The organism is Streptomyces sp. NPDC099050, assembly GCF_044759865.1.
Taxonomy (GTDB): Bacteria; Actinomycetota; Actinomycetes; order Streptomycetales; family Streptomycetaceae; genus Streptomyces.
On sequence record NZ_JBIWAE010000017.1, the window covers coordinates 20,813 to 213,230 of the forward strand.

General features: G+C 72.0%; 179 protein-coding genes, 1 pseudogene and 1 riboswitch. Of the genes and pseudogenes, 77 read left to right on the top strand and 103 right to left on the bottom strand.

Going from position 1 to position 192,418, the window contains the following annotated elements; translation table 11 throughout:
* A partial coding sequence (locus ACIQV3_RS26240; protein WP_403715811.1) for a tetratricopeptide repeat protein occupies nucleotides 1-534 on the top strand: 534 nt, incomplete at its 5' end.
* A 45-nt stretch (nucleotides 535-579) separates the two neighbouring features.
* Here ACIQV3_RS26240 and ACIQV3_RS26245 read toward each other — a convergent pair.
* The gene (locus ACIQV3_RS26245) at nucleotides 580-1,080 is read right to left on the bottom strand and encodes an ATP-binding protein (RefSeq protein WP_403715813.1); all 501 of its coding nucleotides are present in this window, start codon (nucleotides 1,078-1,080) and stop codon (nucleotides 580-582) included.
* Nucleotides 1,081-1,307: 227 nt separating this feature from the next.
* Here ACIQV3_RS26245 and ACIQV3_RS26250 point away from each other — a divergent pair, with 227 nt between their 5' ends.
* Together ACIQV3_RS26250 and ACIQV3_RS26255 are read left to right on the top strand one after the other, a co-directional pair.
* Nucleotides 1,308-2,159 carry a helix-turn-helix domain-containing protein gene (locus ACIQV3_RS26250; protein WP_403715815.1) on the top strand — a complete coding sequence of 284 codons (852 nt, stop codon included), beginning with the start codon at nucleotides 1,308-1,310 and terminating at the stop codon, nucleotides 2,157-2,159.
* Between the two features lie 11 nt (nucleotides 2,160-2,170).
* On the top strand, nucleotides 2,171-2,368 hold the full coding sequence (locus ACIQV3_RS26255; protein WP_403715818.1) for a hypothetical protein: 198 nt from the start codon (nucleotides 2,171-2,173) through the stop codon (nucleotides 2,366-2,368).
* A gap of 36 nt (nucleotides 2,369-2,404) precedes the next feature.
* Here the strand turns inward: ACIQV3_RS26255 and ACIQV3_RS26260 are convergent, their stop codons facing one another.
* The 15 genes from ACIQV3_RS26260 to ACIQV3_RS26330 all read right to left on the bottom strand — a co-directional run bounded on the left by ACIQV3_RS26260 (nucleotide 2,405) and on the right by ACIQV3_RS26330 (nucleotide 15,251).
* A complete protein-coding gene (locus tag ACIQV3_RS26260; protein ID WP_403715820.1) occupies nucleotides 2,405-3,040 on the bottom strand; it encodes an OmpA family protein in 636 nt (211 codons plus the stop codon).
* Between the two features lie 4 nt (nucleotides 3,041-3,044).
* Nucleotides 3,045-3,629, bottom strand: coding sequence for a hypothetical protein (locus tag ACIQV3_RS26265; RefSeq protein ID WP_403715825.1), 585 nt, complete (start codon nucleotides 3,627-3,629; stop codon nucleotides 3,045-3,047).
* A gap of 30 nt (nucleotides 3,630-3,659) precedes the next feature.
* The gene (locus tag ACIQV3_RS26270; protein ID WP_403715827.1) at nucleotides 3,660-4,256 is read right to left on the bottom strand and encodes a pilus assembly protein TadG-related protein; all 597 of its coding nucleotides are present in this window, start codon (nucleotides 4,254-4,256) and stop codon (nucleotides 3,660-3,662) included.
* A gap of 5 nt (nucleotides 4,257-4,261) precedes the next feature.
* Nucleotides 4,262-4,462: a hypothetical protein gene (locus ACIQV3_RS26275; RefSeq protein ID WP_403715829.1), complete on the bottom strand. Its 201-nt coding sequence runs from the start codon at nucleotides 4,460-4,462 to the stop codon at nucleotides 4,262-4,264.
* Between the two features lie 110 nt (nucleotides 4,463-4,572).
* Nucleotides 4,573-5,256 (bottom strand): response regulator, encoded by a 684-nt coding sequence (locus ACIQV3_RS26280; RefSeq protein WP_403715831.1) that lies wholly within the window; start codon nucleotides 5,254-5,256, stop codon nucleotides 4,573-4,575.
* A complete protein-coding gene (locus tag ACIQV3_RS26285) occupies nucleotides 5,256-6,497 on the bottom strand; it encodes a sensor histidine kinase (RefSeq protein ID WP_403715834.1) in 1,242 nt (413 codons plus the stop codon). Before ACIQV3_RS26285 ends, ACIQV3_RS26280 begins: the two co-directional genes overlap by 1 nt.
* Nucleotides 6,498-6,500: 3 nt before the next feature.
* Nucleotides 6,501-7,391 (bottom strand): DUF5936 domain-containing protein, encoded by an 891-nt coding sequence (locus ACIQV3_RS26290; RefSeq protein ID WP_403716174.1) that lies wholly within the window; start codon nucleotides 7,389-7,391, stop codon nucleotides 6,501-6,503.
* 13 nt (nucleotides 7,392-7,404) lie between these two features.
* Nucleotides 7,405-8,343 carry a type II secretion system F family protein gene (locus tag ACIQV3_RS26295; protein ID WP_403715837.1) on the bottom strand — a complete coding sequence of 313 codons (939 nt, stop codon included), beginning with the start codon at nucleotides 8,341-8,343 and terminating at the stop codon, nucleotides 7,405-7,407.
* Nucleotides 8,340-9,740, bottom strand: coding sequence for a CpaF family protein (locus ACIQV3_RS26300; protein ID WP_403715839.1), 1,401 nt, complete (start codon nucleotides 9,738-9,740; stop codon nucleotides 8,340-8,342). The genes ACIQV3_RS26295 and ACIQV3_RS26300 overlap by 4 nt, the downstream gene beginning before the upstream one ends.
* Entirely contained in the window at nucleotides 9,737-10,189 is a 453-nt protein-coding gene (locus ACIQV3_RS26305; RefSeq protein WP_403715844.1) for a TadE/TadG family type IV pilus assembly protein, read from the bottom strand. Before ACIQV3_RS26305 ends, ACIQV3_RS26300 begins: the two co-directional genes overlap by 4 nt.
* Before the next feature lies 1 nt (nucleotide 10,190).
* Nucleotides 10,191-10,574 carry a TadE/TadG family type IV pilus assembly protein gene (locus ACIQV3_RS26310; RefSeq protein WP_403715846.1) on the bottom strand — a complete coding sequence of 128 codons (384 nt, stop codon included), beginning with the start codon at nucleotides 10,572-10,574 and terminating at the stop codon, nucleotides 10,191-10,193.
* A 3-nt stretch (nucleotides 10,575-10,577) separates the two neighbouring features.
* Entirely contained in the window at nucleotides 10,578-11,912 is a 1,335-nt protein-coding gene (locus ACIQV3_RS26315; protein ID WP_403715848.1) for a CpaE family protein, read from the bottom strand.
* Complete coding sequence (gene iscB, locus ACIQV3_RS26320) at nucleotides 11,909-13,330, bottom strand: RNA-guided endonuclease IscB (RefSeq protein ID WP_403715850.1); 1,422 nt, start codon at nucleotides 13,328-13,330, stop codon at nucleotides 11,909-11,911. The genes ACIQV3_RS26315 and iscB overlap by 4 nt, the downstream gene beginning before the upstream one ends.
* 250 nt (nucleotides 13,331-13,580) lie before the next feature.
* On the bottom strand, nucleotides 13,581-14,285 hold the full coding sequence (locus ACIQV3_RS26325) for a Flp pilus assembly protein CpaB (protein ID WP_403715852.1): 705 nt from the start codon (nucleotides 14,283-14,285) through the stop codon (nucleotides 13,581-13,583).
* Between the two features lie 39 nt (nucleotides 14,286-14,324).
* Nucleotides 14,325-15,251 (bottom strand): hypothetical protein, encoded by a 927-nt coding sequence (locus ACIQV3_RS26330; protein ID WP_403716176.1) that lies wholly within the window; start codon nucleotides 15,249-15,251, stop codon nucleotides 14,325-14,327.
* 409 nt (nucleotides 15,252-15,660) lie between these two features.
* On the opposite strand from ACIQV3_RS26330, the gene ACIQV3_RS26335 reads away from it, so the two are divergent.
* A complete protein-coding gene (locus ACIQV3_RS26335) occupies nucleotides 15,661-17,358 on the top strand; it encodes a chitinase (protein ID WP_403715854.1) in 1,698 nt (565 codons plus the stop codon).
* A gap of 110 nt (nucleotides 17,359-17,468) precedes the next feature.
* The gene (locus ACIQV3_RS26340) at nucleotides 17,469-18,806 is read left to right on the top strand and encodes a M14 family metallopeptidase (RefSeq protein WP_403715859.1); all 1,338 of its coding nucleotides are present in this window, start codon (nucleotides 17,469-17,471) and stop codon (nucleotides 18,804-18,806) included.
* A gap of 84 nt (nucleotides 18,807-18,890) precedes the next feature.
* Here the strand turns inward: ACIQV3_RS26340 and ACIQV3_RS26345 are convergent, their stop codons facing one another.
* The 4 genes from ACIQV3_RS26345 to ACIQV3_RS26360 form a co-directional block, all read right to left on the bottom strand.
* Nucleotides 18,891-20,777, bottom strand: a complete 1,887-nt coding sequence (locus ACIQV3_RS26345) for a protein kinase (RefSeq protein WP_403715861.1) — start codon at nucleotides 20,775-20,777, stop codon at nucleotides 18,891-18,893.
* A gap of 132 nt (nucleotides 20,778-20,909) precedes the next feature.
* A complete protein-coding gene (locus ACIQV3_RS26350; RefSeq protein ID WP_403715863.1) occupies nucleotides 20,910-21,404 on the bottom strand; it encodes a lamin tail domain-containing protein in 495 nt (164 codons plus the stop codon).
* A gap of 129 nt (nucleotides 21,405-21,533) precedes the next feature.
* The gene (locus ACIQV3_RS26355; protein ID WP_403715865.1) at nucleotides 21,534-21,944 is read right to left on the bottom strand and encodes a RidA family protein; all 411 of its coding nucleotides are present in this window, start codon (nucleotides 21,942-21,944) and stop codon (nucleotides 21,534-21,536) included.
* Nucleotides 21,941-22,714, bottom strand: coding sequence for an IclR family transcriptional regulator (locus ACIQV3_RS26360; RefSeq protein ID WP_403715867.1), 774 nt, complete (start codon nucleotides 22,712-22,714; stop codon nucleotides 21,941-21,943). The genes ACIQV3_RS26355 and ACIQV3_RS26360 overlap by 4 nt, the downstream gene beginning before the upstream one ends.
* A 238-nt stretch (nucleotides 22,715-22,952) precedes the next feature.
* Between ACIQV3_RS26360 and ACIQV3_RS26365 the strand changes: the two genes are divergently transcribed.
* From ACIQV3_RS26365 to ACIQV3_RS26385, 5 genes are all read left to right on the top strand, one after another.
* The gene (locus ACIQV3_RS26365; RefSeq protein ID WP_403715869.1) at nucleotides 22,953-24,230 is read left to right on the top strand and encodes an amino acid deaminase; all 1,278 of its coding nucleotides are present in this window, start codon (nucleotides 22,953-22,955) and stop codon (nucleotides 24,228-24,230) included.
* Nucleotides 24,231-24,234: 4 nt separating this feature from the next.
* A complete protein-coding gene (locus ACIQV3_RS26370) occupies nucleotides 24,235-25,821 on the top strand; it encodes an amidohydrolase family protein (RefSeq protein ID WP_403715871.1) in 1,587 nt (528 codons plus the stop codon).
* 46 nt (nucleotides 25,822-25,867) lie between these two features.
* The gene (locus tag ACIQV3_RS26375; protein ID WP_403715873.1) at nucleotides 25,868-26,881 is read left to right on the top strand and encodes a YdcF family protein; all 1,014 of its coding nucleotides are present in this window, start codon (nucleotides 25,868-25,870) and stop codon (nucleotides 26,879-26,881) included.
* Nucleotides 26,882-26,949: 68 nt separating this feature from the next.
* A complete protein-coding gene (locus ACIQV3_RS26380; protein ID WP_403715875.1) occupies nucleotides 26,950-27,135 on the top strand; it encodes a hypothetical protein in 186 nt (61 codons plus the stop codon).
* A 124-nt stretch (nucleotides 27,136-27,259) separates the two neighbouring features.
* Nucleotides 27,260-27,790, top strand: a complete 531-nt coding sequence (locus tag ACIQV3_RS26385) for a nitroreductase/quinone reductase family protein (RefSeq protein ID WP_403715877.1) — start codon at nucleotides 27,260-27,262, stop codon at nucleotides 27,788-27,790.
* On the opposite strand, the gene ACIQV3_RS26390 is transcribed toward ACIQV3_RS26385, so the two are convergent.
* Nucleotides 27,777-28,544, bottom strand: a complete 768-nt coding sequence (locus ACIQV3_RS26390; RefSeq protein ID WP_403715879.1) for a TetR/AcrR family transcriptional regulator — start codon at nucleotides 28,542-28,544, stop codon at nucleotides 27,777-27,779. The two genes, ACIQV3_RS26385 and ACIQV3_RS26390, sit on opposite strands and share 14 nt — an antisense overlap.
* Before the next feature lie 120 nt (nucleotides 28,545-28,664).
* Between ACIQV3_RS26390 and ACIQV3_RS26395 the strand changes: the two genes are divergently transcribed.
* Complete coding sequence (locus ACIQV3_RS26395) at nucleotides 28,665-29,354, top strand: DUF4386 domain-containing protein (RefSeq protein WP_403715881.1); 690 nt, start codon at nucleotides 28,665-28,667, stop codon at nucleotides 29,352-29,354.
* Here ACIQV3_RS26395 and ACIQV3_RS26400 read toward each other — a convergent pair.
* On the bottom strand, nucleotides 29,320-30,639 hold the full coding sequence (locus ACIQV3_RS26400; RefSeq protein ID WP_403715884.1) for an FAD-dependent oxidoreductase: 1,320 nt from the start codon (nucleotides 30,637-30,639) through the stop codon (nucleotides 29,320-29,322). The genes ACIQV3_RS26395 and ACIQV3_RS26400 overlap by 35 nt on opposite strands.
* Before the next feature lie 399 nt (nucleotides 30,640-31,038).
* Between ACIQV3_RS26400 and ACIQV3_RS26405 the strand changes: the two genes are divergently transcribed.
* The 3 genes from ACIQV3_RS26405 (at nucleotide 31,039) to ACIQV3_RS26415 (ending at nucleotide 34,135) form a co-directional block, all read left to right on the top strand.
* Nucleotides 31,039-32,250, top strand: coding sequence for a PTS transporter subunit EIIC (locus ACIQV3_RS26405; RefSeq protein WP_403716178.1), 1,212 nt, complete (start codon nucleotides 31,039-31,041; stop codon nucleotides 32,248-32,250).
* Between the two features lie 35 nt (nucleotides 32,251-32,285).
* Nucleotides 32,286-32,531, top strand: a complete 246-nt coding sequence (locus ACIQV3_RS26410) for a DeoR family transcriptional regulator (protein WP_403715887.1) — start codon at nucleotides 32,286-32,288, stop codon at nucleotides 32,529-32,531.
* A gap of 392 nt (nucleotides 32,532-32,923) precedes the next feature.
* Nucleotides 32,924-34,135 (top strand): pyridoxal phosphate-dependent aminotransferase, encoded by a 1,212-nt coding sequence (locus ACIQV3_RS26415; RefSeq protein ID WP_403715889.1) that lies wholly within the window; start codon nucleotides 32,924-32,926, stop codon nucleotides 34,133-34,135.
* Between the two features lie 28 nt (nucleotides 34,136-34,163).
* Here the strand turns inward: ACIQV3_RS26415 and ACIQV3_RS26420 are convergent, their stop codons facing one another.
* Entirely contained in the window at nucleotides 34,164-34,301 is a 138-nt protein-coding gene (locus ACIQV3_RS26420; protein WP_403715891.1) for a hypothetical protein, read from the bottom strand.
* On the bottom strand, nucleotides 34,298-35,455 hold the full coding sequence (locus ACIQV3_RS26425; protein ID WP_403715893.1) for a polyprenyl synthetase family protein: 1,158 nt from the start codon (nucleotides 35,453-35,455) through the stop codon (nucleotides 34,298-34,300). Before ACIQV3_RS26425 ends, ACIQV3_RS26420 begins: the two co-directional genes overlap by 4 nt.
* Before the next feature lie 227 nt (nucleotides 35,456-35,682).
* On the opposite strand from ACIQV3_RS26425, the gene ACIQV3_RS26430 reads away from it, so the two are divergent.
* Nucleotides 35,683-36,081, top strand: a complete 399-nt coding sequence (locus ACIQV3_RS26430) for a hypothetical protein (RefSeq protein WP_403715895.1) — start codon at nucleotides 35,683-35,685, stop codon at nucleotides 36,079-36,081.
* 133 nt (nucleotides 36,082-36,214) lie between these two features.
* Here ACIQV3_RS26430 and ACIQV3_RS26435 read toward each other — a convergent pair whose 3' ends face one another.
* Nucleotides 36,215-36,712 carry a hypothetical protein gene (locus ACIQV3_RS26435; RefSeq protein WP_403715897.1) on the bottom strand — a complete coding sequence of 166 codons (498 nt, stop codon included), beginning with the start codon at nucleotides 36,710-36,712 and terminating at the stop codon, nucleotides 36,215-36,217.
* A gap of 143 nt (nucleotides 36,713-36,855) precedes the next feature.
* Between ACIQV3_RS26435 and ACIQV3_RS26440 the strand changes: the two genes are divergently transcribed.
* The 4 genes from ACIQV3_RS26440 to ACIQV3_RS26455 are packed head-to-tail and all read left to right on the top strand — an operon-like array spanning nucleotide 36,856 to nucleotide 41,375.
* A complete protein-coding gene (locus ACIQV3_RS26440; RefSeq protein ID WP_403715899.1) occupies nucleotides 36,856-37,953 on the top strand; it encodes a hypothetical protein in 1,098 nt (365 codons plus the stop codon).
* Entirely contained in the window at nucleotides 37,950-39,143 is a 1,194-nt protein-coding gene (locus tag ACIQV3_RS26445) for a toxic anion resistance protein (protein WP_403715901.1), read from the top strand. Before ACIQV3_RS26440 ends, ACIQV3_RS26445 begins: the two co-directional genes overlap by 4 nt.
* A complete protein-coding gene (locus ACIQV3_RS26450; protein ID WP_403715904.1) occupies nucleotides 39,140-40,768 on the top strand; it encodes a substrate-binding domain-containing protein in 1,629 nt (542 codons plus the stop codon). The genes ACIQV3_RS26445 and ACIQV3_RS26450 overlap by 4 nt, the downstream gene beginning before the upstream one ends.
* On the top strand, nucleotides 40,755-41,375 hold the full coding sequence (locus ACIQV3_RS26455) for a hypothetical protein (protein ID WP_403715905.1): 621 nt from the start codon (nucleotides 40,755-40,757) through the stop codon (nucleotides 41,373-41,375). The genes ACIQV3_RS26450 and ACIQV3_RS26455 overlap by 14 nt, the downstream gene beginning before the upstream one ends.
* Before the next feature lie 84 nt (nucleotides 41,376-41,459).
* Here the strand turns inward: ACIQV3_RS26455 and ACIQV3_RS26460 are convergent, their stop codons facing one another.
* A complete protein-coding gene (locus ACIQV3_RS26460) occupies nucleotides 41,460-43,301 on the bottom strand; it encodes a phosphoenolpyruvate carboxykinase (GTP) (RefSeq protein WP_403715907.1) in 1,842 nt (613 codons plus the stop codon).
* Between the two features lie 220 nt (nucleotides 43,302-43,521).
* Between ACIQV3_RS26460 and ACIQV3_RS26465 the strand changes: the two genes are divergently transcribed.
* Both ACIQV3_RS26465 and ACIQV3_RS26470 read left to right on the top strand, forming a co-directional pair.
* A complete protein-coding gene (locus ACIQV3_RS26465; RefSeq protein ID WP_403715909.1) occupies nucleotides 43,522-44,208 on the top strand; it encodes a hemolysin III family protein in 687 nt (228 codons plus the stop codon).
* Between the two features lie 9 nt (nucleotides 44,209-44,217).
* Nucleotides 44,218-44,658: a nitroreductase/quinone reductase family protein gene (locus tag ACIQV3_RS26470; protein ID WP_403715913.1), complete on the top strand. Its 441-nt coding sequence runs from the start codon at nucleotides 44,218-44,220 to the stop codon at nucleotides 44,656-44,658.
* A gap of 72 nt (nucleotides 44,659-44,730) precedes the next feature.
* On the opposite strand, the gene ACIQV3_RS26475 is transcribed toward ACIQV3_RS26470, so the two are convergent.
* From ACIQV3_RS26475 to ACIQV3_RS26495, 5 genes are all read right to left on the bottom strand, one after another.
* A complete protein-coding gene (locus tag ACIQV3_RS26475) occupies nucleotides 44,731-47,151 on the bottom strand; it encodes a galactose oxidase-like domain-containing protein (RefSeq protein ID WP_403715916.1) in 2,421 nt (806 codons plus the stop codon).
* Between the two features lie 22 nt (nucleotides 47,152-47,173).
* Nucleotides 47,174-48,373 carry a glycosyltransferase gene (locus ACIQV3_RS26480; RefSeq protein ID WP_403715918.1) on the bottom strand — a complete coding sequence of 400 codons (1,200 nt, stop codon included), beginning with the start codon at nucleotides 48,371-48,373 and terminating at the stop codon, nucleotides 47,174-47,176.
* Nucleotides 48,374-48,379: 6 nt separating this feature from the next.
* Complete coding sequence (locus ACIQV3_RS26485) at nucleotides 48,380-50,134, bottom strand: ArnT family glycosyltransferase (RefSeq protein WP_403715920.1); 1,755 nt, start codon at nucleotides 50,132-50,134, stop codon at nucleotides 48,380-48,382.
* Nucleotides 50,106-51,413: a glycosyltransferase gene (locus ACIQV3_RS26490; protein ID WP_403715922.1), complete on the bottom strand. Its 1,308-nt coding sequence runs from the start codon at nucleotides 51,411-51,413 to the stop codon at nucleotides 50,106-50,108. Before ACIQV3_RS26490 ends, ACIQV3_RS26485 begins: the two co-directional genes overlap by 29 nt.
* Before the next feature lie 293 nt (nucleotides 51,414-51,706).
* Nucleotides 51,707-53,761 carry a thioredoxin domain-containing protein gene (locus ACIQV3_RS26495; RefSeq protein WP_403715924.1) on the bottom strand — a complete coding sequence of 685 codons (2,055 nt, stop codon included), beginning with the start codon at nucleotides 53,759-53,761 and terminating at the stop codon, nucleotides 51,707-51,709.
* Nucleotides 53,762-53,906: 145 nt separating this feature from the next.
* Between ACIQV3_RS26495 and ACIQV3_RS26500 the strand changes: the two genes are divergently transcribed.
* Entirely contained in the window at nucleotides 53,907-55,280 is a 1,374-nt protein-coding gene (locus ACIQV3_RS26500; protein ID WP_403715925.1) for a CBS domain-containing protein, read from the top strand.
* Nucleotides 55,281-55,492: 212 nt separating this feature from the next.
* Nucleotides 55,493-58,741: a tetratricopeptide repeat protein gene (locus ACIQV3_RS26505; RefSeq protein WP_403715927.1), complete on the top strand. Its 3,249-nt coding sequence runs from the start codon at nucleotides 55,493-55,495 to the stop codon at nucleotides 58,739-58,741.
* An 87-nt stretch (nucleotides 58,742-58,828) separates the two neighbouring features.
* On the opposite strand, the gene ACIQV3_RS26510 is transcribed toward ACIQV3_RS26505, so the two are convergent.
* Genes ACIQV3_RS26510 through ACIQV3_RS26520 form a run of 3 tightly spaced genes read right to left on the bottom strand, consistent with a single transcriptional unit; the run spans nucleotide 58,829 to nucleotide 61,241 of the window.
* A complete protein-coding gene (locus tag ACIQV3_RS26510) occupies nucleotides 58,829-59,074 on the bottom strand; it encodes a hypothetical protein (protein ID WP_403715930.1) in 246 nt (81 codons plus the stop codon).
* 2 nt (nucleotides 59,075-59,076) lie between these two features.
* Entirely contained in the window at nucleotides 59,077-59,958 is an 882-nt protein-coding gene (mca, locus tag ACIQV3_RS26515; protein WP_403715932.1) for a mycothiol conjugate amidase Mca, read from the bottom strand.
* On the bottom strand, nucleotides 59,955-61,241 hold the full coding sequence (locus tag ACIQV3_RS26520) for an RNA-guided endonuclease InsQ/TnpB family protein (protein WP_403715934.1): 1,287 nt from the start codon (nucleotides 61,239-61,241) through the stop codon (nucleotides 59,955-59,957). The genes mca and ACIQV3_RS26520 overlap by 4 nt, the downstream gene beginning before the upstream one ends.
* Nucleotides 61,242-61,391: 150 nt before the next feature.
* Between ACIQV3_RS26520 and ACIQV3_RS26525 the strand changes: the two genes are divergently transcribed.
* A complete protein-coding gene (locus tag ACIQV3_RS26525) occupies nucleotides 61,392-61,805 on the top strand; it encodes a DUF4307 domain-containing protein (protein WP_403715937.1) in 414 nt (137 codons plus the stop codon).
* A gap of 213 nt (nucleotides 61,806-62,018) precedes the next feature.
* Entirely contained in the window at nucleotides 62,019-62,516 is a 498-nt protein-coding gene (greA, locus tag ACIQV3_RS26530) for a transcription elongation factor GreA (RefSeq protein WP_327304923.1), read from the top strand.
* A gap of 108 nt (nucleotides 62,517-62,624) precedes the next feature.
* Here the strand turns inward: greA and ACIQV3_RS26535 are convergent, their stop codons facing one another.
* The 3 genes from ACIQV3_RS26535 to ilvA all read right to left on the bottom strand — a co-directional run bounded on the left by ACIQV3_RS26535 (nucleotide 62,625) and on the right by ilvA (nucleotide 65,945).
* Nucleotides 62,625-63,482, bottom strand: a complete 858-nt coding sequence (locus tag ACIQV3_RS26535; RefSeq protein WP_403715939.1) for an ABC transporter permease — start codon at nucleotides 63,480-63,482, stop codon at nucleotides 62,625-62,627.
* Nucleotides 63,479-64,528 (bottom strand): ATP-binding cassette domain-containing protein, encoded by a 1,050-nt coding sequence (locus ACIQV3_RS26540; protein WP_403715942.1) that lies wholly within the window; start codon nucleotides 64,526-64,528, stop codon nucleotides 63,479-63,481. Before ACIQV3_RS26540 ends, ACIQV3_RS26535 begins: the two co-directional genes overlap by 4 nt.
* Before the next feature lie 184 nt (nucleotides 64,529-64,712).
* The gene (ilvA, locus tag ACIQV3_RS26545; RefSeq protein ID WP_403715945.1) at nucleotides 64,713-65,945 is read right to left on the bottom strand and encodes a threonine ammonia-lyase; all 1,233 of its coding nucleotides are present in this window, start codon (nucleotides 65,943-65,945) and stop codon (nucleotides 64,713-64,715) included.
* A 301-nt stretch (nucleotides 65,946-66,246) separates the two neighbouring features.
* Between ilvA and ACIQV3_RS26550 the strand changes: the two genes are divergently transcribed.
* From ACIQV3_RS26550 to ACIQV3_RS26560, 3 genes are all read left to right on the top strand, one after another.
* Nucleotides 66,247-66,780, top strand: a complete 534-nt coding sequence (locus ACIQV3_RS26550; protein WP_327254639.1) for a MarR family transcriptional regulator — start codon at nucleotides 66,247-66,249, stop codon at nucleotides 66,778-66,780.
* A 90-nt stretch (nucleotides 66,781-66,870) separates the two neighbouring features.
* Nucleotides 66,871-67,395, top strand: coding sequence for a sigma factor-like helix-turn-helix DNA-binding protein (locus ACIQV3_RS26555; protein ID WP_403715947.1), 525 nt, complete (start codon nucleotides 66,871-66,873; stop codon nucleotides 67,393-67,395).
* Nucleotides 67,392-67,634, top strand: coding sequence for a hypothetical protein (locus ACIQV3_RS26560; RefSeq protein ID WP_403715949.1), 243 nt, complete (start codon nucleotides 67,392-67,394; stop codon nucleotides 67,632-67,634). The genes ACIQV3_RS26555 and ACIQV3_RS26560 overlap by 4 nt, the downstream gene beginning before the upstream one ends.
* 62 nt (nucleotides 67,635-67,696) lie before the next feature.
* Here the strand turns inward: ACIQV3_RS26560 and ACIQV3_RS26565 are convergent, their stop codons facing one another.
* On the bottom strand, nucleotides 67,697-68,854 hold the full coding sequence (locus ACIQV3_RS26565; protein WP_403715953.1) for a cystathionine gamma-synthase: 1,158 nt from the start codon (nucleotides 68,852-68,854) through the stop codon (nucleotides 67,697-67,699).
* A 148-nt stretch (nucleotides 68,855-69,002) separates the two neighbouring features.
* On the opposite strand from ACIQV3_RS26565, the gene ACIQV3_RS26570 reads away from it, so the two are divergent.
* Together ACIQV3_RS26570 and msrA are read left to right on the top strand one after the other, a co-directional pair.
* Nucleotides 69,003-70,109, top strand: a complete 1,107-nt coding sequence (locus ACIQV3_RS26570) for a hypothetical protein (RefSeq protein WP_403715955.1) — start codon at nucleotides 69,003-69,005, stop codon at nucleotides 70,107-70,109.
* Between the two features lie 70 nt (nucleotides 70,110-70,179).
* The gene (gene msrA, locus ACIQV3_RS26575) at nucleotides 70,180-70,845 is read left to right on the top strand and encodes a peptide-methionine (S)-S-oxide reductase MsrA (protein WP_403715957.1); all 666 of its coding nucleotides are present in this window, start codon (nucleotides 70,180-70,182) and stop codon (nucleotides 70,843-70,845) included.
* 72 nt (nucleotides 70,846-70,917) lie between these two features.
* Here msrA and ACIQV3_RS26580 read toward each other — a convergent pair whose 3' ends face one another.
* Both ACIQV3_RS26580 and ACIQV3_RS26585 read right to left on the bottom strand, forming a co-directional pair.
* Nucleotides 70,918-73,125, bottom strand: coding sequence for a sulfatase-like hydrolase/transferase (locus ACIQV3_RS26580; protein WP_403715960.1), 2,208 nt, complete (start codon nucleotides 73,123-73,125; stop codon nucleotides 70,918-70,920).
* A gap of 227 nt (nucleotides 73,126-73,352) precedes the next feature.
* Nucleotides 73,353-74,399, bottom strand: coding sequence for an NAD(P)-dependent alcohol dehydrogenase (locus ACIQV3_RS26585; RefSeq protein ID WP_403715961.1), 1,047 nt, complete (start codon nucleotides 74,397-74,399; stop codon nucleotides 73,353-73,355).
* 323 nt (nucleotides 74,400-74,722) lie between these two features.
* On the opposite strand from ACIQV3_RS26585, the gene ACIQV3_RS26590 reads away from it, so the two are divergent.
* Nucleotides 74,723-75,631 carry a helix-turn-helix domain-containing protein gene (locus ACIQV3_RS26590; RefSeq protein ID WP_403715963.1) on the top strand — a complete coding sequence of 303 codons (909 nt, stop codon included), beginning with the start codon at nucleotides 74,723-74,725 and terminating at the stop codon, nucleotides 75,629-75,631.
* Between the two features lie 56 nt (nucleotides 75,632-75,687).
* Here the strand turns inward: ACIQV3_RS26590 and ACIQV3_RS26595 are convergent, their stop codons facing one another.
* From ACIQV3_RS26595 to ACIQV3_RS26605, 3 genes are all read right to left on the bottom strand, one after another.
* On the bottom strand, nucleotides 75,688-76,677 hold the full coding sequence (locus ACIQV3_RS26595; RefSeq protein ID WP_403715965.1) for a GNAT family N-acetyltransferase: 990 nt from the start codon (nucleotides 76,675-76,677) through the stop codon (nucleotides 75,688-75,690).
* A 235-nt stretch (nucleotides 76,678-76,912) separates the two neighbouring features.
* Nucleotides 76,913-78,193 carry an Ig-like domain-containing protein gene (locus ACIQV3_RS26600; protein ID WP_403715967.1) on the bottom strand — a complete coding sequence of 427 codons (1,281 nt, stop codon included), beginning with the start codon at nucleotides 78,191-78,193 and terminating at the stop codon, nucleotides 76,913-76,915.
* A 116-nt stretch (nucleotides 78,194-78,309) separates the two neighbouring features.
* Nucleotides 78,310-78,594, bottom strand: a complete 285-nt coding sequence (locus tag ACIQV3_RS26605; RefSeq protein WP_266880772.1) for a hypothetical protein — start codon at nucleotides 78,592-78,594, stop codon at nucleotides 78,310-78,312.
* A gap of 164 nt (nucleotides 78,595-78,758) precedes the next feature.
* On the opposite strand from ACIQV3_RS26605, the gene ACIQV3_RS26610 reads away from it, so the two are divergent.
* Entirely contained in the window at nucleotides 78,759-79,043 is a 285-nt protein-coding gene (locus tag ACIQV3_RS26610) for a hypothetical protein (protein ID WP_403715969.1), read from the top strand.
* Between the two features lie 91 nt (nucleotides 79,044-79,134).
* Here ACIQV3_RS26610 and hutH read toward each other — a convergent pair whose 3' ends face one another.
* The 5 genes from hutH to ACIQV3_RS26635 all read right to left on the bottom strand — a co-directional run bounded on the left by hutH (nucleotide 79,135) and on the right by ACIQV3_RS26635 (nucleotide 85,595).
* On the bottom strand, nucleotides 79,135-80,676 hold the full coding sequence (gene hutH, locus ACIQV3_RS26615; RefSeq protein ID WP_403716181.1) for a histidine ammonia-lyase: 1,542 nt from the start codon (nucleotides 80,674-80,676) through the stop codon (nucleotides 79,135-79,137).
* Nucleotides 80,677-81,088: 412 nt separating this feature from the next.
* Nucleotides 81,089-82,207 carry a diguanylate cyclase domain-containing protein gene (locus ACIQV3_RS26620; protein ID WP_403715971.1) on the bottom strand — a complete coding sequence of 373 codons (1,119 nt, stop codon included), beginning with the start codon at nucleotides 82,205-82,207 and terminating at the stop codon, nucleotides 81,089-81,091.
* A 101-nt stretch (nucleotides 82,208-82,308) separates the two neighbouring features.
* The gene (locus tag ACIQV3_RS26625) at nucleotides 82,309-83,109 is read right to left on the bottom strand and encodes an enoyl-CoA hydratase/isomerase family protein (RefSeq protein WP_403715973.1); all 801 of its coding nucleotides are present in this window, start codon (nucleotides 83,107-83,109) and stop codon (nucleotides 82,309-82,311) included.
* 290 nt (nucleotides 83,110-83,399) lie between these two features.
* Nucleotides 83,400-84,596 carry an adenylate/guanylate cyclase domain-containing protein gene (locus ACIQV3_RS26630; protein ID WP_403715975.1) on the bottom strand — a complete coding sequence of 399 codons (1,197 nt, stop codon included), beginning with the start codon at nucleotides 84,594-84,596 and terminating at the stop codon, nucleotides 83,400-83,402.
* A gap of 135 nt (nucleotides 84,597-84,731) precedes the next feature.
* Nucleotides 84,732-85,595, bottom strand: a complete 864-nt coding sequence (locus ACIQV3_RS26635) for a biotin--[acetyl-CoA-carboxylase] ligase (protein WP_403715976.1) — start codon at nucleotides 85,593-85,595, stop codon at nucleotides 84,732-84,734.
* On the opposite strand from ACIQV3_RS26635, the gene ACIQV3_RS26640 reads away from it, so the two are divergent.
* The 6 genes from ACIQV3_RS26640 (at nucleotide 85,594) to ACIQV3_RS26665 (ending at nucleotide 89,013) form a co-directional block, all read left to right on the top strand.
* Nucleotides 85,594-85,797, top strand: coding sequence for a helix-turn-helix domain-containing protein (locus ACIQV3_RS26640; RefSeq protein ID WP_403715978.1), 204 nt, complete (start codon nucleotides 85,594-85,596; stop codon nucleotides 85,795-85,797). The genes ACIQV3_RS26635 and ACIQV3_RS26640 overlap by 2 nt on opposite strands.
* A 41-nt stretch (nucleotides 85,798-85,838) precedes the next feature.
* Nucleotides 85,839-86,180, top strand: a complete 342-nt coding sequence (locus ACIQV3_RS26645; protein ID WP_403715979.1) for a zinc ribbon domain-containing protein — start codon at nucleotides 85,839-85,841, stop codon at nucleotides 86,178-86,180.
* 118 nt (nucleotides 86,181-86,298) lie between these two features.
* Nucleotides 86,299-87,894, top strand: a complete 1,596-nt coding sequence (locus tag ACIQV3_RS26650) for an acyl-CoA carboxylase subunit beta (protein WP_403715981.1) — start codon at nucleotides 86,299-86,301, stop codon at nucleotides 87,892-87,894.
* A 19-nt stretch (nucleotides 87,895-87,913) separates the two neighbouring features.
* Nucleotides 87,914-88,123, top strand: a complete 210-nt coding sequence (locus tag ACIQV3_RS26655; protein WP_403715983.1) for an acyl-CoA carboxylase epsilon subunit — start codon at nucleotides 87,914-87,916, stop codon at nucleotides 88,121-88,123.
* Nucleotides 88,124-88,227: 104 nt separating this feature from the next.
* On the top strand, nucleotides 88,228-88,362 hold the full coding sequence (gene mmpB, locus ACIQV3_RS26660; RefSeq protein ID WP_403715986.1) for a morphogenic membrane protein MmpB: 135 nt from the start codon (nucleotides 88,228-88,230) through the stop codon (nucleotides 88,360-88,362).
* A 42-nt stretch (nucleotides 88,363-88,404) separates the two neighbouring features.
* Nucleotides 88,405-89,013 (top strand): Maf family protein, encoded by a 609-nt coding sequence (locus ACIQV3_RS26665; protein ID WP_403715988.1) that lies wholly within the window; start codon nucleotides 88,405-88,407, stop codon nucleotides 89,011-89,013.
* Here the strand turns inward: ACIQV3_RS26665 and ACIQV3_RS26670 are convergent.
* The gene (locus ACIQV3_RS26670; RefSeq protein WP_403715990.1) at nucleotides 88,994-89,578 is read right to left on the bottom strand and encodes a hypothetical protein; all 585 of its coding nucleotides are present in this window, start codon (nucleotides 89,576-89,578) and stop codon (nucleotides 88,994-88,996) included. The two genes, ACIQV3_RS26665 and ACIQV3_RS26670, sit on opposite strands and share 20 nt — an antisense overlap.
* 463 nt (nucleotides 89,579-90,041) lie before the next feature.
* On the opposite strand from ACIQV3_RS26670, the gene ACIQV3_RS26675 reads away from it, so the two are divergent.
* Nucleotides 90,042-91,796, top strand: coding sequence for an acetyl/propionyl/methylcrotonyl-CoA carboxylase subunit alpha (locus tag ACIQV3_RS26675; RefSeq protein ID WP_403715992.1), 1,755 nt, complete (start codon nucleotides 90,042-90,044; stop codon nucleotides 91,794-91,796).
* 266 nt (nucleotides 91,797-92,062) lie between these two features.
* Here the strand turns inward: ACIQV3_RS26675 and ACIQV3_RS26680 are convergent, their stop codons facing one another.
* Nucleotides 92,063-93,019 (bottom strand): DeoR/GlpR family DNA-binding transcription regulator, encoded by a 957-nt coding sequence (locus ACIQV3_RS26680; protein WP_403715994.1) that lies wholly within the window; start codon nucleotides 93,017-93,019, stop codon nucleotides 92,063-92,065.
* 175 nt (nucleotides 93,020-93,194) lie between these two features.
* The gene (locus ACIQV3_RS26685; RefSeq protein ID WP_403715996.1) at nucleotides 93,195-94,634 is read right to left on the bottom strand and encodes an NAD(P)H-quinone dehydrogenase; all 1,440 of its coding nucleotides are present in this window, start codon (nucleotides 94,632-94,634) and stop codon (nucleotides 93,195-93,197) included.
* A gap of 199 nt (nucleotides 94,635-94,833) precedes the next feature.
* Between ACIQV3_RS26685 and ACIQV3_RS26690 the strand changes: the two genes are divergently transcribed.
* The 3 genes from ACIQV3_RS26690 (at nucleotide 94,834) to ACIQV3_RS26700 (ending at nucleotide 97,935) form a co-directional block, all read left to right on the top strand.
* The gene (locus ACIQV3_RS26690) at nucleotides 94,834-95,271 is read left to right on the top strand and encodes a gamma-glutamylcyclotransferase (protein WP_112449900.1); all 438 of its coding nucleotides are present in this window, start codon (nucleotides 94,834-94,836) and stop codon (nucleotides 95,269-95,271) included.
* A gap of 153 nt (nucleotides 95,272-95,424) precedes the next feature.
* Nucleotides 95,425-96,231 carry a purine-nucleoside phosphorylase gene (locus tag ACIQV3_RS26695; protein WP_266905195.1) on the top strand — a complete coding sequence of 269 codons (807 nt, stop codon included), beginning with the start codon at nucleotides 95,425-95,427 and terminating at the stop codon, nucleotides 96,229-96,231.
* Nucleotides 96,232-96,279: 48 nt separating this feature from the next.
* Entirely contained in the window at nucleotides 96,280-97,935 is a 1,656-nt protein-coding gene (locus tag ACIQV3_RS26700) for a phospho-sugar mutase (protein WP_403716184.1), read from the top strand.
* A 131-nt stretch (nucleotides 97,936-98,066) separates the two neighbouring features.
* On the opposite strand, the gene ACIQV3_RS26705 is transcribed toward ACIQV3_RS26700, so the two are convergent.
* The 3 genes from ACIQV3_RS26705 to afsQ1 are packed head-to-tail and all read right to left on the bottom strand — an operon-like array spanning nucleotide 98,067 to nucleotide 100,988.
* The gene (locus ACIQV3_RS26705; RefSeq protein ID WP_403716002.1) at nucleotides 98,067-98,846 is read right to left on the bottom strand and encodes a hypothetical protein; all 780 of its coding nucleotides are present in this window, start codon (nucleotides 98,844-98,846) and stop codon (nucleotides 98,067-98,069) included.
* Nucleotides 98,830-100,314, bottom strand: a complete 1,485-nt coding sequence (locus ACIQV3_RS26710; RefSeq protein WP_403716005.1) for an ATP-binding protein — start codon at nucleotides 100,312-100,314, stop codon at nucleotides 98,830-98,832. Before ACIQV3_RS26710 ends, ACIQV3_RS26705 begins: the two co-directional genes overlap by 17 nt.
* Nucleotides 100,311-100,988: a two-component system response regulator AfsQ1 gene (gene afsQ1, locus ACIQV3_RS26715; RefSeq protein WP_254382550.1), complete on the bottom strand. Its 678-nt coding sequence runs from the start codon at nucleotides 100,986-100,988 to the stop codon at nucleotides 100,311-100,313. Before afsQ1 ends, ACIQV3_RS26710 begins: the two co-directional genes overlap by 4 nt.
* Nucleotides 100,989-101,154: 166 nt before the next feature.
* On the opposite strand from afsQ1, the gene ACIQV3_RS26720 reads away from it, so the two are divergent.
* A complete protein-coding gene (locus ACIQV3_RS26720; protein ID WP_403716006.1) occupies nucleotides 101,155-101,874 on the top strand; it encodes a SigE family RNA polymerase sigma factor in 720 nt (239 codons plus the stop codon).
* Between the two features lie 128 nt (nucleotides 101,875-102,002).
* Here ACIQV3_RS26720 and ACIQV3_RS26725 read toward each other — a convergent pair whose 3' ends face one another.
* Complete coding sequence (locus tag ACIQV3_RS26725) at nucleotides 102,003-102,617, bottom strand: uridine kinase (RefSeq protein ID WP_403716010.1); 615 nt, start codon at nucleotides 102,615-102,617, stop codon at nucleotides 102,003-102,005.
* Nucleotides 102,618-102,703: 86 nt separating this feature from the next.
* Nucleotides 102,704-103,891: an RNA-guided endonuclease InsQ/TnpB family protein gene (locus ACIQV3_RS26730; RefSeq protein WP_403716011.1), complete on the bottom strand. Its 1,188-nt coding sequence runs from the start codon at nucleotides 103,889-103,891 to the stop codon at nucleotides 102,704-102,706.
* Nucleotides 103,892-104,054: 163 nt separating this feature from the next.
* On the opposite strand from ACIQV3_RS26730, the gene ACIQV3_RS26735 reads away from it, so the two are divergent.
* Entirely contained in the window at nucleotides 104,055-104,411 is a 357-nt protein-coding gene (locus ACIQV3_RS26735) for a hypothetical protein (RefSeq protein ID WP_403716013.1), read from the top strand.
* An 85-nt stretch (nucleotides 104,412-104,496) separates the two neighbouring features.
* Here ACIQV3_RS26735 and ACIQV3_RS26740 read toward each other — a convergent pair whose 3' ends face one another.
* The 3 genes from ACIQV3_RS26740 to deoC are packed head-to-tail and all read right to left on the bottom strand — an operon-like array spanning nucleotide 104,497 to nucleotide 107,816.
* A complete protein-coding gene (locus ACIQV3_RS26740; RefSeq protein WP_403716015.1) occupies nucleotides 104,497-105,405 on the bottom strand; it encodes an aldehyde dehydrogenase family protein in 909 nt (302 codons plus the stop codon).
* Nucleotides 105,398-106,843 carry an aldehyde dehydrogenase family protein gene (locus tag ACIQV3_RS26745; protein WP_403716016.1) on the bottom strand — a complete coding sequence of 482 codons (1,446 nt, stop codon included), beginning with the start codon at nucleotides 106,841-106,843 and terminating at the stop codon, nucleotides 105,398-105,400. The genes ACIQV3_RS26740 and ACIQV3_RS26745 overlap by 8 nt, the downstream gene beginning before the upstream one ends.
* Before the next feature lie 10 nt (nucleotides 106,844-106,853).
* Nucleotides 106,854-107,816, bottom strand: a complete 963-nt coding sequence (gene deoC / locus ACIQV3_RS26750) for a deoxyribose-phosphate aldolase (protein WP_403716186.1) — start codon at nucleotides 107,814-107,816, stop codon at nucleotides 106,854-106,856.
* 457 nt (nucleotides 107,817-108,273) lie between these two features.
* Between deoC and ACIQV3_RS26755 the strand changes: the two genes are divergently transcribed.
* From ACIQV3_RS26755 to ACIQV3_RS26775, 5 genes are all read left to right on the top strand, one after another.
* Nucleotides 108,274-109,284, top strand: a complete 1,011-nt coding sequence (locus ACIQV3_RS26755; RefSeq protein WP_403716018.1) for a hypothetical protein — start codon at nucleotides 108,274-108,276, stop codon at nucleotides 109,282-109,284.
* 81 nt (nucleotides 109,285-109,365) lie between these two features.
* Nucleotides 109,366-110,013: a class F sortase gene (locus ACIQV3_RS26760; RefSeq protein ID WP_403716020.1), complete on the top strand. Its 648-nt coding sequence runs from the start codon at nucleotides 109,366-109,368 to the stop codon at nucleotides 110,011-110,013.
* Nucleotides 110,014-110,038: 25 nt separating this feature from the next.
* A complete protein-coding gene (locus ACIQV3_RS26765) occupies nucleotides 110,039-110,656 on the top strand; it encodes a PH domain-containing protein (protein ID WP_403716022.1) in 618 nt (205 codons plus the stop codon).
* A 50-nt stretch (nucleotides 110,657-110,706) separates the two neighbouring features.
* Nucleotides 110,707-111,306 (top strand): VanZ family protein, encoded by a 600-nt coding sequence (locus ACIQV3_RS26770; protein ID WP_403716024.1) that lies wholly within the window; start codon nucleotides 110,707-110,709, stop codon nucleotides 111,304-111,306.
* A 50-nt stretch (nucleotides 111,307-111,356) separates the two neighbouring features.
* Complete coding sequence (locus ACIQV3_RS26775) at nucleotides 111,357-111,569, top strand: PspC domain-containing protein (RefSeq protein ID WP_274549196.1); 213 nt, start codon at nucleotides 111,357-111,359, stop codon at nucleotides 111,567-111,569.
* Nucleotides 111,570-111,608: 39 nt separating this feature from the next.
* On the opposite strand, the gene ACIQV3_RS26780 is transcribed toward ACIQV3_RS26775, so the two are convergent.
* The 3 genes from ACIQV3_RS26780 to ACIQV3_RS26790 all read right to left on the bottom strand — a co-directional run bounded on the left by ACIQV3_RS26780 (nucleotide 111,609) and on the right by ACIQV3_RS26790 (nucleotide 114,163).
* Nucleotides 111,609-112,436 carry a hypothetical protein gene (locus tag ACIQV3_RS26780; protein ID WP_403716027.1) on the bottom strand — a complete coding sequence of 276 codons (828 nt, stop codon included), beginning with the start codon at nucleotides 112,434-112,436 and terminating at the stop codon, nucleotides 111,609-111,611.
* A 166-nt stretch (nucleotides 112,437-112,602) separates the two neighbouring features.
* Nucleotides 112,603-112,875, bottom strand: coding sequence for a hypothetical protein (locus tag ACIQV3_RS26785; RefSeq protein WP_403716029.1), 273 nt, complete (start codon nucleotides 112,873-112,875; stop codon nucleotides 112,603-112,605).
* Nucleotides 112,876-113,014: 139 nt separating this feature from the next.
* Complete coding sequence (locus ACIQV3_RS26790) at nucleotides 113,015-114,163, bottom strand: adenosine deaminase (protein WP_403716031.1); 1,149 nt, start codon at nucleotides 114,161-114,163, stop codon at nucleotides 113,015-113,017.
* 114 nt (nucleotides 114,164-114,277) lie between these two features.
* Here ACIQV3_RS26790 and ACIQV3_RS26795 point away from each other — a divergent pair, with 114 nt between their 5' ends.
* Entirely contained in the window at nucleotides 114,278-114,997 is a 720-nt protein-coding gene (locus ACIQV3_RS26795) for an alpha/beta hydrolase (protein WP_403716034.1), read from the top strand.
* A gap of 337 nt (nucleotides 114,998-115,334) precedes the next feature.
* Nucleotides 115,335-116,477, top strand: a complete 1,143-nt coding sequence (locus ACIQV3_RS26800) for a LuxR C-terminal-related transcriptional regulator (RefSeq protein WP_403716036.1) — start codon at nucleotides 115,335-115,337, stop codon at nucleotides 116,475-116,477.
* Here the strand turns inward: ACIQV3_RS26800 and ACIQV3_RS26805 are convergent.
* Complete coding sequence (locus tag ACIQV3_RS26805) at nucleotides 116,413-117,354, bottom strand: LysR family transcriptional regulator (protein WP_403716040.1); 942 nt, start codon at nucleotides 117,352-117,354, stop codon at nucleotides 116,413-116,415. The genes ACIQV3_RS26800 and ACIQV3_RS26805 overlap by 65 nt on opposite strands.
* 99 nt (nucleotides 117,355-117,453) lie before the next feature.
* On the opposite strand from ACIQV3_RS26805, the gene ACIQV3_RS26810 reads away from it, so the two are divergent.
* From ACIQV3_RS26810 to ACIQV3_RS26825, 4 genes are all read left to right on the top strand, one after another.
* Nucleotides 117,454-118,734, top strand: a complete 1,281-nt coding sequence (locus ACIQV3_RS26810; RefSeq protein ID WP_403716042.1) for an MFS transporter — start codon at nucleotides 117,454-117,456, stop codon at nucleotides 118,732-118,734.
* A gap of 50 nt (nucleotides 118,735-118,784) precedes the next feature.
* Nucleotides 118,785-119,420, top strand: a complete 636-nt coding sequence (locus ACIQV3_RS26815) for a DUF402 domain-containing protein (RefSeq protein WP_403716045.1) — start codon at nucleotides 118,785-118,787, stop codon at nucleotides 119,418-119,420.
* 1 nt (nucleotide 119,421) lies between these two features.
* Entirely contained in the window at nucleotides 119,422-120,405 is a 984-nt protein-coding gene (locus ACIQV3_RS26820; RefSeq protein WP_403716048.1) for an RNA-binding protein, read from the top strand.
* Between the two features lie 104 nt (nucleotides 120,406-120,509).
* The gene (locus ACIQV3_RS26825; protein ID WP_403716050.1) at nucleotides 120,510-121,517 is read left to right on the top strand and encodes a sigma-70 family RNA polymerase sigma factor; all 1,008 of its coding nucleotides are present in this window, start codon (nucleotides 120,510-120,512) and stop codon (nucleotides 121,515-121,517) included.
* Here ACIQV3_RS26825 and ACIQV3_RS26830 read toward each other — a convergent pair.
* From ACIQV3_RS26830 to ACIQV3_RS26890, 13 genes and pseudogenes are all read right to left on the bottom strand, one after another.
* Entirely contained in the window at nucleotides 121,413-121,745 is a 333-nt protein-coding gene (locus ACIQV3_RS26830; RefSeq protein WP_403716053.1) for an STAS domain-containing protein, read from the bottom strand. The genes ACIQV3_RS26825 and ACIQV3_RS26830 overlap by 105 nt on opposite strands.
* A 30-nt stretch (nucleotides 121,746-121,775) precedes the next feature.
* Entirely contained in the window at nucleotides 121,776-122,372 is a 597-nt protein-coding gene (locus tag ACIQV3_RS26835) for a Uma2 family endonuclease (protein ID WP_403716056.1), read from the bottom strand.
* A 98-nt stretch (nucleotides 122,373-122,470) separates the two neighbouring features.
* Nucleotides 122,471-123,748, bottom strand: a complete 1,278-nt coding sequence (locus ACIQV3_RS26840; RefSeq protein ID WP_403716058.1) for a thymidine phosphorylase — start codon at nucleotides 123,746-123,748, stop codon at nucleotides 122,471-122,473.
* Between the two features lie 99 nt (nucleotides 123,749-123,847).
* On the bottom strand, nucleotides 123,848-124,240 hold the full coding sequence (locus tag ACIQV3_RS26845; RefSeq protein WP_403716061.1) for a cytidine deaminase: 393 nt from the start codon (nucleotides 124,238-124,240) through the stop codon (nucleotides 123,848-123,850).
* Nucleotides 124,237-125,502 carry an ABC transporter permease gene (locus ACIQV3_RS26850; RefSeq protein WP_403716063.1) on the bottom strand — a complete coding sequence of 422 codons (1,266 nt, stop codon included), beginning with the start codon at nucleotides 125,500-125,502 and terminating at the stop codon, nucleotides 124,237-124,239. The genes ACIQV3_RS26845 and ACIQV3_RS26850 overlap by 4 nt, the downstream gene beginning before the upstream one ends.
* A complete protein-coding gene (locus ACIQV3_RS26855) occupies nucleotides 125,499-126,614 on the bottom strand; it encodes an ABC transporter permease (RefSeq protein WP_403716065.1) in 1,116 nt (371 codons plus the stop codon). The genes ACIQV3_RS26850 and ACIQV3_RS26855 overlap by 4 nt, the downstream gene beginning before the upstream one ends.
* The gene (locus ACIQV3_RS26860) at nucleotides 126,611-128,344 is read right to left on the bottom strand and encodes an ABC transporter ATP-binding protein (RefSeq protein ID WP_403716188.1); all 1,734 of its coding nucleotides are present in this window, start codon (nucleotides 128,342-128,344) and stop codon (nucleotides 126,611-126,613) included. The genes ACIQV3_RS26855 and ACIQV3_RS26860 overlap by 4 nt, the downstream gene beginning before the upstream one ends.
* 164 nt (nucleotides 128,345-128,508) lie before the next feature.
* Complete coding sequence (locus ACIQV3_RS26865) at nucleotides 128,509-129,567, bottom strand: BMP family protein (RefSeq protein ID WP_403716068.1); 1,059 nt, start codon at nucleotides 129,565-129,567, stop codon at nucleotides 128,509-128,511.
* Between the two features lie 218 nt (nucleotides 129,568-129,785).
* Nucleotides 129,786-131,102, bottom strand: coding sequence for an amidohydrolase (locus ACIQV3_RS26870; protein ID WP_403716191.1), 1,317 nt, complete (start codon nucleotides 131,100-131,102; stop codon nucleotides 129,786-129,788).
* 149 nt (nucleotides 131,103-131,251) lie between these two features.
* The gene (locus tag ACIQV3_RS26875) at nucleotides 131,252-132,409 is read right to left on the bottom strand and encodes a hypothetical protein (RefSeq protein ID WP_403716193.1); all 1,158 of its coding nucleotides are present in this window, start codon (nucleotides 132,407-132,409) and stop codon (nucleotides 131,252-131,254) included.
* Between the two features lie 123 nt (nucleotides 132,410-132,532).
* Complete coding sequence (locus tag ACIQV3_RS26880; RefSeq protein ID WP_389436224.1) at nucleotides 132,533-133,441, bottom strand: N-acetylneuraminate synthase family protein; 909 nt, start codon at nucleotides 133,439-133,441, stop codon at nucleotides 132,533-132,535.
* A 447-nt stretch (nucleotides 133,442-133,888) separates the two neighbouring features.
* Nucleotides 133,889-134,410, bottom strand: a pseudogene (locus tag ACIQV3_RS26885) (cytidylyltransferase domain-containing protein); the annotation flags it as partial.
* Nucleotides 134,407-135,852 carry a DUF6716 putative glycosyltransferase gene (locus tag ACIQV3_RS26890; RefSeq protein WP_403716071.1) on the bottom strand — a complete coding sequence of 482 codons (1,446 nt, stop codon included), beginning with the start codon at nucleotides 135,850-135,852 and terminating at the stop codon, nucleotides 134,407-134,409. The pseudogene ACIQV3_RS26885 and the gene ACIQV3_RS26890, both read right to left, overlap by 4 nt.
* A gap of 176 nt (nucleotides 135,853-136,028) precedes the next feature.
* Between ACIQV3_RS26890 and ACIQV3_RS26895 the strand changes: the two genes are divergently transcribed.
* Both ACIQV3_RS26895 and ACIQV3_RS26900 read left to right on the top strand, forming a co-directional pair.
* A complete protein-coding gene (locus ACIQV3_RS26895) occupies nucleotides 136,029-137,054 on the top strand; it encodes a glycosyltransferase family 2 protein (protein ID WP_403716196.1) in 1,026 nt (341 codons plus the stop codon).
* Nucleotides 137,055-137,071: 17 nt separating this feature from the next.
* Nucleotides 137,072-138,445 carry a polysialyltransferase family glycosyltransferase gene (locus ACIQV3_RS26900; RefSeq protein WP_403716198.1) on the top strand — a complete coding sequence of 458 codons (1,374 nt, stop codon included), beginning with the start codon at nucleotides 137,072-137,074 and terminating at the stop codon, nucleotides 138,443-138,445.
* 13 nt (nucleotides 138,446-138,458) lie between these two features.
* On the opposite strand, the gene leuE is transcribed toward ACIQV3_RS26900, so the two are convergent.
* Together leuE and ACIQV3_RS26910 are read right to left on the bottom strand one after the other, a co-directional pair.
* Nucleotides 138,459-139,133: a leucine efflux protein LeuE gene (gene leuE, locus ACIQV3_RS26905; protein WP_403716073.1), complete on the bottom strand. Its 675-nt coding sequence runs from the start codon at nucleotides 139,131-139,133 to the stop codon at nucleotides 138,459-138,461.
* A gap of 79 nt (nucleotides 139,134-139,212) precedes the next feature.
* Nucleotides 139,213-140,796, bottom strand: coding sequence for a methylmalonyl-CoA mutase (locus tag ACIQV3_RS26910; protein ID WP_403716075.1), 1,584 nt, complete (start codon nucleotides 140,794-140,796; stop codon nucleotides 139,213-139,215).
* A gap of 189 nt (nucleotides 140,797-140,985) precedes the next feature.
* Here ACIQV3_RS26910 and ACIQV3_RS26915 point away from each other — a divergent pair, with 189 nt between their 5' ends.
* On the top strand, nucleotides 140,986-141,870 hold the full coding sequence (locus ACIQV3_RS26915; RefSeq protein ID WP_403716077.1) for a L,D-transpeptidase family protein: 885 nt from the start codon (nucleotides 140,986-140,988) through the stop codon (nucleotides 141,868-141,870).
* 298 nt (nucleotides 141,871-142,168) lie between these two features.
* Here the strand turns inward: ACIQV3_RS26915 and ACIQV3_RS26920 are convergent, their stop codons facing one another.
* The gene (locus ACIQV3_RS26920; RefSeq protein ID WP_403716079.1) at nucleotides 142,169-143,263 is read right to left on the bottom strand and encodes a hypothetical protein; all 1,095 of its coding nucleotides are present in this window, start codon (nucleotides 143,261-143,263) and stop codon (nucleotides 142,169-142,171) included.
* On the bottom strand, nucleotides 143,263-144,036 hold the full coding sequence (locus ACIQV3_RS26925) for an RNA polymerase sigma factor (protein ID WP_403716200.1): 774 nt from the start codon (nucleotides 144,034-144,036) through the stop codon (nucleotides 143,263-143,265). The genes ACIQV3_RS26920 and ACIQV3_RS26925 overlap by 1 nt, the downstream gene beginning before the upstream one ends.
* A gap of 407 nt (nucleotides 144,037-144,443) precedes the next feature.
* Between ACIQV3_RS26925 and ACIQV3_RS26930 the strand changes: the two genes are divergently transcribed.
* The 10 genes from ACIQV3_RS26930 to ACIQV3_RS26975 all read left to right on the top strand — a co-directional run bounded on the left by ACIQV3_RS26930 (nucleotide 144,444) and on the right by ACIQV3_RS26975 (nucleotide 151,864).
* A complete protein-coding gene (locus tag ACIQV3_RS26930) occupies nucleotides 144,444-145,085 on the top strand; it encodes a 2-oxo-4-hydroxy-4-carboxy-5-ureidoimidazoline decarboxylase (protein ID WP_403716082.1) in 642 nt (213 codons plus the stop codon).
* A gap of 152 nt (nucleotides 145,086-145,237) precedes the next feature.
* Nucleotides 145,238-145,618, top strand: coding sequence for a succinate dehydrogenase, cytochrome b556 subunit (gene sdhC, locus ACIQV3_RS26935; RefSeq protein WP_403716083.1), 381 nt, complete (start codon nucleotides 145,238-145,240; stop codon nucleotides 145,616-145,618).
* A 5-nt stretch (nucleotides 145,619-145,623) separates the two neighbouring features.
* Nucleotides 145,624-146,106, top strand: a complete 483-nt coding sequence (locus ACIQV3_RS26940) for a succinate dehydrogenase hydrophobic membrane anchor subunit (protein ID WP_243333595.1) — start codon at nucleotides 145,624-145,626, stop codon at nucleotides 146,104-146,106.
* A gap of 23 nt (nucleotides 146,107-146,129) precedes the next feature.
* Nucleotides 146,130-147,884 (top strand): succinate dehydrogenase flavoprotein subunit, encoded by a 1,755-nt coding sequence (sdhA, locus tag ACIQV3_RS26945; RefSeq protein WP_403716087.1) that lies wholly within the window; start codon nucleotides 146,130-146,132, stop codon nucleotides 147,882-147,884.
* Nucleotides 147,884-148,651, top strand: a complete 768-nt coding sequence (locus ACIQV3_RS26950; RefSeq protein ID WP_250744036.1) for a succinate dehydrogenase iron-sulfur subunit — start codon at nucleotides 147,884-147,886, stop codon at nucleotides 148,649-148,651. The genes sdhA and ACIQV3_RS26950 overlap by 1 nt, the downstream gene beginning before the upstream one ends.
* A 110-nt stretch (nucleotides 148,652-148,761) precedes the next feature.
* Complete coding sequence (locus ACIQV3_RS26955; protein ID WP_403716089.1) at nucleotides 148,762-149,286, top strand: hypothetical protein; 525 nt, start codon at nucleotides 148,762-148,764, stop codon at nucleotides 149,284-149,286.
* 71 nt (nucleotides 149,287-149,357) lie between these two features.
* Entirely contained in the window at nucleotides 149,358-150,116 is a 759-nt protein-coding gene (locus ACIQV3_RS26960; RefSeq protein WP_403716091.1) for an alpha/beta fold hydrolase, read from the top strand.
* Between the two features lie 118 nt (nucleotides 150,117-150,234).
* A complete protein-coding gene (locus ACIQV3_RS26965; RefSeq protein ID WP_403716095.1) occupies nucleotides 150,235-150,657 on the top strand; it encodes a hypothetical protein in 423 nt (140 codons plus the stop codon).
* A gap of 6 nt (nucleotides 150,658-150,663) precedes the next feature.
* A complete protein-coding gene (locus ACIQV3_RS26970; RefSeq protein WP_403716097.1) occupies nucleotides 150,664-151,083 on the top strand; it encodes a thiol-disulfide oxidoreductase DCC family protein in 420 nt (139 codons plus the stop codon).
* 10 nt (nucleotides 151,084-151,093) lie between these two features.
* Nucleotides 151,094-151,864, top strand: a complete 771-nt coding sequence (locus ACIQV3_RS26975) for a TetR family transcriptional regulator (protein ID WP_403716100.1) — start codon at nucleotides 151,094-151,096, stop codon at nucleotides 151,862-151,864.
* A 7-nt stretch (nucleotides 151,865-151,871) separates the two neighbouring features.
* On the opposite strand, the gene ACIQV3_RS26980 is transcribed toward ACIQV3_RS26975, so the two are convergent.
* The 3 genes from ACIQV3_RS26980 to ACIQV3_RS26990 form a co-directional block, all read right to left on the bottom strand.
* Complete coding sequence (locus ACIQV3_RS26980; RefSeq protein WP_403716202.1) at nucleotides 151,872-153,428, bottom strand: ABC transporter substrate-binding protein; 1,557 nt, start codon at nucleotides 153,426-153,428, stop codon at nucleotides 151,872-151,874.
* Between the two features lie 132 nt (nucleotides 153,429-153,560).
* Complete coding sequence (locus ACIQV3_RS26985) at nucleotides 153,561-155,204, bottom strand: metallophosphoesterase (protein WP_403716103.1); 1,644 nt, start codon at nucleotides 155,202-155,204, stop codon at nucleotides 153,561-153,563.
* Entirely contained in the window at nucleotides 155,201-155,461 is a 261-nt protein-coding gene (locus ACIQV3_RS26990; protein WP_266880710.1) for an SCO4848 family membrane protein, read from the bottom strand. Before ACIQV3_RS26990 ends, ACIQV3_RS26985 begins: the two co-directional genes overlap by 4 nt.
* A 121-nt stretch (nucleotides 155,462-155,582) precedes the next feature.
* Between ACIQV3_RS26990 and ACIQV3_RS26995 the strand changes: the two genes are divergently transcribed.
* Nucleotides 155,583-156,824 carry a D-alanyl-D-alanine carboxypeptidase family protein gene (locus ACIQV3_RS26995; RefSeq protein ID WP_403716106.1) on the top strand — a complete coding sequence of 414 codons (1,242 nt, stop codon included), beginning with the start codon at nucleotides 155,583-155,585 and terminating at the stop codon, nucleotides 156,822-156,824.
* Here ACIQV3_RS26995 and ACIQV3_RS27000 read toward each other — a convergent pair.
* The 4 genes from ACIQV3_RS27000 to glyA form a co-directional block, all read right to left on the bottom strand.
* On the bottom strand, nucleotides 156,772-157,794 hold the full coding sequence (locus tag ACIQV3_RS27000) for a YhjD/YihY/BrkB family envelope integrity protein (RefSeq protein ID WP_403716108.1): 1,023 nt from the start codon (nucleotides 157,792-157,794) through the stop codon (nucleotides 156,772-156,774). The two genes, ACIQV3_RS26995 and ACIQV3_RS27000, sit on opposite strands and share 53 nt — an antisense overlap.
* A 145-nt stretch (nucleotides 157,795-157,939) precedes the next feature.
* Nucleotides 157,940-158,563, bottom strand: coding sequence for a 2'-5' RNA ligase family protein (locus ACIQV3_RS27005; protein WP_403716111.1), 624 nt, complete (start codon nucleotides 158,561-158,563; stop codon nucleotides 157,940-157,942).
* Nucleotides 158,564-158,691: 128 nt separating this feature from the next.
* Nucleotides 158,692-159,705 carry a tryptophan--tRNA ligase gene (trpS, locus tag ACIQV3_RS27010; RefSeq protein WP_403716113.1) on the bottom strand — a complete coding sequence of 338 codons (1,014 nt, stop codon included), beginning with the start codon at nucleotides 159,703-159,705 and terminating at the stop codon, nucleotides 158,692-158,694.
* Nucleotides 159,706-160,145: 440 nt separating this feature from the next.
* Complete coding sequence (glyA, locus tag ACIQV3_RS27015; protein WP_403716116.1) at nucleotides 160,146-161,426, bottom strand: serine hydroxymethyltransferase; 1,281 nt, start codon at nucleotides 161,424-161,426, stop codon at nucleotides 160,146-160,148.
* A 35-nt stretch (nucleotides 161,427-161,461) separates the two neighbouring features.
* A riboswitch (ZMP/ZTP riboswitch) is annotated at nucleotides 161,462-161,552 on the bottom strand.
* 110 nt (nucleotides 161,553-161,662) lie between these two features.
* Here glyA and rocD point away from each other — a divergent pair.
* Nucleotides 161,663-162,868 carry an ornithine--oxo-acid transaminase gene (gene rocD / locus ACIQV3_RS27020; RefSeq protein WP_403716118.1) on the top strand — a complete coding sequence of 402 codons (1,206 nt, stop codon included), beginning with the start codon at nucleotides 161,663-161,665 and terminating at the stop codon, nucleotides 162,866-162,868.
* 26 nt (nucleotides 162,869-162,894) lie between these two features.
* Here the strand turns inward: rocD and ACIQV3_RS27025 are convergent, their stop codons facing one another.
* Both ACIQV3_RS27025 and ACIQV3_RS27030 read right to left on the bottom strand, forming a co-directional pair.
* Nucleotides 162,895-164,085, bottom strand: a complete 1,191-nt coding sequence (locus ACIQV3_RS27025) for a glutathionylspermidine synthase family protein (protein ID WP_403716120.1) — start codon at nucleotides 164,083-164,085, stop codon at nucleotides 162,895-162,897.
* A 6-nt stretch (nucleotides 164,086-164,091) separates the two neighbouring features.
* On the bottom strand, nucleotides 164,092-164,403 hold the full coding sequence (locus tag ACIQV3_RS27030) for a hypothetical protein (RefSeq protein ID WP_403716125.1): 312 nt from the start codon (nucleotides 164,401-164,403) through the stop codon (nucleotides 164,092-164,094).
* 116 nt (nucleotides 164,404-164,519) lie between these two features.
* On the opposite strand from ACIQV3_RS27030, the gene ACIQV3_RS27035 reads away from it, so the two are divergent.
* Nucleotides 164,520-165,359 (top strand): hypothetical protein, encoded by an 840-nt coding sequence (locus tag ACIQV3_RS27035; RefSeq protein ID WP_403716204.1) that lies wholly within the window; start codon nucleotides 164,520-164,522, stop codon nucleotides 165,357-165,359.
* A gap of 209 nt (nucleotides 165,360-165,568) precedes the next feature.
* A complete protein-coding gene (locus ACIQV3_RS27040) occupies nucleotides 165,569-166,057 on the top strand; it encodes a carboxymuconolactone decarboxylase family protein (protein WP_403716127.1) in 489 nt (162 codons plus the stop codon).
* Between the two features lie 55 nt (nucleotides 166,058-166,112).
* Here the strand turns inward: ACIQV3_RS27040 and ACIQV3_RS27045 are convergent, their stop codons facing one another.
* The 6 genes from ACIQV3_RS27045 to ACIQV3_RS27070 form a co-directional block, all read right to left on the bottom strand.
* The gene (locus tag ACIQV3_RS27045; RefSeq protein WP_403716129.1) at nucleotides 166,113-166,844 is read right to left on the bottom strand and encodes a serine/arginine repetitive matrix protein 2; all 732 of its coding nucleotides are present in this window, start codon (nucleotides 166,842-166,844) and stop codon (nucleotides 166,113-166,115) included.
* 378 nt (nucleotides 166,845-167,222) lie between these two features.
* Nucleotides 167,223-167,645, bottom strand: a complete 423-nt coding sequence (locus ACIQV3_RS27050; RefSeq protein WP_403716131.1) for a hypothetical protein — start codon at nucleotides 167,643-167,645, stop codon at nucleotides 167,223-167,225.
* Nucleotides 167,635-169,341: a hypothetical protein gene (locus tag ACIQV3_RS27055; protein WP_403716133.1), complete on the bottom strand. Its 1,707-nt coding sequence runs from the start codon at nucleotides 169,339-169,341 to the stop codon at nucleotides 167,635-167,637. Before ACIQV3_RS27055 ends, ACIQV3_RS27050 begins: the two co-directional genes overlap by 11 nt.
* A 146-nt stretch (nucleotides 169,342-169,487) precedes the next feature.
* Entirely contained in the window at nucleotides 169,488-170,477 is a 990-nt protein-coding gene (locus ACIQV3_RS27060) for a malate dehydrogenase (protein ID WP_403716135.1), read from the bottom strand.
* A 201-nt stretch (nucleotides 170,478-170,678) separates the two neighbouring features.
* The gene (locus ACIQV3_RS27065) at nucleotides 170,679-171,221 is read right to left on the bottom strand and encodes a DUF3017 domain-containing protein (protein ID WP_403716137.1); all 543 of its coding nucleotides are present in this window, start codon (nucleotides 171,219-171,221) and stop codon (nucleotides 170,679-170,681) included.
* Entirely contained in the window at nucleotides 171,211-172,074 is an 864-nt protein-coding gene (locus tag ACIQV3_RS27070; protein ID WP_254382492.1) for a bifunctional methylenetetrahydrofolate dehydrogenase/methenyltetrahydrofolate cyclohydrolase, read from the bottom strand. Before ACIQV3_RS27070 ends, ACIQV3_RS27065 begins: the two co-directional genes overlap by 11 nt.
* Before the next feature lie 295 nt (nucleotides 172,075-172,369).
* On the opposite strand from ACIQV3_RS27070, the gene ACIQV3_RS27075 reads away from it, so the two are divergent.
* Nucleotides 172,370-173,002: a hypothetical protein gene (locus tag ACIQV3_RS27075; protein WP_403716139.1), complete on the top strand. Its 633-nt coding sequence runs from the start codon at nucleotides 172,370-172,372 to the stop codon at nucleotides 173,000-173,002.
* Nucleotides 173,003-173,127: 125 nt separating this feature from the next.
* Here ACIQV3_RS27075 and purH read toward each other — a convergent pair whose 3' ends face one another.
* Nucleotides 173,128-174,708, bottom strand: coding sequence for a bifunctional phosphoribosylaminoimidazolecarboxamide formyltransferase/IMP cyclohydrolase (gene purH / locus ACIQV3_RS27080; protein ID WP_403716142.1), 1,581 nt, complete (start codon nucleotides 174,706-174,708; stop codon nucleotides 173,128-173,130).
* Nucleotides 174,709-174,740: 32 nt separating this feature from the next.
* A complete protein-coding gene (gene purN, locus ACIQV3_RS27085) occupies nucleotides 174,741-175,364 on the bottom strand; it encodes a phosphoribosylglycinamide formyltransferase (protein ID WP_403716147.1) in 624 nt (207 codons plus the stop codon).
* A 262-nt stretch (nucleotides 175,365-175,626) separates the two neighbouring features.
* Between purN and ACIQV3_RS27090 the strand changes: the two genes are divergently transcribed.
* Nucleotides 175,627-176,358, top strand: coding sequence for a hypothetical protein (locus ACIQV3_RS27090; protein WP_403716148.1), 732 nt, complete (start codon nucleotides 175,627-175,629; stop codon nucleotides 176,356-176,358).
* Here the strand turns inward: ACIQV3_RS27090 and ACIQV3_RS27095 are convergent, their stop codons facing one another.
* Nucleotides 176,359-178,095 carry a DUF6350 family protein gene (locus ACIQV3_RS27095; protein WP_403716151.1) on the bottom strand — a complete coding sequence of 579 codons (1,737 nt, stop codon included), beginning with the start codon at nucleotides 178,093-178,095 and terminating at the stop codon, nucleotides 176,359-176,361.
* A gap of 119 nt (nucleotides 178,096-178,214) precedes the next feature.
* Here ACIQV3_RS27095 and ACIQV3_RS27100 point away from each other — a divergent pair, with 119 nt between their 5' ends.
* The gene (locus ACIQV3_RS27100) at nucleotides 178,215-180,875 is read left to right on the top strand and encodes a helix-turn-helix domain-containing protein (protein WP_403716154.1); all 2,661 of its coding nucleotides are present in this window, start codon (nucleotides 178,215-178,217) and stop codon (nucleotides 180,873-180,875) included.
* 164 nt (nucleotides 180,876-181,039) lie between these two features.
* Here ACIQV3_RS27100 and sucD read toward each other — a convergent pair whose 3' ends face one another.
* The 5 genes from sucD to ACIQV3_RS27125 all read right to left on the bottom strand — a co-directional run bounded on the left by sucD (nucleotide 181,040) and on the right by ACIQV3_RS27125 (nucleotide 188,647).
* On the bottom strand, nucleotides 181,040-181,933 hold the full coding sequence (gene sucD, locus ACIQV3_RS27105) for a succinate--CoA ligase subunit alpha (protein WP_327305020.1): 894 nt from the start codon (nucleotides 181,931-181,933) through the stop codon (nucleotides 181,040-181,042).
* Nucleotides 181,934-181,954: 21 nt separating this feature from the next.
* Nucleotides 181,955-183,148, bottom strand: a complete 1,194-nt coding sequence (gene sucC / locus ACIQV3_RS27110; protein ID WP_403716159.1) for an ADP-forming succinate--CoA ligase subunit beta — start codon at nucleotides 183,146-183,148, stop codon at nucleotides 181,955-181,957.
* 409 nt (nucleotides 183,149-183,557) lie between these two features.
* Complete coding sequence (locus ACIQV3_RS27115; RefSeq protein WP_403716161.1) at nucleotides 183,558-184,730, bottom strand: VWA domain-containing protein; 1,173 nt, start codon at nucleotides 184,728-184,730, stop codon at nucleotides 183,558-183,560.
* 393 nt (nucleotides 184,731-185,123) lie between these two features.
* Entirely contained in the window at nucleotides 185,124-187,544 is a 2,421-nt protein-coding gene (locus ACIQV3_RS27120; protein WP_403716163.1) for a DUF5682 family protein, read from the bottom strand.
* Nucleotides 187,541-188,647 (bottom strand): AAA family ATPase, encoded by a 1,107-nt coding sequence (locus tag ACIQV3_RS27125; RefSeq protein ID WP_403716165.1) that lies wholly within the window; start codon nucleotides 188,645-188,647, stop codon nucleotides 187,541-187,543. Before ACIQV3_RS27125 ends, ACIQV3_RS27120 begins: the two co-directional genes overlap by 4 nt.
* Before the next feature lie 135 nt (nucleotides 188,648-188,782).
* Between ACIQV3_RS27125 and ACIQV3_RS27130 the strand changes: the two genes are divergently transcribed.
* Together ACIQV3_RS27130 and ACIQV3_RS27135 are read left to right on the top strand one after the other, a co-directional pair.
* A complete protein-coding gene (locus tag ACIQV3_RS27130; RefSeq protein WP_403716167.1) occupies nucleotides 188,783-190,243 on the top strand; it encodes an SWIM zinc finger family protein in 1,461 nt (486 codons plus the stop codon).
* 203 nt (nucleotides 190,244-190,446) lie between these two features.
* Nucleotides 190,447-192,021: a DUF5691 domain-containing protein gene (locus ACIQV3_RS27135; protein ID WP_403716169.1), complete on the top strand. Its 1,575-nt coding sequence runs from the start codon at nucleotides 190,447-190,449 to the stop codon at nucleotides 192,019-192,021.
* Nucleotides 192,022-192,418 lie beyond the last annotated feature (397 nt).

Consider the following 192,418-nt stretch of genomic DNA (forward strand, 5'->3'; position numbering starts at 1 on the left):
GCGTACAGGTCAGCGGGGGACCTGGGGCGGGCCATCCCCCTGCTTGAGCGCAGCCTCGCCGACCGCGAGCGCGTCCTGGGCGATGACCACCCCGACACGCTGGCCTCCCGGAACAACCTCGGAAGCGCGTACAGGTCAGCGGGGGACCTGGGGCGGGCCATCCCCCTGCTTGAGCGCAGCCTCGCCGACTTCGAGCGCGTCCTGGGCGATGACCACCCCGACAGACTGGCCTCCCGGAACAACCTCGCGCACGCGTATGTGCGGGCGGGGTATCTGAAACGGGCCATCCCCCTGCTTGAACGCACCCTCGCCGACAGTGAGCGCGTACTGGGTGATGACCACCCCAACACGCTGACTTCCCGCAACAACCTCGCAGGCGCGTACAGGTCAGCGGGGGATCTGGAGCGGGCCATCCCACTGTTCGAGCGCACCCTCGCCGACTGCGAGCGCGTACTCAGCTCCGGCCATCCGTCGACTGAGTTGGTGAGAGCGAACCTGGAAGCCGCACGGTCCGCAGCGCGGTCCAGAAGCTGACCTTGGTGACGGTACGCGCCCTCTATCGCCGCGAGGCACACCCTCCTAGGAAGCCAGGTACCCAGCAGCGCCGGCGACCGGGAGGCTTACCCAGGTGCGCGTGCCGCCGCCGGGTTCCCTGGACTCGCCGAAGCCCCAGGCTCCGCCGCAGTCACGTACGACGGCGGCCATGACCCGTAGGGCGGCCCTGCGGCGGGCCTCGCAGTGGGCGGCGAGGCGGGGGTGGGTGTGGGGAGTGTGCCCGTCGTAGACCGTGAGGCGGAGGGCGCCTTCGCGGTGGCGGAGGGCGAGATACAGGCTCCGGCCGGGGTCCAAGTACCAGGCCGCGGCGATGAGTTCCCCGACCACCTGTACGGCGGCGGGCGCGACCCGGTCGAGGTGGTGGGCGTGCAGCACGGACCGTACGGTGCTGCGCGCGATCTGGGCGCTGTACGGCTCCCCGGGCACGGTCAGGCTGCACGACAGCCCGTCGGGCGAGGGCGGCTCGTCCGACGGCGGGCAAGCGTCGAAGCAGCCGGGGCTGGGGGGCATGAAGGGGCTGAGCATGACGGACTCCCTGCCGTGAGCGGGTTGCTCTCGCGTGTAGTGGGGGCAGTGGCTCGTCGCCGAGGTTGAGGCTGAGGCCTAGGCATGCTGCGGCGATGCACTTCCAACTCCCTTGCGTGAGCGATGCATTACCGAATGTAGCGCGGGCGGGCCTTTTTTGGCCCGCCACTCGGCAGAAGTCAGCCGTTCGTGGCACGAGGGGCTCGCGACGCGTAAGACTGCACCCCATGACCGCGAGGACAGCTCCCACCGAGCGCCAGAAGCGACTGGGCTACGAACTGCGCCGAATGCGCACGTCAGCAGGGATGTCGGCCGAGTTTGCGGCGAGCCTCCTGGCCGTGGACCGGGGTGCGATCTCCGCGATGGAGTCGGGCACACGCGCCATTTCGACCGAACGGCTCCGCACCCTGGCTGCCAACTGCCAGGTGGACGACGAGCGGTACATCGCCGGACTGACAGACATGGCCCTGCCCGCCGGCCCGCGATGGTGGGACCGCTACAGGGGCCAGGTACCGCAAGGCTTCCTGGACATTGCCGAGTTGGAGGCCCGCAGCATTCGCATGCGGGTTGCGTACCCGCTCCACATGCCGGGGCTGCTCCAGACCTCGGACCACGCCCTGGCCGTATTCCGCATGGTCATCCCCGCGCTGCCCGAACACGAGGTCGCGTTGCGGCTGGCACTGCGCGTCGAGCGCCAGCAGGTCCTGGACGGCGAGAACGCGCCCGCGTTCGTGGCCGTCGTGCACGAGGCCGCCCTGCGGATGCGGTTCGGCAGCGCGGATGTCCTGCGGGCACAGCTGAACCACTTGATCCATCGCTCCGAACAGGACAATGTGACCTTGCTCGTCCTCCCGTTCGAGGCGGGCGGCATTCCGGGAGCGGGACAAACGGTGCTCTACGCGGAGGGGCCGACGGCGCAACTCGACACCGTGCAGATCGACAACTCACACGGGCCCGATTTCCTCCACGCCGAGACCCAACTTGCGAAGTACCGGGGCCATTTCGATCTGATGGAACGGCTGGCACTGTCTCCGGGAGCCTCCCGGGACTTCATCCGCGCCATCGCGAGCGAACTCTGAGAGGGGACACCGTGAGCGACGTGACCTGGGAGGACCCCTTCTGCGGCGAGGGGAATTCCTGCTACCGGATCGGGGTGGACGGGGACGGCAAGAGCTACATAGCCCGGTCCGGCCAGGAGGACACCTACCTGACGGACACCCGCGAGGCACTGCAACAACTGATCCGGGACATCAAGGCTGGCAAGGCCGACCACCTGCTGACGGACTGACCCCGCCCCCGCCGGAGCGGGTGACGGGGTCCGGCACTACTTGACGCTGCGCGGGAAGGTGATCTCCACGCGGCGGTTCTTCTTGCGGCCTTCCTCGGTGCCGTTGTCGGCGATCGGGTAGTCCTCGCTGTAGCCGCGTACGTCGAAGGTGACTCCGGGGTTGGTCACCGTCTTCGCCAGCTCGGCCTGGACGGCGTCGGCGCGCTTCTTGGAGAGTTCCTTGCCGTGCTCGTAGCTGCCCTGGTCGTCAGTGAAACCGAAGATCCGGACCGTGGTGGCCTTCTGGGTGTTGATCTCCTGCGCGATGGCCTGGATACGGGCGGCGGCCTGAGCGTTGAAGACGGCACTGTCCTCGGGGAACATCACCTCGGACTGCAGCGCCATCATGACGGTCTGGTTCGTCTCTTGGCGCCGCTCCTCGCCCCCGAGGTCTTCGACGACCTCGACCATGTCCAGCACCTTGGGGGCTGCGAGGATGCCGCCCTGGGGGAGCTTCAGCCCTGGGGAGTCCGCCTTGACAGGCACCGGAGGTGAGGCCGAGGCCTCTGTCCCGGGGGGTACGGACGGCGTGGCGTCGTCCGCATACGCGCTGGTCGCTCCGACGAAGTGGGCACCGGCGATGACGAGACCGGCGACGGCTGTTGCAGCTATGGTGCGGTGGCTTTTAGTCATGGAGTCACCCGGAAATTTTGATGGTGGCTGCGGCGAAGCTCGGCAAGCCGAACGTGACCTCGGTCGTACTTGTCGGCGGCGCCGGGTACTGGGCGAAGATGGCGACGCTTTCCCCAGCCTTGATGGGCGTGAGACCTGTGGTGCACGCGCACCTTCCCTCAGTGTCACGCAGCACGTAATACCGCTTCTTACCCGCAGTATCGACCACAGTGGCCCCAGCAATCGATGCCGGGCTGGCCGTCTTCTCGTCACCACGCCATGTAGCCATCGCCGAGAATGTCGAGGAGCCCGTGTTCTTGATTCGTCCACTGACGGTGAGGTACCCGTCTTGGTTGCGCACAGCCGAATTGATCTCCAAGATCACGCCTGCCGGCCCTTGCGATGTGGCAATGACCTCAACAGGCGCCGGCTCCTTTGCATCAGTGGGTACGGGCTGCGAAGCGCTCTCCTGACTCTGAGGAGTGGCCGACTTCTGCGGCTCCTTGGCCTGGTCGTCCCCTCCACCGCACCCGGCCAACCCGAGGGCCAAGACCGCCGCAACCGCAACGGCCGCTCCCCCGCGGACCTTCACCTTCTGCCGCATGCTCATGTACGCCGCTTCCTTGTCTCTCGTTCAATGTCAGTCAGTCAGTCGCACAACGAAGAGTTTCCTCGCCAGGTTGTACAAAGAACCGGGATCCGACGGATTCACGATGATCACCGACCCGTCCCGGCACTGAATGTCGACCACCCCGCCACCCTCGGGCGGTGGCGGGGTGGTCGCGGGTTGCAGGGAGCACCGGGGTTCGATCACGGCCGTTGCCGTCGCGCGGGCCTGCACGTTCTCGGTCCCCGGGATGACCGAATCACCGACCGTGCCGTTCGTTGTCACCGAGACGGTGAACTCCGGAATGTCGAAATTGCATTCCGCAGTGGCGTCGTTCGTGCCGGCGAAGTCCCTCGCCGCGCCACAAGCCCCCTCGGTATCGAAGCGACGCCCTCTGATGATCTCCTCCCACTCCTCTGGTGTGAGGGTGACCAGATTCCAGCCCCTGAGCGCGTTGTCCCGGACCTCCTGGGCAGCCGCGAGTGCCGCCGCGTCGGCGGCTCCCTGCGCTTCGCTGCGCGTGGCCCCCGCCATCCCCACGACGACGAAGGCCAGCGCGGCAAAGAGCAGGAGGCCCATCATCGCGGCGTAGAAGGGAAGAACCTGGCCCCGATCGCGCGAGCCTGGCACGCCTATCAGCCGGTGATGTCGGCCAAAACCTCTTGGATGGCGTTCGCGATGTTGGCCGCGAGACCCGACCCGATGATCGCCGCGATGATCAGCGCGATGATCACGATGATCCCCAGATACTCGAAGACCGTCTGCCCCTCGTCCGCGCCCCGCCGCAGGCGGTTCTTCCGTTCGACGATCGCCTTGAGCAGCTTGAGGTTCTGCATGGGAGTCCTCTCCAGAGCCGGCGCCGGTATCGGTTCGCGGACGGTACGTCGACGCACCAGCAGTTGCAAAGGGTCCCGGGACCCAATTACGGACCCACTGCGCACTCCGTCTACCCATGGCCAGCCACCCCCGGACGGGCGGTTCCCAGCCAACGGGCTATCGCCTCGCTGCGCGTGGCGGTCTGGAGCTTCGCGAAGATCCGGTTGATGTGGTTCTTGACCGTCTTCTCGCTGATAAAGCAACTGGCCGCGATCTGTTGGTTACTCATGCCGGAAGCGATGAGACCCATGATCTCCTCCTCACGCGAACTCAGCCCGAACACAGCATGGTTGGGAATGCGCTCCGAAGACTGTCCCACAGTTCGTTGCGGATGCGAAGAGGCCCGGAGTTCCGTGAGCACCGCGCTCGCGGCCGTCGGGCTGAAGTGTGCCCGCCCCGCGCGGACGTCGCGGACGGCTTCGACGAGGTGATCCGGCGTGAATTCGCCGTGCACCAGGTAGCCACCCGCCCCAAGCAGCAGCGCCTCGCGGACGATCTCGGACTCCTGGCTGTACGTCAGCATCAGCACCGGGGCGAGCTGCACCAGGTGCGGTAGCGCCGAGATGCCGTCCACCCCCGGCATCCGGACGTCCAGCAGGATGACGTCCGGGGTGTGGAGCCGCGTCAGGTGCAGCGCCTCGCGGCCGTCCGCCGCCTCGGCCGCCACTTCGATGCCCGCGGTGGCCAGCAGGGCCGCCAGGCCGGCCCGTACGACCGGGTTGTCGTCGGCGATGAGCACGCGTAGCGGTGCCATCAGGCACCCCTCCCCGCCGTGAGGGCCGACAGGGGAAGGGTCAGCCTGACCTGGGTCCCCGGCCGGCCGCCGGGCCGGGCTCCAACGTGGAGCCGAGCCCCGATCGCCGACGCTCGCTCCGCCATGCCGAGCAGGCCGAAACGGCCCGCGCCGGCCAGTGCCGCGACGTCGACGCCACCGGGCAGACCCCGGCCGTCGTCCTCGATCACCAGCACCAGGCCCGCGGCGGCATCCACCGCGGCCTCCACCGTGATCCGGGCCGCCCCCGCGTGCCGTCGGGCGTTCTCCACCGCCTCCCCCGCCACCGCCAACAGGTGGCGGGCCACCGGGGAGGGCACCACCGGCAGGGTGCCGGTCACGCGCAGCTCGGCCCAGTCAGGGGAGACCCGCGCCCGCAGTTCCGAGGCCAGGGACACCCCCGGCGCGTCCAGGTCCCGCCGCAGGTCGGCCAGTACGTCCCGGGACTCCACCACCGCGCGGCGGGCCGCCCCGGCCACCAGGTCGGCCTGGCGTCGGAGCGCAGCCGGGTCCGTCGTACGGGCCAGGGAGTCGGCGGCCAGGGCCAGGCCGTGCAGGGTCTTCGCGACGGAGTCGTGCAACTCGCGGGCCAGGTGGTCCCGTTCGGCTTGCACCGCCTCCACCACCGCCAGGCGGGCGCGGGTCTCCAGCAGGGCCTGGCCGGCCGTTCCGAAGCGGAGGAGCAGGCCGCGCAGGGAGGCCCCGGCCGCGCCCGCCAGGACGCAGAGCACCGCCAGCGTCAGGGCCTCGGCGACCACCGCCACTACGGCCGCCTGGACCACCGCGTAGACCGCCGCGCCGGGCCGGCCGTAGACGATCCCGGCGAGCAGCGGAGTGCACACCGAGGCGAGGAGGAGCGGGGAGCCGGGGGTGGCCGTCAGGAACAGGAGTCCGCCGAAGAACGCCCAGTCGACCGCCAGCGGCCAGCGGTGGCGCAGGAGCAGGGGTCCGAAGCGCTCCCAGTCGCGGAGCAGGACGTAGGAGAGGAGGAAGGTGAGCAGGACCGCGCCGCCCGCCAGGTGGGTCGGTGCCCCGGGCGCCGTACGGCTGAGCACCACCGGCGTTCCGAGGGCGATCATCACGAGGCGGAAGGCGAAGACCTGGCGGCACAGCGCCTGCAGGGCGTTGGCCTGGAGGGCTATCGGCAGTTGCACCGTGGGGCGCGGGGACGGCCGGTCCCGTGCGGCGGCGAAGGCCGTGACGTGGTCCAGCGAGACGGTCATGGCTCAGCCGCCCCCGAACAGGTCGCCGAAGTCGACGTCGGCTCCGTAGATGAAGCCGCCGATCAGCAGGATCATCGTCCCCGGCAGCATGAACGTGGTCACGGCGAAGGTCGCCCTCGGGATGGCCTTGGCGGCCCGGCGGCGGGCGTTCTGGGCGTCCGTACGCCGCATGTCCTCGGCGATGGCGATCAGGGTGTCGACGATCGGGGAGCCCAGTTCCTCGCCCTGCTGCAGGGCGGTGACGAACTGCGCCACCTGCTCGGAGTCGTTGCGCCGGCGCAGTTCGTCGAAGGCCTGACGGCGGCTGACGCCCATGGTCATCTGTTGCAGGGTGATCCGGATCTCGTCGGACCAGGGGCCCTCGTACTTGTCCGCCACCCGTTCCAGCGCCGGACGGAAGCCGATCCCGGCGCTGACGACCACCGCCAGGACGTCCAGGAAGTCGGGCAGGGTCCGCTCGATGTGGTCGCGGCGGATGCGGATCGCCGACCACAGACCGGCCTCGATCCAGAACAGGCCGAAGGCGACCATGAGGAGGGCCAGGATCAGCTGTCCGTTGATCAGCATGGCGAAGGCGCCCACGCCGCCGAGGAAGGCGTAGACCGCGCGGCGTGCGGCGTAGCGGTCGATGGTGAGGCCGGAGGGGTTGCCCGCCGTGTCGATCTGGCGGCGCTTGCGGTCCACCCGGTCCGGGCCCATCAGGCGCAGTATCAGCGGCGCGTACCGGATGCCGGCGCGGTCGATGAGCGAGCCGACGGCCGTCGTACGGGTGGCGCCGACCTCCAGGGCCAGCATCAGGTCGCTCGGGAGCTGGGTTTCGGAGCGGTAGAGCCGGATGCCGTGGAAGATGCCGAAGACCGACAGGGCCACGGCCAGGGCCAGGAGCAGCGCGATCATTCCGGCCTCCTCAGACGGCGATCTTGGTCAGGCGGCGGATGAAGAGGAAGCCGAGCGCGAAGAGCCCCAGGGCGACCAGTACGGCGGTCTGGCCGATGACGGACCCCGTCATGCGGTCCAGCGCGCCCGGCATCATCGCGTCCACCAGGAGCAGCGAGCCGACGCCCATGACCGGCACCAGGTACGCGGTGGCCGTCACCTGGGACAACTGCGTACGGACCTCCCGGCGGGTTTCCTTGCGCTGCTCCAGCGTCACCGTGAGGTTGCGCAGGCTGCCCACGATCGCGCCGCCCGCGCGGGCGGACAGCACGAGGGTGGCGACGAGGACGACCAGTTCCCGGGAAGGCAGCCGCTCCTCGATCTCGCTCAGGGCCTCCTCCATGGAGTGGCCCACGGCGAGCCGGTCGGCCACCCGGGCCAGCTCCTCGCCGGCCGGTGCGTCCAGTTCCTCGGCGGCCATGCCGATGGCGGTGCGCAGGGCCAGGCCGGCCTGGGTGGCGTTGGCGAGGATCCGGGCCAGGTCGGGGAGCTGGTTGATGAACCGCTCGGTGCGGCGGGCCCGCTGCCAGTTGAGGAAGGCGTTGGCCCCCCACAGGGCGATCAGACCCGCCACCGGGCCGAAGAACGGGGCCAGGAGGGAGCCTGCCACCAGCCAGATCCCGGCGACCGTGGCCAGCATGTAGACGAAGTACTCGCCGACGGTGAGGTCCAGGCCGGTCACCGCGAGCTTGCGCTCGATGCCGCGACCCAGCCCGGTCCCGCGCAGCCGCCGGTCCACGCCGCGGAAGCGGCGCCTGCGGCCGAGGGGTTCGGACAGGCCGCTCGCCGAGAGGCGCTCGATGAGCGCGGCGCGCTGGGCGCGGCCCGTGGCGTAGGCGTGGATGCCGAGGACCGCCAGCACGCAGGTCAGCAGGGTGGCGCCGAGGGTGAGGGAGATCAGTGGGTTCACAGGGCATTCCGGGTGATGCGGCCCGTGCGGGGGTCGGGGAGGGGCAGGGGGCCGGACAGCGGATCGGTCAGCGGGTCGGTGAAGGGTGTCTCCGCCGGTGCGACCCCGAAGGCCTGCGGGATCGGCTGGTTGTTCATGTAGAGGCGGTCCGCGAGCCGGCGCGGCAGCGGGTAGTACTCGAAGCGGCCGTGGACGCGGCCGTCCGGGCCCATGGGCTGCGCGGCGAAGCGGCAGACGGTGGTGATGCGGAAGGGCTCGCGGCCGTGCGAGTCGAGGAGGGAGATCTCGGTGATGCGGCGGGCGCCGTCACCGAAGCGGGTGAGCTGGACGATGATGTTCACGGCGCTGTTGATCTGGTCCTGGAGCGCCTCGAAGGGGACCTCCACCTCCGACATGGAGGCGAGGGTCTGCAGGCGCATCAGGGCGTCGATCGCACTGTTGGCGTGGACCGTGGCGAGCGAACCGTCGTGACCGGTGGACATCGCCTGGAGCATGTCGAGCGTCTCCCCGCCGCGGACCTCGCCGACGATGATGCGGTCGGGGCGCATGCGCAGGGAGTTGCGGACGAGGTCGCGGATGGTGATCTGGCCCTTGCCCTCCACGTTGGCCGGGCGGGATTCGAGCCGGATGACGTGCGCCTGCTGGAGCTGGAGCTCGGCGGAGTCCTCGATGGTGATGATGCGCTCGCCCTCCGGGATCAGGCCGGAGAGGGCGTTGAGGAGGGTGGTCTTGCCGGTGCCGGTGGCGCCGGAGACGATCACGTTCAGCTTGGCGGTCACCAGGCCCGACAGGAGGAGCAGCATCTGCTCGTCGAGCGATCCGAGGCCGATCATCTCGTGCAGGGTGAAGGCACGGGGGAAGCGGCGGATCGTGAGGGTGGCGCCGGTCAGGGAGAGCGGCGGGATGATCACGTTGACGCGCTCGCCGCTGGGCAGGCGGGCGTCGACCATCGGATTGGCCTCGTCCACCCGGCGGTTGACCGTGGAGACGATGCGCTCGATGGTCTGCATCAGCTGCTCGTGCGAGGCGAAGCGGAGCGGGAGCTGCTCCACCCGGCCGGAGCGCTCGACGAAGATCTGGTCGGGGCCGTTGACCATGATCTCGGAGATGGTGGGGTCTTCGAGGAGCGGTTCGAGCACGCCGAGACCGAGGGCCTCGTCCACCACGCGGCGGATGAGCTGGGAACGCTCGACGGTGGAGAGGACCGGCCCCTCGCGGCTGATGATGTGGCCGAGTACGCGCTCCAGGCGCGCGCGGCGCTCCGCGGGCGCGAGCGCGGACATCTCGGCGAGGTCGATCTCCTCCAGCAGCTTGGCGCGGTACGAGGAGACCAGGCGGCCGTCCTCGCGCGGATTGTGCCGCTCGTCGGGGGTGTTGACCCTGGAACGCAGGCTCATGGTCCGGTCACCTCGGGGTCGTCGTTGGGCATGACGGCGCTCCGGCGGACCGGACGGTCGGCCACTCCGGGCACGACCGACTCGATCGTGAGGGTCACCGTCACCCTGACCGCGTCCCGGGTCGTGGCCGGCTCGATCCTCGCGCCCGCCGCGAGGTTCGGCGAGATCGCCGCGAGGCCGGCGGCCACGCCCGCACCCGGCTCTCGCGCCTCCACGCGCGCCGCCGCACGGGCGGCGGTCTGGGCCTGCTGGGTCACGTACGCGGCCCAGCCCAGCTGCATGCCGGCGAGACCCACCAGCAGCAGGATGGGGAGGAACCCGAGGTACTCCAGGGCGATTTCGCCCTTGTCGCGCCGGGCCTCGTCGCGCCGTCCGCGGCGGATACCGCGGATGCCTCGGATACCGCGGATGCCTCGGATGGCTCGGATACCGCTCCTGATCCGGTTCATCTCACTCCTCCTCCTCCTCGTACGGGGAGCCGCCCGTGCCGACGATGGGGACGCCGATGTTGAACCCCGGGAACAGGATCGGGAGGTTGAGACGGACCTCGGCCTTGTAGAGGTTCCCCGACCTCCCGCAGGTCGCGCTCATGTTCCAGGCGCCGCCGATGTGCTCCCCGGCGGCCTCCTGGCACGCACCGGCTCCGCGCACCGCCCCGGCCCGCGCCGCCTCGTCGGCGGCGTTCCCGGCCAGGGAGAAGGCGTAGCCGATCAGTACGCACTCCCACACCGCCACCACGGTCAGCAGGATGTACGGCAGCATGCCGACGAACTCGATCACGAGCTGCCCGTCGTCCCCCCGCTCCCGCCACCGGAACCGTCTCCGTCCCGACACCCCTCAGCCCTCCCGCCCGCGCCGCGACCAGGGTCCGAGTGCGCCCCGGTCGCCCCGGCCGCGCAGCCGGGCCACCGGCCCGGAGCCGCGTACGGCCAGGGCCGCGCCGGGGTCGGCGGACGAGGCGCCCGAGGCGGCCTGGGCCGCCGGGGCTTCCCCGGACTCCGGGGCGGTCAGCAGGCCCAGTTCGCCCGCCACCGTCCACAGGGCCTGCTTGACCGTCGAGCGGTTGTCGAGGTCCTGGACGCGGCCCGCGTCGACGACGGCCTGGAGTTCCTTGAAGGCCGCCGGCACGGGGGTGCGTACCGCCCGGGTCTTGGTGATCTTCTCTATCAGGGCGGGCTGGATCTCGGTCTGCTTCGACCAGCGGTTCACGACCATCGTGGTCTCCTCCGCCTTCCTCACCTGGAGCCGTTCCCACATGCGGACCATCCGCTTGGCCGCCCGTACCGCGACCACGTCCGGGGTGGTGACCAGGACGGCCACGTCCGCGAGTTCCACGGCGGCCGCGTTGGCGCCGGTCATCTGGGTGCCGCAGTCGATGACGACCAGTTCGTAGCGGGCGCGCAGGGCGGCGATCACGTGCCGGGCGGCCCGGTCGTCGACCTCCTCGCCGCGTTCCCCGTCGGCCGGGGCCAGGAGGATCGCGAGGCCGGTGCGGTCGTCGTATACGGCGTCCTGGAGGACCCGCGGGGAGATGTCCTGGATGCCGGCCAGGTCGGCGATGGAGCGGCGGAACTGCACGTCGAGGTACGAGCCGACGTCGCCGGCCTGGAGGTCCAGGTCGACCAGGGCCGTGCGCCGCCCGGCCGCGACCGCCGCCAGCGCGAACTGCACGGCCGCGAAGGTGGCGCCGACCCCGCCCTTGGCCCCGGTGACCGTGACCACCCTGCCGCCCGGGCCGCTGGGCAGTTCCGGGCCCCGGCCCAGGTGGCGGCGTACGCCCACGGACCACTGGGCGGCGGCCTGGACGCGGGCGGCGAGCTCCTCGTAGGCGAGGGGCAGGCCGATCAGGCCGCGGGCGCCGGAGTCCATGGCGGCGGAGAAGAGCGCGGGGCTCGCGTCGGAGGTGATGAGGACGACGCCGACGGCCGGGAAGCGCAGGGCGACTTCGCGGACGAGGTCCAGGACGGGGAGCGGACCGATCCGCTCGTGTACGAGGACCACCTCGGGCAGTTCGTCGATCGACTCGGCGGCGAGCCGGGCGAGCGTGTCGAGGAGGAAGGTGGAGTCGGGGACGGGGGCGGCCGGCTCGGCGCCCGGGAGCTGGCTGAGGAGGGTGGCGATGATGCGGGCGGCTTCGGGGTCGCCGACGGCGGGGAGGATGCGGGTGGTCATCGGACTTCCTTCGTGGAAACGCCCTGCTTCAGCTGCTGGGTGGGGCCTTCGAGTCGGCTGATGTAGGCGTAGCCGTCAGCTCGTTGGAGAAGGCGGAAGTATGAATGACCGATGCCTTGGACGAGGCTGTGTGCGGTTTTGATGTTGAAACTGCCGGTGGCGCGGACGGCGACACGGCCGGTGTGCGTGCCGGTCTTCTTGCCGGTGGGGACGACGGCGCGGGCGAGGTCACCGGTCTGGTAGCCGAAAAACTGCTTCCGCCTCGGTCGGCGCAGACGGGGGAAGCCGTACTTGTCTGGGCTGGTGCGGGTGTAGGTACCGCGCCCGGTCGCGGTGACGGCGAGGATGCGGGCCGGGGTGCGGCTGACGGTGTCGAGGTGACCGACGCACAGTGCGTCGAGGGTGTGGGTCTTGGTCAGGCCGGTCCGCCGCCGGTTCCATTTGGTGCGGCCCCCCGACGCGGTGTGCACCATGGGGAACGCCGCGTCGAGGGCACGCCACAGTGCCCAGCGGGTGGCGTTGACGGCTGCCGCGTCGCAGAGCGGGGCTTTTGCCTGGGCGAGGATGCGGGCCAGCCGGTGCGGCGATTGCTTGAGGAAGTCCCCGACCTGCTGGTTGGACTTCTTCTCGTTGCAGGGAACGCACGCAGTGGTCAGGTTGGAGATCCGGTCGCTGCCGCCGCGTGAGCGGGGGTGGATGTGGTCGATGTTGAGCGGCACTCCGGTGGCCCCGCAGTAGGCGCAAGCCCTGCCCCACTTGGCCAACAGGTACTCGCGGACTTCTGTGCCGTGCAGGGTGCCGTGCTGGTACTCGGCCCCTTCCAGCGGCCCGCCGTGGGACATGGCGTGAGTGTCGAACGCGACCCGCTCCACATGAACGGCACGGACGGGCGCCCAGCGTGCGAGCCGGATGGTCCACGACATGGTGGTGTCCACGCGGTGACGCAGCGACGGGGCGAGCCAGCCCTTGGGACGGGTGCGGTTGGAGAAGCGGGGCGCGCGGTAGCGCAGGTTCCGGGTGCGCCGACCCCGCCGGTAGGCGGCACGAGCGGTCAGCTTGTCCCGGATGGCCCCGCCCCGGTGGGCGAGTTCGACCGCATACAGGCCACGGCGCTCACCACCCCTGGCGGTGAACACGGCGATGCCGGTGCGCTTCGAGCCGGGGTCGATCCCGAGCTCCACACCATCGATCTGCGACTGATCCACGGTGCGGTCTTTCATCCGGATCACGAAGGGGGTGTGCCGGGCCACCACGGCCCGGCCCTGATGGAGGAGCTTGCGGGCCCTGGCAGGTGTGGTCGGTTGCAGCGGTGTGCCGTGCTTGTCCAGGACGAACACGGCAGGGTGGCCCTCACGGGCCCTCTCCCCAACCAGATGGTTGGCGGTGACGCGCCCGGCGCCAGGTGAAGCGTCGGGCATCTCCCCTCGCACATGTACCGCGCCGGGTGCCTTGCGGCGTTCGAGTCCCGTTTCGTCCCCGATCCGGGGGGTGTCTGCTGACTCGAATTCCAGAGCCAACTGCTGAGGAAGCACAGGTGGGTGGGTCTTCTGTCCTACGCGGTACGTAGCCAACTTCGTTCACCTCCAATATGCGTTGTTGGCTGGTGCTGGTAACGGCGGCCATCAGCCAGCGCGGCTGACAACCCCCTCCTCCAGGAGGGGGATCCCGTTACTTGTCCCCTTCGAGCGTGTAGAAGCGGTCGCCCGGGTTGGGCGCCGAGTTGGTGCCGGGGGCCACCAGGGCCAGGCGTACGTGCACCGCGAAGGACTCCGCGTAGGCGACGCGCTGGGTGTCCTTGGTGGACAGGGCGAAGGTGATCGGGACGGCGTCGGTGGGGCTCTTCTTGTCCGCGTCCTTGGTGTCGAGCGGGGTGAGCTTGCCGACGTTGACGACGCGGGCGTTGGCCACCATGAGGACGGACAGGTCGGGGTCGGTCGGCTTCTTGCCCTTGTAGGTGCCGATGATGTTGACCTTGGCGCCGGGGGTGATCTTGCCGGCCACGCCCGTGGAGGCGTCGATCATGATGGCGATCTCCTGCTCCCCGGCCTGGAGCTTCGGCTTGTCCACGAACATGTCGCTCTGGAGGAGCGAGCCCTTCTTCAGGGAGGTGAGCGCCAGCTTGTCCCTGAGTACGGCCAGGTCGGTGACGGCGGTCCCGGACAGCCACCGCTTCGGAACCGTGACCTCCTCGAACTGGCCCGCCGCCAGCGGGGTGTACGGGGCTATGTCGCCCTTCACCCGGTAGGCGGTGACCTCGTTGCCGACCTTGGAGTTCACGTCGCCCATCACCACGAGGACTCCGCCGAAGGCGGCGAGGGCGCACAGGACCGACAGGATCAGCAGGATGACGCCGCGGCGCTGGCGTGAGTTCATGGCCGTCTTACCTCGCCGTTCTTCATTCGTTCGGGCCGGTCAGTGTCTGGATCTGGATCTGGGACGGAGCTGCGCCGGTGAAGCGGCCGCGGAGGCCGTCGGGGGCGGGAGCTCCGGTGCGAGGAGCGGGGCGGCGCAGAAGCCGCAGCGGTCGCCGATGAGTTCGAAGCCGCACCAGCGGCACTCCTCGCGGCGGACCGAGGCGACGAGCTGGTAGAGCACCGAGGGGTCCGGGATGGCGGCCGCGAACTCCACCAGCTTCGGTGTGGCCCACCAGGCGGGCGAGTCGGCGGGCAGCGGGTTCTCCATGACGCCCTGGACCCGCCAGGCGGGGGCCAGGTCGGAGGCCACCCAGTCGGAGGTGAGCTGGCCGCGGGCGAAGGTGAGGTGGGTGGCGAAGTCGGGGCCCGGGGGGAGCGTGGCGCCGCCACCGTGGGTTCCGCCGGAGCCCGAGCCCAGTTTGACCAGGTGCGGGGCCGGGTGGGCCAGTACGGCGAACTGGGCGTTCGGGGACCAGGACCTGGCGTGCGCCTTCAGCCCGACCGGCACCCGGTCCAGCTTGGAGACCGAGCCGAGCAGGGCGCCCGCGTAGATGTAGTGCGCGAGCAGGCGGGCGGCGGAGGCCAGGACTCCGGGGCTGAAGTCGCAGACGCTGAGCTGGCGCAGCTGACGCACCAGCAGGGCGAAGCCCAGCGGCGGGAGATCGACGTCGACGAGCGCGATCCGGTCGGTTTCCAGGATGGCCCGGACGGTGTGCAGCCGGCGGACGGCGGAGGCGCGGAGCCAGGTCGGAACGAGGACCACCAGGTGGCCGTGGCGCTCCAGCAGGCCGGCCGTCTGGGCGAGCGCGCCCTCCAGGTCCAGCTCCTCGGGCGGCGGCAGTACGGCGGCGGCCGGGGTGTGCCGGTCCGGGGCCGGCAGCACCAGATCGGCGCTGGTGACAGCAATGGCGATCGGCACGCGCATCCCCCCGTTCACCCGGACGTCCACGGGCGTTCCCCTGACCGCGGCGGGTGCGCGCATGCTGCGCGACCGCAAACGATCAACACCCTTCCCCCTTGCCCCAGCACCATATCCACGTCCTTCCTGACAGGGCAGGGCCTTGCGCATTCCCGTGCCACGGGCACGTGTCACGGAGTGCGGGAAAATCCGGACAACAAGGATCGCGGGACGACCTGCGGGTCGATCAGTTCAAGCCATATTGCAAACACTCTTGACATGGACATTGGACTAGACCAACTTTGCTGCGGGGCACCCCACTTGCCCCGAACCAGTCCCGGACCTGCCGCGCACTTCCTCCGCACCTGCTCCGCACTTGCCCTTAGAAGCAGTTCTGACGCGTTCTCACTTCCCCACTCCCCCCACCGGAGCCCACGTGAACCGCATACGCTCCCTCGCCATCCCGCTCGCCGTCACCCTGGCCGGCGCCGGCCTCACGGCCCTGGCCGCCGGTACCGCCCAGGCCGCCGACGTCAACGTCGTCCGCAACGGCGGCTTCGAGTCCGGCCTCGCCAACTGGACCTGTACTTCCGGCAGCGGCGCCGTCGTCTCCTCCCCCGTCTTCGCGGGGGCCGGCGCCCTCAAGGCCACCCCGGCGGGCCAGGACAACGCCCGGTGCAGCCAGGTCGTCACCGTCAAGCCCGGCTCGACCTACACGCTGAGCCAGCAGGTCAACGGCTCGTACGTGTACCTCGGCGCGACCGGGACCGGCACCCAGGACGTCTCCACCTGGACCCCCGGCACCGGCGGCGGCTTCCAGAAGCTGTCCACCACCTTCACCACCGGCCCGAGCACCACCCAGGTCACGGTCTACACCCACGGCTGGTACGGCCAGCCGGGCTTCGTGGTCGACGAGTTCAGCGTCTTCGGCCCCGACGGCGGAGGCGGCACCGACCCCTCGCCGACCATCCCCGGCGCGCCGGCCGGCAGCGCCGTTTCCGGCCAGAGCGCCAACGGGCTCACCCTTTCGTGGAACACGGTCAGCGGGGCCACCGGGTATTACGTGTATCAGGACGGCGTCCGCGTCCGGACCGTGACCTCGGGCACCTCCGCGCAGATCACCGGGCTCGCCGCGTCGACCACCTACTCCTTCCAGGTGAGCGCGTACAACGCGGCCGGCGAGGGCGTGAAGGGCGCGGCCGTGCCCGGTACCACCACGAGCGGCGGGGGCGGGAACCCGAACCCCTCGGTGCCCAAGCACGCGGTGACCGGCTATTGGCAGAACTTCGACAACGGCGCCACCGTCCAGAAGCTCTCCGACGTCTCCGCGCAGTACGACATCATCGCCGTCTCCTTCGCCGACGCCACGAGCTCGCCCGGCGGCATCACCTTCAACCTCGACTCGGCCGGCCTCGGCGGCTACACGGTCCCCCAGTTCAAGGCGGACATCGCCGCGAAGAAGGCGGCCGGCAAGTCCGTCATCCTCTCCATCGGCGGCGAGAAGGGCACCATCTCGGTCAACGACTCGGCGTCCGCGACCAACCTCGCGAACTCCGCGTACGCGCTGATGCAGGAGTACGGCTTCACCGGGATCGACATCGACCTGGAGAACGGCCTGAACCCGACCTACATGACCCAGGCGCTGCGCGCGCTGGCGGCGAAGGCCGGTCCGTCGCTCGTCCTCACCATGGCCCCGCAGACCATCGACATGCAGTCGACGCAGGGCGGCTACTTCAAGACGGCCCTCGCGGTGAAGGACATCCTGACCGTCGTCAACATGCAGTACTACAACAGCGGCGCGATGCTCGGCTGTGACGGCAAGGTCTACTCCCAGGGCTCGGTGGACTTCCTCACCGCGCTGGCCTGCATCCAGCTGGAGGGCGGGCTCGACGCCTCGCAGGTGGGCATCGGGGTGCCGGCCTCCCCCAGCGGCGCGGGCAGCGGCTACGTCTCGCCGGCCATCGTGAACAATGCGCTGGACTGCCTGGCCCGCGGCACGAGCTGCGGCACCTTCAAGCCGTCGAAGACGTACCCGGGGCTGCGCGGCGCGATGACCTGGTCGACCAACTGGGACGCCAAAGCGGGTAGCGCTTGGTCCAACGCGGTGGGTCCGAAGGTCCACGGCCTGCCGTAGCAGGTAGGTGTGTGGGGATGGCTGGTTTGAGGTTCTTGACCCGGACATGCCACGAGAGCAGGCTGTGCGCGTCCGCACGGCTACCCCCACACTCCCACCCAGGAGAACGCATGCGGCTCCACCACCGCCGAAGGGCCGCCATCACGGCGGCCCTTCTCGCGCTCGCGCTCGGCGCACCCGCCTACGGCATGAGTGCGACGGCCGCCCCGCCGCCCACCCCGTCGACCGCCACCCAGGACGAGTCCATCGTCCAGTACGAGATCCAGGGCCCGGCCACCGCGGTCGAGCGCACCGCCCTGCTCCGCACCGGCGCCTCGATCGACGAGGTGGACACCCGCTCGGTCGTCGTCAGCGCCGACCCGATGCAGGCCAAGAAGCTGCGCGCCCTCGGCTACGAGCTGACCGCGCTGCCCGGACCGCCGGACCGCCGGGACGCGCGCGACATCGCCGCCGGGATCAACGACTTCCCGTCGAAGGACGCGCTCTACCACAACTACGCCGAGGCGAGCGCGGAGATCGACCAGCGCATCGCCCAGTACCCCTCGATCATGAGCAAGCGGGTCATCGGCAAGTCGTACCAGGGCCGGGACCTCGTCGCGATCAAGATCAGCGACAACGTCGCGACCGACGAGGCCGAGCCCGAGGTGCTCTTCACCGCGCACCAGCACGCCCGCGAGCACCTGACCGTCGAGATGGCCCTCTACCTGCTCAAGGAGTTCGGCTCCAAGTACGGGACGGACGCGCGCGTCACCAACGCGGTCAACGGCCGCGAGATCTGGATCATCCCCGACCTCAACCCGGACGGCGGCGAGTACGACATCGCCTCCGGCTCGTACCGTTCCTGGCGCAAGAACCGGCAGCCCAACGCCGGTTCCTCCTACGTCGGCACGGACGAGAACCGCAACTGGAACTACAAGTTCGGCTGCTGCGGCGGCTCCAGCAGCAGCAAGAGCTCCGAGACCTACCGGGGCCCCGCTGCCGAGTCGACGCCCGAGGTGAAGGCCGTCTCCGACTTCGTGCGCAGCCGCGTGATCGGCGGCAAGCAGCAGATCACGGCGGCCATCGACTTCCACACGTACAGCGAGCTCGTGCTGTGGCCGTTCGGGTGGACGTACAACGACACGGCGCCGGGGCTGACCGCCGACGACCTGGCCGTGTTCAAGAAGATCGGCACCAGCATGGCGGCCAGCAACGGCTACACGCCGGAGCAGTCGAGCGACCTGTACATCACCGACGGGACGATCGACGACTGGCTGTGGGGCGACCAGAAGATCTTCGGCTACACCTTCGAGATGTACCCGGCCGGCTCGAGCGGCGGCGGCTTCTACCCGCCGGACGAGGTCATCGCCGCCGAGACGGCGCGCAACAAGGACGCGGTGCTGCAGCTCCTGGAGAACGCGGACTGCATGTACCGGTCGATCGGCAAGCAGGCGCAGTACTGCCCGTAGTTCTTGCGGCGCCGGTCGTCGTGTGAGCCGGGGGCGCCCCACCGCCAGGGGGGCGCCCCTTCGCCGTCGGAGCCGCTCCTGCGCCTAGGCGCCCTTCTTCGCCTCCTCGGCGTTGCGCCAGATCGTGAGGTCGAGGGTGAGGTACTGGCTCGACTCCTTGGACCCCGACTTGCCGCGGTAGGTCGCCACCGCGATGTGCCCGGCGTCGCTCAGGACACAGACCTCGGATCCGACCGTGAGCTGGTCGAGGTTGATCTTCTCGGTGAAGCGGGTCACCGCGCGGCAGGTCGCCAGCGAGCCCTTCTCCGAGTTGTTCAGCAGCACCATCTTCCCGTTGGAGGTGCCGAGCTGGTGCCCGCTGACGGACCCTTGGTAGTAGTAGAGGTCCCCGTCGCCGTACAGCACGCTCCCGCCTTCCGGCGCCTCGGCCGGGCGTGGCGGATTGTCGGCGAGCATCAGCTGGTGGGCCGCGGGCATGTCGATGCCCTTGTACGAGACCGGCTTCGGGTCGACGGGCTTGTTGCCGCCGCCCGGGGAGGCGCTGGTGCCCGTCGAACCGCCCCCGCTGCCCTGGGAGCCCGCCGCGCCGCCCTTGCCCTTGTCGGAGTCCGGCAGCAGGGAGCCGAGCACGGCGAGCCCGATGACGGCGCCCACGACGGACAGGGTGACGATCAGCCCGGTCCGCTTGGGCTTGGCCGGCGCGGGCGGGTACGTCTGCTGCCCCCACCCGGGCTGCGCGTAGCCGGGCCGGGGCTGGGCGTACGTGGGCTGGGCGTACGTGGGCTGCGCGTACGAGGGCTGCGGGCGCGGAGGCTGCGGGTACGCGTACGCGGGCTGCTGGTGCGGAGGCTGCGCGTAAGGCGGCGGCGTCCCGTAGCCGGTCGGCACCGTGGCCTGCCCGGGCTGCGCCGGAGCTGGCTTGGCCGGGGCGGCCTGCGTCGGCGCGGCATGCGCGGGCGCCCCGGCGGGTGCCGGGGGCGCGCTCGGGGCCGGAGGCTGCGCGGAGACCTCCGTCGGGACGGGCGCGGCCGGCTTCGGCGGCGGGGTGGGGGCCGGGGCGGGCAGCAGGTGCACCCGCTCGGTGATGGAACCGGCGACCGCGCGCGGCAGCCAGTCCTCGCCCTGGCGCAGCGGCTCGGTGCCCGAGGCCGCGTGGCACAGCGCGATGACCTCGGTCAGCGCGGGGCGGTCGGCCGGGTCGCGGCTAAGGCACCGGGTCACCAACGGCCGCAGTTCCTGTGGCAGTTCGCTGAGATCGGGGTCCTCGTGCACGATCCGGTAGAGCACCGCGTGCGAGGGCCCGTCGCCGTAGACGGAGGACCCGATGGCCGCGAAGGCGGCGATCTGGCCGAGGGCGAAGACGTCGGTGGCCGGGGTGATCGTGCCCGTCGACGCCTGTTCGGGGGCCATGAACGCCGGGGTGCCGATGGTGACGCCCGTACTGGTCAGGGCGGTGCTGTCGGCCGCGCGGGCGATGCCGAAGTCGATGACGCGCGGGCCGTCGGAGGCGAGGAGGACGTTGGCGGGCTTCAGGTCGCGGTGGACGATGCCCGCGCCGTGGATGACGGTCAGGGCCTCGGCGACCCCGACGGCCAGCAGCAGGACGCTGCGCGGCGGCAGCGCGCCGTGGTGGGCCACCGCGTGCGCGAGGGAGGGGCCGGGCACGTAGGCCGTGGCCAGCCAGGGCTGGGAGCCCTCGGTGTCCGAGTCGATGACCGGGGCGGTGTAGAGCCCCTGGACCCGCTCCGCGGACCGCACTTCTTGCTGGAACCGCCGCCGGAACTCGGGGTCTTCGCTGAACTCGGACCGGATGACCTTGATGGCGATGGGCCGGCCGCCCGGCGTGTACGAGAGGTACACCTTGCCCATGCCGCCCGCGCCGAGCACCGCCGCGAGCCGGTAGCCGCCCACGATCTCCGGGTCGTCCGCCTTGAGCGGTTGGAAGATGCCTGCCGAAGGTGCGCTGCTCATGAGGACCCATCCCTGCTGGCGGCGTTCCCCGGCCCCCGCCGGCGCCCCGAAGTCACCCGTGAGGGTACCCAATGCCGCGGCGCCGGGAGTTGGCGGTCTCCGCTGCCAACTCCCGCCGCCGGTCAGCGTCGATCAGCCGTGGAAGGTGACGTATCCGTTGCCGTCGGCGTCGGACCCGCTCTTGGTGTAGGAGTGGGAATCCGCGGACGCGCCGGACGGCTTGTAGAGGTGGATCGTGTCGCGGTCGTTGTTCCAGATGAAGTTGCAGCTGCCGCGGTAGGCGACGTTGTTGGCGTCGGACTCGGTGCCGTAGCCACCACGGAGCTTCACGAAATCACCGGGCTGGAGGTAGTGGTTCGCGGTGAAGGTGAAGCGGTTGCCGGTGGCGTCCTTGACGACGTAGCCCTTGAGGTTGACGGTCGCCGAGGAGGAGTAGTTCTTGATCGTCAGGTACTCCGCGGCGGTGTTGCCGGTGGAGCAGCTGTTGGAGTCCGCGCCGGGGGCGTCGTACTGGACTCCGCGGACCTTCAGGGCCGAGCTGTATTCGGCGGCCTGGGCGGGGGTGGCGGCGAGGACGGCCAGCGTGCCCGTGGCGACGGCCGCGGCTATAACAGAGAGCTTGCGCAAGAGAGTTCCCCCACATGGTGTGAACTTGAACGGCGATCAAGATACACAGAATGCCGAACCCGAAGCCCCGCCCGTACACACTGTGAGACGCACGCCGAAGTCCCCGCCCGCGCCCGCCGACCGCGCGAGCTAGCCCAGCACCGCGAGGGCGTCGATCTCGATCAGCAGGTCGCCGGGGAGGCCCACGTACACCGTGGTGCGGGCGGAGGGGACCGCCTTCAGGTTCTGCTCCTCGAAGTAGGCGTTGTAGATCCCGTTCATCTCTTCGAAGTGCGTGGTGTCGGTGAGGTAGACCCGCAGCATCATCACGTCGTCCCACGTGGCGCCGCCCGCCTCCAGCACGGAGCGGACGTTCTCCAGGGTCTGGAGGGTCTGCTCGCGCAGGGTGGGGCCGGCCGGCGTGGGCTCCTGCCCGTCCACGTGCGGGAGGAAGCCGACCTGGCCGGCGACCTGGAGGATGTTGCCCTTGCGGACGCCGTGCGAGAACTTCGCGGGCGGGTCGGTGTGGGTGGCGGGGGTGATCGCGATCTTGTCGGTCATGGCGGGTCTTCTTCCTGTTCCGGTACGGGGCCGGAGCCTGAGTACTCGCGGCCGATGGCGTCGGCGGTCTGCCGTACGAGCGGGAGGAGTTCGAGCAGCCCCACGACGGAGAGGAGCACGCCGGGGGCGGAGACGGACATCGCGGCGACCACACGGCCGTCGGGTCCGCGGACGGGGGCGGCGAGGCAGTTCAGGGACTCCTCGTGGCCGCCGATGTCGGTGGCCCACCCCTGGGCGCGCACGAGGTCGAGCTCGCGCAGGTACGCGGCGGCGTCGGGGGTGGAGCGGGGGGTGTAGGCCGGGTACTCGATGCGCGCGGCCAGGGCCCGGCGCTCCGCCTCCGGCAGGTCGGCGATCAGCAGCTTCGCGACGGCGGCGACGGTGAGGGGGACGGGCCGGCCGATGCGCGAGTACATCCGGACCGCGTAGCGGCTGTCGACCTTGTCCACGTAGACGACCTCGTCGTCCTGGTGGAGGGCGAGGTGCACGGTGTGCCCGGTGGTCCGGTTCAGTTCCAGCAGGTGGGGGTGGGCGATCTCGCGCACGTCGAGGTTCTCGATGGACTCGGAGGCCAGCGCGAAGAGGGAGGCACCGAGCCGGTACCGCCCGTCGCCCTGCCGGTAGACGAAGCCGTGTTCCTGGAGGGTCCGCAGCAGCCGCAGGGCCGTGCTCTTGTGCACGTCGAGCACCTCGGCGACCTCGCCGAGCCCGGCCGGGCCCTTGGCCAGGGCAGGCAGGATCCGGAGCGCCCGCTCCACCGACTGGCTCACGCCGCGCACCTCCGTACGGAACCCTGATCGGGACCGGGACTTGAACCGGGACGGGAACCGGACCCGGGACCGGGACCGGGACTCCGGACCGGGGACCGGGACTCCGGACCGGGGACCGGGACTCGGGACTCGGACCCGTTGACCCGTCGTCACCCGGGATGTTAGACAGCATGCAGCGACACACGCAACGACTGTTGCACTGTACGCAACAACCGCCATGCCCGGGAGGCCCCCACCCATGCCCAGTGACCCCGTCCAGGCCCTCGCCCAGGAGCCGGTGGACCACCGGTTCAAGGGACTCCCCCCGGACGCCGGGCAGGCGGGCCTCACCGTCGGCGAGCTGACCGCCGAGCGGCGGAGCCTCTACACCGGCGGGTTCACGACGCCCGTGCTCACCCTCGACGCGGAGGCGCTGAGCCACAACCTCGCCGCCCTCGGCACGTACGCCGAGCGCCACGGCCTGGCCTTCGCCCCGCACGGCAAGACCTGCATGGCCCCGCAGCTGTTCCGGCGTCAGCTCGAGCACGGGGCCTGGGGCATCACCGCCGCCGTCCCGCACCAGGCGCGCGTCTACCGGGCGTTCGGCATCCAGCGGATCTTCCTCGCCAACGAGCTCGTCGACGCCGCCGCCCTGCGCTGGGTGGCCGCCGAGCTCGCCGCGGACCCCGGTTTCCGCTTCGTCTGCTACGTGGACTCCGTGCGCGGGGTCCAGCTCATGGACCGGGCACTGGCGGGCCGGCCGCAGCGGGTCGACGTGGTCGTCGAGCTCGGCGCCGGGGAGGGCGCCCGTACGGGGGCCCGCAGCGACGAGGACTGCCGGGCGGTCGCCGACGCGGTGGCGGGCACGGACACGCTGCGCCTGGTCGGCATCGCCGGATACGAGGCGGAGGTGCCCGGGGCCGAACCGGACTCCGTGCGCGCCTACCTGCGCCGGCTCACCGGCCTGGCGGCCGAGTTCGACAGGGCGGGACGGTTCGAGGGGGCCCGGGAGATCGTCGTCAGCGCGGGCGGCTCCGCCTGGTTCGACGCCGTCGCCGAGGCCTTCGCCGAGCTGCCGGAGCTCTCGCGGCCGGTCCTGAAGCTGCTGCGCTCGGGTGCGTACGTCTCCCACGACCACGGCTGGTACACCCGCCTCACCCCCTTCAACCGGATCCCCGAGGAGGGCGGCCTGCGCCCCGCCTTCCGGCTGTGGACGCAGGTGGTCTCCCGCCCCTCCCCCACCCAGGCGTTCGTCAACGCCGGCAAGCGGGACATCGCGTACGACCTGGGGCTGCCCGAGGTGGAGCTGGTCCGCGACCCCCTCACCGGCGCCGAGCGCCCGGCGACCGGGATCCGCGTCCTGAAGCTCTCCGACCAGCACGCCTGGCTGGAAACCGACTCCGCCGAGGACGTGGAGGTCGGCGACTGGGTGGCGCTGGGAATGTCCCACCCGTGCACGATCTTCGAGAAGTGGCCGCTGATCCCGGTGGTGGAGGCCGACGGCACGGTCACGGAGTACGTCCGGACGTTCTTCTAAGCCCGTGGACCTGGTCATCCGCGGGGCCCGCGTCGTCGACGGCACGGGCGGGCCCTCCTCCCTCGCCGACGTCGCCGTCCACGAGGGCCGCATCGCCGAAGTCGGCGGCCGGATCGCGGGCGGCGGGCGGCGCACGCTCGACGCCCGCGGTCTCGTCCTGGCCCCCGGTTTCATCGACATGCACGCCCACAGCGACCTCGCCCTGCTGCGCGATCCGGACCACGGCGCGAAGGCCGCGCAGGGGGTCACCCTCGAAGTCCTCGGCCAGGACGGCCTGTCCTACGCCCCCGTCGACGACCGCACGCTGGGCGAGGTGCGGGCCGCCATCGCCGGCTGGAACGGCACCGGCGAGGACATCGACTTCGACTGGCGCACGGTCGGCGGGTACCTGGACCGGCTGGACCGGGCCCACGGCGGGCAGGGCATCGCCGTCAACGCCGCCTACCTGGTGCCCCAGGGCACCGTCCGCGCCCACGTCGTCGGCTGGGGCGACCGCCCCGCCACCCCCGCGGAGCTCGACCGGATGCGGACCCTGGTCGCCGAGGGGCTCGCGCAGGGCGCCGTGGGAATGTCCTCCGGGCTCACCTACACCCCGGGCATGTACGCGTCCGGCGCCGAACTGACCGAGCTGTGCCGGGTGGTGGCCCTGTACGGCGGCTACTACTGCCCGCACCACCGCTCGTACGGCCGCGGCGCCCTGGCCGCCTACGCCGAGATGGTCGAGCTGACCCGCGAGGCCGGCTGCGCCCTGCACCTGGCGCACGCCACGATGAACTTCGGCGAGAACCGGGGCCGGGCGGGCGAACTGCTCGCCCTGCTCGACGGGGCGCTGGCCGGCGGCTCCGACATCACCCTCGACAGCTACCCGTACACCCCCGGCTGCACCACCCTGGTCGCCCTGCTGCCCGGTTGGGCGAACGAGGGCGGACCCGAGGCGGTCCTCGCGCGCCTCGCCGACGACGCCGTGGCCGAGCGGATCCGGTACGCGCTGGAGGTGGAGGGTGCCGACGGCTGCCACGGGGTCCCGGTCGACTGGTCGACGATCGAGATCGCCGGAACCACGGACCCTGCCCACGGGGCGTACATCGGCACCCGCGTCCCCGACTGGGAGACGGCGCGGGCGCTGCTGCTGGGCGACCGGCTCGGGCCGAGCATCCTCCAGCACGTCGGACACGAGGAGAACGTACGGGCGATCATGCGCCACCCGGTCCACACGGGCGGCTCGGACGGCATCCTGCAGGGCGCGAAACCGCATCCGCGGGCCTACGGCACCTTCCCGCACTACCTCGGGCACTACGTGCGCGAGCTGGGCGTCCTGTCCCTGGAGGAGTGCGTCGCCCACCTCTCCGGCCGCCCCGCCGCCCGGCTGCGGCTGCCGGACCGGGGGCTGGTGCGCGTCGGACACCGGGCCGACCTCGTCCTCTTCGATCCGCTGACGGTCGCGGCCGGATCGACGTACGAGCGGCCGCGCGCGCTGCCGACCGGGATCCCGCACGTGCTGATCGACGGGCGTTTCGTCGTACGGGACGGGCGCAGGACGGACGTCCTGGCCGGGCGGACCGTCCGCCGGACCCCGTACGGCGGCCGGTAGTTCGGCGGTCCGTGGCCGGCCGCATTTCACACTTACGATGAGTCACATGTACGCCTTCGTGCCCGCCGCCCTCTTCCTCGCCCTCTTCGGCGTGAGCGCCCGGGAGGACCGCCGGCGCTTCCGCAACGCGATCTATCTGGGCCTCACCTGCATCTTCGCCTCGATCGGGCTGCTGTTCCAGGTCGGACACCTGCCGCCCGGACTGGCGGAGGCCGTGATCCTGGCGATCTTCGTGGTGCCCACGGTCGGCACGCTCGCGCTCGGCGTCTTCCTGATCGGCAACGGTCTGACGATGGTCCGCAAGGAGGGCCGCCGGCCGGGCAACCTGCTGTCCTTCGCGGCGGGCGTGGCGATCTTCCTCCTCATCGCCTTCGTCTTCGTGGCGGCCGACACCGGACCGCCCGCCCTGGACGCCGTGGTGGCCGGGGTGGTCCTCCTCGTCGCGTACGTCTCCTTCCTCTTCGTCTGTTTCCTCGCCTACGCCTACCTCTACGGGCGGATCAAGGTGCGCGGGGACGTGGACTACGTGGTGATGCTCGGCTCCGGCCTGACCGGCGGCGACCGGGTCCCGCCCCTGCTGGCCTCGCGGCTGCGCAAGGGGCAGGCGATCCACGATGCCCAGATCGCGCGGGGCGGACGGGCGCCGCTGATGCTGGCCTCGGGCGGCAAGGGGACGGACGAGAAGGTCGCGGAGGCGCGGGCGATGGCGGACTGGCTGATGGCCGAGGGCGGCGTGCCGCAGGAGCACCTGCGGCTGGAGGACCGTTCCCGCACGACGGAGGAGAACCTCCTGTTCAGCCGGACGATCATGGAGGAGGCGGACCCCTCCTACCGCTGCGTGGTGGTCACCAACAACTTCCACGCCTTCCGCGCCGCAATGATGGCCCGCAAGGCCGGGGTCAACGGCCAGGTGCTGGGCTCGCCGACGGCGAGGTACTTCTGGCCGAGCGCGACGATCCGCGAGTTCGTGGCGGTGTTCTGGGAGCACAAGATCGCCAACCTCAGCATCTGCGGCGCCATCGTCGCCCTGACGGTGGCACTGGCGCTGCGCATCTCCTGAGGCGCCGAGGTGCGTTCATGGGGGCAGGGCCGGAGGATGGGGCCAGGGGGACACAGCAGGAGGTAGCCATGGACAGTGAATCGGACCAGCAGCCCCAGCGTCCCGCCCACCTCTATACGGGGTCGGAGCACCCCTTCGACCCCGAGGACCTCGTCATGGCGCGCGGCCAGGACGTGACGCCGGAGCGGGTCGAGAAGGCTCGGCAGCTGATCGAGAAGGAGGGCGCGAGGGCGCTCGAACGCTACCTCCCGTAGGTGGGCGCGGAGCGGGGCGGACCGGGGTCCCGGTCCGCCCCGAGGTGCGAACGGGCCGGTGCGCATCCAGAATCGAGGGATGCTCGTTAGGCGCCCGGGGGGCCGATTCCTAAGGACGACAACGATGCCCACGACGCAGACGACCGGCACGACCTCCCGCGCACGCGGGCACGCGCCCGCACCCGCACCCGCGCCCGCCGATGCCGGTAACCCGACGTCCGTCGACTGGGACCGCCCGGCCGACCCGCCGGCCGGGCAGGTCTCCACGCACGTGCGCGCGTACGTGGACAGCTCCGGCGCCGACGGGCACCTGTGGCACGGGGTCCCGACGCTCCTCCTGACCACCCTCGACCGGCTCTCCGGGCGGCCCGTCCGCACCCCGCTGATCTACGCGCGGGACGACGGCCGCCACCTCGTGCTGGCCACCGCGGCCGACGGCACGCCCGGCGTCCCCTCCTGGTACCGCAACCTCAGCGCCCACCCCGAAGTCCGCCTGCAGGTCGGCGCCCTGACCGCGCAGGCCCGCGCGCGCACGGCGACCCCGGCGGAGCGGGAGACGTACTGGGAGGCGCTGACCGCCCTGTGGCCCGCCTACGAGGACCACCAGACGGCGGCCGCGCCCCGCGAGATCCCCCTGGTCATCATCGAGGGCTGACCGGCGGGCCGACGGGGCCGACCGGACTGAGCGGACTGAGCGGACTGACCGGACCGACCGGGCCGACCCGCGGGCTGGTCCAGCCCCGGCGGCGGAGGTTCTCGAAGCCGTCCAGGAGCAGGTCCAGGGCGAATTCGAACTCGAACTGGTCGTCGCAGCCGCCGCCGACGGTGGAGCCGTCGTCGTGGGCGGCGGTCGCGGCCAGTTCCGCGATGTGCGGGAAGCGCGCCGCCAGCGCCGGGTCCGGCGGGCCGGAGGGCCCCGAGGTGTCGAACAGTTCCTGGCTGAAACCGAGCAGGCGGCTGCCCATCGCGTGCATGACGTGGTGCGTGAGGTCGGCGGAGAGCCCCCCGGCCCGGAAGAGCCCGGCCATGGAGTCCAGGTACGCCAGCACCGCCGGGGTGGGGCCGGTCCGCGACTCGATGACCCGGGCCGCCCAGGGGTGGCGGAGCAGGACCCGGCGGGCCGAGAGGATCCGCCCGCGGACGACGGGCCGCCAGTCGGGGCCGGCGGCCGGCGGGTCGATCTCGCCGACGACGGCGTCGGCCATGCCGTCGAGCAGCTCCTCCTTGTTGGCCACGTGCTTGTAGAGGGCCATCGGTACGACGTCCAGCTCCTGCGCGAGCCTGCGCATGCTGAGCGCGTCGATGCCGGTGGCATCGGCGAGCGCGACGGCGGCGCGCAGGACCCGGTCCCTGTTCAGGGGAATCCGCCCCGTGTCCTTGCCCTTGCCCTTGGCTTCCGGCCGGGTCATCGCGGTGGGCTCCTTCCCTGTCCTCGACGGCACCCTCACCTTGACGAGTGTACGCAGTACACCTATGGTCGCAGCAAGGTGTACGGCGTACACCTCTGTCGAGCGAGGGGTGCCGAGAAGATGAGTCCCGACCGGAGAACGGCGGTGGCCGCCGGGTCACTGTTCCTGCTGACCGAGGTGGCCGCGATAGCCGGGGCGGTGCTGTACCGGCCCCTGCTGGGCGCGGCGGACGGCCACCTCGCGCAGGGCGCCGATACGCGGGCCCTGCTCGGGGCGCTCTGCGAGGTGGTGCTGGTGGTGGCGGTGGCCGGCACCGGGGCGGCACTGTTCCCCGTCCTGCGGCGCCGCGGCGAAGGGCTCGCGCTCGGGTACGCCTTCGGCCGGCTCCTGGAGGCGGCCGTCATCTCCATCGGGATCGTCGCCGTCCTGGCGCTCGTCACCCTGCGGCAGGACGCGGGGGCGACGCAGGGCGCCGACGCCGCGCTGGTGGCCGTGCACGAGTGGACGTTCCTGCTCGGCCCCAACATCGCCCTCGGCCTGAACACCGTCCTGCTCGCGTACGCGGCCTACCGCGCCCGGCTCGTGCCCCGCTTCATCGCCGTGCTCGGCCTGATCGGCGGCCCACTGATCTGCGCCTCGGCCGTGGCCGTGATGTTCGGCGCCTACGACCAGCTCTCCCCGGCGGGGGCGGCGGCCGCCCTCCCGGTCTTCGCCTGGGAACTGTCACTGGCCGTCCGGCTGATCATCAAGGGCTTCGGCCCCGGACCCGTCGCGGTCACGACGGAGCCGCCCCACCACCCGGCGACCTAGGGCCTGTCCTCGCCGCCGAGCGGGGGCTCAACGCTCCTGGAGGTCCGTGGAGGTCCGCCAGCACCTCGCGCGCCGTGCGCGTTCCGGACGCCATGGCGCCCTGGACGGAGCCGGTGGCCCGGTGGTCCCCGCAGACGTAGACGCCCGGGGCGGTCCGGCCGGTGCGGCTGAGCGGCCACGGGGGCGCCATGGCGGGCAGCGCGTCGGTGACGGTGACCGTCCCCACCGTTTCCCAGGCCTCGGTGGCGACGGCGTAGACCTCCGCGAGGACCTCGCGCAGCCGCGCTTCGCGACCCGGCGCGTCGGCGCCGAGCACGGAGGTGGACACGAGGGCCCGCCCGTCGCAGCCGTAGGTGGGGGCGACGTCCGTCGGCACGCACGTGTTGAGGAAGCGCCGCCGCTGGTCCAGCAGCAGGGTGGGCTCGCCGAGGGGCGAGCGGGCGGCCGCGTGGTGGTACGTGGTGACGGTACGGGTCGCCACGGCGGAGAGCCCGGGGATCAGCGCGCTCGCCGCCGACGGGGCCGTGGCGACGACCACGGCGGCCGCGTCGAGCGCGGATCCGTCGGCGAGGACGACGCCCGACGCGCTGACGGAGGACACCGGCGCGCCCAGGGCCACGCACCCCGGCGGCAGCCCCTCGGCCAAGTGCCGGGGAACGGCGCCGATCCCGTCGGCCGGCAGGGTGAGGGTGCCCCGGAGCATGCTGCGCCAGGTCAGGTGGAACATGCGGCTGGAGGTTTCCAGCCCGTCCTCCAGGAAGACGCCGGCCAGGAACGGCCGCAGCAGGCCCTCGACCAGGGAGTCGGGAACGTGCCGGCGGGCCAGCTCCGCACGGGTGGTGCGCTCGGGCAGGCGCTTGAGGACCGCGGCGGGCGCCACCGCGTCGAAGGCGCTCAAGGCACCCAGGGCCACCAGTGCGCGGGCGCCCGGCCCCTGCCCACCGGTCAGGAGGCCAGCGGCGTCGGCGGGCCGCCGGGTGGGATCGGCCAGCCGGATCCGCCCGCTGCCGGTGTGGATCAAGAAGCCCGGGGTGAAGGGGCGCAGCCGCAGGGAACGCACCGCGATGCGCCGCTTGACCTGCGGATACGAGGTGTTGAAGACCTGGAACCCGCGGTCCAGGAGGAATCCGTCGCGGTGATCGGTGCGCATCCTGCCGCCCACCGCGTCGCCCGCCTCCAGGACCCTGACGCGCAGCCCCGCCCGGACGAGGTCAAGCGCGCACGTCAGGCCGGCGAGCCCGGCCCCGACCACGATCACGGGCTTGCGCCCGTCCGAGCCGCTCATGAAGACCTCCGCTTCGGTGTGGTGTCGTCCTCCCCACCCCCACTTCGGCCGTCACGCCCGCCGAGGATGCACAGCGGGCCCGGCTCGGCTCACGGGCGCGCCGAGCGCGAGGACGAAGCCCTGCCCGGACCCTCTGACATCGCCGGAAGACACGAGCCTCGGGGGGCTTCCGGCCCCAGCCTTCGGGTCGTAGGTCCACAGTCTTTGCCGCCACGGGTTTATGCGGTTTTAACCGTGTTACAACTGGAACATCGCACTGCAAATGGCGCATTTTCCTTAGCTGTTGCCCAGCCCACACAAGCGCTGCCTGCCTTGGCAACACACCCCGTTTCCGCTGGAGGAAGCACCGTGAGCACAGCCGAGCAGACGGCTCCGTCTGCCAAGAAGAACTCCGCCGCGATGGCGGTCATGCAGCGCCTCGGCCGCAGCCTCATGCTGCCGATCGCCGTGCTGCCGGCCGCCGCGCTGCTGATGCGCTTCGGCAACGACGACATGCTGGGCAGCGCGTCGCTGCCGGACTGGGTCAACGAGATAGCCAAGTACATGGCCGCCGGCGGCAACGCCGTCTTCGGCAACCTGGCGCTGCTGTTCGCCGTCGGTATCGCGGTGGGCTTCGCGAAGAAGTCCGACGGTTCCACCGGCCTCGCGGCCGTCGCCGGTTACGTGGTCTTCGCCAGCGTGCTCGGCAAGTTCAGCGACGGCAACGTCCCGCAGATCGAGGCGGTCGTCGACCACAAGGTCGCCCTGATCGACGCACCCGTCAACGCCGGCGTCCTCGGCGGCGTCGTCATGGGCATCGTCACCGCCCTGCTCTACCAGAAGTTCTACCGGACCAAGCTGCCGGACTGGGCGGGCTTCTTCGGCGGCCGCCGCCTCGTCCCGATCCTCTCCTCCTTCGCGGGCCTGGTCCTCGGCATCGTCTTCGGCCTCATCTGGCCGGTGCTCGGCAAGGGCATCCACGGGCTGGGCGAGTGGCTGGTCAACTCCGGCTCCGTCGGCGCGGGCATCTTCGGTGTCGTCAACCGTGCGCTGATCCCCGTCGGCATGCACCACCTGGTCAACTCCTTCCCGTGGTACCAGGCCGGCGAGTACAACGGCGCCCACGGCGACATCGCCCGCTTCCTCGCGGGTGACCCGACCGCCGGACAGTTCATGACCGGCTTCTTCCCGATCATGATGTTCGCCCTCCCGGCGGCCTGCCTCGCGATCGTGCACTGCGCCCGCCCCGAGCGCCGCAAGGTCGTCGGCGGCATGATGTTCTCCCTCGCGCTCACCGCCTTCGTCACGGGCATCACCGAGCCGATCGAGTTCACCTTCATGTTCATCGCCCCGGTGCTGTACGCGATCCACGCGGTCCTGACCGGTGTCTCGCTGGCGCTGACCTGGGCGCTCGGAATGAAGGACGGCTTCGGCTTCTCGGCCGGCGCGATCGACTTCTTCCTCAACCTCGGCATCGCGACCAACCCGTGGGGCCTGGCCGGCATCGGCCTCTGCTTCGCGGCGCTCTACTACTTCGTCTTCCGCTTCGCCATCACCAAGTGGAACCTCCCGACGCCGGGCCGCGAGTCCGACGAGGAGCTCGCCGAGCTGCTCAAGGCCGAGGCGAAGTAGCCGTGCCCTCGGCGCGGCGCACCCCCGGACGGGGAATGCCTTGCGAGGAGCGGCGCGAGCTGATCGCGGGAGCGGTACGGTCCAGGGGCCGCGTACGGGTCGGTGATCTCGTACGAGAACTGGGCGTCAGCCGGATGACCATCCACCGGGACCTCCAGCACCTGGACGCCCAGGGCCGGGTACGGCGGATCCGCTCCGGAGCCACCTCGACGGCCGACGCGGAAGCCACGGCGGACACGGCGGACACGGCCGGCACGGCCGACGCGACCGACACCGCCTGAGTTCCACCCCGAAAGCAGGGGCGGGGCACCACTGACCGACCAGTGGCGCCCCGCCCCTTTTCGCGCGATCGTCACCCCGCCCGGTACCGCGACGGTCACCTGGGCCTCAGCAGCACCACGTTCACCGACACCACCGCCACCGCCGCCACCGCCACCGCCACCGAGCAGTCGGCCGGGAGCCGACAGGGTGACGAGCGCAACACCATGGCGACCGCCTCCCCCGGGCCCACCCATTCCGCAGGCCGGAGCCGGGCAGTGGCCCCGGTTTCCAAGGGCTCGTGGCGCCCGTACCCAAGTTTTGCGCGAAAGGGGACATATCGGTCCGCGATCCACCCCTCCGCTCCCGGTCGAATAGCGGAGCGCGCCCGCACCCGGCCCCGTAAGCTCCCGTCATGCAGGTGATCCAGTCAACGAAACTCGCCAATGTCTGCTACGAGATCCGCGGCCCCGTGCTCGAAGAGGCGATGCGGCTCGAAGCAGCAGGTCATCGCATCCTCAAGCTCAACACCGGCAACCCCGCGGCCTTCGGCTTCGAGTGCCCGCCGGAGATCCTTGAGGACATGCTCCGCAACCTGGGCACCGCCCACGGATACGGGGACGCGAAGGGGCTGCTCTCCGCGCGCCGCGCGGTCATGCAGCACTACCAGACCAAGGGCATCGACCTGGACGTCGAGGACATCTACATCGGCAACGGGGTCTCCGAGCTGATCCAGATGTCCATGCAGGCGCTGCTCGACGACGGCGACGAGGTGCTCGTCCCGGCGCCGGACTACCCGCTGTGGACCGCCTCCGTCAGCCTGGCCGGCGGCACCGCCGTGCACTACCGCTGCGACGAGCAGTCCGACTGGATGCCGGACCTCGCCGACATCGAGCGCAAGGTCACCGACCGCACCCGCGCGATCGTGATCATCAACCCGAACAACCCGACCGGCGCCGTCTACGACGACGAGATGCTGCGCGGGCTCACCGACATCGCGCGCCGGCACAACCTGATCGTCTGCTCGGACGAGATCTACGACCGGATCCTCTACGACGGCGCCACGCACACGAACACCGCCGCCATCGCACCGGACCTGCTGACGCTCACCTTCAACGGGCTCTCCAAGAACTACCGCGTCGCCGGCTACCGGTCGGGCTGGATGGCGGTGTGCGGGCCCAAGAAGCACGCCTCGTCGTACATCGAGGGCCTGACGATCCTGGCGAACATGCGGCTCTGCGCCAACATGCCCTCCCAGCACGCCATCGCCACCGCGCTCGGCGGACGGCAGTCGATCAACGACCTGGTGCTGCCCGGCGGACGGATCCTGGAGCAGCGCGACACGGCGTACGACCTGCTGACGCAGATCCCCGGCATCACCTGCGTGAAGCCCAAGGGCGCGCTCTACCTGTTCCCGAAGCTGGACCCGTCCGTCTACAAGATCAAGGACGACCGGCAGATGGTCCTCGACCTGCTGCGTGAGGAAAAGATCATGGTCGTGCACGGTACGGGCTTCAACTGGCCCGAGCCCGACCACTTCCGGATCGTGACCCTGCCGGCCGCGAAGGACCTCGCCGACGCGGTCACCCGGATCGGAACCTTCCTCGACGGGTACAGCCAGCCGTAGGACGGACCCGGCTCGACTGCCCGCCGCCCTACGGGGCCGCGGGCAGTCCGGCGGACAGCGCCACGGAGATCGCGGCGACGTGCTGGTAGGCCCGCGGTGGCGGTGAGCACCCGGTCCGGCTCGCCCGGATGCGCTCGACCACCGTCCGGCAGTCCGTGGGGCTCACGCGCCTTCACCCTTCAGGAGCGTCGCGTGCAGCCGGTCGACGAGGTGGCCCTTGCGTTCGATCGTCACGTCGAAGTAGCGCGCGCTCCGCTCGGAACGGCACACCCCGCGCACCGCCTCCATCGCCGAGCGCTTCAGCTCCACCGCCTCGGCCGCGAGGCGCAGGAGCGTGGTCCGCAGGTCCGGATGGCCGAGCACGAACTCCTTCAGCCGCGCCCCCACGAACTCCCCGGGCGCGAGCCGGCCGGCGGGAGCGGAGTCGAGCAGTTCGAGGAGGACGCGGTTGCTCAACTGGCCGCAGTCCTCGTGGGTGCCCCGGCCGCCGAACCCGGGCACGAAGTCGGTCAGGTCGTTGAACAGCTGGCTGGCCAGTCCGAGGTCGCGCATCGCCCCGTCCAGGACCCGCCGCTCGTCCTCCACGACGCCCAGGGCCGCCACCGCCGCGTCCAGCGGCATCCGGAACAGCGTGCCCGTCTTGAGCGCGGCCACCGACTCCCAGAAGGCCACCCGCTCGCCGAGCGGCGCCGCCAGCAGGTCCGCGCGCGTGAGCGCGGTGCGCGTGGAGACGTCGACGGCCTGGCCCGTGAAGCCCCGGCCGACCGACCGCAGCAGGCTCCGCACCACGGCCGGCTCGGCCGCGTGCTCCAGCGCCGCGGTGATCAGCAGGGAGCCCGCGTTGAGGGCGAGCGGGACACCGTGGGTGACGTGGAGGGCGGCCTCGCCGTAGCGGACGCCGCTCCCGTCCTGGATGTCGTCGAGGGCGACCGCGGCCTTCAGCAGCACGCGCACGGCCACCGCCGCGCGGCGGACCGCGGCCAGGTCCGCGGCCAGGTCCGCGGCGAGGTCCGCGGCCGGAGCCTCCTCGCCCGCCGCGTCGGGGAAGCCCCGGTAGTTGCGGTAGGCCCAGAACACCATCGAGGGCCGCAGCGGGGCCCGGCCCGCGGGCGCTCCCGCGGCCGGCGCGAGGGCCTCCTGGCCCACCTTCGAGCCGACGGCGTCGGCGACCGGCGCGTACAGGGAACGCCCCAGCGCCCCCGCGTAGACCGATCGCGACGCGGGCGGGGTGAGCAAGGAGGCCAGGAAGGCCGCCAGGTCGTCCTCGAGGAGCGCCGCATCGCTCCGCACCACGGCCTCCACCCCTGATGTGTCCGACATGCTCGACACGCCCGACGCGTCTTTGACCCCAGCCATTCCCCACCCCGCATGCTCAAAAGCGTCGGCCGGCACGTAATCCGCACATACGCACGCACCGAGAGGAGAAGACTGATCGTTGCCCCCAGCCATTACAAGGCGGATTCAAGCCGACACACACGACCAAGATTCAGCTCAACTTTAGAACCGATCCAATGTAGGATGGTCTCCTGACCACGCAGGAGGCACCCATGTACGAGCCGATTCGCACCAAGGCGGTCGACCCCCGCATAGGCGTCCACCACAGCGAATACCCCCGCAGCAGCCGTGCCGAAGCCCTGGACATCCAGCTCGCCGGGCATCTCGCCGCACTGCTCGCCGTGACCGACGAACTCGGCCTCGACGAGGCCGCCGCCGTCGTCGCCGCCCAGGTGGCCCGCCTGCGCGGGGCCGAGCCGGCCCGCGCGGCCCTGCGCCCCGGCCACGCGCTCGGCGCCGAGGCCACCGCCGCGCTGCATCAGCGCGCCCACGACCACGCCGCCCGCGCCCTGCTCGTCGCCGCGTCGCGCGCCGACACCACGGTCGCGATCCTCGCCGCCGAGCGCATGGACGCGCACGCCGCCGCGCTCGACCTCGTCGGCGCCCACTGACGGCCCCGGTCCGGGGCCGCGGAGGCTCCGGACCGGGCGCCACACCCTGCGGGGCGTGAACGCGCCGCCCTTCCACCATCCCCCAGACTCCGTCCGGGGGGACCCCCAGCCGGGCTCCGCCCGGACCCGCGCCTCACACGCCGGCGGGGCTGAAAGGTGGGTCCGGGGCGAACTCCGCTGCGGCGATGCCGCACCAGGGGATCGTGGCCGGGGGCCAGACCGGGCCCACGACCTCGCTCCGCTCCGTCCCGGCCGGAGCCACGCCGGGGATCCTCGCAAGCGCCTGCGGCCCCCGCTCGTCCGGAGCCGGGCCCGTCCGGTCCGGGGATCCGGGCATCGCGGACCCCGCCACCCCGCCCGGGATCGCCGCCGGCGGCTCGCGGAACTCCACCGTGACCACGTAGGCCCCCGGCTCCCGGAAGCCGCTGACCGCCTCGACCGAGGCCACCACGCGCCGGCTCGCCGGATCGATCCGGCAACCGGTGATCCGTACATCGGCCCGCGCGGCCCCCACCGGCCGCGCGGCGGGGGCACTGCCCGCCCACACGTACAGCCCCAGCGGGGCGAAGACCAGCAGTCCCGCCACGAACACCAGGGCGACCAGCCAGCCCTGCCACTTCAACGCGCTCACGCCCATGGCACGATCCTCCCGGGCGCCCGCCCCGGTCACCAGCACTCACGGGCCCACACAGCATTTCGAAGTGGGACCGCCTCGTCACTTCGCGTTCACTCAACTGCTCGCGGAATGTGGGTTTCCGCGAGCACTCTGCACCCGTGAGACGCATCCTAGGAATCGCCCTGGCGATCCTCCTGGTCGGCGGCGTGATAGCCGCCATCGCCATCGGAGGAAAGAAGCCGGAGGGCACGGCAACGAAGACCGTGCGTGGCGTCATCGGTTCGGAGAAGTCCGAGTTCTTCCGCGACCCCGACGTCGTCAAGGCCCTTGCTGACAAGGGCTACACCGTGAAGACCGAAACCTCGGGCTCCTGGGCGATGAACCAGCTCGCCCTGAAGGACTTCGACTTCGCCTTCCCCAGCAGCAGTGAACCGGCCGCGGAGATCGAGGAGAAGGCGGGGGTCAAGGGCTCGCAGAACACCAAGCCCTTCTTCTCCCCGCTCGTCGTCATCGCCCGCTCCAACGCGGCCAAGGTGCTCAGCGACCACGGCCTGGCGAAGATGTCCGGCAAGAACTCCGGCACCCTCCTCCTCGGCCCCTTCCTGAAGGCCGCCGGCGAGGCCAAGACCTGGCAGGGGCTCCAGGGCGGGACCAGCGCCCACCCCGAGCTGGCCGGCACGGTGTTCGTCAAGACCACCGACCCCACCACCTCCAACTCGGGCGCGCTCTTCCTCGCCACCGCCTCGAACGTCGCCAACGGCCTGACCGTCGTCTCCGACGACGCCGGCATCGAGCGGACCGCGCCCCTGATGAAGCAGCTGATCTCCGTCCAGGGCGCCCTGGAACAGAGCACCGACGGCCCCTTCCGCGCCTTCATCAGCGGGAGCGGCGAGTCGCTCGTCCTCGCCTACGAGGCCCAGGTGGCCAGCCTGCTCCAGCAGAAGCAGGATCCGGGCGACATGGTGGTCCTGTACCCCGACACCACCGTCAACTCCCCGCACACCTTCGTGCCGATCAGCGAGAGGGCCACGGAGCTCGGCACCCTGCTGGCCGACGACCCGAAGCTGCGCTCGCTCGTGGTCCGCCACGGGTTCCGGCCGACGGAGGGCGTGGCCGAGTTCACCACCGCCACCGCGCCGCACACCGCGTACCTCAAATCGGAGCTGACCGGTATCCGCCAGGTCAGCGCACCGACCGTCAAGGTCCTGATGGCGCTGGCCGCGCGCGCCAAGGGAGAGGGGGGCACCGCACCATGACACTGACACCGCCCGAGAACGGCCCGCTCGTCCTCACCGCCCCCGAGCCCGTGGCGCCCGTCAAGCGGGAGCAGGCCTCCGGCCTGGTACCGCTCCAGGACGGGGTGCGCGAGGAGATGGCCCGCCGGGCCGGGGAGTACGTCGGCTCGCTGGCCGGCATCGACAGCCGCTCCCCCGAGTTCGCCACCCGCATCGGGGAGATCGCCGGGCTCGGCTCCGCCGACATCCGCGGCGCCGCCCAGCAGTCCAACCGCATGCTGGAGCGGGCCGTACGCTCCCTCGCCGCGGACGGGGGCGGCGACGCCCAGGCCCGCGTCGCGGGTTCGCTCGTCGAACTGCGCCGCACCGTGGAGGACTTGGATCCGAGCGACAGCGCCGGCGGCTCGGCCAAGGGAGTGCGCAAGCTCCTCTCCAAGCTGCCCGGCGGCAACAGGTTCCGCGACCACGTGGCCAAGTACGCCTCCTCGCAGACCACCCTCAACCGGATCGTCGGCGCGCTGCGCGGCGGCCAGGACGAACTGCGCCGCGACAACGCCGCCCTGCACACCGAACGGGCCCGCCTGTGGGAGACCATGGGCAAGCTCCAGGAGTACGCGGTGCTCACCGAGGCCCTGGACGCGGCCGTCGAACAGCGGATCGCCGGCCAGAGCGACCCCCGGCAGGCCGACGCGCTGCGCGTGGACGTGCTCTTCCCCGTACGGCAGAAGCACCAGGACCTGCTGACCCAGCTGGCCGTCTGCGCGCAGGGCTACCTGGCGATGGACGTGGTCCGGCGCAACAACGAAGAGCTGATCAAGGGCGTCGACCGGGCCGCGACCACCACGGTGTCCGCGCTGCGGATCGCCGTGATGCTGGCGCAGGCCCTGAACACCCAGGGCGAGGTCATCAAGCAGATCGACACCCTGCGCGACACCACCGAGGGCCTGATCCGCGGCAACGCGGAGATGCTGTCCACACAGAGCGGGGAGATCCAGCGGATCGCCGCCGATCCGGCCGTCGGCGCGGAGACGCTGCGGACGGCCTTCGCCCAGATCTACCAGACGCTCGACACCATCGACACCTTCAAGGTGCAGGCCACCGAGAACATGGCCGCCACCGTGGAATCCCTGACCGGCGAGCTCCAGCACGCCTCCGCGTACCTGGCGCGCACCCGCACCACGAGCGCCCTGGAAGGCGGCGAAGCCCGATGAACGGCATGAGCATCCGCGGCGCCGTGCTGCGCAGACGGCTCGCCGCGGCGGTGGCGCTCGCCGCCACCCTGCTCGGGGCGAGCGCGTGCTCGGAGGACCCCGACCACCCGAAGCCGAAGCAGACCGCGTACCAGGAGGGCAAGCTGCGCGTCCTGGCCTCCAGCGAGCTGTCCGACATGGACGAGGTGCTGAAGGCGGCGAAGGCAGCCACCGGGGTCGGCGTGGAGCTGACCATGTCGGGGACCCTCGACGCCGTCGAGCAGATCGCCTCCGGCAAGGCGGACGGCACGTACGACGCCATCTGGCTCTCCTCCAACGACTACCTGCGGCTCCGGCCCGAGGCCGCGGGCAAGCTGTCGAGCGAGACCCCGGTGATGTCCTCGCCGGTCGCCCTCGGCGTGAAGCCCGAGGCGCTGGCCCGGCTCGGCTGGAAGGCCGGTTCGGTGACCTGGTCGGCGGTCCACGAGGCCGTGGCCGCCGGGAAGCTGACGTACGGGATGACCGACCCGGTGCGCTCCAACTCCGGTTTCTCGGCGCTGATTTCGGTGGCCTCCGGACTCTCGGGCGCACAGGCGGCGCTGACCGACTCGGACGTGGCGAAGGCGCAGCCGATGCTGAAGGGGTTCTTCACCGGGCAGAAGCTGACCTCGGGCTCCTCGGGCTGGCTGGCCGCGGCCTACACCCAGCGCGGGGACGTGGACGCGCTGGTGAACTACGAGTCGGTGCTGCTGTCCATGAACCGGGACGCGAAGACGAACCTGACGGTGATCCGGCCGCTCGACGGCGTGGTCACCGCCCACTACCCGCTGACCCTGCTGACCTCGGCCCCGGCCGGGGCCCGCGAGTCGGGGCGCGCGCTGACCGAGTACCTGAGCGGCGCCGAGGCGCAGAAGGCGATCACGGAGAGGACCTTCCGGCGGCCCGTGGCGGCCGGGGTGACCCCGGCGGCCGGGCTGGACCCGGACAAGCGCCGCGAGCTCCCCTTCCCGGGCACCCGCTCGGTGGCGGACGGGCTGCTGGCCAGCTACGAGAACGAGCTGCGCCGTCCCTCGCGCACGGTGTACGTGCTGGACACCTCGGGGTCGATGGCCGACGAGGACCGGATCGGCCGGCTGAAGTCGGCGCTCACCGACCTGACGGGAACGGGGAGTTCGGGGACCGGTGAGCGGTTCCGGGACCGTGAGGAAGTCACGCTGCTGCCCTTCGGCGACAAGGTGAAGAAGGTCCTGACGCACACGGTCGAACCCGGCAACCCCGGACCGGCCCTGGACGCGATCCGGGGTGACGTGCGGTCGCTCAAGCCGGACGGCGGGACGGCCATCTACAGCAGTCTGCAGGCGGCGTACCAGCAGCTCGGCAAGGGCAACGCGGACGCGTTCACCTCGATCGTGCTGATGACGGACGGCGAGAACACCGCGGGCTCCGGGGCCAAGCAGTTCGACGCCTTCTACGCGGGGCTGCCGGAGGCGCAGAAGCACACCCCGGTCTTCGCGGTGCTGTTCGGCGACTCGGACCGCAAGGAACTCGCCCACATCACCGAGCTGACCGGCGGGCGGCTCTTCGACGCCACCGAGGGCAACGGTTCGCTGGACGGAGCCTTCGAGGAGATCCGTGGCTACCAGTAGGCCTCTCGGGGTGCGCCTCCTCGCGTACCTCGAATCGAAGAAGAACCTGGCCGGCAGCGCCTGCGGGGTCGTCGGGGTGGGCCTGACCCTCACCGGGGTGGCCGGCACGTACTGGCCGGTGGTGGTCGCCGGGCTGTACGGGGCGGGCGCGCTCGCCGCCCCGCCGGAAGTGCCGGCGCCGCCGGTACCGCCGGAGCCCGCCGAGCAACTGGGCTTCGTACGGGATGACTTCGCGCGGCTCCAGGAGTACGTCGGCGAGGTGGACCTGCCGGCCGAGCCGGCCGGGGTGCTGGCCGGGCTGCTGGAGCTGTACGCGGCGATGCTGGAGCCGGGCTGGGTGGCGGGGGTCCTGGCCGCCGACCCGGAGGCGGTGCACGCGCTGACCCGGGCGATCCGCACGGACGTGCCGGAGTGCGTGGACACCTACAACCGGACCCGCTGGTGGACCCGGCTCACGGCGGGCGGCGAATCGCCCGAGCGCCACCTGGAGCGGCAGCTGACGCTGTTGCGGGAGGAAGCGGAACGCATGACGGCGGACCTCCGTGAAACGGAGGCCCGCCGTCAGCAGACGCACACGACCTATTTGGAAGGCCGCAGGGAACCCTAGGTCGGGGAATCCCGCGTCAGCCCGTGGCCGGGGACAGCCGGCCGCAGGAGTTCGGTGGTGCCGGTCGCCCGGCACGGGGAGGGATCAGCCCAGGCGCTCGACGAGCGCCTCGTACTGGTCCCACAGCTCCTTCGGCGTGTGGTCGCCGTAGGTGTTCAGGTGCGCGGGGACCAGCGAGGCCTCGTCGCGCCAGACCTCCTTGTCGACCGTGAGCAGGAACTCCAGGTCGGCGGCGGGCAGGTCCAGGCCGTCGGTGTCCAGGGAGGCGACGGTCGGCAGGACGCCGATCGGGGTCTCCACGCCCTCGGCGGTGCCGTCGAGGCGCTCGACGATCCACTTCAGGACGCGGCTGTTCTCTCCGAAGCCGGGCCACACGAACTTGCCCGCGTCGTTCTTGCGGAACCAGTTCACGTAGTAGATCTTCGGGAGCTTGGACTGGTCCTTGTCCTTGGCCACGTCGACCCAGTGGCCCATGTAGTCGCCCATGTTGTAGCCGCAGAACGGCAGCATGGCGAAGGGGTCGCGGCGCAGCTCGCCGACCTTGCCCTCGGCGGCGGCGGTCTTCTCGGAGGCGATGTTCGAGCCGATGAAGACGCCGTGGTTCCAGTCGAAGGACTCGGTGACCAGCGGCACGGCGGAGGCGCGGCGGCCGCCGAAGAGGATCGCGGAGATCGGGACGCCCTTGGGGTCCTCCCACTCGGCGGCGATCGTCGGGCACTGCGAGGCGGGGACGGCGAAGCGGGCGTTGGGGTGGGCCGCCGGCGTCTCGCTGTCCGGGGTCCAGGCGTTGCCCTTCCAGTCGATCAGGTGGGCGGGCGCCTCTTCGGTCATGCCCTCCCACCAGACGTCGGAGCCGTCCGGGGTGAGCGCGACGTTGGTGAAGACGGTGTTCGCGTACATGGTCTTCATGGCGTTGGCGTTGGTGTGCTCGCCGGTGCCGGGGGCGACGCCGAAGAAGCCGGCCTCGGGGTTGATCGCGTAGAGACGGCCGTCCTCGCCGAAGCGCATCCAGGCGATGTCGTCACCGACGGTCTCCACGGTCCAGCCGGGGATGGTCGGCTCCAGCATGGCCAGGTTGGTCTTGCCGCAGGCGCTCGGGAAGGCGGCGGCGATGTACTTGGCTTCGCCGGCCGGCGGGGTGAGCTTGAGGATCAGCATGTGCTCGGCAAGCCAGCCCTCGTCACGGGCCATGACGGACGCGATGCGCAGGGCGTAGCACTTCTTGCCGAGCAGGGCGTTGCCGCCGTAGCCCGATCCGTAGGACCAGATCTCGCGGGTCTCGGGGAAGTGCGAGATGTACTTGGTGGTGTTGCACGGCCACGGCACGTCGCCTTGACCCTCGGCGAGCGGAGCGCCGAGGGTGTGGACGGCCTTGACGAAGAACCCGTCGGTGCCGAGCTCGTCGAGGACGGCCTGCCCCATGCGGGTCATGGTGCGCATGGCGACCGCGACGTAGGCGGAGTCGGTGATCTCGACGCCGATGGCGGAGAGCTCCGAGCCGAGGGGGCCCATGCAGAAGGGGACGACGTACATCGTGCGGCCCTTCATGGAGCCGCGGAAGATGCCGCCTTCCTCGCCCTGGCCCGCGAACAGCTCCTTCATCTCGGAAGGGGCCTTCCAGTGGTTGGTCGGGCCCGCGTCCTCCTCCTTCTCGGAGCAGATGAAGGTCCGGTCCTCGACGCGCGCGACGTCGGAGGGGTCGGAGGCGGCGTAGTAGGAGTTCGGGCGCTTGGCCGGGTCCAGCTTCTTGAAGGTGCCCTTGGAGACGAGCTCCTCGCAGAGGGCCTCGTACTCGGCCTCGGAGCCGTCGCACCAGACGATGCGGTCAGGCTGGGTGAGGGCAGCGATGTCCTCGACCCAGGAAACCAGCTCCTGGTGCTTGGTGGGGACGTCGGAAGTGGTGCCAGCCGCGATGTCGCGCGCCACGATCGCTCCTTGTTGAGGGGTTTGATTTGTGATTGCCCCGTGGGGGCCGCGACCCGGACGCTTCGCGCTCCGCTCATCCGGTGTCGACCGCACTCATCTGATCATCCGGTGCGTGTGCGCATATGTCCAGGGGGCCTCTCACGTGAGCATCGCCACTCCGGTCAATCTTCCGTAAAGCGCACTAACGGAAACCTACGCAACCGTAGGTAGCATGTTCGGCATGACTTCCGACGCCGCTGCCGTGGCCGCTCCGATGGTCGAACCCGCCGCTCAGGAGGCCAAGCCGCTCATGCGCGGCTGGCTGCACACCGGCATGTTCCCCGCCGTGGTGATCGCCGGCCTCGTCCTGATGGCCTTCACCGACTCGACCGCGGCCCGGGTGGCGTGCGGGGTGTACGTCCTCACCGCCTGCCTGCTCTTCGGCGTCAGCGCCGTCTACCACCGCGGTACGTGGGGCCCGCGCGGCGAGGCCATCCTGCGGCGGCTCGACCACGCCAACATCTTCCTGATCATCGCGGGCACGTACACCCCGCTGACCGTCCTGCTCCTGCCCGACTCCACCGGGCGGACCCTGCTCTGGGCGGTCTGGATCGCGGCCGCGGCCGGCATCGCCTTCCGCGTCTTCTGGGTCGGCGCCCCGCGCTGGCTCTACACCCCCTGCTACATCGCCATGGGCTGGGCGGCCGTCTTCTTCCTCCCCGATTTCCTGCGCACCGGCGGCATCGCGGTGCTGGTCCTGGTCATCGTCGGGGGCCTGCTCTACAGCGTCGGCGGCGTCATCTACGGCATGAAGCGACCGAACCCCTCCCCCCGCTTCTTCGGCTTCCACGAGGTCTTCCACTCCCTGACCCTGGCCGCCTTCGTCGCCCACTACGTGGGCATCTCGCTCGCCGCCTACTCGCACTAGAGGATCCACATGCCCGACTACGACCCGACCGCCGTGAAGCTCAGCCCCAACCCGCACGTACGCGACCAAGCGGTTCGGTACGAGGAGTCGGGCGGCACGCGGGACACCGACATGAACGGCTCGCCCTGCCTGCTGCTGGACTACCGCGGCCGGGTCAGCGGCGGCTGGCACCGCACCGTCCTCATCTACGCCGAGGACGGGGACAGCCGGCTGATCGTGGCCTCCAACGGAGGGTCCGACAGGCACCCCCTGTGGTTCGCGAGCATCGAGGCCGACCCCGAGGTGCACGTACGGGTCCTGGGCGAGCGGTTCCGGGCCCGTGCCGAGGTACTGCCCCCGGAGGAGAAGGCCCGGGTGTGGCCCCTCCTGCTCGAGGTGTTCCCCCGGTACGAGGAGTACCAGCGCGGCACGGACAGGGACATCCCGGTGATCCGGCTCCGTCGGGCCTGAAGCTCGGGGACGCGTCCCAGCGGAACGCGTCCCAGGGGCCCGGGCCCCTGGGACGCGTGTACCGGCCTGCGGCTACCCGCAGGCGTAGCCGTCGCCGTCCGGGTCCAGGCGGAGCGGGTCGCTGCCGTTGACCTTCAAGCGGGCCGGGTACTTGTGGGCGGCCAGCCAGTCGCAGCGGGCCTTCGTCGTCGCCTTCACCTCCGCCGGGAACCGCGTGGGCACGCACACGTTGGCCGTGCCGTAGTGCCGGTCGCAGCCGGCCACGTTCGGGGCCACCGGGGCGGAATCCCGCTTCGCGGGATTCTTCTTCGGCGCCGCCAGCTCGTTCGCGAAGGTGTGCTCGTGCGCGGTCGGGGGCTCGGCGGTCGCCGCCAGGGCGGAGGGGCCGCCCAGGTGCACCCACTGCGCGATCGAGGGCACGCCGTTCGCGTCGACCGCGAAGAGCATGTACCAGCCGGGCGGGGCCAGGTTCGGGTTGCTGGTGACGTTCAGGTCGATGGTGGTGCCGTTGATCACCGTCAGCGGCAGGTCCACGAACCGCTGGTTGGGGTCCGAGGAGTGGGTGACCGCCGCCGGACGGATCAGCTCCGCCTTGGTGACCGCCCGGTTGACGGTGATGCGCTGCGTGTCCCCGTACACCCACTGGTTGTCGATCACCGAGGTGATCTGCGGGCGCGCCCCCTTGAAGAGGTACGGCGGGCTGTAGATCGACACGTTGTGGTTGTACGTGCCGTTGCCCGGGTTGTCCCCGACCGACATCACCCGGCCGTCGGGCATCAGGAACGAGGCGGAGTGGTACCCCCGCGGGATCGGGTCGGCGGCCAGCCCGGGCTGGTAGGTGTTGGTCACCGGGTCGAAGAACGAGGCCTCGAACACCGGGTCGGCCCGGTCGTGCAGGGCGCCGCCGGTCTCCAGGACCTTGCCGTCCGGCAGCAGCACGGCGGACACGTACATCTTGCCCTCGGCGCCAGTCTGCGGGCGCTTGCCAGCGCCCTGGTCGACCAGGCCCAGCGGGATGTCCGGGCCGGCCGTGTAGGCGGGGCTCGGCTGCTTCAGGTCGATGATGTCGGTGATCCGGTTCGCGGCCGGGTTGGTCTCGTTGTTGCCGCCGCCGATGGTCAGGACCCGCTGGTCCTGCGCCGGGGGCAGCAGCACGCTCGCCGACTCGTCGCGCTGGTCCTTGTTGCGAAGGCCCGGCACGTCGGTGATGGTGTTGGCCGCGTAGTCGTAGACGGAGGCGCCGGTGCCCGGGGTGCCGTTGCCGAAGGTGTGGCTGCCCGAGTAGAAGAGCCGCCCGTCCTGCATCAGGATCATCGACGGGTACAGGCCCCAGTACGACCAGGTCTGGTTGACCTCGTTCATCGGCAGCCACTTGTTCTGCGCCGCCGAGAACTTCTCCGCCGTCACGTTGCCCGTGGAGTCCTCCTTCAGCCCGCCGAAGGAGATCACGTCGCCGTTGCCGAGGACGGTCGCCGACGGGTACCAGTGCCCGCCGTTCATGTCGTTGGTCTTCGTGTACTTCTCGGTCACCGGGTCGAAGGAGTACGAGTCCTTCAGCCCCTGGTACCCGATCGTGCCGTCGGCCGACGGATAGCCCTTGTTGCCGCTCATCACCAGCACCCGGCCGTCGGACAGCTGGACGTGCCCGGAGCAGAACATGTCCACGGGCGTCGGGATCGTCTTGAACGAGCCGTTCGCCGGATCGTAGACGGCGGAGCTGAAGGTGCCCGCGTTGAACTGGGCGATGTCGTTGCCCGAGCCCGCGATCAGCAGCACCTTGCCGTTCTTCAGCACGACGGCGTGCATGGAGCGCACCGGGTTCTTGGCGGCGATCACCTCCCACTTGCCCTTGGCGCACTCGGTGGCCGTACCCGTGCAGGTGGGCTGCGGAGGAACCGCGCCCACCTCCTCCAGGGCGTAGTCGTCGGTGGTGAGCGTGCCCACCCCGTAGACCGAAAGACCCCACGCGATCTTGTCGGTGTTCGGCGGGACCGCCGGCGTACGGACCTCCGTGCGCGCCCACGCGGCACTGACGGGGGGATTCTGCAGATCGGTCCAGTACTGCCAGCCGGCCACCGTGTCGTGGCGGAACACCGTCACCGACACGTCCGGGGTGCTCGACTTGTACCAGGCCGACAGGTCGTACTGCTTGCCCGGTACGACCGTGGGGGCGCAGGTGCCGTTCTCGGTGACCAGGGCCTTGCGGTCGCCGTTCACCCGGCGGGTGAGCGAGACCTTCATCGCCTTGGTCCCGGAGTGCGCGTCGGCGACGGTGGCGAAGGTGAAGTCGTTGTCGCCCCAGCCGGACTTCGACCAGCAGGACGGCATGTCGGAACCGGCCGGACCGGCGGTCTCGAAACCGGGGTTGGTGAGCAGGTTGGGCGGTCCGGCCGTGGCCTGCTGCGGTGCGGTCAGCAGCAGGCCCCCCGTCATCGCCCCGACGGCCAGCAGGGCGGCCCGCCACCCTGCCCTGCGCCGGATCTTCCTCTCCATGGGGAACGTCCCTTCGTGCGGCTCAACTCGCTTGCTTACGGCCCGCCTTGCGCGGGAGGTAGACGAGTGCCTCCGTCGCCGCGAAACGCAGGACGAAGGTGGTGACCAGGGCGAGCGCGGTCGCGGACAGGACGCCGAAGCCCCAGGTGCCGACGAGCACCGCGATCAGCGGGATCCGCAGCAGCAGATCGGCGTTGGCCAGCAGCGTGAAGCGCCCGAGCCGGTCGGCCCAGGGGCGGTGCCGGCGCCGGTCGCGGAACAGCAGGATCTCGATGAGGAGGAAGTTCCACAGCACCCCGGCCTGGTTCGCCACCACCTCGGCGAGCAGGTAGTTCATCCCGGTGTGCGTGAGCATCCACAGCGCCGCCAGGTTCGGGACGAAGCCGGAGAGCCCGACCAGTCCGAAGCCGATCATGCGTGCCAGCGGGGTCGCGGAGCGCAGCGAGGCCAGGTGGGTCAGGAAGCGCAGGCCCTCACGGGCGGTGGACTTGGACTCCCCCGCGAAGCGTTCCTGGAAGACGAACGGCACCTCCGCCACCCGCGCCGGCCGGCAGCGCACGGCCAGCTCCATCAGGATCTTGTACCCCAGCGGCTTCAGCGCCTCCTCCGTCACCGCCGAGCGGCGCATCGCGAAGAACCCGCTCATCGGATCGCTGATCCCGCGCAGGGTGCGCGGGAAGAGCCCCTTGGCCAGCCAGGTCGCCCCGCGCGAGACCGCGATCCGGTAGCTCCCGGCGAGCCCGGCCCGGCTGCCCCCCGCGATGTAGCGGGAGGCCACGACCAGGTCGGCGCCGGTGCGCGCGCCCTCCCCGACCAGCTCGGGGACCAGGTGGGGCGGATGCTGCAGGTCGGCGTCCATGACGACGATCCAGTCGGTGTCCGCCCGTCCGATCCCCTCCACGACGGCCCCGCCGAGCCCGCCCTCGGGGCTCTCGCGGTGCAGGACCGCCACCGGGAAGGCGCACTCGAGGGCCGCCTTCTCGATGACGGCCGGGGTGTCGTCCGTGGAGTCGTCGACGAACAGCACCGACACCGGCAGGTGCGCGGGCAGCGGCAGCGCGACGGCCAGCCTGCTCAGCAACTCGGCTATGTTTCCGGCCTCGTTGAAGGTCGGAATGATGAGGGTGACACTGCCCGGGGCGGGCGCCTCGGCGGCGGCCTCCGGGAGGTGCGGGGCGTGCGGGACGTGCGGGACGTACGGAGCCCACAGGTCTTCACTCATGCAGGATCAACTCCCGTTGACGGTGCGGGCCGTGGGGTCACTGCTGTCCGCCTGTTCCGTGCGCCGGATCTCGATGCGGTCCTCGCCCTCGCCGAAGACGGCGACCGCCGTCGAGTTCTCCAACGCGGCCTTTACATTGGGCAGTTGCGCGGCGTCGCGCCGGACGGTGGGCGAGGAGACCACGTAGTCGATGTCCCGCCAGCCGCGCGGCAGCGTCTTGGTGACCGCCGGGTCCAGGTCGGCCTTGTAGAACCAGATGGCGCCGAGCCCCGGGGCGAAGCCGTGGTGGACGGCGTCCAGCCACAGCGCGTCGTCCACCAGCACCCGCGTCGTGGCGGGCTCGCGCACCTCGCGCCCGAGCCAGGCCGCGGCCTGCCGGTACGGGGCGTTCGCGTCGACCGTGAGCGCCGTACGGTTGCCGTCGTACCAGCGCGGCACGAGGTACACGAGGGCCGAGGCGGCCAGGACGCCGACCAGCGCCCACCGCCCGTAGGCCAGGGCGCGCCGCTCCCCCGGAGCCCGGCGGCGGCGCAGCACGGCGTGGGTGACGCTGGCCGCGCCCCCGGCGAGGACCAGCGCCAGGAACGGCAGCGCCTGGATCACGTACATCGCCGGAAGGTAGCCGGAGGGCCGCAGGGCGACGAGGCCGAGGATGACCACGGCCAGCGCCGGGCCCGCGAGCGCCCGGGCCGTGACCGACCACCGGATGGTGACGAGGAGCAGGACCGCGCCGGCCAGTCCGCCGAGCGGCAGCACGGTGTCGTAGTACAGCCAGGACTCGAAGACCCCGTGCGAACCGGAGCCGGGGTCCAGGATGAAGCCGGAGCCGGCCCGGCCCATCTGGTAGACGATCCCGCCGATGAGGGAGACGTGGCCGGAGCCGGGCAGCAGCTCGGCGTTGAGCAGCGCGTACAGGGGGTACGTCACCCCGATCAGCACGCAGGCCGTGACGGCGCCGGTGACGGCGAACTTGCGGGTGTCCCGGTGGCTGTGGCGCCACATCGTCACCAGCAGCGCCGGAAGCACCACCAGCATCGTCTCCTTCGTCAGCACGGCGGTGGCGGCCGCCAGTCCGGAGGCGAAGTGGTGCCACAGGTGGCGGCTGGGGGACGCGGCGAGGCAGAAGGCCAGCAGCATCCACATCACGGCGATGTTGTCGAGGAAGATCTCCCGCTGCAGCACGACGGAGAGCGGGGAGAGCCCGAACAGGCCCATGGCCAGACCGGCCGCCCAGCGCGGCAGCCAGAGCCGGCGCGCGAGCACGTACAGCAGGACCGCGCTGGCGGCGGAGACCGCGAGCATCGAGAACCGCATCGGCGCGACGGTCATCGAGTCGGGCACGAGCAGCGACGGCAGGTAGGTCAGGCCCGCTATCTGGATCCAGCCGAGCGGGGGGTGGTCGTACCAGTAGGTGTAGTGCGCCAGCCCCTTGCCCTGCTGGACGGCCCAGGCCTGGGCGAGGTAGGTGCCCTCGTCGTCGCTGAGGGTCGGGAAGTTCGTGATGTTCCAGCCCTGCACGAGCAGGATCGCGAGCAGCAGCACCCCGCAGAGCAGCAGGTCGGGGCGCGAGGAGCGGAACCGGACGAGCGGCCGGGCCGGCGCGGGCGGGCGGACCCCGAGTCCGCCCGTACGCTGGCGCGGGACGAGAACGGTCCCGGTGGAGGCGTCGGCGGCGGCGTCGGCGTCGGCGTCGGTGGTGACGTCGGTGGTGGTGGCAGCACCGGGCTGGGGATCAGTGGCCGCGGGCAGAGTGGTGGTCACTGGGGCTGTCCTCTCGGGTCAGGGTGCTCGGGTTGCCGGTGGGCGCGAGGTGGGCTCCGGTGTGGCTGGTGAGCTCCCACTCGTTGCGTCCGCGCTGCTCGCGCCAGACCGCGCGGATCGCGGCGCCGGCCAGCATCACCTGGTAGAACGGGCCGCCGACCACGAGCTTGACGTAGTGCGTGAACCGCACCCGCAGCCCGTACTGGCGGCCGAAGTCGTGCAGGCCGACCACCTCGAAGACGAAGGTCACCATCGCGGTGATCATCGGCAGGAAGGTGACGATCGCGACCCCGACGGGCACGTCGAGGAAGACGGCTACGGCGAAGTTCACCGGGATGATCACCCCCGAGGTGGCCTGCAGGAAGGGGGTCATCAGCGTGTAGCGGGCCAGCCAGCGCTGGCCGCGGCCGGGCAGCTGCTGCCAGTCCTTCTTGCGGTACACCTGGAGGAACCCCTGGTTCCAGCGGGTGCGCTGCTTGAGCAGGCTCACGAGGGACCCCGGGGTCTCCTCGCGGGTCACCATGTCGGAGTCGTAGGCGACGACCACCTTCTTGCCGACGGAGGACAGCCGCACGCCCAGGTCGCAGTCCTCGGCGAGGCAGTTCGGGTCCCAGCCGCCGGCCTCGCGCAGGACCTCGGTGCGCACGAAGACGGTGTTGCCGCCGAGCGGGATGAACCCCTTCTCCGCGTGCAGGTGGAGGCGCGAGCGGAACCAGAAGAAGTACTCCAGGCAGTTGCGCAGGCTGTACCAGCTGGAGTGGAAGTTGATGAGCTGGACCCCGCCCTGGACCACGTCGGCCTCGGTGGCGCGGAAGGCGTGGTCCACGTGGGACAGCAGCTCGGGATGGACCTGGTCCTCGGCGTCGAAGACTCCGACGATGTCGCCCCGGCAGTGCGGGAGGGCGGTGTTGAGTGCCTTCGGCTTGTTCTTGACCTCGTGGTGGTCGGTGATCACGCGTACGAGGCCGGGCGCGCGGGCGGCGGCCCGCTCGGCCACCTCCGCGGTCTCGGGGTCGTCGTGGCCGACGATCACGATGATCTCGTAGTCGCGGTGGCTCGACTCCAGGAGCCGCTCGATGGTGTGCTCCAGCACCGCCTGCTCGTGGCGGGCGGGCAGCAGCAGGGAGAAGGCCAGCCGGCCGCCGCCGTCGGGGCTGTCGAAGCGCGTCGAGGCGAGCGTCTCGGGCGTCCGCCACGCGTGCATCTGCCACCAGAGCGTGAACGCCGCCATCCAGAAGAGCGCGAGCGATACGACACAAATGAACACGGATATGAACAAAGCGTCCCCCACAGACGTGCCGCAACCCCAGGCGGCGATCTCCCCAACCCCCCGGGGACGGGCACGCGCGGCAGGCTCCCCAGCCCGCCGCCCTCGCCCCGCCCCCGTTTCCCCCCGTGTGCGCAACCCCCGGTGCGCTCTACGCCGGCGCCCCAGGGCGCTGACAGTGACTGCTCGGTGACTCCGAAGTCATGAGACTAGGCAGGGAACATGACGCGCAGGCGCTATCGAGATAAAAACCACGTTGCCGAACTGACCTTGAAACAAACGGAATTGACGGCACTCCCGTGCTTTCAGGGACGAACCGTACCCAACTGTTCCGCCAGTTCGACCGGATCGGTCGTAGGCCGCGCGCAGACGAAATGTCGACAGACATACGCCGTCGGGAGCTCCCGCACGAGCGTGCGCTCGGCCAGAAGGGGGAACTCCCCTCCACTGCCGTCCGCCGCCCCCGGCAGGCCCGTCGCCACGACCGCCCCGGGAGCCGTCCCCAGCAACGCGATCCGGTGCAGCTCCGCCCGCGCCGGATCCTCCGGATGACCGACCACGGCCACCTCGCGCGGACCGTCGACCAGCGCCTCCGCGACCGCCAGCCCGTGCCCGATGAAGCGCGGGGCGCGCGGCCCGAGCGCGTGCACCACCGCGAGCGCCCGCTCGGCGGCCGTACGGTGCGCCTGCGAACCGGTGTGCGCGGCGTACGAGAGCAGGGCGCCGGCGGCGGCCGTCCAGCCGGAGGGAGCCGCGGTGTCGGTCGGGTCCTGCGGCCGCCTGATCAGCCGCTCCGCGTCGTGCGCGGTGTCGTACAGGGAGCCGTCCTCGGCGGTGAAGCCGACCAGGACCAGATCGACGAGGAACCCGGCGAATTCCAGCCAGACCCCTTCCCCGGTGACGGCCCCCAGCGCCAGGAACCCCTCGGCGACGTCCCCGTAGTCCTCCAGCACCCCGGCGTTCGCCCCGACCCGCCCGTCCTTGCTGGTGCGCGCGAGCCGGGCCATCCCGTCCATGTGCACCCTGACCAGCAGATCGGCGGCCTCCGTGGCCCGCTCGACCAGGTCGGGCCGGTCGAAGAAGGCCCCGCACTCGGCGAGGGCCGCGATGGCCAGCCCGTTCCAGGCGGCGACGATCTTGTCGTCCCGCCCGGGCGCGGGCCGCGCCTGCCGCGCGGCGAGCAGCCGCTCCCTGATCCCGGCGAGCCGCTCCTCGCCGATGTCCGGCCCCTGGACGGGCAGTTGGAGCACCGACATCCCGTGCTCGAAGGTTCCCTCCTCGGTCACCCCGAAACAGGCGGCGGCCAGTTCCCCGTCCTCCTCCCCCAGCACCTCGCGCAACTGGGCGGGAGTCCAGGCGTAGTAGACGCCCTCCACGTGCTTGCCGGTCTCCGGGTCCTCGCTGTCGGCATCCAGCGCGGAGGCGAAGCCGCCCTCGCGGGTGCGCAGTTCACGGACCATGAAGTCGGCGGTCTCCAGAGCGACCCGACGCGCGAGCTCGTCCCCGGTGGTGCGCCAGAGGTGGGCATAAACCCGACAAAGCAGCGCATTGTCATACAACATCTTCTCGAAGTGGGGAACGACCCACTCCCGGTCCACGGAGTACCGCGCGAACCCGCCCCCGAGCTGGTCGTAGATCCCGCCCCGCGCCATGGCCTCGCACGTATCGGCCGCCATCTCCAGCGCCCCCTCCGCCCCGGTCCGGGCGTGGTGGCGCAGCAGGAACTCCAGCACCATGGACGGCGGGAACTTCGGCGCCCCGCCGAACCCGCCGCGCGTGGCGTCGTACTCCCGCACCAGTCCGAGCAGCGCCTGCGCGAGCTCCTCGGGTCCGGGGGTGCCGGCCTTCCCGTAGTCGAGCTGCCGCCCGGCGAGGTCCCGTACGATCCGCTGCGCCACCTCCGCCACCTCGTCGGGCCGCCCGACCCACGCGGTGCGCACGCCTTCGAGCACCTGCATGAAGGAGGGCATCCCGTGCCGGGGCTCGGGCGGGAAGTAGGTCCCGAAGTAGAAGGGCTCGGCGTCGGCCGTCAGGAACACCGTCATGGGCCACCCGCCCTGCCCGGTGGCGGCCTGCACGGCCTCCATGTAGACGGCGTCGATGTCGGGCCGCTCCTCGCGGTCGACCTTGACGTTGACGAAGTGCTCGTTGAGGTAGGCGGCCGTCAGCTCATCCTCGAAGGATTCGTTGGCCATAACATGACACCAATGACACGAGCTATACCCAACGCTTAGCAGAACGGGTACGCCGCGCTCCCGAGCCTCCGCGAAGGCCTCCGGGGACCAGGGCCACCAGTCGACGGGGTTGTCGGCGTGCTGGAGCAGGTAAGGGGAGGTCTCGTTCGCGAGGCGGTTCGGCATGGGGATCATCCTGCCGCACGAGCGGGAGTCCGCCCCAAAACATCACGGCCGATCCCGCCCCGTTTCCCGGAACCCCACGACAGCGCCGCCCGGGGGACGGAAGATGCCACGGAACGCGTTCGCACCCTGGGGAGGGACCACAAAGATGAGCAACGAAGGTCAGCAGCGGGCTTCCTATCTTCTGGACGGCCGCCGAGTCACCATCTCCCACCTGGTCGAGGCAGGACTCCTCAAGGAGGGCGAGCAACTGACCTTCGACCGGCCTCGGGTCGGCGAGACGCACACGGCCCGCATCGCATCCGACCACCGCATCGAGCTGCTGGACGGCCGGCGCTTCAAATCGCCGTCGGCCGCGGCCATCGCCGCCGTCGGTACGGGCTCCTTCGACGGCTGGGAAGCATGGACCGTGACCAGTGGCTCGCTCCTTTCCACCCTCCGCCAGCAACTGCTGGACGACGCGGCCGAGGCGGCCGAGGTCACCGCGGAGAGCACCCTTTCCGTGGAACGCCACGAAAGGCTGAAGCAGGCGCGTCAGGCGGCGCAGCACGGCAAACCCGCGACCCTGTCGGTACGACAGCTGATCGACTGGTGGGGCGCGAAAGGACGCGGCGGGCTGATCATCCGGCAGATCCACGCGGATCTGGCCAACCACAGCCTTTCCACCTGGCCGGACTTCGACGCCGTTTCCCTCGACGATGAAGTACAGCTCGTCAGCACCACCCCGGTCCTCGATGAAGCGCCCCCCGCCGGGGATGCCTTCGTCACCGCCGTCCCCCTCCCCGACGAGGAAGAGGACGAGCCCGTGGTGGGACTGACCGTGGGCAACCTTCCCTCCGCTCTGGCCGGCGTGGAATCGATCTCCCCCGCGGCGACGTACGAGGAGGCCATCACCAAGATGGCGATCAACGGGTACTCCCAGCTGCCCGTTCTCGCGGGGACCCGCAACCTGCAAGGAGCGGTCACCTGGGAGTCCATCACCCGGGCCCGCCACGCCGATCCGTCCGCACCCTTCTCGAAGGCGTTCGTCCTGCCTCGTGAAGTCCGCTACGACCGCCACCTGGTCGACATCATCCCGATGCTCGCGGAGTCGGACTTCGTGCTGGTGCGCGACGAGAAGAACAACGTCGCCGGGATCGTCACGGCCACCGACGTGGCTGCCACCTACGGGGAAATGGCCACGCCCTTCTTCCTCATCGGCGAATTCGACCAGCTGCTGCGTCGGATACTGGCCGCCACCTTCGACATCGCGTACGCGGTCTCGCTCTGCGACCCGGAGGGCAAGCGGAAGATCGAGGCCTTCGACGAGCTCTCCATCGGGGACTACCAGCAGGTCCTGGGGAACAAGGAGGCGTGGGAGGCGCTGGGCTGGCCCCTCGACAGGAAGGTGTTCCTGAGCCGCGTCAACGATCTCCGCGAGATCAGGAACGACCTCATGCACTTCAACCCCGATCCGCTTCCGCAGGACGCGGTCCGGAAGATCCGGAACATGATCACCCTGCTCCGTGAGTACGGAAGCTGAGGGACCGCCACTCGCCACCCCGGCCCCGCGCCCACCTGGGCCACGCGGCAGCGGAATTCCGGGCGGGCGGTGGCCCGGGGTATTGGCCGGCAGACCACAAGCGACCGGTTGCGGGCCAACTCCCTCTGAACTAGCTCAGATTCCCTCGCGCTCGCGACCGTCCCGACGGACACTTGTGGCACGGTGCCGGAGCTCTCTGAGGGGGATTGCCGATGCGGGACAGTCATCGCGGTGAGGCCGAGCGGCTGCTGGGGCGGGCCGTGGAGGAGGAGGCCCGGCGGGGAGCCGGTGGGGCGGCCGGCACTCCGGAGGCCAAGGCCGCGCTGCTGGCGCGCGGGATGCAGACCCTGGACGCGCTCGCGGCGAGCGCGGCCACCGAGTACCAGGCGTACGTGGGGGCCCTGGACGAGGCGGCGGCCGGGGAGCAGTCGCTCGGCGAGGCCTTCCGGCGGGCGAACACCTCGACGGCGTCGCTGGTCACCGGTGTCGCGGCGGCTGCGGCGGTCGTGGCCGACCTGGCCTTCGGCGTGGCGGTGGGCACCGCGCTGACCACCGGCGCCGTCGTGGGCGTGGCCGGGGCGACGGCGACCGTGGCCAAGGTGACGGCCCTGCACCTGCCCGCGGCCAGCCGGCGCGCCGGGGAGGCGGGCCGCCCGGGCGGCGCGGAGCAGCTCAAGCTGAAGTGGCTGTCGGCGCTGGACGTGCGCGGGATACGCCCCTTCCTGGAGCAGCAGCGCAAGGTGGCGGCGGCGCTGCACGCCCAGCCCAAGAACGGGACCGGCTCCGTCGGCTCCGCCCTCCCGCTGCGCGGGGCCAATCGCAGTGCCGAGGCCCGACGGCGGGCCATACTGGAGCAGTCCTTCGGGCAACTCCCCGTACTGGAGGGGGTGTTCGTGGGCCGGCGGGCCGAGCTGGCCCGGATCGCGCAGTGGGTGCACAGCGCCCGGGTGAGCACCGAGACGCGCCCGGTGGTCGTGGTGCTGCACGGGGAGCCCGGGGTGGGGCGCACCACGCTCGCGCTGCACGCCGCGCAGGCGCTGCGGGACCAGTTCAGGGGTGCGTGCGTGGTGAACCTGCGCGGCGGCGGCGCCTCCGACCCCTCGGCGAATCCGCTGCCGACCCGCGAGGCGCTGCTGCACCTGATGAACCGGCTCGGCGCGCCCCGCGAGCAACTGCTGTTCCGCGAGGGCTCGTCCGCGGAGCAACAGGTGCGCCGGCTCGGGGAGTTGTACCACCAGCACGTGCAGGGCACCCCGGTGACGGTGGTCCTGGACGATGCCGTGGACGCCGCGCAGGTACGGATGCTCGTGCCCGAGCGCTCCGAGAGCCTGGTCCTGGTCACGGCCCGGGAGCCGCTGGAGCTGCCCGCGGAGCTGGCGGCCTGGGTGTACCAGCTGCCGGTGACCCGGCTGGCGGAGGAGGCGGGCGCGGAGCTGGTCCGGGCGGCGGGAGCCGCGGCCGCGGGTACCGAGCCGGCCGCGGCCCCGTACCCGGCCGAGACCGTACGGGGGCTGCTCGCGCTCGGCGCCGGCCTGCCGCTGGCGCTGCGCGTCCTGGCCCCCCTCGGGGGCGTCGGGGAGCCCCCGGAGGCCGGCGGCTCCCTGGACGCAGCCCTGGACCTGGCCTATGCGGCCCTGCCCGAGGAGCGGCGCCGGCTGCTGCGCCGCCTGACGCTGGCCGGGCGGGCCTCGCTCGGGGCGGCGGCCGCGGCGGCGCTGATCGACGCGGACCAGGTGGAGGCCGGGCGGCTGCTGCGCGAGCTGGCGCGGGCGGGACTCCTGGACCACGTACGCGGGAACCGGTTCCGGATGCACGACGCGGTGCGCGCGTACGCGGCGGCGCGCCTGGAGCAGGACGAGGACCGGGCCGGCGCCGCGGCGGCGCACGAGCGGCTGATCCGTACGTACGCGCAGCTCGCCGACTCGGTGATCCGGATGGTCGACGGGAAGATGTCCACGCGGGCGAACGCCCTGTCCAAGGCGAGCACGGTCGGCGGGCACGGGTTCGCCTCGCTGGACGCGGCCCTGCGCTGGCTGGACGACGAGTCGAGCTTCATCACGGCGGCGCTGCGGCACTCGGAGGGCGTGGACCAGCAGGCCGTACTGGACCTGCTGGGCGCGCTCTGCGACTTCTGCCTGCTGCGCGGTGACCTGTACCGGCTCGGTGAGATCAACGAGCTCACGCAGGCCGTCGACCAGGGTCTGCTGGTCCGCTCGGTGCAGTGGCGGACGGGCATCGCGGCCCGCCAGCTCGGCGAGCTGGACAAGTCCCGCACCACGCTGACCTCGCTGGTCGACCAGTACAAGGAGGCCCGGCAGGAGGCGGGCGCGGGCATGGCCCTGGTCTCGCTGGGCATCACCCTGCACCACCAGGGCAACCTCCCCGAGGCCTCGGCCCGCATCCGCGAGGCGCTGGTGCTGCAGACCCCGGACGAGCTGGCGGGCGACCGGGCGTGGGGCCTGCACGCGCTGGGCGCGGTGGAGCGCGACCGCGCGCACCTCGCGGAGGCCCTGCGGCTGCTGCGCGAATCCCTCGTCCTGCACCGCGAGAGCGAGAGCGTGCACGGCGAGGCCTGGGCGCACCTGCAGCTGGGCCAGGTGTACCTGCGCCTGGGCGAGGTGCCGCGCGCGGAGGCGGAGCTGCGCCTGGCGCTGGAGCTGTACGGGCGCACGCGCGACGACCGGGGCCAGGCGTGGGCGCTGACCCAGCTGGGCCGGGCCCGGGTGGTCGACGGGGACCCGGGGCCGGCGCTGGAGCGGCTGCGGGACGCGCTGGCCCGGCACCGGGAGGCGGAGGACGCGCGCGGCGAGGCGTGGACGCTGTACTACCTCGGGCAGGCGCTGGAGGAGGCCGGGGAGCGGGACCGGGCGGTACGGGAGCTGGAGCGGGCCCGCACGATGTTCTCCCGGATGCGGGACGTGTACGGGCTGGCGCACGCCCGCCACCACTCGGGGCGGGTCACGCGCGACCAGCGGGCGGCGCAGACGGGCAACCTGAAGAACTCCGGGTTCGCCCGCCAGCTGCTGATGGACGCGCGGGCGGACTTCCGGCGGATCGGGCTGGCCCACGGGGAGGCGTGGACCTGTCTGGAGCTGGCGGTGGTGGACGCGGGCAACGGCCGGACGGCGCAGGCGCTGGACCTGTGCGAGGAGGCGGTGCGGCTGTTCATCTCCTACGGGGACCGGCGCGGGGAGGACTGGGCGCGCTTCCTGCGCTGCACGCTCCTGCCGTACGCGGCCCCGGCGGCCCCGGACGAGGCGCGCACCGAGCTGGCGCGGCTGGCGGCGGCCCCGCACCCGATGCGGGACGGGCGGCTGGAGGACTGCCTGGAGTCCTACGCGGTGATCCTGGCGCGCGGGGTGGACCCGGCGGAGGGCTGGCAGGCATGGCGGCTGTCGCTCGTACCGAACCTGCACTCGCGGGAGATCATGGGCGTGCCGGTGCCGCTGCCTTCGGCGTAGGGCGCGCGGAAACCCGCCGCCCGGCCGCGCGGGGCGGCGGGGCGACGGTCACCGGGCGGGTACGGACGGTCCGGGCGGGTACGGCCCCTACGGGGCGCGCGTGCCCTCGGCGGCGGAGGCCGTAGCCGGAGCCGTAGCCGTGGCGGGCTCCGGTGCTTCCTTGAAGTCGACCCGGCCCATGTGGCGGCTCATCGACTTCATCAGGCCCCACACCCCGAGGGCGAGGGCCGCGAACACGACGAATCCGAGGAGGCCCGGGGTCACCTTGTTCTTGTCGAAGGTGTCGCCGGCCAGCGGGAGGAGCTGGGCGATTGCTTCGTGCGTAGCGCTCATAGCTACGCATTCTCCCGGATGCCCGCGAAGAGGTCGGACTCGGGGAGGGAAGTGTCCACGAGGGACTTCGCGAGCTCGTACTCCTCCGTGGGCCAGACCTCCTTCTGGATCTCCATCGGGACGCGGAACCAGCCGCCGTCGGGGTCGATCTGCGTGGCGTGGGCGATGAGGGCCTTGTCGCGGATCTCGAAGAACTCGGCGCAGGGCACGTGGGTGGTCAGGGTCCGCTCCTTGCGCTCGAACTCCTTCCACCGCTCCAGCCACTCCCCGTAGGGGGATTCCAGGCCGCGGGCGAGCAGCGCCTCGTGCAGGGCGATGGTGCGCGGCTTGTTGAAGCCCTGGTTGTAGTAGAGCTTCTGCGGCTGGTACGCCGGGCCGAACTCGGCCTCGGGGTACTTCTCGGTGTCGGCCGCGTGATCGAAGGCCACCATCGAGATCTTGTGGGTCATGATGTGGTCGGGGTGCGGGTAGCCCCCGTTCTCGTCGTACGTGGTGATGGCCTGCGGCCGGAAGGCGCGGATCTTCTTCACCAGGCGGCCGGCGGCCTCGTCGACGTCCACCAGGGCGAAGCAGCCCTCGGGCAGCGGCGGCAGCGGGTCGCCCTCGGGCAGCCCGGAGTCGACGTATCCCAGCCATTCCTGGTCGACGCCGAGGATCTCGCGCGCCTCGTCCATCTCCTTGGCGCGCACCTCGTGGATGTTCTCCTCGATGTACTTGTCGCCCTGGAGCTTGGGGTTCAGCACGGAGCCGCGCTCACCACCCGTGCAGGTCACCACCAGCACGGACACCCCCTCGGACACGTACTTGGCCATGGTGGCCGCGCCCTTGCTCGACTCGTCGTCGGGGTGGGCGTGGACGGCCATCAGTCGAAGCTGCTCGGTCAAGACAGGATCCTCTTTGAGTCGTTCAGGCGGGCGCCTCCTATATTGAATCCTCCCCGATCCTGAGGGCCGGGGATTCCTGGCTCACGTGGGCTGTGGACCTGCGGCCCCTCAGCTCTTACACGATCAGCACCAGCCGGGTTGAGACCAGCCCGGACCAGCATCACACGGGCGGAATTCTTGTCCCTGGGGGACACAGCTCCACACACGGTGCAGGTGTAGGTACGTTCCGAGAGAGGCAGTGCGTGCTTGGTTCTCGCTCCGCACTGCGCGCAGTCCATCGTGGTGTGCGCGGGATGGACCAGGTGCACGATACGCCCATGCTTGCGAGCCATGTTGATCAGCTCACGCTTAGTGGTGGAGATCGCGGCGTCGGCCGCTTTACCTGCCATGGCGGACTTGGCGAGGAACTTCGGCCGGAAGTCCTCCACAGCAAGGGCGTCGTGGTCGCGGACGACCGTCTTGGCCCACTTTCGGGCGCCGTCCTGGCGTTGCCGGGCCACCTGCTTGTAGAGCTTCGCCGCCAGTTTCCTCGCCGCCCGATAGCCCCTCGACCCGCGCCTGCCCTTCGCCGGCTTCCGGCGGGCCATCATCCGCTGATAGCGCGCGAGCCTGGCAGCGGCCTCCTTGCCGTGCTCGGCGTGCGGGAGGTCATGGGAGTCGCTCGTGGTGGTCGCGGTCTCCTTCACGCCCCAGTCGATGCCGATCACCGCGCCCGTTCCCGGGAGCGGCTGGGCTTCGGCGGGGACTACGAAGGACGCGTACCAGTGCCCGAGGGTGTCGCGGTAGATCCGCACGCTCGACGGGGCAGCTGGAAGTGCGCGGGACCACACCACGGTGAGGCTGATGCCGCCCGCCAGGTGCAGGCGGCCGTCCTTGATCCGGAAACCGCGCCGGGTGTAGTTCAGGCTCGGATCGGCCTTGGCCTTCTTCTTGTACTTGGGCATTCCCGCCCGCTGCCGCATCGGCAACCGGGCCTTCATGTCTTTCAAGGCCTTGATGCGGGACTTCCCGAATTCCCGCACCAACTGCTGCTGCGGAACGCTGCTGCCGTCACCTAACCAGGTGTTGCGGTTGCGGGCTTCAGTCAGCATCTTGTCCAGCCGAGCCGGACCGCACTCCTCATTCTCAGCCCGGGCCTTCCGCGACCGGGCACAGCATTCGTTCCAGACCCACCGGCACCGCGCCCACTCACCCAACAGCCCGGCGAGCGCGGTGGAAGACACGCGAAGCCGGTAGGTGAACCGAGCAAGCCCGGTCTCCTCCTTCTCCTGTCGTGCCGTCATGCGATCAACCTAACCGAGCCCACTGACAATGCCGGAAAGCGCAGATCACGGCAGGCGCGAAGAGAACCGGGGTGCTCCGCGTCTAAGATGGCGGGACCGCCCTCCCCGGGCTGGGATCCCGGTGTTCGCCCACCTCGAAGGGAACGATCGATGAGCGCGGTGCGCGAGGAGCTGCCCGAGGGCCGCTACGGCCGGTCGGCGGATCAGCGTGCGGACCGCAAGCTGAAGATCATCGGATCGGTGCTCGGGGTCGGCCTGCTGGGCGTGGTCGGCTGGATCGGCTGGGACTACGTGGCCGGGCAGAACGTGAGCGCCGAGCTCATCAAGTACAAGGTCGTCTCCGACTCCGCGGTCGAGGTGCACCTCGAGGTGCGCAAGGAGGCCTCGGTCACCGGCGTGTGCACGCTGAGCTCGCAGGACGAGGGGCACGGCGAGGTCGGCCGCGCCGATTTCACGTTCGCACAGAAGAGCGGACGCGTGGACGAGATGGTGACGCTGAAGACCACCGGCCGGGCCACGATGATCGAGATCATCGGCTGCCGCGAGGCCGGTTCCGCGAGCTGAAGCGGGGCTGACGCCGGGCTGACCCGGGTCTGCCCCGGGGCTGAAGCGGGTCTGCCCCGCGGCTGCCCCCGGGCGTACCCGCGGCGGGCCCGAGGCGTGATCCGACGCAGTTCACACACTTGGCGTCCTCCCCCTTTTCTTCCCGAATTGTTAGGCTCGTGGTTTCGTCCGCCGCTGGCGGCTTTGTAGTCCCTGTACCGACGAGGAGCACCCGTGACCCAGACGAGCGAGAGCGTCACCTGGCTGACCCAGGCGGCGTACGACCAGCTGAAGGCCGAGCTGGAGTACCTCTCTGGTCCCGCACGGTCGGAGATCACGATCAAGATCGCGGCGGCCCGTGAGGAGGGCGACCTCCGTGAGAACGGCGGTTACCACGCGGCCAAGGAGGAGCAGGGCAAGCAGGAGCTGCGCATCCGCCAGCTCACGCAGCTCCTGGAGAAGGCCAAGGTCGGCACCGCCCCCGCCTCCGACGGCGAGGTGGCCCCGGGCACCCTGGTCAAGATCGCCTTCGACGGTGACGAGAGCGACACCATGGAGTTCCTGCTGGCCTCGCGCGAGTACGCGTCCTCGGACTTCGAGACCTACTCCCCGCAGTCCCCGCTGGGCTTGGGCGTGCTGGGCAAGAAGATCGGCGAGGACGCCCAGTACGAGCTGCCGAACGGCAAGCAGGCGTCGGTCAAGATCCTCGACGTCAAGCCCTTCACCGGCTGATCACCCCCCTTCTTTGAACACCTCGCCCCGCCGGGCTGCTGCCCGGCGGGGCGAGGTGTTTCCTGCGGGGCGGCCCCTGCAGAACGGGGCCTGTGGGACCGGCGGTGCCTACGCCGTCGCCGAGCGGTACTTGCGCACCGCCAGGGTGCGGAAGACCACGATGATCAGCACCGACCAGAGGATCGACGCGATGACCGGGTGCTGCATCGGCCATGCCTCGGGGGTCGGGTAGCCCGGCGGGAGGTTCCCGAAGAGCTCGCGGGCGGCCTGGACGGTGGCGCTGAAGGGGTTCCACTCCGCGATGTGCCGCAGGAACGTCGGCATGTTGTCGGAGGGGACGAAGGCGTTCGAGATGAACGTCAGCGGGAAGAGCCAGATCAGCCCGCCCGAGGTGGCGGCCTCCGGGGTGCGCACCGACAGGCCGATCAGGGCGCCGATCCAGGAGAACGCGTAGCCGAGCAGGAGCAGCAGGGCGAAGCCGCCCAGGACCTCGCCGATGTTGGTGTGGGTCCGCCATCCGACGAGCAGCGCCACGATCGCCAGGACGACGAGCGTGAGGGTGGTCTGCACGAGGTCGGCGAGGGTGCGGCCGGTGAGGACCGCGCCGCGCGCCATGGGCAGGGACCGGAAGCGGTCGATGAGCCCCTTGTGCATGTCGTCCGCGATGCCCGCGCCCGCGCCGGCGGTGGCGAAGGTGACGGTCTGGGCGAAGATGCCGGCCATCAGGAACTCGCGGTAGGCGGCGGGCGAGGTGTTGCCGCCGACGGAGATCGAGCCGCCGAAGACGTAGCTGAAGAGGACGACGAACATCACCGGCTGGATCACGCCGAAGATGATCATCTCGGGGATCCGGGACATCCGGATCAGGTTGCGCTTGGCCATCACCAGGGAGTCGTTGATCCCCTGGACGATGCCGCCGCGCGGGCGGGGCGCCGCCAGTTCCGGGGTCGTGGAGGTGAGGGTCACTTCGCCACCTCCTTACGGTCCTTGCGGCTGCCCGCCGACTTCGCGGACTTCGCCGCCTTCGCGGCCTTCGCGTCGGCGGGTGCCTCTCCGTTCTCCTCGGCGGTGAGCTCCGCCGCGTGGCCGGTCAGGGAGATGAACACGTCGTCCAGGGTGGGACGGCGCAGGCCGATGTCGTCGATCTCGATGCCGCGCCCGTCGAGTTCGCGGATGACCTCGGCGAGCAGCTTGGCGCCGCCGGAGACCGGGACGGTCAGCTTGCGGGTGTGCTCCTCGACGGTGGTCTCGCCCTTGCCGAAGCCGGCGAGGACTTCCCCGGCGGTGGCTATGTGCTCCCGCTCGTGCACGACGACCTCGACGCGCTCGCCGCCCGTCTGGGCCTTGAGCTGGTCGGAGGTGCCGCGCGCGATGACCCGGCCGTGGTCGACCACGGCGATGTCGTGCGCGAGGTGGTCGGCCTCCTCCAGGTACTGCGTGGTGAGCAGCAGGGTGGTGCCGCCCGCGACGAGCTCCTGGATGATGGCCCACAGCGCCTGGCGGTTGCGCGGGTCGAGGCCGGTGGTGGGCTCGTCCATGAACATCACGGGCGGGCTGACCACGAGGGCCGCGGCGAGGTCGAGGCGCCTGCGCATGCCGCCGGAGTACGTCTTGGCGGTGCGGTCGGCGGCGTCGCCGAGGTTGAAGCGCTCCAGCAGTTCGGCGGCCCGGGCCTTGGCCGCCTTGGCGCCCATCTGGTAGAGCTGGCCGACCATTTGGAGGTTTTCCCGGCCGGTGAGGTATTCGTCGACGGCGGCGAACTGGCCGGAGAGGCCGATCGAGCGCCGGACTTCGTTGGGGTGCTTGAGGACGTCGATCCCGGCCACTTCCGCCTTGCCGCTGTCGGGCTGCAGGAGGGTGGTCAGGACGCGTACGGTCGTGGTCTTGCCCGCTCCGTTCGGGCCGAGCAGACCGAGGACCGTGCCTTCGGGTACATCGAGGTCAACGCCGTCCAGAGCCCGTACGTCGCCGAAGGTCTTGACCAGACCTTCGGCGTAGATGGCGCCTGGCATATGGGTACTCCCAGTGCGAATCGAACCGGTTGAATCGTGACATTCCTACGCGAATCCTATGGGCGCCGAGCCGACCTCGCTCGGCCGAACGGGCGACACCGTATCGCGTCATATCGCGTCTCGCCACCGGTTCGGGGAGTGCCGCCCCGAGGGGTGAGCCCGAGGTGGGCTCCGGCCGAGCTCGTCAGCTCATGACCTTGTACCCCGCGCCGTGCAGCGCCCGCGCGACCTCCGCGCAGTGCTTCGGCCCCTTCGTCTCCAGGTGCAGCTCCACCTCCACCTCCGTGAGCCCCAGGCGCGGATCCGTCCGCACGTGGCTCACGTCCAGCACGTTCGCATCCACCACTGACAACTCCCCCAGCAGACCGGCCAGGGCCCCCGGCCGGTCGGTCACCCGCAGCCGCAACGACAGGTAGCGGCCGGCCGCCGCCATGCCGTGGCGCAGGATCCGCTGCAGGAGCAGCGGGTCGACGTTCCCGCCGGACAGCACGGCCACCACCGGGCCGTCCCCGTAGAGTTCGGGCTCGCTCAGCAGCGCTGCCACCGGGCTGCACCCGGCCGGCTCGACCACCATCTTCGCCCGCTCCAGGCAGAGCAACAGTGCGCTGGAGAGCGCGTCTTCGGACACCGTACGGACGTCGTCCAGCAGCTCGCCAATGATTTTGAAGGGGATGTCGCCGGGCCGCCCCACCTTGATGCCGTCCGCCATGGTGTTCGGATCGTCGATGGACACCGGGTGCCCGACCTTCAGCGAGGGCGGGTACGCGGCCGCGCCCGCCGCCTGGACCCCGATGACCCGGACGTCGGGGCGCAGCGCCTTCACCGCGACCGCCACCCCGGCGGCGAGCCCGCCGCCGCCGATGCCGACCAGGATCGTGCGCACCTCGGGACACTGCTCCAGGATCTCCAGGCCGACCGTGCCCTGGCCCGCGATGATGTCGCGGTGGTCGAAGGGGTGGATGAACACCGCGCCGGTGCGGTCCGCGTACTCCTGGGCCGCGGCCAGCGTCTCGTCCACGACCTCCCCGTGCATCCGCACCTCCGCTCCGTAGTCCTGGGTCGCGGCCACCTTCGGCAGGGGCGCCCCGACCGGCATGAACACGGTCGAGCGGACCCCGAGGAGGGAGGAGGCCAGCGCCACGCCCTGGGCGTGGTTGCCCGCGCTGGCGGCGACGACCCCGGCCGCCCGCTGCTCGGGGCGCAGGCCCGCGATGCGCACGTACGCGCCGCGCAGCTTGAAGGAGCCGGTGCGCTGGAGGTTCTCGCACTTGAGGTGGACCGGGGAGCCGGTGAGCGAGGAGAGGTACCGGCTGCCCTCCATCGCCGTCACCCGGGAGACGCCGGAGAGCATCTTCTGGGCCCCCCGGATGTCGTCGAGGATGACCTGCGGGACGGGCTGCGGCACGCGGTAGTTCATACGGCCAGTCTCGCAGCCGGTCCGCCGCGCGCTCCGCCGTGCTGGGCGGGACGGGTGAGCCGAGCGGCCGCCGGGCGGTGCGGGGGCCGGGCGGGCGCCCGGCCCGAGGCCCCGCCGGAGGGCCCGCCGGAGGGCCCGCCGGAGGCCCCGCCGCAGCGGCGAGATCTCGCCATGCGGGACGGCTCGCAGTCGCCGTTTCACCGCTGCCGTATCAGTTCTCGTACGAGGAGTACGAGCCGTCGCACGGCCGCGTACTCTGTCCCCCATCCTTGTCGGCCCCATGCGAAGAGAGCCCACGGCCATGCCCTCCACCCCGGCCAGTTCCGACCTGCCCGCGCCGGCCGGCGCGCCCGCCGAAGCCGGTCTGCTCGACGCGCTCCAGCACCAGGTGGCGGTCTTCGCCCGGCGCGCCGAGCAGACCCGCCTGGGCGGGGTGGGCCAGGCCCGCAACTCCATGGACCGGGCCGCGTACCTGCTGCTGAACCGGCTCGACCTGGAAGGCCCGATGGGCGTGAAGGCGCTCGCCGGCGGCATGGGCATCGACTCCTCCACCGTCACCCGCCAGGTCGCCCCGCTCGTCGACAGCGGTCTGGTCAAGCGGACCTCGCACCCCGAGGACGGCCGGGCCGTGGTGCTCGCGCTGTCCCCGCGCGGGCTGGCGCGGCTGGAGGAGGTCCGCTCCTCGCGGCGCGAGCTGATGGCCCGGGTGACGGACGGCTGGGACGAGGAGGAGCGCGTGGCGTTCACCGGTCTGCTGACCCGTTTCAACGTCTCGCTGTCCGAGCTGATGTCGGCCGGCTCCGAGCCCGGATCCGAGGCCGGACCCGCCTCCTGACGCCCGGCGGGCGCCGGCCGACCGCCGACTGACCGCCGACTGACGCCCGACCCCTTCCGAGGCGGTCCCTCCGGCCGCACTATGTGGACTGTGGACCACGGGCCGGGCCCCTACGCGGAGTTCGAAGCCTTCGTCGCGGGCGCGGCGGGGCGGCTCCTGCGCGTCGCGATCCTGCTGACGGCGGAGCCCTCGACGCCGGCGGCCGACACCGGCACCGAGGCCGCGGCCGGAGCACCCGCCGCGCGCGGGCTGCTCGGCGGCGCGCTGGCCCGTACGTACGCGGACTGGCGCAGGCTGCGCGGGGACGACCCGTACGACCACACCCGCCAGGAGCTGTGCGCCGCCTTCGCCCGCACCGGCCGCCGCCACCACGGGGGCACCGGGGTGCTGGGGCCGCTGAGCCCGCTGGAGCGGCTCGTCGTGGTGCTGCGGCTCTACGAAGGGGTCGCGGAGGAGGTCACGGCCGCGCAGCTGGGGCTGGCGCCCGAGCGGGTGCGGGCCCTGTGCGACCGGGCCGTCTCGGAGCTGCGCTCCCGCCCCGGTGCCTCCTCCGGAGCCGCCCCCGGGGCCACCTCCGGGACCTCGCCCGACGCCCACCGCAAGGAGGCGGCATGAGTCGCCCCGACCCCCCGGAAGCCCAGGTCAGGCGGCTGCTGGAGGGCCCCTACCCGGCGGTCCCGCCCGATCTCGCGGCGGGCGCCGCCGCGCGCGGCGACCGGCTGCTGCGCCGCCGCAGGGCCGTGCGGCGGACCGGCTGGGCCCTGCTGTGGGCGGCGGTCGCGGCCTTCGTGGTGTGGGCCTCGCTGACCGGCGCGTGGTCGACGCCTTCGAGCGAGGTCTCCCCGCCCTGGTAGAGCGAGGTCTCCCCGCCCTGGCAGGACGTGCTCGGGCGGGGAGACATGTTCGGGCGGGCCGACTAGCCCAGCGCCTGCGCGAGGTCGGCCAGCAGGTCGTCGGCGTTCTCGATGCCCACCGACAGGCGGATCAGGTCGCCCGGGACCTCCAGGGCCGAACCGGCCACCGAGGCGTGGGTCATGCGGCCCGGGTGCTCGATGAGGGACTCGACGCCGCCGAGGGACTCGCCCAGGGTGAAGATCCTGGTCCGGTCGCAGATCGCGACGGCCTCCTCCTCGCCGCCGGTGACGCGGAAGGAGATCATGCCGCCGAAGTTGCGCATCTGCTTGGCGGCGATCTCGTGACCCGGGTGCTCGGGCAGTCCCGGGTAGAGGACCGTGTGGACCTTGGGGTGGCGGACCAGCATCTCGGCGATCTTGCCCGCGTTCTCCGCGTGCCGGTCCATGCGGACGGCCAGCGTCTTGATGCCGCGCAGCACCAGCCACGAGTCGAAGGGACCGGCCACCGCGCCCATGGCGTTCTGGTGGTAGGCCAGTTCCTCGCCCAGCGCCGCGTCGGCGGCGACGAGCGCGCCGCCGACGACGTCGGAGTGACCGCCCATGTACTTGGTCAGCGAGTGCACGACCACGTCCGCGCCGAGCGCGAGGGGCTGCTGCAGGTAGGGGGACGCGAAGGTGTTGTCCACGACCAGCTTGGCGCCGGCCGTCCGCGCGATGTCGGCGACGACGGCGATGTCCGTGATGCCGAGCAGCGGGTTGGAGGGGGTCTCGACCCAGATGACCTTGGTCTTGGGGGTGATCGCCGCGCGCACCGACGCCGGGTCGGAGGTGTCGGCGACCGACCACTCGACGCCCCAGCGGGAGACGACCTTCGCGAAGAGGCGGAAGGTGCCGCCGTACGCGTCGTTCGGGATGACCACGTGGTCGCCCGGGGAGAGCAGCGTACGCAGCAGGCAGTCCTCGGCGGCGAGCCCGGACGCGAAGGCGAGCCCGCGCCGGCCACCCTCCAGCGCCGCGAGGTTCTCCTCCAGCGCGGTACGGGTCGGGTTGCCGCTGCGGCTGTACTCGTAGCCGCCGCGCAGTCCGCCGACGCCGTCCTGCTTGTACGTGGACACCTGGTAGATCGGGGGTACGACCGCGCCGGTCAGCGGGTCCGCCGTATTGCCCGCGTGGATGGCGCGGGTTTCGAAGCTCTGGTGCTCGTGGCTGTCGTCGCTCATGGCCCCGATGTTATGCCCCCGTACGACCCCTGCGCGGCCCCGCCCCGGGGCTCGCGGGGCACCCGCGGTGGCCCCGCGGTGCCCCCCTCCCCAGCTCCTCTTTGCCTCCTATTGGCTTTCGCACGGGTCGGTCTGGTTCGCTGGGGTCATGGAGATTCTGTGGTTCCTGCTCGCGATGGGTCTGCTCTTCGCCGCCCTCTCACCGATCCTGCGGCGCAGGCGCGGCGGACTGCGCCTGGTCACGCCCGGGAGCCCGGACGCCGCCGACCCGGCGAACTACGGATTCGCCCTCCAGGAGGAGCTCGACATCCGGGTCCCGGGCCCCGACCAGGACCTCATGGACGCCCTCGACCACGTGCGGCGGACCGGCCAGTGGCAGGCCGCCTCCCAGCTGCTGGCCGGCACCCCCCGGGAGGGCGAGGTGCGCTGGCAGCGCGTACAGGCCTTCGCCGGCTCGGCGGCGCTGGAGCTCTCCCAGGAGCCCGGGGCCGGGGCCGCGTGGCTCAAGGCGTGGCGGCTGGAGGCACCGAAGGACGCGGCCGGTGCGCAGGTGCACGCCGAGCTGCTGGCGCAGCAGATGTGGCGGCGCCCGGAGGGCATGAGCGAGTCCGACGTGCGCATCATCGCGGAGGAGGCCCGGGAGTCCTGCCACAAGGCCGCGCTGCTGGCCCCGGGCGACCCGGTCCCGTACATCATCGAGCTGTCCGTGGCCCGCATGCTGCACTACTCCGAGCCCGAGTACGACGCGCTGTGGGCGAAGATCATCGACCGGGCGCCCCAGCACATGGGCGCGCACCTGGCGGCGCTGAACTACTGGTGCGAGAAGTGGCACGGCTCCCGCGACAAGGCCGACGCCTTCACCCACCACGCGGCGGCCCGCGCCCCCCGGGGCTCCCTGCTGGCGGCGCTGCCCCTCTTCGCCCTCTACGAGCACGTCCCGGACGTCGTCCTGATCCGCAGCTTCCACCAGAGCGCGTCCGTGACCCGGGCGGTGGAGGGCGCGCTGTACGCGGTCCACAGCGCGCGTCCCGACGACCCGATGCTGGCGCACGTGCGCCACCTGCTGATCCTCTTCCTGGTCGGCGGCGAGCGCTGGGCGGAGGCGATGGACCAGATCCGCCACGTGGACGGCTACGTCGGCGCGCTCCCCTGGTCCGCCGACCCGGACCCGGCGGCCTCGTACGCGATCTATCGCGCCCTGGCGGTGGCCGGCTACGAGGCCAACGGCGGCTCCCCGGCGACACTGTCGCACTGACGGCGCACCCGTACCGCGGGAATCCCGGCCCCCCGCATGCCGTTACCGGTAGACCACAAGGAGGGAATCCATGTTCTCGTACCGCCGCACGCCCGAGCTCCCCACCCGCGAGGAAGCCCTGACCGGCCGCGCGGAGCCGCTCTTCGGCCTGCCGGCCGCGCACACCGTGCTCGGCAACCCCCTCGCGGGCCCGTACCCCGCCCACCTGGAGGTCGCGGACTTCGGTCTCGGCTGTTTCTGGGGCGCCGAGCGCAAGTTCTGGCAGACCCCGGGGGTGTGGACCACCCTGGCCGGCTACCAGGGCGGCTTCACCGAGAACCCGACCTACGAAGAGGTCTGCTCGGGCGGCACCGGCCACACCGAAGTGGTCCGGGTCGTCTTCGACCCCTCCCTGGTCTCCTACGAAGCCCTGCTGAAGCTGTTCTGGGAGTCGCACGACCCCACCCAGGGCTTCCGCCAGGGCAACGACGTCGGCACCCAGTACCGCTCGGCGCTCTACACCCACTCCCCCGCCGCCCAGGCCACCGCCGAAGCCTCCCGCGAGGCCTACCAGCGCGTCCTGACCGCCTCCGGCTTCGGCACGATCACCACGGCCGTCCTCCCGGCATCGGAGCGCCCCTTCTGGCCTGCCGAGGCGCACCACCAGCAGTACCTGGACAAGAACCCCGGCGGCTACTGCGGCATCGGCGGCACCGGCGTCTCCTGCCCGATCGGCGTGGCCCGCGCCGAGAGCTGACCGGCAGCACGCAGGAGCCCCGGCCCCCCGCTGTGTGCGGGGGCCGGGGCTCCCTTCGTTCCCCGGCGCCCGTCAGACCACCGTCACCCGGGCCGACGCCCACGAGGTGTGGTCGAAGGCGGAGTTCGCGTTGGCGTCCTCGACCGTCAGGGTGAGGAGCCGGACGCCGCGTACGTCCACGTCGAGCGCCGTCGGTCCCGAGGCGCCGGTCAGGACGCCCGTCGTGGCGAGGATCCGGCCGTCGCCGCGCACGGTCGCGCGGGTGGCTCCGGCCGCCGACTGCTTCTTCGAGAAGTCGTCGATGCCGACCAGGGCCGTGAAGCGGTTCCCGCGCCCGCCCAGGTGGTAGACGAGCTCGGAGGGGGCGTGCACGCCGAGGCCCTTCGCGTACGTGACCCCGCCGAAGGCGATCGGGGTGCCGTCGCCCGCCGCCTGCTTGCCGTTGGAGCGGTCGATCTCGACCGGGCCCCAGCCGTTGGCCGCGGAGACCCAGGGGAGGTCGCTGAGGTAGCTGTCCCGCGTGGGCGGGGCGGGCAGCGGGGCGTACGGGGCCCGCGCGGTGAAGGCGGAGCCGCCCGCCGCGGCCGACGCGGTGAGGGTGGCGGCGGCCCCCTGCGGGGCGGTGAGGTTCCACACCGTCGTCAGGGACGCGCCCGGGGCGAGGGAGGCCGCCGCGGCGGGGCCCGCCGGGGTCGCGGTCCAGCCCGCCGGAACGCTCAGCGACACCCGGGCGTCGGCCCAGGGCCGGGCCGTGCCGTTGGCCAGGGTGGTGGTGAGCGAAGCGGTGGAGGGGGAGGCCGTCGTGGTCAGTCCCCACGGGCGGCGGGTGTACGCATCGGCCCAGGAGGAGCGCAGCAGGGCCGTGAGGGAGGCCACCACCGCCGGGTTCGCCGCCGCCACGTCGTGCTGTTCGGCGAGGTCCGCCGTCAGGTCGTAGAGCTCGAACCGCCACTGTGCGTCCGGTACGGTCCGGTCCCGCGCCGGGGCGAACCGTACGGCCTTCCACCGGTCCTTGCGGATGGCCTCCGCGACCTGCTTGGCCCGGCCGCCGTCCTGCGCGTTGGCCCGGCTGGTGACGCCCTGCTCGTCCCGGTACCAGTACAGGTGGTTGTGGAGGGGGGCGAGCGCGGGGGCGCCGTTCAGGACGGGGGCCGCCGAGAGCCCGTCGATGTCGGAGGGGGCCGGGGCGCCGCCCGCCAGGTCGGCGAGGGTGGGCAGGAGGTCGTACAGCGGGGTGGGGCGGGCGCTGGTGGTGCCGGGGGCGATCCGGCCCGGGGACCAGGCGACGAGGGGGACGCGCACGCCGCCCTCGTACAGGTTGCGCTTGTATCCGCGCAGCGGGCCGTTGGCGTCGAAGAGGTCCGGGTTCACCCCGCCCTCCTCGTGCGGGCCGTTGTCTGAGGCCACCAGGACGACCGTGCGCTCCGCGACGCCCCGGGCCTTCAGCCGGTCGACGATCGCACCGACCTGCGCGTCGAGGAGGCTGATCTGCGCCGCGTGCGACTTGTTCGCCTGCGTCCAGGAGCGGGAGGCGTAGGCGCTCGCGTCGGGGATCTCGCTCGGTGCGTGCGGGAGGTTCGGGGTGAGGAAGAGCAGGAAGGGGGCGGGGCCGGCGGCGTGGGCGTCGATGAAGCCGAGGGCGCGCGCGGCGATCGCGTCGGGGGCGAAGGTGCCCGTCGGGACGGTCTCCTTGGCGTTGCCGTTCCAGAGGTACGCCGGGTAGTACTGGTGGGCGTGCCCGTGGTCGATGTACCCGTAGAACTCCTCGAAGCCCCGCGCGGACGGGTGGCTCGGCTGGTTCCCGGCCTCCGGCCCGAAGCCCCACTTGCCGAAGAGGCCCGTACGGTACCCGCGTGCCCGGAGCACCTCCGCGAAGGTGGTGTCGCCCGCGCCGAGGCTGCCCTGGCCGCCGCCGGAGGGGTTGGCCCGGACGGCGGCGTGGCCGGTGTGCAGGCCGGTCAGCAGCGCGGCGCGGGAGGGCGCGCAGACGGCGGCGGCGGCGTAGGCGTCGGTGAACCGGAGCCCCTCGGACGCCAGTTGGTCGATGCGCGGGGTGGTGATCAGCTTCTGGCCGTACGCGCCCAAGTCGCCGTAGCCCAGATCGTCGGCCAGGATCACCACGAGGTTCGGCGGGCCCCCGGTCTCGGCGGCGGCCCCCGCCCCGGCCCCCGCCCCGGTCCCGGCGGCGGCCGCCCGCGCCGGCTGGACGGCCTGCGGGAGCACCGCGAGGCCGGCGGCGGCTGCCGCGGAACCCGCGAGGAAGTGGCGGCGGCTGGACATCTGGAACTCCCCGGTGGCAGAGGGCTGGTGGGAAGATCGTCCGCGCGGACGGCCGCCGAGACCATGCACGGGGCATGAAAAGCGTGTGACGGCGGCCCCCGGGGAACGTGCACGCGGTGAACGTGCACCCGGGGGCCGCCGTCAAAGGCCGTTCGGATGGCCGGGGTTCAGATGGCCGGGGTTCAGATGGCCGAGGCTCAGATGGCCGAGGCTCAGATGGTCGAGGCTCAGATGGTCGAGGTGTCGATGACGAAGCGGTAGCGGACGTCGCCCGACTGGACGCGCGCGTACGCCTCGTTGACCTCGTCGGCGCGGATCAGCTCGATCTCCGAGCCGAGCCCGTGCTCCGCGCAGAAGTCGAGCATCTCCTGCGTCTCGGCGATCCCGCCGATCATCGAGCCGGCCAGGGTCTTGCGGCCGCCGATGACGGAGAACAGGTTCAGCGAGACCGGCTCCTCCGGGGCGCCGACGTTGACCAGGGCCCCGTCCACCTTGAGCAGCCCCAGGTAGGCGTCGAGCGCGAGGGGCGCGGAGACGGTGGACACGATCAGGTCGAAGCGGCCGGTCAGCTCCTTGAAGGTGGCCTCGTCGCTCGTGGCGTAGAAGTGGTCGGCGCCCAGCTTGAGGCCGTCCTCCTGCTTGCGCAGGGTCTGGGAGAGGACGGTGACCTCGGCGCCGAGCGCGTGGGCGATCTTGACGCCCATGTGGCCGAGCCCGCCGAGGCCGACGATCGCGACCTGCTTGCCGGGGCCGGCCTGCCAGCGCTTGAGCGGGGAGTAGAGGGTGATGCCGGCGCACAGCAGCGGGGCGGCGATGTCGAGGGGGAGACCCTCGGGGATGCGGACGGTGTAGTTCTCGTCGACGACCACGTGCGTGGAGTAACCGCCGTACGTGGGCTCGCCGTTCTTGTCGAGGGCGTTGTACGTGCCGGTCATGCCCTTGGCGCAGAACTGCTCCTGCCCGGCGAGGCACTGCTCGCACTCGCGGCAGGAGTCGACGAAGCAGCCGACGCCGACCCGGTCGCCGACGGCGAACTTGGTGACCTCGGGGCCGACTTCGGCGACGACACCGGCGATCTCGTGGCCCGGGACCATGGGGTAGATGCCCTCGCCCCAGCCGTCGGTGACCTGGTGGATGTCGGAGTGGCAGATGCCGGCGAACTTGATGTCGATGAGGACGTCGTGCGCGCCGACCGGACGGCGCGGGACGGTGATGCGCTCCAGCGGGGCCTTGGGCGCGGGGGCGGCGTAGGCGGCGACCTGGGTGACGGACACGGTGGGGCTCCTCGGAAGACTGCTGTGCGGACGTGCGGGGTGCGGGCCTGCGGCGCGGGCCCGCGGTACGGGCCCGCGGTACGGGCCCGGCGTACGGACTGCGGTGCGGACCCGCGGCGCGGACCCGGCGTACGGACTGCCGTACGGGACTGCCGTGCGGACTCCCGTACGGGACCGCCGTGCGGGACCGCTGTGTGGTTCCAGCCTGCACTGCCCCGCTCCGGACACCCATCCCCCTGCCCTGCCTAGGTCTGGCAGACCTACCCTTGACGGGGTCAGGCTCACGGCCCCGTCCCGCGCCCCCGCGCGGGGATACTGGGGTAATGGACCAGCTTGATCAGCGAGCCGAGCTCGGCGAGTTCCTGCGCTCCCGGCGCGCCCGGCTGCGGCCCGAGGACGTGGGCCTGCCCGACTACGGGCGTCACCGCCGGGTCCCCGGCCTGCGCCGCGAGGAGCTGGCGCAGCTGGCCGGGGTGTCGGTCGCGTACTACACGCGCCTCGAGCAGGGCCACGGCCAGAACGTGTCGGCGGAGATCCTCGACGCCATCGCCCAGGCCCTGCGCCTGGACAACACGGAGCGCGCTCACCTGAGCCACCTGGCCGGCCCCAAGCCCCGCAAGCGCCGCCAGGCCCCGCGCCCCCAGCAGGTCCGGCCGCAGCTGCGGACGCTGCTGGACGCGATGGACGGGGTACCGGCGTACCTGGTCGGGCGGCGTCAGGACGTCATCGGCTGGAACCCGCTGGCCGCGGCCGTCTTCGGCGACTTCGGGGCGCTCCCGGCGCAGGAGCGCAACCTGGTCCGCCTGGTGTTCCTGGACCCGGCGACGGCGGAGCTGTACGCGGACTGGGAATGCCGGGCGTGCGAGGTGGTGAGCAACCTGCGCGTGTACGCCGGACAGTTCCCGGACGACGAACGGCTGTCCGCACTGGTCGGCGAGCTGTCGGTCAAGAACGAGGAGTTCCGGCGGCTGTGGGCGGCCCACACGGTGGCCGACAACAAGATCCACGGCGTCAAGCGGCTGCGCCATCCGCTGGTCGGCGAGCTCCTGCTCTCCTTCGAGACGCTGGCCTTCCCGGACGACCCGGCGCAGTTCCTGGTCACCTACCACGCCGCCCCGGGCTCCCCCTCGGCCGACGCCCTGCGCCTCCTCGCCTCCTGGTCCGCGTCCCCGGCCGCCCCGGAGCGGGAGCGGGAGCACGCCCCGGGCCCCGTCGGGGAATCCGCCCCGTAGAACCGCACCGCACGCCCCGGCTGCGGCTACAGCCGCGGCTACAGCTGGAGCTGGGGCTACAGCTGGAGCTGGAAGTACCCGACCCCGCGCTCGCGCCGGTACCCCAGGGCCGCGTTGACCGCGAGCATCGGGGCGTTGTCGTCCGCCACCGAGGTGGCGATGGTGCGCAGGTCCGGGTGGCGGGTCGCCGCCTCCGCGAGCATGCGGAGCTTGACCGCGCGGCCGAGGCCGTGGCCCCGGTGGGCGGGGACGACCACGGTGTCGTACTGGAGAGCGCGCGGGCCCGCCGGATCGGTCAGGACCAGTTCCGTGTAGGCCGCCACCTCGCCGTCCGGGGTGACCGCGGCGACCGTGGTCAGGGCGCCTCCCCGGTCCAGGATCTTGCGGTGGGCCGCGTGCAGGCGCTCCGGCGTCCAGGTCTGGATCCGCTGGTCCAGTTCCCCCGACGGCGCGTCCTCCATCGCCCCGTGGGCGACGGCCACGGCCCGCGCCCACGCGTCGGGCACCAGCCCGGGCCAGCAGCGCAGCTCGTAGCCGGGTGCGGTGGGCGCTGCCCCTTCCTTCGCCACCCGCGCCGCCTGCACCCCCTGCGCCCAGCGCGCCTCGCGCACGTCCTGCACGTACCAGGCCATCGGCAGGACGTTCTCGAAGCCCACGGACTCGGCGAACTCCTGCCCCGGACCGCCGAGGTCCACCTCCGTCGCCACCGAGGTACGGCCGTCCGCGAGCAGCTCCGCGCGGGCCCGCTCCCACAGGGCCGCGCCCACACCGCGCCGTCGCGCGTCGGGCCGTACGGTCAGCTCGTCCAGGAACGCGGTGTGGTCGTTGGCGCCGTCGGTGAACAGGACCAGGGAGGCGACCGCGTCCTCCGTAGCCCAGTACAGCGAGCGCCCCCGTACCGACGGCACCCGCAGCGCTCCGGCCACCTCCGTCCGGGAGGGCGGCGGAGTCCCCGGCCGGTCGGCCGTCCTGGCGGCTGCCAGGACGGCCCACCAGTGGTCGACTTCGCCGTCGGTCGGGGGCACGGAGAGCGGGGTGATCGTCATGTTCCGGACCCTAAACCGGAGCGCGGCGAGGCCCGGCGGAGCGCTCGGGCGTTTTCGGTGACGGTCACCTTGCCGCGGCGGATCGTCGCCACCTGCGGGGCCCGCTTCGCGAGCGCGCTGTCGTGGGTGACGCGAACTCACAGGTGACACACGGACGGACGGCGGGGAGCCCCCTGGCCGGGGCTCCCCGCCGTCCGTCTGTGCTTCGTCGGGGTGCGGCTGTGGTGCGGGTGGGTCAGACGGCCGCGCCGGCCTTCCAGTCCGCCCAGCTCATGTTCCAGCCGTTGAGGCCGTTGTCCGGCTTGATGGTCTTGTCCGGGGAGTTCACGACCGTGACGACGTCTCCGATGAGGGAGTTGTCGTAGAACCATGCCGCGGGCTGGCTCGGGTCGTTCGCGCCCTTGGCGTCGTTCAGGCCGACGCAGCCGTGGCTGGTGTTGGCGCTGCCGAAGACCGAGTCCGCACCCCAGTAGTTGCCGTGGATGAAGGTGCCCGAGGTCGACAGGCGCATCGCGTGCGGCACGTCCTTGATGTCGTACTCGCCCTTGCCGTCGTCGTCCGTGAAGCCGACGGTGGCGCCGTTCATCCGGGTCTCCTTGAACTTCTCGGAGATCACCATCTGGCCGTTGTACGTCGGGTTCTCCGGGGCGCCCGCCGAGATCGGGATGGTCTTGAGGACCGCGCCGTCCCGGGTGACCGTCATCTTCTTCGACTTCGCATCGACCGTGGAGACCTGGCTCCGGCCGATCTTGAAGGTGACGGTCTTGCTCTGCACGCCCTGGATGCCCGGGCCGCCCTGGACCCCTTCCAGCGCCAGCTTCAGGGTGACGGTGGAACCCGCCTGCCAGTACTTCTCGGGGCGGAAGTCCAGCCGCTGCGTGCTGAACCAGTGGCCCACGACCTCCTGGCCGCTGCTGGAGGTGACCGTGATGCCCGCCTGGACGGCCTTCTTGTCCTTGATGGACTTGTCGAAGGTGATCGAGACCGGCATGCCCACGCCGACGGTCTGACCCGCGTCCGGGATGAAGGAGCCCACGAAGCTGTTCTGCGGGGAGATGGTGGTGAAGGAGGCGTTCTCGTGCGCCTCGCGGCCCGCCTCGTCCTTCGCGGTCGCCGACAGCGCGTACTTCGTGGAGCGCTTCAGCGCGCCGTCCGGCTTCCAGCTCTTCCCGTCGGCGGCTATCTTGCCCGGCACCTTCGTGCCCTCGGAGCTCTTCAGCTCGACCGCGGTGAGCGTGCCCCCGGTGACGGCCACCGTGGCCGCGTCGTTCAGGCCCACGTTGGTGGCGCCGTCCTTGGGCGTGATGGCTATCTTGGCCTGGGAGGCGTCCTTGGCCGCGGCCGCGTCCACGTCCGCCTGGGACTTCGCCGAGGCCTCTCCGCTGGCCTTCGGCGTCTGCGCCTTGCCGTCGTCTCCGCCGCATCCCGCGAGCACCAGTACGCCGCCGAGTACGGCGGATATGGCCACCAGGGACCTTCTCCGCCGCATGCTGTCCGTCCTCACACGCCACTCCATCGTTGCCGGAACCCCGAACTCCCCGGGCAGGGGGCCATGACCCCCTGCCTCTTCCTGACAACGCATTACACCCCGAGGTGCCGCCCCATTCCGTTCGAATGTGGTCAACCCCACCGTCAGGCGTTGTCAGTCTCTTCGTCGAGCTCCCCATCTTCCTCGTCGAGGTCCCACTCCATGGACTCGGGGTCGTATTCCACGGGCTCGCTGCTCCAGGAGGCCTGCGCGAGCTCCACTCCGGGAATGTCCGCGACCAGGTCAGTGGGGTCCACGAGGTAGGCCAGGGCCTCCGACTCGTCCTCCCGGACGGCCGCCTCCGCGTGGCCGCGCTCCTCGTCCGGCATGAACTCGTCGGCCTTGATGTGCGCGAGGGCGGCTCCGGTGAGGGCGTCGACGTCCGGCACTTCAAGGACCAAATCAACCCGAAGGCGTACGTATCGTGAGTTCTCAGAAGGGTTCATACGACGGAGAGTAATCCCGCGGCAGCCCCGGCTTTCCCACGACCCGCCCCTTTCCGTAGCATCACCGCACGGGGCCAATTCGCTGCTGCCACAAGGGGGATCGCACCGTGTCCGCACGCCGATCAACAGTCACCGCTCTCGGAGCGACCACCCTCCTCGCCGTCCTGTGGTTCGTCCCCTCGGCCAACGCCACCGCACCCGGGCACGAGAAGGCCGCCTCCGCCGCGCCCGCCGCCGCGAACACCCAGGTCCAGGCCACCTCCGCGCCCGGGCCCGCCCTCGCCGACACGGGCGGCGTGGACACCACGCCCTACCTGCTCGGCGGCACGCTCTGCCTGGGCGCCGGAGCCGGCTTCGTGGCCTTCTCCGTACGCCGCTCGCGCACGGCGTAACCGCCTGCGGACACACGGAAGGGTGCGCCCCCCCGGGATGTCCCGGAGGCCGCACCCTTCCACGTGCTCGAACTGATTCCCTCAGGTTCCCTCAGGCGAGGGGACCGGTGACGGTCTCGACGGCGTCCACCAGTGCACCCGAACGAACGAAGGCGTCCGCGGCGGCCAGGTCGGGCGCGAGGAACCGGTCCGGCCCGGGACCCTCCACGCCCGCCGCGCGCGCCGCCGCGATGGCGGCCTGACTGGCCGGCGCCGGGGTCAGCCCGTGGCGCAGCTCGATGGCGCGGGTGGCCGCGTACATCTCGATCGCGATGATCCGGGTGAGGTTGTCGACGGCGGTACGGAGCTTGCGCGCGGCCGACCAGCCCATCGAGACGTGGTCCTCCTGCATGGCGGAGGAGGGGATCGAGTCAGCGGAAGCCGGGACCGCGAGCCGCTTCATCTCGCTCACGAGCGCGGCCTGCGTGTACTGGGCGATCATGAGCCCGGAGTCCACGCCGGCGTCGTCCGCGAGGAACGGCGGCAGGCCGTGGCTGCGGTTCTTGTCGAGCAGCCGGTCGGTGCGGCGCTCGGCGATCGACCCGAGGTCGGCGGCGGCGATGGCGAGGAAGTCCAGCACGTAGGCGACCGGGGCACCGTGGAAGTTCCCGTTGGACTCCACGCGCCCGTCGGACAGCACGACCGGGTTGTCGACGGCGGCGGCCAGCTCGCGGGAGGCGACGAGGGCGGCGTGCGCCATGGTGTCGCGGCCCGCGCCGGCGACCTGCGGGGCGCAGCGCACGGAGTAGGCGTCCTGCACGCGCGGGGCGGTCTCCTCCTGGTAGTGCCGGACGAGCCCGGAACCCTTCAGGACGGCGGCCATGTTCGCGGCGGCGGCACCCTGGCCGGGGTGCGGGCGGATGGCGTGCAGCTCGGGCTGGAGCACCTTCTCGGTGCCGAGCAGCGCCTCCAGCGTCAGCGCGGCGGTGATGTCGGCGGCGGTGTACAGCCGGCCGAGGTCGGCGAGGGCCATGACCAGCATGCCGAGCATGCCGTCGGTGCCGTTGAGGAGGGCGAGGCCCTCCTTCTCGCGGAGCTCGACGGGGGCGATCCCGGCCTCGGCGAGCAGCTCCCCGGCGGGCCGCACGACCCCGTCGGGGCCCTCCGCGTCGCCCTCGCCCATCAGCGCGAGCGCGCAGTGCGAGAGCGGGGCGAGGTCTCCCGAGCAGCCCAGCGAGCCGTACTCGTGCACGACGGGGGTGATCCCGGCGTTGAGCACGTCGGCCATCGTCTGCGCGACGGACGGCCGGACGCCGGTGTGCCCGGAGCAGACGGTCTTCAGCCGCAGGAACATCAGCGCCCGCACGACCTCGCGCTCCACGCGCGGGCCCATGCCGGCGGCGTGCGAACGCACGATGTTGCGCTGGAGCTGCGCGCGCAGCTCGGGGCTGATGTGCCGGGAGGCGAGCGCGCCGAACCCGGTGGACACCCCGTAGACGGGCTCGGGCTTCGCGGCGAGCGCGTCCACGATCTCGCGGGCCGCGGCGAGCGCGGCGACGGCCTCACCGGAAAGCTCCACGCGGGCGTTGCCGCGAGCGACGGCGATCACGTCTTCGGCGGTGGTCCCGGACGTTCCCACCACGATAGTGTGCATATCCATATTCAGCAGCGTACGGACTGAATCCCTTCATGTCACCCCTCTCCAGGCGCCGCTCACACGGCTCGGCCCTGGCGGGCCTCACCGGCTTCGCCGCGCTGCGCCGGACTCCGTCCGGCGGTGGCGGGTCCCCTTCTGGACGCACCACTCGCACGGCTCGGCCCTGGCGGGCCTCACCGGCTTCGCCGCGCCGCGCCGGACTCCGTCCGGCGGTGGCGGGCCGGCGGTGGGGCCAGGGTCGCCCGGTGCCGGGGCCGGTGGGCGGGTGCGGCTGGTTCTGCCCTGCGGGGCGAAGTCCCCCACCCGCCCTTCACCCGCCCCCCGGGCTCCGCCCGGCCCCTTCGCCGCACACGGCACCGCCACCGGGAGCCCCGCCCCCGGCATCCCCCGGCGCAGCCCGAAGCGGCCGCTACGCCCGGCCCCGGAAGCGGCGGCGTTCCCCCGGCCCTCCGGGCTCCGCGTCGGCGAGGCGGACCACCGCCGTGTCCCGCCCCGCGACCACCGGCTTCGCCGACCGCGCCGCCTTCGCCTTGTACTGCGCGGCGTCCGCCAGCCGGAACAGCCGCCGGGAGGATTTCACCGGCCCGATCAGGTCCCCCGTGGAGGCGACCCCGCAGGCGACCCCCTCCCCCAGCTCCAGCTCGGCGGCCCGCAGGCACACCTCCTCGGTGACCCGTACCACCTCGTCCGCCGAAGGCCCCACGCTGACCAGGCAGAACTCGTCCCCGCCCAGCCGCGCGACCAGCGCGCCCGGCAGCATCGCCCCGCACAGGCTGAGCACGGAGCCGAACCGTTCCAGCAGCCGGTCCCCCATCGCGTGCCCGAGGGTGTCGTTGACCTTCTTGAGGCCGTTCAGGTCGCAGACGACCAGACTCACCACCACCGCGGCCCCGCTCCGCCGGTGCTCCTCCAGCGCCTCGTCGAGCCGCATGTCCACGGCACGCCGGTTGGCCAGCCCGGTCAGCGGGTCGGTGAAGGCGAGCCGCCGGGCCTCCTCCAGCCGGTCGCTCTGCGCCAGCCCGGCCGCGATCACCGCCGCGAGGACCTCCCCGAATTCCGCGTCGTCCTCGTCGAAGTCGGCCATGCCCTCGTCCCGGGCCACGTAGAGCTCGCCCCAGGCCCGCCCGCTCAGCACGATCGGGGCCACCACGCACGTACCGCGCCCGCGCCGCCGCAGCGCGTCGCCCCGCCGTCCCGGCCGGTCGCCGACGGCGCTGTCCACCCAGGCGTGGGGTCCGCCCCCGCCGACCCAGCGCTCGTGCAGGAACTCCGTGATCTCGGGGAAATCGTGCACGGGGTACGACTCGTCCTCGGGGAACTCCTCCTCCCCGTCCCGGCGCTCCCCCTCGTTCACGAGCACCCGCAGGCGCCCCCGCTCCCGCTCCCACGCAGAGATCGCGGCGAACGAGCCGTCCATCGCCAGCCTCGCCCCGCGCGCTGCCGCCCGCACGCTGTCCCGCGGCGCGCAGGCGGCGGCCATGGCCTGCGCGAGGCCCACAACGGCTCGAAGCCGCCCGTCAACACCCATCACCCCAGGTTAGGGAGTTTTGTCCGATTTAGTGACAATTGGCGCGACATTCGGTGGCACCAAGATCACACCCGGTCACGGGCAGGGTTCCGCGGACACCCTCACACCCCGGGCCACCGAGGCTTCCGCTTCTCGTTGAACGCCGCCACGCCCTCGGCCCGGTCCCCGGAGAAGGCCACCGTCCGCCACGCCGCGTCCTCGATCTCCAGCCCGGCCGTCAGGTCCATGCCGTGCCCGAGCCGCAGCGCCCGCTTCGCGGCCCGCAGCCCCACCGGGGAGTTCGCGGCCATCGCCGCCGCCATCGCGAGGGCGGCCTCGCGGTCCGTCCCCGCCGGCACCACCGAGTCCACCAGACCCAGGACCAGCGCCTCCGCCGCCTCCACCCGCCGCGCGGTGAAGATCAGCTCCGCGGCCCGCGCCGCCCCCACGCGCCTCGGCAGCAGCTGCGTACCGCCGCCGCCCGGGATCACCCCGACCGACACCTCGGGCAGCCCGACGACGGCCGTCTCGTCGGCCACGATGACATCGCAGGCGAGGGCCAGCTCGAAGCCGCCGCCCAGCGCGAACCCGTGCACCGCCGCGATCACCGGCATCGGGAGCTCCAGCACTCCTCCGTACGCGCCCCGCGTGGTCGGCCGCTGGCGCAGCAGCTCGGCGTCCGAGAAGGAGTTGCGCTCCTTGAGGTCCGCGCCCACGCAGAACGCCCTCTCGGCGGCCGAGGAGAGCACGACGACCCGTACCGACGGGTCCGATCCCAGCGCCGCGCACGCCGCGCCGATGCCCCGCGCCATCTCGGTCGACACGGCGTTCATCGCCTTGGGCCGGTCCAGCACCAGCTCGGCGACGTGCCCGTCGCCTTCACGACGTACCGCGGCGAACTCCCCGAAGCGCTGCTCCGACATCTCTACGACCCTCCGTGTTAACGACCGTTATCACGTGACTCTAGTGCGCGGAGCAGGCCGGAAGGAGACTTCCGGCAGACCAATTTTCGGCAGAAAGCGCCTCCTGCGGACATCACCGCGAAGCGCGAGACGTGTCGGCTGTCGCCTCAGGAGTGCGCGGCCGTACACGACCGCGACGAGAACGCGCCCGAGAACAACCTGGCCGCCGGACGGGCAGACAGGCGGACGGGCGGACGGGCAGACGGGCAGACGGGCCAACGGGCGGACGGGCCAACCGGCCCGGGGGCACGTCAACCGGGGATCTTGGGGCTCCGGCGCGTCAGCGACCAGGGCTCCACGACGCCGAGGCCGCGCACCGGGCGCTGGAACATCGGCTGGAGCGCGAAGCGGTAGGTGCCGCCGCCCTCCTCGTTCTCGGCTTCCTTCTCCGAGACCGGCGCCGCGCCCGTGCGGCCCAGCTCCTGGGCCATCGCGCCGTCCACCAGGACCGCGTCCTTGGGCGCTATCGACGTCAGCCGCGAGGCCAGGTTCACCGTGGTTCCGAAGACGTCGCCCATCCGCGTGGTCACCGTCCCGAAGGCGATGCCCACGCGCAGCTCCGGCATCTGCGGATCGGCTTCCATCGTCTCGATCAGCCGCAGGGCGATCTCCGCCGCCGTCGCCGCGTCGTCGGCGCAGTACAGCACCTCGTCGCCGAGCGTCTTGATCAGCCGGCCGCCGTGCGCCGCCACCAGGTCCGCGGAGGTCGTCTCGAAGGACTCGACCAGCTCGCCGAGCTCCTCCTCCTCCAGCCGCCGCGTCAGGCGCGTGAAGCCCACCAGGTCGGCGAAGCCCACCGCGAGGCGCCGGTCGACCATCTCCTCGTCGTCCGCCACCTGCACGACCCGCCCGGTCGCGGCCGCGAGCTGGCGCCGCCACACGTAGACCAGGAACTCCTCCAGCTCCGGCAGCAGCAGCTCGACGAGCGGGTACGTGACCTCCGTACGGGTCATCCCCGGCTCCGGCGGCTCCGTCAGGCCCTCCAGGAAGGAGTCGATCTGCCATTCCGCGAGCCGGGCCGTGGTCTGCCCGGTGGACCGGGCCACCTGGACCGCCATCGGCTCGCTCAGCAGCCCGGCCTCGACGAGGCCGGCGAGCCGGCGCAGCGCCAGTACGTCGGCCTCCGTCAGGGCCCTGGCCTGGCCGATGTCCGCGAAGCCCATCGCCCGCCAGAAGCGGGAGGCGAGCTCCATCGAGACCCCGGCGCTACGGGCCGCCTGGAAGGGCGTGTACCGGCGCTCGGCGCCCAGGATCAGCTGCTCCAGGCGGATGGCGAGCGGGTCGGCCGTCGGCTGCGCCGTGTGGTCGACCTCGTGGTGGGGAGTGTGCTGCTCGCGCCCGATGGGGGTGGCGTGGACTCCGGAACCGCCGGAGCCGCCCGAGCTGCCGGAGCCGCCCGTCGACGGTCCGGGGGCGGGCGCGCTGGACCGAGGGTCGTCGACGGTCAAGGGCCGCCTCCTGTCCATTCCGTGCGCACTGCCGAACCGGGTGATCACCGCGAGGACCGGGATCGCCTAAACCATACGGCAGGTGTGCCGTAGCTCACTCCCCCTGCTCCGTCACCCGGGACGGCCCCCCGCGGGCTACCGCACGGACCGCAGATGGACGACGTCCCCTGCCCCCACGGCCTCGTGCTTGTCCTCGGCGGTCCGTACGACGAGCCGCCCGTCGGTGTCCACCGCTTCGGCCGTCCCGGTGAGCGTGCGCCCGCCGGGCAGCTCGGCCCGCACGTGCTTGCCGAGGGTCGCGCAGCCCGCCGCGTACGTCTCCTGCAGACCGCTGGCCGCCGGATCGCCGCCCGCCGCGCGCCAGTTTCCGTACCACTGCTCCAGGGAGCGCAGTACGGCCCTGAGCAGCGGGTCCCGGTCGGTGACGGTGGCCTTGGCCAGGAGCAGCGACCCGGCGGTGTCCACCGGCAGCTCGGCGTCGGTCAGCGTCACGTTGAGCCCGATCCCGAGGACGACCCCGTCGCCCACGCGCTCGGCGAGGATCCCGCCGGCCTTGCGCTCCTCACCGTCGACGGTGACCAGGAGGTCGTTGGGCCACTTGAGTGCGGTGTCCACGCCGGCGGCGCGCGAGAGCCCGGTGGCCGTGGCCACCCCGGCCAGCAGCGTCAGCCAGCCCCACCGCTCCTGCGGCACGGAGGGCCCGGGCTTCAGGAGTACGGAGAAGAACAGCCCGGACCGCGCGGGCGCGACCCAGCTCCGGTCGAGCCTGCCCCGCCCGGCGGTCTGCTCCTCGGCGACGAGCACGGCCCCCTCGGGCAGCTTTGCGGCCCGGGAGGCGAGATCACTGTTGGTGGACCCGGTGGATCCCACCACCTCCAGCGAACTCCACAGCCCCTCACCGCTCACGAGGGCCCGCTGCAGCGCGGCGACGTTCAAGGGCGGCCGGTCCAGACTCGACCAACGGCCCGCGGGAGCACCTGCTGAAGCATCTGATGGCATGATCGAATCCTTATGTCGCTATCTCGCTTTATGTGACCCTCTGACCCGGGATTGCATACGGATCGTGATCGACCCTAGCGTCCGGGCTGTGGGGGATTCTCCGGTAAAGAGGGCGTTCAGGTTTCGTTTTTACCCTGATGACGCGCTGGCGACAGAGCTGTCGAAGACATTCGGGTGCGTGCGGAAGGTCCACGACCTCTAGCCCGCGCCATTGCGGACGCGGCCTGGCGCGAGCTGCGGAGGATGCCGGGCTACAAGGCGGCCTGGTCCGGACGCGAGCTGCGCGTCGTGGACCGGTGGTTCCCTGGCTCGAAGCTGTGCTCGGCCCGCGGTGCCGTCGCCGCCACCATGCCGCTGAACGTCCGCACGCGGACCTGTGAGGGTTGCGGCGCCGTTCACGACCGGAACGGCGGCCCAGCCGTCGATCTCTTGGCCGCCGGGTCGGCGGTGTCTGCCTGTCGAGCGGACGGAAGACCTCCCGGGGACCCTCCCGGCAGGCGGTCCGCGGTGAAGCAGGAAAACCCGCCCGCGAGGGTCGGGACCGTGCCCCCTAAGGGCCACGGCGAGGCCAAGCAACCCAGATGAGGTGTGTCAAACGCCGCACCGCCGAGCGCCATGGCCGCCGATACGCTACGCACCAGTAGCTAGTAAAAACCAAGTACGTCACCAGGCAGTTGACACCACGCAGGGAGCCGCGACCCCGATGTCACAACCGTCAGAGCCGATCGACATGCACACCACCGCGGGGAAGATCGCGGATCTGCAGCGCCGCGTCGAGGAAGCCACGCACGCCGGATCCGGGCGTGCGGTGGAGAAGCAGCACGCCAAGGGCAAGCTGACGGCGCGTGAGCGGGTGGCCCTGCTGCTGGACGAAGGGTCCTTCGTCGAGTTGGACGAGTTCGCCCGGCACCGGTCGACGAACTTCGGGCTGGAGAAGACCCGGCCGTACGGCGACGGCGTCGTCACCGGCTACGGGACCGTCGACGGGCGGCCCGTCGCCCTGTTCTCGCAGGACTTCACCGTCTTCGGCGGGGCGCTGGGCGAGGTCTACGGTCAGAAGATCATGAAGGTGATGGACTTCGCGCTGAAGACCGGCTGCCCGCTCATCGGCATCAACGACTCCGGCGGCGCCCGCATCCAGGAGGGCGTCAGCGCGCTGGGCATGTACGGCGAGATCTTCCGCCGCAACGTCCACGCCTCCGGCGTGATCCCGCAGATCAGCCTGGTCGTCGGCCCCTGCGCGGGCGGGGCCGTGTACTCCCCGGCCATCACCGACTTCACGGTCATGGTCGACCAGACCTCGCACATGTTCATCACCGGCCCGGACGTCATCAAGACCGTCACCGGCGAGGACGTCGGCTTCGAGGAGCTGGGCGGGGCGCGCACGCACAACAGCACGTCAGGCGTCGCGCACCACATGGCGGGTGACGAGAAGGACGCCATCGAGTACGTGAAGTCGCTCCTCTCCTACCTCCCGTCGAACAACCTCTCCGAGCCCCCGGCCTTCCCCGAGGAGGCCGACACCGAGGTCTCGGACAACGACCGCGAGCTCGACACGCTGATCCCGGACAGCGCGAACCAGCCGTACGACATGCACAAGGTGATCGAGCACGTGCTCGACGACGCGGAGTTCCTGGAGACCCAGTCGCTCTTCGCGCCGAACATCCTCACCGGCTTCGGCCGCGTCGAGGGGCACCCGGTCGGGGTCGTCGCCAACCAGCCGATGCAGTTCGCCGGCTGCCTGGACATCGACGCCTCCGAGAAGGCGGCCCGGTTCGTCCGGACCTGCGACGCCTTCAACATCCCGGTGCTGACCTTCGTCGACGTTCCGGGCTTCCTCCCGGGCACGGACCAGGAGTACAACGGAATCATCCGGCGCGGCGCCAAGCTGATCTACGCGTACGCCGAGGCGACCGTCCCCCTGATCACCGTCATCACCCGCAAGGCCTTCGGCGGCGCCTACGACGTGATGGGCTCCAAGCACCTGGGCGCCGACCTCAACCTCGCCTGGCCGACGGCGCAGATCGCCGTCATGGGCGCGCAGGGCGCGGTCAACATCCTGCACCGCCGCGCGATCGCCGAAGCGGAGGAGGCCGGCACCGCCGACGAGACCCGGGCGCGCCTCATCACCGAGTACGAGGACGCGCTGCTGAACCCGTACACGGCCGCCGAGCGCGGCTACGTAGACGCGGTGACCATGCCGTCCGAGACCCGGGCGCACGTGGTCAAGGGGCTGCGTCAGCTGCGCACCAAGCGCGAGTCCCTGCCCCCGAAGAAGCACGGCAACATCCCCCTCTAGGACGCTAGGAGGCAGTCCCGTGGTGATCAAGGTCGTCAAGGGGAACCCGACCCCGGAGGAGCTGGCCGCCGCACTGGCGGTGGTCCGAGCGCGCGCGACGGCCCTCGCGTCGGAGCCGTCGGGCGCGGCGCGGGTGACCGACGCGTGGGCGGCACCGGGCCGGGTGGCCCGGCGGACCCTGCCGCGCCCCGGACCGGGCGCGTGGGGCCGTACGTACTGGCCCGCTTGACGCGGTCGCCGGTGCAGTCGCCGGTGAAGTCGGCGTGAACTGCCCGTGGCGCCTGAGTACCCGTACTCAGGCGCCACAGGAGTGCTCCGGGCCAGGATCGGAGCATGCTCTGGTCAGACCCGAAGAACGAGCCGCCGAAGGACATGCGCGACGCCGAGGCGATGGTCCGGCGGATGACGCTGATCGTCGTCATCGCGATGGTCGTCGTGGTGTACGTGCTGGGCGTGGGCGGCTTCTAGCGCCGCGAGCCGGGCCCCCGGGCCGCCCCTACGATGGCAGGCATGACTGCTGCCCCCCGCCACGCCCTCGTCCTCGCCTCCGCCTCGCCCGCCCGGCTCAACCTGCTGCGGCAGGCCGGGCTCGCCCCGCACGTGATCGTGAGCGGCTTCGACGAGGACGCCCTCACCGCCGACTCCCCCTCCGAGCTCGCGCTCGCGCTGGCCGAGGCGAAGGCGGCCGTCGTGGCGGCCCTGGACGAGGCCGCGGGGGCCCTGGTGATCGGCTGCGACTCCGTGCTGGAGCTGGACGGCGAGGCGCTGGGCAAGCCGGCGGACGCCGCGGAGGCCACGGCCCGCTGGAAGTCGATGCGCGGGCGCGCCGGGGTGCTGCGCACCGGGCACTGCGTGATCGACACGGCGAGCGGCCGCCGGGTTTCGGCCACGGCGTCGACGACGGTCCGCTTCGGCGAGCCGACGGACGCGGAGGTGGCGGCGTACGTGGCGAGCGGGGAACCGCTGCACGTGGCCGGGGCGTTCACCCTGGACGGACTGTCTGCCCCGTTCATCGAGGGGATCGACGGTGATCACGGCAATGTGATCGGGATCTCCATGCCGCTGCTGCGCTCGCTGCTGGCGGAACTGGGCGTGTCCATCACGGACTTGTGGGCTTGATCTCCCCGGGCCTGCCGAAGTCCCCGAAGTCCGCCAGCGGGTGGCCCGGGGGCGCGTCCTGGACGTCCGCATCACCATGGGGAGCGCCGCCGGGGCCGTCCTTCGGCCCGCCCGGGCCTCCGGAGCCGCCCAGGGGGCCGCTGGAGCCCTCCGCGGGACCGCCGACGCCGCCGGCGGCCCCGACCGCGCCCTTGGCCGCGTAGAGGGTCAGGCTCAGTACCAGCAGGCAGAGGATCAGCATCATCACCGCGAAGGCGCCCCAGCCCACCAGGCCGACGACGAGGGCGCCGAGCAGTCCGTGGGTGACGGCGGCGCTGACGAGGAGCACGCGCGCGAAGGCGCCCGGGGCCCGGTCGCGGATCGCGGCGAGGAAGAGGAACACCGCACAGGCGAGCAGGAACCCGGCCATGCCGGCGCCCAGCGCATAGGTTGCCTTGGACATGACATCCGGATCGGCGCCCGCGATGGACATCGACTGGTTCTCGGTGGTCCGGCCTAGGACGAGGTGGACGAAGCCGAGCACCGCCGCCTCCACGACGAGTACGACCGCGGTCGCTCCGGCCACGGATCTCCGCAGCACCACGCCACCCACGCCACCCACACCAGCCACGACGCCCCCACCCCGCATGCACAAGCCCGTTCGACGCCTGGAGGCTACTAACGGGTAAACCTTGGGACAAGGGGCCGGTGCCGCTTCGTTACGGTCGGGCCGCCACACGGCGACACCCCGGCGACACCCCGGCGACCACACGGCGGCCACACGGCGCCCGCGCAAGGAGTGCGTGGGCCGTTCGTAGGGATTCGACAAAGAATCACCCCGGCCCGCTGACCCGGGGAACAGAGACCCCGGACACACGGCAGGGTTACTGTGCAGTCGGGGATCCCCCTGACATGGGGCGCCACAAGGGTTTTATCGACCCGGGGTCGACTCGGATCACAGTCCGTGTGGGCAAGGTCACCACCGGGGAAGGGTCGAAAGGCCGTGTGGGCTGTCCCTAAACTCAGCTTGTTTCAAGGAGGGAGCCATCGTGCGCAAGGTGCTCATCGCCAACCGTGGCGAAATCGCAGTCCGCGTTGCTCGGGCCTGCCGGGATGCCGGGATCGCGAGCGTAGCCGTCTACGCCGACCCGGACCGGGACGCATTGCACGTCCGCGCGGCCGACGAAGCTTTCGCGTTGGGCGGTGACACCCCGGCCGCCAGCTACTTGGACATCTCCAAGATCCTGCAGGCCGCAGCCGATTCCGGTGCGGACGCCATCCATCCCGGATACGGCTTCCTCTCCGAGAACGCCGAGTTCGCGCAGGCCGTCATCGACGCGGGCCTGATCTGGATCGGCCCGCCGCCGCAGGCCATCCGCGACCTGGGTGACAAGGTCGCCGCCCGGCACATCGCGCTGCGCGCCGGCGCGCCGCTCGTGGCCGGCACCCCCGACCCGGTCTCCGGTTCGGACGAGGTCGTCACCTTCGCCAAGGAACACGGCCTCCCCATCGCGATCAAAGCCGCCTTCGGTGGCGGCGGCCGCGGCCTGAAGGTCGCCCGCAACATCGAAGAGATCCCGGAGCTCTACGACTCCGCCGTCCGCGAGGCCGTCGCCGCCTTCGGCCGCGGCGAATGCTTCGTCGAGCAGTACCTCGACAAGCCGCGGCACGTGGAGACCCAGTGCCTGGCCGACTCCCACGGCAACGTGGTCGTCGTCTCGACGCGTGACTGCTCGCTGCAGCGCCGCCACCAGAAGCTGGTCGAGGAGGCCCCGGCGCCGTTCCTGACGGAAGCCCAGAACGCCGAGCTGTACGCCGCGTCGAAGGCGATCTTGAAGGAAGCCGGCTACGTCGGCGCCGGCACCGTCGAGTTCCTCGTCTCCGCCGACGGACTCATCTCCTTCCTCGAGGTCAACACCCGCCTCCAGGTCGAACACCCGGTCACCGAGGAAGTCACCGGCCTCGACCTGGTCCGCGAAATGTTCCGCATCGCGGATGGTGAGGAGCTCGGCTACGGGGATCCCGCCCTGCGCGGTCACTCCTTCGAGTTCCGCATCAACGGCGAAGACCCCGGCCGCGGCTTCCTGCCCGCTCCCGGAACCGTCACCAAGTTCGCCCCGCCCACCGGCCCGGGCGTCCGCCTGGACGCGGGCGTCGAATCCGGCTCCGTCATCGGACCGGCCTGGGACTCTCTCCTCGCCAAGCTCATCGTCACCGGTGCCACGCGTGAGCAGGCCCTGCAGCGGGCGGCACGCGCGCTCGCCGAGTTCGAGGTCGAGGGCATGGCCACCGCCATCCCCTTCCACCGTGCGGTCGTCGTCGACCCCGCCTTCACCGCGAACCCGTTCACCATCCACACCCGCTGGATCGAAACCGAGTTCGTCAACGACATCCCCGCGTTCGTCGTCCCCGCCACGGACGACACCGAGGACGAGCCCGGCCGCGAGACCGTGGTCGTCGAGGTCGGCGGCAAGCGCCTGGAAGTCTCCCTCCCCTCCTCGCTCGGCATGACCCTGGCCCGCACCGCGGCCGCGGGCGGCGCCAAGCCCAAGCGCCGCGCCGCCAAGAAGTCCGGCCCCGCCGCCTCCGGCGACACCCTCGCCTCACCCATGCAGGGCACGATCGTCAAGGTCGCCGTCGAAGAGGGCCAGCAGGTCAACGAGGGCGACCTGATCGTCGTCCTCGAAGCCATGAAGATGGAACAGCCCCTGAACGCACACCGCTCGGGCACCATCGTCGGCCTCGCGGCAGAAGTCGGCGCCTCCCTCACCTCGGGCGCGCCCATCTGCGAGATCAAGGACTGACGTCCTCCGCCGGGGTTCCGGGGCTTGGGCCCTGGAACCCCGCGCACGGGTGCGGGCACTCGCGCCGCTGCGCGGGGCCGAGTCCCCTCCCCGCCCTTCGCCCGTTCCCTGGGCTCCGCCCAGACCCGCTCCTCAAACGCCGGCGGGGCTGAACATGGCCTGCGTCAGCCTGCACGTACAGGCTGACACCTGCCAAAATCCAGCCCCGCCGGCGTTTGAGGCGCAGGGGTCCGGGGACTGGTCCCCGGCAACGGCGCCGCAGGTACTCAGCGGCGCCGCAGGTCCGCGACCCGCGCCCGCTCCGCCTGCTGCTGCTCGTGCAACGGCGGCGCCGCACTGCGCAGCTGGGCCGTCGGCCCGCCCCGCCGCTGGACCGGGAGCGGGGACTCCCGGCGCGGACGGCGCCCGGCCATCCCCTCTCCGGACCCGCCGCCGGAGGCACCCGACCCGGCGACGGTGATCTGCACGCCCTGGTCCGCCAGCGCCTGCAGTTCCGCACAGGCCCGGTCGTCGTGCGGCGGCGGCTCGTCCGTCACCAGCCGGGTGATCACGTCGGTCGGCACGGTCTGGAACATGGTGTCCGTCCCGAGCTTCGTGTGATCGGCCAGGACCACCACCTCCGCCGCGGCCTGCACCAGCGCCCGGTCCACGCTCGCGGAGAGCATGTTGGAGGTGGACAGCCCGCGCTCGGCGGTGAGGCCACTGCCGGACAGGAAGGCCCGCGAGACCCGCAGCCCCTGGAGGGACTGCTCGGCACCGCTGCCGACCAGCGCGTAGTTGGATCCGCGCAGGGTTCCGCCCGTCATCACCACCTCCACCCGGTTCGCATGGGCCAGCGCCTGTGCGACGAGCAGCGAGTTGGTGACGACGGTGAGTCCGGGCACCCGGGCGAGCCGGCGGGCCAGCTCCTGGGTGGTGGTGCCGGCGCCGACGACCACGGCCTCGCCTTCTTCGACGAGTCCGGCCGCGACATCGGCGATGGCGGTCTTCTCCGCCGTCGCGAGATGGGACTTTTGCGGAAAGCCGGATTCACGCGTGAAACCGCCCGGCAGTACCGCACCGCCGTGCCGGCGGTCGAGGAGTCCTTCTGCCTCCAGTGCCCGCACGTCCCGCCGTACGGTCACTTCGGAGGTCTGGACGACGCGGGCGAGCTCCCGGAGCGAAACCGCTCCGTTGGCCCGCACCATTTCGAGGATCAATTGGCGACGTTCTGCAGCGAACACGAAACTGACAGTAACCCGGGTGACCGTCTGCTTTCAGCTCCTTGCGCCGGAATTCCGAAGTTGTCCGTACCGTGGGGCAGTTAGTGGTATACGCGGTCGGCCCGCCGCGCACTTGCTCCGCGACGGGCCGACCATCCGCTCCAAAGTCCTTGCGCACAAGGGTCGTTATCGGTACTTACGCCTCGTCGGAGGACTTCCGCGTGTGCAGCTGGCGGGCGACTTCGGCGATCGAACCGGACAACGAGGGGTACACGGTGAACGCGTTTGCGATCTGCTCGACCGTCAGGTTGTTGTCGACGGCGATCGAGATCGGGTGGATGAGCTCGCTCGCGCGCGGGGAGACGACGACGCCGCCCACGACGATCCCGGTGCCGGGCCGGCAGAACAGCTTCACGAAGCCGTCCCGGATGCCCTGCATCTTGGCGCGCGGGTTGCGCAGCAGCGGGAGCTTCACGCACCGGGCGTCGATCTTGCCGGAGTCCACGTCGGCCTGGGTGTAGCCGACGGTGGCGATCTCGGGGTCGGTGAAGACGTTCGAGGAGACCGTCTTCAGGTTCAGCGGGGCCACCGCGTCGCCGAGGAAGTGGTACATCGCGATGCGCCCCTGCATCGCGGCCACCGAGGCCAGCGCGAAGATGCCGGTCACGTCGCCGGCCGCGTACACGCCGGGCGAGGAGGTGCGCGAGACCTTGTCGGTCCAGATGTGCCCGGACTCCTTGAGCTTGACCCCGGACTCCTCCAGGTTCATGTTGGCCGTGTTCGGGATCGCGCCGACCGCCATCAGGCAGTGCGTGCCGGTGATGACCCGCCCGTCGGAGAGGGTGACCTCGACCCGGTCGCCCACCCGCTTGGCGGACTCGGCGCGGGAGCGGCCGATGACGTTCATGCCGCGGCGCCGGAAGACGTCCTCCAGTACGGCGGCGGCGTCCGGGTCCTCACCCGGGAGCACCCGGTCGCGGGAGGACACGAGGGTCACCCGGGAGCCGAGGGCCTGGTACGCGCCGGCGAACTCGGCGCCGGTCACGCCGGAGCCGACCACGATGAGCTCCTCGGGGAGCTCTTCGAGGTCGTAGACCTGGGTCCAGTTCAGGATCCGCTCGCCGTCGGGCATCGCGTCGGGGATCTCGCGGGGGTGGCCGCCGGTCGCGATGAGCACGGCGTCGGCGGTGAGGATCGTCTCCGAACCGTCGGCGGCGGTGACGATGACGTCCCGCGTGCCGTCGATGCCCTGCGGGCCGCCGAGCTTGGCGCGGCCCCGGACGACGCGGGCGCCGGCCCGGGTGACCGAGGCGGTGATGTCGTGGGACTGGGCGAGCGCGAGGCGCTTGACGCGCCGGTTCACCTTGCCGAGGTCCACGCCGACGACGCGCGCGGCCTGCTCGATGTGCGGGGTGTCGTCCGCGACGACGATGCCGAGTTCCTCGTACGACGAGTCGAAGGTCGTCATGACCTCGGCGGTCGCGATGAGAGTCTTGGAGGGCACGCAGTCGGTGAGCACCGAAGCGCCGCCCAGGCCGTCGCAGTCCACGACGGTCACCTCCGCGCCGAGCTGGGCCCCCACGAGGGCCGCCTCATACCCGCCGGGTCCGCCGCCGATGATCACGATCCGGGTCACGAAAACTCCGCCTCACGTCTACCCGGCCGGCTGCCGCCCCGGCCGGGGCTTCCGGGGGGGTCTCCCCGGGGGATGCATTCCGTACGTCATTGTCCCGCACGCATCAAGGTGCTTCACGCCCGGTCCCACCATCCGGGACGCGGGCCCCGTACACGGCCGGGAGCGCTGTCGGGCCCGCCCCTCCCGTACCCTCGACCACATGTCGCTCTACGCCGCGTACGCCGGCAACCTCGACCCGCGGCTGATGACGCGCCGCGCTCCGCATTCGCCGCTGCGCGGCACGGGCTGGATCAACGACTGGCGGCTGACCTTCGGCGGCGAGCAGATGGGCTGGGAGGGCGCGCTGGCGACGATCGTCGAAGCGCCGCGCCACCAGGTCTTCGTCGCGCTGTACGACGTGGCCCCGCTCGACGAGGACTCGATGGACCGGTGGGAGGGCGTCGGACTCGACATCTACCGCCGGATGCGGGTGCGCGTGCACACGCTGGACGGCGAGGAAGCGGCCTGGGTGTACGTCCTCAACGGCTACGAGGGCGGCCTGCCCTCGGCCCGCTACCTCGGCGAACTCGCCGACGCCGCGGAATCCGCGGGCGCCCCGCACGACTACGTGATGGAACTGCGCAAGCGGCCCTGCTGACACCGCCCTGCTGACATCGCTCGGCTGAGAGCTGGTCCCCGGAGGCCCCCGCGATGCGCCGGGACAATTCGTCGGAAACGACAAGGCAACGATCCGAACACCGTGAGCTGCGCCATCTACGCGCGTAGGCGAAGAGCGGCTACGCTCTTCCGCGTGAACGCATCTGTTACCGACCCCTTCGCCGCCGCCGACGCCGCCGCCGCCCGCCTGCGCGAGCTGACCGGCGCCGAGACCCACGATGTCGCCCTCGTGATGGGCTCCGGCTGGGCCCCCGCCGCGGAGGCGCTGGGCGCGCCCGAGGCCGAGTTCCCGGTCACCGAGCTGCCCGGCTTCCCGCCCCCCGCCGTCGAGGGCCACGGCGGCAAGATCCGCTCGTACAAGATCGGCGAGAAGCGCGCGCTGCTCTTCCTCGGCCGGACCCACTACTACGAGGGCCGCGGCGTCGCCGCCGTCGCCCACGGCGTGCGCACGGCCGTCGCCGCCGGCTGCAAGACCATCGTCCTGACCAACGGCTGTGGTGGCCTGCGCGAGGGCATGAAGCCCGGCCAGCCGGTCCTGATCAGCGACCACCTCAACCTCACGGCCACCTCGCCGATCGTCGGCGCGAACTTCGTGGACCTGACCGACCTGTACTCGCCGCGCCTGCGCGCGATGTGCAAGGAGATCGACGAGACCCTCGAAGAGGGCGTCTACGTGCAGTTCCCCGGCCCGCACTACGAGACCCCGGCCGAGATCAACATGATCCGCGTCATGGGCGCCGACCTGGTCGGCATGTCCACCGTGCTGGAGGCCATCGCCGCCCGCGAGGCCGGCGCCGAGGTGCTCGGCATCTCTCTGGTCACCAACCTGGCGGCGGGCCTCTCCGGCGAGCCGCTGAACCACGAAGAGGTGCTCCAGGCCGGCCGCGACTCGGCCGCGCGCATGGGCAAGCTGCTGACCCAGGTCCTCGCCCGGATCTGATCGAGCGACCCGACCGACCGACGAGAGGTAGTGCAGGACGTGCAGGACGTGGACGCGCAGGACGATCTGATCGCACGGGCCCGGGCCTGGCTGGCCGAGGACCCTGACCCGGAGACGGCCGACGAGCTCGCCAGGCTCATCGGGGCCGGTGACACCACCGAGCTCGCGGACCGCTTCTCCGGCATGCTGCAGTTCGGCACCGCCGGACTCCGCGGCGAGCTGGGCGCGGGCCCGATGCGGATGAACCGGAACGTGGTGATCCGGGCCGCGGCGGGCCTCGCGGCCTACCTCAAGGCCCAGGGCCACGCCGGCGGCCTGGTCGTCGTGGGTTACGACGCCCGCTACAAGTCGGCCGACTTCGCCCGCGACACCGCCGCCGTGATGACCGGCGCCGGCCTGCGCGCCGCCGTCCTGCCCCGTCCGCTGCCGACGCCCGTCCTCGCGTACGCCATAAGGCACCTGGGCGCCGTCGCCGGCGTCGAGGTGACCGCCAGCCACAACCCGCCCCGGGACAACGGCTACAAGGTCTACCTCGGCGACGGCTCGCAGATCGTCTCCCCGGCCGACGCCGAGATCGCCGCGCAGATCGACGCGATCGCCGCGCTGGCCGACGTACCGCGGGCCGAGAACGGCTGGCAGGACCTCGGCGACGAGGTCCTGGAGGCCTACCTGGCCCGTACGGACGCCGTCCTGACCCCCGGGTCCGCACGCGGCGTGCGCTCCGTCTACACGGCCATGCACGGCGTCGGCAAGGACGTGGTCCTGGCCGCCTTCGCCCGCGCCGGCTTCCCCGCCCCGGTCCTCGTGGCCGAGCAGGCCGAGCCGGACCCGGCCTTCCCGACGGTGGCCTTCCCCAACCCGGAGGAGCCGGGCGCGATGGACCTGTCCTTCGCCACGGCCGCCCGGGTCCATCCCGACATCATCATCGCCAACGACCCGGACGCCGACCGCTGCGCGGTGGCCGTCCCGGACGAGGCCTCGGCCTCCGGCTGGCGGATGCTGCGCGGCGACGAGGTCGGCGCGCTGCTCGCCGCCCACCTGGTGCGCAAGGGGGCGCGGGGCGTCTTCGCCGAGTCCATCGTCTCCTCCTCGCTCCTCGGGCGGATCGCGGAGGCCGCGGGCGTCGGCTACGAGGAGACCCTGACGGGCTTCAAGTGGATCTCCCGCGTCGAGGGCCTGCGCTACGGGTACGAGGAGGCGCTCGGCTACTGCGTGGACCCCGAGGGCGTCCGCGACAAGGACGGCGTCACGGCCGCCCTGCTCGTCGCGGAACTGGCCTCGGAGCTCAAGGAACAGGGCCGGACCCTGACCGACCTGCTGGACGACCTGGCGATGGAGCACGGTCTGCACGCCACCGACCAGCTGTCGGTCCGCGTGGAGGACCTGTCGGTCATCGCCTCGGCGATGGCGGCGCTGCGCGCGGAGCCCCCGGCCTCGCTGGCGGGCCTGCGGGTCACCTCGGCGGAGGACCTCAACCGGGGTACGGCGACGCTCCCGCCCACGGACGGGCTGCGCTACTACCTGGAGGGCGACTACAAGGCCCGGGTGATCGTCCGCCCGTCCGGCACGGAGCCCAAGCTGAAGTGCTACCTGGAGGTCGTGGTCCCGGTGGCGGAAGCCTCCGACCTGCTCGCGGCCCGCGCCCGCGGCCAGGAAGTCCTGGACGCGATCAAGAAGGACCTCGCGGCGGCGGCCGGCATCTGATCCTTCCCGCGCCGCTCGCACCGCTGCGCGGGCTTCGCACCGCTGCGCCGGACTCCGTCCGGCGACCCGCCGGCAGTACGAAGGCCCCCGAGCTCCTGCTCGGGGGCCTTCGTGCTTCCCGGCGGATCGGGTCAGGTAGCCGAGGGCGCCGGAGCGGGAGCGGGCGTGGCCGGCGGCCGGACCACGTCGCCCAGGGTCGGGACGGCCTCCGGGCGGGAGCGGACGGCGTTCGTGCACTCCCAGGCCCGCGGCGGATCCGCGTCGGGACCGCCCAGGACCACCGGACCCGGCCCCGCCGACACCGCGTCGCTCGCCGCGAGCGTGCACACCAGCTGCGACAGCGCCACCGGCGGCAGGTCCTCGGGCTTGCGGCTCAGCCGGACCGTGCCCGCCGGATCGCCCGGCCGCGGCGCCGAGGCCGTCAGGTTGGCCGGCACCTCGGTGGTGAAGCCGGCCTCCCGCTCCTCCGCGGACGGCTCCCGCTGGAGCGCCTCCAGCAGGGCCTGGGTGACGAGCGCCGCCACGTTCCGCGCGGGCTGCTTCTCCGACACTGGCACCACCCGCTGGACGCCCACCAGCTGCGCCCCGCAGACCAGCTCCACCGTGGTCCGGATGCCCTGCACCCCGCCCGTTCCCGCCGCGGCGCCGGCCGGGGTCTTGCACGAGACCCGCGAGGGCGCCGGTCCCACGTCCACCGGCACGGTGGTCGCCCGGATCCCGCAGCCGGTCAGGGCGCCCAGGGACAGCAGGCCCAGGGCCACCACGACGGCCGTCGTACCCAGCGTCGCGCCGAGCATCGCCCCGCGCGACGCGGTGCCGCGCCCAGTGGTGCCGCGCCCAGTGGTGCCGCGCCCCGCGGTTCCGCGTCCCGCCGCCCCGCGCTCCGCCGCCGCCCTACTCCTCGTCGTCACCGGCGATCACCTTCCCCACGTCCACCGGCAGCCGCAGCGTGAACAGCGCACCGCCCCGCGCCCCGTTCTCCGCGGTGATGTCGCCGCCGTGGATGTGCGCGTTCTCCATCGCGATGGACAGGCCGAGCCCGCTGCCGTCCGACTTCGGCCGCGACGCGCTCGCCTTGTAGAACCGGTCGAAGACGTGGGGCAGTACGGCCTCGGGGATGCCCGGCCCGTTGTCCCGTACGGCGATCACCAGCCAGTCCCCCTCCACCCGGATGGAGACCCGCACCGGCGATCCGCCGTGCTTGAGCGCGTTGCCGATCAGATTGGCCAGGATCACGTCGAGCCGCCGCGGGTCGAGCCGCACCATGATCCCGCGCTCCGCGTCGAGTTCGACCGCGTCGAGCCACGCCCGCGTGTCGATGCACGCCGTCACCTGGTCGGCGACGTCCACGTCGTCCAGCACCAGCCGCGCCGTTCCCGCGTCGAAGCGGGTGACCTCCATGAGGTTCTCCACGAGGTCGTTCAGCCGCCTGGTCTCGCTCACGACCAGACCCACCGCCGGTGCGATCATCGGATCGAGGTATTCGACCTCGTCCTCCAGCACCTCGGCGACCGCCGTCAACGCCGTCAGCGGCGTGCGCAGTTCGTGGGACATGTCCGCGACGAAACGCCGGCTGGACTCCTCCCGCGCGCTCATGTCGGCGACCTTCTTCTCCAGCGCCTCCGCCGTCTTGTTGAAGGTGTGCGCCAGGTCGGCGAGTTCGTCCGTCCCCGACACCTCCAGCCGGTGGTCCAGCTCCCCTTCGCCGAGCCGCCGCGCCGCGTCGCCCAGCCGCTGCACGGGCCGCAGCACCGTACGGGCCGCGGCCTGCGCGAGCAGGGCCGAGCCGAGCAGCGCGAGCCCGGTGGCGATGGTCAGCGACCAGGCCAGGGCGTTGAGGTCGTCGCGCTCCTGGGCGAGGGACTTGTACATGTAGCCGGTCGGCCCGCCCCCCACGATCCGGGTGCCGCCGACCAGGTAGGGGTTCCCGTCGGGCTTCGTCCGCTGCCAGTACACGTGGTACGCGGCGTCGTTGGCCGAGGTGGTCTTCTGCCGGTCGTCGACGGCGTGCTGGAGCGACTTCGGTACGTCGGCCAGCGAGAAGGCGTCGGGACCCGCGGTCCCGGCCACCTTGTGGCCGTCCTTCTCGTCCACCAGCAGCACGCTGTAGCCGGGGCTGCTGCCCGCCATCATCTCGGCGGTGTGCTGCAGCTCCTCCTGCGTCGGATCGGCGGGCAGGGCCGCGGCCCGGTTCTGCATCTCCTGCCGGAAGTCGCCGAGGGCGGCGTCCTGGGTCCGGGTCAGGACGGCCTCGCGGTTGAGCCAGTAGGCGATCCCGGACGCGGAAACGGCGGCCGTCAGCGCGACCAGTGCGAACACGACGAGGAGCCGCAGCCGCAGGCTGGTCCAGCGCCGGCCCGCGAACAGGGCTCGGATCACTGCGGGGAGTCCAGCCGGTAGCCGACGCCCCGCACGGTACGGATCAGGGTGGGCGACGAGGGCACTTCCTCGACCTTGGCGCGCAGCCGCTGCACGCAGGCGTCGACGAGGCGCGAGTCACCGAGGTAGTCGTGCTCCCACACCAGCCGCAGCAGCTGCTGGCGGGAGAGCGCCTGGCCGGGCCGGCGGCTGAGCTCCAGGAGCAGCCGCAGCTCGGTCGGGGTGAGCTGGAGGTCCTCGCCGTTCTTGGTCACGGTCATGGCGGAGCGGTCGATGACCAGCGGGCCGAAGACCGCGGTGTCGGTGGACTCGCGCTCGCCGCGGCGCAGCACCGCCCGGATGCGGGCGTCGAGCACCCGCCCCTGGACGGGCTTGACCACGTAGTCGTCGGCTCCCGACTCCAGGCCGACGACCACGTCGATGTCGTCGTTGCGCGCGGTGAGCAGGATGATCGGCAGCTGGTCGGTGCGCCGGATGCGCCGGCACACCTCGAAGCCGTCGATTCCGGGCAGCATGACGTCGAGCACGATCAGGTCGGGCCGCTGCTCGCGCAGCAGTTTGAGGCCGTCCTCGCCCGTCGCCGCGGTGGCCACACGGTGGCCCTGGCGTGACAGGGAGAGTTCGAGGGCCGTGCGGATGGCGTCGTCGTCCTCGATGAGCAACAGGAAAGGCACGCGCTCATTCTGTCCCATCGCCCCTCGGGACTTCGACCTTCCAGCGCCGACAATCCCGGCACGAAGCCTGTGACAGGCCTGTGACAGTCGCAGGACACCGCGGTTATGTCGGCCGGGCAGTCTTCTTGGCAACGGACCAGACAGACTCCACGACGGGGGGCGCGAGATGAACACGCTGCACAGCACCAGCACCAGCGCGGTTGTCACGCGGCTGCACGATGTGAACCGCCGCACGGCAATCCGTACGGCGACGGCCCCTTCCCGGCGGCCGGCGCATGTGGTGGCCATCGACGCGAAGACCTACGAGCGCCCCTCCGTCCCCGCCCAGCGCACGGCGGGCTCCCCGGAGGTCCCGGAGTCCTCCAACGAGGCCGAGTTCACGGCGTACGTCCAGGAACGGCGGGCCGCCCTCTACGCGACGGCCTTCCACCTGACCGGCGACCGCTACGAGGCCGAGGACCTGCTGCAGACCGCGCTGTTCTCCACGTACCGCGCCTGGGACCGCATCAGCGACAAGGCCGCCGTCGGCGGGTACCTGCGGCGCACGATGACGAACCTGCACATCAGCGCCTGGCGCCGCCGCAAGCTGAACGAGTACCCGACGGAAGAGCTGCCGGAGACGGCCTCGGACACCGACGCCATGGGCGGTACGGAGCTGCGCGCCGTGCTGTGGCAGGCGCTCACCCGCATCCCGGAGCCGCAGCGCACGATGCTGGTGCTCCGCTACTACGAGGGCCGCACGGACCCGGAGATCGCGGAGATCCTCGGCATCAGCGTCGGCACGGTGAAGTCGAGCATCTGGCGCTCGCTGCGCCGCATGCGCGAGGACGAGGCGCTGAGCTTCGGCCGCGACGAGTCGGAGTCCTTCGAGGACCTGGTCGCGTAGCGGCCGGCACCACAAGACCAAAGGGCCAGGGGGCCCGTCCTGCGGGGGTGGGACGGGGGCCACGGGGGCAAAGGGCGGGATCGAGCGGACGGGGGTCCGCGCGGTCCCGCCTTTTGGCGTCCGTACCGCTATACCGCGGCGGCGGCCCGGTGGCGACCCGCCGCGGCGGCGGCGAGACGCCCGAGCGCTTCGTCCCGGCCACACGCGTGAGCCCCCAGTGCGGTGTGCCGGGCCACGATCCCGCGCTCGGCCCGCATCAGCCGCCAGCCGCGCCGCAGGAGCATCGGCACGGACTTGCGGCCCTCGCGCAGGTCACGGGCCAGGCGCCGCCGGAAGGTGGTGCTGGGCCGCCCGCGCAGGCAGATCGCGTCCGCCAGCAGCCCCAGCTCCTGGCACCGCACCGCGACGTCCGCCGCGAAGATCCCCTCGGCTATGAACAGTGGGGTGCGGGAGATGTCCAGCGCCTCCGTGCCGGTCCGCGAGGAGGTCGCGATGTCGTAGACGGGCACCTCGGTCCGCCCGGCCGCGCACAGCTCGGCGATCGCGGCCACGGCCGCCTCCGCGTCCCAGGACAGCGGGGAGTCCCAGTCGGTGTCGGCGCTGCCCTCGACGAGCGGGAGGGTGGGGTCGTCGCCGTCCTTGTAGAAGTCGTCCAGGCGCAGCACGGGCAACCCGGAACGGGCCGCCAGCGAGGACTTGCCGGAGCCCGAGGGTCCGGTCAGCAGGACGACACGCGTAGGCAAAGGAGAAGAACAGCTCACGGAACACAAGTTTGACTCCTCCCCCTCCCAAAAGACAAAAGAAGGGGATTCCTGGCTCACGCAGCCTGTCAGCCCGGCGGGCTGTCAGGTCTTCCACGATCGGCGCCAGCCGGGTTGAGACCAGCCCGGACGAGCATCAGGTGTGCGGAGTTCTTGTCTCGGGGAGACACCGCTCCGCACGCGGTGCACGTGTAGGTGCGTTCCGACAACGGTAGTGCGTGCTTGGCTCTCGCTCCGCACCGTCCGCAGTCCATGGTGGTATGCGACGGGTGCACCAGATGCAGAGTGCGCTGGTGCTTGCGCGCCATGTTGATCAGTTCGTGCTTGGTAGCGGAGATCGCGGCGTCGGCCGCCTTGCGGGCCATGTTCGACTTGGCGAGGAACTTCGGCCGGAAGTCCTCCACCGCGAGGGCATCGTGGTCGCGGACGACCGTCTTGGCCCACTTGCGGCCGGTGTCCTGGCGTTGCCGGGCCACCTTCTTGTGCAGCTTCGCCGTCAGCTTCTTAGCGGCGCGGTAGCCCCTGGAGCCGGGTTTGCCCTTCGCCGGTTTCCGGCGGGCCATCATCCGCTGGTAGCGGGCGAGCCCGGCAGCGGCCTTCCTGCCGTGCCCGGTGTGCGGAAGGTCATGGGCATCGCTGGTGGTGGTCGCCGTCTCCTTCACGCCCCAGTCGATCCCGATCACCGCACCCGTCTCGGGCAGTGGCTGGGCTTCGGTGGCGACGACGAAGGACGCATACCAGTGCCCGAGGCTGTCGCGGTAGATCCGCACCGACGACGGGTCCGCCGACAGGTCACGGGACCACACCACGGTCAGGCTAATGCCGCCCGCGAGGTACAGGCGGCCGTCCCTGATGCGGAAACCGCGACGGGTGTAGTTGAGGCTGGGGTCCGCCGCGTGCTTCTTCTTGTACCTGGGCATCCCCGCCCGCTGCCGCATCGGCAACCTGGCCTTGATGTCCTTCAAGGCTTTGGCGCGGGCCTTTCCGAAGTCCCGTATGAGCTGCTGCTGCGGAACGCTGCTGCCATCACCCAACCAGGTGTTGTGGTTACGGGTCTCAGTCAGCATCTTGTCCAGCCGGGCCGGCCCGCACTTCTCGTCCTCGGCGAGGGCCTTCTTCGACCGAGCGGTGCATTCGTTCCAGACCCACCGGCACCGCGCCCACTCGCCCAACAGCTCGACAAGAGCGGTGGACGACACGCGAAGCCGGAAGGTGAACCGGGCGTACCCGGGCTCCTCGACTTCGTTTGTCGTCATGACGAGAACGTAGCGTCGCGATTCGTCGCCCCCGGTGCGATTCCCCGAGAAGCTCCTCGAACGAGTGATGCATCCAGGTCGAGATGTCGGTGAGCCATCACACCTCCACTACGCTGCGTGCGCGCACGACTACATCCCCACACGAGCCCACAGGCGGGAATCCATGGCACGTCACGCAGCCCCCAAAGCCCCCCACCCCAAGGCGCTGCGCACCGCAGGCCTGACTCTGTCGATGGCCGGCGCGGCCCTCGCGATGGCCGCCGGGGGTGCCCACGCGGGCGAGCTCGATGTTCCGGCGGCCCTCGCGGGGGTCTCCGACCCGATCTCGAACCTCAAGGTGAATCCGCTGGCCCACACCGGCGTGGATCCCCTCGACAACGGCCTCGCCACCCAGGTCGCGGATTTCCCGTCGGTCGGCACCGGCATGGTCACGGGAATCTTGACCCGGGGGCCGTCGGTCGGGGAGCTGCCCACCGCCGCGGCGTCCTCCCTCTTGGGCCCCCTGACGGGCGGCAAGTAGTTCCCGTAGGGCATGAAGAGGCCCCGACAGCGCGGGGGACGCTGCCGGGGCCCGTCTTCGGGGGTGGGAGTGGCCTCCGGGCCCCTTAGTAGGAAGACCCGCCCGCGCCCAGCGACCCGGTCGGGTGCCAGACGGTCTTGGTCTCCAGGAACGCCGTCATGCGCGCCGTGCCCGGGTCCGCGCTCCAGTCGTCCACAGGCTGTGGACGCAGGACGCGCTTGAGGTTGTCCGCGGCCGCGATCTCCAGCTCCTTGGCCAGCGCCTCGTCGGCGCCCGCCAGGTCGATCGCGTTGACGTCCTGGTGGGACGCCAGGTGCGGGCCCATCTCGGCGGCCTTGCCGGACAGGATGTTGACGACGCCGCCGGGCAGGTCGGAGGTGGCCAGTACCTCGCCGAGGGAGAGCGCCGGGAGCGGCGCCTTCTCGGAGGCGATGACGACGGCCGTGTTGCCGGTGGCGATCACCGGGGCGATCACGGAGACCAGGCCCAGGAAGGACGAGGCCTGCGGGGCGACGACCGTGACCACACCGGTCGGCTCGGAGGTGGAGAGGTTGAAGAAGGGGCCCGCGACGGGGTTGGCCCCGCCCACGATCTGGCCGATCTTGTCGGTCCAGCCCGCGTACCAGACCCAGCGGTCGATCGCCGCGTCGACGACGGCCGCGGCCTTCGTCTTGGACAGGCCCTCCGCCTCGCCGACCTCGCGGACGAACTGCTCGCGGCGGCCCTCCAGCATCTCGGCGACGCGGTAGAGGATCTGGCCGCGGTTGTACGCGGTCGCGCCCGACCAGCCGCCGAAGGCCTTGCGGGCGGCGACGACCGCGTCACGGGCGTCCTTGCGGGAGGACAGCGGGGCATTGGCCAGCCACTTGCCCTTCGAGTCACTCACCTCGTACACCCGGCCGCTCTCGGAGCGGGGGAACTTGCCCCCGACGTACAGCTTGTAGGTCTTGAAGACGCTCAGACGCGTCGAAGAAGACGAAGAAGACTCAGACATCGAGGTAGCCCTCCAGGCCGTGACGGCCGCCTTCGCGCCCGAAGCCCGATTCCTTGTAGCCGCCGAAGGGCGAGGTCGGGTCGAACTTGTTGAACGTGTTGGCCCACACCACACCCGCGCGGAGCCTGTTGGCGACCGCGAGGATGCGGCTGCCCTTCTCCGTCCAGATGCCGGCGGACAGGCCGTACTGGCTGTTGTTCGCCTTGGCGACGGCCTCGTCGGGCGTACGGAAGGTCAGCACGGACAGCACCGGGCCGAAGATCTCGTCGCGGGCGACGGTGTGCGACTGGGAGACGTTCGTGAAGAGCGTCGGGGCGAACCAGTAGCCGGCGTTCGGCAGTTCGCACGGCGCCGACCAGCGCTCGGCGCCCTCCGCCTCGCCGGTGTCCGCGAGGGCGGTGATCCGGGCGAGCTGCTCGGCGGAGTTGATCGCGCCGATGTCGGTGTTCTTGTCGAGCGGGTCGCCCAGGCGCAGCGTGGTCAGCCGGCGCTTGAGCGAGTCGATCAGCTCGTCGTGGATCGACTCCTGGACCAGGAGGCGCGAGCCCGCGCAGCAGACCTGGCCCTGGTTGAAGAAGATGCCGCTGACGATGCCCTCGACGGCCTGGTCGATGGGGGCGTCGTCGAAGACGATGTTGGCGCCCTTGCCGCCCAGCTCCAGGGTGAGCTTCTTGGAGGTGCCGGCGACCTGGCGCGCGATGGCCTTGCCGACGGCGGTGGAGCCGGTGAAGGCGACCTTGTTCACGTCCGGGTGCTCGACGAGGGCCGCGCCCGCGTCCCCGTACCCGGTGAGGATGTTGACGACGCCCTTGGGCAGGCCCGCCTGGCGGCAGATGTCCGCGAAGAAGAGCGCGGAGAGCGGGGTCGTCTGGGCCGGCTTGAGCACGACCGTGTTGCCGGTGGCGAGCGCCGGGGCGATCTTCCACGCGAGCATCATCAGCGGGAAGTTCCACGGGATGACCTGGCCGGCCACGCCGAGGGGGCGCGGGTTCGCGCCGTAGCCCGCGTGGTCGAGCTTGTCGGCCCAGCCCGCGTAGTAGAAGAAGTGCGCGGCGACGAGCGGCAGGTCCGCGTCGCGGGTCTCCCGGATCGGCTTGCCGTTGTCGAGGGTCTCCAGGACGGCCAGCTCGCGGCTGCGCTCCTGGATGATCCGGGCGATGCGGAAGAGGTACTTGGCGCGCTCGGAGCCGGGCAGCGCGGACCACTTCTCGAAGGCCTTGCGGGCGGCCTTCACGGCGCGGTCCACATCGGCGGCGCCGGCCTGCGCGATCTCGGCGAGGACCTCTTCGGAGGCCGGGGAGACGGTCTTGAAGACCTTGCCGTCCGCCGCGTCGGTGAACTCGCCGTCGATGAACAGCCCGTAGGAGGGCGCGATGTCGACGACGGAGCGGGACTCGGGGGCGGGTGCGTACTCGAAAAGCGATGACTTCGTCTTCATGTCCATGGTCTCAGTCCACCGTCACGTAGTCGGGACCGGAGTAACGGCCGGTGCTCAGCTTCTGGCGCTGCATCAACAGGTCGTTGAGCAGGCTGGAGGCTCCGAAGCGGAACCAGTGGTTGGACAGCCAGTCCTCGCCCGCGGTCTCGTTGACCAGGACCAGGAACTTGATCGCGTCCTTGGTGGTCCGGATGCCGCCGGCCGGCTTCACGCCGATCTGGATTCCAGTCTGCGCCTTGAAGTCGCGGACGGCTTCGAGCATGAGGAGCGTGTTCGCGGGGGTCGCGTTGACGCCGACCTTGCCGGTGGAGGTCTTGATGAAGTCGGCCCCGGCCATCATGCCGATCCAGGAGGCGCGGCGGATGTTGTCGTACGTGGACAGCTCGCCGGTCTCGAAGATCACCTTGAGGCGGGCCGCGCTGCCGTCGGGGCGGACGCAGGCCGCCTTGACGGAGCGGATGAGCTCGTAGGTGTCGAGGTAGTGGCCGGCGAGGAAGGCGCCACGGTCGATGACCATGTCGATCTCGTCGGCGCCGGCGGCCACGGCGTCGGCCGTGTCGGCGAGCTTGACGGGCAGGGCCGCGCGGCCGGCCGGGAAGGCGGTGGCGACGGAGGCGACCTTGACGTCGGCGCCGTTCAGGGCGGCCTTGGCAGTGGCCACCATGTCCGGGTACACGCAGACGGCGGCCGTCATGGGCGTGGTGCGGTCGGTCGGATCGGGGTTGGCGGCCTTGGCGGAGAGCGCCCGGACCTTGCCCGGGGTATCCGCGCCTTCCAGCGTCGTCAGGTCGATCATCGAGATGGCGAGGTCGATGGCGTACGCCTTGGCCGTCGTCTTGATCGAGCGGGTGCCGAGGGAGGCCGCGCGGGCCTCCAGGCCGACAGCGTCGACGCCGGGCAGCCCGTGCAGGAAGCGGCGCAGCGCACTGTCGGACGTCGTCACGTCAGCGAATGCGGTGAGGGTGGTGGGCATGGTCACCACATGAGCATATCTACGCGCGTAGCGGCCTGTCACCCCCTCCCCCCGATTCATTCGGAATCGGACACGCCGTTTGCTGTCACGCGGCCGGGACGGGGAACGGATCGCTCACGCCTGGTCACTGACGCCGACCCGCACCGAACCGGAGGGCCGGGACACGCGCACCGTGAACCCGAGCCGTCGGCGCCGGCCTCGTGGCGCCGCCCTCGTGGCGGCCCGGCGTTCGGCGTTTCCCGGGTGCACCAGATCCGGCCGACCACCTCAAAGTAAGAGGGAACTGGGGACTCCGGTGGCGGTTACACGGCCATGACAAGAGGTGGATATTCCACCCGCACAAGATCCGTAGGTTCTTTCTCAGCAGCCCGCCGGCACCACCCGGACGAAAGCCCGACAGGAGCAACGCGGAGTGCGGCACACCTCCCCTTTCCGAATTCCGCTTCCAGGAGTCGTCATGCGTACCGCCGCCGCCCGCACCGCCATCGCCGCCGCCGTGCTCGCCGGATCCCTTCTCGCTCCCGCCGGATCCGCCTTCGCCGCCACCCCGGCGAGTCCCGCCGCCGCCTCGTCCACCGTCCCCGACCGCTACGCCGGTACGCCCGTCCTGATCTCCGAGGGCGTGGTCGCGGTGCTGCGCAACAAGTCCGAGGGCCCCGAGGCCTGGGTCCGCGCCGTCCCGAAGGACTGGAAGCAGGGTGACGACTACATGGGCCGCGTCCTGGCCGTGGTGGACGTCAAGCACCCCAGGGCCACGGTCGATGGTCTCCGGCTCCGGTTCGTCGAGGAGGACGTGCACCACCCGTACCTGTCGGTGACCAAGGACGGCAAGACCACCACCCACCCGTTCCCGAAGGGCCAGGGTCCGGAGTGCCTGTCCGAGCCGGTCAAGCGGTCCATAGGGGCGGGCGCGGTGGCCGTGCTGATGACGAGCCCGAACGGTCCGATCGCGCAGCTGGAGTTCGCCGAGGAGGGCGAGGGCGGGCACACGTCGCTGACCCGCGCCAACCCCTCCCTGCCGAAGGGCGCCGGCATCGTCGCCCGCATCCTGAACCCGAGCTCCGCCAAGCCGGTCTTCGAGTGGAAGACCCAGGGTGGCTCCACGCCGTACGGCCACGCGACCTTCCCCGCGCTGCCCAAGGGCTGCACCTTCGACTTCACCTTCCAGCCGGCGACCCAGAAGCCGCAGCCGGAGACCAAGCCGTCGACCGGGCCCTCCGCCGAGCCGAGCCCCACCACGCCGGCCGGCCCCAAGCCGCAGACCATCGGTCAGACCTCCGTCGTGCCCAAGGGCGGGGTCGCCGCGGGCGCCGTCGTCCCGGCGGCCGCGGGCACCCCGGTCGCCGCCGCCTCCCCGGCCGGGGAGACCGGCAGCGCCGCCACGATCGCGGCCGGCGCCGCTCTGATCGCGGCCTTCGGCGCGCTCGGCGCGAGCGTGGTGCTGCGGCGCCGCCGCGCCCAGGGCTGACCCACACCCCGTACGGATCCCGACCCGCCTGCGGCGGGCCACCCCAGGTGGCCCGCCGCGGCCCGTTTCACCGGAGCCTCCATGAACCGACGCACCTCCGGCCCGCTGATCGCCGCCGCTCTCCTCGCCTCCGTGCTGACCGGTTGCGGCGGCGCCGCGCCGGCCGCCGCGCCCGCCGCGCCCGCCGCGCCCTCCGGCAAGGCCGGGGCCACGGCCTCCGCGCCGCCCGCCGTCACCCCCACCTCCGCCCCGGCGGCCCCCGGGACGGCCGCCCCGATGGCCGCCTCCGCGCCCGTACGCGTACGGATCCCCGCGGCCGGGGTCGACGCCTCGCCCCTGCTGTCGCTCGGCCTGGCCGCCGACGGCACCGTCGAGGTGCCCTCCGTGGCCGACGGGGACAAGATCGGCTGGTACGACAAGGGCGTCACGCCCGGCGAGACCGGGCCCGCCGTGCTGATCGGCCACTTCGACACCGTCCGCGGCCCGGCCGTGCTCAAGGACGTCTCCAAGGTCCGCGCCGGCGACGAGGTGACCGTCTCCCGCAAGGACGGCGGCACCGCCGTCTTCCGCGTCCGCGAGCTGGAGCAGGTGGACAAGAAGCGCTTCCCCACCGAGAAGGTGTACGGGAACACCGCCCGCCCCGAGCTGCGCGTGATCACCTGCGGCGGTGAAATCACCGACGGTCACCGGCCGGACAACATCATCTTGTATGCCGATCTCGTGGGGTGAGACGGCTTGAGGCACAATCGGCCGCATGAGCAGCGATCAGCCCACCGAAGAGCCGGCGTACGACGACCGGGTCTACCGCTCCCCGATGGCCACCGTCACCGGGGTGGTGCTGCTGGCGCTGCTCGCGTGGCTCTGCGGGGACGCCGTGGTGCGGGGTGCGGGGAACGTCCCGTGGATCGCCCTCGCCGTCATCCTGTGCGTGGCCCCGCTCATCGTCGCGTTCACGGTCCGTCCGGCCGTCTTCGCCGGCGCCGACCGGCTCCGCGTGCGCAACCCCTTCCGGATCATCGAACTGCCCTGGGCCGCCGTCGACACCGTGCGCGCCCGGTTCTCCGCCGAGGTGCTGGCGGAGGGGGCGACGTACCAGCTGTGGTCCGTTCCGGTCTCCCTGCGGGAGCGCAAGAAGGCCAACCGCCGCCAGGCGGGCCGGCTCGGCCTGGGCAACGGCCAGGCCAAGGCCCCGGACGAGGAAACCCGCCGCGCCGCCGCCGACCAGATCGTGGAGGAGCTGCGCGAACTGCAGGAGCGCGGCGCCTCTCGGCCCGGTGCCCAGGGCTCCGTGAAGGTCTCCTGGTCGTACGAGATCATCGCGCCCTCCGTGTTCGGCGCGCTCATCCTGATTGTGCTGCTCGCCACGGGCTGACCGGCGGTTTCCCCGGAACCGCGGGCATCGGAACCCGCGTCTCCACTGGCGTGCACCGTCTCAAGGGCAACCGTGTCAAAGGCAACCGTGTCCAGGGCAACCGTGTCGAGGGCAGCGGCAGCGCCGCGGTACAGCAGTGGATCCGGCTCCTCGCCGGGGTCCTGCTGGTCGCCCACCTCCTCCTCGTCGGCTGGCTGATGTTGCGCCCGCTGGACGTGCCCTGGGCGGCGGCCGCCAATCTGACCCCGCTGGAGGGGATCAGGGCCGACCTCTCCTACGGGCCCCTGGAGGCCGTCCGCCGGATCGGTGCCGGGCTGGCGCTGCTGGCCCCGCTCGGGGTGCTGCTGCCGCTGGTCAGCGGCCGCGTGGAGCTCTCGCCGCTGGCCACGTGGTCCTCGCTGGCCCGGACGGCCGCCGCGGGCGCGCTGGTCTCGGTCGGCATCGAGATGTTCCAGATGGCGGTCCCGGGACAGGTGGTCGACGTGGATTCGGTGCTGCTGAACACCCTCGGGGTGATGCTCGCGCACGTGGCCGTCGTGCCGGCCCTGAGGCTCCGGCTGCGGCGTTCTCAGGGAAGGACCCCGAGAATTACCAGGGTCGGGCTCGGCCCCTGGACCGACGTTCTGTCCTCTGTTCAACGGGAGTATTGAGGCATCGCGGAAAAACATTCCGCGGACCGCTCAACGACCGAGGAGAGACCATGAGCGCCCTTGCCCGCCCCCGTGACGGACGATGGATCGGCGGAGTCTGTGCCGGTCTGGCGCGCCGCTTCGGAATATCCGCGAACACGATGCGGATCATCTTCGTCGTCTCGTGCCTGCTGCCCGGCCCGCAGTTCCTCCTTTACCTGGCGCTGTGGGTGCTCCTGCCCAACGAGAAGTCGAGCACCGCTTCCGCCGCCACCGGCTGGTAGTCGGCCGGCCGGAGCGGGCACACGGCGAACAGCGGGAATTCAGCGCGCCGCGCGGACTTTCTGGAGCTGCTTGTCGGCGACCTCGTGCGGGACCTGGGGGGTCTTGCGGCCGCCCGCGACGTTGAGCGCCATGAGGCGCATGACGGTGTCGCCCTGGCGTACGACGACCAGGTGCACCTGGGCGGTGACGCCCTCGGCGGCGGCGGTCGTGGTCCAGCTGACGCTCTCGTCGCCGCCCGTCTTGTACTCGGCCGCCTTCACCTCGCGGTACGTGCCGGTCTGCTTCTCCACGGTGGCGGTGAAGCCGGTGGCGCAGGCGGCCACCGCGTCCTTCAGCCGGGCGATCAGCGCCTTGGCGTCGGATTCGGCGTAGGAGCTGACGGAGGCGGAGACGGCCAGGCCCATCTCCTTCTGGGAGCCGATGCCCCGGTTGACGGTCTCGCGCGCCGCCGGGTCGGGCTTGTCGCCCATGATGTCGGCGAGCGGCTGGCAGGCCTTGCGGTCCGCCTGCGGCTGCCCGTCGGGGGCGTTCGGGTTCTTGCCGTTCGCGGAGATCTGGTAGCCGGTCAGGTCGCCCTGTTCCAGGGCGGCGCGCTCCAGCCGGCCGGCGCCCCGCCGGGGGCCGGCCGTCCCGCCGGCGCCGGCCGCGGTGCCCGTCTCACCGGCTCCGCCGGTGCCCGCGGAGCCGGAGGCTCCGGCCGCGGCGGACGCGCCGGAGGACCCCACGGACCCGGACTGCCCGGGCGCGCTCGCGGAGCCCTTCGGGTCCGGCCCCTTGCCGGAGGCGGGGGTGTTCGTACTCCCGCAGCCCACCGTCACGGACAGCAGGGCGGGGAGCAGCACGGCCGTGGCCGTTCGTGCCTTCATGCGCATGGTCGCAACCTCATACCCAGGTGTTTGACGGGCAGTTGGCGGTGATCCTGGCACATGCCGCGACGCGGCACACACCTGCTCGAAGAGGTGTGCGCCGCGTGGGCGTGCGTACGAATCGCGTACGGGTCGCGTACGGATCCGAGCGGGGATCCGGAGTGGATCAGGCGCCGAGGCCGCTGGTCGGCAGACCGCCGAGCAGGCCGGTCACCGTGCCGAGAGCGGCGGCCGGGTCGCTCGCCTCGGGGGCCTGCCGGCCCTCCTCGGCGTTCACGTGCTGCTGGCTGGTCGCGCCCTGGACCGCGCCCGTGACGGTGCCCAGCGCGTCACCGAGACCGACTGCGGGGACGGCGGCCGAGGCGGTACCGGCGGCGACGGCGGCAAAGGCGGCACCGAGAGCGGCAACACCGAGGGTCTTGGCAGCTGACTGCTTCATGAGGAATCGTCCTTGCGACGGGGAAATGAGCGGCTCCGCAAACTAGTCACTTCAAACCCCCTCCCGCAAACATCATTCAATACGAGAAAGCGCCCGGGAATTGCTCCTCCCGGGCGCTTTCAGTCCGTCACGCTCTGGCCTAGGCCGAGACGGAACCGCTGGTGGAAGCGGTCTGACGGAACAGCCATTCCGACTTCAGCTCCGCATAACCGGGCTTGATCACGTCGTTGATCATGGCCAGTCGTTCATCGAAAGGAATGAACGCGGACTTCATCGCATTGACGGTGAACCACTGCATGTCCTCCAGCGAGTAACCGAAGGTGTCGACCAGGTGCTCGAACTCGCGGCTCATGCTGGTACCGCTCATCAGCCGGTTGTCGGTGTTGACGGTCAGCCTGAAGTGCAGTTTCCGCAGCAGGCCGATCGGGTGCTCGGCATAGGAGACCGCCGCGCCCGTCTGCAGGTTCGACGTCGGGCACATCTCCAGCGGGATCCGCTTGTCCCGCACGTACGAGGCCAGGCGGCCCAGCGTCACGGAACCGTCGGCGGCCACCTCGATGTCATCGATGATCTTCACGCCGTGGCCGAGCCGGTCGGCGCCGCACCACTGCAGGGCCTGCCAGATCGACGGCAGACCGAAGGCCTCGCCCGCGTGGATGGTGAAGTGGTTGTTCTCGCGCTTGAGGTACTCGAAGGCGTCGAGGTGGCGGGTGGGGGGGAACCCGGCCTCGGCGCCGGCGATGTCGAAGCCGACGACGCCGTTGTCGCGGTAGCGGTTGGCCAGTTCCGCGATCTCCAGCGCGCGGGCCGCGTGCCGCATCGCGGTCAGCAGCGCGCCGACGCGGATCCGGTGGCCATTGGCCTTCGCGCGGCGCTCGCCCTCGCGGAAGCCCTCGTTCACCGTCTCGACGACCTCTTCGAGGGTCAGTCCGGCTTCCAGGTGCTGCTCGGGCGCGTAGCGGATCTCCGCGTAGACGACGCCGTCCTCGGCGAGGTCCTCGGCGCACTCGGCGGCCACCCGGAAGAGGGCCGCCTTCGTCTGCATGACCGCGCAGGTGTGGGCGAACGTCTCCAGGTAGCGCGGGAGGGAACCGGAGTCGGCGGCTTCCCGGAACCAGGTGCCGAGCTTGTCGGCGTCGCTCTCCGGAAGGTTCTCGTAACCGACCTCACGGGCCAGCTCGATGATGGTCCCGGGGCGCAGCCCACCGTCGAGGTGGTCGTGCAGGAGCACCTTCGGGGAGCGGCGGATCTGATCCGGGGTGGGCAGGTTGGGGGTCTCGCTCGTCATCTGGGCACTCTAGCTCCTACGCGCGTAGAGCGGTGAGACGGAGTCCACCGCCGATATGTAACAGTGACCGCGCGGACGGGTGGCGTACACCTCCGCGTCTGAGACTGTTCCGTCATGGCACATGATGCGCCGCCGGCGCGCGGAGCCCGCCTGAAGCGGGCGGCCGGCGCGACCGGCTCGGTCTCAACGGTCAGTGGTGTGGTGCTCCTTCTCCCCGGAGCGTCCAGATTGTCCCCCGGTCCGGTGCGTCCGCTGGCTCGGGCCCTGGCCCGAGCGGGCGCGGCGGACGGACTGGTCACCCACCAGGTCATCCACGGCGCGGGAACCCGCGAGGGGGACGCCGAGTGGGCCGCGGACGAGGTGGTCCGGCGGTACGGGGACGTCCCGGTGTGCCTGGCCGGGTACGGCGCGGGCGGCCGGGCGGCGCTCGCCGCGGCCGGCCACGAGGCCGTCAACTCCGTTCTGGCACTGGCCCCTTCGCTCCCCCGGCAGTCCGCCGCGGACTCCCCCGAACCGGTGAAGCAGCTCTCGGGACGCCGGGTCCTGATCGTGCACGGCACCAACGACGCGCGCAGCGACCCGGAGTTGTCGTACCGGCTGGCCACGCGGGCGAAGAAGGCGAACCGTACGACGTGCCGCTTCGAGGTGCACTCCGACGGGCACGGACTGCGCGAGCACCAGGAGGAAGTCGTGGCCCTGGCCGTGGACTTCGTGCTCGGCTCCGTCTTCAGCGGTCCGTACTCGCGGCCGGTCACCGACGCGCTGGCCGCTCCCCCGCCGCTGGGCCTGCGGATGCCGCTCGCCTCGGGCTACGGGCGGTCCCTGCGCGGCTGAAGGCGGCCGGGCGCACGAGGTGGTGGCGGTCGCGCGGGGCCGTCCGTGCCGGCCGCGCCGTCCCCTCCCGGTCGGATGACACGGGCGGGCCCGGCGCGACCACCTTGAGGCACCCGCCCGCGCGAGGGCGCGGTGCCGTGACGGCGAAGCGCGGACTTGAGGGTGCCCGCGCCCTCCCCCGAGAACGCCGTGGTACCACTGTGCCGGTTAGGCCTATCCTCACGAAGATCGGAGGGCCTCGTCTTGATGCCTTGCGGGAACACGAGGGGTTTACGAATCGGCACAAGCCGGGACGAATATGCATATGCCATCGGATGAAACGGACCAACTGAGCTCCGTGGCCCGCCGTCTTTACGCGTTCGCGGCCGAGCGGCACGCCTTCTCCGAGACGGAAGCCGCCGAGGCGCTCGGCGAGTCCGTCGGCGCCGCCCTCGCCGAACTCGCGGCGGCCCACCTGATCCAGCCCCGCTCCCGCCCGGCCTCCGCCGCCGACGGCGGCCCGGACGGCGGCGGGCCCGCGCGGGCGTGCTGGAGCGCCGTGTCCCCGCGGGCCGCGGTGGCCCGCACGCTGGCCCCGCTGGCCCTGCGGGTGCGCGAGACCCACGACGAGATGGACCGGCTGCGCGGGCGGCTGGAGGAGCTGCTCCCCTCCTACGAGGCGGGCACCGACCTGCGCGACCGGAGCGGGGCGAACGCCCTGGAGCTGGTCACCGACCCGGCCGCGCTGCAGGACCTGATCGGGGAGCTCACCGCCTCGGCCGGGTCCGAGGTGCTGACGTGCCACCCGGGCGGCGGCCGCAGCACCGCGACCCTGGAGGGGGCGGTGGTGCGGGACGAGGCGATGCTGTCCCGGGGCGTACGGATGCGCACCCTCTACCAGCACACCGCCCGCTACTCCCGCCCGACGGCCGCCTACGTCGAGCGGGTGACCGCGCTCGGCTCGCAGGTCCGTACCTTCGGCGACGGGCTGATGCGGATGATCCTGGTCGACCGGCACACCGGGCTGATGGAGGTGCGGGACGACGTCAAGGCGGCGCTGGTGGTGCGCGAGCCCAACGTCGTCCAGTTCATGGTGCAGACCTTTGAGCGCTGCTGGTCGCAGGCCGAGCCCTTCAGCACCACCATCGGGCCGGAGCAGGCCCGTTCCATCTCCGACGAGCTGCGCCAGACCATCGTGCGGCTGCTGGCGGAGGGGCTGGAGGACAAGGTCATCGCCCGCCGGCTGGGCATGTCGGAGCGGACCTGCCAGCGCCACATCGCCGAGATCATGCGGGCGGTGGGGGCCAAGTCCCGTTTCCAGGCCGGGTTCCTGCTGTCGGCGACGGCGGCGGCCTCGGCGGCATCCGCCGCGTCCGCCACATCCGCCACATCCGCCATGTCCGCCACATCAGCGGCGTCCACGGACACGGACCCGCTCACGCGCCCTCCGGCTGAAGCTCCGGAATCAGCCGCCCCCGACGGGACAGCAGAAACTTCTTGAACTCCGCCACCGGCGGCGTGTCCGGATGCCCGTCGCGCCAGGCCACCCCGATCTCGCGGACCGCGCGCGGGGCGGTGACCGTCAGCTCGACGACCCCGGGCCGGGCCACCGCGGGCGGCGGCAGCAGCGCCACGCCGAGACCGGCGGCGACGAGCCCGCGCAGGGTCTCGGCCTCCTCCCCCTCGAAGGCGACCCGGGGCGTGAAACCGGCCTCCGCGCACAGGTCGTCGGTGATGCGGCGCAGTCCGTAGCCGGGCTCCAGGGTGACGAAGGTTTCCTCGGCGGCCTCCGCGAGGCGGATCCGCTTGCGTCCGGCGAGCCGGTGGTCGTCGGGGACCACCAGGCGCAGCCGCTGCTCGTCGAGCCGCCGGGCCACCAGGTCCGGGGCGTCGGGCAGCGGCGAGGTCAGGCAGAGGTCGAGCTCCCCGGCGCGCAGCTTCTCCAGCATGGCCTCGCCGTAGTTCTGGACCAGGGAGAACCGTACGCCGGGGTGGTCGGCCCGGAAGGCCCGGATCAGGCCGGGCACGGTTTCTGGGCCCAGGGTGTGCAGGAATCCGAAGGCGACCTTGCCGAAGGAGGGGTCGGCGTCCTGCTGTACGGAGCCGGCGGCGCGGGCGATCTCGGCCAGCGAGCGTTCCGCCGAGGCGAGGAAGGTGCGGCCGGCGGTGGTGAGCGCGACCGTACGGCCCTTGCGGGCGAACAGCGTGACGCCCAGGTCCTGTTCGAGGCGGACCATGGCCCGCGAGAGGGTGGACTGGGGGACGCCCAGTTCGTGGGCGGCGCGGGTGACGTGCTCGTGCCGGGCCACGGCGGCGAAGTACGCGAGGCGCGGGGCCAGCGCATGTGTCACGGCCATGTCTTCTTCGTAACGACTCATCGATAGCCACCCATCTGACCTGCGCTGATGCACGGATGGATTGATTATCGCGAATCCGTGCATTGGACGCATGAAAAGCACGGGCCTACGGTCGTACGCATGCCTCCCGCTCATACCGGGGCACCCGTCATCCCGGGTGCCTCCACCCCGTCGTTCCCCGCCTGCGCACCCGAGGCGCACGAGCCCGGCCGCCCCGGCTACCGCCGCCTCAGCCTCGCGCTCTTCGCCGCCGGACTGGCCACCTTCGCCCTCCTCTACTCCACCCAGGCGCTGCTGCCCGCGATCTCCGGGGGCTTCGGCGTGACGGCGGGTCAGGCCAGCTGGACGGTCTCGGCGGCCACCGGTGCGCTCGCCCTGTTCGTGCTGCCGCTCAGCGCGCTGTCGGAGCGCTTCGGCCGAACCCGGATGATGACCTGCTCGATGGTGATCGCGGTCGGCGTCGGTCTGCTGGTGCCCTTCGCGCCGAACCTGGAGTGGCTGATCGCGCTGCGCGCCGTCCAGGGCGCGGCGATCGCCGGCATCCCGGCCTCCGCGATGGCGTACCTGGCGGAAGAGGTGAAGCCGAAGGCGCTGGTCGCCGCGATCGGCCTGTTCGTGGCGGGCAACTCCATCGGCGGCATGAGCGGCCGCCTCGTCACGGGCTGGGCGGCCCAGGTCTGGGGCTGGCGCGGCGGGCTGCTGGCCGTCGGCCTGATGTCGCTGGCCTGCGCGGCGGCGTTCCTGGTCCTCCTCCCCCGGGCCCGGTTCTTCCGGCCGGCCTCGCTGAACCCGCGCGCGGTGGGACGTACCGTCTCCGGGCACCTGCGCGATCCGCTGCTGCTGCGGCTGTACGGGATCGGCGCTCTGTTCATGACCGTGTTCGGGGCGGTGTACACGGTCATCGGCTACCGCCTGGTGGACGAGCCGTTCTCGCTCGGGCAGGGCCTCATCGGCTCGATCTTCCTGGTCTACCTGGTCGGTACGGTCTCCTCGGCGGCGGCCGGGCAGCTGGTGGCCCGGCTGGGGCGGCGCGGCGCGCTGTACCTGGCGGTGACCACGACGGCGGCGGGCCTGTTCCTCTCCCTCGCGGACTCCCTCACCGCGATCCTGCTGGGCCTGATCCTGATCACGGCGGGCTTCTTCGCGGGCCACGCGGTGGCCTCCTCGGCGGTGAGCCGTACGGCGAAGACGGGCCGCGCCCAGGCCTCGGCGCTCTACCAGTCGGCGTACTACGTCGGCTCCAGCGCCGGCGGCACGCTGGGCGCCCTCGCCTACCACTCGGCGGGCTGGGCGGCCACGGTCGCCCTCGCGCTGCTCGCGGTCGCCGGGGTCGTCACGATCACCCTGTACGGGTCCCACGCGGCCCGCAGCGCCCGGATCGCGGGGATGCCGGCCGGCTGAGGACTGCCGCACAAGGGGCGGGCAACCGGCGGATGGCATGATCGCCGGTCATGTCGACAGTCAACATTCACCTCATACTCGGCAGCACGGTCAGCATGGTCATCCCGGCCCGCGTGGTCGAGTCGGGGGACGGCGGCCTGCTGCTGTGGGTGGCCCCGGGCACCCCGCTCTGGCGCGCCGCCATCCCGCCCGGCACCCACCTGCGGGACCTGCCGCCGGAGGGCTCGTACCCGCTGCGGGCGGACCGGTGGCGGCACGGGGGCGCGCTGATCCTGCAGCCGGCCGGGGCGGGGCACGCGGTGTGGTGGAGCTTCACGCTGGGGCAGGAGTTCCGCAGCTGGTACGTGAACCTCGAATCCCGTGTCCGCACCCGGGACGGCGCGGACGTGCACGTGACCGACCAGGAACTCGACATCACGGTGACCCCGGACCGCTCGTGGGAGTGGAAGGACGAGGAGTCCTTCGCCGCGAAGACGGGTCACCCGGTGTACTGGACGGCGGCCGAGGCCGCCGCCATCCGCGCGGAGGGCGTCCGCGTCACGCGGCTCATCGACTCGGCCGCCTACCCCTTCGACGGCACCTGGTGCGATTTCCGCCCGCCGCCGTCCTGGACCGTCCCGGACCGCCCGGAGCTGCCCCTCGCCCGTCCTCCGTACAGAGCGCCGCTCGACCCGGAAGAGGCCTGAGGTGCCGTTCCTGCCCCACGCCTACCGGGTGACCAAGTACGACCCGGCCGACCGGGCGCCCGACGGGACCTACCGGGGGACGGAGGACACCGACAGCGACCACGGGCCGGTCGAGGCCGCGTACCTGGCGGCGATCGGCGCCTTCGCGCGGGAGAGCGGGGTGGAGCTGCTCACCGTGCGGGAACCGCGGGTCTTCGGCGGGTCCGGGCACTTCGGGCGGGAGCCCGCGGTGGAGGGGTACGGGCTGACGGGGCTGCTTCCCGACGGCCCGGCCGGTTTCCACGACGGCGCCCGGGTGACGGTGCCCGTGGCGCTGGAACTCGTGCGCGGCATGCTCCGCGGCGACGGCCCCTACTGCCGGCTGGAGGCCGTGGAGGAGGACCGGGAGGTCTTCGCCGTCCAGGTCGGATGGGACCTGTACGTCTACGTCGGCTCCCGCACTCCCTGCGGGGCGGCCGTGGTCCGCACCCGGGAGCTCGGGATCTTCGCGGAGCCGATCGAGGTCTCGCCGTACGATCCCGATTTCGACGGCCCGTACGAGCAGCGGGCCGCCGACGAGGGGTTCTGGGAGCGGGTCCGGGCGAGCGCGGCGCGCGGCGAGGCGGGGCTCGTCGAGGAGCAGCACGCCTGGACGCGCTGGCACCGGATCGACGGCGGCGGCGACGCGGGCGTACGGCTCGGCGCCCTGCGGGCCGGCCTCGCCCCGCGCGCACTCCTGAACGTCTGGCCGGGGCTGTCCGCCGATACCGCCGGGCTGGTCGCGGGGCTGCCGGAGGAGTTCTCGCTGGAGTGCGTGTGGGAGGACGCGGACGGCCCGATCCGGAGCGGCCTCGTCGACGAGGAGGACCGCGCGGAGCTGGTGGAGGTGCTCTCCGGGGCCCGGGCCGCGGCGCTGCTGCCGGTGTACGCCGACCAGCACAACCCCCTGTTCACCGGGGTTCTGCCGGACCCGGACGGGGTGGTCCGGGCCCGGTGGCAGATCTAGGCGCAGGTCTAGCGGAACGTTCCGCCGCCGCGTGCCGGGCTGCGGTTGTCAGACCCCTCGGGTAGCGTCCGAAGGACCGGGAACTACCAGGGGGATCAAGGGACATGACCGAAGCCACCGACCTCGCACCCGACCTCGACCTCGACGCGGCGCTCGACCGTTACCGCGTGGAGCTCACCGGTTACTGCTACCGCATGCTCGGCTCGGCCTTCGACGCCGAGGACGCGGTGCAGGACACGTACATCCGTGCCTGGCGGAGCTTCGCGAAGTTCGAGGGGCGGTCCTCCCTGCGGTCCTGGCTATACCGGATCGCCACCAACGTCTGCCTGGACCTGCTGAGCGCGGGGAACAAGCGCGCCCGGCCGATGGACCTGAGCGCCCCGCAGCACCAAGCCTCCGCCGTGCTGAACGAGCGGCCCGAGGTGACCTGGCTGGAGCCGGTGCCGGACGGGCGGGTGCTGCCGCAGACCGCCGATCCGGCGGAGATGGCGCTGGCCAAGGAGTCCGTACGGCTCGCGTTCGTCGCCGCGCTCCAGCACCTGCCGGCCAAGCAGCGGGCGGTACTGATCCTGCGCGAGGTGCTGGCCTGGAAGGCCGACGAGGTCGCCACCCTGCTGGACACCACCGTCGCCTCGGTGAACAGCGCCCTGCAGCGGGCCCGCGCGACGCTCGCCGCGACCCGGATCCGGGAGAGCGAGTCCGCGGACCCGCTGGACTCCGGCCAGGTCAAGCTGCTGGAGCAGTACCTCGCCGCCTTCGAGGCGTACGACATCTCCCGGCTGACCGCCCTGCTCCACGAGGACGCGGTGCTGTCGATGCCGCCGTTCGACCTGTGGCTCCAGGGCCACGAGGACATCGCGGCCTGGCACCTGAACCAGGGCATCGGCTGCAAGGGCTCCCGGATGATCCCGACCACGGCGAACGGCATGCCGGCCTTCGGCCAGTACCGGCTGCGGGAGGACGGTCAGCCCGGCTGGACCCCGTGGGCGCTCCAGGTGCTGGAGGTGTCAGAGGGCAAGATCGTCGGGCTCAACGCCTTCCTCGACACCGCCCGGTGGTTCCCGCTCTTCGGGCTCCCCGAGCAGCTCGACGAGTCCTACGAGGTGGAGTAGCGCGCGCAGGGCCGGGCCGGCTCCGGTGACCCGGAGGGGGATGCCGAGGCGCCGGGCGGTGAGGGCGGCACGAGCGAGGGCCTGGACGGTCGCGAGCGTGGGTGCGGCGACTGCGCGGACGTCGCACACCACCGCGTCGGGCCCGTCCCTGCACAGGGTACGCACGCGTGCGCACAGCTCGACGGTATCCGGCTCAGGCCCCTCCAGGGCCAAGGTTCTGGTCTCCACATGAGGGCAGACCCCTGGCCTCGCCCGAATTCATCGGCAGGGGAGGGGGAAGTCCGAAGTGTCCAGCGTGTAGTCGAACGGCTTGGGGATGTAGATCGGCTCGCCGAACTCGACCACCGACAGCAACCGGTACGTGCCGCCCTGGGGCTCGCCGTACAGGTGGATGGTGGGCGTGCCCGACACCTGAGGGTCGATCAACAGGTAAAGCGGCACGCCTGCGGCTGCGTAGCCGTTCAGCTTGGCCACCCGGTCGTTGGAAGCATTCGACTTCGAGGTGATCTCAACGACGATCTCAGCAGCGTCCGCGGGCACGTAATTGCCCTCCCTGCGCACCACGTCGCGCGGGACGACCGCGAGGTCAGGAATGTAGAGGCCGTTTCGAGTCGGGACTGCGACATTGAGCGTCTGGTAGATCCCACAGTCGTCGGGCTTCGCCGCGTACAGGCCCTCATGAACCAAGTCGGCGATGTAGCTGTGACGGTTGACCGGTGGTGGTGCCACGGTGACGATCCCCTCGACGATCTCCACCTTGCAGCCCTCGGGTCGGTCCGTGTCCTCCCAACGACGGACGAGGCCCTCCCAGCCCTCGCCGCGTTCGGGCTCGTGCTGGACCGTGAGTGCGCTCATGGTGTGCTCCTCAAGCTGTTGGCACCGATCCCAGCATGCAGAACGGGACCGGCGGTCGTCCACCGGTCCCGTTCAGCCGTACGAGTGAGCGTGCAGGATTACGCGATGCGGTCCAGCACGATCGGCGTGGCGGAGAAGGCCGTGCCCGCCGCCGCGATGTCGAAGGTGCCGTCCAGCGCCGACAGGGCGTAGTCGAACTTCTCCGGAGTGTCCGTGTGCAGGGTCATCAGGGGCTGGCCCGCGGTGACCGTGTCGCCCGGCTTCGCGTGCAGCTCGATGCCCGCGCCCGCCTGGACCGGGTCCTCCTTGCGCGCGCGGCCGGCGCCCAGGCGCCAGGCGCCCACGCCGACCCCGTACGCGTCCAGCCGCGTCAGCACGCCCGAGGACGGGGCCGTGACCACGTGCTGCTCGCGCGCGACGGGCAGCGCCGCGTCCGGGTCGCCGCCCTGCGCGGCGATCATCCGGCGCCACACGTCCATCGCGCGGCCGTCGGCCAGGGCCTTCGCCGGGTCGGCGTCCTTGATGCCCGCGGCGTCCAGCATTTCCCGGGCCAGGGCCAGGGTCAGCTCGACCACGTCCGAGGGGCCGCCGCCGGCCAGGACCTCGACGGACTCGCGGATCTCCAGGGCGTTGCCGGCGGTGAGGCCGAGCGGGGTGGACATGTCCGTGAGGAGGGCGACCGTCTTGACGCCGCTGTCCGTGCCCAGGCCGACCATCGTGCGGGCCAGCTCGCGCGCGTCCTCGATGTTCTTCATGAAGGCGCCGGTGCCGACCTTCACGTCCAGGACGAGCGAGCCGGTGCCCTCGGCGATCTTCTTGGACATGATCGAGGAGGCGATCAGCGGGATCGCCTCGACGGTGCCGGTCACGTCGCGCAGCGCGTAGAGCTTCTTGTCGGCCGGGGCCAGGCCGTCGCCGGCCGCGCAGATGACGGCGCCGGTGGTGTCCAGGACGTGCAGCATCTCCTCGTTGGAGAGCAGGGCGCGCCAGCCGGGGATGGACTCCAGCTTGTCCAGCGTGCCGCCGGTGTGGCCGAGGCCCCGGCCGGAGAGCTGCGGCACGGCCGCGCCGCAGGCGGCGACGAGCGGGGCCAGCGGCAGGGTGATCTTGTCGCCGACGCCGCCCGTGGAGTGCTTGTCCGCGGTGGGGCGGGAGAGGGAGTCGAAGTTCATCCGCTCGCCGCTCGCGATCATCGCGGCGGTCCAGCGGGCGATCTCGGTGCGGTTCATGCCGTTGAGCAGGATGGCCATCGCCAGCGCCGACATCTGCTCGTCGGCGACCACGCCGCGCGTGTACGCGTCGATGACCCAGTCGATCTGCTCGGGGCTCAGTTCACCGCGGTCGCGCTTGGTGCGGATGACGGAGATGACGTCCATGGAAGTGCTTCCTTCTACGCGCATAGAGAGAGGAGAGGGGTACGAACGGAGGAAAGGACGGCGGCCCCCCGCCCGGCAGGGCGGAGGGCCGTCGCGCGGCTATCTCAGATGGTCCGGCCCGAAGGCCTGCGGCAGCATCGCGGAGAGCGGCAGAACGCCTTCCGGCGTCTCCACCTGGAGCTCGGCGCCGCCGAACTCGAAGAGCAGCTGGCGGCAGCGGCCGCAGGGGACGAGGATCTCGCCCTTGCCGTCCACGCACGTGAAGTGCGTGAGGCGGCCGCCGCCCGTGGCCTGGAGGGAGGAGACCAGCCCGCATTCGGCGCACAGGCCGAGCCCGTAGCTGGCGTTCTCCACATTGCAGCCGACCACGGTGCGGCCGTCGTCGACCAGCGCCGCGACGCCGACCGGGAAGCCCGAGTACGGGGCGTACGCCCGGGACATAGCCTCCCGGGCGGCCTCGCGCAGGGCGTCCCAGTCGGGAGCGGCCGTCACTTGCCCTGACCCTTGCGGTACGGCATGCCGTCCGCCTTCGGCATTCGCAGGCGCTGCGCGGACAGCGCGAGCACCAGCAGCGTGGTCAGGTACGGGGCGGCGTCCACGAACTGGCTGGGCACCTGGTCCGTGAGCGCGTACCAGAGGAACAGCAGCACGGCGAAGACCGCCGAGATGCCGGCCGGGACGTAGCGCTTCTTGTAGAGCTGCCAGGCAACGACCAGGACGAGCAGGATCGCGATGAGCAGCAGCATCGCGTGGACGTTCTCGGCGCCGCCGCGCAGCTTGAGGCTGTCGGTGAAGCCGAACAGGCCGGCGCCCAGCGCCATGCCGCCCGGCATCCAGTTGCCGAAGATCATCGCGGCGAGACCGATGTAGCCGCGGCCGCCGGTCTGGCCCTCCTGGTAGATCGGGCTGGCCACGATCGACAGGAACGCGCCGCCCAGGCCCGCGAGGGCGCCCGAGACGATCACGGCGATGTACTTGTACTTGTAGACGTTGACGCCGAGCGATTCGGCGGCGACGGGGTTCTCGCCGCAGGAGCGCAGCCGCAGGCCGAAGGTGGTGCGCCACAGCACCCACCAGGTGCCGGGGATCAGCAGCAGCGCGACGACGGTCAGCAGCGACAGGCCGGTGACCAGGCCGCCGACCACGCCCGCGACGTCGGAGACGAAGAACCAGTGCTTGCCCTGGAGGCTCGCCATCCAGTCCGACAACCCCGGCACGGTGATCTCGTAGATCGGCTCGACGCGCGGGGACTGCTTGGAGGAGCCGCCGGGCGCCTCGGCGAACGTGAAGTTCGAGAGGTACTGGGTGAAGCCCAGCGCCAGGATGTTGATGGCCACACCGGAGACGATGTGGTTCACGTTGAAGGTGACCGTGATGATCGCGTGCAGCAGGCCGCCGATGGCGCCGCCGATCAGGCCGGCGATCACGCCGGTCCACGGGCCCCACTGGTAGCCGGCCCAGGCACCGAACCAGGTGCCGAGGATCATCATGCCTTCGAGGCCGATGTTGACGACGCCCGCGCGCTCGGCCCACAGGCCGCCGAGGCCGGCGAGGCCGATCGGCACGGCGAGGGAGAGCGCTCCGGAGACCTGGCCGATGGAGGTCAGGTCGTCGGCGCCGCTGATCACGCGGACCAGCGAGACGAGCGCGAGGCCGCCCGCGATGATCAGCATGATCCACGGGAGGGTGAGCTTGGTGCGTCCGCCCTGCTTCTTGGGCGCGGCGCTGGTCGCGGAAACGGTGCTGGTGCTCACGCCGAGACCTCCTTGTCGGTCGTGATGGCGTGGCCCGCGGCCAGCTCCTCGCCGACCTTCTGCTGCTGGCGTCGGATCCCGTAACGGCGGACGAGCTCGTAGGAGACGACGACCGCGATCACGATCAGGCCCTTCATGATCGTGCCGATCTCCTTCGCGTACCCGGCCGTGTCGAGCGAGGCCGAGGCCTTGTCGATGAAGGCCATCAGGAACGCGGCGAAGAGGATGCCGACCGGGTGGTTGCGGCCGAGCAGCGCGATGGTGATGCCGGTGAAGCCGACACCGACCGGGAAGGACAGGCTGTACGTGTGGCTCTCGCCCAGCAGCACCGGCATGCCGGCGAGGCCGGCGACGGCGCCGGAGATGAGCATCGAGGTGATGATCATCTTCTTGGCGTCCACACCGGAGGCCTGCGCGGCGGACTCGCTGGCGCCGGTGGCGCGCAGGTCGAAGCCGAAGCGGGTGCGGCCCAGGACGAACCAGTAGACGATGCCCAGCGCGAAGGCCAGGAAGGTGAAGCCGTAGATCTCCAGGCCGTCACCCAGCGAGATGGCCGGGAACCAGCCCGACTTGGCGATCTCGCCGGTGGTCAGGTCGTTGGAGCCCGCGGGCTGGACGCCGAGGTTCTTCGGCAGGATCAGCCAGGCGATCAGGCTGGTGGCGATCGCGTTCAGCATGATCGTGGAGACGACCTCGCTGACTCCGCGCCGGGCCTTCAGGACGCCCGCGATACCGGCCCAGAAGGCGCCGACCAGCATGGCGACGATCACGATCAGCAGGATGTGCAGCGGGCCGGGCAGCGAGACCGCCGCGCCGACGACCGCCGACACCATCGCCGCGAGCCGGTACTGGCCGTCGACGCCGATGTTGAAGAGGTTCATCCGGAAGCCGATGGCCACGGCCAGGGCCGCCAGGTAGTACGTGCCGGCCTGGTTGACGATGAGGACCTGGACGTCCTCGTAGCTCGCGTTCTCCACCATCAGCCGCAGCGGTTCGATCGGGTCCACGCCCGTCGCCGCCAGCACGATCATGGTCAGCAGGAAGGCGGTGACCAGCGCGAGCGCGGGCCCGGCGAAGCCGAGGAGCAGCCGGTCCTTGTCGAGTTTCTTCATCGGGCCTCGTCCTCCGGGGAGTCGGTACGGGCGTCCGTGCCGGCGGCGGAGTTGTTGTCGGTGGCGTCCAGGTGACCGGAGGCGGCGCCCGTCATGGCGGTGCCGAGTTCCTCGGGGGTCACGGTCGCGGGGTCGGCGTCCGCGACCAGGCGGCCGCGGTAGATCACGCGCAGGGTGTCGGACAGGCCGATGAGCTCGTCCAGGTCGGCGGAGATCAGCAGGACCGCCAGGCCTTCGCGGCGGGCCTCGCGGATCGCGTCCCAGATCTGCGCCTGCGCACCGACGTCCACACCGCGGGTGGGGTGGGCGGCGATGAGGAACTTCGGGTTGTGGCTCATCTCGCGGCCGACGATCAGCTTCTGCTGGTTGCCGCCGGAGAGCGAGGCCGCGGTGACCTCGATGCCGGGCGTGCGGACGTCGTACTCGCGCACGATCCGCTCGGTGTCCTTGCGGGCGGCCTTCGGGTCGAGGATGCCGCGCTTGGAGTTGGGGGCTTCGGTGACGTGACCGAGGATGCGGTTCTCCCAGAGGGAGGACTCCAGCAGCAGACCGTGCCGGTGGCGGTCCTCCGGGATGTAGCCGATGCCTCCCTCGCGGCGCCCCCGCACCGAAGACTTGGTGATGTCCTTGCCGTCGAGGGTGATGACGCCCGCGTCGGGGGTCATCATGCCCATGAGGGCTTCGATGAGCTCGGTCTGGCCGTTGCCCTCGACGCCCGCGATGCCGAGGATCTCGCCCTTGTGGATCGTGAAGCTGATCCCGTCGAGCAGCAGGCGTCCGGCGACCGGCGCCTCGCGCAGGTTGGCGTCCGGCAGGCCCGGGGTGCGCGCGGTGTCCTCGGTGGCGACGGGCACGCCGCCCTCGGCGACGGTCAGCCGCTCGACCTGGAGCATCGGGACGGTGGTCACCGTGGACTCGCGGGTCTCCGGCGAGGGCAGCTCGGAGCCGACCATCAGCTCGGCGAGCTGCTTGGTCGTGGTGGTGCGCGGGTCGGCGGTGCCGACCGTGGTGCCGCGCCGGATGACGGTGATGTCGTCGGCAACCTTCAGGACCTCGCCCAGCTTGTGCGAGATGAAGATGACGGTCAGGCCCTCGGACTTGAGCTCGCGCAGGTTGTCGAAGAGCGCGTCGACCTCCTGCGGCACGAGGACCGCGGTCGGCTCGTCGAGGATGAGGATCTTCGCACCGCGGTAGAGGACCTTGAGGATCTCCACGCGCTGGCGGTCGGCGACACCGAGGTCCTCGACCAGGGCGTCGGGACGTACGCCGAGGCCGTACGCGTCCGAGATCTCCCTGATCTTCTTACGGGCCTTCGCGCCGATGCCGTAGAGCTTCTCGCCGCCGAGAACCACGTTCTCCAGGACGGTGAGGTTGTCGGCGAGCATGAAGTGCTGGTGCACCATGCCGATGCCGCGGGCGATGGCATCGCCGGGGCTGCTGAAGGAGACCTGCTCCCCGTCGATGGCGATGGTGCCCTCGTCCGGCTTCTGCATGCCGTAGAGGATCTTCATCAGCGTCGACTTGCCGGCGCCGTTCTCACCGACGAGGGCGTGGACCGTGCCCTTGCGGACGGTGATCGCGATGTCCTTGTTGGCGACGACGCCGGGGAAGCGCTTGGTGATGCCGTGCAGTTCTACGGCGGGGGGCGGGCTGGACGCGTTGATGACGCACTCTCCTTGGCGCGGAAGGAGCTGAAGGCAGGGAGGGGACAGGGCGGGGGGAGAAAGTATCGCGTCCACGATGCTTCTACGCGCGTAGCACTGTCGAAAGTGAAAACTTGCGGCCAACCGGCCACAAGATCACATAAAACCACGTGACACGGGCCGGGGCCCGGGAGCGATGGTGACCGCTGCCCGGACCCCGGGTTCACGCGTGAAGCAGGTCGGACGGCACCTTACGGCGCGGTCTTGACCTCGATCTTCTTGGCGATGATGTCGGCCTTGGCCTTCTCGACCGCGGCGACGACGTCGGTCATCTCCTTGTACTTCGGGTTGGAGTCGGCCAGGCCGACGCCGTCCTTGTCCAGGCCGTAGCGGACCTCGCCGGACTCGGGCTTGCCGTCCTGAACCGACTTGATCAGGTTGTAGACGGAGTCGGCGACGTCCTTGGTGACCGAGGTCAGGATGAAGTCCTTGTACTTCGCCAGACCGGCCTGGTTGTACTGGTCGGAGTCGACACCGATGGACCACTTGCCCTTGGCGGCGGCGGCCTCGATGGCGCCGGAGCCGGCCAGACCGGCGGCCGAGTAGATCACGTCGGCGCCCTTGTCGAGCTGGCCCTCGGCCGCGGCCTTGCCCAGGTCGGGCTTGGCGAAGCCGTCGAAGTTCGGCGGCTGGGTCAGGTACTGGCTGAGCACCTTGGCGTTCGGGTTGGTGTCCTTGACGCCCTGGGTGAAGCCCGCCTCGAACTTCTTGATCAGCGGAACCTCGACACCGCCGATGAAGCCGACCGTGCCGGTCTTGGACGCCTTGGCGGCGGCGACGCCGGCCAGGTAGGAGCCCTGCTCCTCGTTGAAGACGAGGTTGGCGATGTTCTTCGCCTGCACCGAGGTGTCGTCGATGATGCCGAACGTGGTGTTCGGGAACTTCTCGGCGACCTTCTTGATGGCCGGCGCGTAGGCGAAGCCGACGCCGATGACCGGGTTGTTGCCCTTGCGGGCCAGCTCGGTGAGGCGCTGGACCTTGTCGGCCTCGCCCTCTCCATCGGTGGGCTCCGCCTCGGCGCCCTTGACCTTGAGGTCCTTCTCCGCCTTGGAGAGACCCGCGTAGGCGGCGTCGTTGAACGACTGGTCGCCGCGGCCACCGATGTCGTACGCGATGGCGGCGGACTTCTCCGCGGAGGAGGAGGCGGACGAGGACGAGTCCGAGGACGACTTACCGCCACAGGCGGTGGCCGAGAGGGCCAGCGCAGCGGACGCGAGGCCCACGGTGGCGATCCTGGTGATCCGGCGCAAGGGGAGGCTCCTTCAAAACCTGACCGAAGCGCCACGACCGGCGCTGGTTTCGCCGAGATCGTAACGCGCGTAGATGTCAGTTAAAGGCCCGTTCATGAGTCGTTACCGGATCGTCGTGAACCAGACAGTGACCGATCAGTAACTGCCGACGCGTCCGACCCATGTGTACCAAGGGCTGGACGCGTCCGCCGGATCAATCGCCGATGTTGTACGAACTCCTACCCGCCCGACCCCGCGAGCCTGGCGCGTCGCCCTTCGGGGGAGCGTCCGTCGAGCAGCGCCGCGGCCGTGAAGAACTCCACGCCGACCCCGATCGCGGCCTCGTCCACGTCGAAGTCACCCCGGTGCAGATCCCGCTTCGCGGTGTCCCCCGGCGTACGGACGCCCAGGCGCGCCATGGCTCCGGGGACGTGCTCCAGGTACCAGGAGAAGTCCTCGCCGCCCAGGCTCTGCTCGGTGTCCTCGACCGAGTCGGCCCCGCGCCGGGCGCTCATCGCCTCGCGCAGCAGTTCGGTGACCATCGGATCGTTGACGACCGGGGGGACCCCGCGCACGTAGGTGATCTCCGACTTGGCGCGGTGCATCGCGGCGATCTCGTCGATGATCGCGTGGATCTGGTCGGGTGCCTCGTGCCAGGAGTTCAGGTCCAGGCACCGAACGGTTCCGGACAGCTCCGCGTGCATCGGGATGACGTTGCAGGCGTGCCCGGCCTCGATCCGGCCCCAGGTCACCGACATGCCCGAGCGGGCGTCCATCCGCTTGGTCAGCAGGGCCGGCAGGTCGAGGGCGAGCCGGGCGGCCGCCGTCACCAGGTCCGTGGTCAGGTGCGGACGGGCGGTGTGCCCGCCGGGGCCTTCGAGGGTGACCTCCAGCCGGTCGCAGGCCGAGGTGATGGGCCCGCTGCGCAGGCCGATCCGGCCGGCGTCGACCCGGGGGTCGCAGTGCAGGGCGATGATCTTGCCGACTCCGTCCAGCACCCCGGATTCGATGGCCTCGGTGGCGCCGCCGGGCAGCACCTCCTCGGCGGGCTGGAAGAGCAGCCGCACCGGCCGGGGCAGCTCGCCCTTGCGGTCGAGCTCGGCGAGGACGAGGCCGGCGCCGAGCACCACGGCGGTGTGCACGTCGTGGCCGCAGGCGTGGGCGCGGTCCGGGACGGTCGAGCGGTACGGGACGTGCGTCTTGGCATCCGGGATGGGCAGGGCGTCGATGTCCGCGCGCAGGGCCAGCATCGGACGTACGCCGCCCTCCCGTCGCCCACCACCACCCTCGAAGGAGCTGCGCGCCCCTTCGTCCCAGGTGCCGACGTCACAGATGAGCCCGGTGCCCGACTTCAGCACCCGCGGGCTCAGGCCCGCTTGCTCCAGCCGGGCCTTGATCGCCGCCGTGGTGCGGAACTCCTGGTGTCCTAGCTCGGGATGCATGTGCAGGTCCCGGCGGAAGGCGATCAGTTCGGCGCGCAGGTGGTCCGGAAGCTTGCCGGGCAGCTCGGGCCGGTCGGGCGCGGCGGGCTGGGCGGTCTGGGACTCGCGGGACATCAACTGGTTCACCCGTTTAAGGGTAGGGCCACCCATGGGTCAACTGGCTGGAGATCACCAAAAGTTCATGCCGTTAGGGGAAAGAAACCCGGCCTCTGGACGCATGACCGGGTGAAGCCGCGGGTAAACTCGCGCGCTCAACTGTCCACTCATCCGGCCGCTGAAGCCGTCTGAGCAGGAAGTCTGTGCACATCACGGGCGGTGTCGGTGACCCCGGCGAGGAATCCGCGGGCCCGCTCGGAGGCCGACGCGGTGAGCCAGCTCGGATCGACATCGCATACGGCCACGGTCACGCCGGTGCCGATCAGCGCGTAGGGCAGGGTGTGGACGACCGTGGAGGGGAAGCTGACGATCGTCCGGCCGACCGGACCCCGCCTGGCGATCAGCTCCAGCGGCAGGTCCGGACGTACGATCTCCAGCCCCGTCGCCTCGCTCAGCAGGCGCAGCTTCTCCGGGGATTCCCGGCGGTGGGCGAAGTAGCGGGTGGCCCCGTGTTGCAGGGTCAGGGCGCGCACCGCCTCCAGGTAGCGGTCCGGATCGACCACGCCGGTCTCCACCAGCGAGGTCCCGACCAGGTCCGTGCCCTTGGTCAGGCGGGGCGGGCCGAAGCGGGCCCGGGTCCACGCGAAGTCGTTGAGCCGCACCGTCATCCCGCTGTGCGCGGTGACCGGCATCGAGCTGAACACCTCGACGCGGCGGCGCCCGCCGGCCCCCGGGGTGAACCGCCGCCGGGCCGTCGCGGAGACCGGCGCGTACGCCAGCTCGCGCAGCCGGCCCGGGAGCCCGCCGCCGCCGACCCGGTGCCAGCGCACGAGGCGCTCGCCGCGGGCCGTCTGGGCGACGAACTCCATGGTCGCGGTGCCGTCGTCGACCACGACGAGCTCCTCGGCCCGGACGAGCGTGAGCAGGAGCTGTACGTAGCGGGAGAACGGATCCCCTATCACCACCCGCTCGGCCGCCCGTACCTCCCGCGCGAGCGCGGCCAAGGCCTTGACCGGCGCGAACCGGCCGCCTCGGGCCTCCTGCCACTGCACCTCGTGCCCCTCGTCCCGGGCCAGCCCCGCCATCCGGCGCAGCTGCCCCCGGGACATGGGGTCGGTGGGCGGGAGCACCACGATCCGCAGGCCTGCGGCGGCGGAAGCGACCGGCCCGGACCCGTTCCCGCCGCCGCCGTGGGCCGGCTGGCGCGGGACGACTCCGAGGAGCCGTCCGGCGCCCTGGGCGTGCGCCCACTCCAGGACGTTGAGCAGCTGGACCGGACTTTCGACGAAGGCCAGGGTCGGGGCGGGGGCTGAGCGGGTCACCAGGTGCTCCTCGTCGGAGGGTGGAGGGAACGGTGCGGCCGGCGCCGCGCCGGACGGAGTCCGGCGCGGCGCGCCGGAGCCCGGGAGGCCCGCCAGGGCCGGACGGTGCGAGGGGTGCGTAAAGGATCAGACCGAGGCGAGCTCGCCCTGGACGCGGCGGAGCTTCTTCATCGGGCCGAGCTCGGAGTCGTAGACCCGCTTGATGCCGTCGCCGAGCGCGGTCTCGATGGTGCGGATGTCGCGGACCAGGCGGGTCAGGCCGCCCGGCTCGACGGAGGCGGCCTGGTCGGAGCCCCACATCGCGCGGTCGAGGGTGATGTGGCGCTCGACGAAGGTGGCGCCCAGCGCGACGGCGGCCAGGGTGGTCTGCAGGCCCGTCTCGTGGCCGGAGTAGCCGATCGGAACGTTCGGGTACTCCTCCTGAAGGGTGTTGATCACCCGCAGGTTGAGCTCCTCGGCCTTGGCCGGGTACGTGGAAGTGGCGTGGCAGAGCAGGATGTTGTCGCTGCCGAGCACCTCCACCGCGTGCCGGATCTGCTTCGGGGTGGACATGCCGGTGGAGAGGACCACGGTGCGGCCGGTGGCGCGCAGGGCGCGCAGCAGCTCGTCGTCGGTCAGCGAGGCCGAGGCGACCTTGTGGGCGGGGACGTCGAACTTCTCCAGGAAGGCGACGGCCTCGGTGTCCCACGGGGAGGCGAACCAGTCGATGCCGCGCTTGGCGCAGTGCTCGTCGATGGCGCGGTACTCGTCCTCGCCGAACTCCACGCGGTGGCGGTAGTCGATGTAGGTCATCCGGCCCCAGGGGGTGTCGCGCTCGATGTCCCACTGGTCGCGGGGGGTGCAGATCTCGGGGGTGCGCTTCTGGAACTTCACGGCGTCGCAGCCGGCTTCGGCGGCGGCGTCGATGAGGGCGAGGGCGTTGCCGAGCTCACCGTTGTGGTTGATGCCGATCTCGCCGACGACGTAGACGGGGTGGCCGGGGCCGGCGATGCGGGAGCCGAAGGTCCGGAGGCGGGGGGCGGGGGTGACCGTCATGGCAGGGCTGTCCTTCGGAGCGTGGGGTGTACGAGTACGAGCGGGTGCGGGCACGGGCGCCGGCACCGGGGTGTGGACCGCTGAGGTGGGGAACGGGGTGGGGAGGGGTGCGGTGGCCGGTGTGGCCACGGGGGTGAGTACGGGTACGAGGGCGCGGGCGCGGGCCAGGTCGTGGGGATCGTCGATCTCCAGCACCCGTGCCGGGTCGGTGGCGACCGGGAGGGTCCGCCCGAAGAAGCGGTGGCGGGCGGTCCGGAAGCCGGCGGCGTCCATGGCGTAGGCGGCGCCGGTCTCCAGGAGGTCCTGGGGGCGGTCCTGGCGGCGGGGGCGGTACGCGAGGTCGTGGTTGACCCCGCTCCCAGAGCCGTCGGGGGCCGCCCGCCAGAGGAAGCCGTGGAAGGGAGCCGCGGTGAGCGCGGAGTCGGCGGCGCCGGACGCGACGGCGACGGCGACGGACTCCACGTCGGAGGCGGTGACGAAGGGGCTGGTGCACTGGACGAGGAGGACCACGTCGACGGTGACGGAGTGCAGTTCCTCGAAGGAGTCGAGGGCGTGCAGCACGGCGGCCTCGCTGGTGGCGGTGTCCCCGGAGATCCCGGCGGGGCGCCGCAGCACGACGGCACCGGCCCCGCGGGCCGCGTCGCCGATGGCCTCGGAGTCGGTGGACACCAGGACGTCGGTGACGGTCGCGGCGCCGAGGCAGGCGCGGACGGCCCGGACCACGAGCGGCATCCCTCCGACGTCGGCCAGGTTCTTCCCGGGCACGCCCTTGGACCCCCCGCGTGCGGGGATCACGGCGAGCACCCTGGGCACGGCGCGGGCCTCGCGGAGGGATCCCGCGGGGTCGGCGGCGGTGGCGGGCGCGGCGGTGGCGGCGGCGGGCGCGGTGGTGGCGGCGGCGGTGGCGGCGGGCGCGGTGGCGCGCGCGGCGGTGGCCGGCGCGGCGGCTCCGGCCGGGCGGGTGCTCACAGCTCCCCCAGGCGGCGGATCACCGGCGCGACGCGCTGGACGCCGTGGCGGTAGGCACCCCGGGCGGCCTCGCGCAGGTGGGCGCGGAGCCGGCGGCGCAGCCGGGATCCACCGGCCGTGGCGCGGGGCGCGCCGGACAGCGGGTGCCCGTCGGGGCCGAGGTGGTGCCTGGCGAGGATTCCGGGCAGGTAGCCCGGCGCGGTGTCCTGGGTGTAATAGGGCGCCGGGGCCGGGAGCGGGCCTTCGGCTAGCAGCTCGGTGAGGCGTGCCCGCGCGGCGGTGTAGGGGTCGTACGCGCCGGCCGCACCAGGCGAACCGGCAGGTCCGGCCGGGGTGCTCGCCGGCGCGCCCACGCCCTGGGCCGCGAGCCAGTCCGGATCGGCCTTCGGGAGCAGGCCCGCGTCGAGCTGGGTCCAGGAGGCCATGCAGCCGGAGCCCAGGAAGTGGTGGTTGCCGAGGGTCTCGCGGACGCCGAGGTCGGTCAGCACGGCCGTCGGGATGCCCCGGTGCAGGGATTCCAGGGCCGCCGTGGAGGAGACGGTGACCAGCAGGTCCGTGCCGTCCAGGACCTCGCCCATGTTTCCGTACACCAGACGGCAGTTGGAGGGGAGGCCGCCGGGGAGCTGCTGCGCCAGGCGCTGGTACGGGAGCTCCTCCAGGTGCGTGGTGTGCTCGCCCGGCCGGCTGCGCAGCTTGATCAGCACCTCGCGCCCGGGGTGCAGCCGGGCGTGTTCCGCGGCGCGGCGCAGCAGGTAGGTACGGTCCGCGCGGTTCTCCGGCACGGAGGGCTGGACCGCGAAGACCACGCGGTGGATGGTGCTGCCCACCGGGTCGTACGTGTCGGCTTCGGCCGGTGCGAGGAAGGGGAGGGCGGTTTCCACGACGGCACCGGCGTCGGCGCCGACGCCCTCGTAAACCGCGCGGAACCGCTCCGCGTCGTGGCGGGAGTTGGCGAGGACCAGGTCGGCCCCGTGGCGCAGCAGCAGGCCGTCGGCGAGCTTCTCGTAGACGACTCCGACGTACCCGGTGACGAACACCGGCCGCGCGCCCGGCTCCGGCCACAGGGCCCGGGCCCCGTGCAGGACGGCCTGGACGGCGCCGCCGACCAGGGCGAGCACGACGACGTCGTAGGCGCTGTCGCCGGCGCGGCCGTGGGCGCTGCCGTGGGCGTTGCCGGGCTCCCCCCGCGGCGTGCGGAGTTCGGCGAGGAACTCCGCGCAGGTGACCTCGGTGAGCCGGTCCGCCCGGACCCCGACCTCGCCGAGCTGGCGCGCGGTGGGCGTGGCCCGGCCACGGAGCAGGTAGCCGGTCAGGTGGACGGAGTCCGGGTCCGTGGAAAGGCGGCGGGCGGTGAGCGCTCCCCATTTCCAGCGGGTGTCGGAATCGGCGAGTACGGCCACACGGAGGGCGGGCGGTGGGGCCGCGCGGTTGCTTGCTGGCACCCGGCAGAAGTTATTCCGGCTTTTCGGTGATCGGCCCAACGAATGCACAACAGCGGGTTAACAACCCGTCGATTCCGCGCGAAAGCGTCCGGGTTAACGTCCCTGCCGTGCGTCGTTCACGTGGAATCCGCATGCGGGCCACGGTGAATGACGAGCGGCGCCCTAATGTCTCGTTCGTGCTCAAGCTCTCTGTTGTCGTGCCGTTCTTCAACGTGCAGACGTATGCGCCGGATGCCCTGAAAAGCCTCGAACTCAACGCTCGGGAAGATTTCGAGTTCCTGCTCGTCGACGACCGTTCGACGGACGGGACGCCCGCGCTCCTGGAGCGGGCGGCCCGCGAGCTGCCCGGGGCCGTACACCTCAGACACGAGCGCAACGGCGGCCTGGCGACGGCCCGGAACACCGGTCTGGACGCGGCCCGCGGGGAGTACATCGCCTTCATGGACGGGGACGACTGGCTGGCGCCGGGCCACCTGGCCCGGACCCTGGCCGCCATCGAGGACCTGGGCTGCGATTTCGTCCGTACCGACCACGTCCAGTGCACGGACAGGACCCGCGTGGTCCAGCGCGTTCCCTACGGGCCGGACTCGGTGGTGGCCGATCCGCGCACCGGGATCCTGCCCGTCAGCCGCGCGACCTCGGTGGACTATCCGTACGCCTGGGCGGGGATGTACCACCGGCGGCTGCTGGACCGCGGGCTGCTGCACTTCACGGACGGGCTGCGGACGGCGGAGGACCGGCCGTGGATCTGGCGGCTGCACCGGGAGGCGGAGTCCTTCGCGCCGGTCGGTCTGCCCGGAATCTTCTACCGTCGCGGGGTTTCCACCTCGCTGACACAGATCGGTGACGAGCGTCAGCTCGATTTCATTCGGGCATTCGATCAAGTTCTGACCGATACGGCCGCCGACCGGGATTCCGACCTTTTCCTCCCGAAGGCCGTCCGAACATACTGTGCGATTATCGCGCACCATGTCGGGTCCATCGAAAGGTTCGAACCAGCCGTGGCCAGAAAACTCCGCTCGATGAGCACGGCCGCGCTCGGCAGAATGCCCCAGCAGGTCCTTGACCAGACGCTCGACTCGATGGACGCCGACCGCGCGGCCCTGCTCCGCCGGCTCCGCAAGCGCTCCACGGCCGGATCCGCTCCCGCGAGTTCCGCCGCTTCTGCCGCGTCTGCCGCTTCCACCGGGGTGACGGCGTGAACGTCACCCAGATCTTCATGGCCTCCACCCTCTACGGCACGGCCACCCTCGCCGCCGCCCTCGACGCGGACCTCTTCCCGCCCGCCGGCCGCCGGATCCTGCTCACCAGCAACCACTCCGTCACCGCCGAGATCGCCCCCGGTCTGACCGCCGCGCCCGGCTTCGCCACCCTGAGCACCCGCTTCGACGAGGTCCTCGACTGGAACGCCGTCATCGCCCCGATGCACCCCAGCACCTGGAGCCCGCGCCCCGAGGACGTCCCGCTGTGGGAACGCCTGTTGCGCTCCTCGTGGGGGCTGGGCGACGACCGCGTCGAGCTGATCGTGGAATCCCTCCAGGTGCCGCCCGCCCAGAGCCTGTGCCGGATCTTCCCCGGTGCGGCCATGGAGGTCTACGCCGACGGGCTGATGAGCTACGGTCCCACCCGCTTCCGCCTCGATCCCGGGCTCGGGATGCGCGTACGGCGGGTGCTGCACCTGGACCTCGTACCGGGCCTGGAGCCGCTGCTGCTGACCGAGTTCGGCGTACGGGCCGAGGCGATCCCGGCCGCCGCCTTCCTCAAGGTCATCGGCGAGCTCGAAGGAGCGGTGGAGACGCCGGAGCAGACGCCGGAGCGGACGCCGCGGCGGAGCGCGACGGCGCCGGCCGGGGCGGACTCCGAGGGCCCGGACGCCCCGGCGCTCCTGCTGGGCCAGTACCTCTCCGCCCTCGACCTGGTGCCGGCCGCCGAGGAGGAGGAGCTGCACGGGGAGATGGTCCGGGGCGCGCACGCGCTGGGCCACCGCGAGCTGGTCTTCAAACCGCACCCCAGCGCCCCCGCCGCCTACGCCCGCCGGGCGGAGGAGGAGGCCGAGCGGCTCGGCGTCCGGCTGACCGTACTGAGCACCCCGGTGCTCGCCGAGACCCTCTACGAGCGGCTGCGCCCGGCGCTGGTCGTCGGCTGCTTCTCCACGGGACTGCTGACCGCCGCCACCCTGTACGGGCTCCCGGTGGCCCGGACCGGCACGGGGGCCGTCCTCGCGCGCCTGTCCCCGTACCCGAACAGCAACCGGATCCCGCTCGTGCTGGCCGACGCCCTGCTGCCCGACCTCGCGGACCCCGCGGCCGTACGCTCCTGGACCCCGCCGGGGCCCGAACGGGTCGCGGCCGAACTGACCGGCCTGATCACGGCGGTGGGCTTCACCATGCAGCCCAAGATCCTCGCGGAGCGCCGCGCGGAGGCCGAGGGCTGGCTCGCCGCGAACCTGACCGCGGACACCTGGCGCTACTTCACCCGCCGCCGGCTGACCACCCTGGGCCTGCCGGGCGGCATCCCGGCGCAGTTCTCCTTCCTGCCCCGCAGCCGCGCCGCGCGCCGCGTCGCCCGGCTGCTGCGCAGGGCGGTCAGCTGACCGCCCCGCCGGGTCAGCTGACGGCGAGCTTCGCCGCGAAGCCGAGGAACAGCACGCCCGCCGCCGAGCTGGCCCCGGCCGCGAGCCGCTTGCGGCGCCGGAAGGCGGCCGCCAGCCGGTTGCCGCCGAAGATCAGCGTGGTCAGGTAGAGGAAGCTGCCGATCTGCATCAGGGTGCCCAGCAGCAGGAAGGACAGTGCCGGGTAGGCGTAGGCCGAGTCCACGAACTGCACGAAGAAGGACATCAGGAACAGGATGGCCTTCGGGTTGAACACGCTGATCAGCAGCGCCCGCCGGTAGGGCCGTTCCGTCTCGCCGGCCTTCACCGCGGCGGCGGCCACGCCCGCCTCCGGGACGGACTCACCGGCCGCGGCGCGCTCGCGGCGGGCGCGCCACATGGTCCACGCGCCCCGCAGCATGCCGATGGCGAGCCAGGTCAGGTACCCGGCGCCGAGCAGTTTGACGACGCCGAACACGATCGGGCTGGTCTGCAGCAGCGCCCCGGCGCCGACCGCGGCCAGGGTCATGAGCAGGGCGTCCCCGGTGAACACGCCGGCGGCGGCCCGGTACCCCTGGCGGACCCCGCCGCGCGCGGCGACGGAGAGCACGTAGAGCGAGTTCGGCCCCGGCAGCAAAATGATCAGCACCAGGCCGGCGATGTACGTCGGAAGATCTGTGACACCCAGCATGTGCAGGAGTGTCCCATGGGGACACACCTGTCGCGCCAGTTGATTTCACGGACTGGGACCACATCGCAATCAGCCCCGGTCACCAGCCGGAATCAGCCGGCACGTACGTCCCCCACACCTCCCGCAGCACCCCGCACACCTCCCCCACCGTGGCCCGGGCCCGCAGCGCCTCCCGCATCGGGTAGAGCACGTTCTCCGTGCCCGCCGCCGCCTCCCGGAGCGCCGCGAGCGCCTCGTCCACGGCCGCCCCGTCGCGCCCCGCCCGCAGCGCGGCCAGGGAGGCCCGCTGCCGGTCCTCGATCGCCGGATCCACCCGCAGCGGCTCGTACGGCTCCTCCTCGTCCAGCGCGAAGCGGTTGACCCCGACCACCACGCGCTCGCCGCTCTCGGTCTCCCGGGCGATCCGGTACGCGTTCCGCTCGATCTCCTCCTTCTGGAAGCCCGCCTCGATCGCGGCCACCGCCCCGCCCATCGCCTCCACCCGCGCCATCAGGTCGAGCGCCGCCGCCTCCACCTCGTCCGTCATCCGCTCCACCGCGTAGGACCCGGCGAAGGGGTCGACGGTGTGCGGCACGTCCGTCTCGTACGCCAGCACCTGCTGGGTCCGCAGCGCGAGGCGGGCCGACTTCTCGGTGGGCAGCGCGATCGCCTCGTCGAAGGAGTTGGTGTGCAGCGACTGGGTGCCGCCCAGCACGGCGGCCAGGCCCTGCACGGCCACGCGCACCAGGTTGAGCTCCGGCTGCTGCGCCGTCAGCTGCACTCCGGCGGTCTGGGTGTGGAAGCGCAGCATCAGGGACCTCGGGTCCCGGGCCCCGAACTCCTCGCGCATGACGCGGGCCCAGATCCGCCGGGCGGCGCGGAACTTCGCGACCTCCTCCAGGAGGGTGGTGCGGGCGACGAAGAAGAACGACAGCCGGGGCGCGAAGGCGTCGACCTCCATCCCGGCGGCCAGCGCGGTCCGTACGTACGCGATCGCGTCGGCCAGCGTGAAGGCGATCTCCTGCGCGGGCGAGGCCCCGGCCTCGGCCATGTGGTAGCCGGAGATGGAGATGGTGTTCCACTTCGGGAGCTCGCCTTGGCAATAGCGGAAGACGTCGGCCGTCAACCTCAGGGAGGGGCCGGGCGGGAAGATGTAGGTCCCCCGTGCGACGTACTCCTTCAGCACGTCGTTCTGGACCGTGCCGGTCAGCAGGCCGGGCTCGATCCCCTGCTCCTCGGCGACCAGTTGGTAGAGCAGGAGCAGCGGCGCGGCCGGCGCGTTGATCGTCATCGAGGTGGACACCCGGTCGAGCGGGATCCCGTCGAACAGCACCCGCATGTCCTCGACCGAGTCGATGGCCACGCCCACCTTTCCGACCTCGCCGTGCGCGAGCGGGGCGTCGGAGTCGTGACCCATCTGGGTGGGCAGGTCGAAGGCCACGGACAGCCCGGCGGCGCCGCCCGCGATGAGCCGGCGGTAGCGCGCGTTGGACTCGGCGGCCGTACCGAAACCGGCGTACTGGCGCATGGTCCAGGGCCGCCCGGTGTACATGGTCGGGTGGACGCCCCGGGTGTACGGGTACTCCCCCGGCTCCCCCAGTTCGGTCCCGGGGTCCCAGCCGGCGAGGTCGCCCGGGCCGTAGACGGGCGCGATCGGGATCCCGCTCTCGGTGTGCCGCTCCATGTGACGCGCTCCTTCGTGGATCCGAGGGGCCCGGGGCTGATAAAACGTCCCCGCAGCGACCTCTCTGCGACCTCTCTGCGACCGCTCCGCGACCGCTGGTCACAATGGCGCAACATCGCGGCCGTCCCTGCAACTGACCACGCCCACGTCGCATCACCTAGATACACACGTAGAAATCGGGGGACCGCTATGCACCGCCAGAAGGTAATAATCCGCGCACTCGGCCTGGCCACCGCCGTCGCACTCGCCGCGACCGCATGCGGACCGAAGAACCCGGAGTCCGCGGGCCCCGGTCCTTCCGCTCCCGCATCGCCCACGGCGGTCGCCACTCCCGACGCCTCGCCGTCGACGGACGGAAAGCCCGGCGACGCCTCGCCGTCGGCGTCCCCGTCCTCCTCGCCGTCCTCCTCGCCCTCGCCCTCCGCCTCGCCCAAGCCGACCGTGAAGCAGATCATGGCGAACGGTGACGACAGCGAGCTGGTCCGCGAACTGCAGGCCCGACTGCGCCAGCTCAAGCTGATGTCGGTCGCTCCGACCGGTTTCTACGGTTCGAAGACGACCGCCGCGGTCAAGACCTTCCAGTCGAAGAACGGCCTGACCGCCACCGGCGGCGTGGACGAGCCCACCTGGAAGAAGATCCAGAACGCCACCAAGAGGCCGACCGCCGCCGAGCTGCGCCCGCCGACCGTCAACGAGCCGGACGCGCCCGACGCGCGTTGTATGACCGGCCGGGTGATGTGCATCAGCAAGGAGAGCCGCACCCTCGCCTGGATGATCGACGGGAAGGTCGTCTCCACGCTGGACGTGCGCTTCGGCTCGGAGAAGACCCCGACCCGCGAGGGCGAGTTCAAGGTGGAGTGGAAGGCCAAGGACTGGACGTCGACGATCTACCACACGCCGATGCCGTACTCGATGTTCTTCAACGGGGGCCAGGCCGTGCACTACTCGGCCGACTTCGCCGCCCGCGGTTACGCCGGCGCCTCGCACGGCTGCGTGAACGTCCGGGACAAGGCCAGGCTGGCGACGCTGTTCGACGCGGTGAAGGTCGGCGACAAGGTCGTCGTCTACTGGTGACCCGCGGGAGGTGCCTGCGGACGGTGACCTGCGGGAGGTGACCTGCGGGAGGTGACCTGCGGACCACCCGGCGCGGGGGCGCCCGATCCCGGCGTCACCGGTCGGAAGTTGAGGGCGCGGGCGGGATCGGGGGAACGAATCCCGCCCGCGCCGGTTGCGCAGAGCCCAGGGGTACGGGGGGAACCCCGGCTCATGCGCGGCCGATGACCAGTCGGCTCGTTATGTACTGCGCCGCCGGTTCGAAAAGTGTTACAGGCGGGACGCGAACCGTTTCAGGCCAGTGTCCGATAGCCGGTCCTCAGCGGTCCGGACCCGCCTCCGGACCCGCCTCCGTGCGCTCCGGCTGAGCCGTCCCGGCCGGGACCAGGCCCAGCGAACGCGACGGGGAGTCCGGGCCCGAGGGGGATCCCCCGGGCGGCGCGGAACCCGGCGGGGAGCCCGGCGTCTCTCCGCCCGATCCCCCGCCGGTGGCCAGGCCGAGCACCACCTGGCAGTAGCGCGGGACCCGCAGCAGCCCCTTGGCCAGGCGCACGAGCTTCTCGCGGCGGGCATCGTCGAGCCGCCCCGCCCGGTAGTCCCGGCAGAGCTCCACCGCTCCGGTGCGGCCCTCCCGGTCCCGGTCCGAACCACCCGCGGTGTCGGTCGCCGCGCCGTCGGCGCCGCCCTGGCGCGAGCGGTCGCCCCGGCCGTCCTTGCTCCCGGCCGAGCCGCCGTCCGCGGGCGGCTGCGTGCCGGTGTCTCCGGTCACCCCGGCGGCGGCGCCGGGTCCCGTCGTCGTACGTCCGTCCCCGCCCGGGGTGTTGCCCGGGCTCGGGATGCCGCCGCGGGGCTCGCCGCGCGGCGCGGTGGTGCGCGACGGCGCCAGGGGCGTCGCGTAGCCGCCGTCCGACAGGGCGGCCGGGGAGGATCCGGCCGTCACGGAGACGGCGGGCAGCTCCCCGGCGGCGTTCCGGGCGGGGCGGTCCAGCAGTCCGGTGCCCGCGGCGGCCGCGAGGCCGCCCACGGCGACGCTCGCCACGGCGGCGGCGAGGGCGAAGCGGACCGGCCGGCCGCGCCGGGAACCGCGTCCGGCCGGGCCGGACCGCGGGCCGAGCTCGACCACCGTGTCCGCGGAGCCGAACAGCGCGGTGTCCGGAGCCCGCGTCTGCGCCACCGCCCGGAGTACGGATCCGCGCGCGCGGAACGCGGCCACGGCGGCGGCCTCTCCGCGCAGTTCCCCCGGGAGCCCGCCCGGCGCCGCGGGTGGCGGCGGCTCGGCGAGTGCGTCGAGGGCGGCGCGCAGCCGCTCGGCCCGGACCCGGGCACGGTGCTCGGCGCCAGGTACGGCCGGTTCCCCGCGCAGCAGTGCGTCCGCCGCGGCTTCGTCCAGCCACCTGTCGCGCTCGTCGGCCATCACATGTCCTTCTGCGTCCGCCAACGTGAATCCGTCACACCGGTTTGTTCTACGAGATCCGCGGCGCGGACCCGCTGTGCGGGAACGGCGTCGAGGTCCCGTCCGCCCCCCGCGCCCCGTGCGCGACTCCCGTCATTATCGCCGAGGCCGCGCGCCCGCCCGGAGCCGACGGCGACGGCGGAGCCGGGACCCGGCCCGGCGTCGGAACCGGGGTCGAAGTCCTCGGCCCCGTCGAGCAGCTCGGCCAGCTTCTTCAGGCCCCGGTGCGCGGCGGTGCGCACCGCGCCGGGCCGTTTGCCCAGGGTCTCGGCCGCGCTCTTGGCGTCGAGGCCGACGACCACCCGCAGGACGACCGCCTCGGCCTGGTCCTGCGGGAGCTGGGCTATGAGTTCCATCGTGCGGCAGGTGGAGAGGGACTCCATGGCCTCGCTGGCGGTGTCGGACTCGGCCGCGTGGCCCGTCAGCTCGGTCTCGTCCCCGCCGACGGCGGGCCGGCGGCCGCGCATGCGGATGTGGTCGAGGGCCCGGTTGCGGGCGATGCGGGCGGCCCAGCCGCGGAAGCGGTCGGCGTCGCCGGTGAAGGAGTCGAGGTCGCGGGCGATCTGCAGCCAGGCTTCGGAGGTGACGTCCTCGGCGTCGCCGTCCCCGACGAGCGTGCGGACGTATCCGAGCAGGCGCGGGTGCACGGCGCGGTACACAGAACGGAACGCGAGCTCGTCGCCGTCTTGTGCCGCGAGCACCGCGGTGGTCAGCTCCGCGTCGTCCCCCAGCAAAATCCCCAACCCGTTCACAGTCCCGTATGTGTGGCGCAAATCAGCACGTTACGGCTTTCAAGCACCTTCGTCCACGAGTTGTACAACGCGCAACCATCCCTGCGCGGAGCGAGGTGTGACACAAAACGCACCGAAGGCGCTGAGAGGGGTGCGGGCTTGTCGCACGAGTCCGCGACGGATGGCGGCCGGGGCCTCTCCTGTGGGGGGTGGCGGCCTCGGTCGCCTTCCCCTTCTCTCCGGGTCTCTCCGGCCTCCGCCGCCGTCCTCCCGGCCATCATGCCCCGGCCTTCCGCGCGGTCGCCGAGCGGCCCCGCACCTGGCCCGGCACGTGCTCCCGTCATCCTTTCGGCTCACTTCCGGGTGAAATCCCGGAATGGGTACGACACACCCGGCTCCGCGTCGATAGCGTGGCGGGACACCCGCGCCACGCCACGAGGAGCCCCACGCTGTCCAGCCACCTTCCGGCACAGGCCCGAGGAGGCTCCGACCCTTCCCACGGCTCCCACCCCCTCCACGACGACGGCCGTTTCGACGGAGCCGGGCTCGTACGGTTCAACGCCCTGTCCCCTGAAGCCGCGCACGCCGCCCTGCTGCACTGCTGCGGCAGCCGGCGCTGGGCCCATCGGGTGGCCGCCCACCGCCCTTACCCCGACTTCGGCGCGCTACTCGCCGCCGCCGACGAAGCTTCGTACGACCTTTCCCAGGGGGACCTCTCCGAGGCGCTGGCCTGCGAGTTCCCGCCGGAACTGGAGCGCGGGGCCTCGTACGCCGCGCTCCTCGCGCTCGACGCGGCGCACGGGGAGTACGAGCGCACCTTCGGGCACGCCTTCGTGATCTGCCTCGACGGAACCACCCCGGAGGAGCAGGCCGACCAGCTGCTGGCCGCGATCCGGCGGCGGATGGAGCTGGACGTGGACGAGGAGCGCGCGATCTCCGCGGACGAGCTCCGTCGCGTCGCGCAGGTCCGGCTCGCCGACCTGACACACTGGCTGACCTCGGCGGATGGGGTATCTGCGGCCGAATTCGGTCTATTCGCCCCTGTGGGATAGTCCGTCCGTGCCTGTTTGATCACACCGATGGCCCCCGCGCGAGGGAACCGACAAAGCGTCGCTACGATGTCCGGGGCCGGAGGACCGTACCCGGCCGGGCCCGACCGACAAAGAAGCCGGCTGGCCCCCGCCCCGCTTCCGGAGGGTTTTCCGTGCCGGCTGGAACGTTGTACCGCGGCCGGGAAGGAATGTGGTCCTGGGTGGCTCATCGAGTCACCGGCGTCCTCATCTTCTTCTTCCTGTTCGTACACGTCCTCGACACCGCTCTCGTCCGCGTCTCCCCCGAGGCGTACGACGATGTCGTGGCTACCTACAAGACGCCGATCGTCGCGCTGCTGGAGTACGGCCTCGTCGCCGCAATCCTGTTCCACGCGCTCAACGGTCTCCGTGTCATCGCCGTGGACTTCTGGTCCAAGGGCCCCCGCTACCAGAAGCAGATGCTCTGGACCGTGGTGGGCATCTGGGTCGTGCTGATGGTCATGGCCCTGTACCCCGTCCTCGGACACGCTTACCTCGAACTCTTCGGGAAGTGACACGCATGTCTTCTGACACTTCTTTCGAAAAGGGCATCGGTGACGTGGAGGGCGTGTCCCTCTACGACGTCGACAACCCGGCGCCGTACATCGAGGCACCGCGCAAGCGCACCAGCAAGACCCCGCGCTCGACGCGCGGCAACTTCGAGATGGTCGCGTGGCTCTTCATGCGCCTCTCGGGCATCGTGCTCGTCGTCCTGGTCATCGGCCACCTGCTGATCCAGCTCGTCCTCGACGGCGGCGTCTCCAAGATCGGCTTCGCCTTCGTGGCGGGCCGCTGGGCCTCCCCGTTCTGGCAGGGCTGGGACCTGCTGATGCTGTGGCTCGCGATGCTGCACGGCGCGAACGGTCTGCGTACCGTCATCAACGACTACGCGGAGCGCGCCAACACGCGCCTGTGGCTCAAGGGCCTGCTCTACACCGCCACGGTGTTCACCATTCTTCTGGGCACGCTGGTGATCTTCACCTTCGACCCGAACATCCGCTAGGCAACGGGGCTGAGGCGAAACCAATGAAGATCCACAAGTACGACACCGTCATCGTCGGGGCGGGCGGCGCAGGCATGCGCGCCGCCATCGAATCGACGAAGCGCAGCCGCACCGCCGTGCTGACCAAGCTCTACCCCACCCGCTCCCACACGGGCGCCGCGCAGGGCGGCATGGCCGCCGCGCTCGCCAACGTGGAGGACGACAACTGGGAGTGGCACACCTTCGACACGGTCAAGGGCGGTGACTACCTGGTCGACCAGGACGCCGCCGAGATCCTGGCGAAGGAGGCCATCGACGCGGTCCTCGACCTCGAGAAGATGGGCCTGCCGTTCAACCGCACCCCGGACGGCACCATCGACCAGCGCCGCTTCGGCGGGCACTCCCGCAACCACGGCGAGGCGCCGGTCCGCCGGTCCTGCTACGCCGCGGACCGCACCGGCCACATGATCCTCCAGACGCTGTACCAGAACTGCGTCAAGGAGGGCGTGGAGTTCTTCAACGAGTTCTACGTCCTGGACCAGCTCCTGGTCGAGGAGGACGGCGTCAAGAAGTCGGCCGGCGTGGTCGCGTACGAGCTCGCCACCGGCGAGATCCACGTGTTCCAGGCGAAGTCCGTCATCTACGCCTCCGGCGGCACCGGCAAGTTCTTCAAGGTGACCTCCAACGCGCACACCCTCACGGGTGACGGCCAGGCGGCCTGCTACCGCCGCGGCCTGCCGCTGGAGGACATGGAGTTCTTCCAGTTCCACCCGACCGGCATCTGGCGCATGGGCATCCTGCTGACGGAGGGCGCCCGCGGTGAGGGCGGCATCCTCCGCAACAAGGACGGCGAGCGCTTCATGGAGAAGTACGCGCCGGTCATGAAGGACCTCGCGTCCCGTGACGTCGTCTCGCGCTCCATCTACACCGAGATCCGTGAGGGCCGCGGCTGCGGTCCCGCCGGTGACCACGTGTACCTGGACCTGACGCACCTGCCGCCGGAGCAGCTCGACGCGAAGCTCCCGGACATCACCGAGTTCGCGCGCACCTACCTGGGCATCGAGCCGTACACGGACCCGATCCCGATCCAGCCCACCGCGCACTACGCCATGGGCGGCATCCCGACGAACGTCGAGGGTGAGGTCCTCATGGACAACACCACCGTCGTCCCGGGCCTGTACGCGGCCGGCGAGGTCGCCTGCGTGTCGGTGCACGGCGCGAACCGCCTGGGCACGAACTCGCTGCTGGACATCAACGTCTTCGGCAAGCGCTCGGGCATCGCGGCCGCCGCGTACGCCCACGCCCACGACTACGTCGAGCTGCCCGAGAACCCGGCGCAGCAGGTCATCGACCAGGTCGAGCGGCTGCGCAACTCCACGGGCAACGAGCGGGTCGCCGACCTGCGCCTGGAGCTCCAGGAGACGATGGACGCCTGCGTGATGGTGTTCCGCACCGAGCAGACGATCAAGACCGCGGTCGAGAAGATCGCGGAGCTGCGCGAGCGGTACCTGAACGTGTCCGTCCAGGACAAGGGCAAGCGCTTCAACACGGACCTGCTGGAAGCCATCGAGCTGGGCAACCTGCTCGACCTGGCCGAGGTCATGGCCGTGTCCGCGCTGGCGCGCAAGGAATCCCGCGGCGGTCACTACCGCGAGGACTACCCGAACCGCGACGACGTCAACTTCATGCGCCACACCATGGCGTACCGCGAGGTGGACGACAACGGCCAGGACTCGGTCCGCCTGGACTACAAGCCGGTCGTCGTCACCCGCTACCAGCCGATGGAGCGTAAGTACTGATGGCCACCCCGACCCTCAGCAAGACGGACCAGATGGAGGCGGCGGCCGCCGCCTCGCCGTTCATCACGGTCACGTTCCGGATCCGCCGGTTCAACCCGGAGATCTCGGACGAGTCGACCTGGCAGGACTTCCAGATCGAGATCGACCCGAAGGAGCGCGTGCTCGACGGTCTCCACAAGATCAAGTGGGACCTCGACGGCACGCTGACCTTCCGTCGCTCGTGCGCGCACGGCATCTGCGGCTCCGACGCGATGCGGATCAACGGCAAGAACAGGCTCGCCTGCAAGACGCTGATCAAGGACATCAACCCGGAGAAGCCGATCACGGTCGAGGCCATCAAGGGCCTGACGGTGATGAAGGACCTCGTCGTCGACATGGAGCCCTTCTTCCAGGCGTACCGGGACGTCATGCCGTTCCTGGTCACCAAGGGCAACGAGCCGACGCGCGAGCGCCTGCAGTCCGCCGAGGACCGCGAGCGCTTCGACGACACCACCAAGTGCATCCTGTGCGCCGCGTGCACGTCCTCGTGCCCGGTGTTCTGGAACGACGGCCAGTACTTCGGCCCGGCGGCGATCGTCAACGCGCACCGCTTCATCTTCGACTCGCGCGACGAGGCGGGCGAGCAGCGCCTGGAGATCCTCAACGACAAGGACGGCGTGTGGCGTTGCCGCACGACCTTCAACTGCACCGACGCGTGCCCCCGCGGCATCGAGGTCACTAAGGCGATCCAGGAAGTGAAGCGGGCCCTGATCACCCGCCGCTTCTGATCTTTTGACGTACGAGGGCCCCGCCCCCGGTGTTCGCACCGGGGACGGGGCCCTTCGCGTACCGCCGATCGCCCTACTGGCCCGCCGAAGGCTGTGGAATCATCGGGCACATGAGTGAGCAGCAGCCGAACCCTTACGCGAGCGACGGCCAGGGCGACGAGTACAAGTGGGGTCCGAGCAACCCGAGTTACGGCTACCCACAGCCCTACCCGCAGCCCCCGGTTTACCAGCCGACCATCGGCGGAGCGGGCATCCCGGCCCAGATGCCGCCGATGCACCCCATGGGCTACCCGGCCGCCGGGCTCTCCCTGGGCGACATCACGATCGCCGGCGACCAGATCATCACCCCGTCGGGCACCATGCCGCTCAGGGGCGCGATCTGGAACGCCACGGACTTCTCCCGGACCGAGGAGAAGATCCCGGCGCACGCGATCGTGCTGGCCGTCATCTTCTTCCTGTTCTGCCTGCTCGGCCTGTTCTTCCTCCTGATGAAGGAGCGCCGCACGACGGGATACATCCAGATCACCGTCAACAGCGGCGGCCGTCACCACTCGACGATGATCCCCGCGGTGGACCCGGGCACCTACATGTGGGTCATGAGCCAGATCAACCAGGCGCGCGCGCTCAGCATGTGAACCCACCCGGTCCCGCGGGCCGGACGGGAATCCGGTGGCGGGACGGGGCCCGGTCTGGCAAAGATCACCGGATGACCATTTCTCATGATGCAGACGGTCCCGCCGACGCCCCGGCCGTCGTCCTGCTGCACTCCTCCGTGTGCGACCGGCGGATGTGGGAGCCGCAGTGGAAGCCGCTGCTCGCCGCCGGGTTCCGGGTGGTCCGGCCGGACTTCCGGACCTGCGGGAACTCCCCCGCCGCCGAAGCCCCGTACAGCGACCACGAGGACGTGCGGGAGCTGCTGGAGCACCTCGGGATCCGGCGGGCCGCGTTCGTCGGGAGCTCCTACGGCGGGCGGGTCGCGCTGACGCTGGCCGCGCTGCGTCCGGAGCTGGTGAGCGCGCTGGCGCTGCTCTGCCCCGCCCGGCCCGCGCAGCGGAGCGGCCCCGCACTGCTCGCCTTCAACGCCGCCGAGGCCGCCCTGCTGGACGCCGGCGACCTGGAGGGCGCGGCCGGACTCAACGCCCGCCAGTGGCTCGGCCCGGACGCCGACGAGGCCGTCCACGCCCTCGTACGGGCCATGCAGCTCGGGAACCTGCGGGGCGCCCTGGACGCCGACGGGGACCACGAGCTCCCCGAGCCCGCCTTCGAGCCCGCCGCCGTCACCGCCCCCGTCCTCGTCGTGGGCGGCGCGCACGACATCCCCGACTTCCGCGCGGTCCCCGCCGAGCTCGCCTCCCTCCTGCCCGGCGCCGTCCACGTCGAGCTGCCCTGGGCCGGACACCTCCCCTCCCTGGAACGCCCGGAGGAGATCACCCGGTTGCTGCTGGACTTCCTTCCCGGACGCTGACCCGGGACCGCCCGCGAGCCCCCTCCGAGACCTGCGCGCCATTCGCTTGAACCTGTTCAAAAATAGGTCTACAGTCAGCGACGTCAGCAGTTGAACACGTTCAAGGGGGCTGAGGGCAATGGACCTCACCGTGGTCGCGTACGTCATCTACCTGCTCATCAGCATCGGGCTCACCGTCTGGGTGGCCCGCACGCTCAGCCGCAACGGCCGCGTCTTCATCGGCGACGTCCTCCAGGGGAACGAGAAGCTCGCGGACGCCGTCAACCAGCTCCTGGTGGTCGGCTTCTACCTCGTCAACATCGGCTTCGTGACCCTCTACCTGCGCTCGGCCGACGAGATCGTCGCGGCCCGCGGGCTCTTCGAAGCCCTGTCGGTCAAGCTCGGAGTCGTGCTCCTGGTCCTCGGCTTCATGCACCTCGCGAACGTCTGGGTGCTGAACAAGATGCGCCGCCGGGGCATCATGGAGCGCCAGGGGACCCCGCCGGTCGCCCCCCAGGGGTGGACCACGCCCCAGCGGTGGACCGCACCCACCGGGGCCTGATCCCCCGTGACCACCGCGGCGACCCGGCACCTGACGGTGCTCTACGACGCGAACTGCCCGCTCTGCGTGCACATCCGGCACTGGCTGCTCGGCCAGCGCCGGCTCGTACCGCTCCGCCTCGTCCCCGCGGCCTCCGCGCAGGCGCGGCAGTGGTACCCGCGGCTCGACCACGCCGCGACGCTGAAGGAGATCACCGTCATCGGCGACTCCGGACAGGTGTGGACCGGGACGGACGCCTTCATCGTCTGCCTGTGGGCGCTGGCCGAGCACCGGCCGAAGGCGAACTGGCTGGCCACCCCGGCCGGCCGGCCCTTCGCCAGGGCGGCCATGTACACCGCCTCCACCTGGCGCGAGGCGGTGCGGGACGGGTCCCCGGCGAACGAAGGGGAACCGGCCTGTGACGACCAGTGTTCCCCGCCCCGATAGGCTCGGGACCGTGACTGATCAGAAGGCTCCCAAGAGCGAGCAGACCCGCACGCTCATCCTCGAAACCGCGCTCCGCCTCTTCCAGGAGCGCGGCTTCGACAAGACGACGATGCGCGGTATCGCCAAGGAGGCCGGAGTATCGGTCGGCAACGCCTACTACTACTTCGAGTCCAAGGAACACCTGGTCCAGGGCTTCTACGACCGGATCGGCGCCGCCCACCTGGCGGCGGTCCGGCCGATCCTGGACCACGAGACCGATCTGCAGAAGCGGCTCGCGGGCGTCCTGACCAGCTGGCTGGACATCGCGGCGCCGTACCACGAGTTCGCCTCGCAGTTCTTCAAGAACGCCGCGGACCCGGAGAGCCCGCTCAGCCCGTTCTCCCCGGAGTCGGAGGCGGCCCGCAAGCAGGCCATCGACATGCACCGCGAGGTGCTGGCGGGGGCCAAGACCAAGGTGCCGGACGAACTGGCCGACGTACTGCCGGAGCTGATGTGGCTCTCGCAGATGGGCCTGGTCCTCTACTGGGTCTTCGACCGCTCCCCGGACAGCGAGAAGACCCGCAAGCTCGCACAGCGCGGCGCGCAGCTCACGACCCGGGGCATCATCCTGGCCCGGTTCCGGGTGCTGCGGCCGCTGGTGCGCGAGGTGCACGAGCTGTTCACGGACTTCCTGCCGGGCATGGCCCAGTCGGCCGTGTCCCGTCCGGGCCGCAAGCGGGCCTCCGACCCCGACGCGGGGCCGGAGGAGGGCCCGGAGGTGGGCTCGGAGGTGGGCCCGTAGACGGGTCCTACAGCCAGCTCAGCTCCCACAGCCGCCACACGCCGGTGCCGTCCGAGAGGTACTGGGCGCCCGCGACGGCCTCGCGGGACATCACGTAGTCCTTCTTCTGCCAGATCGGCATCATCGGGACCTGCTGCGCCACCAGCTTCTGCAGGTTGCGGAAGTCGTCGGCGGCGGCGCCGCGGTCCGAGAAGGACTGGGTACGGGCGATGAGGGCGTCGACGCCCTTGTCGGAGTAGCCGTTGTTCATCGAGTTGTCGGCGCCGACGAGCGGGCCGAGGAAGTTGTCCGCGTCCGGGAAGTCGGCGATCCAGCCGATGGTGTAGGCGTCGAACTCGCCCGCCGCGTAGGCCTTCTGGAAGTCGTTCCACTTCTCGACCGGCTTGACGGTCAGCTTGAAGAGGCCGGTGGACTCCAGCTGGGCCTTGAGTTCCTCGGCCTCGGACACGTTCGCGCCGCGCTCGTTGACCCCGACGGTGATCGCGACCGGGGTGCTGACGCCGGCGTCCTTGAGCAGCTTCTTCGCGGTGAGCCCGTTCGGCGAGGGCCAGGCGTCGAAGAACGGCGTGCTGTGGGCGGCGATGCCCGCCGGGACGAGCGAGTAGAGCGGGGTGACGGTGCCCTTGAAGACCTCGGTCGCCACCTTGGCCCGGTCCACGGTCGCGGCGACCGCCTGGCGGACGGCGGGCTGGGCCACCGGGGAGCCGGGGCGGAGGTTGAAGACCATGCTGCGGATCTCCGTACCGCCCGAGGCCTGGTACCGGGTGTCCTCCAGGCCCGGGTTCAGGTCGGCCAGGACCGCCGGGGGCATGTCGCGGTGGGCGACTTCGATCCCGCGGTCGGTCCAGGCCTGATCCAGCTGCGCGGAGTCCTTGAAGTACTTCACGGTGACCGCGCTCTCGGAGACCTTGCCCTGGCCCTTGTACGAGGCGTTGGGCTTGAGCTCGGCGCTCGCGCCGGCCGTGTAGCCGGCGAGGGTGAAGGGGCCGGAACCGTCGACCTCCTCCTCCTCGCGCAGGGCCTTGGCCGGGTACTTGTCCTTGTCCACGATCGAGGCGGCGCCCGTCGCGATCTTGAACGGGAAGGTGGCGTCCCCGGCGGACAGGCTGAAGGTGACGGTGCGGCCCTCGGCCTTGACCGACTCCAGGGTGTTGAACAGTGGCGCCGGGCCCTGATCGGAGTTGATCGCCTTGATCCGGTCGAAGGAGTGCTTGACGTCCTCGGCGGTGATGGCGCGGCCGGAGGAGAACTTCACGTCCGGGCGCAGCTCGCACTGGTACGTGGTGAGCTTGTCGCCGATGAAGTTGCAGGCGGAGGCCGCGTCGGGCACCGGGGTGTCCGCACCGGACTTGATGGTCAGCAGCGACTGGTAGACGTTGCTGAACAGGGCCCAGGAGCCGGCGTCGTACGCGCCCGCGGGGTCGAGGGAGGAGACCACGTCGCTCGTGCCGACGCGGATCGGCTTGCCGCCACCGGCGCTCCCCGGCAGCAACTGCCAGGTGGCGGCGCCGACCACGCCGAGGACCAGCCCGGCCGCGATGACTTTCGAGCGGACAGACCGCAGCATCCTTGACTCCACCCATGCGGGCGCACACCGAAGTCTGCGACCAGTTATCCGATTATCGGTCACATCCCATCATGGAATTTCGGCCTCGGGAAGGCCGATTTGTTGCGTGGCGTTGGAGGTTCGGACGGTTCAGGCCTGATATGAGGCGAGTTCGACGACTGTGATGTCCGACGGCGCGCCGACCCGGACCGGCGGCCCCCAGGCACCCGCGCCGCGCGAGACGTACAGCTGGGTGTCTCCGTAGCGCTCCAGCCCGGCGACGGTGGGATTGGCCAGCTCGGCGACGTACTCGCCGGGCCAGAGCTGCCCTCCGTGGGTGTGCCCGGAGAGCTGGAGGTCGGCCCCGTACCGGACGGCCTCGTCGATGACGATCGGCTGGTGGGCGAGGAGCACGGCGCTGCGGGCGCGGTCCCGGTCGCCTAGGGCCGCCTGGAAGTCCGGGCCTTGGCCCTCGCTCTCGCCCGCGATGTCGTTGACCCCGGCGAGGTCGAAGTGCGGGAGCTCGCGGCGGGCGTTCTCCAGCGGGGTGAGGCCGAGCTCGCGGACGTGGTCCACCCACTGCCGGGCGCCGGAGAAGTACTCGTGGTTGCCGGTGACGAAGTACGAGCCGTGGCGCGAGCGGAGGCCGCGGAGCGGTTCGGCGGCCGGGCCGAGGTCTTCGACGCTGCCGTCCACGAGGTCGCCCACGACGGCGATCAGGTCGGGCTGCGTGCGGTTGATGGTGTCGACGATGCGGGTGGTGTGGGCGTGGCCCAGGATCGGGCCGATGTGGATGTCGCTGACGACGGCGATGCGGAAGCCGTGGGCCGCGCGGGGGAGCTTCGCCAGGGGGACCTGGACCCGCTTCACGCGGGGGCCGCGGAGGACTCCGTACGTGCCGTAGCCGACGGTGCCGGCCGTGGCGGCGGCTGCCGTGCCGGCGACGATCCGCGCGAAGCGCCTGCGGCTGACGCCGGACGGGGCGGACGCCGCGGGGGCCCCCGCCGGGGTAGGGGCCGCGGGGTCGGCCTCCGGGTCGGCCGCCGTGCGGCCGACCGCGGTCGGGTCGGCCGCCGTGGCGGGCTGCCCGGCCTGGGCCTCGGGGTCGGCGGTGGCTGCGCGCCCGGCGGTGGCTTCGAGGGTGGCCGTGGCTTCGAGGGTGGCCTGCGGCGCTGATCCCCGCCCCGCCCCTTCCCGCTGCACCGGATGATGCGGCTCCGCCGCGCGGTGGGGCTCCGCCCCAGACCCCGGAGCGGCCACGCCCGCGGCGGCCAGGGGGCGGTCGGGCTGCGCCTCCAGCCCCGAGGTGTCCGCGCCCGCGGCGGCGGGGCGGGACTCCGGCCCGGATCCCGGGGTGGGGGCGGAGGTGGGGCGGGGCTTCGCCCCGGGCCCCTGGGCGGTCACGCCGCCGGCGGCCGGGGTGCTGACGGAGCCCGCCCGGGCCGCGCCTGCCGAGGTGTCCCGGGCCGTGGTCCTGCTCTGCCGGCGGAGCCAGATCGCTCGGATCGGCTCGGCCACGAGCATCGCCAGGGAGAGGTACAGGAGGACGGCCAGCCAGAGGTAGCCGGGCCAGGCGACCGTGCGCTCCAGCCAGAAGGGGGCTCCCGCGCGGCCGGCGAGGAGCGCGGCCACGGACAGGAGGGGGAGCGCGAAGGCCAGGGCGGTGCCCGTGCGGCGGACCGCGCCGCCGGGGGCGGTGGTGTCACGGACCAGGCGGATCCAGAGCCAGCGGTGTACCAGGACCAGGAGGGCCAGGACCAGCAGGGCCACGGCCGTGATGAGAACGATCGTCACGCGCCCGCCTCCGTACGTGATTCGCGCCGCAGGGCCCGCACCCCGCGCAACCCGATCACTCCGACGGCCGTCCCCAGGAGAAAGGACGCCACCGCCAGGAGAAGGTGGACCCAGAAGTACCCGGTCGGGTCCCCCGCGTCGTCGAAGGCCAGACCACTGCCGTCCTTCCATAGGTTCCGGACGAAAGACACCCAGATGAACCAGCTCCACACGCCGAAGGCGAGCAGGAACCAGGAAGCGGCGCGGCTGAGTCTCATGAGCCCAGTATCGGTTTCGTCCCCGGGACGGACGCGCCGGGGTGGGCTGTCCCGGCGGTGGTTGCGGCGGGTTGGCCGGTCCGTGACGCTAAGCACAGGATCGGGATGTACTTTCACCTGCGTGTCTGCCAAGAAGACCGCGTTGACGGTCCTTTCCGCCGCGCTCCCCGCCCTGCTCGTCCCGGCGCTGCTGGCCTCGCCCGCGTACGCCGCGCCGACGCCACCGGCGGACGGGAAGGGGCAGCCGCCCAAGGCGCCCGCGCCGCCCGCCTCCATGTCCACGGTCGGCGGCTCGGCGCTCGGGCAGCCCGGTACGCAGGTCAACCTGCTGCCCGGCGCGCCCGCGCTGCCGACCAGCCTGACGGGCCGTTCGTGGATCGTGGCCGACGCCGAGACCGGCGAGATCCTCGCCGCGCACAACGCGCACTGGCGGCTCCCCCCGGCCTCGACCATGAAGATGCTCTTCGCCGACACCGTGCTGCCGAGCCTGCCCAAGGAGCAGGTCCACAAGGTCACCGACCAGGAGCTGGACGGGGTCGGTTCCGGCTCCAGCCTGGTCGGCATCAAGGAGGACCTCGAGTACACCGTCCACGACCTGTGGCTCGGGGTCTTCCTGAAGTCCGGGAACGACGCCGTGCACGTACTTTCGGCCATGAACGGCGGCGTCGAGAAGACCGTCAAGGACATGCAGGCGCACGCCGAGGAGCTCCAGGCCCTGGACACGCACGTGGTGTCCCCGGACGGGTACGACGCTCCGGGCCAGGTCTCCAGCGCCTACGACCTCACCCTCATCGCCCGCTCCGGTCTGCAGAAGCAGGACTTCCGGGAGTACTGCGGCACGGCCAGCGCGAAGTTCCCCGGCCGGCAGGAGGCGGGCAAGCCCCGCGAGACCTTCGAGATCCAGAACACCAACCGGCTGATGACCGGCGCCGGCGGCCTCTCCCCGTACAAGGGCATCGCCGGGGTGAAGAACGGCAACACCACGATGGCCGGCTCCACCTTCACCGGAGCCGCCCAGCGCGGCGACAAGAAGCTGCTGGTCACGGTGATGAATCCGGGCGGCGGCGCCAACCCCGTGTACGAGCAGACCGCCGACCTGCTCGACTGGGGCTTCGCGGCGGCCGGGAAGGTCAAGCCGGTGGGCGAGCTGGTGCCGCCGAAGAGCGCGGACACCACCTCCTACGGCTCCCCGGCCCAGTCCCACGAGAACAACCCGTCGGCGTCCGGCGCGGGCTCCGGCGGCGGGGTCGGTACGGCCCTCGGCGTGGCGGGCGGGGTGCTGGCCGTGGTGGCCGGCGGGGCCTACGCCGTCAACCGCCGCTGGCCGCGGGGGCGCGGCCGCCGGGCTCGCGGCCGGGCGTAGCGGAGCCGGCGGTCTCCGGGGCGGGCTCACGGCCGCCCGGCTCCGGTGCGGGCTCGCGGCCCGGCTCCGGTGCGGGCTCACCGCCCGGCTCCGGGTCGTCCTCCACGCCGTCCCCGTCGGCATCGTCGCGGCTCGCGGTCCACGCCGAGCAGAAGAGCAGCAGCTTCGCCGTCAGGTTGATCCAGATCAGCAGCGCGATCGGCACGCCGAAGGCCCCGTACATGCTCTTCGTGGCGACCTCCCGCATGTAGCCGCTGAGCAGCAGCTTCAGCAGCTCGAAGCCGGCGGCGCCGAGGAGGGCCGCCTCGATCAGGCGGCGGCGGGGCGGTTCGACGCCCGGGAGCAGGGTCAGGACGTAGAGCAGGAGCAGGAAGGCGGCCACCACTCCGACGAGGAAGGCGCCGCCGCGCAGCAGGGTGCCGCCCGCGCCGTCGCGCGGTACGCCCAGCCAGTCCCCGGCTTTGCCGACGGCGCTGGAGCCGAAGATCGAGGCGGCGGCCGAGGCCAGGCCGACGCCGCCGAGGCCGATGAGGACGAGCGCGTCCTTGCCCTTGCGGACGAAGGGGTTGCCCTCGTCCTCGTCGTCCTTCTCCCACACCGCGCGCAGGCAGTCCCGCATCGACGTGATCCAGCCGATTCCGGTGAAGAGCAGGACGGCGGCGGCGATCAGGCCGACCGTGCTCGCGTTCGCGACGAGGGCGTTGATGTCGAGCTGGTCGGAGATGCCGGGGACCTGCTCGGCGAGGTTCTTCTGGAGCCGGTCGAGCTGGTCCTGGGTGAGCAGTCCGGCGCCGATCGCGGCGGCCACGGTGATCAGCGGGAAGAGCGCCAGGAAGCTGATGAAGGTGATGGCCGCGGCGAGCCTGGTCCAGTGCACGCGGTCGAGCCGCTGGTAGGAACGCCACAGGTGCGTCCGCATCAGGACGGACACCAGGGGCCCGATCAGCGGGAGTTTCTTCAGCCAGTCCATACGGTCACCGTAAATGAGCTGTCGTAAATAGCCGGTATTGCCGCTTTTGGGGACTACGGTCGTCGATTGTGACTTTTCGCCCGACGGCTCGGCCGTTCCATGCCCTGGTCCTGCGAAGGATCGGTTTCCGGTTCCGGTTCCTGCGTCAGGAACGGCGTACGGTCGCCTCGCCCGCGGCGGCCGCCGCACTGCTGTCCGTGGCCGAGCCGAGCTGCGCCGGAACGCCGCTCGCCCCACCGCTTGCCCCGTTGCCGAACGGATATTCCCGCAGCTTGCGCCAGACCCCGTCCGAGCCCTGCTCGTAGAGCGCGAACCCGGAGCAGACCCACTGCGCCTCGTAGTCGGCGAGGGCGCCGAACGCCAGGTCCATCGCCTCCTCGGAGATCCCGTGGGCGACCGTGACGTGCGGGTGGTACGGGAACGAGAGCTCCCGGCTGAGCGGCCCGTCCGGGTCGCGGACCTGGCTCTGCAGCCGGGTGCAGCCGGAGCCGCCCTCGACGACCTGGACGAAGACGACCGGCGAGAGGGGACGGAAGGTGCCCGTGCCGGCCAGCCGCATCACGAAGGAGCGGTTGGCGGCCGCGACCTCGGCCAGGTGGGCGCGGATCGCGGGCAGCCGCTCCGGGGCCACCTCCGTCGGCGGTACGAGGGTGACGTGCGTGGGAATGCCGTGCGCGGCGGCGTCCCCGAAGCCGGCGCGCAGCTCCTGAAGGCTGCTGCCGTACGGCTCCGGGACCGCGATCGAAACGCCGAGCGTTACGGTCCCCACGTAGCTCTCCTCCGCCTGTAGTCCTGTGCGTGGTCCATGCGATGCGCGTGCGTCGCACGAGTGCTGCCGCCCCAGTGTGGCGGCAGCACCCCCCAGATCGCCAGGGCCCTCTTTCTCTTCGGTCCCCGTCAGTGCTTCGCGGGGAGGAAACCGAGGTGGTCGTAGGCCTGCGCCAGGGTCTCGGCGGCGACCGCCCTGGCCTTCTCCGCGCCCTTGGCCAGCAGGGAATCCAGGGTCTCCGGGTCGTCCAGGTACTCCTGGGTGCGCTGCTTGAAGGGTGTGACGAAATCGACCATCACGCCGGCCAGATCGGTCTTGAGCGCGCCGTAGCCCTTGCCCTCGTACGCGGCCTCCAGCGCGGGGATGGACTCGCCCGTGAGAGTGGAGTAGATCGTGAGCAGGTTGCTGACGCCGGGCTTGCCGGCCGGGTCGAACCGGATCACGGCCTCGGTGTCGGTCACGGCGCTCTTGATCTTCTTCTCGGTGGCCTTGGGCTCGTCGAGGAGGTTGATCAGGCCCTTGGGCGAAGAGGCCGACTTCGACATCTTGATCGCCGGGTCCTGGAGGTCGTAGATCTTCGCGACCTCCTTGACGATGTGCGCGGCGGGCAGGGTGAAGGTCTGCCCGAAGCGCTGGTTGAAGCGCTCGGCCAGGTCCCGGGTCAGCTCGATGTGCTGACGCTGGTCCTCGCCGACGGGGACGGAGTTCGCCTGGTAGAGCAGGATGTCGGCGACCTGGAGGATCGGGTACGTGAACAGGCCGACGGTGGCGTTGTTGGCGCCGTTCTTCGCGGACTTGTCCTTGAACTGGGTCATCCGGCTGGCCTCGCCGAAACCGGTGATGCAGTTCATGACCCAGCCGAGCTGCGCGTGCTCGGGCACGTGGCTCTGGACGAAGAGCGTGCAGCGCTCGGGGTCGAGACCGGCGGCGAGGAGCTGCGCGGCGGACAACCGGGTATTGGCGCGCAGCTCCTTCGGATCCTGCGGCATGGTGATCGCGTGCAGGTCGACGACCATGTAGAAGGCGTCGTGCGTCTCCTGGAGGGCGACGTACTGCCGGATGGCTCCGAGGTAGTTCCCGAGGTGGAACGAACCGGAGGTGGGCTGGATGCCGGAGAGCGCGCGAGGACGATCAGAAGCCATGGCTCCATTCTCTCAGGTGTGACACCGGGCTCGGCCCCGCCACTGGCCGGAACCCGGCGGCTCCCACCCCCCTGGCCCGGCCCCCGCCCGGGTACCGCCCGGTAGCGCCCCGTCCGGATCTTGCCCCGGCCGAGCGACCGCTTTCCGCCGAGGTCAGGGGGGTGCCGCTGCGCGGGACTCCGTGGGCGCCGCCCACACCCGCGCCTCAAACGCCGGCGGGGCTGGATGTGCCCGGCGTGGTCGGGCCCCTGCGGCGCCGAGGCACACGATGCGCTGCGTGCACGGGGTCTGGGGCGGCCCCAGGGGCTCTTCAGCCGTCCGGCGTTTGAGGACCGGGGTCTGGGGCGGAGCCCCAGGGGGTCCGGGGCTCCGCCCCGGGGAACGGGCGAAGGGCGGGTAGGGGACTTCGCCCCGCAGGGGCCGGACCCCTACCCGGAGGGTCAGGCGACCGGGAGGCCCGGGGCAGGGAAGGCCGCCATGAGGTCGGCGACCTCGGCCCGGATCTTGCCGAGGGCCGCCTCATCGCCAAGGGCGGCCGCGGAGACGGCCCCCGCGATCCAGTCGGCGACCACCGGCATGTGCTCGACGCCGAGCCCCCGCGAGGTCAGCGACGGCGTGCCGATCCGGATCCCCGACGGATCGAACGGCTTGCGCGGGTCGAACGGCACCGTGTTGTAGTTCACGACGATCCCCGCCCGGTCCAGCGCCTTCGCCGCGATCTTGCCCGACACCGACTTCCCCGTGAGGTCGATCAGGATCAGGTGGTTGTCCGTACCGCCCGAGACCAGGTCGAAGCCCCGCTCCAGCAGAGCCGCGGCCAGCGCCTTCGCGTTGGCCACGACCGCGTGCGCGTACGACACGAACGAGGGCTGCGCGGCCTCGTGGAGCGCCACGGCGATACCGGCCGTCGTCTGGTTGTGCGGGCCGCCCTGGAGGCCGGGGAAGACCGCCTTGTCGATGGCCTTCGCGTGCTCCTCGCGGCACATCAGCATCGCGCCGCGCGGGCCGCGCAGGGTCTTGTGGGTGGTCGTCGAGATCACGTCCACGTGACCCGCCGGGGAGGGGTGCGCCCCGCCCGCGATCAGGCCGGCGATGTGCGCCACGTCGGCGACGAGGACCGAGCCCGCCTCCTTGGCGATCGAGGCGAAGGCCTCGAAGTCGATCGTGCGCGGCAGTGCCGTACCGCCGCAGAAGATCAGCTTGGGCCGCTCCGCCAGCGCGAGGTCCCGTACGGCGTCGTAGTCGATGAGACCGGTCTCCGCCCGCACCCCGTACTGCACGCCGCGGAACCAGGAGCCCGTCGCCGAGACCCCCCAGCCGTGCGTCAGGTGTCCGCCCATCGGCAGCGCCATGCCCATCACCGTGTCCCCGGGCTCGGCGAAGGCCAGGTACACCGCGAGGTTGGCGGGCGAGCCGGAGTACGGCTGCACGTTGGCGTGGTCGACTCCGAAGAGGCCCTTCGCCCGCTCCACGGCCAGCGCCTCGATGCGGTCGATGTTCTGCTGGCCCTCGTAGTAGCGGCGGCCCGGGTAGCCCTCGCTGTACTTGTTCTGCAGCACCGTGCCGGAGGCCTCCAGCACGGCCGAGGACACGTAGTTCTCGCTCGGGATGAGGCGGAGGGTCTCCGCCTGGAGGGTTTCCTCGGCGGCGACGAAGGACGCCAGCTCGGGGTCGGTCGCCAGCAGGGCGGGGTGGCGGTACGGGTGGTGGTTCGCGCTCATGGCGGTTCCTCCGGGGTCGATGTCGGATCTCGTCCCCGCGAGGCCCAGGCGAGCGGCCCTGTATGCGGTCGTGCGCGCACGGCTCCCCCGGAGTTGGTTCTCCGTGCGCCAGTCGCCGTGCGTGTCCGACACCTTAGCGGGCACGCCCCGAGAAAGGTTTCTCCGTCCGCTATTCGAGCGAGGATGGGGACAGTGACGCCACCTCGTCACTGGCTTGACGGACGATCGGAGACCCCGTGTCGACAACTGCTGATGCCATCCGCTCCGCCGACGCGCACAGCGCGCACAATTACCACCCCCTGCCCCTCGTCGTCGCCACCGCCGAGGGTGCGTGGATGACCGACGTGGAGGGCCGCCGCTACCTCGACATGCTCGCGGGTTACTCCGCCCTGAACTTCGGCCACGGCAACCGCCGGCTGCTCGACGCCGCCCGCGCCCAGCTGGAGCGGGTCACCCTCACCTCCCGCGCCTTCCACCACGACCGCTTCGCGGACTTCTGTACCGAGCTCGCGGCGCTGTGCGGCAAGGAAGCGGTCCTGCCGATGAACACCGGCGCCGAGGCCGTGGAGACGGCGGTGAAGACCGCCCGCAAGTGGGGGTACGAGGTCAAGGGCGTCCCGGACGGCCACGCCAAGATCGTGGTGGCGGCCGACAACTTCCACGGCCGGACCACGACCATCGTGTCGTTCTCCACCGACCACGAGGCCCGCGACCACTTCGGCCCCTACACCCCCGGCTTCGAGATCGTCCCGTACGGGGACCTCACCGCGCTCGCCGCCGCCGTCACCTCCAACACCGTCGCCGTGCTCCTGGAGCCGATCCAGGGCGAGGCCGGCGTGCTCGTGCCGCCGGCCGGATACCTGCGGGGCGTACGGGAACTGACGCGCGAGCGGAACGTCCTGTTCATGGCCGACGAGATCCAGTCGGGCCTGGGCCGCACCGGGAAGACCTTCGCGTGCGAGCACGAGGACGTCGTCCCCGACGTGTACATCCTCGGCAAGGCACTGGGCGGCGGGGTCGTGCCGGTGTCGGCGGTGGTGGCCGACCGCGACGTGCTCGGCGTGTTCAAGCCGGGCGAGCACGGCTCCACCTTCGGCGGCAACCCGCTGGCCTGCGCGGTCGCCCTGGAGGTCATCGCGATGCTGCGCACCGGCGAGCACCAGCAGCGCGCCACCGAGCTCGGCGACCACCTGCACCGGGAGCTGAACCTGCTGGTCGGCGGCGGCGCCGTGACCGCCGTACGGGGCCGCGGGCTGTGGGCGGGCGTGGACATCGACCCGGCGCGCGGCACCGGCCGGGAGATCTCCGAGAAGCTGATGGGGCTCGGGGTGCTCGTCAAGGACACCCACGGATCGACCATCCGGATCGCGCCGCCGCTGGTGATCTCCAAGGAGGACCTGGACTGGGGGCTGGACCAGCTCAGGTCCGTCCTGGGCGACTGACCCGGCGGACCAAAGGATGCTGCGTCCTACAAAATGACGTGGGGCAGGAAGCGGGCGTACTCGTCCGTGACCGGCCCCGCCGATTCGCGGATGCCGAGGCCCGCCGACTCGTCCTCGACGACCCACGCGCCGAGCACCACCCGGTTGCCGTCGAAGTCGGGCAGCGGGGCGAGGCCCTGGAAGACGTACGTCTCGTCCTGCTCCGGTGCGAACGGCTCGCCGCCGACCGGGTGCAGGGTGACGCCCGCGCCCTCGCGCCCCAGCAGCGGCTTCGCCGCGTAGCCGGTGGTCGTGGCGAGTTCGCGCGGGCCGTCCAGGTAGGCGGGCAACAGGTTCGGGTGCTCCGGGAAGAGCTCCCACAGGACCGCCAGCAGTGCCTTGTTGGAGAGCAGCATCTTCCACAGCGGCTCGATCCAGGCGGTGGTGCCGGAGCCGCCGCCGTGGTCGTACGTCCCGAGGACCTGCGGGGCGAACTCGTCGGTGGTGAGCCACTCCCACGGGTAGAGCTTGAAGATCGCGCGGATGAAGCCGAGCTTCTCGTCGACGAACCGGCCCGACAGGGAGTCCCAGCCGATCGCCTCCACCGACAGCTCGCGCGCCTCGATGCCGGCCTGCTCGGCGGTCTCCTGGAGGTAGGCGACCGTCATCAGGTCCTCGCCGAGCTCGTCGGTCTCGGAGTGCGCGAAGTGCACCGGGCCGGGCGGCAGCAGCTCGGCCTGGCGGCGCCAGGCCTCGACGAGCCGCTCGTGGAGGGAGTTCCACTGGTCGGCACCGGGGAACCGTTCCTCCATCCAGAACCACTGCGGACTGGCCGCCTCCACGAGGGAGGTGGGGGTGTCCGCGTTGTACTCCAGCAGCTTGGCGGGACTGCCGGTGCCGTCGTAGCGCAGGTCGAAGCGCCCGTAGAGCGAGGGCTGTTCGGCGCGGCGCCGCCAGGACTCGGCGATCAGCGCGGCGAGCTTCGGGTCGGTGATGCCGAGGTCGGCGAACCGGTCGTGGTCGACTATGTGCTGGGCCGCCGCCAGGCACATGGCGTGCAGCTCCTCGACCACGTTCTCCAGCGCCTCGACCTCGGGGAGCGTGAAGGAGTAGTACGCGCTCTCGTCCCAGTAGGGGCGCAGGGAGTCGTCGGGGTAGCGGGTCAGGGGGTAGATCAGCCCCTGTTCCTCGACGGTCTTCTGCCAGTCGGGGCGGGGCTCGATGGTGTGGCGCTTCACGCTGGATCAGCCGCCCGAGGAGCTCTTGTGGCTGCCGCCGATGCCGCCGCGCGTGACGGCGGACTTGTCGAAGCTGCCGCCGCTGACCCTGTTCTTCGCGACGGTGCCGCCGTAGTAGTACGCGCCGCGGCCGCCGCTCTTGCACTCCTTGGAGTTCAGCTTCTCCAGGGTGGCGCGGTCCGCACAGCGCTTGTCGGGCTCGTTGCTGCTGCCGCAGGCCACGAGGGCCGCGGCGAGCAGGCCCATGCCGCCGAGGGCGACGGTGCCGGAGCGCATGCGACGCTTGGTGCGCGTGGTGTCGGTGCTACTGCTGTCCATGGACTGTTCGCTCCCCCTGGGGTGGCCGGCTGCGCACAGACTAGAACGGCCGCCCCGGCCGACGGAATCCGGCCGACGCCGGATCCGTGACCTAGAGTCGGTTCGTGCTCATTGGGATGATTTGTGCGCTCGGTGCGGCGGTCTGCTTCGGCACGGCGTCGGTCCTGCAGGCCGTGGCGACGCGGGCGACGGTGCCGGGGACGGGCTCGGGGGTGGACGCCGCGCTCTTCCTGCGGGCGCTGCGCCAGTGGCGGTATCTCGCCGGACTCTGCCTGGACGGGATCGGCTTCGTCCTCCAGATCATCGCCCTGCGGCACATCCCGATCTACGCGGTGGGCGCGGCCCTCGCGGCCAGCCTCGCGGTGACCGCGGTGGTCGCGGCGCGGCTGCTGAAGGTGCGGCTGAGCGGGACGGAGTGGGGCGCGGTCGCGGTGGTGTGCGCGGGGCTGGTGATGCTCGGGCTGGCGTCCGGGGAGGAGGGCTCCGGCAAGGGCACGCTCGCGCTGAAGCTGGGGCTGCTGGCGGTGGCCGGACTGGTACTGGTGGTCGGGGCCGTGGCGGGCGGGCTGCCGGACCGCAGCCGGGCGCTGACGCTGGGTCTGGCCGCGGGGACGGGCTTCGGGGTGGTGGAGGTGGCGGTGCGGCTCATCGACGACATCTCGCTCTCCGCCCTGTCGAACCCGGCGTTCTACGCGCTGCTGCTCGGCGGCGGCTCCGCGTTCCTGCTGCTCACCTCCGCGCTCCAGCGCGGCTCGGTGACGGCGGCGACCGCCGGGCTGGTGCTGGGCGAGACGATCGGCCCGGCGGTGGTGGGCGTGGCCTGGCTGGGCGACCGCACCCGCGAGGGCCTGACCTGGCTGGCGGTGGCGGGCTTCCTCATCGCCGTGGCCGGAGCCCTGGCCCTGGCCCGCTTCGGCGAGCCCCCGGCGGAGCCGCTTCAGCCGCCCGGCGCTTGAGGACCGGGTCCGGGGCGGACCCCCAGGGGGTCCGGGCGCAGCCCGGGACCCCTCCCAGCCCGTCCGGCGTTTGAGGACCTGGTCAGGGCAGAGCACCGGGAGCTGCTGACCGGCGCCGGGCTGCGGACGCGGCCGCCGGCGGTGGACTCCGTCCGGGGGACCCCCGGTTCCACCGTTCCCAGGGGCCGCCCGCCTCCTAGGCTGATGGGATGACCCACACGGAGAAGGCACCCGAGCACACCCCCCGCATGCAGCTGGCGAAGCTCGCCCCGGAGTTCTACAAGGCCGCCGTGGCCCTGGACGCGGCCGCCGCCAAGGGGCTGGACCCGGCCCTGGTCGAGCTCGTCAAACTGCGCGCCTCGCAGATCAACCACTGCGCCTTCTGCATCGACATGCACTCCAAGGACGCCCTCGCGGCGGGCGAGGACGTGGAGCGGCTGCTGTTGCTCACCGCCTGGGAGGAGTCGCGGCACTTCTACACGGAGAAGGAGCTCGCCGCGATCGAGCTGACGGAGGCCGTGACCGTCCTGACCGACGGTTTCGTCCCCGACGAGGTCTACGAGCGGGCCGCGCGGCACTTCGAGCAGAAGGAACTGGCCCAGTTGATCGCCCTGATCGCCGCGATCAACGTCTGGAACCGCATCGGCGTCACCACGCGCCTGACCCCGGGGCACTACACCCCGGGCATGTACAAGTGACGGTTCCCGCCCCCGTTCGATCCCGTTCGATCCCGCCGGTGGCGCCGGTCCCCCGTCAGCCGCCCGTGGGGCGGAAGGCGGTCAGGGCGGCCCTGTGGTGGGTCTGGGTGAGCGTCCAGTCGGGCGCAGGGCCGGCCGTCAGGACGGCCCACTTCTTGCCGTCCTCGGCGACGAAGACCCGTTCCACACCGCGGCGCCGGCCGTGCGATTCCGCGTTGTCGTACTCGTAGACCAGCTCCCCCGCCCCGGGGGCGTCCGGGGCCGGGCCCACGCTGATCTCCCGGTAGCCGGTGGTCTGGGCGCGCAGGTAGGCGGAGGCGCCCCGGACGGCCGCGAGCGGGGTCAGTTCGGGCTCGCTCACCTGGAAGACCTGGATCAGGGCGGCGCGGTCGGGAGAGCGGTAGAAGACCCCTGCTGCGGCTTCCTCCCGGAGCCACCCGGCGGGGACGGCGATGGTGAACCCCTTCGCGTCGCGCACGGTCTCGTGGGCGGGGTCGCTGCCGGTCGGGCCGGGGGTGGGGCTGCCCGTACTCGTGGCCGTGGCCGTGGCCGTCGGCGACGGGGAGCCGGTGTCCGTGGCCGAGGGCTCGGCCGTGGCCTCGTCGCCCGGCGCGACGCTGGAGGCCGCCGGTCCCGCCTGCGGAGGCCGCTCGCCGGTGTCCCGCGCCACGAACCACACGCCGGCCGCGCCGAGGGCGAGCGCGGCCACGGCCACGGCCGCCGTGGTCGGCGTCAGCCACCGCCCGGCTGCCCGCGCGGGCTGGGACGGGGGCGGTACGGGGTACACCGGCTGCCCGTGCTGCGGGGACGGATACGCGGGGTACGGGTACGGCGGCTGGTCCTGCCCCGACGCCCCCGGGCCGTACCCGCCCGGACCGGGTACCGGAGCCGGGCCCGAGGCCGGCGGGTAGCCCGGAGCGGGAACGGGCGGCGGGCCCGACGCCGGGGCGTACCCCGGAGCCGGAGCGGGCGCCGGTCCCGGAGCGGGCGCCGGAGGCGGGCCTGATGCCGGGTGCTGATCCGGCGTCGTCGGCGGCGGCGTCGAGGGCGGACCCGGGGCCGGGGCCTGGGCCGGCGTCGACTCGTGGCGGGGTGGGGTCGGGTCGTCCGTGACCCAGCGTTGGGTCGCGGGGTCCCAGCGGGGGGAGTGCTCAGGGGGCACGGGTCAGCCTCCCAGGCTGGTCAGGAGCCCGGCCAGGGCGGTGGCGGCGCTGACCGAGTCGACGAGGGGAGCCCAGCGTTCCAGGGCTCCGCGGAGCCGGGGGACCAGGCCGGGCCGGATCTCCTCGGCGCCCTCCAGTCCCTCGGCGACCCCGTCCAGTTCGGCGTCGAGCGCCGCCCTGTCCGCACCGCGCGGCAGCCGTACGAGGGCCGCGCGCAGCTCCAGTACGGCGTCGAGGAGGGCCTGCGGCCCGATGGTGTCCGTCTCCGCCGCCCCGTGGTGCACGGTGTTGGTGTTGTCGCCGCCGCCGATGCTGAACGCGCTGCCGGTGACCCGGCCGATGCTGACCGCGGGCTGCGGCCCGGCCGCGCCGGCGCCCGCACCCCTGCCCGTACCCGTACCCGTAACGCCGTCCTCAGTTGCCACCGGTACTCCCCTTGATCTTGGTGCTGTTGGTGTTGTTGGCGCCGCCGACGCTGAAGGCGCTGTGGTTCACCGACTGGATGAACACCCCGCCCTCGGCGACGTTGACCGCGCGCTGCGCGAACTCCTCGGTGTGCCAGCCCGCTTCGTGCAGCGCGAGGACGACGCCCCCGACGACCCGGTCCTGGATGGTCTTCAGGAAGCGGTCGAGGTCCATCAGGTGGAACAGTGAGCCGTTGTCCTCGGAGGCCAGGTCGCGCACCGATACCCGCGGCCCCTCGGGCCGGGCCCCGCCGTGGCCGCCGGTGACGATCCGCCACCAGCTGGCCAGGCCCCGGCCCAGCGTGGCCGCCGAGGCCGCGAGGGAGCCGGGGGTGTGGCGCAGGGCCCAGACGGCCTTGCCGAAGGCGCTGTTGTTGCGGAAGCGCTGGGCGTCCGCATCGGCGTTGTGGAAGTCGGTCCGCACGGGCAGCAGCACGTGCGGGGCCACCTCCAGCATCACCATCCCGCCCTGCGTGTGGACCCGTACGAAGACGGTGACGACGAGGTTCTCGTCCCAGCCGCCCACCCGCACGCGCAGGAAGTGCCGGCGGCGCTCGCCGCCCTCCTCGATGGCGGCGGCCCGCTGTTCGCCGAACTGCCCGTGCACCACCTGCGCGGTGTCCCGGTGCGGCAGTCCGCCCGCGGGCAGGAACACGCATTCGTCCAGGACCAGTTCGCGCATCCGGTCGCCCACGGCGGCGGCCTGCTCCGGGGAGCCGTGCGGGGAGGGCACGCGCAGGCGTTCCAGCAGCGGCACGATCCGGGCCAGGATGTGGGCGTTGGTGACCGCGACCGGCTTGCGGTCGGGGCCGAGGTCCTCGCGCGGGCGCAGTTCCACGGACAGCTGCCAGGGCCGGAAGGGATCGCCCGCCCCGCAGAACGGGTCGTTGACGTCGTACATGATCATCGGCGCGTGCTGCTCGGCCCGGATGCGCTGGCGCACGCGCTGGAAGCGGGCCCCCTCGGCGGCTTCGGCCGGGTCGTTCGCGTGGTCGGCGTAGCGGCGGTCCGCGAGGTCGGTGGCGATCGTCCGGTAGACGTGTCCGCGCTGGAGCCCCACGACGGTGACCACTCCGGCGAAGACCGCCGGCAGCCACCACAGGACGGCGGTGCCCGCGACCGTCCCGCCCGCCGCGCCGAACGGCAGGAAGCTGCCGCCGCCCATCTCGTCCAGGGCGCTGAACAGCATCAATCCGCCGAAGCCGAGCACGAACAGGGCGAAGACCAGCGTCCACCAGGCGTAGATCCGCAGGATCACGGACAGGAACCGCAGCACCGGGACCTTCCGGGCGCGCAGCCAGTCGGCGAGGCTCAGCAGCAGGAAGGGCACGATCAGCGCGGCGAGGGCGCCGCCCGTGAGCAGGGAGCCGACGAACCAGGCCCCGAGGACTGCGGCGGCCCAGCCGAGTTCGGCGCGGCGGGCGCGCAGCGCGTGGGCGAGGACCCGGGAGGCGTCGTAGCCGTAGGAGGGGGCGACGATCCGTTCCTCGTGGACGTACAGCTCGTCGATGACCCGGTCGCGGTACCCGGCGTCGAGGTACGTACCCGCGCACAGGAAGCGGCCGGCCTCGCTGAGGGAGGGGTGGACCGGGGGGCGGCCCGCGGAGGGACCGGACCAACTGCCGCTGGACTGAGGGGGAATCGGGTTCTCGGTCACCGACCGACCCTAGGGTTCCCCACCATGCGGCGACAGAAAGATTCACGCCAAACGCCCCGGCCAGGTTTGGCCGGGGCGTTTCGGTGTTCACGCGGGTTGGTACCCGCTCGTACGGGGGCCTGCGCGGCCGGGCCGTACGCAAACGATCAGATCAGGCCGAGCTCGCGCACCGCGTCGCGCTCCTCGACGAGCTCCGCCACGGACGCGTCGATGCGCGCACGGGAGAACTCGTTGATGTCCAGGCCCTGGACGATCTCGTAGCGGCCGTCCTTGGTGGTGACCGGGAAGGAGGAGATGATGCCCTCCGGGACGCCGTAGGAGCCGTCCGACGGGATGCCCATGGAGGTCCAGTCGCCCGCGGCGGTGCCGTTGACCCAGGTGTGCACGTGGTCGATGGCGGCGTTGGCGGCCGAGGCGGCCGAGGACGCGCCGCGGGCCTCGATGATCGCCGCGCCGCGCTTGGCGACGGTCGGGATGAAGGTGTCGGCCAGCCAGGCCTGGTCGTTGACCAGCTCGGCGGCGTTCTTGCCGGCGATCTCCGCGTGGAAGATGTCCGGGTACTGGGTCGCCGAGTGGTTGCCCCAGATGGTGAGGCGCTTGATGTCGGAGACGGCGGCGCCGGTCTTGGCGGCCAGCTGCGAGATCGCGCGGTTGTGGTCCAGGCGGGTCATCGCGGTGAAGCGCTCGGCCGGTACGTCCGGGGCGGCGGCCTGCGCGATGAGCGCGTTGGTGTTGGCCGGGTTGCCCACGACCAGGACCTTGATGTCGTCCGCGGCGTTCGCGTTGATCGCGGCGCCCTGCGGCTTGAAGATGCCGCCGTTGGCGGAGAGCAGGTCACCGCGCTCCATGCCCTTGGTACGCGGGCGGGCGCCGACCAGCAGCGCGACGTTGGCACCCTCGAAGCCCTTGTTCGGGTCGTCGAAGATGTCGATGCCGGCGAGCAGCGGGAAGGCGCAGTCGTCGAGCTCCATGGCGGTGCCCTCGGCGGCCTTCATGCCCTGAGGGATCTCCAGAAGACGGAGCTTGACCGGCACATCCGCGCCGAGCAGGTGACCGGAGGCGATGCGGAAGAGCAGCGCGTAGCCGATCTGGCCGGCGGCGCCGGTGACGGTGACATTCACGGGAGTGCGGGTCATGGCCTTCTCCGTTAGACAGCTGGCGGTGGGGCGTCCCTGCCCCATGTGCTGGGAGGACGCCGCTCCGTGGCCCAGTAAATCTTGACGTGAAGAGACATCCGCCGTCAGGCTATCTGACCCTGGAGCACCCCGATCCCCCGCCCCGTGTAACGCGGGGCACACGGGGCCTCCCCAGGCGGTGTCCCGGGGGCTCCGGGAGGCTCAGCGGACCGTGAAGCGGACCGCGGTCTCCAGGAAGGGGATGTTCAGCCGCGGCTTGGGCTCCATGACCAGTGCGAGCAGCACGATCGCCACGCCCAGCAGGCCGTACGTGACCATGTCCGTGAAGCGGGAGCGCACCGCGAGCATGCCCACGGAGGGCAGCAGCCGGCGCATCACCGCACCCGCGATCAGCGCGACGCCGATCAGCAGGCAGCCTCCGCGCGGATGGCCCATCGCGGTGAGGAGCAGTCCGGCCGCCGTCGCGGCGAGGACGGCCAGCATCGGCCACTGGCGGGCCGGAGCCGGGGCGTCGCCGGGCGCGGCCCGGCCGCCGCCCTCGGGACGCGCGGTGTCCCGGGTGACGGAGGGGAAGCGGCGGGACCTGGGCCCTTCCGGCTCCTCGACGCCGACGGGCGCCGGCTCGCGCGCGGCCGGCTCACGCTCGGCCCGCGCGCGCTCGGCCTGCCCGCGCTCGGCATCCCCCCGCTCGGCCTGCCCGCGATCGGCCTGCCCCCGCCCGCCCTGCCCGTCTTCAGCCAGCACGGGGAACCGCCCGCTCGGCCGCCTCGACCACGTTGACGAGCAGCTGCGCGCGGGTCATCGGGCCGACGCCGCCGGGGTTCGGGGAGATCCAGCCGGCCACGTCCGCGACCCCGGGGTGTACGTCCCCGACGATCTTGCCGTTCTCGTCGCGGCTGACGCCGACGTCGAGCACGGCCGCGCCCGGCTTCACGTCCTCCGGCTTGACCAGGTGCGGCACGCCGGCCGCCGCCACGACGATGTCCGCCTGGCGCAGCAGTCCGGAGAGGTCGCGGGTACCGGTGTGGCACAGGGTCACGGTCGCGTTCTCGGACTTGCGGGTCAGCAGCAGGCCGATGGACCGGCCGACGGTGATTCCCCGGCCGAGGACGACCACGTGCGCGCCGTTGATCTCGACGCCGTGGTGGCGCAGCAGCTGGACGATCCCGTATGGGGTGCACGGCAGCGGGCCCGGCTCGTTCAGGACCAGCCTGCCGAGTGACATCGGGTGCAGGCCGTCGGCGTCCTTCGCCGGGTCCATGAGCTCCAGGACGCGGTTCGTGTCGATGCCCTTGGGGAGCGGAAGTTGCACGATGTAGCCGGTGCACTCCGGGTTGGCGTTCAGCTCGCGCACGACCTCCTCGATGTCCTCCTGGGAGGCCGTCGCGGGCAGTTCGCGCTGGAGGGAGGCGATGCCGACCTCGGCGCAGTCCTTGTGCTTGCCGTTGACGTACCAGCGGCTGCCCGGGTCGTCGCCGACCAGCAGGGTGCCGAGGCCGGGGGTGATGCCCCGGGCCTTGAGCGCCGCCACGCGGGCGGTCAGTTCGGACTTGATCGCGGCTGCGGTGGCCTTGCCGTCGAGAATCTGGGCAGTCATGGACCCATCCTCCCGGATGGAGCGGCCGCGGATCCAGTCGCGGCCCCCGTACGACCCCGTACGCCCCGCACGGGGGCGTACGACCGTACGACCTGTCCGGCTTCGTTCCGGCTTCGTTGCACTTGCACAACAAGTGCCGGGCGGACGGCGTCCCGGCTGGACAAGCCCGGTCCGGCCCGACGACGATGCGGGGAAAGTAGTGCCGCGGGCAGTGCCGGGGGGCGGGCCGCACGTCTTGCAGTGAATCCTCCGCGCGTGCCGTGCGTCCCCGCACTTCCACGGAGGAACACCCCACATGAGCTTCGGCGACCCGAACAACCCCTACGCGCAGCAGCCGCAGGGCGGCCAGCCTGCCTACGGCTACCCCCCGCAGGCCCCCCAGGGCATCCCGGCCCAGGGCAGCTACGCCTACCCGCAGGCCTACTCGGGCGTCCCCGGCTACCCGGGCTCGCCGATGCCGATGCCGGGCGGGGTCAAGGGGGCTCGGGTCATCCTCTGGATCCTCGGGATCCTCCAGGCCCTCGGCGGCGTGGCCGTGGTCATCATCGGGGCCGTGTTCGCCTCCGAGTTCACCGACTCCAGCTACTCGTCGAGCGACGCGGGCGCCGCCCTGAGCATCTTCTTCGTCATCATCGGCATCGTCGTCGTCGGCTTCTCGCTGTGGCCGATCCTGACCGCCGCCAAGCTGAGCAAGGGCCGCGGCGGCGTCCGGGTCTCCGGCATCATCTTCGGCTCGCTCCAGACCTTCTTCGCCCTCGCCAGCCTGGTCATCAACCTCGTGACGCTCAACGGCCTGCACGAGTCCGGCGGCGCCCCCCTGCTGCTCGCGTTGATCCCCGCCCTGATCTCGCTCGGCCTGGGCCTGTGGATCATCTTCGGCCTGGCCAACTCGGCCGCGGGCGAGTACTTCCGCCGCCCCCCGTACTGACCACGGGGCTCCGCACACGGCGAAGGCCGCGAACCGCACTGCTGCGCGTCGCGGCCTTCGCCGTGTGCCTACGGGATGAGGGATGCAGGAATCAGGGATCAGGAATCAGGGATCAGGGATCAGGCTCAGTGGAAGAAGTGGCGGGTCCCCGTGAGGTACATCGTCACGCCCGCCGCCTTCGCGGCCTCGATCACCAGCTCGTCGCGCATCGAACCGCCCGGCTGAACCACGGCCTTGATGCCGGCCGCCGTCAGGATCTCCAGCCCGTCCGCGAAGGGGAAGAAGGCGTCGGAGGCGGCGCACGAGCCCTGCGCGCGCTCGGCGCCCGCCCGCTCGACTGCCAGCTTCGCGGAGTCGACGCGGTTGACCTGGCCCATGCCGACGCCGACCGAGGCACCGTCCTTGGCGAGCAGGATCGCGTTGGACTTGACGGCGCGGCAGGCCTTCCACGCGAAGGCGAGGTCGGCGAGCTCGTCGGCGGAGAGGGCGTCGCCGGTGGCGAGCGTCCAGTTCGCCGGGTCGTCGCCCTCGGCCTGGACGAGGTCGCTCTGCTGGAGCAGCACGCCGCCGGAGATCGGCTTGAGCTCGGCCGGCTGGTGCGGGGTGCCCGCCACCTTCAGGACGCGGATGTTCTTCTTCTTCGCGAGGACCTCGACGGCGCCGGGCTCGAAGTCGGGGGCGACGATGACCTCGGTGAAGATCTCCGCGACCTGCTCGGCGAGCTCGACGCTCACCGGGCGGTTGACGGCGATGACCCCGCCGAAGGCGGAGACCGGGTCGCAGGCGTGCGCCTTGCGGTGGGCCTCGGCGACGTCCTTGCCCACCGCGATGCCGCACGGGTTGGCGTGCTTGATGATCGCGACGCAGGGCTCTTCGTGGTCGTAGGCGGCGCGGCGGGCCGCGTCGGTGTCCACGTAGTTGTTGTAGGACATCTCCTTGCCGTGCAGCTGCTCGGCGTTGGCGAGCCCGCCCGGCTGCCCGTCCGTGTACAGCGCGGCCGCCTGGTGCGGGTTCTCGCCGTAGCGGAGGGTGGACTTGCGCTCCCAGGCGCCGGCCAGGAACTCGGGGAGCACCGCCTCCGGCTCCGGGGCGTACGCGTTCGTGAACCAGGAGGCCACGGCGACGTCGTACGCGGCGGTGTGCTGGAAGGCCTCGGCCGCGAGCCGCTTGCGGGCGGTGAGGTCGAAACCGCCGCCCTGGGCGGCGGCGATCACGGCGTCGTAGCGCGCCGGGCTGGTGACCACGGCCACCGACGGGTGGTTCTTGGCGGCGGCGCGGACCATCGAGGGGCCGCCGATGTCGATCTGCTCCACGCACTCGTCCTCGGTCGCGCCCGACCGCACGGTCGCGAGGAACGGGTAGAGGTTGACGATCACCAGGTCGAAGGGCTCGACGCCCAGCTCGGCGAGCTGGTTGCGGTGGTCCTCCAGGCGCAGGTCGGCGAGGATGCCGGCGTGTACGCGCGGGTGCAGGGTCTTCACCCGGCCGTCCAGGCACTCGGGGAAGCCGGTCAGCTCCTCGACCTTGGTGACGGGCACCCCGGCGGCGGCGATCTTCGAGGCGGTGGAGCCGGTCGAGACGAGGGCGACACCCGCCTCGTGCAGACCGCGGGCCAGCTCTTCCAGGCCCGTCTTGTCGTACACGCTGATGAGCGCGCGCCGGATCGGGCGCTTCGACGCGGCGAGGTCCTCGCCCTCTGCGGTCACGGTCTCTACGGTCCCTGCGGCCTCTGCGGCGGTCACTGGATTGTTACCTTTCGTCCCTCGATGCGGTAGCCGTGCCGGGCCAGGCGCCCCACGACGTCGACGAGCAGCTCGCGCTCGACTTCCTTGATCCGCTCATGGAGAGCGGCTTCGTCCTCTTCGTCCCGGACCTCGACCACACCCTGGGCGATGATCGGACCGGTGTCCACGCCCGCGTCCACGAAGTGGACGGTGCAGCCGGTGACCTTCGCGCCGTAGGCGAGGGCGTCCCGTACGCCGTGGGCACCCGGGAAGGCCGGGAGGAGCGCGGGGTGGGTGTTGACGAACCGGCCGCCGAAGCGGCCGATGAACTCCGGCCCGACGATCTTCATGAACCCCGCCGACACCACGAGGTCCGGCGCGTGCGCGTCCGTGGCCCGCGTCAGGGCGGCGTCCCACTCCGCACGGGTCGCGTACGCCTTGACCGGGCACACGAAGGTGGGGATCCCGGCCTTCTCGGCGCGCTCCAGGCCGGCGATGTTCTCGCGGTCGGCTCCCACGGCGACGACTTCGGCGCCGAAGCCCTCGGGTCCGCCGGGGTGGGCGTCGATGGCGTCGAGCAGGGCCTGGAGGTTGGTGCCGGATCCGGAGACCAGCACGACCAGGCGGGAGGCGGCCATGGAAGGCCCTTTCTCGTCGAGCGGGGGCGCCTCCCGGCGTGACCGGGGGCGCGTCGTTCGTCTTGTGCGATCGCATGAAACTTGGGGTCCCCGAGATACGGGGGACCATACGAAGCCACCGACCGCCTGCAACGATACCGGCACACCGGACGGCCCCCGAGGGACGGGGGGACGGGCGGGCGGTAGCGTCTGGCGTACACGCCGCAAACAGGCCTCGGACGTCCCAGCGGGCGTCCACGACACAGGGGATGAAACACACCCGATGCCGGACCGCCCCCAGCCCGACCGCTCCACCGACGACAACCCCTTCGCGGCGCCCCCGGAAGGACGGCCCGACCAGCTCTGGGAGCCGCGCGCCGGCGGTGACGGCCGCGACCGGCAGGACCCAGGGTCGGGACCGGGCAAGGACCCCGGGTCGGGACCGGGCAAGGACCCCGGGTCGGGACCCGCGCGCTGGGATCCCACCGACCCGGTCCAGCGGCGGGCCCGGTACGCGCTGCTGGCCGGCATGTGGGGCTTCTTCTTCGGGGTCTTCGGCATCCCGTCGATGGGGCTGCTGCTCGGCGCGCTCGCCCTGTACTGGGGCATCAGCGCGCTGCGCGGGGTCCCGGCGAAGCCGTCCGGGGACGGGGCGCGGGTTGCCTCGGGCTCGACGGGGCCGCGCGCCTCGGCGGCGGACGTGGGTACGGGTACGGGCCGGGGCGCGGCCACGGACCCGGGTGCCGGCGTCGGCGCCGGTGCGGCGCCCGGAGCGGCCCGGGGCGGACTGGCGGCGATGGGCGCCGCCGCCCGGCCCCAGCGGACGGCGGCGACGAGCGGCCTGGTGACCGCTTCGCTGGCGATCCTGCTGGCCCTGTCCTCGTACGCGGTGCAGCTCACGTACAAGGACTTCTACGTCTGCAAGCAGGACGCCCTCACCAAGGCGGCCGAGCTGCAGTGCAACGACCTGCTGCCGGACAACTTCATCGGCGAGATGCTCGAGGTCAAGCGCTAGCTAGTCGATCCCAGCGGCCTCCGGCGCGGGCCGTGCCGGCCGACCGGGGTCCGTTTCCGGTCCCGCGTACGTTTCCGGTCCCGCGTACGTTGCCTCCGGCGGCTTCCGGCGGGTCAGTACGCGGGCTCCGCCCAGCGGCGGCAGGAGCGGGGCCGGGGGCCCCGGAAGCGGCGCCCCGGCCGCCGTCACGAGCGCTTCGGGCACGGGCGCGACCGCCCTTTCCGCCGGCGGCTCCGCGGGCAGCGCGGGGAGCGGGATCGGGGTCAGGTCCAGCTTGAGGCCGGGCATGACCAGCACGGGACGCTTCGGCGGTGCGGGCACCGGCCGGGCCCCTGCCTCCGGCCCCCCTTCCGAAACCCGGGCCGGGGACGGCTCGTCCCCCTCCGACGGCGTACTGGAGAAGTCCGGGATCAAGGTCCCCGCCGCACGGCGCAGGGCCGCCCAGCGGACTTCGCGGACGCCGCTGTCGTGCCAGTCGTCCCCGGAGCCCTCGCCGGCCAGGCCCCTCGCGGGCCGGTTGCGCCAGGCATGCACGGTGACGGCCAGCGGGACCGCGAGGACCAGGGTCCAGCCCAGGGCCGCCCCGCCCGTCTGCCACCACACGGGGCCGAAGGCGGCCAGCTCCCGGGAACCGAGCGGCCCCGCCGAAGCCGCGGTGAGGGCGGTCGTCAGCAGGGCGCACACCAGCGCGCCCAGCGCCGCCGTGAGCGCGGTCTCCCCGTACGAGACATCGCGCGGCCGGCGTACGGCGAACCAGCCCACTGCCAGCCCGGCCGCCACCGGCACCGCGCCGACGGCCCAGGTCAGCGGCGTGCCGGGCCCCTCCCCGGGCAGCGCCGCGAGCAGCGGGAAGCCCGGTAGCGCGGGCGATCCGCCGAAGCCGAGCGGGGTCGCGGCGGCTCCGGTGCCCAGCGCGAAGCCGGGGCCCAGGGCGTAGGCAGCACCCCAGACGACGGCGTTCGGGATCAGCGCGAGGGCGAGCAGCAGCACCGCGAAGCGGCCCGACCAGACCCCGGTCAGCGCCGCGAAGGAGCCCTGCACCTCCGCCCCGTGCCAGGCCAGCGAGGCGCCGACCAGCAGGGCTCCGCCGCCGAGGAGCACCAGCACCCCGCCGGCTCCGGCCCGCAGCGCCAGGGCGTAGCGGGGCCGGGTGAGCCGGCCGGGCAGCTGCCCGAGCGGCCTCCCCCGGGACTCCCAGACCCCGCCGGCGGCGGCCAGGGCGGCGACGGCCGGGAGGTGCCAGGCCGCGCTGAGGGGGTCGGCGGGCATCGGCCCGGCCGCGGCGTACACGACGGCGAGGGCGCCGACCCCGAGGTAGCCGCAGAGCACCGCGGAGAACACCACGCCCGCGGGCAGCGGCTCCGCGCCCCGGTCCTCCTGCGCGGCGCTGCCCAGCCGGGCGGCGCGCCGGATCAGCAGCGCGGGCAGGGCCACCAGGAGCAACGGGGTCAGGCCTACGGGGGCGGGCACCCCGGAGAGGGTCTCGTAACGGACGAGATCGGTCCCGTGGGCGAGCAGCCAGAGGCCCGCCGCGAGGTGCAGGGCGCCGCCGGGGCCGCTGTCGGGGTAGGGGGAGCTGATCCACAGCACGATGACGAGCACGGCGAGGAAGCCGAGCCCCAGCACCGCGGCGACGGCGCCCCCCACGACACACGCGGCGGCCGCCGGTGAACGGCGCCGTACGGGGGCCCGTGGGGGCGTGGGCAACGAGGTCCCGCGTTCGGTCACTTGGGTCACCCCGCCATGGTGCCAACGACACGCGCTATGGGCGGGTAACAGGCGAATGACCGTGGTGTCGCTCAATATACGTTTATGTACTTTTTCGGTCAGGGCGTCCGGGTCGCGGGGAGTGTGGCATGACACAAAGCGTCACGGAGCTGGGCCTCCCCACCCCGAAGGAACGCCGACGCCTGCGCGAAGCGGCCGACCTGACGTACGAAGAGGTCGCGGCGGCGGTGGGCGTCACCTCGAACACGGTCCGCTCCTGGGAGACCGGCCGCACCCACCCCCGGGGCCGGAAGCTGGAGGCCTACTCCAAGCTCCTGACCCGCCTGGCGGCCGACGCGTCCCGGAACCCCGCCCCCGCGGGCCCCACGGCCCAGGCCGAAGGCTCGACCTCCCAGGACGGCCGGGAGCGGGGGCCGGAGCGGGGGTCGGAGCGGGGGTCGGACCAGCGCTCGAACCGAGGCTCGGAGCGGGGATCGGACCAGGGCTCAAACCGAGGCACGGACCGGGCCTCGAACCGAGGCACGGAGCGGGGATCGGACCAGCGCTCGAACCGAGGCACGGACCGGGCCTCGAACCAGGCCTCGAACCGAGGCACGGACCGGGGATCGGCCCAAGGCTCGGACCGAGGCACGGACCAGGGTTCGGCCCAAGGCTCGGACCAGGGCTCGGACCGAGGCACGGACCGGGGATCGGCCCAAGGCTCGGACCGAGGCACGGACCAGGGTTCGGCCCAAGGCTCGGACCAGGGCTCGGACCGGCGCTCGGACCGGCGCTCGAACCCAGGCTCGGACCAGCGCACGGACCCAGGCTCGGACCAGCGCTCGGACCCGGAGCCCGCTGTCGCGGCGCGCCCTGACCGGGCCGAAGCTCCGGAAGCGGGCTCCGCCGCCGACCGCACGCAGGGCCGGACGGACAGCACCGGGACCCCGGCCGCCGCCGGTACGGCCAACCGGCCCATGCCGCGGCCCGCCCGGGCCAACGGCGTGGCCACGCCGCAGAGCGGCGCGAAGCCCGCCGGGGCGCCGGGAGCTTCCGCCGCCGCGTCCACCACCGGCGACTCCGCCGCAACCGGCCCCGCCGGGCCGGACACGGACGCGGCGTCAGCTCCGGATGCCACGCCCGGCGGCACGCCCGACAGCGCCGCCGAGGGCGCCGGGGCGCCGGGCTCGGACGCGGACCCGGCGGATGCCGCGGAGGCCTCCGAGGGCCGGTTCGGGCTGCGCATGATGCGCGGGCTCACCCGGCCCGTCGGTGCGCAGACCCGCCCCAAGGCCGCCGTGAAGCGCGCCGGGAAGCCCCCCGTCGGGATGCCCCGGCACGAGGCCAAGTCCCCGGTCAGGGCGGGAGCCGCCGCGGGCGGCAGCCACGGCGGAGGCGGCCGTGCGACCCTCCGCCCCGGCGGCCCCGCCCTCCCGGGCACGGCGACGGACACCGGTACGGGCACGCCCCCTGACACCGGCTCAGCCACCGGGCCGGGCTCAGAGCCGCGCTCAGGAAAGGCCGCCGGGCCGAACACCGGGCAGGGCAGGGGGAACCCCGCCGGACCGGACTCCGAAGCCGCCGCCCGGACGAGCACCACCGGGCCCGACTCCGGTGCGGCCACCGATCCGGACCCCGCGCCGGCCGCGGGGAAGGCCCCTGCACGGGACTCGGGTCCTGGCTCCGCGTCTGGCCCCGCGCCGGACTCCGCGTCTGACTCCGCGCCGGACTCCGCGTCTGGCTCCGCGTCTGGCTCCGCACCGGACTCCGCGCCTGACTCCGCGTCTTGCTCCGCACCGGAATCCGCGCCTAGCTCCAGGCCTGACTTCGCGTCTGGCCCCGCACGAAACTCGCCGCCTGACTCCGCGTCGGCCGGCAAGGCCACCGCACCGGCGGAGCCCGGGGAAGCCGCCGCCAAGGCGGGCGCCCGGGCCGCGGAGGCCGGCACCGCCCCCGGTGCCGACCCCGACACCGACCCCGGCGAGGACGCGCCGAAGGTCACGCCGGCCTCCGCCTTCGACGCCCTCTACGACCGCACCGCCCCCGCCCTGGCCCGCCAGGCCTACCTCCTCACCGGCCGCCACGCCCTCGCCTGCGAAGCCGTGGAGCGCGCCTTCCAGCAGGCGTGGGACCGCTGGCCCGAGGTCGCCACCGACCCCGATCCGGTCGGGTGGGTGCGCGCGGCCACGTACGAGTACGCGCTCTCCCCCTGGCACCGGTTCCGCCGGTCCCACCGGCACCCCGAAGAGCCCCCGGCCGACCCCGCGGACCGCGTCCTCCTGGACGCGATGCTCGAGCTGCCCCCGGCACACCGCCGCACCGTGCTGCTCTACGACGGCGTCGGGCTGGACCTCCCCGACACCGCCGCCGAGACCGAGGCGTCCACGCCGACCGCGGGCAGCCGGCTCGTCAACGCGCACGCCGACCTCGCCGACGTGCTCCCCGAACTGGACGGCGTAGCGCCCGCGAAGCAGTCCGCGGTGCTGCGCGAACGGCTCGGCACGCTGAGACCGCCCGGGCGGCTGGAGCCGCGCGCGGCAGCCGCCGTACGGCTGTCCGGCGAGCACCGGACCCGGCTGTGGACGCGTGCGGTGGTCGGGGTGTCCGCGGTCATCGCCGCGGCGACGGCCTACACCTGGGTGACCGCTCCGACCGAGTACGAACCCCCGCGCGCCCCCGGCGCGAGCGTGTCGGGCGTACCCCCGCACAGCGGCCCGCAGCAGCTCACGGACGAGGGCCGCCAGCTCCACGACAAGCTGCTGTCCGATCCCTCGGCCGGCCCCTCCCGGATCTCGCCGAGCCTCGAATAGCGGCGCGTCAGACGTCACCCGCGCACTCGCGGACCCGCGCACTCACGTACTCGCGGACTCGCGGACTCGCGGACTCGCGGACGAAAATGGGCGTGGCCCGCACCCCTCACAGGGTGCGGGCCACGCCCGTCTGCACGTACAGCCGAAGGCGGCTGCTGCTCCTACTACTTCTGCGCGGCGTTCAGGATCTCGCGCGCCAGCTTCGCGGTCTCGGTCGGCGTCTTGCCGACCTTCACGCCCGCGGCCTCCAGGGCTTCCTTCTTGGCCTGTGCGGTGCCAGAAGAACCGGAGACGATCGCACCGGCGTGACCCATGGTCTTGCCCTCGGGGGCGGTGAAGCCCGCGACGTAGCCGACGACCGGCTTGGTGACGTTCTTCGCGATGAAGTCCGCCGCACGCTCCTCGGCGTCGCCGCCGATCTCGCCGATCATGACGATCAGGTCGGTGTCGGGGTCCGCCTCGAACGCCTCCAGGGCGTCGATGTGCGTGGTGCCGATGACCGGGTCGCCACCGATGCCGACGGCGGAGGAGAAGCCGATGTCACGGAGCTCGTACATCATCTGGTAGGTCAGCGTGCCCGACTTGGACACGAGACCGATGCGGCCGGGCTTGGTGATGTCGCCCGGGATGATGCCGGCGTTGGACTGGCCGGGGGTGATCAGACCCGGGCAGTTCGGGCCGATGATCCGCGTCTTGTTGCCCTTGCTGGAGGCGTACGACCAGAAGGCGGCGGAGTCGTGCACCGCGATGCCCTCGGTGATGACGACGGCCAGCGGGATCTCGGCGTCGATCGCCTCGACCACGGCGGACTTGGCGAACGCCGGCGGGACGAAGAGGACGGAGACGTTGGCGCCCGTCTTCTCCATCGCCTCGGCGACGGAGCCGAAGACCGGGACCTCGGTGCCGTCGAAGTCGACGGTCGTGCCGGCCTTGCGCGGGTTCACGCCGCCGACGATGTTGGTGCCGTCAGCCAGCATCAGCTTGGTGTGCTTCATGCCCGTGGCACCGGTCATGCCCTGGACGATGACCTTGCTGTCCTTGTTGAGGAAGATAGCCATGTGAGTCTGTGACCTCTGCCCTTACTTCGCAGCCGCGAGCTCGGCGGCCTTGTCGGCCGCGCCGTCCATGGTGTCCACGCGCTGAACCAGCGGGTGGTTGGCGTCCGAGAGGATCTTGCGACCCAGCTCGGCGTTGTTGCCGTCGAGACGGACGACGAGCGGCTTGGTGACCGCCTCGCCCTTCTCCTCCAGCAGGGCCAGCGCCTGGACGATGCCGTTGGCGACCTCGTCACACGCGGTGATGCCACCGAAGACGTTGACGAACACGGACTTGACGTCCGGGTCGCCGAGGATGATCTCGAGACCGTTGGCCATGACGGCGGCGGAGGCGCCACCGCCGATGTCCAGGAAGTTGGCGGGCTTGACGCCGCCGCCGTTCACCGACTTGTACGCCTCGCCGGCGTACGCGACGACGTCGAGGGTGCTCATGACGAGACCCGCGCCGTTGCCGATGATGCCGACCTCGCCGTCGAGCTTCACGTAGTTGAGGTTCTTCGCCTTGGCGGCGGCCTCGAGCGGGTTCGCGGCGGCGTGGTCCACGAACTCCTCGTGGCCCGGCTGGCGGAACTCGGCGTTCTCGTCGAGCGAGACCTTGCCGTCGAGCGCGATGACGTCGCCGTTGGCGACCTTCGCGAGCGGGTTGACCTCGACGAGGAGCGCGTCCTCGGCGATGAAGGTCGCCCACAGGGTCACGAGGACCTCGGCGACCTTCTCGGCGACCTCGGCCGGGAACTTCGCCAGCTCGACGATCTCGCGGGCCTTCTCGATGGTCACGCCCTCGTTGGCGTTCACCGGGACCTTGGCGAGCTTCTCCGGGGTCTCCTCGGCGACCTGCTCGATGTCCATGCCGCCCGCGACCGAGGCCATGGCCAGGAAGGTGCGGTTGGTGCGGTCGAGGAGGTACGAGACGTAGTACTCCTCCAGGATCTCCGGAGCGGTCTCGGCGATCATCACCTTGTGGACCGTGTGGCCCTTGATGTCCATCCCGAGGATGTCCGTCGCACGGGCGACGGCCTCGTCCGGGGTGGCGGCGAGCTTCACGCCGCCGGCCTTGCCGCGGCCGCCGACCTTCACCTGCGCCTTGACGACCGACTTGCCACCCATGCGCTCGGTGGCCTCGCGGGCTGCCTCAGGCGTGTCGATGACTTCACCGGCCAGCACCGGTACACCGTGCTTGGCGAAGAGGTCCCTCGCCTGGTACTCGAACAGGTCCACGCGCGTCCGTCCCTTGTCTTTTTTAAAGATTCGCAGTGATTCGCGGTTGTCTGCTATCTGCGTGGGCGTGCCGCGGAGGGCAACGTGACGGCGCTGTCACAAGGAAGGCGCACACGGTGACCGTGGACGCGGCATGTCCGTCCCGCAGGTTATCCCCGTGGGACGTAGGTCCCTAAATCGCAGATCACACCTGAGCGGTGATACCTGTCACAGATCGCCTCACGGTTGAACTGCGTCTTCGTGCGATCCGCCGATGATCCACCACGACGGGGCCTCCCTCACGGCCTCCCCCACGGACCCCCGCACGGCGGTACGGGGGAGGCGCACGGGCGGTACGAGGGAGGCGCACGGGCGGTACGAGGGAGGCGCACGGGCGGCCCGCGGGCGGATTGTGCCGGCGCTCTCCCGGTCACGGGACGGGCAGGGGCCGCTTCTCCAGCGCCGCGGCCATCACCTCCGGGAACAGGTCGGGAGTGCAGGCGAAGGCCGGGGCGCCGAGCGCGGCGAGGGCGGCGAGGGCGGCGGCATGGTCCCGGTCGTAGGCGGGCGCGCCCTCGTCGGACAGCGCGAGCAGCGTCACGAACTCCACCCCCGCCGCCTTCATCGCGGCGACCCGCTTCAGCATCTCGTCGCGGATGCCGCCCTCGTAGAGATCACTGATGAGGACGACGACGGTGTCGGCGGGACGGGTGATCTTCGACTGGCAGTAGGCGAGCGCACGGTTGATGTCGGTGCCGCCGCCGAGCTGGGTACCGAAGAGCACGTCGACGGGATCGTCGAGCTGGTCGGTCAGATCGACCACCGCGGTGTCGAAGACGACCAGCCGGGTCGCAATCGAACGCATCGAGGCCAGCACCGCCCCGAAGACGGAGGCGTAGACGACGGACGCCGCCATCGAACCCGACTGGTCGATGCACAGCACGACCTCCTTCTTCACCGCCCGCGAGGCGCGGCCGTACCCGACGAGCCGCTCGGGAACGACGGTCCGGTACTCGGGCAGGTAGTTCTTCAGGTTCGCCCGTATGGTCCGGTCCCAGTCGATGTCCGCGTGCCGCGGCCGGCTGATCCGCGCGGACCGGTCGAGCGCCCCTGTCAGCGTGGCCCGCGTCCGGCTCGCGAGCCGCTTCTCCAGCTGCTCGACCACCTTGCGGACGACCGCCCGGGCGGTCTCCCGGGTGGTCTCGGGCATGGCCTTGTTGAGGGAGAGCAGCGTGCCGACGAGGTGTACGTCCGGCTCCACCGCCTCCAGCATCTCGGGCTCCAGCAGCAGCGCGGACAGCCCGAGCCGCTGGATCGCGTCCCGCTGCATGACCTGCACCACCGAGGTGGGGAAGTAGGTCCGGATGTCCCCGAGCCAGCGCGCCACCCGGGGCGCGGACCCCCCGAGCCCGGCCGACCGCTCCCCCGCCCCCCGCTTGCGCCCGCCGCCATCAGCCCCGTAGAGCGCCCCGAGCGCGGCGTCCATCCCGGCATCCGCACCCCCCAGCGCACACCCGGTCCCGTCCCCCTCTCCCCCACCGAGCACCATCCGCCACCGCCGCAACCGCTCCGCGCCGCCGTCACTCACTTCCGTACCAGCCATCTGCGCACCTCCCGCTCTCGAAGCCATCCCGAAGCAATACCGACCACCACCGCCGGCCCCGCGCAGGCCGCCGCCGGCCACATCAAGCCCCTCCACCCGGAACCCAGCCCCGCCGGCGTTTGTGGAGCGGGGGTCCGGGGGCCGGCCCCCGGGAAGGGCGCCGCACCCGGCAACGGGTCCGGGCAGAACCCGGCTGGGGGTCCCCCCGGACGGAGCCTGGGGGATGGACGAAGGGCGGGTAGGGGACTCGGCGCCACGCAGCGGCCCACCGCAGCCCGGCCCGCCCGGTCCGGCCCGGTCCGGCCCAATGCAGTCCCCGCGCTCGGCCCCGGGCCACGGCGGCCCCGCCCCACCAGGGCCCGATGAGCCAAGGCCCGATGGGCCAAGGCCCGATCAGCCCCGAGCCCCCGCCAGCAACAGGTGGACCAGGTCCACCACCGCGTCCGCCCGCACCGGGTCCAGATCGGGGCCGAAGCCGGCCGCCGCCGCACCGGATCCCGGCCCGGCGGCGGACGCCCCCGCCCCACCCGGCCCACGGCGGACCAGCTCCCCCAGCGTCCGCCGCACCCCCGCCTCGTACCCACCGAAGGTCCTCCGCAGCAACGGCAGCACATCGATGAACGCCCGCTCCGGCACCGACACCAGCCAGCCGTCGATCAGCCCCAGCAGCCGCTCGTCGTGCACGAGCAGCGTGCCGCCGCCCGAGCCCCCGCCCGCGAACCCCTCGATCCAGCCCGCCGCGTCGGCCGGCGCGCACGCCGGGGACAGCGAGAGTCCCATCAGCCGCGCGGTCTCCCCGGGCGGCAGCCGCCCGTCGTCGAGCAGCAGCCGCGCCGCCCGCCCGCGTATCAGCCCGGGGACGGTGTCCCGCCCGGCCAGCGTCCGCAGCACCGCCGCCCAGCGCTCGCGCAGGCCGTCCGCGTCCAGCACCTCCAGCAGCCCGATCGCGCCGTGCACGCCGTCCACGTGCCCCCGCAGCTCCTGCGCCGCGTCGGCGTCCAGCCCCGCCGCGCAGGCGGGCGGCAGGGCCACGCATATCCGCTCCGCGAGCCCGGCCGCCACCGTCCCCAGCGCCGTCGCGTCGGTGCCCCGTACGTCCCCGTAGCGCAGCGAACGGGCCAGCGCGGGCAGGGCCTTGGCCAGGCCCGCCACATCGGTGTCCAGCGCGGCCCGGTCGGCGAGGGCCCGCAGGACGGCGGGCAGTGCCCCGGAGAGCCCGGCCAGCAGGCACCACTCCGCCAGGGCGGTGACCTCGCCCAGCTCCCCGGCGCCCGCCGCGTCGGCCTCGGCCCTGGCGGTGGCCGCCCCGAGGACGGTGGTCCCCCAGATGCCGGCTTCGGCGACCCGCACCGCGAGTTCCGGTTCCCAGCGCAGCCGCCAGGTCTCGCGGAAGGTGCCCGTGCTCCCCCGGGAGGCCGTCGGGACGCCCCAGTCGATGCCGAGCAGCCGCAGCCGGTGCAGCAGCAGGGACTTGGCCGCGTCGGTGTCCTTGCGCAGGTCGAGCTCCAGCTCCCGGTCCTGCGCCTCGGGCTTGATCCGCAGCGAGCGCTGCTGCCGGGTCAGGTCGCGCTGGAGCGGTACGACAGGGGCCGCGTCGGGGACTTCGCCGAGCACGTCCCCGACGACGAGCCGGTCCTCGATGAGCGCGAGCGGTATGTCGGATCCGTCGCACATCACGGCCCGGACCGCTTCCAGGGTCTCCGTGAGCCCCGGTACCGGCCGGCCCCGCATGGCGGCCAGGGTGTCGGCGAGCCGGACCGCTTCGATGACGTGGGCCGGGGACACGTGCCGGTCCTCCTCCCGGAGCAGGCCCGCGACCTTGGTCAGCCAGCGCTCGACGGGCCGGTCCCGGGCCGCGAAGAGGTGCGCGTACCAGCCGGGCGAGGTGATGCCGGCGCCGTACCCCCCGGCCCGGGCGAGGCGCCGGTGGGTCCAGGGCACCCAGGTGGTCTCCACCCTGACCTTGGGCAGCCCGGTGAGGAGCGCCTTGTCCGCGGCCGCGGTGGTCTTCGCCCGCAGGGCCGGGACGTGCCAGGCTCCGCAGACCACGGCGTAGTCGTCGCCGAACTCCCGGCGCGCGGCCCGCATCCGCTGCCGCATGTACGCCTCGCGCACCAGGTCCCGGTGGTGGCCGCCCGCGCCGTACTCCTCGCGCAGGGCGCCCATGGCCTCCCCCACCGCCTCGAACACGCCCAGCGGGTCGGCCGCCGGCCCGGCCCCGCCCCGGTGCTCGACCACGTCCTCCCACCACCGCTCGGGGTCCTCATACCCGGCGGTCTCCGCCAGCACGGCCAGCGGGTCCAGCCGCACGGCCCCGGGCGCCGCCCCGCGCCCTCCTCCGGCCCCTTCCCCGCGCCCCTCTCCGGACCCTTCCCCGGCCCGGTCCCCGGCCCCTTCCCCAGCGCCTTCCCCTGCCCCGTCCCCTCCCCCACCCCCGCCCTCTGCCTCGGCCTCTCCCCCGTCCCCGCTCTCCGGCACGGCCAGGGAGTGCGCGGCCGGGAGGTCGATGAACCGGACCGGTACCTCCCGCTCCTGCGCCCACCGGATGGCGGCCCATTCCGGGGAGAAGCCGGCCAGCGGCCAGAACGCGGCCCGGCCGGGATCGTCGGCCGCGTGGGCGAGGAGCGCGACGGGCGGCCGCATCCCCGGGTCCGCGGCCAGGGGGAGCAGGGCGTCCCCCTCCGGCGGGCCCTCGATCAGCACCGCCGCTGGCCGGGCCGCGTCCAGGGCGGCCCGCACCGCACGGGCGGAGCCGGGCCCGTGGTGCCGTACGCCCAGCAGCAGCGGACCCTTGCCCGGCGTGCCCGGGGTCATGCCGTCACCTCCCGGCAGGCCCGGTAGAAGTCCTTCCAGCCGTCGCGCTCGCGGACCACTGCCTCCAGGTACTCCTGCCAGACGACCTGGTCGGCGGCCGGGTCCCGGACGACGGCCCCGAGGATCCCCGCGGCCACGTCGGAGGGACGCAGGACGCCGTCCCCGAAATGGGCCGCCAGGGCGAGGCCGCCCGTGACCACGGAGATGGCCTCGGCGGTGGACAGGGTGCCGCTGGGCGACTTGACCTTCGTACGTCCGTCGACGGTGACTCCGCCGCGCAGCTCGCGGAAGACGGTGACCACGCGCCGGATCTCCTCGAGCCCCTCCGGGGCGGCGGGCAGATCGAGGGCACGGCCCATCTGGTCGACGCGGCGGGCGACGATGTCGACCTCGGCGTCGGCGGTGGCGGGCAGCGGCAGGACGACGGTGTTGAAGCGCCGGCGCAGCGCGCTGGAGAGCTCGTTGACCCCGCGGTCGCGGTCGTTGGCGGTGGCGATGAGGTTGAAGCCGCGCACGGCCTGCACCTCCTGGCCGAGCTCCGGTATCGGGAGGGTCTTCTCGGACAGGACGGTGATGAGGGTGTCCTGGACGTCGGCGGGGATCCGGGTGAGCTCCTCGACTCGGGCGGTCATGCCCTCGGCCATGGCCCGCATGACCGGGCTCGGTACGAGTGCTTCGCGGCTCGGGCCGTGGGCGAGGAGACGGGCGTAGTTCCAGCCGTAGCGGATGGCCTCCTCCGGGGTGCCGGCGGTGCCCTGGACGAGGAGGGTGGAGTCTCCGCTGACGGCCGCGGCGAGGTGCTCGGACACCCAGGTCTTGGCGGTGCCGGGCACTCCGAGGAGCAGCAGCGCGCGGTCGGTGGCAAGGGTCGTGATGGCGACTTCGACGATCCGGCGCGGGCCGACGTACTTGGGCGTGATGACGGTGCCGTCTTCGAGCGTGCCGCCCTGCAGGTAGGTCGCCACGGCCCACGGGGAGAGTTTCCAGCGGGCCGGACGGGGCCGGTCGTCGGCGGCCGCCAGGGCTTTCAGTTCGTGTGCGAAGGCGTCTTCGGCGTGCGGTCGCAGCGCCTCTGCGGTGGTCTCGTTCCCGGTCGTGGCCATGGTCCCCCTCCAATGCTCCGCAGCCGCTCGACGACTGCTGGAACCACGATGCACCCGACCACTGACAACGCCCCCTGACTGATGTGTTGTTGCAGGTCAGAGCGATTGTCAGTGGGGGTCTCTACGGTGGAGCACATGACTGAGCAGGGGGTTCGCTGGACGGCGGAACAGGTACTGGCTCTGGCTCCTGACGACGCCTCACGCAAGGCGGGGGCCAGACTCGGCGGCGCGGGGCCGTGGTCACAAACCGGAGGTTCCGCTTCCGGCGCGGTGTGGGGGTTGTGCAAGGGCAGCGGCAGCAAGCCGTACCGGACGGTCGTCGACCTGTCCGGGCCGGCGTACAAGTGCTCCTGCCCGAGCCGGAAGTTCCCGTGCAAGCACGCACTCGGCCTACTGCTGCTCTGGGCCGCGGAGGGGCTCGACGACTCGGCCGGCACCTCGGCCGGATCCTCGGCCGACACCTCGGCCGAGGCTCCGGACTGGGCGGACGAGTGGCTCGCGGAGCGGGCGGCGAAGGCCGCGCGCCCCGCCGCCGGCCGCTCGGACCGGGCCGGGCCGGCCGACGCCGAAGGGGCCCGCAAGCGGGCCGAGCGGCGGGCGGCCCGGATCGGCGCGGGCGTCACCGAGCTGGAACAGCGGCTCGCGGACCTGGTGCGCGGCGGCCTCGCCGGTCAGGAGCGGGCGGGATACGCGGCCTGGGAGGAGACCGCCGCCCGGATGGTCGACGCCCAGGCACCCGGGCTAGCGGCGCGGGTACGGGAGTTGGGGACGATACCCAGTTGCGGCACCGGCTGGCCCGCCCGGATGCTGGAGGAGGCCGCGCTGCTGCACCTGCTGGACCGGGCCTGGCTGGGCGTTTCCGGATTGCCGGAGCCGCTGGCCGCGACGGTCCGCAGCCGTCTGGGACTGCAGCCCCGGACGGAGGGCGAGGCCGTACGGGACCACTGGCTGGTGTTGGCCCAGTACGACACGCCGTCGCCGGACGGCCGTCTCATCACCCGCCGGACATGGCTGCGCGGGCAGGCGAGCGGGCGGCCGGCTCTGGTCCTGGACTTCGGCCCGCCCGGGCGACCGCCGGGGCTGGCGCTGCCGGTCGGGTTGGTGCTGGAGGCGGAAGCCCGCTTCCGGCCCGGCTCCGCGGGGCTGCGCGCGGACCTCGGGGAGAGGTTCGGGCCGGCCGCACCGTGCCGGACCGCGCCGACCGGCGTGAGCACGGCCGCGGCACTCGAGGCGTACGGCACGGCACTGCGCGAGGACCCCTGGCTGGAGTCCTGGCCGGTGGTGCTCGGGCCGGTGGTGCCGATACCGGGAGGTCAACAGGGGAGACACCGAGGGGGACACCAGGAAGGAGCACAGGGAGATCAGCGGGGAGAGCAACAGGACGCGGCGACATGGCAATTGGCGGACGCGGAGGGGACGTCCGCCCTGCCCGTGCCGCTGACCGGGGCCGGGAGCCGGCCCGGGACCGGGCTGTGGCAGCTGGCCGCACTCTCGGGGGGCGGCCCGTTGACGGTGTTCGGCGAATGCGGACACCGCGGATTCACCCCGCTGACGGCCTGGCGGCCGGACTCCTCGGAGCCGGTGGTGCTGGGCTGAGCGGGCGGCAGGGGAAGGCGGCGGCGCGGGGGCGCCGACGTATTCGAAACGAGTGAGCCGGGGGGCTTTCGTGGACGACAACCACGCCAGTTGAGGCCATGGGCACGGCCGTCTGTCCGTGCCACAGGAAATCGAGCTGCTCCGGTCCCGCGGAGGGGGCGGGACCGGAGCACGGCACGCGAGGAAACGAGGGAGGGGAACCGGTGAACACGACCACGACCACGACGGACGGACCGGCCTACGCGGACGGGAGCTGGGACGATCTGGTGGGCGCCGCACTGCTGGGTACCGAGCGGCGCCGGGGCAGTCCCGGCGCCCTGCTCGGGGCCGCGGCCGTACAGACGGTACGGCGCCGGGCCGGGCTGAGACCCGCCGAGGCGGGGCCCCGGCCCGAGCCCGCGCCGCACGACCCGCGTCCGGAGCCGCCGGAGCCGGCCCGGCGGCGGCTCGCGCAGCTGCTGGCGGGCCGGGCCGGAGCGGGCAGCGGCAGCGGGCGGCGGGGGGCCGCCCCCGACCTGACGGAGCTGCTGCCCCAGTGGCTGGCCGCCGCCGGACAGCACGGGTACCGGGCGCCGGCCGCGCTGGTGCCCGCGCTGCTGGACCTGGCCCGGGCCCGTAGCGACCTCCGCCCGCAGGCGCTGGCCCTGACCGGACCCCGCGGGTTGTGGCTGGCCCGGCTCAATCCGGACTGGCGGTTCGCGCTGCGCGGGGGATCCGGGGGCGCCGGCGAACTGCCCGACGCCGAGGACCCGGTGGCGGTGGAGCGGCTGTGGCAGGAGGGACTGTTCGCGGAGCGGGTCGCGCTGCTCGGTCTCGTACGGGCCCACGAGGCGGCCGCCGGACCACGGCTGCTGGAGACCACGTGGAGCACCGAACGGGCCGAGGACCGGCTGATGTTCCTCGACTCCTTGCGTGTGGGGCTGTCGGCGGGCGACGAGCCGTTCCTGGAGGCGGCGCTGGGCGACCGCAGCCGCAATGTCCGGGCGACCGCCGCCGAGCTGCTGTCCGCACTGCCGACCTCGGCGCTGGCCGGGCGGATGGCGGAGCGCGCGCTGGCCTGCGTGGGCCCGGAGGGGGTGACGCCGCCCACGGAGTGCGATGCGGGGATGCTGCGCGACGGCGTGGTCAAACGGCCGCCGGCCGGTCGCGGGGAGCGGGCCTGGTGGCTGGGGCAGCTGGTGGAGTCGGCGCCGCTGTCGTGCTGGCGGGAACGGTTCGGTGGACTCGGCCCGGCGGAGATCGTGGCCCTGCCGGTGGCCGAGGGCTGGGCGGAGGAACTCCACGCCGCCTGGTGCCGGGCCGCGGTCCGCCAGGGCGACCCCGCGTGGTCGCAGGCCCTGCTCGGCTCGGCGTCCGCACCACCCGCGGCGGGCCCGGCGACGGCGTCGCTGGCGGAGCGGGCCAAGCTCCTGTCGACCCTCGGGGAGGAGGAACGAGCCGCCTGGGTGGCGGAGTTCATACGTACACACGGGCTGTCGGAGGCGTTCCAACTGCTCGGGGTGTGCGTGGTGCCGTGGGCGGGGGCGCTGGGGAGAGCGGTGATCGAGGCACTGGACTCCGCACGGGAGGCGGGCGGCTACCCGTGGAGCTTCAGCGGAGTCATGGGACTGGCCGAGCGGTGCCTTGATCCTGCGGAGGCGGGGCGGCTCGATGCGCTGACGGCGGAGCCGGTGGAGGAGGGCGGTGCGGCGGCCTACTGGTCGGAAGCCTTCCAACGCCTGGTAGCCACCCTGCACCTACGCGCCGCACTCCACGCGGAACTAGCCCCACCCCACTAACTCCCGGCCCCACGGCCGCCACCACCCGCACCGCAGCGCGGCCCGAAGCCCCCCACTGCGCCCATTGCCGCCGCGCGGGGCGAAGCTCCCGCAGCGCCCGTTGCCGCTGCGCGGGGCGAAGTTCCCCTACCCGCCCTTCCACCGTTCCCCGGGCTCCGCCCCAGACCCCGGTCCTCAAACGCCGGACCGGCTGAAAGGGCGGGGTCGGCGGGGGCTGCGGCCCGGGGTCGGGGACGGGGGCGGGGTGGGGTGTTGGCCGGGACGTAAAGCGTGATTTGTGGCGCACCACTCCGGATCACTGTCGAAGCAGAGGACAGGGCGCCTAAATCATGCAGTCCAGGCCGACACCCCACCCCGCCCCCGGCACCGACCCCCCACCCGCAGCCACCGAGCCCCG

Excerpts from the sequence above, each read along its gene's own strand:
- ACIQV3_RS26340 (WP_403715859.1), top strand. The coding sequence starts at position 17,469 with ATGCGGCTCCACCACCGCCGAAGGGCCGCCATCACGGCGGCCCTTCTC.
- ACIQV3_RS26735 (WP_403716013.1), top strand. The coding sequence starts at position 104,055 with ATGGCACGTCACGCAGCCCCCAAAGCCCCCCACCCCAAGGCGCTGCGC.
- ACIQV3_RS26765 (WP_403716022.1), top strand. The coding sequence starts at position 110,039 with ATGAGCAGCGATCAGCCCACCGAAGAGCCGGCGTACGACGACCGGGTC.
- ACIQV3_RS26775 (WP_274549196.1), top strand. The coding sequence starts at position 111,357 with ATGAGCGCCCTTGCCCGCCCCCGTGACGGACGATGGATCGGCGGAGTC.
- ACIQV3_RS26280 (WP_403715831.1), bottom strand. The coding sequence starts at position 5,256 with ATGGCACCGCTACGCGTGCTCATCGCCGACGACAACCCGGTCGTACGG.
- ACIQV3_RS26730 (WP_403716011.1), bottom strand. The coding sequence starts at position 103,891 with ATGACGACAAACGAAGTCGAGGAGCCCGGGTACGCCCGGTTCACCTTC.
- ACIQV3_RS26590 (WP_403715963.1), top strand. The coding sequence starts at position 74,723 with ATGGACCAGCTTGATCAGCGAGCCGAGCTCGGCGAGTTCCTGCGCTCC.
- ACIQV3_RS26560 (WP_403715949.1), top strand. The coding sequence starts at position 67,392 with ATGAGTCGCCCCGACCCCCCGGAAGCCCAGGTCAGGCGGCTGCTGGAG.
- ACIQV3_RS26380 (WP_403715875.1), top strand. The coding sequence starts at position 26,950 with ATGGACAGTGAATCGGACCAGCAGCCCCAGCGTCCCGCCCACCTCTAT.
- glyA (WP_403716116.1), bottom strand. The coding sequence starts at position 161,426 with ATGAGCGCGAACCACCACCCGTACCGCCACCCCGCCCTGCTGGCGACC.
- ACIQV3_RS26245 (WP_403715813.1), bottom strand. The coding sequence starts at position 1,080 with ATGCTCAGCCCCTTCATGCCCCCCAGCCCCGGCTGCTTCGACGCTTGC.
- ACIQV3_RS27125 (WP_403716165.1), bottom strand. The coding sequence starts at position 188,647 with ATGGCCACGACCGGGAACGAGACCACCGCAGAGGCGCTGCGACCGCAC.
- ACIQV3_RS27000 (WP_403716108.1), bottom strand. The coding sequence starts at position 157,794 with ATGGACTGGCTGAAGAAACTCCCGCTGATCGGGCCCCTGGTGTCCGTC.
- ACIQV3_RS26790 (WP_403716031.1), bottom strand. The coding sequence starts at position 114,163 with ATGACGAGCGAGACCCCCAACCTGCCCACCCCGGATCAGATCCGCCGC.
- ACIQV3_RS26620 (WP_403715971.1), bottom strand. The coding sequence starts at position 82,207 with ATGGGTGTTGACGGGCGGCTTCGAGCCGTTGTGGGCCTCGCGCAGGCC.
- ACIQV3_RS27130 (WP_403716167.1), top strand. The coding sequence starts at position 188,783 with ATGACTGAGCAGGGGGTTCGCTGGACGGCGGAACAGGTACTGGCTCTG.
- ACIQV3_RS26425 (WP_403715893.1), bottom strand. The coding sequence starts at position 35,455 with ATGTCGGACACATCAGGGGTGGAGGCCGTGGTGCGGAGCGATGCGGCG.
- ACIQV3_RS26855 (WP_403716065.1), bottom strand. The coding sequence starts at position 126,614 with ATGAAGAAACTCGACAAGGACCGGCTGCTCCTCGGCTTCGCCGGGCCC.
- ACIQV3_RS26325 (WP_403715852.1), bottom strand. The coding sequence starts at position 14,285 with ATGAACTCACGCCAGCGCCGCGGCGTCATCCTGCTGATCCTGTCGGTC.
- ACIQV3_RS26880 (WP_389436224.1), bottom strand. The coding sequence starts at position 133,441 with ATGACGGTCACCCCCGCCCCCCGCCTCCGGACCTTCGGCTCCCGCATC.
- ACIQV3_RS26665 (WP_403715988.1), top strand. The coding sequence starts at position 88,405 with ATGACTGCTGCCCCCCGCCACGCCCTCGTCCTCGCCTCCGCCTCGCCC.
- ACIQV3_RS26475 (WP_403715916.1), bottom strand. The coding sequence starts at position 47,151 with ATGGAGAGGAAGATCCGGCGCAGGGCAGGGTGGCGGGCCGCCCTGCTG.
- ACIQV3_RS26910 (WP_403716075.1), bottom strand. The coding sequence starts at position 140,796 with ATGGAGCGGCACACCGAGAGCGGGATCCCGATCGCGCCCGTCTACGGC.
- ACIQV3_RS26480 (WP_403715918.1), bottom strand. The coding sequence starts at position 48,373 with ATGAGTGAAGACCTGTGGGCTCCGTACGTCCCGCACGTCCCGCACGCC.
- ACIQV3_RS26550 (WP_327254639.1), top strand. The coding sequence starts at position 66,247 with ATGCCCTCCACCCCGGCCAGTTCCGACCTGCCCGCGCCGGCCGGCGCG.
- ACIQV3_RS27060 (WP_403716135.1), bottom strand. The coding sequence starts at position 170,477 with ATGACCCGCACTCCCGTGAATGTCACCGTCACCGGCGCCGCCGGCCAG.
- ACIQV3_RS26780 (WP_403716027.1), bottom strand. The coding sequence starts at position 112,436 with ATGAAGGCACGAACGGCCACGGCCGTGCTGCTCCCCGCCCTGCTGTCC.
- ACIQV3_RS26450 (WP_403715904.1), top strand. The coding sequence starts at position 39,140 with ATGAACGGCATGAGCATCCGCGGCGCCGTGCTGCGCAGACGGCTCGCC.
- ACIQV3_RS27120 (WP_403716163.1), bottom strand. The coding sequence starts at position 187,544 with ATGACCCCGGGCACGCCGGGCAAGGGTCCGCTGCTGCTGGGCGTACGG.
- ACIQV3_RS26955 (WP_403716089.1), top strand. The coding sequence starts at position 148,762 with ATGAGTGAGCAGCAGCCGAACCCTTACGCGAGCGACGGCCAGGGCGAC.
- ACIQV3_RS26650 (WP_403715981.1), top strand. The coding sequence starts at position 86,299 with ATGTCACAACCGTCAGAGCCGATCGACATGCACACCACCGCGGGGAAG.
- ACIQV3_RS26265 (WP_403715825.1), bottom strand. The coding sequence starts at position 3,629 with ATGAGCATGCGGCAGAAGGTGAAGGTCCGCGGGGGAGCGGCCGTTGCG.
- ACIQV3_RS26690 (WP_112449900.1), top strand. The coding sequence starts at position 94,834 with ATGTCGCTCTACGCCGCGTACGCCGGCAACCTCGACCCGCGGCTGATG.
- ACIQV3_RS26315 (WP_403715848.1), bottom strand. The coding sequence starts at position 11,912 with ATGACCACCCGCATCCTCCCCGCCGTCGGCGACCCCGAAGCCGCCCGC.
- ACIQV3_RS26580 (WP_403715960.1), bottom strand. The coding sequence starts at position 73,125 with ATGTCCAGCCGCCGCCACTTCCTCGCGGGTTCCGCGGCAGCCGCCGCC.
- ACIQV3_RS26840 (WP_403716058.1), bottom strand. The coding sequence starts at position 123,748 with ATGGACGTCATCTCCGTCATCCGCACCAAGCGCGACCGCGGTGAACTG.
- ACIQV3_RS26390 (WP_403715879.1), bottom strand. The coding sequence starts at position 28,544 with ATGACCCGGCCGGAAGCCAAGGGCAAGGGCAAGGACACGGGGCGGATT.
- ACIQV3_RS26635 (WP_403715976.1), bottom strand. The coding sequence starts at position 85,595 with ATGCCATCAGATGCTTCAGCAGGTGCTCCCGCGGGCCGTTGGTCGAGT.
- ACIQV3_RS26405 (WP_403716178.1), top strand. The coding sequence starts at position 31,039 with ATGGCGGTCATGCAGCGCCTCGGCCGCAGCCTCATGCTGCCGATCGCC.
- ACIQV3_RS26410 (WP_403715887.1), top strand. The coding sequence starts at position 32,286 with ATGCCTTGCGAGGAGCGGCGCGAGCTGATCGCGGGAGCGGTACGGTCC.
- ACIQV3_RS26920 (WP_403716079.1), bottom strand. The coding sequence starts at position 143,263 with ATGGCCGACGAGCGCGACAGGTGGCTGGACGAAGCCGCGGCGGACGCA.
- ACIQV3_RS26740 (WP_403716015.1), bottom strand. The coding sequence starts at position 105,405 with ATGTCTGAGTCTTCTTCGTCTTCTTCGACGCGTCTGAGCGTCTTCAAG.
- ACIQV3_RS26645 (WP_403715979.1), top strand. The coding sequence starts at position 85,839 with ATGCCGGGCTACAAGGCGGCCTGGTCCGGACGCGAGCTGCGCGTCGTG.
- ACIQV3_RS26395 (WP_403715881.1), top strand. The coding sequence starts at position 28,665 with ATGAGTCCCGACCGGAGAACGGCGGTGGCCGCCGGGTCACTGTTCCTG.
- sucD (WP_327305020.1), bottom strand. The coding sequence starts at position 181,933 with ATGGCTATCTTCCTCAACAAGGACAGCAAGGTCATCGTCCAGGGCATG.
- ACIQV3_RS26355 (WP_403715865.1), bottom strand. The coding sequence starts at position 21,944 with ATGACCGACAAGATCGCGATCACCCCCGCCACCCACACCGACCCGCCC.
- ACIQV3_RS27035 (WP_403716204.1), top strand. The coding sequence starts at position 164,520 with ATGATTTGTGCGCTCGGTGCGGCGGTCTGCTTCGGCACGGCGTCGGTC.
- ACIQV3_RS26965 (WP_403716095.1), top strand. The coding sequence starts at position 150,235 with ATGGACCTCACCGTGGTCGCGTACGTCATCTACCTGCTCATCAGCATC.
- ACIQV3_RS26400 (WP_403715884.1), bottom strand. The coding sequence starts at position 30,639 with ATGAGCGGCTCGGACGGGCGCAAGCCCGTGATCGTGGTCGGGGCCGGG.
- ACIQV3_RS26835 (WP_403716056.1), bottom strand. The coding sequence starts at position 122,372 with ATGAGCGCACTCACGGTCCAGCACGAGCCCGAACGCGGCGAGGGCTGG.
- ACIQV3_RS26825 (WP_403716050.1), top strand. The coding sequence starts at position 120,510 with ATGACCGAAGCCACCGACCTCGCACCCGACCTCGACCTCGACGCGGCG.
- ACIQV3_RS26960 (WP_403716091.1), top strand. The coding sequence starts at position 149,358 with ATGACCATTTCTCATGATGCAGACGGTCCCGCCGACGCCCCGGCCGTC.
- ACIQV3_RS27040 (WP_403716127.1), top strand. The coding sequence starts at position 165,569 with ATGACCCACACGGAGAAGGCACCCGAGCACACCCCCCGCATGCAGCTG.
- ACIQV3_RS26365 (WP_403715869.1), top strand. The coding sequence starts at position 22,953 with ATGCCCAGTGACCCCGTCCAGGCCCTCGCCCAGGAGCCGGTGGACCAC.
- ACIQV3_RS26330 (WP_403716176.1), bottom strand. The coding sequence starts at position 15,251 with ATGCGCGTGCCGATCGCCATTGCTGTCACCAGCGCCGATCTGGTGCTG.
- ACIQV3_RS26990 (WP_266880710.1), bottom strand. The coding sequence starts at position 155,461 with ATGAGACTCAGCCGCGCCGCTTCCTGGTTCCTGCTCGCCTTCGGCGTG.
- leuE (WP_403716073.1), bottom strand. The coding sequence starts at position 139,133 with ATGCTGGGTGTCACAGATCTTCCGACGTACATCGCCGGCCTGGTGCTG.
- ACIQV3_RS26375 (WP_403715873.1), top strand. The coding sequence starts at position 25,868 with ATGTACGCCTTCGTGCCCGCCGCCCTCTTCCTCGCCCTCTTCGGCGTG.
- ACIQV3_RS26815 (WP_403716045.1), top strand. The coding sequence starts at position 118,785 with ATGTCGACAGTCAACATTCACCTCATACTCGGCAGCACGGTCAGCATG.
- ACIQV3_RS27090 (WP_403716148.1), top strand. The coding sequence starts at position 175,627 with ATGCCGGACCGCCCCCAGCCCGACCGCTCCACCGACGACAACCCCTTC.
- ilvA (WP_403715945.1), bottom strand. The coding sequence starts at position 65,945 with ATGAACTACCGCGTGCCGCAGCCCGTCCCGCAGGTCATCCTCGACGAC.
- ACIQV3_RS26760 (WP_403716020.1), top strand. The coding sequence starts at position 109,366 with ATGAACCGACGCACCTCCGGCCCGCTGATCGCCGCCGCTCTCCTCGCC.
- sdhA (WP_403716087.1), top strand. The coding sequence starts at position 146,130 with ATGAAGATCCACAAGTACGACACCGTCATCGTCGGGGCGGGCGGCGCA.
- ACIQV3_RS26510 (WP_403715930.1), bottom strand. The coding sequence starts at position 59,074 with ATGAGCGCTACGCACGAAGCAATCGCCCAGCTCCTCCCGCTGGCCGGC.
- purN (WP_403716147.1), bottom strand. The coding sequence starts at position 175,364 with ATGGCCGCCTCCCGCCTGGTCGTGCTGGTCTCCGGATCCGGCACCAAC.
- ACIQV3_RS27075 (WP_403716139.1), top strand. The coding sequence starts at position 172,370 with ATGAGCTTCGGCGACCCGAACAACCCCTACGCGCAGCAGCCGCAGGGC.
- ACIQV3_RS26465 (WP_403715909.1), top strand. The coding sequence starts at position 43,522 with ATGACTTCCGACGCCGCTGCCGTGGCCGCTCCGATGGTCGAACCCGCC.
- ACIQV3_RS26285 (WP_403715834.1), bottom strand. The coding sequence starts at position 6,497 with ATGACCGTCTCGCTGGACCACGTCACGGCCTTCGCCGCCGCACGGGAC.
- ACIQV3_RS26300 (WP_403715839.1), bottom strand. The coding sequence starts at position 9,740 with ATGAGCCTGCGTTCCAGGGTCAACACCCCCGACGAGCGGCACAATCCG.
- ACIQV3_RS27030 (WP_403716125.1), bottom strand. The coding sequence starts at position 164,403 with ATGGACAGCAGTAGCACCGACACCACGCGCACCAAGCGTCGCATGCGC.
- deoC (WP_403716186.1), bottom strand. The coding sequence starts at position 107,816 with ATGCCCACCACCCTCACCGCATTCGCTGACGTGACGACGTCCGACAGT.
- ACIQV3_RS26745 (WP_403716016.1), bottom strand. The coding sequence starts at position 106,843 with ATGAAGACGAAGTCATCGCTTTTCGAGTACGCACCCGCCCCCGAGTCC.
- ACIQV3_RS26940 (WP_243333595.1), top strand. The coding sequence starts at position 145,624 with ATGTCTTCTGACACTTCTTTCGAAAAGGGCATCGGTGACGTGGAGGGC.
- ACIQV3_RS26500 (WP_403715925.1), top strand. The coding sequence starts at position 53,907 with ATGAGCAACGAAGGTCAGCAGCGGGCTTCCTATCTTCTGGACGGCCGC.
- mmpB (WP_403715986.1), top strand. The coding sequence starts at position 88,228 with ATGCTCTGGTCAGACCCGAAGAACGAGCCGCCGAAGGACATGCGCGAC.
- ACIQV3_RS26785 (WP_403716029.1), bottom strand. The coding sequence starts at position 112,875 with ATGAAGCAGTCAGCTGCCAAGACCCTCGGTGTTGCCGCTCTCGGTGCC.
- ACIQV3_RS26870 (WP_403716191.1), bottom strand. The coding sequence starts at position 131,102 with ATGTCCCGCGAGTCCCAGACCGCCCAGCCCGCCGCGCCCGACCGGCCC.
- ACIQV3_RS26950 (WP_250744036.1), top strand. The coding sequence starts at position 147,884 with ATGGCCACCCCGACCCTCAGCAAGACGGACCAGATGGAGGCGGCGGCC.
- msrA (WP_403715957.1), top strand. The coding sequence starts at position 70,180 with ATGTTCTCGTACCGCCGCACGCCCGAGCTCCCCACCCGCGAGGAAGCC.
- ACIQV3_RS26260 (WP_403715820.1), bottom strand. The coding sequence starts at position 3,040 with ATGACTAAAAGCCACCGCACCATAGCTGCAACAGCCGTCGCCGGTCTC.
- ACIQV3_RS26915 (WP_403716077.1), top strand. The coding sequence starts at position 140,986 with ATGCACCGCCAGAAGGTAATAATCCGCGCACTCGGCCTGGCCACCGCC.
- ACIQV3_RS26520 (WP_403715934.1), bottom strand. The coding sequence starts at position 61,241 with ATGACGGCACGACAGGAGAAGGAGGAGACCGGGCTTGCTCGGTTCACC.
- ACIQV3_RS26805 (WP_403716040.1), bottom strand. The coding sequence starts at position 117,354 with ATGAGTCGTTACGAAGAAGACATGGCCGTGACACATGCGCTGGCCCCG.
- ACIQV3_RS26470 (WP_403715913.1), top strand. The coding sequence starts at position 44,218 with ATGCCCGACTACGACCCGACCGCCGTGAAGCTCAGCCCCAACCCGCAC.
- ACIQV3_RS26305 (WP_403715844.1), bottom strand. The coding sequence starts at position 10,189 with ATGAACCGGATCAGGAGCGGTATCCGAGCCATCCGAGGCATCCGCGGT.
- ACIQV3_RS27070 (WP_254382492.1), bottom strand. The coding sequence starts at position 172,074 with ATGACTGCCCAGATTCTCGACGGCAAGGCCACCGCAGCCGCGATCAAG.
- ACIQV3_RS26600 (WP_403715967.1), bottom strand. The coding sequence starts at position 78,193 with ATGGAGTGGCGTGTGAGGACGGACAGCATGCGGCGGAGAAGGTCCCTG.
- ACIQV3_RS26495 (WP_403715924.1), bottom strand. The coding sequence starts at position 53,761 with ATGCCGAACCGCCTCGCGAACGAGACCTCCCCTTACCTGCTCCAGCAC.
- trpS (WP_403716113.1), bottom strand. The coding sequence starts at position 159,705 with ATGGCTTCTGATCGTCCTCGCGCGCTCTCCGGCATCCAGCCCACCTCC.
- ACIQV3_RS26275 (WP_403715829.1), bottom strand. The coding sequence starts at position 4,462 with ATGCAGAACCTCAAGCTGCTCAAGGCGATCGTCGAACGGAAGAACCGC.
- ACIQV3_RS26625 (WP_403715973.1), bottom strand. The coding sequence starts at position 83,109 with ATGTCGGAGCAGCGCTTCGGGGAGTTCGCCGCGGTACGTCGTGAAGGC.
- ACIQV3_RS26430 (WP_403715895.1), top strand. The coding sequence starts at position 35,683 with ATGTACGAGCCGATTCGCACCAAGGCGGTCGACCCCCGCATAGGCGTC.
- ACIQV3_RS26570 (WP_403715955.1), top strand. The coding sequence starts at position 69,003 with ATGGAGATTCTGTGGTTCCTGCTCGCGATGGGTCTGCTCTTCGCCGCC.
- ACIQV3_RS26755 (WP_403716018.1), top strand. The coding sequence starts at position 108,274 with ATGCGTACCGCCGCCGCCCGCACCGCCATCGCCGCCGCCGTGCTCGCC.
- ACIQV3_RS26250 (WP_403715815.1), top strand. The coding sequence starts at position 1,308 with ATGACCGCGAGGACAGCTCCCACCGAGCGCCAGAAGCGACTGGGCTAC.
- ACIQV3_RS26415 (WP_403715889.1), top strand. The coding sequence starts at position 32,924 with ATGCAGGTGATCCAGTCAACGAAACTCGCCAATGTCTGCTACGAGATC.
- ACIQV3_RS26505 (WP_403715927.1), top strand. The coding sequence starts at position 55,493 with ATGCGGGACAGTCATCGCGGTGAGGCCGAGCGGCTGCTGGGGCGGGCC.
- ACIQV3_RS26595 (WP_403715965.1), bottom strand. The coding sequence starts at position 76,677 with ATGACGATCACCCCGCTCTCCGTGCCCCCGACCGACGGCGAAGTCGAC.
- ACIQV3_RS26640 (WP_403715978.1), top strand. The coding sequence starts at position 85,594 with ATGATCGAATCCTTATGTCGCTATCTCGCTTTATGTGACCCTCTGACC.
- iscB (WP_403715850.1), bottom strand. The coding sequence starts at position 13,330 with ATGCCCGACGCTTCACCTGGCGCCGGGCGCGTCACCGCCAACCATCTG.
- ACIQV3_RS27115 (WP_403716161.1), bottom strand. The coding sequence starts at position 184,730 with ATGGCTGGTACGGAAGTGAGTGACGGCGGCGCGGAGCGGTTGCGGCGG.
- ACIQV3_RS26900 (WP_403716198.1), top strand. The coding sequence starts at position 137,072 with ATGGCCTCCACCCTCTACGGCACGGCCACCCTCGCCGCCGCCCTCGAC.
- hutH (WP_403716181.1), bottom strand. The coding sequence starts at position 80,676 with ATGCACACTATCGTGGTGGGAACGTCCGGGACCACCGCCGAAGACGTG.
- ACIQV3_RS27100 (WP_403716154.1), top strand. The coding sequence starts at position 178,215 with ATGACACAAAGCGTCACGGAGCTGGGCCTCCCCACCCCGAAGGAACGC.
- ACIQV3_RS26525 (WP_403715937.1), top strand. The coding sequence starts at position 61,392 with ATGAGCGCGGTGCGCGAGGAGCTGCCCGAGGGCCGCTACGGCCGGTCG.
- ACIQV3_RS26565 (WP_403715953.1), bottom strand. The coding sequence starts at position 68,854 with ATGAGCGACGACAGCCACGAGCACCAGAGCTTCGAAACCCGCGCCATC.
- ACIQV3_RS26385 (WP_403715877.1), top strand. The coding sequence starts at position 27,260 with ATGCCCACGACGCAGACGACCGGCACGACCTCCCGCGCACGCGGGCAC.
- ACIQV3_RS26720 (WP_403716006.1), top strand. The coding sequence starts at position 101,155 with ATGAACACGCTGCACAGCACCAGCACCAGCGCGGTTGTCACGCGGCTG.
- ACIQV3_RS26345 (WP_403715861.1), bottom strand. The coding sequence starts at position 20,777 with ATGAGCAGCGCACCTTCGGCAGGCATCTTCCAACCGCTCAAGGCGGAC.
- ACIQV3_RS26810 (WP_403716042.1), top strand. The coding sequence starts at position 117,454 with ATGCCTCCCGCTCATACCGGGGCACCCGTCATCCCGGGTGCCTCCACC.
- ACIQV3_RS26445 (WP_403715901.1), top strand. The coding sequence starts at position 37,950 with ATGACACTGACACCGCCCGAGAACGGCCCGCTCGTCCTCACCGCCCCC.
- ACIQV3_RS26795 (WP_403716034.1), top strand. The coding sequence starts at position 114,278 with ATGGCACATGATGCGCCGCCGGCGCGCGGAGCCCGCCTGAAGCGGGCG.
- ACIQV3_RS26540 (WP_403715942.1), bottom strand. The coding sequence starts at position 64,528 with ATGCCAGGCGCCATCTACGCCGAAGGTCTGGTCAAGACCTTCGGCGAC.